The organism is Halomonas sp. R57-5 (assembly GCF_900070345.1).
GTDB classification, from domain to species: domain Bacteria; phylum Pseudomonadota; class Gammaproteobacteria; order Pseudomonadales; family Halomonadaceae; genus Vreelandella; species Vreelandella ventosae_B.
Genome location: NZ_LN813019.1, coordinates 4,150,484 through 4,381,169 on the forward strand (window position 1 = coordinate 4,150,484; position 230,686 = coordinate 4,381,169).

The following is a 230,686-nucleotide window of genomic DNA, read 5'->3' on the forward strand; positions in this document are numbered from 1 at the left end:
GGCCGCCCTTGGGGAAAGGAGGGTAAGGCACTGCGTGAAGCGTCTAAGCCCTTCGCGAAGCACCGGCCTGACCTGCTTACCTGGATTGATAGCTTAGCAGAGAGACAGATTCCGAACTGGGAGCGCAAGCAAGAGGAAAACAAACGACAACGCAGGGAGAAGCAGACTGCCAAATTCGCCAAGCGTCGCAGCAACTATCTTGCGAATATCGAAGAGGTCAAGTCGGGCCAATTTAGCCGAATCCTCCCGCCTGCAAAAGCATACCTCAACTGTTTCCAAGAGATTAGCGACGACCTACCAGCACACGAGCGTGTTGCCGAGTGGCTTGGGGAGGAGATCGCGGCAGCCGCGATGAAAGGCTTCGAGGCGTTTATGCAGGCTAGTCCGCCTAGACCTAGCGCTAGAGAGATTGCTCGGAGCTACGCCCAAAGTGAATTTTATCCTGCAGCCTATATCATCGTCGCAGCACTCGCCGAGCGAGTACGCACGCGAGGTGAGCCGTTTGAAAGTGTTAGCAGTGAGCGGCTAGCCGCAGGCCTATTCGAGTGCTGGAATGGGGCGACCGGCGATCAAGACGGGTTGAATGAACTTGCCCCCAAAATCGAAGCCGAATTGAAGCGGCGCGAACGATGGAAGCAGGTGATGCGGCTCTATATAGAGCCTCAGTTGAGGCGGCAGGKTCAGCATGTGGATCACCTTGGGGCGTTCATGCGAAGCGATGATGGTGGTTTCGGCACTGATCTCGCCGAAAACTGGCTAGCCCGCTATCCCCATATGTCGAGCGAGGCAGAGATAGAGATGATCGACCGATTGCTGCGAACCAACCGCCGTGATGTGTTGCGCTTGCTGATAGCTGACCGACAGCGCCGAGAGATTAGCGACGAGCGGCGACGGAATTGGGAAGCAGTAGCCCTGCTCATCGATTTCGAAGCGGCAAAAGAGGGGCTGGGCGATGTGATCGAGCCCGAGTTGCTGTGGCACCTCCAAGCTCGTGCTGGGCATGGTAGGCATAATAAGGAAACTGGCACGTTCCTAACGGTTGATCAGCTCACTTGGATGATAGCAACCTTTCGAGAGCAATGGCCCGAAGTTAATCGACCAGTGGGCGTAACAACTGGGGATACAAACCCATGGGACGCATCGCAATACATCCGAACACTGATCACTCGTTTAGGGAATGATATTTCAACTAAAGCCGTTACGGCACTTACTACTTTAAAAGACGCGCCTAGGGATGATTACACATGGGCTCTGCAGATAGTTTCTGCAGAGCAGTGGCAGAAGCAGGTTGACGAAAGCTATGCCCCGCCAACACTCGACCAGATCAAGATGATACTAGATGACGGCCCACCTAACAGCGTTGCCGACTTGCGCGCGATCGTGGCCGAAGAGCTTCGAGAGCTAGGCAGGCGACTACGTGGTAGTTCAGAAGATGAGATCGACCTGTACTGGACTGATGGTGGTCTCCCGCACACCGAGAATAAGTGCCGCGACAGGACCGTCTCATTGCTGCGCGGCCACCTCACGCCCCTATCAATCTTCACTGCTAATGAGGCTGACATGCCTCAGGATAAGCGCGCCGATATTGTCTTCCAGCACGACGCTTTGCTGTTGCCATTAGAGGCCAAGCGTCAGCAGCATCGGGAATTGTGGAACGCAATTGATGGTCAGCTTGAAGCATTCTATACCGGCCACTGGCAGGCGGAAGGACAAGGCTTATTCCTAGTATTCTGGTTTGGCTCCGGCTACCAAGTTCCCACACTTCCCGGAGGTGGAGCCAAACCGACCAGCGCCGACGATTTACAGAATAAGCTTGAACAGCACTCATCAGTGAGAGCGGGTCGGGTCGAAGTTATAGTGCTCGACTTATCGCGCTAAACCTCACCCTATTTTCAGCAAACGAACATCAAAATTAACACCAAATAGATAACGCCTTGCAACACAAAAGCCTGCCGGTAACGGCAGGCTTTCGCAGGAAGCGTGTGATGCGTCGGTGTTAGGGATCAATCAACGGCCCTGTTCTGCMCTCACTCCCACTCAATAGTAGCAGGCGGCTTGCTACTCACGTCATAAGTCACCCGCGAAACCCCTTCCAACTCATTGATAATCCGGTTGGAAACCTTCTCCAGGAGCTCGTAAGGCAAGTGCGCCCAGCGGGCGGTCATGAAGTCGATGGTTTCTACCGCGCGTAGCGCGATGACCCATTCGTAGCGGCGGCCATCGCCGACTACGCCTACGGATTTCACCGGCAGGAATACGGCAAACGCTTGGCTGGTTTTTTCGTACCAGCCAGAGGCGCGTAGCTCTTCGATGAAGATAGCGTCGGCATCGCGGAGGATGTCGGCGTACTCTTTCTTCACTTCACCCAGAATACGCACGCCCAGGCCGGGGCCAGGGAACGGGTGGCGGTACACCATATCGTAGGGCAGGCCGAGTTCCAGGCCGAGTTTGCGCACTTCGTCTTTAAACAGTTCGCGCAGCGGCTCGACCAGCTTGAGCTTCATGGTTTCCGGCAGGCCACCTACGTTGTGGTGGGATTTAATCACGTGCGCTTTGCCGGTTTTGGAGGCGGCGGATTCGATCACGTCCGGGTAAATGGTGCCCTGGGCCAGGAACTCGACGCCGTCGATCTTGCTGGCCTCTTCATCGAATACATCGATAAAGGTATTGCCGATGATTTTGCGCTTGGCTTCCGGGTCTTTTTCACCCTTCAGCTTGCCGAGGAACAGGTCTTCGGCGTCTACGCGAATCACCTTCACGCCCATGTGCTTGGCGAAGGTTTCCATGACCTGATCGCCTTCCGCTTTACGCAGCAGGCCGTTGTCGACGAATACGCAGGTCAGCTGGGTGCCAATGGCTTTGTGCAGCAGCGCGGCAACTACGGAAGAGTCCACCCCGCCGGAGAGGCCAAGCAGTACATGGCGGTCGCCCACTTGCTCGCGCACACGCTGTACCTGGTCTTCGATGATTTGTGCAGGCGTCCACAGCTTCTCGGCTTTGCAGATATCCAGCACGAAGTGCTCGAGAATGCGCTGGCCCTGCAGGGTGTGGGTCACTTCCGGGTGGAACTGTACGCCGTAAAACTGCTTCTCTTCCCAGGCCATGGCGGCAATCGGGCAGCTCGGCGTGGAGGCGGTCACGGTGAACTCGGCGGGCGCTTCGGCCACCTTGTCGCCGTGGCTCATCCATACGTCCAGCAGGGCTTTGCCACTTTTGGCGTCTACGTGGTCTTTGATGTCTTTGAACAGCGCGTTGTCTTCGTCGATTTGAATCTGCGCGTAGCCGAATTCACGCTGGTTGGAGCCTTCTACCTTACCGCCCAGCTGCTCGGCCATGGTTTGCATGCCGTAGCAGATACCAAACACCGGCAGGCCCATCTCGAACACGCACTGGGGCGCACGCGGGGAGTCCAGTTCCGTCACGGATTCCGGGCCACCGGCCATGATAATGCCGTTGGGGTTGTACTCGCGGATCTCTTCTTCGGTGATATCAAACGCGCGGACTTCGGAATAAACGCCGATCTCGCGTACGCGGCGGGCGATCAGTTGGGTGTACTGCGAGCCGAAATCGAGAATCAAAATCTTATGGGCGTGAATGTCACTCATGGCGGGGTCTCGGTTAAGCGGTGTGGGTGCCGCTGGTAAGGCCAAAAAGCAAGCGGCGAGCTGTTGTGCCCGCCGCCGTTTTAACTAACTACGCTGGTTAGCTCACCCGATAGTTGGGAGCTTCTTTGGTGATCTGCACGTTGTGGACGTGGGATTCGTTAAAGCCAGCGCCGGTAATCTGAACAAACTCCGGCTTGGTGCGCATTTCCTGAATATCGCGGCAGCCGGTGTAGCCCATGGAAGCGCGCAGCCCGCCCATCAGCTGGTGGACAATAGCGCCCATCATGCCTTTATAGGGAACGCGGCCTTCAATGCCTTCCGGCACCAGCTTCTCGGCGCCTTCGCTCTTATCCTGGAAGTAGCGGTCGGCGCTGCCCTGGTTTTGCGACATGGCGCCCATGGAGCCCATACCGCGGTAGGCTTTGTAGGTACGGCCCTGGTAAAGCTCTACTTCGCCCGGTGCTTCTTCAGTACCGGCCAGCAGGCCACCGACCATCACGGCGCTGGCGCCAGCGGCAATCGCCTTGGCCAGGTCACCGGAGAAGCGGATACCGCCATCGGCAATCAGCGGAATGTCGTACTCTTTGAGCGCTTCGGCCACGTTGGAAACCGCGGTAATTTGCGGTACGCCTACGCCGGCTACAATGCGCGTGGTGCAGATTGAGCCAGGGCCGATACCGACTTTGACGGCATCCGCGCCCGCTTCAGCCAGCGCACGGGCCGCGGCGGCGGTGGCGATGTTACCGCCAATCACTTGAATGGCCGGGAAGTTCTCTTTGATCCAGCGTACGCGGTCGATCACGCCTTTAGAGTGACCGTGGGCGGTATCGACGATAATCACGTCTACTCCGGCTTCGACCAGTGCCGCAACGCGATCAGGCGTTTCCGGGCCAGTGCCTACGGCGGCACCTACCAACAAACGGCCATCGCTGTCTTTGGCGGCCATTGGGTAGGTGCGGGCTTTTTCGATATCTTGGAAGGTGACCAGGCCGCGCAGGTGGAACTCGTCATCCACAATCAGCATTTTTTCGATGCGGTGTTCGCGCATCTTGGCTTTGCTGGTTTCGAGATCGGTGCCTTCCTTGACGGTAATCAGCCGCTCGCGGGGGGTCATGATGTCCGCTACGCTGTCACCGTGGTTAGGCTGGAAGCGCATATCACGCTCGGTCACAATACCCACGAGCGTCTCACCTTCCACTACAGGGAAGCCGGAGAAGCCATTTTCACGGGCCATGGCGAGCAGGTCTTCCAGCTTGGCTTTCGGGCTAACGGTGACTGGGTCTTTTACAATCACGCTTTCGTGCTTTTTGACCTTGCGTACCTCGGCGGCTTGCTGGGTCATGGCCATGCTCTTATGGATGATGCCGATGCCGCCTTCCTGGGCCATCGCAATCGCTAGGCGCGCTTCGGTAACGGTGTCCATCGCGGCAGAGAGTAGCGGAATATTGAGCGAGAGATTGCGGGTCAGGCGGGTTTTGAGGCTGACATCCTTGGGGAGAATATCGGAGAAGCCGGGAACGAGGAGTACGTCATCGAACGTTAGTGCTTCTTGGGCCATACGTAGCATAGCGGCAACACCCTGATTGAGAGGAAGTGGGGCGTGAAAGGTTAATCCCCCATTATAGCGTTTTGAGGGCCTTCCCAGCAATGCAGTCAGGCTGTTGTGCTTATACCAATTGCTAATGACGTATGCTGTTAGGCTGATAGTGGGTTATTTTTTATTTAAAGGGGGCCTTTTGTCTCAACAGATTATTGTCTACACCGATTACGTTTGCCCCTTCTGCCTGCTAGCCGAAGAGGCCATTGTTCAGGCAACCGAGGGAATGGATGTGGAAATCCGCTGGCGGCCTTTCGAGCTGCGCCCTGCCCCGGTGCCCACGTTGAAGGTGGAAGACCCTTACTTGCCTAAGATATGGCAGGATTCGGTTTATCCCATGGCCAAAAAGCTCGGCGTGCCCATCAAGCTGCCCAATATTTCGCCGCAGCCGCGCACCGACAAAGCCTTTGAAGTGTTCGCCATGGCCGAAGAGCAAGGCTTGGGCCACGCCTACTCCATGGCAGCGCTGAAAGCGTTCTTCCAGCAGGAGCGCGATATAGGCGACCCGGAAGTGCTGGCGGATATTGGTGAGTCGGTGGGCCTGGAGCGCCAAGCGGTGCTTGATGCGCTGGCCGAAGGCCGCTACCGCGAGCAGCACCAAACGGCTCAGCGTCACGCGGTGGAAGAGGCGCTTATTCAGTCGGTGCCTACCTTGGTCATCGATGGCGAAGTGATTCAGGGCGTGCCTGATCCCGACGCCCTCAAACGTTTTCTATTAGAGCGGGCTTAACCCTATGCCCTCCCCCACTCCCCAGGCACTCTCCGTCAGTCAACTCAACCAGCGCGCCAAGCAAACCCTTGAGCGCGATGTGGGCGAGGTGTGGGTGGAGGGCGAGCTCTCTAACGTTTCCCGCCCGGCGTCGGGGCATGTCTATTTCACCTTGAAGGATGACCGGGCGCAGATTCGCTGCGCGCTGTTTCGCCAGCGGGCGAGGTTTGTCTCGGCGCCGATGCGCGACGGTGATCAGGTCAAGCTGCGTGGGCGGGTGTCGCTATTTGAACCCCGCGGCGATTATCAGCTAATTGCCGAGGCCGTTCAGGCGGCAGGCCTGGGCGAACTGCTGGCGGCGTTTGAGCGTTTAAAAGCGCAGTTGGAAGGTGAAGGTGTGTTTGCCAACGCCCGGCCGCTGCCCTTCCCGCCCCGCAAGCTGCTGATATTGAGCTCTGCCACCGGGGCAGCCATTCGCGATGTGCTGGCGGTGCTGGAAGCGCGCTGGCCGCTGGCGGACGTGACACTGATTCCGGTGCCGGTGCAAGGCGCCGAAGCCGCCCCGGCAATGATTTCGGCCCTAGGGTTATTAAACCGCCAAGCGAAGCTAGACCCGGAACGGGATGTGGTGCTCATTACCCGTGGCGGCGGCAGCTTGGAAGACCTGTGGGCGTTTAATAACGAGCATTTGGCGCGGGCAATTTTCCATTCCCGGCTGCCGGTAATGTCGGCGGTGGGCCACGAGGTGGATATCACCCTGGCAGATTTTGCCGCGGATATGCGCGCTCCCACCCCTTCTGCCGCTGCTGAGCGCCTGGTGCCGGATCAAAACACCCTTAAGCGCCAGCTGGAGCATCAACACAGCCGCCTGCTGCGGGCCATGCAGGCGCGCCTAGAGCGCGACAGCCAGCGGCTGGATACCCTGCGCGCCAAGCTGCGTCMTCCCGGCGAGCAGCTCAACCGTCAGCGCCAGCACTTAACCGCCCTCAATCAGCGCTTGAATCGCGCCATGCAGCACACGCTTGGCCTGCAGAAAGCCCAGGTGACACAGCTGAGCAGGCGCTTGGCCAGCCAGGATATGGCGCGGTTGCACCGTGCAGAAAGCGAGCGTGTGAGCCAGTTACAGCGCCGTTTGGGGAGTGCGATGCAGCGCCAGTTGGAGAGCCGACAGGCACGCTTGAAAGCCGCCGCACGGGAGTTAAACGCGGTCAGTCCGCTAGCGGTGCTGGGGCGTGGCTATGCAATTGCCCAGGATGAGCAGGGCCAGGTCATTCGCCGCGCGGAAGATACCCAGCCCGGCCAGAAGCTGAAACTGAAGCTAGGTGAAGGCAGGCTAAGCGTGGAAGTTAAGCGGCGTTTAAAGTCCTAAGTTAAATGGCCGATATCTTCTAACAATGAGGAGAGGATACCGTCATGAAGATTGGATTTTCGTCTTTTACACTGATTAATCAGCGCCAAGATAAGCCGCAGTTTTTAACGCCCACCCGCGTCGCTCCCCAAAAGAGCGAGCCTGCTGAAGACGACCCGTTCACAAAGCGGCTTAAAAAGCAGCAGGAAGCGTTGGAGAGCTTGGCGTCGCTACCTACGCCAAAGGAAGCCTCCCAGCAGCAGGCCAGCGATAAAGTGGGCTTCCTGCGCCAGCGGATTGAAATGCTGAAAGCCATGATGGCCTTCGCCTCTCCTGAACAGCTTAAAAACATGGCCAAGGAGCTCAAGAGCATCGCCCGTGAGCTTGCCGGTGCGGCTAAGCTGTTGAACAATCAAGGTGGCGGTGGTGCAGGCATGACCGCGATTCCGTCCGTGGTTGCAACGACCGCAGTTCCCACGGCAGGAATCCCCACGACAGCAGCTCAACCGGCCGTCTCTCAAACCAGCGGAGCCGAATCAGCCGGGGCCCAGGCGGGTGGTGGTGAGAGCGCCCAGTCAACGGTTTCCAGTGACGCGCAGCAAGCCGAAGCGAATGCGCAAACAGCCGAAGATGATGCTGAAAAGGCTGCTGAGCAAGAGGCCGAGAAAGCAGCGGGCGAGCCTGAAGGTGATACATCCACCGAGGTCGGCGTATTACCTACCCTACCCACTCTCATTCAAAATGAAGACAACCGCTCGAAAGGCAATGGTTCCAGCGCTAGTGAACACGCCCTTCGCGGCGTACTGACTGACGCTCAGAAAGAGCTACGCGAAGCGGTTAACGCACTCAACGTTAGGCTGAACGAGGAGGATAAAGAAGCCCGCCGTGAGCTAAAGAAAGCTGAAGAAGCCATGGAAAAGACGGATCGTGCGGTTGCAGCATCCACTTCAGAGGCCCTCTACTCCTCATTGGGGCAGCTGCTGCCTACCTCGCTAGGTGACGTTGCCGTATCAACGTCCTCTATCAACATAGAGGTTTAGCGCTAATAGAAAAGGCGCTACTGAGAAGTAGCGCCTTTTTGTTTAGCGTTGGCCTAAACAATTCTGCATAGAAACAGTGTTGCATAGCTTATTTTTTGGAATCCTTACCTGACTTTTTATCGTCATCGGACTCCGGGTTTACATGATGGGTATCCGGCATCGGATTGGCCTCATCATGGTGGTCATCCTTCTCTTTAGGGGCTTTCTGGTCTTTATCGGGAACTTGAGTCATCGCTTCTTCCTTACCGTGGTGGGTGAGCGAAAGAGTGGGAGGCGTGCGTGGTGCCTCCTATCCCTGGCTGACTTAACTGTAGCCCTTCCCCTTCAACTTGCAATTCACCCTCATAAGCACACACGACATAACTGCAATTAAACAATATTTAAAACAAACACTTAAAAGAAGAAAATAGCTTTATAGCAGCTACATTAGCAATATTGATAGCTTCAATAACCTGCCACTATCATTTCTCTGGATGACCAGCCGCTTTATTGCTCAGCGTTCGCTTCCTGGTTTGCCGTTGTTACTACCTTGGTCTACGTTTACAGCGTGTAAGGTACTCGAGGATACGAGGGCCTGAACAGTGGTTAGTAAGTGATGTTTTACGATGACTAGCCGTATGTGCCAACCAAATTGTGCCAACAATGGAGTGACCGCACATGAGTGATCAACACCAACCACCCCAGCACCAGGATAAACAGCCTGGTGATGAACACGCCATGCGCCCAGAGCCCGAATACATTCGTGAAAGCTACCGGGGCGCCGATAAGTTACTGGACAAGGKCGCGATTATTACCGGTGGCGATAGCGGCATAGGGCGTTCAGTCGCCGTTCACTATGCCCGCGAAGGTGCCGACAGCGTGATCGTGCACCTTAAAGAAACCAAAGATGCGGAAGAGACCAAGCGGCTGGTGGAAGCCGAAGGCCGTCGCTGTTTGGTTTTGAAAGGCGATGTGGCAGCGCCAGCGTTTTGCCGTGAGATCGTTAAGCGCACCCTCGACCACTTCGGCAAGATCAATATCGTCATCAACAACGCCGCAGAGCAGTACGACTGGGACGATATTACCGAGATCCCCGATGATCAACTGCTGCGCACCTTCCAGACCAATATCTTCAGCCACTTCTATCTGAGCAAATCAGCCCTGCCGCATCTCAGCGAAGGCGACACCATTATTGCCACCTCATCGATCAATGCCTTTAAGGGCAACGATACGCTGATCGATTACACCGCCACCAAGGGCGCTATTCAGGGGCTGGKGCGCTCGCTGGCGATGTCGCTGATGGATCGTGGCATTCGCGTGAACGCCGTAGCGCCAGGGCCGGTATGGACCCCGCTGATTCCCGCCAGCTTTGAGGATGAGAAGGTGGCGTCGTTCGGCGGCCAGGTGCCCATGAAGCGTGCCGGGCAGCCAAGCGAAATGGGCCCTGCGTACGTCTATTTGGCCAGCGAGGAGTCCTCCTACATGAGTGGCCAAACCATGCACCTGAATGGCGGGGTTATCTTGAATACCTAAGGCATACAGCTAGAAATATAGGGGCAGCTTGGCTGCCCTTTCGCCAGCAACTTGCTGCCGCTCTAGATTCCCGCTCGGTAATATTTACAGCTCTCGATCTTTTCTAAAGGCTAAAAATTACCGATCGGGAATAATCGTTGGGTTTTATCCACTGATCCGCGTAAGCCTCTATCTACTATTACTTTTCTTGCTCATCGCCACTTACCAACCTCTACCCCGCCAACGCCTTCACCAGCACCTTCGATTTACGGGCGTGGTTGTAGGTTTCGCGCTTCAGTGGAGGCAGGTCTTCCAGGCTGGCGGCGCGAAAGCCGTGCTCTACAAACCAGTGGGCGGTATGGGTGGTGAGCACGAACATTTCTGTTAAGCCGCGCTGGCGGGCACGGCGTTCCATGGCTTCCACCAAGCGCTCGCCGCGCTCGCCGCCGCGGTAGCTGTCGTGCACTGCCACGCAGGCCAGCTCGGCAATGGTGGTATCCGTAAATACGTGCAGCGCCGCGCAACCAATCACCATGCCGTCGCGCTCAATGACCATGTAGTCATCAATCTCGTGTTCCAGGCGCTCACGGGAGCGTGCCACTAGCATCCCTCTCCGCTCCAGCGGTTCCAGCAGCTCCAACAGGCCCGCCACATCGTTAAGCGTGGCCGGGCGCAGTTGCTCGTAGCGGTGCTGGGTGATCATGGTGCCCACGCCGTCGCGGGTGAACAGTTCCCCCAGCAAGGCATCGTGGTTACGCCAGGAGAGCAAGTGCGTGCGCGCCACGCCTTCCCGTGCGGCGGTGCAGGCGGCCTGCAAATGGCGGGCGAGCTCGCTGCCTGGCACTGCGGCGCTTAAACGCGGCTCGGCTTCCGCTGGCGAAAGCTGACGCAGCAGCGCGCCCTGCTCATCTTCCAAGCCTTCGGATTCCCCCAGCAAAATCAGCTTGTCAGCTTTCAGCGCCACGGCGGCGKGTTGGGCCACTTCGGAAGCGTCTAAATCGAACACCTCACCGGTACTGGAGAMCCCCAGTGGCGGCAGCAGCACCAGCGAGCCTTTTTCCAGCAGGCCTTCAATGGCGCTGGCACGCACCCGGCGCACTTCGCCGCTGTGGTCGAAATCCACCCCTTCGCGCACGCCTAGGGGCTTGGCGGTGACTAGATTTCCAGAGATGACGCTGAGCTCCACACCGTGCAGCGGTGTGCTGGGCAAGCCAAGAGAAAGCCGCGCTTCCAGCCATAGCCGCTGGTGAGCAGCTACCTGCTCCACATGGGCCATCACTGCGCGGTCGGCCACCCAGCGGCCATCGATGCGCGTGGGCTCTACGCCGGCAGCGGTTAGCGACTCGTGCACCTGGGGGCGAATGCCGAACACTACGACTAAGCGAACGCCCAGGGTATGCAGCAGGGCCAAATCCTGAATCAGTTGCTCCCCTCGGCCAGACGCCATGGCTTCGCCTTCAATTAAGATGACAAAGGTTCGTCCCCGGTGGGCATTAATGTAGGGGGATGCGTTACGAAACCAATCAACAAAGGGGAAGCGCGTATCCAAGGGCCGCTCTCCGGCAGCAGGTGAAAGAAAAATCAGACGTTTACCACATCTAATCAGGTTACTTTACCAGAGCACAAAAAACAGCGGCACCTTCTAATGCAAATCTGCTCAATCTAATGCAGATATACATGAAGATGCCGCTGTGATTTTATCGCTTAGGTCGTTCTTAATGCGTTCGAGCTTTGGCGTACTGCGCTTTTGCTAGCTTATTTATGAGCCGAACATGCCTTTGAACATAAAGAAGAACAGAATCGCGAGGCCCGCACCGGCAGGCAATGTGATCAACCAAGACGCCGCAATCGTACCAATAACCCGTAGGTTAAGGGCGGCCATGCCGCGCGCCAGACCAACGCCTAAAATCGCACCTACCAGTGTGTGCGTCGTGGAAATTGGCAAGCCGGTACCCGAGGCCAACACCACGGTAGTGGCCGCTGCCAAGGTAGCGGCAAAGCCACGGCTGGGGGTCAGCTCGGTAATCCCCGTGCCCACAGTGGCAATCMCTTTATGACCATAGGTGACCAGACCCACCACGATACCGCCACCGCCGAGTACCAGCACCCACCAGGGCACCAGCGCGGAGCCGCCAATTTCGCCGCCGGTCTGTACCACGCTGATGACTGCCGCTAGCGGGCCTACCGCATTGGCCACATCGTTGGAGCCGTGGGCAAAGGCCATGGCACAAGCAGTGAAAATCATCAAAACGCCGAACACACGCTCAACGTTGGCATAGCCAAAATGATCATTGGCATTGTGTTCAAACTTGATACGCCGTTGMAAAATCAAGCCGATGCCCATAATCACCAGGCCCAGGAGGATCGACAGTAGCAGGCTCTGATTAAAGGTCAGATCCAGCCCCACGTGGGATAACCCTTTGGTCAGCGTGACCATCGCAACGATGAAACCTACCAGAAACACATAGCCAGGTACGTAGCGTTTGGCAGCTGTGAACGGGTTGGCGTCCTCGAATATCAAGTGGTGTACCGATTTAAACAGCACGAAACCGATGGTGCCTGCCAACAAGGGGGAGACCACCCAACTAGCGGCAATCGTGCCTACCGCGCCCCAGTCCACCGTGGCAGGGCCTAGCCCTGCGACCGCAAAGCCTACGATCGCGCCGACAATCGAGTGCGTCGTGGAAACCGGCCAACCTTTCATGGAAGCCACCAACAGCCATGTTCCCGCTGCCAGCAGTGCTGCCAGCATGCCGTAAACCAGCAATTGCGGGTCGTCCTGTAGCAGTTCGGGGTCGATGATACCTTTACGGATCGTATTGGTAACTTCACCACCGGCTAGCCAAGCACCCAGAAATTCAAAAATGACAGCAATCAGGATGGCTTGCTTGATGGTGATCGCTTTCGACCCCACCGAGGTTCCCATGGCGTTGGCTACGTCGTTCGCACCAACGCCCCATGCCATAAAGAAGCCAAACAAACAGGCCAAAATAATGAAGATTTCACCGTACTGGGCAATAATCAGCATGAAAGTCCCCTTAGCGGGCAGTCAGGATCTGCAGACGGCTACCTACGCGCTCGGCGCGATCGGATAGTTCGCCAACCCATTCAATGATCTTGTACAGAAAGATCACATCCACCGGCGGTAGCTGGCTCTCAAGCGCAAACAGCTGACGGCGAATGGTGATCTGTTGATCATCGGCTTGGTGTTCGAGGGTGTGCAGCTCACGGATCATCTTCTGCATCACGTCTGAGACGTTTTTGCCAAAGCCGGACTCCAGCAGGTCTTTCAACTCTTCTAGCGCTTGGCGTGCCTGGGCCACGCAGGCAACGCTGGTTTGGATATAAGCACGCATTGGCTCGGCCAACTCATCCGGCACGCGCATTTTACGCCCCAGCATAATGCCGGTAATGTCACGTACCTTATTGGCGATTTTGTCCTGCACGCTGATCAGATCGAGCAGGTCAGAGCGCGACACCGGTAGAAACATGGTGTTGGGCAGGTTCAACCGCAGCTCTGTTTTCAGCGTATCGGCGTCGTGCTCTAAGCGGGTGACGTTTTCGCGCAGTTCTGCCGCTTTGTCCCAGTCATCAGCTAGGGTTGCTTCAAAAAACGGCAACAGCTGATCGGCGCACTCATTGGCCTTGACGATATGCGCCAATAACGGCTGGAATGGCGAGCGGCCGAACATCGAAGAAAAAGGGTTGGAGGTAACCATAATGCCTTTTAGCCTGTTTTCGGGGAGCCTGGAAATGGCGGCGCCAGTATAAAGAGTGCGCCCGTCGCCGTCATGAAAAGTTCACAAATGTAATCAAATATTCATCTAAATGTCACGATAACGAGGTGGCTAGCGTCATGAAAAGCCCAACCCCCATGGAAGTGGAACTTAAACTGGCCCTTGCCCCGACTGGGCCTGCGGCGCTTACTCAACACCCGTATCTCGCTTCACACGCCGCGCGTAAACAAACGCTGACCAATACCTACTTTGATACCCCCCAGGGCGATTTGGCCAAGGCACGTATTGCGCTACGCCTACGCCAGGTAGACGGCCAGGTGCTGCAAACGGTAAAAACCGCAGGCCAGGGCGGCGGCGGGCTCTCGCAACGCGAAGAGTGGGAGTGGCAGGKGGCTGGCCCGCAGCTGGACCTCACCTCGCTTGCCGCGCTGCCCCCTTTTCAAGGKGAGCTCAGCGGTGTACTTGATGCCCTCGCCCCCCAGCTCAGCACTGATTTCACACGGCGTAGCTGGCAGCTAAAAGAGGGCGCACAAGGTCAGCAGAGTCATATTGAATTGGTGTTGGATGAAGGTGAGATTATTTGCGGCGGCTACCGCACGCCAATTCGCGAGGCAGAGCTCGAATTAAAAGGCGGCGAGCCGGAAGCGTTGTGGGCGCTGGCGCTTAAGCTTGCCGAACAAGTACCGCTTCGGCCTTCGGATAGCAGCAAGGCGTCCCGTGGCAATGCCCTTAGCACCCAACACTGGCCGCTACCCGAAGCGCACTCTCCGGCGGAGTGGCTGCACCGCGCCACGCTGGCGCTGGACGCCTATCACGACAGCCAGCAGGCCAGCTTTCTTAGCGACGCCCAGCAGGCGTTGATCGCCCTCGCCGACCATCCCGCGCTGGACACTACTGCGCGCAGCTATGCCCAGGCGCTTCCCAGCGCGCTTGATAAGCATGGCCAGCCCAATACGGCCTACGGTAAAGCGGCGTTGGCACTCGCCCATCGCTTGGCGTACCAAACCGCGCTACGCTAGCGGTTTAGCGCTCTATTTAGAACGGCATTGAGGCCCACTTCAGGATGATGCAATGAATTTAAACTTAACCCCTGGCGCGGAAGGCCTACGCACCCGTCTGTTTCACATTATTTTTGAGTCTGACACGCCGGGCGCAAAAGCCTTTGATATCGCCTTAATCGTGGCGATTCTGTTAAGCGTTGCGGTCATTCTGCTGGGCAGCATTGAGATTTATGCGGAGCGCTACGGGCATATATTTTTCTACGTTGAATGGATATTTACGCTGCTGTTCAGCCTTGAGCTAATTGTGCGCATTTACTGCCTTGAGCGCCCGCTGCTGTATTTAAAGAGCTTTTATGGGATCGTCGACTTAATCGCCGTATTGCCTACCTGGCTGGTATTGCTAGTACCGGGCGCCCACGGTCTGGTCATTGTTCGCTTGCTGCGAGTGCTGCGGATTTTTCGAATTTTGCGTCTCATGGAGTTTGTCGGCGAAGCCAGCCTGCTCATGGATGCCCTCAAACGCAGCATGCGTCAAATACTGCTGTTTTTCTCGGCAATTTTTATGGTGGTCACGCTATTCGCCGCGCTGATGTACACCATTGAATCACCGGAGGCAGGCTTCACCAGCATTCCGATGTCGATGTACTGGGCCATCGTTAGCATGACGACGGTCGGCTACGGCGATATCGTGCCCGCCACCGCGTTAGGCAAAGCCATCACCATGATTCTGATGTTGCTCGGCTACTCGATTATCGCCGTGCCCACAGGGGTATTCTCCGCTCAGGTAATCCGCTCGATTCGTGAGGATCGTTACTCAGAGGAAGCCTGCCCCGGCTGTGGTCATGACCGCCATGACAAGCGCGCCCGCTACTGCCTGCGCTGCGGCACTTGGCTGGACGAAGACAGCGAAGACCCGCGCAAGAAAGATGCCGACAAAAAAGACGACCAGGAAGACAAAAACGCGCCCCAGGACAGCTAAACTAGGTTGCTAAACCAAGTGTAGCTAAGCCGGGGGCGCGTGGTGTTCATTTAATACGGGAGGGAGTGGTTATCTCACCGATCACTCCACTTCGTGAGGGGCATCCCAGGGGTCTAGCTCGGCCTCGCTCCAGGCGCCATAGGTCGCATTGGGGAACACAATCCAGTCCTTGCCAAACCGCTCGGCATTCTCCTCAACGAGCGCGTGCTGCTGATACAGGTCGGCACCAGCGAACTCACCCGCGAAATCGTGTAGCGAGTCGCCTAGCTGCATTACCAGGGTGTGGTTATCCACCACCTCTGCGCGGCGCTCCGCCTTAGCAGGCCCCAGCAACATCACGCTCTGTTCCGAGACTTGGGGCAGCTCTAGCGCTTCCAAGGTGGCGATCGTATCGGCCTCGTTCTCCTGGTAGCGGTCAGAGACGTAAAAAATGGCTACGCCCTGCTCATCCGCGTAATCCAGGAACGCTTTAGCCCCCGGCATTAAACGCGGCTCGCCTTCACGCTCCCAATGCTTCCAAGTATCCCAGGTGGTGTAGTCGTGGCATGCCTGCATATCGCGAACCAACAGCGGGCTATTATCCAGCACCGTTTCATCCAGGTCGGTAATGATCGCCAAGTCGTCACTGCCGCCATGCGCCTMAATCTGATCTTCAAGCCGGTAGGTGGCGAGGGCAAACCCCTGACGCTGCAGAGCAGCCGCTTCTGCAGACTGCTGCTGATAGCGTAGGCCCATTGCATAAGCTTCCTGGGCACACATTTCTGCGTCATCACTATTTGCATGGCTGGTCAGTGGTAACGCGGTAAGGCTGGCTAACACTGCAAGGCTACATAGGCGAGAGGTAAAAGGCATCGTCATTAAATGATCTCCTGAGATAGGCGATCTCAAAAAGACGAGGCGACTCCTCGCCTTAAAGGATCACGATTTATTATCGAAAAGAACCGTTAGGATCATATTTTATTTTCATTGAACATTCAAATAATGAAAAATAGGCAAATTCCCTGCTCATTAAAGCTAAAAGCAGGGATTGCTCTGAAAAGTGTTCTTAGACGACGAAAGGAGAAATATCGCCGCGTCCTTCACGGATGATTTTCGGCGGCAGTTCGCGCAGGTCGATGACGCTGGTGGGGTCTAAGKGGCAGGCGCCGCCGTCGATAATGGCGTCCAGGTGGGCACCAAAACGTTCGCGGATCTCTTCCGGGTCGTTCATGGGCAGGTCATCGCCTACCGGGATCAGCGTGACGCTCATCAGTGGCTCACCCAGTGCGGCCAGCAGCGCGTGGGTAATGCGGTGATCCGGCACACGCACACCAATTGAGCGGCGCTTGGGGTGCAGTAATAGGCGCGGCACCTCGGATGTGGCATCCAGAATATACGTGTAAGGCCCTGGGGTATGTGCCTTCAGCAACCGGAACACATCGTTATCCACCTTGGCGTAGGTGCCGATTTCCGAGAGGTCGGAGCACACCAGGGTGAAGTTGTGTTTATCGTCCAGCGAACGTATCCATTTTATCTTCTCAATGGCTTTCTTCTCACCCAGATGGCACCCAAGGGCGTAGCCCGAATCAGTGGGGTAAGCCACCACACCGCCTTTACGAATGATCGCAATCGCCTGATCGATGAGGCGTTTTTGAGGGTTTTCCGGGTGAATCTGAAAATATTGACTCATTACTTACTCCTATCCGTAGGCATTATTCATACAGCATAGCTTAAGCGCTAAGCGAATCATCCCGCTTCCAGCCTACCTGGCGGAGCATCGCGCAGGTGAACCAGCCGGGGGTGCTGCCATATGGGTGGCGCCGCAGTGCGTGGCACCAGGCTCATGCTGCCGGGGGCTGCGTGGCTGCCGGGAAAGTGAAAATCGCTGCCCATGGACGCATACAGTTCGCGCTCCACTAGCTGACGCGCCAGGTCGCGGGTGCTATCCGGGTTCTGCTGGCCACTGACCAGTTCAACCGCTTGCCCGCCTGCCGCCTGGAAAGTATCCATCAACAGGCCCCGTTTGCGCCGGGTTAAGCCGTGGCGAAGTGGGTGGGCAATCACGGCCACACCGCCGGAATCGACAATCCAGCCCACCGCTTCGCTGATTTCCGGCCAGTGGGCTTTAACATCGCCCTTTTTGCCGCTGCCCAAATAGCGCTTGAAGGCGCTGGCCCAATCGGGCACCACGCCTTCCGCCACCAGCGCGCGGGCAAAGTCGGGGCGGCCTAAAGGGCGGTCACTGCCTGCGTGCAGGCGGGCTTTTTCCAGCGCGTTAGGTAAACCGACTTTTTCCAACCTTTCAGCGATGACTTCAGCGCGCTGAATGCGCGCTTCACGCTGCTGAATCAGACCTTCTACCATTGCCCCCTGCAGGCCGCCAGGCATTAGCGCCACCACGTGGATATTGACTCCCTGCCAGCGTGTGGATAACTCACAGCCGGGGATAAGGCATAGCCCTGCTTGCTTCGCCGCGTGGCCCGCTTCTTCAATGCCGTCCATGGTATCGTGGTCGGTGAGCGACATGTGCGTCAGCCCGCGCTCAAAGCACAGTGTCACCAGCTCGGTGGGCGATAGCGCACCATCGGAAGCGGTGGAGTGCATGTGCAAATCAACCGGGTAGCGCTGATCGGCATCAAAGGTATAAGGAAGTCGAGGCATAAGCATGACGCCGTGTGGCCAGTTTGTCAGAATGCGCTTTTCAGCTGTGAATAAAGCCTTCGCAATGGGTAAGATATGGTGCGCGCTTATGCCAGTGCGGTCAATTAGCGGTCACTTTGCATCCTCGTTTAATCAAGGAGTTAACCCCAAATGCTGTATGCCATTATGAGTGAAGATGTCCCCAATAGCTTAGAGCGTCGCTTGTCCGCTCGGCCCGACCATTTGGCGCGCCTGGAAGCGCTGCGCGATGAAGGCCGCATGGTACTGGCAGGCCCCCCCCCCSCCATCGACGCAGAAAACCCCGGCGATGCGGGCTTTTCCGGCAGCTTGGTGGTGGCGGAATTTGCCAGCCTGGAAGACGCCAAGGCGTGGGCCGATGCCGACCCATACATGATTGCGGGGGTGTATGCCAAGGTAATTGTTAAGCCGTTCAAGAAAGTTTTGCCTTGACCCCAGTAGGCGAGTGTGGAGGGTTCGTCGGCTTTTTCACAGAGCCTGTGGAAAACTCTGTGCAAACCCGGCGGACGCTTTGCGCTAAGCCAGAGATAACGCCAGCGCCGACAAATTGATCATTTTTTAACCACCTGTTCATCAATACGGATAACCGCGTGACCCAACGTTCAAACGCTTTGCCCCCGCTGGCGGCATTAACCACGCCCATGCTTACCTGGAACGAGGGAGCCCCCCACGCAACAGCGTTTGATGATATCTATTTCACCCGCGGCGATGGGCGCGCGGAGACCGAGCATGTGTTCCTGGGCGCCAACCACCTTCCCGAGCGCTTTGCCGCCTGGGAAGCCGCGCGGCCCTTTGTGATTGGCGAAACCGGCTTTGGCACCGGGCTTAATATGCTCTGCGCCTGGGCCTGTTTCGAACAACACGCGCCCCCCAGTGCCCGATTGCATCTGTTATCCACAGAGAAGTTTCCCCTTGAGCTTAGCGCCCTTGAACAAGCACTAGCGAGCTGGCCCTCCCTTGCCACTTATGCACAGGCGCTTTGCGCCCAGTGGCCCGCTGCCGTTAGCGGTATTCATCGCCTGCACTTAACCAAGCGCGTCMCCCTGGATCTGCATTTCGGCGATACTACCGAGCGTCTGGAGCAGCTGGATGGCCAAGTCGACGCCTGGTTTTTAGACGGTTTTGCGCCGTCTAAAAACCCCGATATGTGGCAGCCTGAACTGTTTAGCGCCATGGCCGCCCGTTCGCGCCCCGGTGCTACTTTCGCCACCTTTACCTGTGCAGGCATCGTTAAGCGGGGCTTGAAAGCGGCGGGCTTTAAATGGAAGAAAGTGCCGGGCTATGGCCGCAAGCGCGAGATGCTTGCGGGCAGTATTGAGTCGCCGCCAGCAGATATCCGCCGCCAAACAACGCCCTGGTTTACGCCGCCGCCTTTAGCCTCAGTCAAGCACGTTGTCGTCGTCGGCGCCGGGCTGGCTGGCAGCAGTGTGGCAGCAGCGCTGGCGCGACGGGGAGTGAAGGTAACCGTGGTAGAGCTCGAAGCCCCCGGCGCGGGCGGCTCGGGTAATCGCCAGGGCGCGCTGTATGTAAAGCTGGCTGCTGAGACCAATCAGCAAAGCCGGGTTTATCTCGCTGGGCTGCTGTATAGCCAGCGCTGGCTTTCGCAGCAGCTATTCACGCAGGCATTATCCACAGCTCCCTTATGGCAGCCCTGTGGCGTGGTGCAGTTGGCGAGTAGCGATAAAGAGGCGCGCCGCCAGCAGCGTTTTATTGAGCTGCATCCACTGCCCGGCGAGGTTGTCACCGCCATGGAAAACCCGGCGCTATCCAAGACGGCGGCCATGGCCATTGACGCCCCTCACGGGCTTTATTATCCACAGGCGGGCTGGGTGAGGCCCAAGGCGCTGTGTGAGCATTTACTTCAGCAGCCAGGCATTACTCTTCTACAAGGCGACGTTAACGCCCTGACCCAGCTAGAGGACGGCTGGCAGCTTAACTTGGCCGATGGCAGCACGGTCGAAGCGGATCAGGTGGTGATTGCCAGCGCCCATTTGGCTAACCGCTTTGCGCAAACGGCGGAGTTGCCACTGCAGTCGGTGCGCGGTCAGATTAGTGAATTACGGCTACCCGATGAAGTAGCAGGCCCTAAGCGGGTGGTGTGTGCCGGGGGTTATGTGGCACCTGCACTAGAGGGCGTGCTGACCTTCGGCGCCAGCTTTGTGCCCAATAACGCGACGACTGATGTGACGGTTGACGACCATCAGCGCAATATCGATGAGCTACGCCAAACGCTGCCCGCGTTGGTGGAGGAGTTGGCACAGGCAGGCATTGAGCTAACGCCGGAACAGCTTCAAGGCCGCGCGGCGGTGCGGGCGGCAAGCCCCGACAAAACCCCTTACGCGGGGCCGGTGCCGGTGGCAGCAGCATGGCGCGCTGACTATGCATTACTCAGCAAAGATGCCACCCGGGTGGCGGATACGCCAGGTGAGCACTACCCGGGCCTGTGGATATCCACCGCCCATGGCTCGCGGGGATTAGCCAGCGCGCCACTTTGCGCCGAGGTGATCGCCTCACGAATATGCGATGAGCCAATGCCGCTAGAAGCGCCGCTGGTGGATCATCTTCACCCAGGGCGGCGGATTATTAGCGCGATTATTCGTGGTGGGAACGCTTAGAAAAAAGGCTTAGATATCGCCCTCTTCCTCGTCGTCGGCGATATCGCGGCCAAAAGAACGCCACTGGGCCAGGGTCATCACTTCGGTCATTTCCAGCTCAAGGTCATGGGCGATGATCAGCTCATTGCGCTCTAGCTGCTTTTTAAGCTCGACTACCCAGCCGTGCATGCCCTCGCCCGTGGTATCGGTAGTGTCGTAGCCCTGACGGGTCACAAACGCCTCTAGCAGGGCATTGAGGGTATCCGGTGGCAGCATTCTGGCGGGTACTTCAATAAAACGGCTCATTAGCGCTGCTCCCACTCTGCCAAACGTTCAATAAAGGTAGCTTCGTCGACGACTTCCACGCCCATCTGTTCGGCTTTGGTCAGTTTACTGCCCACCGCTTCGCCAGCAACCAAACAGGTGGTCTTTTTCGATACGCTGCCTGCCACCTTAGCACCCAGCGCCTGCAGCCGCGCCTTACCTTCATCGCGGGTCATGCTCTCCAGCGAGCCGGTGAGCACCCAGGTCTGGCCTTCCAGTGGCGTTGGGCCCTGGGTGACTTCCGCTTCTTGCCAGGTAATGCCTGCGTCAATCAGCGCGGCAATGGTTTGCTGATTGTGGGGCTGACGAAAGAAGGTATGCACATGGGCGGCAACAATCGGGCCGACATCGTTAACCGCTTCCAGCGCTTCCAACTCAGCGGCTTGAATGGCGTCTAGGGTACCAAAGTGATTGGCCAGGTTGGCCGCTGTGGCCTCGCCTACTTCACGAATTCCTAACGCATAAATAAACCGCGCCAAGGTGGTCGACTTAGCGGTTTCAAGCGCGTTGACCAAGTTAGTGGCGGACTTCTCGCCCATACGCGGCAGGCTTTGCAACTGCTCGACGGTTAAGTGGAACAGCGCCGCGGGGGTTTCCACCCAGTCCAAATCGACCAACTGCACGATCAACTTTTCGCCCAGGCCGTCAATATCCAGCGCTTTACGGCTGGCGAAGTGCTTTAGCGCCTCTTTGCGCTGCGCCGCGCAATAAAGACCGCCGGAACAGCGCGCCACCGCTTCGCCTTCAAGGCGCTCGATATCCGAACCGCACACGGGGCAGTGTTCGGGAAAAACAATCGCCCTTGCATCCGCTGGGCGCAGCTCGGTATGGACACTCACCACTTGGGGAATTACATCACCGGCCCGGCGAATCGAGACCGTATCACCAATCATTACGTCTAAGCGCTTAATCTCATCAGCGTTGTGCAGCGTGGCGTTAGAAACCGTCACACCGGCCACGGTGACTGGTTCAAGTCGCGCCACGGGAGTAATCGCCCCGGTGCGGCCAACCTGAAATTCCACATCGTTCAGGGTGGTGACCTCTTCCTGAGCCGGATACTTGAACGCCACCGCCCAGCGTGGCGCGCGGGCAACAAAGCCAAGTTCACGCTGGTGGCGCAGGTCATTCACCTTGATCACCACGCCATCGATATCGAACCCTAGACCGTCGCGCTTCTCGCCTAACTGCTCGCAGTAGTCAGCAACGGCTTGGGGGCCTTTGACGACTTTAAGCTCTGAACTGGCACGAAAGCCTAGCGTGGCTAACCGCTTCATTAATTCACTGTGAGTCGCATCGCCCAGATCCGGCTCCAAGCGCGCAGCCTGGTAGGCGTGAAACTCTAGCGGACGTTTAGCGGTGATGCGCGGGTCTAGCTGACGCAGGCTGCCCGCCGCCGCGTTGCGCGGGTTGGCAAATACCTTACTGTCCTCTTGCCGGGCACGCTCGTTCAGGGCTTCAAAACCCGCATGGCGCATAATCACCTCGCCCCGCACTTCGAGCAGCGCAGGCACGTTTTTGCCCAGCAGCTTTAACGGTACCGAGCGCAGCGTGCGCAGGTTAGAGGTAATACCTTCCCCGGTACGGCCATCGCCTCTCGTTGCCCCGCTTACCAGTACGCCCTGTTCGTAGACTAGCGAGACGGCTGCGCCATCCAATTTTGGCTCGCAGGTAAACTCAACGTCGTCTGCGGCGCATTCAAGGCGCTCGGCAACTCGCTCGGCAAAGGCGTGGATATCGTCACGGCTAAAGGCATTATCCAGCGACAGCATGGGGATCGCATGGGCTACCGAGGGAAAGCCATCCGCGGGGGCAGCGCCAACGCGCTGGGTTGGCGAGTCAGGCGTGACCCGTTCTGGATGTTCGCTCTCCAACTGCTGCAAGCGCTGAAATTTGCGATCGTAGTCGGCATCTGTGAGCGTCGGTTCATCGAGCACGTAGTAACGGTAGTTGGCCTCGTCCAGGGCGGCCCGCAGTTGGGTAATCTCTTCCAGCGGTTGTGAATCAGACTGACTCATTTGAATGGGTTCCAGACTCGCAGCAAAAGTGCAAAAATTTGAAAATACAAAATGTGCTGCGTATTGAACAGAAACACCCGCCTTCTGGCAAGAAGGCGGGTGTTACGCAGCAACTGATGCTTCGTCGGTTAATGGTCGCCGTTTAGCGCGCTTGCATCTGACGATGCAGTCTATGGCGGCGCTCAAACTCACGCACCCGCTGACGGGCGAATTCGATTGTTTGCGCGGTCATTACGCTGCGGTTTTCGTCTTTCAACTCACCGCCCATATGGCGTACCACGACCATGGCGGTTTCCACCATCGCCTCAAAGGCGACTGAGCTATCAACAGCGCCGGGCAGCGGCATCAGCAGCGTGATACCGGGGGTCATAAACTCACCCATCTCTTCGATGGGGAAAGTGCCCGGTTTCACCACGTTCACCATCGAGAACTGCAGTTCGCTGTCATCGCTCTCGGTTTCAAAGCGGTGGAAAACGCCCATCGCACGACTGTAGCGCAACCCGCATACCATCATCAGGTCGAGCAGTTTGGTGCCGTCGAAACCTTCCGGGTCTCTGGAGAGAACGCTAATCACCACGACTTCTTCTGCGTTGGTCAGCGTTTCTTTGGCATGTTCACCATTTACGTCGTGACGTAAGGCTTTTTCTAACGTTGGGTGAACACGGACTCTCTCATTGMCCTCACGTTCGTCGATAGCGTGGCTGTCATCAGCGGCGAAACGCTCGTCGGAATTATGTGCAAAGTTATCCTCGTGGGCAGCATACTCGCTGCTTGCGTAGCGACGCTCTTCTTCGTCAGCGACACGCTGCTGGGCGGCGAGCCTTTCTGCGGCGGCCGCATTGGCCGCGGCTTCTTCTTCACGAGCTTGCGCCTGCTCTTGAGCAAGGCGCGCACGCTCTGCGTCAGCGGCTTCTTTGGCTTCACGCCGTTGCTCTGCTTCCAGCGCTTTGCGCCCAGCCTTCTGCTGCGCCAAGGCTTTATCACGCACTGCTTTTTCGGCTTTTTTGCGCTGTTTCTCTTTACGCCGCGCAATCAAACGACGCTTTAGTGAGCGCCCCATGCCTTCAAAGTCGACTAAGCGATACTCATCAACTTCATCATCGTCTAACTCATCTTCTTCGCCTGCTGTGTCAGAACGCAACTGACGCCGCTTAGGCGAGTGCTCATTGGCATGCTTGGCAAATACGGCGTCTTCTGGCTCCGCCCTCAGTACCGGCTCTTGCTCAGACTCTGATGCATGTTCTGGTTCGGAGCGATGCGTTGTCGCCATTTCAGTATCTGCTTCGCTGGCAGACAGCGAGATGGCGTCAGAAGCGGCGGGTTGAGTCGCTTCAACTTCAGTTTTAACAACATCAGTTTTAGCCGCTTCAGTTTCAGCCGCCGCTGCACTGGGCGTCGCAGCAGCGTATGCAGGCTGCTGAGGTGCAGCCGCCTTGTCATGAGACATTTCAGCGGGCGAAGAGTCGGTCATTGAGATACTTGGCTCGCGGCGCTCCTGTTCTGACGCCTGCGTAGTAACCGGCCGTTCTGCTTTAACCGCTACACTGGGCGATGGCTGCGCAATTGATGCCGCTTTATCTAGTTTGTCTGCCTTATCTGCTTTGCGCTTGGCCGCTTTAGCAGAGGCTGAACGTCTAAACTCGGAAAGCACTCTGGAAGGCCCAGGATGCTCTTGACGTTCTAACTTTGGTTTATTACCTAAGCCACTATAGTCTGCCGGTTTAACAACTCGAGCACCGCCATTAGGAAGTTCCCAATTGATCTCCGCGGCTTTAGCAGCCTCATCGGGATCATCTAACGAACTGCCGGAAAGGTCTCTCTCCGCCTGATCTAGACGGGGKACACGTCGCTGACGTTGAAGCCTTCGCGCACCGTCAATAACGATGAGCGATACCAACGCCAGACCTAATATGATTAGCCACTCTCTTAGTTCCATGTCGAACGTTCCATGGTCGTCTTGCCGTTTGCTAAGGCACTGGGTCTAAAAAGGCATGCCTGAATTTGGATAACTGTAACTGCTATTTAATAAGTACTTGTCACCAAGCATAGCGCGATTATGGTGAAAATGGCCAATTTTTGCTGCATTTAACGCGATTTTCACGCCTTGCCAAAATTCTGACACTGTTTAAGCCAAAGAAATCCGACCTTAACTTCAAACAAAAGTGCCACGATCATTAGATCTAACATCTATGATTAGCTTTATAAAGGAATCCTAGATGCAAGAAAAGCCGTTTTGACAACCGCCTCATCCACCAGAGTATATTCCCTCTATAAGCCGTTTAACCATCTCGCCCGCGCTATTGATAGGGGTAATATAGTTAAGTTGAACGCTTTAGGACATTTTTTTACGCATTTAGCCAACAAAAGATTACCCACTTGGCGTTTGTCTCTCCCACTCTGTCGCTCGAAATACACTCTTCAGCGCTTACTCAGAATACTTCCACAGCTTTGCTTGGCGAGTTTGGGAGAGTGTGAGTTTAATCAACCAACGCCGCGGCTTCTTCAATACCCACGGAAACCATGCGCGAAACGCCGGGCTCCTGCATGGTGACCCCCATCAGGCGCTCGGCGGCTTCCATGGCAATTTTGTTGTGGGTGATGTAAATAAACTGAACGTTTTCAGACATCTCCTTCACCAGCCTAGCGTAACGCCCTACGTTGGCGTCATCCAGTGGGGCGTCAACTTCGTCCAGCATACAGAACGGCGCGGGGTTAAGCTGAAAGATCGCAAATACCAGCGACAGCGCGGTCAGCGCCTTCTCGCCACCCGAGAGCAGATGAATGGTGCTGTTCTTCTTACCCGGTGGGCGGGCCATAATTGCCACGCCGGTTTCCAATAGATCATCGCCGGTCAACGTCAGCCATGCCGCACCGCCGCCAAMCACCCGGGGAAACAGAGCTTGCAGCCCGGCATTGACCTGATCAAAGGTTTCCCGGAAGCGCACACGAGTTTCTTGGTCAATGCGCTTAATCGCCCGCTCGAGGGTTTCCAGCGCCTCAGTAAGCTCAGCGTGCTGCGCTTCCAGATAGTTACGCCGCTTGGCTTGCTGGTCATACTCCTCAATGGCGGCCAGGTTGATCGCCCCCAAACGGCGAATTTTATCCGTGGTGCTTTCCAGACGTTCTTGCCAACGGGTTTCAGTGGCCTCCTGAGGCAGCTGTTCGGCAAGGGTTTCGACGTTATGGCCTAGTTCAGCCAGCTGCTCATCCTGGGTGGTCGCTTTAAGTGCCAGCGCCTGCACATCCATTCGCCGCTGCTGCAGTTGCTCGCGGCTCTGTTCCAGGTTGCGCTCGTGCTGTTGGCGGGCAAGTTCATCACTGCGCAGCTGCTCTGCCAGCCCCTGAGCCTGCTGCTTAGTGGCGTTTAAGCGCCCCTCCTGCTGCTCGCGCTGGTGAAGCAGCTCTTCGAGCTCTTCTCCCGCCAGTTCATCGGGCTCGATCAACATTTCCCGCGACTCTTCCAGCTCGGCAATACGCAGTGATAGACGCTCTTCAGAGTCGCTGGAGCGCGCCTGCTGGGAGCGCAGGCTATCGCGCTCGGCACTCAAACGTTCGCGCTCAAGGGCTAACGCCTGCTGCTGTGCTTTGAGTGGGGCATGCTGCTGAGTAAGTTGCTCTCGCGCCTCGCGCTGCCGGTTGCGCTGCTCGGCGCTGGCTTCCCGCGCTTGCGCTGCGCTTTCCAGCTGTTCCATCGCCACGTCCCAGCGGGCGCGTTGCTCGTCGATGGTAAGCGCTAACTCTGCTTCATCCTCTTGCAACTGGGCAAGCTCAGCATCAAGTTCAGTGGCACGACTCTCTAGATGTTCCAGGCGCTGAGCCAGGCTGCGCTCTTTGACCGCCAACTGCTGCAGGGTGGCGGCGTGGGAACGCTCCTGTTCGGCCTGCTGCTCACGGGCCTGCTCCAGCGTTGCAATCGTCTCGTTGGCCGCCTCACACTGCTCCTCTGCCAACGCCAGCGCTTGTTCTTCACTTTCGCGCTGGGCGGTCAGCTCGGCGTAGCGGCGACGGGTTAGCAGCAGCCCATCGATACCTTCGCCGTTGGCCTGCTGGTTCAGCCAGCCGCGACCCAGCCAAACCCCATCCTGACTCACCACGCTTTCACCTGGGGCCAGGTGCGCTACCTGCTGCTCCGCCTCTTCGGCGGTTTGCGTATAGTGAATACTTGCTAACCATTCACCCAGCGCGCCTGCGCCTTTGACTAAACTGGCTAAGCGCTGCCCGGACGTTGAGGCAACAGGTGCCGTTTGATCAATCAACCGCCAGTCCGTGGCTAAGGCCTCGGGCAAAGCGGCCAATTGCTCGCGCGACACCAGGCGGGCATTCAGCCAGGGCGCCAGCAGCCAGGACACCAGCGTTTCCCAGCCGGGCTCCACCTGCAGCACTTCCCCCAGCTGGGGCGCATCCGCCAAGCCATGCGCTTCTAATGTGGTGCCAATGGCAGGGTCATGATCCGCCAAGGCGGCGTCTATTAACGCTTGCAGCGAGGCCAGTTCCCCCTGACGCTGGCTGAGCTCAGCACGCTGATGGTCGCGCGCTTGATTGGCCTGCTGGTAGGCCGCTTTGGCATCGCCGTAGCGCTGCTGCCACTCATCGCGCTGGGTTTGAAACCCTTCTGCCTGCTGCTGGGCATCGGCTAACTGCGCCTCACACACGGCGTGTTCTTCGCGTAGCGCGGTAAGGTCGGCGACCTCGCTGCGCTGCTGGCGGCGGCGCTGATTTTCCGCCTGCAAGCGCGCAATACGTTGTTCAAGGTCGCGTAGTTGATCCTGGCTGCGATCCGCATCGCGGCTGGCATCTCGCCAGCGCGTTTCGGCATCGGCCCACTGCTGTTCAGCGGCTTCTAGCGCGGGGGTTGCGTCGGCTAGCGCCTGTTCCAGGCTTTCAAGCTGCTCTTCCAGCGCTTCGTGTTCGGGGAGCAGGTCGTCAAAGCGCTCGTCAATGGCGGCTAAACGCGTCTGGTCGCCTTCGCTGACCCGGCGCTGCTCGTCCAGCTCACGCCGCGCCGTGGCGATGTCGCTGGCCAGCTGGGTTTCGCGGCTGCGGCGGTGGGCCTGATCCTGCTCTAAACGCGCAATCCGGGTGGTGGTTTCAAAGAACTGCTGCTGGTGGCGGTCAAGCACTTCCGAAAGTTCGTCGTGCTGCTCGCGAGCTTGTTCCAGCCGGGTTTCGCACTGGCGTACGCCGAAGACATCTTTTTCAACGGCTATTTCCAGTTCACGGACGCGGCTCTCCTGCTGGGACTGCTCCGCCCGCAAAGTGCGACCACGCAATAGCGCAAGCTCGCCCTTGAGCCGATACTCCTGCTCCTTTAGGTCTTGATAGCGCTTGGCGGCTTCGGCCTGACGTTTTAGACGCTCTAGCTGCTTATCCAACTCTTCGCGAATATCGTCCAGACGCTCCAGGTTTTCCTGGGTGCGCCGCATGCGGTTTTCGGTTTCCCGGCGGCGCTCTTTGTATTTGGAGATCCCCGCGGCTTCTTCCAGCGTCGAGCGCAAGTCGTCGGGGCGCGCTTCAATCAGCCGCGAAATCATCCCCTGGCCGATAATCGCGTAGGAGCGCGGGCCCAGGCCGGTGCCCATAAACAGGTCGGCGATATCCCGGCGGCGGCACTTCTGGCCGTTAAAGAAGTAGTTGGATTGCCCATCACGGGTGACCAGGCGCCTTACGGCAATTTCCGCATACTGGGCGTAAACGCCGCCCATGCCACCGTCGCGATTGTCGAATTTGAGTTCTATAGAGGCTTGGCTGATGGGCTTACGGCCGGTGGAGCCGTTAAAGATAACGTCGGCCATKGATTCGCCGCGCAGGGTTTTGGCGGAGGACTCCCCCATGACCCAGCGCACGGCGTCAATAATATTGGATTTACCGCAGCCGTTGGGGCCCACGATGGCGGTCATATTGCCATCGAAGGGCACCGTGACAGGGTCCACAAAGGACTTGAACCCGACTAAGCGAATCGACGTTAAGCGCATACCGAGGCGACGTTCCCGTTGCGGTTATTCAAAGACACGGTTAATCACCACTTCAGCCGTTTCATCTTCAGCTATCGGGCCGATGCTGACGCTCTCAAGGTCACCAAACAGGTCCCCTGGCTGGGGCGTTGCTTGGCCGGAGGGGGAAACGCGCACCACTAAGCGCGCTTCACGTACCTGGGAGATCTGCGCCTGGGGCGACATCGCAGTGCTATCGTCTAGCGTTACCGTCATGGGCAGCTCAGATACTTGCGCGCGCACCACAGCCAGCGGCGGCAACTCGCCTTCAAGATCGCGGGCAGTGATAAACACCGTGTCGTTATCGTTAACGCGCCCAGCGAGCTGTTCGTCTAACGCAACGCGCACCCGAATGCCATTGCCCTCGGCTACAGCCTCTTCAGGTTCAATGCCCATGCGCTCCTGAGCCACACGAATACCGTCGCGCAGCGAAGACACAGTGTTAGGGTCTTCAATGTTGGCGATTGCCCGGCGCCAGTGATCGATGGCCTGCTCATAATCGCCGTTGTCGAAGGCATTAATGCCTAGCAAACCCAGTACGGTAGGCTGGCGGGGATCCTGCTCCAGGGTTTCATCGACCAGCGCCTGCACGTCGTCGGTCAGTTGGCGCTCGGCCATAAAGAACCGAATTTGCGCCAGTTGCGCAAGCAGCGGCGGAATCCGCCCTTCAATCTCGATTAAACGCTCCAGGGCATCCACGGCTTTGGGCATCTGGCCGGTTTCGCGATAGAGCGGAAACAGCGAGCTCCAAACGTTGGGATTATCCGGCTGGCGTTCGGCCTGCTCTTCCATGCGTTCGATATACATGGCAAGCGAGCCATCAGGATCGTTCTGTACTTCTTGTTGCACCGCAAATAGCACCAAGTCGCCTTCCGCGCCCTTTTGCTGGTACCAAATGACGCTAACGGCCACTACAGCGAGCATCACTACGGGCACCACAATTCGGCCGGCACTGGCTGACTTGAGCGGCCGACGCTCGCTATAGGCGGTATCTTCCAGCAGGCTACGCTCAAGCTCCAAACGGTCTTCGTCGAAGCGGGCAGCATCGATATCACCACGCTCCCGGGCCGCTTCCAAGGACGCCAGGCGGCGCTGAAAAATCGCCACGTTCTGCTCGGCGGAGGTGTCGTTGGCTTCAAAGTCGTGCTGCTGGTCGTGCAGCGCACGCGCTTTTCTTAGCGGCGACACCAGCAGCCACAGCGCGGGGAGCAATAAAACGGCAATCGCAATCCAAAGCAGCGTCATGAAGACCTCTTACGGTTAGTCAGCGCTTCTATACGCTGGCGCTCTTCGGCGCTCAATGCTTTAGCAGAGGCGTTGCGGCGGGCGCGTATCATCATGACGACCACAATAGCCCCCAGCAACACCAGGGCGATGGGCAGGCCCCACAGCAGATAGGTGCGGCTCTCTAAACGCGGGTTGTAGAGAATATATTCGCCAAACCGCTGCACCATGTGATTGATGATTTCGATATCCGACTGCCCGTCTTGCAACAGTTGATAAACACGTTCGCGCATATCTGCCGAAATAGGCGCGTCGGAGTCGTTAATCGCCTGGTTTTCACACAGCGGGCAGCGCATGGAGGCGGTCAAGTCGTGATAGCGCTTCTCGGTGACTGGGTCGTCAAACTCGCGCAGTTCGATACCCCCAGCCACTGCACCAAACGCCATGACTAGCAGTAGTAGCGCTGTTAGGGTTCGCATTAGCGCCATTTTTCCACCTCCGGAAGAATTCGCTCGCGCACGTCTTGCGGTGATACATAGCCTTTATGGTGGTAGCGAATCACCCCATCGGCATCGACCAGAAAGGTTTCCGGGGCACCATAAACGCCAAGATCAAAGCCTAGCTCGCCGTCAGGATCAAAAATATTGGTTTCAAACGGATCACCAAACTCGCCGAGGAACTCCATGCCCTTCTCGCGAGTATCGCGGTAGTTAACCCCGACCATGCGAATTCCGTGATCAGCTAGTTCAAGCAGTTGCGGCATCTCCTGCTTACAGGCTGGGCACCATTCGCCCCACACATTCACCAGCGTCACTTCTCCCTCTAATAGCGTTTGGTCAACTCGGCGATTTTCATCACGCAGCGTGGTGGCTTCAAAGGTCGGGAACTCCCGCGCCATCAGCGCTGAATCGCGCTGGGAAGGGTCCAGCGAGAGGCCATGGTAAAAGAACAGCGCCAGGCCTAAAAAACACACCGGCAGCAGCAGTAGCAGTAGTCGTCGCTTCATACCGTCGCCTCCCTTGCGCTATCGCCCTTGCTGGCCACGTTCGGCGCTTCACGAGTAACCGTGGCGCGGCGGTAGCGCTTGTCGAGCACTGCCAGCACACCACCTGTCGCCATAAGCAGCGCACCTAGCCACAGCCAGCGAACAAAGGGCTTGTACTGCACCCGCATCGCCCAACTGTTATCGCCAAGATTTTCACCCATAGCCACATAGAGGTCGCGGAACAGCCCTGGGCGCAGGGCCACTTGGGTCATCGGCATACCGGTGGCCAGGTAAAGGCGTTTTTCAGGCCGCATGGTAAAGCTGCGGCCTGACTCGCCCCGCTGAACCTGAAGGATCGAGGTATCCGCCAGGAAGTTAGCCCCGCGACGCTCAGTGAGTTCGGTCATGGTGAACTGATAACCCGCCACTTCGACCGTGGTACCCGGTGACATACGCACATTGCGCTCGATGTTGTAGTTGGAGACGACCGTCACACCCACAATGGTAACGGCTACGCCCACGTGCCCCAGCMCCATCCCCCAGTACGCCAGGGAGAGCTTGCGCACCCCGGCCACAAACGAGCTGGCATGGCGGGTTTTATCGAACACATCACGCACCATCGGCAGCACAATCCAGAGTGCGGCGACAATACCCAGCGAGACGAACAGGTTCCACTCACCGCGATACAACAGCGGCATTAAAATGCCTAGCACCAGCGCGGCAACGCCTGCCAGCCACAGCTTACGGATCAGATCCCGCGCTGCCATGCTTTTCCAGCGCGTTACCGAGCCCAGCCCCATAAAGATACACATCACCACGGTGAGCGGTACAAACAGGGCGTTAAAATAGGGCGGGCCGACGCTTATTTTCCCCAACCCCAGAGAGTCCAGAATCAGTGGGTAAACGGTACCCAGCAGCACGGTGACGGTCATAATCACCAGGAAGATATTATTGACCAGCAGCAGCGCATCCCGGGAGAGCCAGTTAAAGCCCACTTTATGACTTACCCGCGGTGCGCGTAGGGCAAATATCAGCAGCGACAGCGTTACCGTAATGGCCAACAACATCAGGATAAAGAAACCGCGGGCAGGGTCGTTGGCAAACGCGTGTACCGACGTCAGCACCCCGGAGCGCACCAGGAAAGTACCCATCAGCGATAGCGAAAAGGTCGAGATCGCCAGCAGCACGGTCCAGCTCTTAAACGAGCCGCGTTTTTCGGTGACCGCCAGCGAGTGAACCAGCGCGGTACCCGTTAGCCAGGGCAGTAGCGAGGCGTTTTCGACCGGATCCCAGAACCACCAGCCGCCCCAACCAAGCTCGTAGTAGGCCCACCAGCTGCCCAGCGCGATACCCACGGTAAGGAACGCCCAGGCCAGGTTTGTCCACGGCCGTGCCCAGCGGGTCCAGGCCGCGTCTAAACGCCCGCCCATCAGCGCCGCAATGGCAAACGCAAAGACCACGGAAAAGCCCACATAGCCCATGTAGAGCATTGGTGGATGAACCACCAGCCCGAAGTCTTGCAACAGCGGGTTAAGGTCGGCGCCATCCTGAGGCATATCGGGCAGTAGCCGCTCGAAGGGGTTTGATGTCATCAGAATAAACAGTAAGAAGCCGACACAAACCATGCCCATCACGCCCATTACTCGCGCGACCATATCCCGCGGCAGGTTGCCGGTAAATAGGCTGGCCGCAAACCCCCAGCCCGCAAGCATAAAGCTCCACAGCAGCACCGACCCTTCGTGGTTGCCCCACACCGCGCTGAACTTGTAGTACCAGGGCAGCAGCGAGTTGGAATTGTTAGCCACGTTGGCCACACTAAAATCGTCAAGCATATAGCTAGCGGTCAAACACGCGTAGGCAATGGCAATAAACACAAACTGCCCCACCGCCATGGGTTGACCATAGGCCATCCACAGTGGTCGCCTAGTCGCCGCACCGGCCAGCGGCATCACTGCCTGCACTATCGCCATCAGCAGCGCAATGATAAGGGCAAAGTGGCCAATTTCAGGAATCAGTTTGATCAGCATGCGTGCTCCAAATTGGGCTATCTACCCTAATATTCGCTTGCCTGGGGTACGCCTTCTTCGTCCAGGCGTTTGCCCACCTCGGCGGCTTTAGCTTGGTAATCGGCGGGCGAGTAGCCTGCTTCTTCCAATGCTTKGGCCACTTCAGGGGGCATATAGTTTTCGTCGTGACGGGCAAGGACTTTGTCGGCATACAAGCGACCATCGGTCTGAAGTTCACCCACAACAACAACGCCTTGTCCTTCACGGAACAGATCCGGCAGGATGCCGCTGTAATAGACCTCCAGGTCATCGACGTAATCGGTGACGGTAAATTCGACGTCCAGGCTTTCAGGGTCACGGGAAACCGAGCCCTCTTTGACCATGCCACCGGCGCGAATCTGCCGCTCCATGGGCGCATCGCCCTGGGCAATCTGTACCGGGCTAAAAAACAAATTAATGTTCGCGCGTAGCGCGTACAGGGTTAGCCCCACGGCAATCGCGGCCAGCGACACAATGCCCAGAATAACAAACAGTTTCTGTTTACGTTTAGGCGTCATTGGCCACTCTCCTCGCTCTGTTTTCGCGTCTTGCGCGACGCTTCAAGCCTTTCAGCAGTTGGCGTTGCTCTGCACGGGCATGCCAAACGATGGCGAGCAACAGCAGCGCGGTAACGCCCCAGGCAGACCATACATAAGGCGCGTGGCCACCCATGGCGAGAAATTCAGCAAGTGAGTCAAATGCCATTAGCGAGCCTCCTCGGCGTGTACGTTCACCACTTGGCCGTTGACCAGATCCTGTACCCAGCGCTTGTTAGCTTCGCGGCGCAGAATCTCGCTGCGCGTGCGCATCAGCGTTAAGGCAATAAAAAAACTGTAAAAACCCAGCACCATAATCACCAGCGGTAGCCACATCTCGGTCGGCATGGTCGGGCGCGACGTCAAGGTAAAAGAAGCGGGTTGGTGCAGGGTGTACCACCAATCCACCGAGTATTTGATGATGGGAATATTGATCACCCCTACCATGGCCAGCACCGAGGCTGCCCGTGAAGCGCTATCCCTGCTGGTGAAAGCGCCGCGCAGGGCAATCACGCCCAAATAGAGAAACAGCAGGATCAACATGGAGGTCAGCCGTGCATCCCACATCCACCATGTCCCCCAGGTGGGCACGCCCCACACGGCGCCGGAGAACAGCGCCACAAAGGTCATTGCTGCGCCAAGAGGGGCCATCACCGCTGCCGCCATATCAGCGACTTTAATTTTCCAGACCATAAACACCAGGCCGGAGACCGCCATGGCGATAAAAATGGATTGGGCTAAAAAGGCCGCAGGCACATGGACGTATATAATCCGGAAGCTATTACCCTGTTGGTAATCCGCCGGGGCAAACGCTAGCCCCCACAGCGAGCCAACGACCAATAACAGCACCGCCGCGGCCCAGAACCAGGGCTGCAGCTTGGCGCTAATGGTGTAGAACCACTTGGGTGATCCCAATTTATGTATAAAGGCCCACATAGCGTGTCCTGTCCTTAACCGTTGATACTGATACGCAGCGATGCGGCAATCGCCCACGGCGCCAACATGAGTGAGGCAGCGAGCAGCGCGCCCAGGATAGCCAGATGGGCAGCGACGCCGTCTCCGAAAATGGCTGCCTGCACCGCACCGGCGCCAAAAATGAGCACCGGGATATACAGTGGCAGCACCAGCAGCGAGAGCAGCACCCCGCCCCGCGCCAAGCCGACGGTTAACGCTGCACCAATCGCGCCAATCAAGCTCAAGCTTGCCGTGCCCAGGGCAAGCGACAGCGCCAGCACGGCGTAGCTACCCGCTGGCAGCGCCAGCATAATACCCAATATCGGCGCCATCAGCGCCAACGGTAGGCCGGTCAGCAGCCAGTGCACGGCCACTTTGGCCAAACTCAGCGCGGCTAACGGCTGCGGCGCCAATAACAGTTGCTCCAGACTGCCATCGTCATAATCGCTACGAAACAGGCTGTCTAATGACAGCAGCGCGGCTAACAGCGCCGCCACCCACAGCAAACCCGGCGCAATGACCGCTAACAGCTCAGGGTCGGGCGAAATCGCGATCGGAAACAGCGTGATCACCAGGGCAAAAAACACCAGCGGGTTGAGCACTTCGCCACGGCGCCTCAGCAACAGCGTTAAGTCACGCACTAGCGTGGCCTTCACGGCGATCATCAAGCCACCTTTGTGCTCACGCAGTGGCACTGCTAGCACCTGTTGGGTGGCATCTGAAGCTTGTGAAGAGCTGTGTGAAGCGCCATGTAAAGAGCTGTGCAACCCTTTCTCCTTTACCCGAGGGATATCCGTCTCAACAACGGTGAGGCGGTCAATTCGTGGTGTGTCGTTACCAGCACMCAGCCCCCCGCCTGAGCGTGGGCCACAAGCTGCCTTTCCAGCTCAGCGACGCCGTGACGGTCTATCGCGGTAAAAGGTTCATCCAACACCCAGAGAGACCGGGGCGTCAGCGTTAAGCGTGCCAGCGCCACGCGACGCTGCTGGCCAGCAGAGAGTTGCCCTGCAGGCACATCTTCAAAACCTGCCAGGCCAACCCGCTCAAGGGCGTCCAGGCGCTGATCCTCGTTACCGTTTTCCCCGCTGAGCGCCTGATACCATGCCAGGTTTTCTAACGGGGAAAGCCCCAACTTAATACCTGGGGCGTGCCCTAAATAGAGCAAATTAGCGAGGAAATGTTCACGCGCCTCTTTCATCGCAGCGCCATTCCAGAAAAGCTCGCCCTGATAGTCACTGAGCTGCCCGGAGAGGATTTTCAGCAGGCTGGTCTTACCACTGCCATTGGGCCCCTCGATACGCACAATTTCACCGCTGCGAATATCTAGATCCAGCCCTTGAAACAGCCAGCGGTCGTCGCGTTCACAGGCAAGCTGTCGGGCTTGTAGACACAGGCTCAAGCGTCTCTCCTGGCATATTGATTTTGCGTCGAACTCTACACGTAAAGCCCCTTGCTCGCCACTCACACAATGCGGCGCTGGGTCGCAGCGTGATCTCCATCAAAGAGGGTTAAGACTAATTACTGCTAGCACTGTATGCAAAAACAGGTCTATACTAAAAACCACTGTATGAAAGAACATGCAATGGAGATTTCATAATGACCCTATCGATGGCATCACCTACCGCTACGTTCGGCCACATGCAAGCAGTACCACGTCCCTATGCGATGGCAGCTAACGTTACCCGACGCAATACCTATGCGCTCAAAGTGCGCGGCAATGCATTGTGTGATTGCAACTTATTCGATGGCGATGTCATTATTATCCGGCGCTATCAACACGATACCCAGATAGAAACCGCCGTTGCCGAAATTAACCAGCAAACAATAGCCTTGAAGCAGCTCTCTATCAGCCGCTTTGGCGTTGAGCTATGGCCAGAGGATACTCAGCAGCCMGCGCTTTTTTTGCATAACCGGGATATTCAGGTGCTCGGCATGGTAATGGGTGTGAAAAGTGAGACTACCTTCACGGAGCATTAATGCGCTATCGGGTTCCCGAGCTGTTCCCTGCGTCATGGCATACGGCTGACATTGAAGTCGAAAAGAGCCAATTTATTACCTGGGTCTGCTACGCCCCAGATATCAATGCATTCACTAGTCTGTTGAATGCGGCAAAAMCCGCGCACCCTAATGCCAGCCACCACTGCACTGCCTATATTGCCGGGCCACCCGGCGAGCAAAATCTGATTGGCTTTTCCGATGATGGTGAGCCAGGCGGCACCGCTGGCCGACCCATGTACCAGGTTCTCCAAGGCAGCCAACTGGGCCAGATTGGCTGTGTGGTGATTCGTTATTTTGGCGGCACCAAGCTAGGCACCGGAGGTTTAGCCCGCGCCTACGCCCAGGCGGTTAGCCATGCCCTTGAGACGCTACCTACACGGGAAGTGGTTGAGCGCAACAGCTACACCCTGCGACTCACCTTTGCTAATGAAGCGATTGCCCGCGCCTGGTGCGAAGAAAGTGCGATCCCTATTGAGCAAGCCGACTATGATGGTGATGGCGTGCGCCTGACCATTGGCTGGCCACGGGACTGCCCATTTGATCTTACTCCACTGGAAAACCGTTTAAAAAGTGCTATCCATATTATCACTGACTAGCTCCCTGGCTAGAGCACCCATCTATACTCAACATCCCCTCTAGACTAAACAACACGCCTATAAAAAACGCGACATACCGAAAGTGTCAGTATGCCGCGCTCTGTTGACCCACTATTAAAACAGGCGGTGAACACCTGCCTTAAGCGTTACCCCAGGTACTTGATCATTACGCCTGCGGCGACTGCCGAGCCAATCACACCCGCCACGTTGGGGCCCATGGCGTGCATCAGCAGGAAGTTATGCGGGTTCGCCTCAAGCCCCACCTTGTTAGCCACTCGCGCGGCCATCGGCACAGCAGATACCCCCGCGGCGCCGATCAAGGGGTTGATGGGCATTTTGCTCATCAGGTTCATCAGCTTGGCCATCAATACCCCGGCGGCCGTGCCAATGCCAAAGGCAACAATCCCCAAGCCTAATATCCCCAGCGTCTCGAACGACAGAAAACTCTCAGCCATCAGCTTGGAGCCTACCGACAGGCCGAGGATAATCGTGACGATATTAATCAGGGCGTTTTGCGCGGTATCCGACAAGCGCTCTACCACACCGCACTCGCGCATCAGATTACCGAAGCAGAACATGCCCAGCAGCGGAGCGGCATCGGGCAGAAACAGCGCGACCAGAATCAACAGCACCAGTGGGAAGACCACTTTTTCCAGCTTGGAGACCGGCCGCAGCTGAGTCATCTTGATCTCACGCTCTTTCTGGGTGGTCAACAGACGCATAATCGGCGGCTGAATCAGTGGCACCAACGCCATATAGGCGTAGGCGGCCACGGCGATAGCCCCCAGCAGCTCCGGCGCCAGCACGCTGGAGACGTAGATGGAGGTCGGGCCATCGGCGCCACCAATAATACCAATGGCGGCGGCCTGATTAAGCGAGAAGTCCATCACCCCCATTGAGGTGAGCAACACGGCGCCAAACAGAGTGGCAAAAATACCGAACTGAGCCGCTGCACCTAAAAACAGCGTACGTGGATTGGCCAACAGCGGGCCGAAGTCGGTCATGGCGCCCACGCCCATAAAGATAATCAGCGGAGCAATACCCGAGGCAATCGCCACACTGTAGAAGCTATAAAGCATGCCATCGCCGTACCCAACGTTCATGGCGATATCCCGTGCAGCACGCACCTGATCAGGCGCAGCCCCCTCATGGGCTAGTGATTTTAACGACTCCCGCCAGGCGTCTAAGTTCGATAGCGGATCGAGGTTTGCACCCAGCGCTGCCGCCATCTGCTGCAGCACTGCAGGCTTGGCAACCTCAATCGCTTGGTCGAGCGCTGAAATGGCCAGCCCGGCCTCAGGGATATTGGCGAGAATGCCGCCAAAGCCAATAGGCACCAGCAGCAGCGGCTCAAACTTCTTATAGATCGCCAGGTAGAGCAGCAGTAGCCCCACGACCATCATCACCGCTTGGCCAAGCTCCAGGTTGTACAGCCCCGAGCCTTCCCATAACGTTACTAATTTATCCATTATTGGGCCCTTAGAGCTCGATCAGCGTGTCGCCTACGGCGACGCTATCGCCTTCGCTGACATTAACCTTAGACACAGTGCCTGCACTGCTGGCACGCACTTCGGTTTCCATTTTCATCGCTTCAAGGATGATCACCACATCGCCCTCTGCGACGTTGTCGCCGGGGCGTACATTCACCTTGAAGATATTACCGGCCAGCGGGGCATCGATGCTTTCTCCACTACCGCCACCGCTCGGCGCAGGCGCTTCGCTAGAGGATGGCTGGGCCGACGCCGTGCCAGAGGCAGTTTGCTCTTGCACTTCGCCCAGCTCACCGCCTTCAGAGACCTCTACCACGAAGGCTTTGCCGTTGAGTTTCACGGTATAGGTTTCCGGGCCGCTGCTAGCGACCGGCGCTTTGCTTTCCACCTTGGCGGGTGTCTTTTCGGCGCTTGCTTCAGCTGCTTGGGGGACAGGCTCAAAGGCGTCGGGATTGTCGCGATTTTTAAGGAACTTCAGACCAATCTGCGGAAACAGGGCATAGGTCAGTACGTCATCCACTTCGCGCTTACCTTCGGCCAAGCGGATACCTTCAGCGCTGGCTTTGTCTTTCAGTTCGGTGGCCAGCTTGTCCATCTCGGGCGAAAGATTATCCGCCGGGCGACAGGTAATCGGCTCGCCGCCTTCCAGCACGCGCTTTTGCAGCTCAGCATTGAAGGGCGCTGGCGCGGCACCGTACTCACCTTTGAGCAGCGCCTGAACTTCCTTGGAGATCGACTTATAGCGCTCGCCCATCATCACGTTCATCACCGCCTGGGTGCCGACAATTTGCGAAGTGGGCGTTACCAGCGGAATAAAGCCAAGGTCTTCGCGGACGCGGGGAATCTCGCTCAGCACGTCGTCCAGCTTGTCGCCCGCGCCCTGCTCTTTGAGCTGGCCTTCCATATTGGTCAGCATGCCGCCCGGCACCTGAGCAATCAGAATGCGCGAATCAATACCACGCAGCGAACCTTCAAAAGCAGCGTACTTCTTGCGCACTTCGCGGAAATAACCGGCAATATCTTCCAATAGCTCAAGATCCAGCCCCGTATCGCGGCCGGTATCTTTGAGCATGGCCACCACGGACTCGGTGGGGCTGTGACCGTAGGTCATCGACATGGACGAAATCGAGGTATCGACATTATCAATGCCTGCTTCCACCGCCTTCAAAATGGTTGAGGTAGAGAGGCCGGTGGTGGCGTGGCAGTGCAGGTGCACCGGAATCGATAGCTCTTTCTTGAGCCGGGTGACCAAATCGAATGCCGTATAGGGCGTCAGTAGCCCCGCCATATCCTTGATAGCCAATGAATCTGCGCCTAAGCCAGCAATGGTTTTGGCGAGATCGACCCAGCTATCCAGGGTATGTACCGGGCTCACAGTGTAAGAAATAGTGCCCTGGGCGTGACCTTCGACGTTACGCACCGCCTGAATGGCGCGCTCTAAATTGCGCGGGTCATTCATGGCATCGAAAACACGGAAGACATCAACGCCGTTGGTTTTCGCCCGCTCAACAAACTTATCGACAACATCATCGGCGTAGTGGCGGTAGCCCAATAGGTTTTGCCCGCGCAGCAGCATGGCCTGCGGGGTATTGGGCATGGCCTCTTTTAACGCACGAATGCGCTCCCACGGATCTTCACCCAAATAACGAATGCAGGCGTCATAGGTAGCCCCACCCCAGGTTTCCAGCGACCAGTAGCCAACGCGATCCAGCTTTTCGGCGATCGGCAACATATCGTCCAGGCGCATACGCGTGGCAAACAGCGATTGATGGGCATCGCGCAGCACGACATCGGTAATGCCTAGAGGGCGTTTTATTTCGTTCATGGTCTTGGCTCACAGTAGAGAGTTGTAAGTTTGTAGTAAAAATAACAAAAAAATAGCCAAAAGAGGGCTGAAATGGAAAAAATTGAGAAAGTTAGCGACGTCGCGTTGTGCGATAACGGTGCACTGCAGCACAGATCACTGCCATGACCTCGTCACTTTGATCAGAGGGGGCCGAAGGTTGCGAGGCTTTTTTACCCGAATCAACAGCGACGGGAACAGGTTGAAAACGCCCGATAAGCTTCGACATCAGCGTGACGCTAATAACTAAAACTGTAAGAAAAACAAACACTACGCCCATACCAAGCGCCATCAATGCTAACCCATCTTGTAATAGTTCTTGATCCTGCATAAGACGCTCTCCTTTCTTAAAGTACCGTTCAAGCACTGTTTTACGCACATCATTACGCCAATACGACGAAAGGCGCTTGGCTCAGTAAGGGGAATACACTAACCTGCCACACCCAGAATAGAATGCAATGGCGCGATAGTGGAAGTCATGGTTGTTAATTTACTACAAAACGGCAGAATCGGCCTAGCCCCGATGGAAGGGGTAATCGACGCACTGACTCGTGACCTGTTAACCCGTCACGCCGGGTTCGACTGGACGGTTACCGAGTTTGTCCGCGTTGTGGATGCTCGCCTGCCGCCCAGAGTGTTTTATAAGCACTGCCCCGAGCTTACGCAACCGCCTGTCGCAACGCCGAGCGGTATTCCCGTGCACTTACAGCTGCTGGGCTCAGACCCTGCTGCTCTGGCCGCCAACGCGCGCCAGGCGCTTAGCTTAGGCGCAGTGAGCGTCGACCTTAATTTCGGCTGCCCTGCCAAACTGGTTAACCGGCACGATGGCGGCGCCTCGCTGCTACGCCAGCCGGATCGCGTCTATAAGGCAGTTAAAGCCGTTCACGACGCTTTAGAGGGAGCAATCCCGGTGACCGCCAAGATTCGCCTGGGCTTCGCCAATCGCCGTTTAGCGGTTGCTTGCGCCCAGGCCACTGAAGCGGGCGGCGCCGCGCAGCTAGTAGTGCATGCGCGCACCCGAGACGAGGGCTACCGCCCACCGGCGCACTGGGAGTGGATCGGCAAAATTCGCCGGCAGGTGAATATCCCGGTTGTCGCCAATGGCGATATCTGGACGTTGGAAGATTACTGGAAGGCCCGCACGCTGTCCGGGTGCCGCGATGTGATGCTAGGGCGTAGCGCACTGGCCGACCCTTGGCTGGCGCCACGTATACGCCACTGGCTGCAAACCGGCGAGCGACTGCCCGCAAGCAGCTGGGCCATGCGCGCCAGCGTACTCAAAGAGTACGCCGCCCTGCAGCGCCAGCAGCTGCCTGACCGCGTCGTGGTCTCTCTAGTGAAGCAGTGGCTCGCCCAAATGCGCCAAGGCAGTAGTGAAGCCGAAGAAAATTTTCAGCGTGTGAAGCGCCTCACCGAGCTGGATCAACTGCTCGACAGCCTCGTGGTTGACGATCACCACGTCGCGCTAGCTTAGGCCACCACTTGATCGAGGCAAAAAAAAGCGCCCTACCGCAAAGCGGGGGCGCTACACACGATCGCAAGACCGGGGTGCGAGCCTTAGCCGGTCAGGCTTGAAAATAGGCGGTTAGACCAAGAACAGGKAATAAGGCTGGAAACAGAAAACCCGCCCTCGATAAGAGAGCGGGTTTTGGAATCTGGCGCGCCCGGGAGGATTCGAACCTCCGACCCCCTGATTCGTAGTCAGGTACTCTATCCAGCTGAGCTACGGGCGCGTAATATTTTGCTAATGCTAATTCTGCTAGGACTAAAATCCACCAGCATACTTACGACTACTGAAAAGCAGCTTCTAGGAAGGTGGCGCGCCCGGGAGGATTCGAACCTCCGACCCCCTGATTCGTAGTCAGGTACTCTATCCAGCTGAGCTACGGGCGCATACCTTCTAACATGCAATTGGCGGAGAGAGAGGGATTCGAACCCTCGATAGGGCTATAAACCCTATACTCCCTTAGCAGGGGAGCGCCTTCAGCCACTCGGCCACCTCTCCTCAACGGCACGGCGCGAATATTACCGATTTAGCTTTCTTGTGTCTAGTCCCCTAAGGTTTTTTTTCGCACCGGCCATACCTTACATATAAGCTTACGCTTTAAGCATCGTTTCATCATGCAAGCCCGCAAGTCTTATTCCACTTCGTTTTCACTGTCTCGTTCACGCTGAATCCGCTGGTAAATCTCTTCACGGTGAACTGCCACATCTTTCGGCGCATTAACGCCTATACGTACTTGATTGCCTTTCACACCTAGAACGGTGACGGTGATTTCATCACCGATCATCAGGGTTTCGCCAACACGGCGAGTTAGGATGAGCATGGCTGATCTCCTTTTCAGACGTTTTATGCAACGGGATATGTCAGCCGGAGGCAACACCATGCCATTATGCGGCATAGCGCTGCCTGTCACCAATGACTCCGGCTCCATGACACCTTAACCTCCCGTTGAAAGAAAGCTCACCACCACACGGCAGCAAGTACCCCTTCAGCGTAGAAGGTTTAAGGCATAAATGTTATTCAGATTCGATATCTGATTTATCTAAGCCAAAAGCTTTGTGTAATGCGTTAACCGCAAGTTCCATATGTTTCTCATCAATCACAACCGAGATCTTAATCTCAGAGGTAGAGACCATACGGATATTGATATTCTCGTCAGCTAGAACGCGGAACATTTTAGATGCCACACCCGCATGAGAACGCATACCAACACCGACCAAAGACACTTTAGCAATATTGTCGTCGCCGCGCAGCTCACCGCCGCCCAAATCAGGAATCACCGTCTCTTCAAGCAGCTTCTTAGTGGCCTTGTAATCGCCCTTAGCAACGGTAAAGGTAAAGTCGGTATAGTCACCGGCCGGCGCCACGTTCTGCACGATCATATCAACTTCGATATTGGCATCGGCAATGGGACCTAGAATGCGCGAAGCTACCCCTGGTACATCCGGCGTATTGAGCAGGGTTAGTTTTGCTTCATTCTTGGTAAAGGCGATACCGGAGATCAGTGGTTCTTCCATAGCGTCCTCGTCTTGGTCAGCTTCTGCAACAATTAGGGTACCGGGGCCGTCTTCAAAGCTCGACAGCACCCGCAGGGGCACGTTGTACTTACCGGCAAACTCTACCGCGCGGATCTGCAGCACTTTAGAGCCGAGACTGGCCAGCTCAAGCATCTCTTCCACGGTAATGCTGGTTAAGCGCTGTGCCTTTGAGCATACGCGGGGGTCGGTGGTGTATACCCCGTCAACATCGGTGTAAATCTGACACTCATCGGCGCCGAGCGCAGCGGCTAGCGCCACACCTGTGGTATCGGAACCACCGCGACCCAGCGTCGTGATATTGCCGTCTTCGTCGACCCCTTGGAACCCAGCCACAACCACGACCTGCCCAGCTTCAAGGTCGGCCTTCAGGTCGTCGGTTTCGATACGCTGGATACGCGCCTTGGTATAAGCGCTATCGGTATGAATGCCTACCTGGGCACCAGTGTGCGACGTCGCCGGCACGCCGATTTGCTGAAGCGCCATGGCGAGCAGTGAAATAGTCACCTGCTCACCGGTCGACAGCAGCATATCCATCTCGCGCGGTGCCGGATCCTCGTTAAGCGCTTGGGCCATATCGGTCAGGCGATTGGTTTCGCCGCTCATGGCGGAGACCACGACCACTACCTGATGGCCCTGGTCGCGGAAACCCTTAACCTTTTCCGCTACGGCCTTGATACGCTCGACAGAGCCCACCGAAGTGCCGCCGAACTTCTGTACGTATAGTGCCATATGCCGTTTTTCCTATGCGTTCGGGAATGGAGGGTGAAAGTGTTATAAGTTTTAAATAAATAATAAGGCCGGTAGCAATAATGCCACCGGCCTTAAGGTTTAGCTAAGAACGTTTTCCAACCATGCCGGTACGCTCTTCAACGCATCCGGCAAGGCGTCGGGTTGACTACCTCCCGCTTGGGCCATATCAGGACGGCCTCCGCCCTTACCGCCTACCTGAGAGGCGACATGGTTAACCAGCTCACCGGCTTTCACACGGCCAGTCAGATCCTGGGTGACCCCAGCGATCAGGCTCACCTTGCCCGCCGCCTGGTCGGCAACGCCAAGGATAATCACCCCGGAGCTGAGCTTGTTCTTAAGCTGATCAAGGACGCCGCGTAGATCTTTGCCTGACACGCCATCCAGCTGCGTTGCCAGCAGCTTAACGCCGTTGATCTCCTGCACCTGACTCAGCATGTCGCTACCCGCAGCGCTGGCCAATTTGGCCTTAAGCTGCTCAAGCTCTTTTTCCAGGCTCCGGTTACGCTCAACCAGTGATTCTACCCGCGCTTCAAGCTGCTCTGGCTTGGTCTTCAAACGTTCGCCAAGGCGCTCAAGGCGGGCTTCCTGCTCGCGGAAGTAGGCCAGCGCATTTTCGCCGGKGATTGCTTCGATACGGCGCACGCCGGAAGCAATGCCTACTTCGCTTATCACATGGCAACAGCCAATATCGCCGCTACGCGCCACATGGGTTCCACCGCACAACTCAATAGAGAAGTCGTCGGCGCCAATGGTCAGCACGCGCACGTTGTCGGCGTATTTGGCCTCAAACAGTGCCGCAGCGCCCTTGGCTTTGGCCTGGTCCAGGCTCATCTGCTCGGTTTTGGTCGGCGCATTGGCCAAAATCTGCTCGTTAACCAGCCGTTCGACCTCCGCCAGCTGCTCGGCGGTCATCGGTTCGAAATGGCTAAAGTCGAAGCGCAGGCGCTCGGCATTCACCAGCGAGCCTTTCTGCTGTACGTGATCGCCCAGCACCATACGCAGCGCTTTGTGCAGCAGGTGGGTGGCCGAGTGGTTGCGGAGGGTGGCGGTACGCAGACTGGCGTCCACTTCGCCGCGCACGCTGGCTCCGACACTTAGCGAGCCTTCAACCATTATGCCCTGGTGAAGGTGATGCCCACTCTGCTTCTGGGTATCGGTGACCTGGAAACGGCCGCCGTCGACATACAGATAGCCGGTATCGCCCACCTGACCACCTGACTCGCCGTAAAACGGCGTACGGTCTAGCACCACGACGCCTTTTTGACCTGCTTCCAAGGCGGCCAGCTCGTTGCCTTCGCTGTCGACCAGCGCCGTTACCTTGGCTTGATCTTCCAAGCGGTCGTAGCCGGTAAAGGTTGTTTCGCCCTCCAACTCAATAGAGGCGCTGTAGTCGGCGCCAAACTGGCTAGCCGCCCGTGCACGCTCACGCTGAGCCTCCAAGGCCTGCTGAAAGCCCTCTTCGTCCAGGGTAACGCCACGTTCACGGCACACATCGGCGGTGAGATCGAACGGAAAGCCGTAGGTATCGTAAAGCTTGAAGACGGTTTCACCCGGCAGCACCTTGCCGTCCAACTCCGCCAGGGCCGCGTTCAATAGCCCCATACCGTGATCCAGAGTACGCGCAAACTGCTCTTCTTCTTTTAGCAGCACGCGGGCAATTTGATCGCTCGCTTCACGCAGTTCCGGATAGGCATCGCCCATCTCAGCGTCCAGCGCCTCGACCAGCTTATGGAAGAACGGCTCAACCGCGCCCAGCTTGTGGCCATGGCGAATTGCACGGCGAATGATTCGACGCAGCACATAACCGCGCCCTTCGTTGGAAGGCAGCACACCATCGACAATCAGGAAGGCGCAGGAGCGGATATGGTCAGCAATCACGCGCAGTGAGGGCGTAGCGGTATCAGGGTGTCCTGTCGCCTTAGCCGCAGCCTGCAGCAGGTTCTGGAACAGGTCGATTTCGTAGTTAGAGTGCACGCCCTGCATCACAGCGGCGACCCGCTCCAGCCCCATACCGGTATCGATAGAGGGCTTGGGCAGCGGGTTGAGCGTGCCGGCAGCATCGCGGTCAAACTGCATGAAGACCAGGTTCCAGATTTCGATATAGCGGTCGCCATCCTCTTCCGGGCTGCCCGGCGGGCCACCCCAAACCTCTGGACCATGATCGAAGAAGATTTCTGAACTGGGGCCGCAGGGGCCGGTGTCGCCCATCTGCCAGAAGTTATCTTCATCCAGCTTGGAAAAACGCTCGGGATCGATGCCGATCTCATCTTTCCAGATGCGTTCGGCTTCGTCATCGCTGATATGCACCGTTACCCACAGTTTGTCTTTAGGCAGACCCAGCGTTTCGGTCAGAAATACCCAGGCAAAGCGAATAGCATCGCGCTTGAAGTAGTCACCAAAGCTGAAGTTGCCCAGCATTTCAAAGAAGGTGTGGTGACGCGCGGTATAGCCGACGTTGTCCAAATCGTTATGCTTGCCGCCCGCCCGCACGCAGCGCTGCGCAGAGGTGGCGCGCACGTAGGGGCGCGGGTCGCGGCCTAGAAACACATCTTTAAACGGCACCATGCCGGCATTGGTAAACAGCAGCGTCGGGTCGTTGCCCGGCACTAAGGAGCTAGTGGGCACAATAGTATGCCCCTGCTCTTCGAAGAAGGTGAGAAAGGCCTGTCTAATCTCTGCGCTTTTCATAGGGTATCCGTAACAAGAAAGCGTGATGTCCCAGGGCGCTGTTGCCGCTACCCTCAGGGGTCGCAAAGCAGCCATTATAGCGCAGTTGTCAAACGACTAAAGCCGCACTTAGTGGCAGAAAGGCAAACAACTCGCGACAGAAGGGCAACAACGATGAGAACAACCAGATCGACCAGCGTATTAGAGCGCTACTAGAAATGTAAGAGGGGGGATGTTTTACCGGCTGGAGAAAACGTATTACAGACAGGAGAGCGCGTAGCGGATCTGCTCAAAATCGAAGCCGCGGCTGGCGAGAAAACGCTCCCGCCTGGCGCGCTCTTTGGGTGTCTCACCGGGACTATCGAAGCGCCGCGCCAGGGTTTCCCGGGCCAGCTCAAACCAGTCGATCTGCTCACCCTCCTCTACCTCTTCAAATGCACTATTGAGGGTTTCCTGGTCAACGCCGCGCTGGCGCAGCTCGCCTTTAATACGGATCACGCCCTGCCCACGCAGAATACGTGAACGGACGAAACTGGCCGCAAAGCGAGCGTCAGACTGCAGACCTTGTTCGATCAGAGCGTCTAGGCACTCATCAATAGCGTCGTCGTCGAAGGATTTCTTCTTTAGCCGTTGGGCAAGCTCGGSGCGGGAGTATTCGCGCCGAGCCAACAAGCCAATAGCGATGTCACGGGGCGTGGCATCGCGCTGGGAGGTGAATGCCATCAGCTTATCTTAGCTAGCATTAGCTTAGTGAATATCGTCTTAAAGCAGATCGTCATCACCCGCATCCAATTCTGCCGCTGCTTCGGCAGGCGCATCTTCCTTCTCCTTTTTAGGATCAGGCTTGGCCAAGAGCTGCTCACGAATCTGCGTTTCTATTTCGAGCATAATCTCCGGGTGCTCTTCCAGGTAAAGCGCTGAGTTGGCTTTACCCTGACCGATTTTCTTACCTTTATAGCTGTACCAGGCACCGGCTTTATCAACCAGATTGCACTGCACACCCAGGTCGATGACCTCACCGGCATGGTAGATACCCTTGCCGTAAAGAATCTGGAATTCAGCCTGACGGAATGGTGGTGCTACCTTGTTTTTGACTACTTTCACGCGGGTTTCGTTACCGGTGACTTCATCACCCACTTTCACCGAGCCGGTACGACGAATATCCAGACGCACGCTGGCATAGAACTTCAGCGCGTTACCACCAGTGGTGGTTTCGGGGCTACCGAACATAACGCCGATCTTCATGCGGATCTGGTTGATGAAGATCACCAGGCAATTGGCGTTTTTGATATTACCGGTGATTTTACGCAGTGCCTGAGACATCAAMCGCGCCTGTAGGCCAACGTGGGAATCACCCATTTCGCCTTCGATTTCAGCGCGCGGCGTTAGAGCTGCGACCGAGTCGATAACAATCACGTCAACACCGCCGGAGCGTACCAGCATGTCGGTAATTTCCAGCGCCTGCTCGCCAGTGTCCGGCTGGGAAATCAGTAGATCATCCAGGTTGACGCCCAGCTTTTCTGCGTAGCTGGGGTCAAGCGCATGCTCGGCATCCACGAAGGCACACACTTTGCCTTGCTTTTGCGCTTGCGCAATCACCGAAAGGGTCAGTGTCGTTTTACCCGAGGACTCCGGACCAAAAATTTCTGCCACTCGGCCAAACGGCAGCCCGCCGATGCCAAGTGCGATATCAAGACCCAATGAACCGGTGGAAACCGACGGCATGACGACACGCGGCGCGTCGCCGAGACGCATAACGGTGCCCTTGCCGAACTGACGGTCAATTTGGGTGAGTGCAGCGTTTAGCGCTTTAGTGCGGTTGTCATCCTGAGCCATTCAGAGATTCCTCATAACAAGCTGTATAATTAGCCAGTAGTATGCCAAAGATTACGCCGTAAACAAATCCTTGATCGCGCTTTCTCTCATCTATTTTCATAAGGGCCTTTTTTCGTAAGGACCTTTTGCTTACGACGGGTTTGTCTTGCTCGCCTTCTCGCGCTCATTCAGGCGCGCCACCAGCCCTACCAAGGCCTGACGTACGGCCTGCTCGCGCACCGACTGGCGGTCACCAGGGAAGTGGAAACATTCGGCCTCCTGGGCAGCGGTATCTCCCCAGGCCAACCAAACCGTCCCCACGGGTTTCTCAGCACTGCCGCCATCCGGCCCGGCCACGCCGCTAACGGCAACGGCCAAGCCCGCGCCACTTTCACGMCAGGCGCCCGCCACCATGGCATTAACCACCGCTTTACTTACCGCACCATGTTCGGCGAGCGTGGCCTCAGGCACCCCTAATAAGCGCGTCTTGGCGCCATTCGCGTAGGTGACATAGCCCGTCGTAAAATAAGCAGAACTCCCCGCCACCCCGGTAATGGCACTGGCAATACCGCCCCCGGTGCATGATTCAGCAGCAGTCACTTCCACATCCAACTGCTTACAAAGCCGCCCCAGCCGCTGAGCCAACAGGTTTAAATCAAGGTTTTTCAGGCTAGTTTCGCTGGGCACTATCGTCGCTCCTTCAAGTAAGTCGTCTGTTCAGCGTAGAATACTGCGTTTAGCTTGCTTAAAGAAATTGCCAATGCCGTAAGCCGAGATGGCTTACGCCACGCTCAATCAGGACGCCCATGTCACAGGCCATTCCCCCCAACACGCCAATGATCACCCAGTATTTAAAGATCAAACGCGAGCACCCCGAGGTGCTGCTGTTTTACCGCATGGGTGATTTTTACGAACTGTTTTTCGACGACGCCAAGCGCGCCGCCGCGCTGCTGGATATTACCCTTACCCAGCGCGGCCAGTCGGGGGGTAAGCCGATCCCCATGGCGGGTGTACCCTACCACAGCGCTGAAGGCTATCTAGCCCGCCTGGTCGCTGGCGGCGAGTCGGTGGCCATCTGCGAACAGATTGGCGACCCCGCTACCAGCAAGGGCCCCGTTGATCGTCAGGTGGTGCGGATCGTCACCCCCGGCACGCTCCACGATGAAGCGCTGCTTGATGCCCGCCGCGACAACGTACTGGTGTCAGTCTCCCCCGGTAAAGAGAGCTGGGGGCTTGCCTGGCTAGAGCTCTCCAGCGGGCGTTTTAACGTGCTGGAAGTGGAGAGCGAAGCCGAGATGCTCGCCGAGCTTACTCGCCTCTCCCCCGCGGAGCTGCTGGTGCCCGAAAGCCTGACGCTACCCGATGCCTGGTCACAAAAACGCAGCCTGCGCCGTCAGGGTGAGTGGCTGTTTGACCTGGAAAGCGCCACCCGCAGCCTATGCGACCAGTTTGAAGTGCAGGATTTACGCGGCTTTGGCTGCGCGCATTTAACTACTGCGCTCATTGCTGCCGGGGTGCTGATCGATTACGCCCGGGACACCCMGCGCTCACGCCTACCCCACGTGACCGCCATCAGTGTTGAGAACCGCGACGACGCGGTGGTGATTGACGCCGCCAGTCGCCGCAATCTGGAAATCGACATTAATCTGGGTGGCAGTAGCGATAACACCCTGGCCAGCGTGCTGGATACCTGCACCACCGCCATGGGCTCACGCTTACTCAAACGTTGGCTTAATCGCCCACTGCGACAACGTGAGATCGTCCAGGCCCGTCATGCGGGTGTGGCGCTGTTAAGCCTGGACGCAGCCTATATGCCGCTGCGCGAGACGTTAAGCGATGTAGGCGATGTGGAGCGCATCCTGGCCCGAGTGGCACTGTATAGCGCTCGCCCGCGGGATTTGGCGCGGCTGCGCGATGCGCTGGTAACGCTGCCTGAACTGGAACAGCAGCTTAGCGAGGTAGAGAGCGGCAGCGCTTTGGACAACCTGCGCCCGCATATTCGCCCCTACCCGGAAATGGCCGATATGCTCAGCCGTGCGCTGGTGGAGAACCCACCGGTGGTGATTCGCGATGGCGGAGTGATTGCCGATGGCTTTGACGCCGAGCTCGATGAGCATCGTGGCATGGCAGAGAACGCCGGCGACTACCTGATTCAGCTAGAGATTCGCGAGCGTGAGCGCACCGGCCTTGCCAATCTCAAAGTGGGCTACAACCGCGTACACGGCTACTTTATCGAACTACCGCGTTCACAAGCCCAGCAGGCGCCTGCCGACTATATTCGACGCCAGACGCTGAAAAATGCCGAGCGGTTTATTATTCCTGAGCTCAAAGAGTTTGAGGATAAGGCGCTATCGGCCAAATCTCGTGCGCTCACTCGCGAAAAATGGCTTTACGACCAACTGCTGGGCGACCTTAACAACAGCCTTCACGCGCTACAAAGCACCTCTCAAGCGCTAGCCGAGCTGGACGTACTGTGCGCCTTTGCTGAACGCGCCGAGGCGTTGAACTGGGTACGCCCAACGCTAAGTGAATCCACAGGCATTCAAATTAACGCTGGGCGCCACCCGGTAGTGGAGCAGGTGAGCGAGACGCCCTTCGTACCCAACGACGTGACGCTCAACCCTGACCAGCATATGCTGATTATTACCGGCCCCAATATGGGCGGTAAGTCGACCTATATGCGCCAGACGGCGCTAATCGCCCTACTGGCCCATTGCGGTAGCTTTGTGCCCGCTGACGCCGCCGAGATCGGCCCGCTGGATCGAATATTCACCCGCATTGGCTCATCGGATGACTTGGCGGGCGGCCGCTCTACCTTTATGGTCGAGATGACCGAAACGGCTAATATTCTCCACAATGCCACCCAGCAAAGCTTGATCCTGATGGATGAAATTGGCCGTGGCACCAGCACCTTTGACGGCTTGTCGCTGGCCTGGGCAAGCGCCGAACATTTGGCCAAAGGGCGTGCGCTAACGCTGTTTGCCACCCACTACTTTGAAATGACGGCGCTGCCTGAGCATATGGAAGGGGTGGCCAATATCCACCTAACGGCGACCGAGCATGGCGACAGCATTGTTTTTATGCACCGCATCGAAGCGGGCCCGGCCAGCCAGAGCTATGGTTTGCAGGTGGCGCAATTAGCGGGTGTACCCAACCATGTGATTAAACGTGCCCGCGAGAAGCTGATAAGTTTGGAGCAGCGCGATGTGGACAACACGGCGCAGGCACCGCGAACCGCTCCGCAGCAAAACGATCTGTTCGCCGCTGCACCACACCCGGTGGTCGAAGCGTTGGAAAACGTCGATATGGATGGTTTAACGCCGCGGGAAGCGCTATCACTGTTGTATCAGTGGCGAGACCTGATCTAATAGTGCTCATAACTTGGAAGGCCATAAGTGAGCTTCTAGTGCCAGGGCAGGTTGGAGCGAGGGTCTTTTTCCAAGGATGGAAAAAGTAGCGCCCAAGGATGGGTTCACAGCGCCCTCGCGGAAACCTGTACTGGCATTGCTACCAACTGGAATCATATGGCGCTTGCCGACAGGTAGGCGCACCTCTAGAATGTCGCTCAAACTTTTAGCTTATAAAAAACGGCTGATTTATAACCATTCACGATTGACCATGGCCGGGAGCATCCCGGCCCTGCAAGAGGGATAGCAAGATGACGTTTGTCGTTACCGAGAACTGCATCCAGTGCAAATACACCGACTGTGTGGAAGTCTGCCCGGTCGACTGTTTTTACGAGGGCCCGAACTTCCTGGTCATTCATCCTGACGAGTGTATCGACTGCGCGCTGTGCGAGCCCGAGTGCCCCGCCGAGGCGATATTCTCCGAGGATGAGCTACCGGATGGACAGGAGGCCTTTATTGAGATCAACGCTGAAATGGCCGACGTATGGCCCAACATTGCCGAGCGCAAAGATCCGCTGCCTGACGCCGAAGAGTGGGATGGCAAGCCTGGTAAGCTTGAGAAATTAGAGCGCTAAATTTCGCGTTACTCTTTTCAGCTCCATTTTCAAGTGCCATTTTTCTTAAAGCCAGCGTCCACGCTGGTTTTTTTATGGTTTAGACAAACTTGCACTGGCAAATTCCAGACAAAAAAAGGCGGCCCGTAGGCCGCCCGCTCCAAGCACTTCCTCTGACCACTCCCTGGATCAACTTCCTCAGATGACGTCCTTGCCGGGGCTCACCTCACTGTATCACCCAGCGCATCTGACCTACATCCCGCTGCATCCTGACTGAAGCATCCTTGCCTCCCCTTGTCCTGTGTATATTGTGTCAGATCACGGCAGCTTCTCAACAAAGCCAAAATGTAAARGGGCGAGTCGCAGCGACTCGCCCTTTTTTTAAAAAACCTTTAAAAACAACAACTTTAATTTAAATTAATGGAAAATTACGTTGTTTTTTACCCAAATCGAGCGATTCTCGTCAGTATTTGTAAGATATCTCTTACAAAATCTTAAGACATCTCTTACAAGCCCCGCTAAAAAATCGCTCGATATTGGCTTTTACTGCCCTTTAATGGCCTTCAGACCCGGGTAAGTCACATCACCCAGCTCCGCTTCAATCACCAGCAAACGGTTGTACTTGGCAACCCGATCAGAGCGGCACAGTGAACCCGTTTTGATCTGACCGGCGCAGGTGCCCACTGCCAAATCGGCAATGGTGGTGTCTTCGGTTTCACCAGAGCGGTGTGAAATAACCGCGGTAAAGCCCGCATCCTGAGCCATCTTGATAGCATCCAGCGTCTCGGAGAGCGAGCCGATCTGATTGAACTTGATCAGGATAGAGTTACCGATCTGCTCATCGATACCGCGCTTGAGAATCTTGGTATTGGTCACGAACAGATCATCGCCCACCAACTGCACTTTATCGCCCAGCTTGTCGGTTAGCGCTTTCCAGCCCGCCCAGTCCGATTCATCCATGCCGTCTTCGATAGAGACGATCGGATAATCGGCGCACAGGCCTGCCAGGTAATCGGTAAAGCCTTGGGCGTCATAACTTTTGCCTTCACCGGAAAGGTTGTACTGGCCGTCTTTATAGAACTCAGACGAAGCACAATCCAGCGCCAAGGTAACGTCTTTACCCAGGGCGTAACCGGCATCAGCAACAGCTTGTTTAATCACTGCTAGCGCATCGGCGTTAGACGCCAGGTTAGGCGCAAAGCCGCCCTCGTCGCCGACGGAGGTGGAAAGCCCCTTCGCCGAGAGTACTTTTTTCAGCGCGTGGAAAATTTCCGCGCCCATGCGCAGCCCTTCACGGAAGTTGGGCGCACCTACTGGCTGCACCATAAACTCTTGGATATCGACGTTGTTATCCGCGTGCTCGCCGCCGTTGATGATGTTCATCATGGGTACCGGCATGCTGTACTGACCCGGCTGACCGTAGAGCTCGGCAATGTGGGCATACAGCGGTACGCCTTTGGCATTAGCAGCGGCTTTAGCCGCCGCCAGGGAAACCGCTAGAATCGCATTCGCCCCCAGGTTCGCTTTGTTCTCAGTACCGTCTAACGCCAGCATGGCATCGTCCAGGCCACGCTGGTCGCGAGCATCCATCCCCATCAACGCATCACGAATCTTGCCGTTGACCGCTTCAACTGCTTTCAGCACGCCTTTGCCCAGATAACGCGACTTATCGCCGTCGCGTAGCTCTAACGCTTCCCGGGAACCGGTTGAGGCACCGCTTGGGGCACAGGCTTCGCCGACGGCGCCACTGGCAAGGCGTACGTGCGCCTGCACGGTCGGGTTTCCACGCGAATCCAGCACTTCCAACGCACTGATAGCAACAATTTTGGTCATGGCAGTTTCCTTTACGGTAGGTCGGATAAAATTATTAATATAACGCCCTGCTTAGCGAATCGTTAGCGGCTCAAATCCTTTAACCAGCGCATCCAACTGGGCAAGCTGGGTTAAGAACGGCTCTAGCTGATCCAGTGGTAGCGCACAGGGGCCATCGCACTTAGCGTTATCAGGGTCAGGGTGAGCCTCTAAAAACAGCCCGGCAAGGCCAACAGCTACCCCTGCCCGCGCCAGTTCAGCTACCTGGGCACGACGCCCATCAGCACTGTCCGCACGCCCACCGGGACGCTGCAGCGCATGGGTGACATCGAAAACCACTGGATAGCCAGTTTGCTTCATATCACCAAATCCCAGCATATCAACAATTAGATTGTTGTAACCAAAGCTTGAGCCTCGCTCGCAAAGCATCAGCTGGTCGTTACCCGCTTCCTGGAACTTGCTGAGGATATGGCGCATTTCATGGGGGGCCAAAAACTGCGGCTTTTTGATATTGATGACCGCACCGGTTTTGGCCATGGCGACCACCAAATCGGTTTGGCGGGCCAAAAARGCCGGCAGTTGGATAATGTCGGCAACTTCAGCGGCCGCTTCGGCCTGCCAGGGCTCATGCACATCGGTAATAATGGGTACATTGTGGCGGGCTTTGATATCCGCCAGAATCTGCAGCCCTTTCTCGATACCCGGGCCGCGGTAGGAGTTGATTGAGCTGCGGTTGGCTTTATCGAAGCTGGCCTTGAACACGTAGGGCATACCCAGCTTTTGGGTCACCGTAACGTAGGCTTGGGCGACTTCGTCGGCAAGCTCGGCAGACTCCAGCACGTTCATGCCGCCCAATAACATCAGCGGCAAGGAGTTACCGGCGGTTAAGCCGGCAACGTTAATATGACGCTCTTGTGATCCATCTTGAGACTGCTCTTGAGAACGGTCTTGAGAAGCCATGCTTTTGCCCTCTTATTCCTGAGAATTCGCATGGGCGCGACTGCGCGCTGTTTTATGCTCCAATGCGGCGTTAACAAAGCCCGAGAATAGCGGGTGGCCATCACGCGGTGTAGACGTGAATTCCGGGTGGAACTGACAGGCCACATACCAAGGGTGATCCGCCAGCTCGATCATTTCCACCAGCGACTGATCAACGCTCTTACCTGAGATTACCAGTCCCGCCTTTTCAAGCTCATCAATAAACTGGTTATTGACTTCGAAGCGATGACGATGGCGCTCAACAATCTCTTCTGAGCCATAGGCTTCGCGCGCCTTAGAACCCGATGCCAAATGGCATACCTGACCACCTAAGCGCATGGTGCCACCCAGGTCAGACGCCGCATCGCGCAGCTCGATTTTGCCTTCCGGGTTCAGCCACTCGGTGATCAACCCCACCACCGGATGCTGGGTATCATGGGTAAACTCGGTAGAGTTGGCGTCGTTCCACCCCGCCACGTTACGAGCAAACTCAATCACCGCCACTTGCATACCCAGGCAGATGCCTAGATACGGCACCTTGTTTTCGCGGGCGAACTGAGCGGTCATGATCTTGCCTTCTACGCCGCGTTCACCAAAGCCGCCGGGCACCAGAATGGCATCTTTACCTGCCAGGCGCTCAGTACCGTGACGTTCGATATCTTCGGAGTCAATATAGTCAACGTTGACCTTAATGCGGCCCTGGATACCGGCGTGAATCAGCGCTTCGTTGAGCGACTTGTAGGCATCCAGCAGCTCCATGTATTTACCCACCATGGCGATGCTGACCGACTTGAGCGGATTGAGCTTGGCATCCAGCACCTTCACCCATTCAGAGAGATCGGCTTCAGGCGCTTCCAAACGTAGCTTATCGCAAACGATCTCGTCGAGGCCGTGTTCGTGAAGCATCAACGGAATACGATAGATGGTATCGGCATCCTGCAATGGCACCACCGCACGCTCTTCAACGTTGGTGAACAGGGCGATTTTGCGACGCTCGCTCTCTTCCAGCTCCACTTCGCTCCGGCAAATCAGAATATCCGGTTGGATACCGATAGAACGCAGCTCTTTAACGCTGTGCTGGGTGGGCTTGGTTTTGGTCTCACCCGCCGTTTTGATGTAGGGCACCAGTGTCAGGTGCATGAACAGCGCGCGGTTGGCCCCCTGCTCACTACGGATTTGGCGGATCGACTCCAGGAAAGGCAGCGATTCGATGTCACCCACCGTGCCGCCGATCTCTACCAGCGCCACATCAAACCCTTCACCGCCAGCGTAAACGCGCTCTTTAATCTCGTCGGTGATGTGCGGAATGACCTGAACGGTGCCACCAAGGTAGTCGCCACGGCGCTCTTTACGCAGTACGTGCTCGTAAACACGGCCGGTCGTAAAGTTATTGCGCTGGGTCATTTTGGTGCGAATAAAGCGCTCGTAATGCCCGAGATCAAGGTCGGTTTCGGCGCCATCTTCTGTGACGAACACCTCACCGTGCTGGAAGGGGCTCATGGTGCCCGGATCCACGTTGATGTACGGGTCGAGCTTGAGCATGGTGACCTTAAGGCCGCGGGCCTCTAAAATCGCCGCAAGCGAGGCGGAGGCGATGCCCTTGCCAAGAGAGGACACAACGCCGCCGGTCACGAAGATATATCGTGTCATGGATAACCTGTCGAAACGTGATCAGAAGGCACGGCAGAAAGCCACGCCAGGATGGGTCGACAGACTAGCAGATTACGACCTAAGGCTCAATTTGAACTGAGCAGTCATTAAACCGCCCCAGCGATAGGTCTACGCGAGGGCGCTGTGAACCCTTCCCTGGGCGCTACTTTCGCCATCCCTGGCGAAAGACCCTCGCTACGACCTATCCCTGGAGCTGCTCTATGCATCAGACACGTTCTATACGCCTAGGTAATCCAGAATACCTTCTGCAGCTTGGCGGCCTTCGTAAATCGCCGTGACCACCAAGTCAGAGCCGCGCACCATATCGCCACCGGCAAAGATTTTTTCGTTGCTGGTTTGGAAGGCGTACTGGCCGTGCTCTGGCGCGGTCACCCGGTCGCGTTCGTCGACCTGAATGTTGGCGCTATCGAACCACGGCGCAGGGCTTGCCTGGAAACCGAAGGCGATGACCACGGCGTCCGCCGCAATGATCTCTTCAGAGCCGGGCACTACTTCAGGACGCTGACGGCCGTTTTCGTCCGGCTCGCCCAAGCGGGTGCGCACAACCTTCACGCCTTCGACCTTCTCTTCACCGACGACCGCCACCGGCTGACGGTTGAACAGAAACTCAACGCCCTCTTCACGGGCATTGGAGACCTCACGGCGCGACCCCGGCATGTTGCCCTCGTCACGACGATACGCACAGGTCACGCTGGCCGCATTTTGACGGATAGAGGTACGGTTACAGTCCATCGCCGTATCGCCGCCGCCCAGCACCACCACGCGCTTTCCTTCCATGGAGATATAGTCGTTGGGATCCTTCTCGAAGCCTAAGCAGCGATTGACGTTGGCAATCAGGAAGTCGAGGGCTTTGTACACGCCCGGCAGATCTTCACCGGGGAAGCCGCCTTCCATGTACTTATAGGTACCCATGCCCAGGAAGACCGCGTCGTACTCCTGCATCAAGGTCTCAAATTCGATATCGGAGCCGATTTCGGTGTTAAGACGGAACTCGACCCCCATCTCCTCAAAGACTGCCCGGCGGCGTTCCATCACGCTTTTTTCCAGCTTGAACTCAGGAATACCAAAGGTCAGCAGGCCGCCAATTTCCGGGTACTTATCGAATACCACCGGCTTAACGCCGTTACGGGCCAGGATATCCGCACAGCCCAAGCCCGCAGGGCCTGCGCCAATGATGGCGACTTTTTTATCTGTCCAGGTGACGTGTGACATATCTGGACGCCAGCCCATGGCAAACGCGGTATCGGTGATGTACTTCTCCACCGAACCGATGGTCACCGCACCAAAGCCGTCATTTAGCGTGCAGTCGCCTTCGCACAGGCGATCCTGCGGGCACACGCGGCCACACACTTCAGGCAGCGAGTTGGTTTTGTGGGAGAGCTCAGCGGCTTCAATAATATTGCCTTCCACCACCAGCTGTAGCCAGTTAGGAATGTAATTGTGTACCGGGCACTTCCACTCGCAGTAGGGGTTACCGCAGTGCAGGCAGCGGTGCGCTTGACTGGCCGCATCGGTGGGTTTGTACGGTTCGTAAATTTCCGCAAACTCTTTGGCACGGGCGCGGGCGTCTTTCTTTTCCGGGTCTTTACGACCCACATCAACAAACTGAAAATCGTTATTTAAACGGTTAGCCATGATCTCTCTCCTGTCAGCGTGAGGGGCATAAGCGGGTTATTGCGGCTGACGCCGAGACTGATCCAGCAAACTACCTAAGCTTGCCGCTTTTGGCTTCACCAGCCAGAAGTGGCGCGCATAGTCGCTGAAGTCTTCCAAAATAGCCGCCCCACGCGCCGAACCCGTTGCAGCCACATAGGCTTCGATCATTTCACGCAGGTGACGACGATACGCCTCCATGGCCTCTGTGTTAACGCGGTGAATCTCGACCAGCTCGTGGTTGTACTTGTCCACGAAGGTGCGTTCTTCATCCAACACATAGGCAAACCCACCGGTCATCCCCGCGCCGAAGTTCACGCCGGTTTCGCCAAGTACGCAGACCAAGCCGCCGGTCATATATTCGCAGCAGTGGTCCCCCGCGCCTTCAATTACCGCTGAAGCACCGGAGTTACGCACGGCAAAACGCTCGCCTGCGGTACCGGCCGCAAACAGCGTACCGCCGGTGGCACCGTACAGGCAGGTGTTGCCGATAATGGCGGTTTTATGGCTCTCAAACTGGCTGACTTTAGGTGGCACAATCACGATACTGCCGCCGTTCATGCCCTTGCCGACATAGTCGTTGGCGTCACCTTCCAGGTAGAGGTTCAGGCCACGGGCGTTCCACACCCCGAAGCTCTGCCCCGCCACCCCGGTAAAGCGGGCGGTGATCGGCGCAGCTTCCAGACCCTCTTCGCCATAGCGCTTGGCGATGGCGCCGGACGTTAACGCGGCCACGCTGCGGTCACAGTTGGTGATGGTGAAATCAAACTCACCGCCTGACTGGTTTTCGATAGCGTCTTTCAAGGCCGCCAGCACTTCCTGATTTTTGGCCCCCGGATCGTGAGGTACGTTACGGCTGACCTTGCAGAACTGCGGCGCGTCTTTAGGTACAAAATCATTGGCCAGCAGCGGCGTTAAGTCGAGCTTACGCTGAGAAGGCGTATTACCTTCCAACACTTCCAGCAGGTCAGTACGTCCAATTAGATCGGTCAGCTTGCGCACACCCAGCGCTGCCATCAGCTCGCGCACTTCTTCAGCGATAAAGCGGAAGTAGTTTTTGACCATATCCACGGTGCCGCGGAAGTGCTCGCCGCGCAGGAAATCATCCTGGGTGGCCACACCGGTGGCGCAGTTGTTGAGGKGACAGATGCGCAGGTACTTACAGCCCAGCGCTACCATCGGCGCGGTACCAAAACCGAAACTTTCAGCACCCAGAATCGCTGCTTTAACAACGTCTAAGCCGGTTTTCAGGCCGCCGTCGGTCTGCAGGCGAATCTTGTCACGCAGGCCATTGATACGTAGCGCCTGGTGTACTTCCGGTAGCCCCAGCTCCCAGGGCGAACCGGCGTGCTTGATGGAGGTCAACGGACTCGCCGCCGTGCCACCGTCGTAACCGGAGACGGTAATCAGGTCGGCGTAGGCTTTGGCAACGCCGGTCGCGATAGTGCCGATACCCGGCTCAGAAACCAGCTTCACCGACACCTGGGCTTCAGGGTTAACCTGCTTAAGGTCAAAAATCAGCTGAGCCAAGTCCTCGATAGAGTAGATATCGTGGTGGGGCGGCGGTGAAATCAGCGTCACGCCGGGCACCGCATAGCGCAGCCGGGCAATCAGTTCGTTCACTTTACCGCCGGGCAGCTGACCACCTTCGCCGGGCTTGGCGCCCTGGGCGACTTTGATCTGCAGCACTTCCGCATTGACCAGGTAATGTGGCGTCACGCCAAAACGACCGGAGGCGATTTGCTTGATCTTCGAGCTACGCACCGTGCCGTAGCGTGCCGGGTCTTCGCCGCCTTCCCCTGAATTGGAGCGACCGCCCGCTTCGTTCATGGCCTGGGCCAACGCTTCGTGGGCTTCTGGCGACAGCGCACCAAGCGACATGCCCGCACTGTCAAAGCGTGGCAGCAGCGCTTCAACCGGCTCGACCTCGTCAAGTGGCAACGGCGTTTCAACCGGTTTGAGCTTGAGCAAATCGCGGATGGTGGCTACCGGGCGCTCGTTCACCAACTGGGCGAACTTCTTCCACTTGGTGTAGCTGCCCTCTTGAACCGCGGCCTGAAGCGACATCACCACATCGGGGTTATAGGCGTGGTACTCGTGGCCGTGAACGTATTTGAACATGCCGCCTTGGGAGATTCCTTTGCGGGGAATCCAGGCATCTTTGGCCAGCAGCGCCTGCTGCATCTGCAGCTCGGCGAAGCCGGTGCCTTGGATGCGCGATGCCATGCCGACAAAGCACATATCCATAACTTCATCCGCCAGCCCCACGGCTTCAAACAGCATCGAGCCACGGTAAGAAGCCAGCGTCGAGATACCCATTTTTGACAGGATCTTGAACAAACCTTTTTGCAGACCTTTGCGATAGTTCTCGCGGCCATCCGCCGGGTTACCGGTCAATTCGCCTGTACGKTGCATATCCGCCATTACCTGGTAGGCAAGCCACGGATACACCGCCGTAGCACCTACCCCAAACAGAACCGCCATTTGGTGGGCGTCCCGGGCGTAGCCGGTTTCCACCACAATATTGGCATTGGGGCGCAGCGCCAAACGACCTAAGTGAGAGTGCACGGCACCCACCGCCAAGGCAGCCTGAATCGGAATTAGGCCTTTCGCCAGCTCGGCATCGGTGAGCACCAGGATCACTTTACCGGCGCGCACTTGGGCTTCGGCTTCTTTACACAGCGCTTTAAGCGCTTGGTGCAGGCTCTGCTGCTCCGGGTCGTAGCCCAGCGACAGCGTATAGCTGGCGAAGGCCGGGTCGTCCTGGCTGACCAGCGCAGTAAATTTACGCGGCGACAGCACCGGCGTGGTCAAAATCAAGCGGTGCGCATGCTCAGGCGTGGCTTTAAAGACGTTCAGCTCAGCGCCACAGCAAGTTTCCAGCGACATGACGATCGCTTCGCGCAGCGGGTCAATGGGCGGATTGGTGACCTGGGCAAACTTCTGACGGAAGAAGTCCGTCAACAGGCGCGGACGGCTCGACAGCACCGCCATGGGGGTATCGTCGCCCATTGAGCCAACGGCTTCCTGGCCGCTCTCCGCTAGCGGGCGCAGCACCTGATCGCGCTCTTCAAAACTGACCTGGAACAGCTTCTGCTGAACATTGAGCGCATCGGCATCCATGGTTTGGAAACGCGCCAGCTCGGTTAGCGCCGACTCCAAATAGCTGGCTTCCTGCTTTAGCCAACGCTTGTAGGGGTAGGCAGATTTTAGCCGTTCATCAATATCGGTGGTGTGAAGCACTTCGCCAGTTTGGGKATCAACCGCCAGCATCTGCCCAGGCCCAACGCGGCCTTTGGCGACGACATCTTCAGGCTTGTAGCCGTAGGTGCCCGTTTCCGAGGCCAGGGTGATATAGCCGTTTTTGGTAATCACCCAGCGCGCCGGGCGTAGTCCGTTTCGGTCGAGCATACACACCGCTTGGCGGCCGTCGGTCATCACTACGCCCGCCGGGCCGTCCCACGGCTCCATATGCATGGAGTTGTATTCGTAGAAGGCACGCAGCTCGGCGTCCATGGTTTCGACGTTCTGCCAGGCAGGCGGCACCATCATGCGCACCGCACGGTGCAGCTCCATCCCGCCGGTGAGCAGCACTTCCAGCATGTTATCCATGCTTGAGGAGTCAGAGCCGGTGGTATTGACGATCTCGTCCAGTTCGGCGATATCCGGCAGCCGCTCATTGACGAAATTCGCCTTACGCGAGTTCGCCCAACCGCGGTTGGCTTCAATGGTGTTGATCTCACCGTTGTGTGCCAGCAGGCGGAATGGCTGCGCCAATGGCCAGCGCGGTGCGGTATTGGTCGAGAAGCGCTGGTGGAAAACACAGATAGCAGTTTCCAGACGCGGGTCGTTCAAGTCCTGATAGAACGCCGGTAGATCTTCCGGCATCACCAAGCCTTTATAGGAGACCACTTCTGACGACAGGGAAGCGACGTAGAAGTCCGCTTCGTCGCGCAGTGCCTGTTCGGCACGGCGGCGGGCCATAAAGAGGTCAACATCGAAGTGCTCGCCCTGGCCTGGCTGCACAAACAGCTGGCGAATGCGCGGCAGGCAATCCAGCGCCATGGGTCCACAAACGCTCGGGTCTGTGGGCACATCGCGCCMGCCCAGCACGTTGAGCCCGCGTGCTTCCAGCTCGCGGGTTAGGGTATCGCGGGCATGCGCTTCACGGGCGTCATCGTTGGGTAGAAAAACGACACCCACGGCAAAGCGTTCGCCAAGCTCAGTATCAAACGCCTCTTTGGCCAGTTCCTGCATAAAAGGCGTGGGCATTTTAAGTAGCAAACCACAGCCGTCGCCGGTCTTTCCGTCGGCAGCGATACCGCCCCGGTGGGTCATGCAGGTCAGGGATTCAATGGCAGTTTTCAGCAAGTCGTGGCTAGCCTGGCCTTCCATATGGGCAATCAGGCCAAAACCACAGTTATCGCGAAACTCGCCAGGCTGGTGAAGACCTCTATTCATGGGCGTGCCTCTACTAGTCAGCGTATTTTTTTAGCAGCGTGCTTATGGTATAAAGGACGGTTTCGCTTTTTTTATGGTGCTTATAACCTGCCCAGAATGGGGTGTTTCCCACGTTCGCTGCCGCAACAAAATGGCCGGTCAGCATAGCGATTGGTAACCACTTTGCGCAATCTCTTGGCACCTACAACGTTAGAGAAACTCTTTTCAAATCCGGTATTTGCATTCTCATTCAAGGAAAAAATACATATACTTCAAACACTTGTAATCATACAAAACGCTATTTTAACGCTTTTTATTTTCCATTAAACTTTAGTCTAAATAGGGCTCACGCACCCATGCCGATAGCGCATAAGGCATGCGGATTATATAGAAACACTGTTCTACTACTTGGCTGAAAAATAACGCTGCGCGCATGCAAAACTGCCCTCATTAACGCGCCTGGTTTTACACGGCGGCTAATGAGGGCTGGGCCTCTCTCTTAACTAGAACGCGCTTTAATGAGCTTGCGACTGTCGTTGCTCAGCGGCGCGGATAGTCATCAAGCAGCGTGCGGAGAACGTCTACGGGCGTAGCATCGCTGACGCAGGCATCGCCTAGGGCGTTAAGCAGCACCAGGCGCAGGCGGGTGTCGATATTTTTCTTATCCAGCCGCATACGGGCTAAAAAGTCATCGCTGGTCATATTCGCCGGGGCCGCTAACGGCAGTTCGGCGCTCTCGATCACCGCCAGGCTGCGTGCCAGGGCCGCATCGTCAATCCAGCCTAAGCGATGAGACAGCGTTGCCGCCATGGCCATGCCCGCGCCCACGGCTTCGCCGTGTAGCCAATTGCCGTAGCCCTGGTGGGCCTCAATGGCGTGGCCAAAAGTGTGGCCCAGATTAAGCAACGCCCGGACGCCCTGCTCGGTTTCATCTTCGGCGACAATGTCCGCTTTGATTTGGCAACTGCGCGCTATGGCGTCGGCGACAATCTCCGGCACCACATCCAGCAGCGCGGCCATATTGGCTTCTAACCAGCTTAAAAACGCTTCATCACGAATCAAGCCGTACTTGATCACCTCGGCCATCCCCGCTGCGAGCTCACGGCGGGGCAGGCTCTTAAGGGTGTCGATATCCACCAGCACGGCTTTGGGCTGCCAGAAAGCGCCGATCATGTTTTTACCCAGCGGATGGTTAACGCCGGTTTTACCGCCCACGGAGGAATCCACCTGGGAAAGCAGCGTGGTGGGCACCTGGATAAAGGCCACGCCACGCTGATAAGAGGCGGCGGCGTAGCCGACCATATCGCCAATCACCCCGCCGCCCAAGGCGATCAGGGTGCAGCGGCGGTTAAAACCGGCCTCCAGCAGCGCATCCCAAATGCGGCTGACCTGATCAATCGTTTTGTATTGCTCGCCATCGGGGAGCACCACGGTGCGAACATCCAAGTGATCCGGCAGGCTGGTGCATAGCATTTCCAGGTAGAGAGGCGCGATCGTCTCGTTGGTCACCACCATCACCTGCTGTCCGGCCAGGTAGGGGGTCAACATATCGGCACGGCCCATCAGGCCGGTAGCAATATGAATCGGGTAGCTGCGCTCTTCTAGGGCAACGTTAAGCGTGCGTTGCGCGCTAGCGGTCGAGGTCATGGGGATACCTTATGATTAAACGTTCCAGCCGACGATGATGGGGATTCAAGCGGGTCTACCAGCCGATGGACCCGGCGCAGGATTTCATTGACCACCGCCCTGGGGCTGCGGCGGTCGGTGCGCACGGCAATATCCGAGGTGGCTCGATAGAGTGGATCGCGCTGGGCGAACATGTCGTTGAGCACCTGCTCGCGGTTAGCGCACTGCAGTAGCGGCCGGTTACGATCTTTCGCCGTCCGTTTGAGCTGCTGGTCGACAGTGGTCAACAAGTAGACCACCGTGCCCCGCTCGCGCAGGGCACGGCGATTCTCTTCGCGCAGCACCGCGCCGCCGCCAGTGGCGACCACCACCGGAGAGAGCTGGGTTAACTCATCGATCATATGAATTTCCCGCAGTCGAAAGCCCTGTTCGCCCTCCACATCGAAAATCCACGGGATATCAGCCCCGCAGCGGTCTTGGATGGCGTGGTCACTGTCGTAAAACGGACGCGCAAGCTCGGCCGCCAGTAGGCGACCAATGGTGCTTTTGCCAGCCCCCATGGGGCCTATGAGAAATAAATTGGGTAAATCCTGCATCAGCGAACCGTTAAGCCATCGTCTAGGAGTCGTGGAGTAATAAAGACTAACAACTCTMCCTTCTCATTGCTCTCTTCGGTATAGCGAAACAGTCTACCGAACAAAGGAATATCACCCAAAAGCGGTGTTTTGGCGATTTGGCGCAGCTCTTCGGTGGTCAAAATACCACCTAACACTACCGTTTGGCCGTTATCTACCAGCACTTGGGTCTCAATCTGGTTGGTATCAATCGGCGGCTCGCCGCCAAATTCCGATTCTCGGAAACTGTCATTTTTGATCACCAGATCCATAATAATGCGGTTATCCGGCGTGATTTGCGGAGTGACTTCCAGCGAGAGTTCGGCTTCTTTGAACTCGGTATCCGGATTATCGTTGCCATCCACGCTCTGGAAGGCGCGCTCTTCACCCTGGCTAATGCGCGCGGTGCGCTGATTAGCGGTAATAATTCTGGGCTGTGAAATGGTCTGGCTTTTACCTTCACTCTCTAGCGCGCGCAGCTCTAAATCCAGCAAAATATCGCCGGATAAATAGCCAAAGCTAAAGCCGGTGCCTGGCCCGGTGGCCTCCCCCAAATCTACAGCTAAGCCGCCCTGCGCGCGGTTGATACCATTAGGATTGATATCGCGTCGACTGAAGGTGCCGTCAACCCCCTCTTGAAAGCCGCGGGTGCTCGACACACCCCAGTTAATGCCCAGTTCACGGGAAGCGGTGTCTCGAGCGATCACAATGCGGGCTTCTATTTGTACTTGGCGGACGGCGACATCCAAACGATCAATGATACGCACAATATCGCGCACCTGTTCGGCGGCATCCTGCACCAGCAACGTATTGGTGCGCTTATCAACGCTGACACGACCACGCTCGGTGAGAAGTCCAAAGCCATCCTCATCACCACCGCGCAGCAACTGGGCTAAATCTTCGGCCCGGGAATACTTGATCTCGATAAACTCGGTGACCAGCGGCGAGAGTGTTTCACGCTGGTTGCGCGCCTCTAGCTCCTGGCGTTCAAAGTCAGCCAGCTCACTGGCGGGCGCCACGACAATCACATTGCCCTGCTCACGGCTCGATAACTGCTGGCTTTGCAGAATCAGTGCCAACGCCTGATCCCAGGGAACATCATTTAAGTTGAGCGTCACGCGCCCCGTTACGCTATCGCTGGCAACTAAGTTTAGCCCGGTAAATTCGGCCAGCGTGGCCAGCACCGAACGCACTTCGATATCCTGAAAGTTAAGACTCAAACGCTCGCCGTTGAAGCGTTCACCTGTCGCTTCAGAGGGTTGTGACTGTTGGCTGGCGGGCTGCACTTCCACCGTCAGCGTACGGCCACTGTGCGAGGAGATCATCGCATAAGCGCCCTGGATGGCGATCGCTAACTGGGTGTCGCCTTGGCTGGCGCGGGGCGTAATCCGCGTGATGGGGGTCGCAAAGTCGGTGACATCGTAGACCTGGTTAAGCGCGTCAGGAATGGCCACATCGCTCAGGCTCACCAGCACCTGGTCGGGGGCCCCTTCCCGCACGTTGGCTTCGACCCCTTCGCGATCAAAGGTGACTAGCAACCGACCGGCGCCGTCTGCGCCGCGGCGAAAATCAATATTCTCAATCTGCGGCCCTTCGTCGGTTTCAAGCCCCGCTGAAGCGATGCCAGGCGATGAGCTAAGCGAGCGGCTGGCATCTGAAGTAAAGGTAATACGTAGACGATCATCCAGCACGCTAGACGTGAACGCCTGAGGCTCGCTGAGATTGACCACCAGGCGAGTACGGCCATTGCCCTCCAAGGCGGTAATCTGCGCAATGCCAAGACGATTAACGTTAATGCGCCGGTTATCGAGCCCACTTTGGGTCTCTGCCAAATCCAGCGTCACTCGCGGCGGAGAGTCCAGGCGATAACTCCGCAGCGCGGGCACGTCGCCGGTGAAATGCAGGTCAAGGTAGGCTCCAGCGTTCTCGGCGGGCAGGACGTCAATATCTGTCAGCACCGCGGCAGCCGCCAGTGAAGGCAACAGTAAACATAGTGCGAAACATAGTGCGGCCATGGCCATAAAAAGAGTCATTCGCCAAGCTGTAACTGCCATGAGCTATTTCCGCTTACTGGTTGTTTTCGTTAATGACCAGCGACACCTGCCGCTCCTGCCAACCGTCCTGCTGGGTGAACACTCGCTCGGTAACACGTATTTCTTGTGCCCTGATCTCGGCGATACGCCCATAGTCGGCGCCCATATAGTTGCCCTCTTTGGCGCTGGTCACATTGCCATCCGGCGAGGCAATCAATGCTACCTGCCGCTCCCCCATACGCATGGTACCGACCAATCGCAGCTCTTGCAGCGAGAAGCGCTCCAGCGGCTCTGGGGCGCGCTGCGGATCAGGCGCAAGGGCGCCCTCGCCTCGATCAGCGCCGCCCTGAGCAATCGCGTCGGGGGGCAAAAAAGGGCTACGTCCGTCGCTATATAAATAGGCCAAATTCTGGCTTTCGGGCAGCGCGATAGCCACAACCGGCGGCTGCCCGCCTGGGGACTGACGAATATCGGCCAGCGTGCCATCAAGCTGCGCTAGGTCGGCGTCCGCACAGCCTGTCAGTAGCGCCACTGAGGCCGCCAGCGTGATAATAGGCGTTACCCTTACCGCCAGCAGTGCCGTCGATTTAGCTCTCATGGCGCGTCCGCCCCCTCGCTGGAGGACGGGTCATCCTCCTCCACATAGCGGTAGGTGCGCGCGAGTAACGAAAGGCGCAGCGTGTCGCCACGACCATCAACGGGCGCCAAGGTAAAATCGTGCTGGGTCACCATACGCGGCAGCGCGGCAATATCGGCACTAAAATGCGCCAATTGGTGATAGCCGCCGCGCACCTGTATATCCAGCGGCTGCTCGGCATAATGGGCCTGGGTTTGTGTTGGCCGCAGTCGAATCGTTTCAATGGTCAGATGATTATCAACGGCGGCATCGAAAATGCTATCGAGTAGCGAGGGAATTTCCGCCTCGGTGGGCAGCATGGTGCGCAAACGCCCCAGCTGACCTTCCAGGGTCACCAACTGCTCGCGCATTTCCGGCAGAAAGGCCGCTTGCGAGGCTTTACTGCGGTATTCGCTCAGCAACCTGACTTCTTGGCGCTGGGCGGCCATCAAAGCTTCGCGCTGCTCGCTCACCACTAACCACATCATGACACTCAGTGCGGCCAGCAGCGCCAGACAGCAACTCAACACCTTTAATAGCCATGGCCAGCTACCGGCCTCTTTAACGTCTAGATCCCGCCAGTCAACAGCGCGCAGGCGCTGCCACTCAATCGCCCACTGTTCGCGGTTAAGCGTCATGGAAGCGCCTCCTCAACGCCTTGCGGAAGCGCTGCAGCGGTCTGTTCCACATCAAAACGAAACACACGGCCTGAGCCGTTTGGCTCACTTTCGACCGCCGAGAGCGAGGGCACGCCTAAACCCGGCAGCGCAGCAATTCGGCGCAGCTGTTCGGAAACCTGGCGATCGCTGCCCGCCACCGCGGTGACGCTCACGCTGCCACCATTTTTCGCTAAGCGTTGATAAATAACGCCATTAGCCACGCTCTCCGCCACGTCGTTAAATAGCTGTACGGCATCCGCTCGTTCTGACTGCAACGTTTGGAAGACGGCGATCTGCTCGCCTAACCGCTCGGCATCGCTGGCGTAACGTGAAACGCTGGCGATATCGGCATTAAGACGCTCAATATGGCCGCTGATGTAAGCATTACGCTGCTGCTGGGCCGCTAATTTAAACTGGTAGAGCTGAGAGATCAGCAGGCCAAGCACCACGCCCAGCGCCAGCATAGCCGCCACAATCACATAAAATTTGCGGGTTCGCCTTTCACGCTGGACTTCCCGCCAGGGCAGCAGGTTAATGTTCATGCTCATCGGCTAATTCTCACTAACTAATTCTTACTAACTAAGCCTCACTAACTAACTCTCACCAACTAGCTCTCATTGACTCACCCTCATGGCCAAGCCACCCGCGGTGAGCATTGCCGGAGCATGGTTGCTCAATGCCTGAAGGTTTAAGCGCTTATTGACCTGCATGCGCTGAAAAGGGTTAGCAACAGTCACCGACATACCACTATCTTCAGCAATGCGCTCGGCAAGCCCTGGAATCACGCTTGACCCGCCCGCCAGCACAATGTGCTTTACCTCTTGCTGACGCCCGGCGGTGTAATAGAGCTGCAAGGAGCGCCCCACCTGCTGCACCACGGTTTCCAGAAACGGGTTGAGCACCCGCTCATGGTAATCACCGGGCAGCCCGCCACGCTTTTTGGCGAAGCCGGCTTCTTCCATGCTCAGGTCGTAGCGGTCACGAATGGCATCGGTGAGTTGACGGCCGCCAAACGCCGTGTCGCGGGTATAGACGATATGCCCACCACGGACGACGTGAAAGGCATTCATATTAGCGCCAATATCCACCAACCCAATGCAGGCGGTGGGATCATTCTCCACCTTTAGCTGGCGACGCAGCTCGGCGAGCGAACGCTCCATAGCAAAGGTTTCCACGTCTACCACCGCGGGCTCTAAGCCAGCCCGCTCCAGCGTGTCGGTGAGCTGGGTCACATCCTGCTGCCGACAGGCAACCAGCGCTACCTGCTGCTGCTCATCGTCAAAGGGCGCCGGGCCCAGGCACTCAAAATCAAACGCCACTTCATTGAACGGAAACGGAATATGGCGGTCTGATTCGGCCACGATATGTTCTTCGATCTCCTCTTCACTTAACCCGATGGGGAAGCTCAGCGTTTTGGTAATCGCGGCACTGGCGGGAACGGCCACCGCCGCTTTACGGGTAGAGGGCTTGGCGTGCTCCACTGCACGGCTAAGCACACTGGCGACGTCATCAATATCGCGGATACGCCGTTCCACGACCGCTCCTTCGCGCAGGGGACGTACGGCATAGCTTTCTACTTGGTAATTATCGTGGCACTGTTTAAGCTCAAGCAGCTTGACGGTCGCCGAGGTAATATCGACGCCGATCAACCCTTTAGCAGATTTTAGAAAGCGCATATTGGGGTTTGGCTCCACCTGCTTGTCGCCCGTTTGTTACATATGGTTTGAGGTTACATTATTTTTAATTTAGTCACACGCGAACCAACTTAGCGCATATCAACACTGGTGGCCGCCGCCTCAGGTTCCTATAATGGCTGCCAATTGCATGATACGGCCGCTTAGATGCCGATCTTTTTTATTCTTCCCAGGGTGTTTTTCGTACATGACGTTTCTTCGAACCCTTATTGTGTCGCTGTTTTTCCTCATTGTGTCGTTGGTGGGCGCCACCGCCTTAGCCGTGATTGGCGCCGCCATTTACTTTGCCCCAGGATTGCCCGACGTTCGCCAACTGCAGAATTTCGAACTAAGCACCCCGCTGCGAATTTTTACTCAAGACGGCAAATTGATTGGCGAATTCGGTGAAGAGCGCCGCATGGCGATCAACTTTGACGAAATTCCACAGGATATGATCGACGCCTTGACCGCCGCTGAAGATGCCAGCTACTTCGACCACGCCGGCGTCGATCCGCGTGGTTTGGCGCGGGCCATGCTTCAACTGACGATGAGTGGCGATATTCAATCCGGCGGCTCGACAATCACCATGCAGGTCGCGCGTAACTATATGCTGACGCTGGATCAGACGTTTACGCGTAAAATTCGTGAAATCCTGCTGGCGCTGCAAATGGAGCAGATACTCAATAAAGAGGAAATCTTCGAGCTTTACGTGAACAAGATTTTCCTGGGTAATCGCGCCTACGGTATCGCTGCCGCCGCCGAAACCTACTACGACAAACCACTCGCCGAGCTTAGCCTGGCGCAAACAGCCATGATTGCCGGCTTACCCAAGGCACCGTCTGCCTTTAATCCGCTGGCTAACTCCGAGCGTTCGTTGATTCGTCGTAACTGGATCCTATTCCGCATGCGCGAGCTGGGGCATATCGATGACGCCACCTATCAAGCTGCCGTTCAGGAACCCGTCACCGCCCGTCGTCACTACACGCAAGCAGAAGTCGATGCCGCCTATGTCTCTGAAATGGCCCGTCAGTATGCGGTGGAGCGCTTTGGCGATGAGGCTTACACCGGCGGCTATCGCGTTTACACCACCATCGATAGCGAGCTGCAGCCCTTTGCCCGCCAAGCGCTGGCCAATGGGTTGGCTGCCTACGATCTGCGCCATGGCTGGCGCGGGCCAGAGCAGAGTGATATTGCCGCCAGCCTTCTCGAAGCCCAGGAGCAAACCGCGACCCAAGGCCTAGAAGAGGAGCTTTCCGAGTCGCCCGAGATTCGCCAGACCGCCCGCCAAGCCGCCCAGCGCAGCCAGACGGAAGTCGAAGGCATCGATGGCGACGTGAGCAACTGGGTTCAGGTGCTTGAGCGCACGCCCAACTATGGCCTGCTTCAGCCCGCCATTGTGGTAGAGAGCAGTGGCCGTGAAATGCAGGTACTGACCCGCGACGATGGCCTACAGACGGTTGGCTGGGACGGCTTGAGCTGGGCACGCCCTTACCTGAGCCCGCGTAGCCGTGGCGCCGAGCCCAGTTCGGCGGAAGAGATTGCTGTACGCGGCGACCTGGTACGCGTCATTGAGAATGAAGATGGCTCGCTGCGCCTCTCTCAACAGCCAGACGCTGAAGGCTCGTTGGTCGCTCAAGACCCGCAAACCGGCGCTATTCTGGCACTTCAGGGCGGTTTTGATTTTAACGCCAGTAAGTTCAACCGCGCGGTACAGGCACGACGTCAATCGGGCTCAATCTTCAAACCGTTTATTTACTTAGCAGCTCTGGCAGAGGGAGAGATGAMCGCCGCCAGCGTGGTTAACGATTCGCCCGTGGTACTCGACGACGGCAGCAATTCGTTGTGGCGGCCGGTCAACTCTAGCCGCGATTTCCAAGGCCCTATGCGCTTACGTCCGGCCCTCGCCCGTTCGCGTAACCTGGTCACTATCCGTGTGTTGCAAACCATGGGGCTGGATTACACGATTAACTTCTTGGAAGGTTTCGGCTTCTCTCCTACCCAACTCCCGCGCGGCTTATCATTAGCGCTAGGTAGTGCGAGCTTAACGCCGATGGAGATGACTAACGCCTATGCAGTACTCGCCAATGGCGGCTTCCAGGTGTCGCCTTGGTTTATTGAGCGGGTAACCCGTGACGATGACAATGAAGTGATCGATGAAGCTACACCACAGGTGGCATGCCCCAGCTGTGCCGAAGACCAGGAGACGGTGGAAATTGATGGCCGCGAATACCCGATCGCCAAACGGGTAGTCGACCCGGCGGCTGTTTATATCCTGCGTGATATGCTGCGCGACGTTATCACCTCGGGCACTGGCCGCGGTGCATTAAGCCTTAACCGTGACGATATCGTCGGCAAAACCGGCACCACCAACAGTCAGCGTGATGCCTGGTTTGCGGGCTTTAATAGCGATCTGGTGACCACAGTCTGGGTGGGTAAGGACAGCAACGAAACCATCTCTGAGTATGGTGCTCAGGCCGCGCTCCCCATTTGGGTAGAGTTTATGGGGGATGCCCTGGAAGGTACGCCAAGCGCCGTGCCCGAACGCCCTGAAACGGTGGTCACCGCGCGCGTAGATCCGGACACCGGCCAACGCTTAGCGGACGGCCAGTCTGGCGGGATTACCGAGCTGTTTCATCAGGATCATCTGCCGGATTACCAGCAGCGCCGCATTAGCCGCGAGCTGGAAGAAGCCAGTGGTTCCGAGGGTTCAGGCACCGCTGAGTCGATCTTCTAACTCGATCTTCTAAACCAGCCAATGCCGTAGCACACCAAACAAATGGCCCACCAAGCAAAAGGCCCGGAGATTATCTCTCCGGGCCTTTTCTGTTACTGGCTACCTTTGGGTCTGTATGTAGGGTCGCCTAACGTTTAACCACTAACGGGTGTCGCCGGCGTTTCGCGCTTACTGGCCAGCCAGTTAGCGCCAATAGCGACGATCATAACCACTACCCCGGCAATTTCAGTCATCAGGTTGGGGTAGAACACGCCAAAAATCGCGGCGGTAATCGCGATGCGCGGTAGCCACGACATTTTGGTAAACAGATAGCCCTCCAGCGCCGCAGCAAAGGCACCTAATGCCAGAATCGCAATCACCCCGTTCCAGATCACCACCGGCACAGGGCCACCAATAATGATTTCGGGATTGAAGACCATAAACAGCGGAATTAAGTAGAGGCCTTTAGCAAATTTCCACGCCTGGAAACTGGTTTCCATCGGTTTACTGCCTGCAATCGCCGCCCCGGCAAAGCCTGCCAAGGCGATGGGCGGCGTCACATTAGAGTCCTGGGAGTACCAGAACACCACCAGGTGCGCGACCAGTAGCGGCACACCGAATTCAGCGGTAAGTGCCGGTCCCACGAGTACGATGAGCACGATATAGCTGGCGGTAACGGGAAGCCCCATCCCCAGCACCAGGCTTGCCAACAGCACCATCACCAGCGCCAACACCAGGTTGCCACCGGAGAAAGCCAGCATCATGGAAGAGAACTTAAGCCCTAAACCGGTCAACCCCACCACGCCAACAATAATCCCAGCTACCGCACAGGCCATGGAAACCGCTACCGCGTTGCGAGCACCGAGTTCCAAGCCCTCGATCAGCTTGGCAAAACCAGCGCGCACCACGTCTTTGACGGCCGATGCGGTCACCGGCTGCCCCTGCCGAGGCGCTACAAAGAAGAACCACAGCACATAGCGCAATACTGCCACTGCCAAAATGGTGACAACTGCGTAGTAGCCAACCCGCATCGGCGACATGCTCATCGCCAACAGCCACACCAGCACGGCCAGCGGCAGCAGGAAGTGCCAGCCATCTTTCATAACCTGACGCATCTGGGGCAACTCGTCTTTGGGCAGGCCCTGCATACCTTGCTTAAGCGCAATGATATGGACGAACAGATAGACCGTGGCGAAATACATAATCGCCGGCAGAATGCTGACTTTGACGATATCCAGGTACGGCGTATTGGTATACTCAGCGATCAAGAACGCCCCGGCGCCCATCAGCGGCGGCATAATCTGCCCGCCGGTCGAGGCCGCGGCTTCGATGCCMCCTGCCTGCTTGGCTTTGTAGCCAAGTTTTTTCATCAACGGAATGGTAAAGGCACCGGTGGTGACCACATTGGCAATCGCGCTGCCGGAAATCGAGCCCATGCCCGCCGAGGCTAATACCGCCGCTTTGGCGGGCCCGCCGCGCTGACGGCCAGTCGCTGCGTAGGCCATATCGATAAAGAACTTGCCCGCCCCGGTACACTCCAAAAAAGCACCGAATAGCACAAAGATAAAGATGTAGGTCGCCGCGACGCCCAGCGGCAGGCCAAAGATGCCCTCTTGCCCCAGGTAGAGCTGACCGGCCACCCGGTCAATGGTGTAGCCACGGTGCTCCAGAATGCCCGGCATCCACTCACCCAGCCACGGCAGCTCACCCCGCGGCCCGGCAAAGGCGTAGACAATGGCCAGTAGGCCGATCACGGTCATCCCAAACCCCACCGCGCGGCGGCTAGCTTCCAGAACGGTCACCGTGGCAATACAGGCAACCAGAATATCGGTGTCATTCCAGAACCCCGCACGGCTAAAGATCTCATCCAGGTTGAGCACTAAATAACCACCGGTCAGCACCGCACCGGCAAAAAACACCAGATCAAGCCCCCAGCCCAATACACCACGCTTACGGGTGGGGCCAAAGGCTGGAAACATTAAAAACGCCAGTATCATGATCAATGCGAGGTGAATGCTGCGCTGATAAAAAAGCCCCAAGGGCTGTATACCGGCTGAATAGAGTTGGAACAGGGAAAGACCCACCGCCACAATGGTGATCGACCACAGCACCATGCGGGGTTGAATCACATTACCGCCCGGCACCACGCTCGACGGTTGCTTGGATTCGCTCATGAAGTCCTCGGAAGCGTTAACTAATGTCGTTTTTATTCACGCAGGGGTGCGTGAGGGGCTATTAGCTGAATGGTCACGCGTTGCCCAGCGGCGTGTTCACTTAGGCTCACCGGCGCATGCTCACCGTCTGGCCACACTACGCGATGGTTGACGGCAGGAGAACCGACCCTCAACACATAACGGTTATTGGCGACAGGCTCGTTAATCGCATTAATCCAGTAGCCGCCCTCACCGTCGGAGACCTGTTCACCACGACCAAAGATATGCCCAAGCCCAGCGGCAAAGTCGGGTTGATGGCTACGCTCCAACTGCATGACACCCGCCGCATTGCGATAGCAGTCCAGTACCGTAAAGTGTTCAACAGAGTGTTGCCACTTAATACACCAGCGACCGCCCGCAGGCACCGTTTCATCCACCAAGGCGTCGCCTTGTTCGGTCMCCACGGCTAAGCGCATAAACGCCGACGCCGAAGCGGGGGAAGCCCCCACTTCGGCGAATGGACAACATGCAATGAGTAGCGCCACCAGTCGTTGCTGCCACTGCATGACAATATCCTTCAATGTCCTGTGGTAGTTACGGACTGTAGTAGTGACGGAGAGTGGTTACGGACGTAGACGATCCGGGATTTCGGCACCCACTTCTTCGAAGTAGCGCAGTGCACCGGGGTGTAACGGCACCGGAGTAGAGTCCATGGTGAACTCAACGGTGGTGTCGTTCGCCGCCGGGTGAACCGCAATCAGCTCGTCAGTATTTTCGAACAGCAGTTGGGTCAACTGGTAAGCCAGCTCTTCATCCATCTCAGAGTTAACAACGAGAACGTTGGGGATACCAATGGTCTGTACAGCTTCATCCATACCGTCATACATACCGGCGGCAAGCTCGTAGGGAGCGAAGACTTCCTCTTCTGCCTGAGCGTTGGCTACTTCTTCATCAGATAGGCTAATCAGGCGAATATCGCGGGTCGCGGCCAGGKTGAGAATCGAGCTGGTAGGCGGCCCAACGCTCCAAAAACCGGCGTCGATATCACCATCGCGAATCGCATCAGCGGTTTCGTTGAAGTTAAGGCGCTGGGGAGTGAAGTCCTCATAGCTGATGCCATTGGCTTCCAGCAAAGCGCGGGCGTTTAGCTCGGTACCGCTACCCGGCGCACCGACGGAAACGCGCTTGCCTTCAAGGTCAGCAATCGTTTCGATATCCGACTCGGCCAGCGTCACCAGCTGAACCGCGTTGGGGTAAACCGAGGCGAGCGCGCGGATGTTTTCAACCTGACGACCTTCAAAGTCATCCGTGCCGTTGTAGGCTTGATAGACCGTATCAGCCAGTGCCAGGGCAAGATCCGCATCGCCGCGCATGATCAGGCCCATGTTCTCAACCGAGGCACCGGTGACTTCGGCGGTCGCTTGAGCGCCTTCGATATGGTTGTTGATCATTTCGGCAAAACCACCGCCGATTGGATAGTAAACGCCGCCAGTACCACCAGTGGCGATAGAAAGCTGTTGGGCGCTTGCCGGGAGCGCGACCGCGAGCATAGATGCAGCAGCGGCTGTGGTGTATAGAGAGCGTAGAGTTCGCATGAGCGTTTCCTCCGTCCTGCTTGGACTTATAGGTATGGTTGACGATAAAGGAAGTGTTGAATCCCCCTGCTTCTGATCGCCATCAACTAGCAACCAGAAGCGGTGGAAGAGAAGTTAGCACGGCTAATGCGTTAGATGCTAATAGGGCGTTATCAGCGCAGCGGCCCCTTTACGTGTTCAACAATGGCGGCATAACAGGTAAGGCCGAGCTAGCTTCCTAAGCGGTTTAAAATAACGAAATCCTGCATAAATGTCTTACCCTATGCCAAATTGTTAATATTTATTGATAATGGCCGTTAATTTTCCGCCACCCCCTTTGTTATTGATTCAGGATAGGAGCCACACTGCTATGGAGCCCGGTTTTAAAGAAGAAAATAGTAGGGAGAAAGACGCACCGCGGCAAAATCTCGCCATCAGCGCTTACCGCCAACTCAAACATGACATTATTCGTGGCCGCTACGCCCCTGAACAAAAGCTGCTAATGAGCCACCTGAAAGAGCAGTACGGCGCCAGCACCGGGCCGCTCCGGGAAGCGCTCTCACAGCTGGTCGCTGATCGTTTAGTCGTGGCCATTAGCCAGCGCGGCTACCGGGTGGCGCCAATGTCGCTGGCCGAACTAAACGATATTTACGACGCCCGGGCCCAGCTTGAAGGGCTGATCCTGAGGTTGGCTATTGAGCGCGGCGACGACGACTGGGAAGCCACCGTGCTGGCCACCGCCCATCGCCTGGCCAAGGTCACCGACATCAATACCCCCGACGACCTGCTCGACCTTTGGGATCAGCGCCATAAAGCCTTCCATACCGCCATCGCCAGCGGCTGCAACTCCCCTCACCTGCTACAAATGCGCAACACCCTGTTTGATCAGGTAGAGCGCTACCGCCACCTATGGCTGCAGGAAACCGTAATGTCGCCCCAGGCGTTGGAGCTCAAGCGTCAGGAGCACGCCGCGCTGGTCGATGTCATTCTGGCTCGCGACACCGCTGAAGCCGACACGCTGATGCGCGACCACTTGATGACCCCGGTGCCGATTATTACCCGCGTCCTTAAGGATCGTGGCATCAGTTAAGCGCTGCGTCGCAAAAATTAAATTCTGCGTTTTAAAAAAATGTAGATATTTTAAAAAAACGGCGATACATTGGCCGTAGACTACTTTGCAACCAATCCATCGCTATCGGTTCTCTATACAACCGATCGAACAAATAAATCGAGGACTCCACGCCATGACACACTTTAACTGGGACGACCCGCTACTGCTGGAACAGCAGCTCACCGATGAAGAGCGCCAGATTCGTGATGCGGCCTACGACTACTGCCAGGAAAACCTTCAGCCCCGCGTACTAACCGCCTTCCGTGAAGAGCGCTTTGACCGCGAGATCATGACCGAAATGGGTGAGCTTGGCCTACTCGGCGCCACCGTTTCCCCCGAGTACGGCGGCGCAGGCGTTAACCACGTCGCTTACGGTTTGATTGCCCGCGAAGTAGAGCGCGTTGACTCCGGCTATCGTTCCGCCATGAGCGTACAGTCGTCGCTGGTGATGTACCCCATAGAGACCTACGGCTCCGAAGAGCAGAAGCAGAAGTTCCTGCCCAAGCTTGCCAGCGGCGAAATGGTCGGCTGTTTTGGTTTGACCGAGCCCGATCACGGCTCTGACCCCGGCAATATGATTACCCGTGCAGAAAAAGTCGACGGCGGCTACCGCCTGACCGGCGCCAAAATGTGGATCACCAACAGTCCGATTGCCGATATCGCGGTGGKTTGGGCAAAGTCAGCGGCCCACGACAACCAGATTAAAGGCTTTATTGTTGAGCGCGGCACTGAAGGCTTCACCACGCCGAAAATCGAAGGCAAGGTCTCGCTACGCGCGTCGATTACCGGCGAAATCGTGCTGGACAACGCCTTCGTTCCCGAAGAGAACCTGCTGCCCAACGTCAGCGGTCTGAAAGGCCCGTTTGGCTGCTTAAATAAGGCGCGCTACGGCATCGCCTGGGGTGTGATGGGCACTGCGGAGTTCTGCTGGCACGCGGCGCGTCAATATACCCTCGACCGCAAGCAGTTTGGCCGCCCGTTGGCTGCCAACCAGTTGATCCAGAAAAAACTTGCCGATATGCAGACCGAGATCACCCTTGGCCTGCAGGCCGCGTTGCAGGTGGGCCGCCTGATGGATAGCGGCAACTGGGCACCGGAAATGGTTTCGCTGATCAAGCGCAACAACTGCGGTAAAGCGCTGGATATCGCTCGCCAGTCCCGGGATATGCACGGTGGCAACGGCGTTTCTGATGAGTACGGCGTGATTCGCCATATGGTCAACCTGGAGTCGGTGAATACCTACGAAGGCACCCATGATGTGCACGCGCTGATTCTGGGTCGCGCGCAGACCGGTATTCAGTCGTTCTTTTAATCACCGCATCTTGACCACTTGTCACTTATTAATGGAGCCTCTATGAGCGAGCTAACCAAACCACTGGCCGGTATTAAAGTACTCGATATTTCCCGGGTGCTGGCCGGGCCTTGGTGCGGACAAATGCTTGCGGACATGGGGGCGGACGTGATTAAGGTCGAGCGACCCGGTAGTGGCGATGACACTCGCCACTGGGGGCCTCCGTGGCTCGCGGGCAGCGAAGAATCAGCGTATTACCTGTGCGCTAATCGGGGCAAACGCTCGGTCACCGTCGATATGGCCAAGCCCGAAGGCCAAGCGGTGATTAAACAGTTGGTCGCTCAATCAGACGTGCTGATAGAGAACTTTAAAGTCGGTGGCCTGAAGCGCTACGGCCTGGATTACGCCAGCTTAAAGGCGTTAAACCCCAGGCTGATTTACTGCTCCATCACCGGCTTTGGCCAGGAGAGCCCCTACGCTCATCGCGCCGGTTACGACTTTATGATCCAAGCCATGGGCGGGATCATGAGCCTGACCGGCAAGCCTGACGACGAGCCCGGCGGCGGCCCGGTAAAAAGCGGCGTCGCGTTTACCGATATCTTCACCGGACTGTATGCCGCCAATGCAGTGCTGGCAGCGCTTTACCAGCGCCGCGACAGCGGTGAGGGCTGCCATATTGATATGGCGCTTATGGATGTTCAGGTGGGCGTGCTTGCCAATCAGGCACTGAATTACCTCMCCTCGGGCAATGTGCCCCAGCGGCTGGGTAACGCCCACCCTAATATCGTGCCTTACCAAGCGTTTGCCACCCAGGACGGCCATATGATCATGGCTGTGGGCAATGACGAGCAGTTCAAGCGTTGCTGTAACGTGCTTTCACTCCCCGCTTTGGCCGAAGACCCACGCTTTGCCACCAACGGCGCCCGAGTCAACCACCGCGCCCTGCTGGCACCCCAGTTGGAAGCAGCATTGGCGCAGCACAGCACCGACCATTGGCTGGCCGCCTTTGAGGCGGTGGGCGTGCCCTGTGGGCCGATTAATACGCTAGATCGGGTGTTTGACGACCCCCATGTGAAAGCCCGTGGACTTAAGCAGACCCTGCCTCATGACCAAGCGGGCCAAGTGGATCTGGTCGCTAATCCAATCCGTTTTAACGGCGCCCAGATGAGTGCCACCACGGCGCCCCCCCACTTAGGCCAGCACACAGAAAGCGTGCTGGAAGAACTCGGTATTAGCTTGGAGCAACGCACTGCGCTTCGCTTAGCGGGCATCATTTAATAGCATCGACTTTCCATCGCATCAATGCGTTACGCTTTTCCCTCTTGAGCGCCTCACCTGGCGCCTTTTTTTGCCGTTAGTACCGACCGGCGGTGCGAGCCTACAGTTGGAGAGCCATTGGCTAGCACTTTACAATAAATATCTATACAATACCTATACAAAACATGCATCAAGATCTAGGCTAACTTCCGTTGAATGCTTCGGCGTAGGCTTTAGGCATTATGCTTGCTAATGCTATGGCGTTAACAGCAACATACGATCCCCATCTCCAGGAGCCGCTATGAGCCAGTGCGCACGCGTCAATGGCCACTGCAAACGCTGTGAAGGCGATTTGCCCTTTGAGTTCACCATGGCCTTTCAGCCCATCGTGGATTTATCGCTGGCTCGAATCGTCACCTACGAAGCGTTGGTGCGTGGGACCCAAGGCGAATCCGCCGGGAGTGTGATTGCCCAAGTTACCGACGATCTGCTCTACCGTTTTGATCAAGCCTGCCGGGTGAAAGCAATAGAGATGGCCAGCGCACTGGATATGCCAACCGATCTCTCGATCAACTTCTTGCCCAACGCCGTTTATGAACCAGAAGCGTGTATACAGGCAACGTTAGACGTTTCCAAACGCGTGGGCTGGCCCACCCATCGGCTTATTTTTGAAATCACCGAAACCGAGCGCGTCCGTGACCGGCAACATCTATGCAATATTATTGATGCGTACCGCTCCATGGGCTTCAAAACGGCGCTTGACGACTTTGGTAATGGGTACGCCAACCTGGACTTACTTACCGAATTGACCCCTGATAAGCTTAAAATCGACCGTGAACTGGTGATGCATTGCGACAGCGATTTTCGCCGCCAAGCGCTGTTAAACGCGATCATCTTACTCGCCCAAGAGCTTGATATGACGCTCATTGCAGAAGGTGTGGAGACCCGCGGTGAAGCTTTATGGCTGGCCCGCGCCGGGGTTGTTCGCCAGCAGGGTTTCTATTTTGCGAAACCCGCGATTAATTCTTTGTGTACTCATATCACCCCGCTATTAATGGGGTTAAAAAGTGAACTAGAAAGCAGTTCAGGAGCGGTGAATGAAAGAGATTAGCCCTGATAAGCTCTATCAGCTTTTTAACCGCTCAAAGCGCAATACTGAAAACGTGATCAAAGCGTCCCCCATCGGGATCTGTATCACGACGCCTTCTGGCCACTTTGAAATGGTCAATCCCGCCTACTGTGAGTTTTATGGTTATCGGCCCGATGAGCTTTTAGGCCAGCACTTCACCATGATGGTGCCAGAAGCGAACCGGGCTATTTTGTCGGCGTTACACGATGAGTTTATTCAAGGCAGCGAAAACCACGAACTGCGCCAAGAGTGGGATGTCATCAACAGAAACGGTGAATTACGTACCATTATTGCCGAAGCTGCGCGCATTGAAGCTGACGATGGCGAGCTGCGCAAAGTCACTTTTGTTATCGATATTACCCAGCGCAAGCAGCTCGAAGAGCGGCTAAAGCAGGCCAATGAACGCCTGGATCATCTTGCCCACCACGATGAACTCACCGAGCTGCTCAATCGCCGTGCGGGTTTGCAGCGTTTAGAGGAAGAGATCAAGCGCTGCGAGCGATATAGCACACCGTTTAGTATCGCCATGTATGATCTGGACGACTTTAAAGCGATTAACGATACCTATGGACACAGCACGGGCGATAGCGTTCTACAGCAGATCACTACCTTAGTGAGCAGCGTACTGCGCGACACCGATTTACACATCCGCCTGGGTGGTGAAGAGTTTTTGATCATTATGCCGGGCGTGAACGCCGAAGAGGCCTATCAGGGAATGGAGCGTGTGCGTAAAAGCGTCGCGCAACAAACCTTTAGCGAGCATCAATTAACGGTGACGCTCTCATCGGGGATTGCCAGCTACGTTGAAGCTTCGGGCACACGGCTACTTGATCGTGCCGATAAAGCTATGTATCAAGCTAAACAAACGGGGCGCAATCGTGTTGTCATTGCCTCGTCATCAATGTAATCAAAGCTATTAAGCACTATGCTGAAAGATCCTCCCTCATCAATTAGGAAGTAAGCCATGAGCAGCAATGCCGAACTGAACGAGCTGAAACATAAATACGTCGCTGCTGGCGCCGCAAGCCCTGCAACGGCGTTCGCCGACCACGCTGAAAACGCTGAAATCTGGGACGCGGACGGCAACCGCTTTATCGACTTTGCGGGCGGCATTGGCGTACTCAACGTAGGACACCGTCACCCTAAAGTGGTCGCGGCGGTAAAAGCCCAGCTCGATAAGCTGATGCACACCTGCCAAACGGTCATGCCTTATGAAGGCTACGTGAAAGTCGCGGAAAAGCTCAGCCACATCGTACCGGTGCGTGGCCATGCCAAAGTCATGCTGGCCAACTCGGGTGCGGAAGCGCTGGAAAATGCGGTCAAGATCGCCCGCGCCGCTACTGGCCGTTCTAACGTTATCTGCTTTGACGGCGGCTACCACGGCCGTACCTTCTTCACCATGGCCATGAACGGCAAGGTAGCCCCTTACCAGAGCGACTTCGGCCCCATGCCGGGCACCGTTTTCCGTGCCCCCTACCCGGTGCCTTACCACGGCGTTAGCGAAGACGAAGCCATTCGCGGCCTGAAGATGACGCTGAAAACCGATGCCAACCCCAAGGATACCGCAGCCATCKYACTCGAGCCGGTACTCGGTGAAGGCGGTTTCTACCCAGCCTCTACCAGCTTCCTGACCAAGATCCGCGAGATCTGCGATGAGCACGGCATTTTGATGATCATCGATGAAGTGCAGTCGGGCTTTGGCCGTACCGGCAAAATGTTTGCCATCGAGCATAGCGGCGTTGAGCCGGACATTATGACCATGGCCAAGAGCATGGCCGACGGCATGCCGATCTCCGCCATTGTGGGTACTGACAAGGTGATGGACGCTTCAGGCCCTAACTCGTTGGGCGGCACCTACACCGGTAGCCCCACCGCCTGTGCGGCGGCGCTAGCGGTCATGGAAGTGTTTGAAGAAGAGAACATTCTGGAGAAGAGCCAGGCCCTGGGCGACAAGCTGGCCAAGCGCTTCAACGTGTGGGCAGACAAGTTTGATTGCATCGACCACGTGCGCAACATGGGCGCCATGGCTGCCTTTGAGCTGGTGTCGAACAAAGCCGACCACACACCTAACCCAGAGCTAGCTGCCGCGCTGTGCAAGAAAGCCCGCGAAGAGGGTTTGATCCTGCTTTCCTGCGGCATGTACGGCAACACCATCCGCTTCCTGATGCCCGTCACCATCCAAGATGACGTGCTCAATGAAGGCCTGGATATTATTGAGTCCTGCCTGGATTCACTGGTGTAACACCATTTGAACCGAAACAAACGCCGCCCAATCGGGCGGCGTTTTGGTTTAACGAGGTCGGCGATCGCCTTCTAGAAAGTTAGCCGTAAAGACCGCTTTGCCATGGGTCTCAAACGACCACTTCATCACATCGCTTAACGCTGCCATTACTTCGTCGAACTCGCCAAACACCTGGGTACTCATGCGATTCGGGTGTACTTCCAATCCCGTTGCCTCAAGGCGTTTCACCACCTCTTTGACCACCGGCTTGAAGCCATCGGCCAGTGGGTAGTAGCTAAGCTGTACGGAAAGATACATAACGCCTCCTTACGCTGTGTTTGAAGACCGACTAGCGTTCGCTAAGCGCTGCCAGGCAGCCAAAATAGCGGCACGTGTCTCATCCGGATGCTCCATGGGGAACATATGCGTACCGGGAACCTCGCTCACCGTTAACCCTTTACGCTTCAAGCGTTTTATCCGTGAAGCGGTCAGCAGGTGGGACTCTTTGCCTGCTACCAGTTCAAGCGGTACGCCCAACCGCTGGGGCAGGCGCGAAAGGTGATCGGGCAGATGGCGGAAAATTTCCACCTCAATACTCGGGTCAAAGGTCAGTTCAGCACTGCCGTCATCTAGTAAGCGCGTCCCTGCTTCAATGTAGTCGTTGAGTGCCTCGGGGGTAAAGCGGCGAAATAGCCCCCTCCTTCCCAGCGAACTCGCCATCGCTTCGCGACTCGGCCAAACAGTGCGCCGTCCCAAGGTTTTACCCGCAGGTGTGACCCGATCAACAAAACCAAACCGCTTGGCGGCTTTCATCGCCCAGGCATCGGTGCCCAGCATCAACGGCGGGTCGAGCATGATCACCCCGCAGAAGCGCTCAGGCTGTTTATCAGCGGCCATGGCCATTAAGGTGCCACCCAATGAGTGCCCCACGCCCAGCAGCGGCGTATTCGTCTCGGGTAGGTAGCTCAGCAGCTCATCCACCAAGTTGCCCCAGTTATGATTAACGGGGTAGTCAGGGTGGTGACCCAGGCGATCCAGAGGATGCAGATCAAAGGTCTCTGCCAGTGGGTTCAGCAGGCTGCGATAGCTTAAGCCCGGAAAACCATTGGCATGGGCAAACACTAAACGGGGACGTTGGGCAGCATTAGCAGACATGGCAAGGCTCGCGCGTTAAAAAGGCAGGAAGACAGCTAGTGTGAAACATGATTATTTACGCCGCCTATCATACATCTGTTTTAACGCGCTCCTGCATGAGCGTCAATCGACAAAAGGATTAACAGGCTAATTAAAACAGCGACAGCTGGTGTTCTTGGCTGTTTTCCGCCAGCCGATACCCCACGCCAAGCAGACGCACGGGACGCTCGCCCCTGGCCCAACCAACGTTAAGCAAGGTTTCAAACTGTTCAAGGTTGGGCGCTGGGTCGGCGTGCTCGACGGTGGTTTGGGTAAAATCGCTAAACTTCACTTTGACGATTAGCCCGCGCACCGCCAAGGGCGGATCAAGCCGAGCGTAGCGACGCTCTAAATCCTCGATCAGCGCCGGTAGCTCTCTACGGCAGGCATCCAGGGTGGGTAGATCCTGAGAATAGGTTTGCTCGGTACTAATCGACTTACGCTCCCGGTGGGTTTTTACCGGGCGTTCGTCGCGCCCCCAACTCAGCTCATGCAGCCGCCGCCCAAAACGGCCAAAGTGCTCGACCAGGTCGGTTAGCGTGCGGGTACGCAGGTCAGCGCAGGTGTGAATATCCAGCCCCGCCAGTTTCTCAGCCGTGCGGGGCCCTACCCCGTGGATTTTCTTGACCGGCAACTGTTGTACGAAGCTATCGACCTTATCCGGCGTAATCACGCACAGGCCGTCAGGTTTGTTCCAGTCGCTGGCAATTTTGGCCAGAAACTTGTTGGGCGCTACGCCCGCCGAAACGGTGATTCCCACTTCGCGGCTGACCCGTTCGCGGATCGCTTCGGCCATGAGTGTCGCGCTGCCGTGATGCTGGGTGACCTCCGAGACATCCAGGAAGGCCTCATCCAGGGAGAGCGGTTCAATCAGTTCAGTCACATCGCGATAAATGGCGAAGACCTGCCGGGCGACCACTTTGTATTTGGCCATATCGCCGCGAATCACGGTGAGATGCGGGCAACGCTTAAGCGCTTGCCCCATGGGCATTGCCGAATGAATTCCAAACTCACGAGCAGGGTAGTTACAAGTAGCGACCACCCCGCGCTGCTCGACGCTGCCGCCAATGGCAATGGGGATATCCCGCAGCGCAGGGTTATCACGCATTTCCACGGCGGCGTAAAAGCAATCACAGTCGCAGTGAATGATTTTGCGCACTGGCTACCCTTTTACCTGTAAAAAATCACAGTTTATCACAGGGATTAGCTTTTTATGTGCCGCAGAAGGTTCTTAGCACCTGCTCATTTTCCGTCGCAGGCGCTGCCAAACGACGCGCCTCAACCGACTCATCAAACGGCTTGGTCACCACCGCGAGAAGGGTATGGAAAGGCGCAAAATCACCGTCGTAAGCGGCATCAATGACCTCTTGAACCCGGTGGTTGCGGGGAATAATCACCGGGTTGGCGCTTCGCATGGCAGTAAAGCGCTCGACATCTTGATTGGCCACCTGCGCTTGCTGCCAAGTATCCAGCCACGCAGCTAGCTCATTCGGCTGGGTAGTCAGCGCCAGCAGCGCGTCACGCCCCTCAGCGCCCGGCGAGGCGGCGTACTGGGTCAGCGCGTCGAAGGTAGCGGTCATATCCATCCGCCCCTGATGCATATGGCTTTCCAGCGCTTCCATCAGCGGCACTGCCTGATCGCTGTCTGCTGCAAGGCCAAGTTTATCGGCGTGCAGGCGGTGCTGTTCGGCGCTGAACAATGGCTCAAAGCGGCGGATGGCAGCAGTGGCCTGCTCCMCCAACGCGTCGCCTTCCTCACGCATTAACGGCAGCAGCGTTTCGGCAAAGCGGGCCAGATTCCACTGGGCGATCGCTGGCTGGTTGGCAAAGGCGTAGCGGCGGCCTTGATCGATGGAGCTGTACACCTTCTGCGGGTCGAACTGCTCCATAAAGGCGCAGGGGCCGTAATCGATGGTTTCACCGGCGATGCTGCAGTTATCGGTATTCATCACGCCGTGGATAAAGCCAACGCTGATCCAGCGGGCAATCAACACCGCCTGGCGGTCTACCACCGCTTCCAGCAGCGCCATATAGGGATCTTCTGCGTTGGCGGCATCCGGGTAATGGCGCGCAATCACATGATCTACCAGGGCTTTGAGCAATGCTTCATCCCGTTGCGCAGCGGCAAACTGAAAAGTGCCTACTCGAACATGACTGCTGGCCACGCGGGTAAACACCGCTCCGGGCTCTGCCATCTGCCGCACCACCCGCTCGCCGCTGGTCACCGCGGCCAGAGCGCGGGTGGTGGGAATGCCCATCGCGGCCATAAACTCGCTGACCAAGTACTCACGCAGCACCGGCCCTAACGGCGAACGGCCATCGCCACCGCGGGAAAACGGCGTGCGGCCGCTGCCTTTTAGCTGCACATCGCGGCGAACGCCATTCTGATCGATCACTTCGCCCAGCAGCAGCGCACGGCCATCGCCCAGTTGCGGCACAAAGTTGCCGAACTGATGCCCGGCGTAACCTAAAGCGCCCGGCTTGGCATCCGGCATGGGCTGGTTACCGCTAAACCAATCGGCAAGCGTTGTAGAGTCAGGTATCTCTTTGGCCCCTAGCTCATGGGCAAGCGGCGCATTGAACGCAATCAGCTCCGGGCTGGCCACCGGCGTTGCTTGGGTGGCGACCCAAAGGGGTTCAGGCAAGGTGGAATAGAGATGTTCGAATGGCAGCACGATAGGCTCCGCTATTGATGGCGATATCTACCTAATACCCTAGCACTTTAGTCAAGTAAACGCCGCTGCAAACAGCTCACAGCCTGCTCGAGCACCGGCGTCAACGGCGCCCGCCACTGGTGGGTCAATAGCGCATCTGCCCGGGTGACGCCGAGGGAGAGCGATGCTAGCGGGATGCCCCGCTCATGGGCGGCACGGCAGAAACGGTAGCCGGAAAACACCATCAACGACGTGCCCACAGCCAGCACCGCCTCCGACTCGGCTAATGCTACCTGCGCTGCCAGCCGCCGTTCGGCAGGCACCACATCGCCGTAAAACACTACGTCAGGCTTCAGGATGCCGCTGCAGCGCGGGCAGTCGAAAATACGAAAGGTGCTGAAGTCAGTTTCCAGGTCAGCATCGCCATCCGGAGCGTGCCCCGCCTGCAAACCAGTAAAGGTTGGATTCATACACGCCATTTCGGCATGCATGGCGTGGCGCATCATTTGATAGTCGCACACCATGCACTTCACCATGTCCGCTCGACCATGGAGGTCGATCACCCGGCGGGAACCGGCGCGCTGATGTAGGCGGTCAACGTTTTGAGTCACCAACTGCTGGATATAACCCTGGGACTCCAGCGCGGCCAACGCGCGGTGGGCGCCGCTGGCTTGGGCTTCGCGCATGGCGCTAAAACCGATCAGCGCGCGGGCCCAGTAGCGCTGGCGAACGTGATGAGAACTCATGAAGTCGCCATGCTGCACTGGGGGTGGCCGCTTCCACTGGCCATCCGCATCGCGATAATCGGGAATACCGCTGTCGGTACTCACACCGGCACCGGTAATCACCCACAGTTTTGGGTGCCGCTGAATAAAATCAGCCAGTTCCTCGCCCGCCTGGGCAACGCTTTCTGCAATTTCCACGGCCTGCGTCAATCGTTCACCTCTAGGCAATGTGGCTCAAACTCAACGATACTGTATAGCAACAGCGGGCCATGCAACGCGCCCTTTAACGGTTATTGTGCACCCAGGAGATACTCTTATGCAGCACGATCATGACATTATTATTGTCGGTGGCGGCATGGTGGGCGCCGCCATGGCGGCCCGCGTGGGTCATGCGGGCTTCTCCGTGGGGTTGGTGGAACACGGCGATGCCCCTACTCCCCCTAGCGGTGACTATGACCTGCGTATTTCCTCGCTGAATGCGCGCTCGTTAGCCTTTGTTAAGGCCAGCGGCACGGCTTTACCTGAGGAGCGTTGCTGCCCTTTTCGGCATATCGATGTTTCCAACCAGGACGGTACCGGCCACTCGCTGTTTTCCGCTGAAGATAGCGGCATGGATGACTTCGGCATCTTTATCGAAAACCGCACGTTGCAGTACGCGCTATGGCAACGGCTAGAACAGCTGCCCAGCGTCACCTGCTACACCCAATGCGCGCCGTTAAGKACGATCACCTCAAGCACTGGCCGCCTGCTGGAGCTGGATAATGGCAAAACCCTAAGCGCCCGTTTGATCGTCGGCGCCGACGGCGCGCAATCGACCCTACGTGAGCTAGCGGGGATCAACGTTAGTAGCCACGACTACCATCAGCGGGCGATGATCATTAACGTGGAAACCGAGCTGCCCCAGCAGGATGTCAGTTGGCAGGTCTTCACCCCCACTGGCCCCATTGCCATGCTGCCGTTACCCGGCCATCGCGCTTCCTTGGTGTGGTATGACACAGATAAAACCACCCAAGCCCGTGAACAGCTTGACGATGACGCGCTTAAAGCTGCCATCGAAATGGCCTTCCCTAAACGCCTGGGCAACCTTATCCGCATCGTCGCCCGGGCCAGCTTCCCCATCAAACGCCAACMCGCCCAGCGCTACATCGGCAAGCGTCTGGCACTCATTGGCGATGCCGCCCATGTGGTGCACCCGCTGGCAGGCCAGGGGTTAAATATCGGCCTGCACGACGCCGACACCCTTGCTGAAATCATTATCCAAGGCCGCGACCCAGGTGACTATGTCAACCTACTCCGCTTTGAGTGTCAGCGCCGCGCGGCTAACCAAGCGATGATCGCCGCCACCGATACGTTTCATCATCTATTTACCGGTGCCAAGCCGCTGCGCCAACTGGGCGATTTAAGCCTGCAGGTTGCTGAGCGCTTCCCGTTCGCCAAGCGCATGATGATGCAGCAAGCCAACGGGCTGAATCCGTTTAAAATGCGCTGAGTCTCGTTTGGGCCGACACCGCTTTACATGCATACTGCCAAAACGGTAGGCCAAACAACCGACGATGGCATTAGCTTCAGCCGCGAGGACGGCCCACAGCTTCTCCGCCCGGGTGACGGCGAAGCCACAGGCGCTGCATCACTGGCCATCCTCTGCTTCAGAGGTCGCCTGTACATGTCTCTCTACGGCATCAATCAGCGCTTGCATACCAAAGGGGTCTAAAGGTTCGCCATTGATGAAAAAAGTCGGTGTTTGGCGAATCTGGTTTGCTCTGACATCCGCCATGTCTTGGTCGATCACCGCCTGTACGTCAGCAGAGGTAAGTTGTTCCTCGGCAGCCGCTCGATCAAGACCCGCTTCGCTGGCGATTTCCAGGATAGCGGATTCATCAAAACTGCCATGAGATGCCCACTGCTCCTGGCGAGCCAGCAGTGCCTCCAGTACCGGTTCGAACACCCCCTGACGACGCGCGACTTCCAACACACGAATGGCCTTATCAGATACGTCGCCGTGGAAAGGCGTGTAGCGCACGATTAGCCGTACTTTTTCCGGATAGGTTTCCAGAATACGTTTGGTAAGTGGATAGAAGGCGCGGCAGGCTTCGCAGGCCGGGTCTAAAAACTCAACAATCGTCACTGGCGCGTCTGCTTGCCCCAGGATTGGGGAGTGTGAACGCACCAAGGAACTCTCGGCCTGGGCACCATTCTCACTGGCCGCCTCAGCTTGCATATCCAAGAGTGCAGGTTTTGATACCATCACGATGGCAGCCGTTAGCATCAACGTACCCGCAAGCATAAAAGACGTTTTTTTGAACATTTTTCTCTCTCTGTTTCAAAGGTGTAGTTAAAAAGCTAGGTCGGGACGCTACGACATGAAGCCAAATGGTAAATAGACATCTAAACGAGCGTGCTTTGGCCTGTTACTCATGCCCATAAAGGTTGGCATCCTGATGCGCGTGATCAACATGCTCAAACTCCAAGCTGGAATGGACAATGTTGAAGCGCTTTTTTAGCTGATCTTTGATCGCTGCTTTCACTGATTCAAGCCGCTGCCAACCTGCTTCCGTCATGACCACGTGGCAATCAAGGGCGGCCGCATTTTCCTGCATCTGCCACAGGTGCACATGATGAATATCCTGGACACCCTCGATGCTTCGTACGGTTTCAATGACGCCTTGCCCGTCAATGTCAGGCGGAGATCCCAGCATCAGCGTGCGGATAGGGCCACCAATTTCTGAGAAGGCAAGGTAAAGAATATACAGCGCAATCCCTATCGTAATGGCGGGATCTACCCAACGCATGTCGTACAGCAAAATCAGTGAGCCGCCGATAATCACGGCGATGGAGGCAAACGCATCCGATAAGTTGTGCAGAAACAGAGCGCGTATATTGACACTCTCTTTTTGCATCGACCAAGTGAGCATGGCGGTAAGTGCATCGATGACAAGCGCGACCCCACCAATGATAACGATGATCCAACCCTGTATCTCAGGGGGATGGATCATGCGCATAGCACCTTCGTAAATCAGATAGACGCCGACGATAATGAGCGTGGTGTAGTTAATGAGTGCTGCCACTATCTCGATGCGGCCATAACCAAAGGTCATGTGCGCATCGGCGGGTCGTCTTGCGATTTTGCGGGCGGCAAAGGCAATGACGAGCGCTGCCATGTCAGAAAAATTATGCAGCGCATCAGCGATAAGCGATAGGCTTCCCGACAGAATGCCACCGACGATTTGGGCGATGGTTAACAGACCATTGGCCCAAATTGAAATGCTGACACGCCGGTCGCCAGAGGCCGGATCAATGTGGGCATGATCATGATGATGTCCCATCTGTTAACCTCATTTGGATTATTCATTCCCTTCACTATAAAACCTCTAGCCACTAAAGCTTCAACCCTTGAGTATTGTCTATTTGCACCGCTCCGGTGGGGTAACGCTTGCCTAGATACTGGCGTAGCGATCGAGCTGCAACTGCTCCGCAAATTGATTGATCGTCTTGGTTAGATTGGCAAAGGTGGGTAAATCCGGTGCCACTACGTGATMCCTATAGGCAAGCGCCTCAATCACATCGCACCACATTTACGAGGGGGCAGCGAATCCGTTTAAAATGCGCTAGAACCGACTACGCTGAGAAGGCAGCGGCTCACTGTCGCCAATAACAACCACAATAACCTCTCATCTAAGGATCGCTTATGGCGCTTATACAACGGCACCCTCTGCTCACTGCCTCGGCCGTGATCGGTATCAGCCTAGTGGCCTCTTCATCGGTAATGGCCTGGGATGGCGTGATCGAAAAACAGACCTTCGAGATGGAAAACTTCACGACCCAAGGGGGCATGACCATTCCCGAGGTCACCGTGGGCTGGGAAGCCTACGGCGAGCTCAATGACGCCCGCGATAACGTCATTCTAATCACCCACTTCTTCTCAGGCACCAGCCATGCGGCTGGCCGCTATGAGGAAGATGGGCAGCCGACCGGCTACTGGGATGCCATCATTGGCCCTGGCAAACCACTGGATACCGATGAGTACTACATCATCTCCTCGGATACCCTGGTCAACCTCGGTGCCAATGACCCTAATGTCACCACCACCGGGCCCGCTTCCATCAACCCCGATACCGGCGAGCCCTGGGGGATGGACTTCCCGGTCGTCACCATCCGCGACTTTGTCGAGGTACAGCGCGAGCTGTTAGAGAGCCAAGGGATTGAATCACTGCATGCGGTGATGGGTGCCTCAATGGGCGCGCTACAGGCCATCGAGTGGGCCAGCGCCTACCCTGACCGAGTCGAGCGCTTAATCTCAGTGATCGGCGGCGGCGTTGCCGACCCCTGGCTGCTGGCCACGCTAAGCGCCTGGGCCGCGCCGATTCGGCTGGATGCCAACTGGAACGAGGGTAACTACTACGACGGCGAGCCGCCCACCGACGGCCTAAAAGAAGCACTGAAACTGGTCACTCTCAACGCCAACCACTGGCAATGGGCCAACGAAACCTTTAACCGCGACTGGGCCGATGAAGAACGCGACCCGGCTAAAGATATCAACGCCCGCTACGCGATTGAGCAAACCCTGGATGACATCGCCGCCGCCCGTGCCGCCACCTCCGATGCCAACCACCTGCTCTACCTGGTGCGCGCCAACCAAACCTTTATGGCAGGCCACGGCGATTCACTAGAGGAAGGACTTGCCGCTATCGAAGCACCAACACTGATGCTATACAGCGAAAACGATCTCGTCTTCGCCCCCGAAGGCGTGCGCGGCACCGCAGAGTTGATTGAAGCAGATGGCACCGACGTGACGCTTGAAACCCTGGAAGGCAACCGAGGCCACTTGGATGGTGTTGTTTCCATCAATCAAGCGAGTGATACGTTGCGGGCGTTTTTGAGGTAAGGGGGGGAGCGCTGGCTTTTAGACTAAAGCCAGCGTTTATCACACCAGCGCTGCTTTTTTTGCCAACATTTTAATGCATTCATTGCAGAGCAGCTCAAGTGCGGCCAATACGACGCAATCGGTGAAATACCTACAAGCTCAACCTTAAAATCCCAAAAACAGCATATCCAATGCCGCAGAAATTTCGTCTTGCTGCTCAGCAAGGCTACCCGCAATAAAACGCAATTCGCTTTCAGGCACAGCAGCCATGTACTGAGTCGCCATGACAACCTCTTGGCCCTGAATGTTGAACACCGGGTTTAGCCTTTGAGCAGGAGACGGTGCCGAGGATTTGGGCAGCAGKGGCACGACCACTCGAGTGTTCAAGCCACTGAGAAGATCTGTCTGAACATCCAGCAGATAGCCATCTCCACCCTTGTTTTCAAAGATATCGAAACGGGCCATTAGAACTGACGGTGCCGTGCAAGAGGCAATCCATTCGCGTCAACGTATGCATTCGAGCTTGCAAGGGCTGTGGCATTATCCTCCAACCACTGCTTCTGCTTATGCAGTTTTACCGCCTCCGCAATCCCTGCCTCTGCTGATCGTGAAACATTGATTCCCAGCGCTTTGGCCTCTTTTAGAAGGGCACTATCTAGCGATAGGTTCGTCGGCTTGCGTAGGGATTTKGGAACTTCGGCGGCTTGCATGATGCACTCCTCGCACATAACGATGCACTTAATATATGCGCATATTTATAGCACATCAATGTTGCGCGGCGCCAAGTTCAGAGCTACCTCGTGGATCAGCCATACTTCATTAAACTGGATAGTCTGGCTGCCTTTTTGCTCGGGCTAGCTTCGCCTTCTTTATACTGAAGAAGGKAGAAGGTAGAAGGTTTTAACATCCTGCCGTTTCCCATGCGCTCAGGCGAAACGCCTACTGAGCAACCCCTGCATGGCATTGCCGCCGCCCGCATTACTGCTCTGATTGAAGTGGGCGGCACCGGTAACCCAGGAAGGCAATCGAGGCCACTTGGATGGTGTTGTTTCCATCGATCAAGCCAGCGATACGTTGAGAGTTTTTGAAGCAAGGGCTTGAGCGCTGGCTTTGAGAGAGCCAGCGCTCTGACTCAATGTATAGGCGAATTAACTACCGAGCCTCATGCAAGCGTCCTTCCACATATTTATGAAGAATGCTGGCATCTTTCTTGAGCATCGCCTCAGCATACTGCTGATGCCTTGCGTTTCTGTCATTAACATCTGTCGCTCGTTGCAATTCTGCCGCATCGAATGCGTCCAGAATATCCTGCTCTTCTTTATTCAACCTACTCGTTTTGGATCTCCCAAATAGGCTGGATTGCGCTAACGTCTCCGCTGCCCTGATTTGTGAGCAGAAATGTCCTTGAGACCACCGGAAACATACTTGTGCAGAACACTAGAGACCAGAGATTGGTATGGCAGACCCTCTTCCAACGCTCGGCGCTGAAGCGCCTCAAGATCCCGACTGGAAATACGGATATTGATCCGCTTGTCTTTCTTGAACGTTTCTTCCGCTGCCTTCGTGAGATATTCCCGACGATCAGCATTCAGATCCGATTCAAACTCCTCGGAATCATATGCCTCAAGCAACTCTTGCTCTTCAGGCTCTAATTTAGTCCTAGCCATATTGCCCTCCTAGAAATTTCTTGGTGGCCTTGCGACTGGGAATAATCGTTTTGAGAAAAATTTCTCTCTCATTCTCGACGTACGGTACCAGCCAAGCGTAACCATCAATTCGAATCACAAACAGCCGCTGATTCGGATACCTATCCCTGTTTGGATGAGGCCCATCATCAAGCAAGCCACCTGACTGAAGAGCAAACAGGACATCTTCGAAGGAGACGCCACGCTCGCTCATCAACTGCTGGCTTTTTCAGGATTCCAGTTAGTTTGCTTCATGGGATGAGTGTAGCAAGCATGTGCCTATTGGCATCTTGCTAGCGCGAAGCATAGTGGAACAGGGACATTAGCGGCTAGCGTTTTCCTCGGCCACCTGACGAAGCGCATCGACCAACACGTCGGCGGGCTGGGCGCCCGAGACCAGGTAGCGTCCATCGAGAATAAGCGCCGGTACGGCGTTTACCCCTGCCTCCATGAATCGCTGCTCTGCCGCGCGCACTTCATCCGCGTACTGATCGGAGCGGGCGATGGCCTCAGCGGCGTCGCCGTCAAGCCCGACCTCAATGGCCTTCTCGCGTAGAACCTCTGGGTCTGAAGGGTTTTTCGCCTCACCAAAGTAGGCATCAAACAGTGCCAATTGCAGGGGCGTCTCTAGGTTCTGCGTTGCAGCCCACGCAAGCACGCGGTGGGCAGCGAACGTATTGTTCGCTCGACGCTCCTGGGCGCCACGAAAATTTAACCCAAGCTCTTCGGCCACCGCCATAATCTCACGCTGGGACTGCGCCATGCTGGCAGCATCCTTGCCGTATTTGCGGCACAAGTGCTCCAGGATCGGCTCGCCCTCAGGCGGCATGTCAGGGTTGAGTTCAAAGGGCTGCCAGAAGAGTTCAACGTCGATCTCGCCATCAAGGGTTTCTAGCGCTTGTTCCAAGCGCCGATAGCCGATCGCGCACCACGGGCAGGCTACATCGGACACCAAGTCAATTCTTACCTTTTGCATTTTGTATATCCCTTCGACATATCCCAAAATTCGATCAAACTAAAGAAAGTATGGTACGTGTATATTGTGAGTAACGGCAGTAGTGATTAGGAGACAGATATGGAAAAAGTAGCGTTAGCGTTAAGCACCCTATTACTGATCAGCGGGKGTGCTCAAAACAACAATACCGCCGCATCAGGCACGCCGGACTCAGATGTGTCGACCGAGCAAAMCCAGCCCCACCACCCGGAGACCGATCAATGGGTTGGCCGATGGACAGGCGTAGAAGGGCTATTTCTGGACATCAGCAAGAACGAGGCTGCAGGCCCCGGCCATTATCTGCTTGAAATGCAGTACGGCCTGGATGCCGATCAAAGCGGGMCCTTCGAAGGGCAGGCCACCGCCGAGGGCATTCGCTTCAACCGCGGGGACGGCCCGCAGTTGCTTCGTGCGGGCGACGGCGAAGCCACCGGCATGAAGTGGCTATTGGAAAAGGAAGACTGCCTGGTAGTCGCAACAGGTGAAGGCTATTGCCGCGACTGACCTGCCCGGCAAGCTTCAACGGGTGGTGGATGAAAGCAGTTATTCTGCCGCCAGTAGTTCAGCAAAGTGGCCCGCTTAATCCAGGGTGTACTTAAACCACCGCTGCTTTAAGCGGCAACCAGCCTCTTTACTTTAAGCTCTTTGCGATGCTGTTCGGCATGCCAAAGCTCGTATTGGGACTGCTGGTTCAACCAGCTTTCCGCAGAGGTATCAAACGCAATAGAAAGCCGCACCGCCATTTCAGGGCTAATACCGGCCTTGCCGTTCAGCACAGCACTGAGCGTTTTGCGACTTACGCCGAGCGCTTCCACAGCGGCTGTAACAGTAAGACCAAGGGGCTCCAAGCAAAGCTCGCGTAATACTTCTCCAAGGTGGGGAGGATTGTGCATCAGCATAGTCGGTACCTCAGTGGTAATCTTCGTAATTCACTATCTCGGCATCTACGTCCTCGAACCGGAACGTCACGCGCCAGTTACCACTAACCGTGACTGACCAGATTCCAGAGCGCTTACCTGGGAGTTCGTGCAAGCGAAGACCTGGCAAGTCCATATCGTTGGCATCTGACGCTACATTGAGTTGACCAAGAATAAGCCGAAGCCTCTTTGCATGCGCGGCCTCTCCCACTTCATTGCTCTGCCCTTAATTCTTCCTCTTATATTGTAGACAATACCGCTTCGGAAAATTCTCGTGGCGCTTCTTGCGGGAAATTGTGACCAACCCCGGGCATCACTCTGTGCTCATACTGTCCGGTAAAGAAATGATGATGATCCGCAGATCCGGCTAAAGGGGCAACGCCATCGTCGTGTCCATCTAACGAGATAGTTGGCACGGATATTTTGGGCAACTTAGTCAGACGCTGTTCGGTTTCTTCGGCTGAAGGGTCTCCAGGAACCAGACCAAAGCGATGCCGGTATGAATGAATCACCACGTCAACAAAGTCTGGATTATCAAATGCGATAGCTGTCTGGTTGAAATCTTCGTCCGTAAAACTCCAGGTAGGCGACCAAAGCTGCCAAAGAAGTTTACAGAGCTCACGACGGTTTTGAGATAGCCCTGCCCGCCCTCTTTCAGAGTGAAAATAGTACTGATACCAATAACGGTATTCATTTTCTGGAATCTGAGGGTTAGTCGATCCTAGAATGTCCTGAATGTTATAACCACCTACCGACACAAGTGCTTGAACACGCTCAGGCCAAAGAGCAGACAATATACATGCAGCACGACCACCCCAGTCATATCCGGCGAGCACAGCCCTCGAAATCTCAAGTGAATCCATCAATGCAAGAAGGTCATGAGCAAGCACTGCCTGCTGACCGGAACGTGGGGTATCTGAACTTAAAAACTGCGTTGATCCATATCCACGCAAATAAGGCACGATTACACGACAGCCCTTTGAAATCAAAATAGAACTTACCGCATCATATGCATGCACATCATATGGAAAGCCGTGAAGAAGAAACACTGGCGTCCCGGTTGGCGGGCCGTTATCAAAATAGGCAATGCTCAAAACGCCCGCCTCGATCTGCTTCAACATGGTCGCTGCCCCCTTAATGTCTCATGGTCTCATTACCGTTCAGCACGATGCTCATCTGTTTGCGGCTTACTCCCAATGCTCCGTAACAGTAAGGCCTAAGGCTCCAAGCAAAGCTCACGTAATCCTTCACTAGGATGGGGAGGTTTATGCATCAGCATTGGCGGCACTTCAGTGGTAATCTTATGTGCATTATAAAAGCGTGTCAGCCTATTACCATGCTTACAACAGCGTTAGCTTTCAGCGCTCTATTACTTATCAGCGGGTGCGCCCAAAACAGCAATACCGCCGCATCAGGCGCACCGGCCTCAGGTACGTTAACCGCTCACCACCAGATGACCGACCAATGGGTTGGCCGATGGATTGGCGTTGAAGGATTATTCCTGGAAATCAGCAAGGACGAGACTGCAGGCCCGGGCCATTATCGCCTTCACATGCGCTACGGCCTGGATGACGACCAAGTCGGCACCTTTGAAGGACAGGCCACCGCCGAGGGCATTCGCTTCAACCGCGAGGGCGGCCCACAGCTGCTTAGTGCGGGCGACGGCGAAGCCACCGGAATGAAATGGCTATTGGAAAAGGAAGACTGCTTGGTAGTCGCAACAGGTGAAGGCTATTGCCGCGACTGACCTGCGCGGCAAACACTCCAGGGGCGGCGGGATGAAGTCGGTTAATCACCCGCCAGTTCAGAAAACTGGCCCGCTTTATCCAAAGTGTATTCGCCAAAATCCCGCGCCAGGTAAAGCGAGCCCGAATAGGCGCGCTGGGCCTCGTTTCGGATGTCTTCAATGGAAGGCGACGCATGGGGGTTGAGCTGGTAACGGGGACTAAAGTGCGTCAGCACCAGGTTGGGCAGCTGTACCGATTCGGCAAACGCCGCGACAAGCTTGGCGTAGCTATGCCCCACATCACCGGCCTTCTGGGCCATCTCTTCGGTGTAGGTGGCTTCATGCACCAGCACCTGTGCGCCCGCGCACGCCGCAAACAACAAGTCAGGCTGGTCATTGTCCCCAGCGATCACCACTTTTCTCGGCTTGTGCTTGAAGATCAGGTAGTCATGGCTTTTTAAAAGCTCACCCTCAAACACAACATCAAACCCTTGCTTCAACTGCCCCCACAACGGCCCCCTCGGAATCCCCTTTTGCGCTAGCTTATCCACGTCCAAGGCGGCGTCGACTTTTGTCTCCGTAAATCCATAAGCGTAGGACGGCGCCCGGTGTGAAAGCCTGGAAGTGGTAACCGCCATGCTTTCAAACTCAACGCTTGGCAGCTCGTCCGAGGCGATAAACTCCAGGGTGAAGGGCAAGCATAGCTGCGTGACCTCACAGGTAGCATCCAACCATGCCTTGATGCCTGCGGGCGCCACAATGGTCAGCGGCGTTTTCCGGCCACCCATTCCCGCACTCGCCAGTATGCCCGGCAACCCATAGCAGTGGTCGCCGTGCACGTGGGTAATAAAGATGGCTTTCAGCGAATGGAAAGACAGCTTCGTGTGCAAAACCTGATGCTGGGTGCCCTCACCACAATCGATCAGGTACCAGCCCTTCCCTTTGCTCTCTTGTAAGGCGACCCCGGAGACGTTTCTGGTTTTAGTGGGTACACCAGCGGAGGTGCCGAGGAACAGTAAGTTCATAGTTTGCTCGTCATTTATTACGCCTCCGCTTGAGAAGCAAGGGCCTGAACTTCCAAAGGGCGAAGAACATACAAATTAACCATAGGGCGCCCATGGATCATATTTATGAGAGAAAAACGCTCAGACTAGAGKGAAGTGGGGATACGGTAAGTTATGCATCATCATTAGCCGTTGTACTCATGAACAATAAGTCATCTGTAGACTCAGACTCGATAACAAAGAAGCCAAGGCTTGAATACAAAGAACGAGCAGCATGGTTATCTCGATAGACACGCAGCGTAACCGTCGATGCGACTGTTAATTGCCTGGCCTTTTCGATGAGCTTTTCGCAAAGCAAGCGGCCTGCGCCATTCCCTCTTGCTTCAGGCGAAATGATAATCCTCCCGATATGAACAGAGCCCTGCTTTCCGGGCCAGAACTGGCCAAAACCAACGCAGTTGTTATCGATATCGGATAAACAATAGTTAGAGCAACCTTCTACAGCGAGTAGCTCAGGCAAATTGGCTGCAACAAAGGGAAACGGCACGGATGAGCCAGCCCAGCGAGCACAGGCCTTCTCATCACTGATCCAAGTCGCAATAGCGTCATAATCGGTTTTTACGGGTGTTCGCAGAGTTGTTTTCATATGTCTAACGCCGTTCAAAATGCGCGGTTACAAAATGGCGGCGAAGCCGCAATAGAGTAGGCGTCGGCGTAACGGGTCTTGTTATGGTTTGAATCCAGGTGGAATGTCCCAAAGTTGCACCTCAATATAGAGTTCAAAATCAGTTTCCCAATATCGCTCATAAGGAACCACCTGATCATTATCAGGAACCCCAAACCGCTCAACGATTTCGCTCACCTCGCTAAGCAAAAACACTTGATTGAAGTAAGGCTTATCGCCTCGGATAACGCAACAAAGCTATCCGGATAGGTCAAGGACGTTGTTTCAGGATCAAGCTCCAATAGAGGTATTTTCAGCTCACTTTGGTCAGCGTTCAAATCACGAAACCAAGGAGATTCTCCAAGCACGAGATAATAGGGATGACGACAGCGCGGCTTACCTCCTCGCGCAACGAAAAGTTCACGCAGCCGAGCTTCAACCTTGCTGCGAACTTCAATGTAGTTCCTGCCGTAGCGCCGTCGATAGCCGGGATCACGCTGATGACGCGTCAGAAGATCTAAGAAGATTGGATCTTTTGAGCCCGCTGGAAGTTCGGAGAGACTCCGAAATGGGCCAATCTCAGGTAGATAGTAGTGGGTAGCAAATTCTGGGAGTCTCATCTCTGCATCACGACTGAAGCGTTGGTTGGGATGAAATAATGACGGTTTTCTCAAAGGCACTTTCCGACTGACATAGCCTGAGAAAATCATTCGCAAACTGCTCCCACCCAACCGCTGTAAGTGCAATCGGCCGCACGCGGCGAACATGCGCAATGGCCTCTTGCGAAGCTAGGCCGTAATATCGAACAAGTATATAGGCCAATAAAAGGCCCGTACGATCTTTACCATGAGTGCAGTGTACAAGCACGGGGTTTCCACTCTGAATCTGCTCCCATACCCAGCGGCTTGTCTCCTCCAGAGCAGGCCAAGCAACTTCAAACGCATCGGGCTGCGGGGGTTCCTGGACGAGAATTGGAATTCTTTTATGAGCGATGCCAACAGCCTCCAAACTGGTAACATCAACCCCATATCCGCGGTTTAGGGTGAGGACTGCACGAATACCACCGTTATACAACTCTTGAGGATCCCAAGCCGCATTATTAGGCCCTGGTCGTCCTGCAAGAGCCCCTTCAATGAGCCAGAATAAGTGCTTCATATTCAGTTTCCCCAACACTTCAAATAACCGGTGCAAATGTAGCGCAGCGAAATTTGGATCCGAGTTAATTTTTCTTTTTAGGCTTTTGCCATAAAAATGGCGACTCGTTCCAACCCAGCGTCGCGATGAACTTCACCTTTGTGAAATTCATCACTCTCAATGGTGGCCAGAAGGTTACGGCGCTGAGGATAGCGTACAAATATAAAATGATCCCAGCGATCAGCTAGCATACACTCCTTGTCACTGCTGAATAACCCAAGGGGCTTCCCACCATAAACTGGATATGCGCCCCTTCGCAGCAATTCAAATCCCGCAATTTTGGAGTAGCGGTCATAGGCCTGTTTGCCGCTAATACCCTTTGTGACCTCGTAAGAATTATTATATTCTGCTTTCGGTTTATATTTATTCAAATTGTAAACAAAAAGAGGCTCGTCAAGATTTTGGGCTCTTGCTACTTTCATTTGATTCTCATCGGGCCAGACTGCGTTATTCTCGGCCTTCCATGTTGCTGTAGGGATGCCTTTGTCGGTGATACCTTTGAACAACCGAACACCCCTAGAGATGATCTTAACCATATAAAACAGTGCTGATGGTTCTGGTTCAATTGCAAGAACGGTATGCTCAGCGCAAACCTGATCTAGAGTTTCATCGAAGGTCGAAAGAAACTTGAAAGCTGCTTGAGTGGATGGAAACTCATCAATGATAATTTCATCTACCCACATCCCTTCTCGTGCAACAGGGTCTGCCTTAACTCGAAACAGCCTTTTGCTATTGAAGCTATTTTCACTCTCTTTCAAAAACTTACTATAGCCATTAAGATCTTTAACTTTCAGGTGGAAAACAAAAGCCACTTTTCTTATGCCAGCCTCTTCTAAGGACTTACTGAATGACTCTTTATCAATTGAGAAGGGCATATTCATTTCGATTCCATACTCAAGCTTAGCAGTAATTATACGGAAGGCTCCAGGGCCTCAATAAACGTCTCGGCGCAGTCATTGAGGTTATGTAACCTCCTTATTCGACTCTACCTCATTGCCTCCCCTGAGAGCAAAGCCAATTTTGGTGATAAAATATCCAAAATTCGCTTAACTGCGCGCTTTTCCAGATATAATAATACTTTACTCATGGAAATGAGTATTCAGACGATGGCATATTGCGGGCAGGTCTTGTTATCACAGTGAAAGAGTCGCTTCGATTTTATGGATAAGAGTAACCGAGCCGAGCAAGGTTAAAACTAACTGAGAGGCCGCTGGCGGTGTTCGAAATGTTTGGCGATCGCGAAGCTGATAAGCAATATTAGCGGCACGAAGCATTCATTAAGGCTTGTAGCGTGTCAACGTAATGCCGCAAGCGATGAGGCCTGAAGAAACAAACCGCCACACGCCGAAGCCTTCTTTTAGAATGATGGTGGAAATAAGCGCCGCGAACAGCACACTGGTTTCGCGTAGCGCCGAGACCATGCCGAGTGGGGCGTAGGCCATGGCCCAGATAACGATCCAATACGCACCGACCTGCATTCCACCGCCGACAACGGCGGGTGCCAAATTGCTGGATATAACTCTTTTTATCTCCGTGGCTTTCCATGTCAAAGCAATCGCAAACGTCAGCAAGCCGTTGCCGAGGGTCAATAAAACAGCAAAGCCGAGCACCGAGCCAGCTTGTCGTGCGCCCAGGCCACCCACCAGAGTGTAGGAAGCAATAAAGGCACCAGTACCTAGAGCAAGGAGGATAGCGCGGGGATTGCTGGTAATACCGGTGCTTGTATCGAACGCTAGCGACATCACGCCAACCCCGAGAAACAGCACACCGAGTAACGGGACAAAACCCAACATTTCGCCAGCGAACGCGGCAGCGCCAAGGGTAACGAGTAAAGGCGCCGATCCACGCGCGATGGGATAGACCTGGCCAAAATCGCCATAGTGGTAAGCCATGGGCAAACAAAAGTGATATGCGGTATGAATCAAAATGGCTAAGCCAAGTAGCGGCCAGCTTGCAGGATCGGGGAGCGTAACAAAAGGCAGAGCGAATGCAGAAACCAGACTGCCCAACAGGGTGATCACCGCCATGACGGCGATCCTGTCGCCACTCACTTTAACGATCGCATTCCAACTGGCGTTAAAGATGGCGGCGAGCAGTACAACCATTGTTATTTCTAGGCTCATGTCATCGTATCCTTGAGCGGCAGGATGCTACGTTAAGAAAAACTAGTTTTCCCAGCATAGTCCAAATTACGATGCACGTAGGTGGCTGCACTCGCCAGTATGCCCGGCAGCCCATAACAGTGGTCGCCGTGCACGTGGGTAATTAAGATGACTTTCAGTGAATGAAACGACAGCTTTGTGTGCAACACCTGATGCTGGGTTCCCTCACCACAATCGATCAGATACCAGTCCTGACCCTTGCTCTCACGCAAAGCAAACCCGGAGACGTTTCTTTGCTTAGTGGGCACACCGGCGGATGTGCCGAGGAAGAGTAAGTTCATGGCTTGTTCGTGCTCTCGCTTATGCGCTCTCTTTGGGAACAAGGCAGTGGATTGCCAGATCGCTAAATTTAACCAGTAGTGCTTAATACCTGCCTCCAACCCCTCGCTTGTAGCGAATGACCAGAGGAAAGTGGGTCGACTACAAGGCATTGTTGGGCATCAATCTAACTCGGAATTTCCGGACATATGCGCCAACTCATAGTGTCGAACCTCCTTCGCATAAGTAGCATATTTTGTAGAATCAAGAACTTCATGCTTCTTTTTGAATTGAATCCTGCTACCGGGAAACTCGATGTTAGCATCATCTACCAAACCGAGGATTAGTTGGCTTTTATTCGGTTTGTTGCTGACTATAAAGTTAAGAATGTTGGAGAGGTTTCCTTGATCTTGCTCCTGTTGATTCGGAGCATCAATAACAAGAGGAAAATTCAAATTCCCACTGCCCTCTATTACAAGAGAGGCAACTGAAAAAAAGTATGCCAATACGCCTCTTGGAAGGTCACTTCCACTTTCATCAATAGACGCATTTACGTTTTTAAACACCTGATCACTTAATCCTGTGACATGCAACCTTCTAGCATTTTTTTCAAACCTTTCCCCATATTCTCGAACTATTTCTTTGCGTCTATCAGCATCATCAAACTTGTCTGCCGATTCTTTTAGGGCAGCTTGACTCAGCTCAACTTCTCCTAGGTGAATTTTGATATCTTCAGCTTCTTTCTTTAGGTGATTCATGAGAGATTTCTTGCCTTCAATATCGATGACATCTTTAATTTTTAATTTTCCACGCTTTTGGGCAAGTATTTTATCGATTGAACGTTTTGTAAAAGAAGCATTCTCTAATTCTGCCCGGATAGATATAGTTTCCTTTTTGGTTCGCGTTAAATCTTCGCGAAGCGACGCGAGCAAATCTGTGCAGGTTTCAGCATCTTGAGCTATTGCAAACCTTTCCGTGAATGAGTTCTCATACTCTGCTCCACAAGTTGGACAATCTACTAATTTTTCTAAATTTGATTGAACATAGGAATAATCAGCATTCAGTTCATCGCGGGTATGAGCAACAATTTCTATCTGAGCTTCAAGGCGGATTTGTTCTGTCCTAGTTTCAGAGATTCTATGCTTGTATTGAGCTTGTTTTTTCTGCAATTCGTTGCATTTTGAAACAAGTCGTTCAATGTCTTTTTTGAATTCATTTAAATCAATATTGAAATCGACTGAAGAAAGCTCTTTGATAGTTTTTAGTTCAATAGATTCGATTGACTTTAACTGCCTCAAGGGTTCTTGCTTTTCTTGCTCCAGAATTTTTATTCTCGCATTTAATGCGTACCATTCATCGGGCCTTAGACCGAGAAAATAGCTGGTTAATGTTTGTTTCCAGTTTGCATACTGTCCGAGCTTATTGAATGAGCACCATGTTCCTGACCAACCTTTGTCTTGATCAAGGTAAAAGGGCAAAAGCATATATGCTGGGGGTGGCGTCTCTTGAAGCCCTTGCCTGTTTGTAATCTTGAGGTTGAAGCCGAACAACTTCGCCAGCGCAGGCGCAAGTTCATTGGTGACGCTTTCGTATGAGCCTATTAGCTGGCCTTCCTCTGAGAAAAGAGAAAAGGCACCTCTGTAACGATATATAGAGTAGCTCTCTTCATCAAGTTTAAAGTGAACTAATGACCCAATGTCCGCAGCTTTCCAGTTTCGATGTATTTTTGGCGGTTCCGCGCCAAATGTTGACAATAAAGTTTTAATTACAGACGACTTTCCAGTGTCATTATCCCCTTGGATAAGGGTGATATCAGGATCGAACTTTAGCTTCAGAGCTTTCTTTTCTACGTGCGATACGAGAAGCATGCTTTTTAACAGCAATTTTTTCATGGCTTTTGCTCCTCAGATTCCGAACTAATTTCCTGTAATGGTTCATTTCTGGTTATCTCCCTACAAATCATTGCCGCTATTTTGACGGTGTCGAATACTGCAGACTCAGCTGGATCAAGCTTTTCCACAACTTCAGCAGCAAGCGATATAATCGTGCTGTTGCCACTTTGAGCTGCGATGTTTACTGTTGATTGAACAAGCTCTGATACATCTATAAATTGTTCATTACTGGAATTCATTTCATCTACTAAGACTTGATTCCATGCCTTCCTAATGTTTTTTAATGTCAATCCGTTACAACCTTCGTTAAGGAGTATTGAACATGCATCGCTCCATAACTGAGCATTACTTCTTTGACCTACCATTACCGCAAGCATGTTGTCAAATTCTTCTTTAGAAAGACTTTTTTCCTTAATTAGGCTGTGTGATCTGACTCCAGTGTTCTCGAAATTTGTTTTTCTCCTCACTTCGTCGAAAACCGCTCTGTAAGCTAAGCCTATATTTACTGTTTCGTAGGGAAATTGCTTTTCAAAAAAATCAGACAGTTTTCCTTTTGTCTGATTAACATGATCTTCAATAGTCAGTAACGTACGCTCAAATTCGAAGAGGTTTAAGCCAGACAAATTCGAATGTGATTTATTTTCTGCTTCTAATGCATAAGCGCAAATTGACTTCTCATCAGCATGCATCTCAGAGAAGCATAATTCCGAAAAAACAGCTTTTTTACCAGACTTATTATCTTTTGTACTGAGGCCTTGATTCGAAATAAATGCCAGTTTTACTGTGAAATCCGGAAAATTTTCGTAATTTTTATAAAGTTTTCTAAGTATTGATGACTCGTGATCTTTGTTCGTGCATTTTGCTAAGTTAGCAATAGTCCATTTTCCACTTTTCTTAGATTTGACTTGGTAGAAGCAAGCAGAATCTGGGGTTCTGCCGTGATTGAAGACCACAATGTCTTCGTGGTGATCAAATACAACCAAGTAATTTTGTCCATCTTCATGTAATTCTAGAAAATGGCAGATTGACCAATTTTTCTGGTAGTCGAAACGATTCGACGAGCTCGATCCCGCAGTTTCTCTTGGGGGGAGGTTAGAAAACTGGTTCAGAGCACTGGATGTCACGATACTTTCCTTGAGGCCTAACATTGATTATATGCCAGGCTGCATAACCTCAATGAACGCGCTGGCACGGTCATTGAGGTTATGTAGCCATCTCGTTCGACCCTACCCCATTGACTCTTCTGCTTGCAAAGCAAATTTCGGCGTTATAGCCAAAATTCGCGCCATCGTGTTTTGCTCCGCCCAATTCTAGCTAAGCGCCACACAAACCATCTCCCCACCAAACCACTGCTGCTTAAGCCCCCGCTGCTTTTCCAGCAGCAGCGTTAGGTAGTCGCGCAATGGATGAGCGGCTGGCAGCGCAGCGAGGTGTTTGCGCAGCCTACGCTGGTAAGAAAACTGTTCAGCAGGCACATGCAATGGCGTGGCGTTTTGAGTAAGCCATTCAATGCCGGGCAGGAGTATATGCGTGGCGTTGCTGTCGAGCGCTAGCGTGACGCCTTTAACATCGAAGTCACCGGCGTAGATGTGTGTTCGGCGGGTTTTGTGCCAAGCATCAACCAGTAACACAAAGCCACCGCCGTAGTGGCTGTCACCGCGGTATACGACCAGCGGGTTTGTGTAGCCGTTTAGCGCTGGGAGTTCCGGCGAAAACTCATAGAAGCTGTCCAGGTTTTCTACCTGAATGAGGGCGCTAAAGGCGCTCAGCTTTAACGCATGCACATCCACGTCACGAATAGCGCGTGGCTCGTTGGCAAGCCCGGTTGTTGGCTGCGGCGGAAAGCTGACGAGTACCCTTCGTCCACGGGGGCTTTCGCGGGTTGCCTTGTCTTCCTCTACGCCCTCTTTCGCCTGGGCGCTGCTGGTCAGGCCGCTGAGCGAGCGGCCTAGCGGCGCTATTCGCGCGCTCTCTAATACGTCATTAATCTGCGCCAGAAAGGCGGCGTCAAAACGCAGCGCTTTACTGTTGATTCGCGTGGCCAGGTCAATGTCGTGCTGGTGGMACCAGGCTACTACGTCGTCTACCCACTGGCGGCGGGGCTTCTCCACCGTGGGTTGGCGGAGAAGTTCACGGGCGACGCCGTTAAGGCCATTGCGTGCGCGGCTGGGTAGGTTCATACGGCCAGCTGCAGTTCTACATCGTGGATCAGGCGCAGGTGATTGAATTGGCTGGCCTGGCTCTCCTGCTGTTTGAGCCGGAACGCTTTCTGATCGCTGCGCGGCAGGCCTTGGTATTCGGAAATCACCTGGAAGAGCCAAATTTCATCCGGCCACTCCAGCGGGCTTTCGCGCAGGTACTCAAGGGCGCTGATCGGTTCCGCCTGGGGCTGGTCGATCACGCTTAAATAGAAGTGTTCTACATCCTGCTTGAGCGCCTGCTGGCGGGCGGCGGCGAGGCTGCTCTCTTGCGCTTGTGCTGGGGCCGCCGCTTCAACCGTTTGCGTGGTGTGACGCGGTTGGGGTAGCTGGTGCAGCAGCTCGGCAAGCAACCGGCTATCCAGGTTGCGATCCAGCGCCGGGGCGGCCGCCGCGCTTAGCGGTGCGGCTTGATTGACCAGCCCTGGTACCTCGCTGCGCCGGGCGTAGTTGCCCGGCACAAAGCCGGGATGTTCGCGCATAAAGGCGGCCATGCCACTGATCAGGCGGCTGCGCGCCTGCTGTTTGCGAAAGCGTGCCATTAGTTCGATCAAGCGCCGCTGCACTTCGCGCAGGCCGGTGTAGTGGTTACTTAACTGCTGTTGAAGCTGGCTGATCAATAGCTTGCGCAGGCTGCCGTCGCTGCCCACTAGCTCGATCAGCTCGTCGAAGTCGATAAGAGCCAGGCCATCCAGCAGCCTTGCGATCTGCTTCTGGGCGCGGTCGTTTTCGCGGATCTTGTCGTTGAGCTGGCTGRCGAACCCAAAATCGCTATTCAGCCGCTGCCATAGGCTGTCGATGGCATCGGCGAAGCGCCCGTTCAGGTCATCGACTTCCTGGCGCAGGCGCATTAACTGCTGCTCCAGCCGCCAGTGCTCGCCGCGGCTGCGCGCCTCCCGGTAGCTGTGTACCAGGGCGCGAATCAGCTCCAGGGTTTCCGCTACATCGGCATTCACATGGCGGCGGGTCTCGTCGGCGAGCATTTCGGCGATCAGTTCGCGCACCTTGGGCGCCAGCTTCACACCGCTCTGCTCGTCCGGCCGCCATAGAATGCGCGCCGCCAGCAGCTTGCGCAGCGCACTATCGCTAAGCGATTCCAGCGGCACTTCATCGCGGGTGTAGGCTTGCATCAGTACATCGGCGTGCTTGCCGAGCAGCGCCAGCCGTTCGCTGCCGGTTTTGAGCAGGCGGCTTTCCAGGGCATGTTCTCCGTTCGAACTCACAACAGGGCCTCCTGGGAACCGGAGCCCTCCTCGCTACCCTCTTCAATGGGAAGGTTCTCTTCATCGCGAATAAAGCGCACCAGATCCACCAGGTAGTCGATCTTGCCGGTGACCACGAATACCTGCCGCTCGGCGTGGGGCTGAAGCAGATAGCCGTGCTCTTTCAGGCGCTTGAAGACTTGCTTAACCTGGGCATCGAGCTGGTCACTTTGCGAGCCAAAAAAGCTGTCGGTGGCCAGGCGTTCCAGGCGTTCGCGCAGGCTTTGGTTGTCTTCGCACTTGGCGCTGAATTCGGCGGGCTTGAGCACATCGCCGGGGGCGGCCAGGGTGTCGCGGCCCAGGGCCTCTTGAACCAGTTGCAGCCACTCCAGCAGCGGCAACAGGCTATTGAGCGTATCGCCGAGCTGGCGGGAGAGCTGATCCCGAGCGTTGTCATTGRGCTGACGCCAGGCCAGAAAATAGACGCTGCCGTCTTCGTTGCKGGCCAGCCGCCGGTTAAGCGGCCGCAGGTATGTATCGATCTCTTCCCGGGTCTCTTCATTGGTGAGATGGCGATAGCCGCTCTCATCGCTGATCGGGCAGACAAACTCCCCGGCCAGCAGGCGCTCTAGCAGTGGGCCATGTTCGATCATACCGTCACCTCCTGCTGATGTTCCTGGAGCCGTTCGGCCAGGCGGCTTAGCCGTGGCTCGATGCGTTTTAATACCCGCTTGTTGGGGTTAGCCTCATCGCGATCGATCAGGTAGCGGTTGGCGAACAGCAGCAGCACATCGGACTCGGGGTTGGGAAACGCGCCGACGATATGAATGCGGTTGCTGTCGCAGGCGTCGAACAGTTTTTCGACGTTGTGGTACGCCAGGGTGCCAATCTCATCGATGGGCCAGTGGATGGCGATGTCCGCATCGCCGCGCAGCAGGCGGGTAAAGGCGAGTAGGAACTTGCACAGAATCAGATACGCCATGCCGTGGCTGGAGGACTCCAGCAGTTGGCGGTCGTTCTTGATCACTAGATCGGTGCCGCCTTCGTTCAGGTGCAGCTCCAGACGCAGCAGGCTTTCGAAGCTGTACTGCTGGTCGCTGCGCAGCAAATCGACCACGTCCGCTAGGGCGTTGAGGTAGTCGTCGCTGGGTAGCGTCTGGCCGGATTCCCGCCACTCTTTATAGCGCTGGGCGAACAGCTTCAGCGGCTCCCAGAAGCCCAGTTCATCGATGGTGGACTGGATGCGCACTTCGGCCTTGGTGATGCCTTCCAGGCGCAGGTCATCGGCGACTTCTTCGGAAAGTCTACGGCTTTGGGCGCTGATGCGCCGGTTCAAATCCCGGAACACGGTGAAGAACTTATCCAGGTCGTCACTGAGGTTGCGCCCTTCCTGAATCAGCTGCTGCTGTTGATCTTCCAGCAGTTTAAGCATGTCGCGCAGTAGCGGCAGCTGTAGGCGCGGGTTGTCGCTCTGCAGTTTGCTGCGCTCGCTCTCCAGCGCTTCGGCGAATCCGCTGCTGGCGTCCTTGATCAGTTGGCTTTCGACCTCCAGGCAGCCGCGGCGCAGCTGCTCGATGAGCTGGTGGCGATTGCCCAATGCCTGGCGGGCGCGCTCGATACGCTCGTCCACATCGCCCAGTGGCGTACCGGGCGCTTGGCCGTCGGGCTCGATGGCCAAGCTTTCCAGTTGGGTGAGTAGCGGCTTCAAGGCTTCCAGGCAGGCGTATTGGCTCTCCCGCTGGGTTTTTAGCGTGCTGACCGTGCTCTGGTGGGTTTTGCGCGCGGCCTGAAAGTCATTTTTCAGGTGTTCTTTATCGCGCTGCAGCTTTTGTTCCGCCTGCTCCAGCTCGGCTTCCTGGGCGACCAGCTGCGGCTTATGCTGCCCCCACTCGACGCGCATAAAGCGGGTGTATTCGGTGAGTTCATCCTGGCGGGCGGCGGTGACGCGGRTGSGTTCATCCTGGCTGGCCAGCCGCGCCTTGGTATCTTTTAGCTTGGCGGGGTCGACGCCCTGCTCGGCCAGCTCCTGGCTAAAAGCCTCTTCCAGTTCCGCGCGCTGGCGCTGGTGTTCGCTGTTGGCGTCGCTCAACTGCTGCTTATACTGGCGCAGTTGGGCATCCAGGCTATCCACTTGGCTCTGGCCGTCGGCTTTTAGCTCCAGCAGTTGGCTTTGATGGGTCTCGCTTAGCGCGACGAGCGCCTGCTGCTTCTCTTCGCGCAGCTCCTTTTGTGCCTGCTCCTGGCTGGCTAACGCGGTTTGATGGGCTGCGCGACGCTCCTGCTGGCGCTTAGTGTGGCGCTCCTGCTGCTGGCGGCGGGCCTCTATCGCAAACTCTACTTCCTGCTCGGCGCGTTTGTGGGCCATGCGGCCCTGATCCTGGGCTTCATCGGCCTGCTGCACCCGCTCGTTCTGCTGCTTGAGTGCTTTCTCGGCGGCCTGGCTCTCCGTTTGCACCCGGCGTTTGGCGGTGTCCGCCTCTTCGATGGCGGCCAGCAGGCTGGCTTCATCCTGGGCGTAATCCGGCAAAGCAATGGCGGAAAGATCCAGCGCCAGCCCGAACAAGTCATCGCTCGCGCCTTCCGCCAACTGCGGGGCGAGGTCACGCCGCTCCAGTAGCTCCGGGGCAATCACCTTGCCCAGCTGCTGCTCCCAGCCGGGGCGGTGGTAGCGCAGGAAGTGGCGCAGGCTGCCCTGCTCCGGGTCGCGCTGCTGATAAAGCGCAAAGCAGCGCTGCTCGGCGCGCTCCAGCTGTTGGCGAAGTTGCACCAGCTGTTGTTCGGCACTGTCGCGCTCGCGTTTGCGGCTTTCAAACTCCCGGCGCAGGCCATCCAGGGTAGCGGCCGATGCGTTGCGCTCCTGCTGGGCCTGATCCAGGCGCGCCTGGGCAAGCTCCGCTTCGGATGCCTCTTCGGCGGTCTGGGTCGATAGCGAGAGCTGCGCTTTGAGTTCAGCTAGCTGCTCGACACCGAGTTCCAGCTGCGCCTGGTACTCGCCCTCCAGGCGTTGGCGCTCCTGCTGATAGCGTTCGTTGAGCTGCTGTTCGGATTCCCACTGCTGCTCCCGACGCAGGGCTTTCTCTTCGACCAGGGCGTCGATCAGCTCCTGGGATTCACGGGTCTGGCGGGCCAGTGCTTCGGAAAGCTCGCGCAGCCGCCCATCCAGGCGCGCCTGGCTCTCTTTTACCGCGTCCTGCATCACGTTCAGGTGGGTGCGCAGCTGGTCGCGCTGCTCCCGCCACTGGGGCAGCGCGTTGATGTCACGCTCCAGGGCGGGCATGTCTGCATCAGCGTAGTGCTCGTACTGGGTTTGCAGGTCGTTGAGGCGGCGCTGGGTCTGCTGCAGATCGCTAACCACTTCGCTGTGGCTGTCGTTCAGCTTATCCCGCGCTTCTGCGTAGTCGCTTTCCCGCTGCTGGAATTCGCGCTGGTGGCGGGCAAGCTCAGCATCCACATCGGCCATGCGGCGCTCTGCTTTCTGACGGTCGTCTTCCAGTTGGGGTTTCAGTTGCCAGAGCGTGGCATCCAGGTCGGCGAGTTCACGGTCGATACCGGCAAGTCGGGCCAGCGATGCCTGCAGCGGTTCCAGGCGCATGGATTGGCGCATCTGGGCAATCCACTCCCGCGCCTTGGTGTTGCGAATCCGGGTTACCGGGAGTTCAACGCCATCCTCTTCGAAAATCGCCGCCAGCATGGTTTTGAGGGTGTCCATCTTGCCCTCTTTGGCATGCACCGCAGAAACCAGCTTTTCGATATGGCGGATGCGTCGCTCGGGTTTCACAAGGCTGAACTGCGACGCGATCTGGCGCAGCTTGAGGCCGTCGCGGCTGTTGCCGTGCAGTTGAGTAAAGTCGTTCTGGATCACCGAGCGAAATTCAGAGGTAGCACCCAGCTTGGGCGACACCGGCGTACCATTTCGTCGCAGGCCGCTGGCCCACTGGGTGTAGTCCAGCGCCGCCACGCCCGCGTCGCTCTCCACCAGATAGTCTTCCGGCTGGTAGGGCGCGCCGACAAAGCGATACTCCACCCCGCCCTCGGCCTTGCGGGTCAGCACCGCCTGGCAGATATTGCCCGCTTCGCGGCGGTACTCGTACACCAGGTAGCTGTTGCGATTAGGCAGGTAAAACGCATCGAACTTCATGCGCGTTTTGGGCACGACCTTGTTGGGTAATTCGCCGTAGAACACCGGCACCAGCCGCTGTAGCGTGGTTTTACCGGAGGCGTTGGTGCCGCAAATATTGGTGTGACCGTCCACACTCAGTTCAACCACCCCTTCCAGGTGGCCGTGAATCATCACGATGCGTAGCAGGTGGGCCATGCCGTGTCCTTTCGTTTACTAATCGGATCGTTATGCTGATCGCTGAAAGTGGCTATATTGCCAGACACAGACCAAAGCGGCTACGCGGCTAAACATAGGGGCGCTAACATAGCACTAAGTGCTATATATTAATGATAAGAATTACAATGACAAAGCATTAACCGAAGCCATTAAGCATGGCGCATTGATTGAGGTAAAAAACGATGGATAAATCAATCTTAGATATGGTGCATGAAACGGCTCAAGATCTTAACGCGGCTGGTGTGATGAAAGAAACCACGCTGCGCGAGTTCGATGCGCTCTGCCTGCCGCCTGTAAAAGAGTACACAGCCATACAAATCAAGCGGATTCGCACCAAGAATCACGCCAGCCAAGGCGTGTTCGCGGCCTACCTGAATACCAGTGTGTCCACGATTCAAAAGTGGGAACAAGGCCAGAAGAAACCCAATGGCCCTTCGCTTAAGCTGCTGAACCTGGTGGCCGAAAAGGGGTTGGAAATACTGGCTTAATCGTTATTACTTTCTACTCCGCCCAGCAGCCCCTCAAAGAAACTCACTGCATTGGCCTCCAACCCTTCCAAGTAGTAGCCGCCTTCCTGCACCACCAGCGTGGGTACGTTCAGGCCCGCTACTCTGCGGCCAAGCTCAGCAAAACCCGCGGTAGAAACGGCGACCTTGGCTTGAGGGTCGAGTTCGTAGATATCAAATCCCAGCGCCAGCACGATGGCGTCAGGTTCGAACAGGCGAATGGTTTGGCTGGCTTGTTCCAGGCGGTCAAAGAACACCGACTCCTCTGATCCATGGGGCATTGGCAGGTTGAGGTTATAGCCCAGCCCTGCGCCCTGCCCGCGCTCGTCTTCAAAGCCGGTTACTGCGGGATAGAAGKTGGTGGTATCGCCGTGGATCGAGATATACATCACATCATCGCGCTGGTAGAAAATCTCCTGAATGCCCTGGCCGTGGTGCATATCGGGGTCGAGCACGACGATGCGGGGGTAGCGCGAGGTAAGGTGCTGCGCGGCAATGGCGGCATTGTTGAGAAAGCAGAAGCCTCCGGCGGAGTCGATGCCCGCGTGGTGGCCCGGCGGGCGCGATAACGCATAGGCGAACCGTTCGCCCGCCAATAAAGCCTCAGCCCCGGCGACCGCGCTTTGCGCCGACCAATAAGCCGACTGCCAAGTGTGCTGGCCCACGGGTGCGCTGCCGTCAGCCATATAGCGTCCGGCTTCCGCTAATATGCCGTGCAGGGCATTGGGCGAACGCACAAAAATATTGGAAATCACCTCTTCGCCCCAGTCTTCCCCAAGGGCATGCCAGCGCCGATGGGCACTTTCCAGAAAGCGCAGGTAGGCCAGTGAATGCACTGCTCTGAGCGGTGCCACGCCATAATCTTCGGGTGCTTGAATATCAAAGCCCAGCCGCTTGGCGGCGGCCAGCAGGTGCGTGGCGCGCTCAGGCACTTCCTGGGGCGTGCGCATTTTGCCCCGGGAGAAGTAGGKTTGCGGCTGATGAAGCAGTTGGKCAGCGTGGAAGAACGKCTTCATCGGCACTATCTTCATCAGAACTATCTCCGGTTTCGCCTACACCCTTGACCACAAAATCACGAGCAACGCCTATGTGGTAGTCAATCGCCTCGCGGCAAGCGGCAGGGCTGCCGCTATCCAGCGCGTCGAGCAGTTTAAAGTGGCTGGTGGCAATGGTGTCGGGGGCTTCATGGGTTTTGGTAATTAGAGTGATGCACAGGCGCAGTTCATGGGTCAGATCATCAAAGGCGCGCAACAGCCGCTCATTGCCCGCGTAGTGCAGCATCAGGCGGTGAAACTGCAGATCCTCCTCGATGCGACGGGTGCCATCGTTCCCAGCTGCCGCTTCACATAGCACCTCTACTTGCTGCTTAAGCGCGCGCTGGGCATCGGGGGTATAGCGTTCGGCTAGGCGGTGAATTGCGTGGCGCTCAAGACAGAGCCGCAAATCAAAGACATCTTCGAGTTCAACGGCATTCAACGCGCGAACAAAGAAGCCTCGGCGCGGTTTCGAGATCAATAAACCACGGCTTTCCAGCAAACGAGCGGCCTCACGCACCGGCGCACGGCTAACACCCAGGTCGCGGGAGAGTTGCACTTCCGAGAGCCGTTCGCCGGGTAAAAAGTGTTGCTGAATAATCGCTTGGGTTAAATAGTCAGCTACTTGCTCTACCAAGTTTTGCTGCTGGATAAAGGCCCTGGGAGCCGCCGTTGGTGAGGCCATCGCATTCACTCATGGGATATGACGTGTTCTTCCCAGTATGACGAAAAAAAGCCACTTGTCGACGAACGATTGCCGACTGTCGACAGTTTTACCAAGTACTGCTATGGTCAAAACAGATCCCTAACAAACATCACAACCGGGTCTGACACGCCTCGCTCGCCTAACGACTACGTAACCTCATTACGTGCTAATAACCGAGGAGCAGGAAACATGAAAAAACCTTTAGCTTTGGCTATTTCCGCTGCAGCACTCGCTTTTACCTCCGCCGCTATGGCAGACGACCCTAAAGAAGGGGGTGTCGTTAACACCATCATTCAGCCCGAGCCGCCAGGCCTGGTGCTGGGCATGATTCAAAACGCCCCTACCCGCACCGTGGCAGGCAATATCTACGAAGGGTTGTTGCGCTATTCCACCGACCTAGAGCCCATGCCGCAACTGGCGGAGTCTTGGGAAGTCAGTGAAGATGGCCGCACCTACACCTTCCATCTGCGTGAAGGCGTTACCTGGCACGACGGCGAAGCCTTTACCGCCGATGACGTTGTGTTCTCCGCCGATGTCTTCCACCGTGAGTTGAACCCCAGTGCCCGCGCCGTGCTACAGCACGTGGAGAGCATCGAAGCCACCGACGACCACACCGTCGTATTTACCCTGACCCAACCCTTCGGGCCTTTCCTGCTCTCCTTTGAAGCGGGCACCTTTACCATGGTGCCCGAGCACCTCTACGCGGGCACCGACTTCCGCGATAACGAGCACAACGATCACCCCATCGGTACCGGCCCCTTTAAGTTCTCCAACTGGGAGCGGGGCACGGTCATAGAGCTGGTCAAAAACGAAGAGTATTACGAAGACGGCCTGCCCTACCTGGATGGCGTGAACTGGCACATCATTCCCGACGGTGCATCCCGTGCGGTGGCGTTTGAGAACGAAACCATTGACGTGCTGCCCAGCGGTACCGTCGAGAACTTCGATATTCCCCGCCTGGCCGAGATGGATAACGTCTGCATGACCGAAGAGGGCCACGAGTACTTCAGCCCCTTTGCCATGCTGTGGATGAACAACCGCGAAGGCCCCACGGCGGATAAACGTTTCCGTCAGGCGGTGATGTACGCCATGGATCGCGAGTTCGCCAAAGATGTATTGTGGAACGGCCTGGGCAATGTACCGCTCTCCGCCTTTGGCTCCAATGCACGCTTCCAGAACGATGACCTGGAACCCTACGATCACAACCCCGAACGCGCCCGTGAGCTACTGGATGAAATGGGCTACGACGGGGAAGAGATCACCATTCTGCCGCTGCCCTATGGGGAAACCTGGACACGCTGGGCCGAAGCCGTGCAGCAGAACCTGCGCGAAGTGGGTATTAACGTTGAAACCCAGGCCACCGACGTAGGCGGCTGGAACCAGCGCCTGGGCGATTGGGATTACGACCTCGCCTTTACCTATCTCTACCAGTACGGCGACCCGGCACTGGGTATTTCACGCACCTACCTTTCCGACAATATTGCCAAGGGTTCGCCCTGGAATAACGTGGAAGGCTACGAAAACGAGCGCGTCGACGAGCTGTTCAACGAGGCCGCCACGGCTTTCCCCGACGAAGAGCGCGAAAAACTTTATCGCGAAGTACAGGAAATCCTCCATGAAGACGTGCCCGTTGGCTGGCTGATGGAACTGGGCTTCCCGACCCTGTACCGCTGTGATGTGCAGAACCTCGTCACCTCCGGCGTGGGTGTCAACGACGGCTTTAAAGATGCTTGGCTAGATCGCTAAACCCAAGCCACCCAGGTAGCGCGAGCTACCTGGGTTTTTTAGCTATGTCTTGAAGGTATTCGTCAGGAAACGACTTATGGTTTACGCGCGCCTCATTCTGATGCGGCTGTTTAAAGCCGTGATTGTGCTGTTTTTAATCGTTATTTTTAACTTCTTGCTGATTCAGCTGGCCCCCGGTGACCCGGCCGCCATTCTGGCCGGTGAAGCGGGTGCCGCGGATCAGGAGTTTCTCAACCAACTGCGCGAGCGCTTTGGGCTCGACCAGCCGATGTATGTGCAGCTGTGGCGCTATGTGTCGGGCATTGCCATGCTCGATTTTGGCTACTCCTACCGCTTGGGCGTCCCGGTGTTTGACCTTATTATGGCGCGCCTGCCCGCCACCCTGCTGCTCACCGGCACCGCCTTTGTGCTTTCGCTGGTACTGGGCATCGTGGCGGGTTCCATGGCCGCGTCACGGGTTAAGAAGCCTTCCGGCTCGATCATCATGGCGCTGGCGCTGGTGKTCTACGCCACCCCGCTGTTCTGGGTGGCACTGATGTCGGTGGTGGTGTTTTCCGTCTACCTGGGCTGGCTGCCCGCCTACGGACTTTACACCGTGGGGGCAGGCCATACGGGGTTTGCGCTGGTGCTCGACGTTGCCAAGCACCTAGTGCTCCCGGCGACCACCCTGGCGCTCTTCTTTATGGCGATTTACACCCGCATGACGCGCACGTCGATGCTGGATGCCGCGCAGCAGGATTACGTCAAAACCGCCCGCGCCAAGGGCTTGAAGCCCAGCATTATTCAGCGGCGTCATGTGTTGCGTAACGCCCTGCTGCCGATCATTACGCTAGCGGGCCTGCAGGCGGGACAGATGGTCGGTGGGGCGATTCTGACCGAAACCGTGTTTGCCTGGCCCGGCATCGGGCGGCTGATGTTCGAAGCGTTGCAGCAGCGCGACTACAACCTGCTGCTGGGCATTTTCTTCTTCTCGGCGGCCTTGGTCATCGTCTTCAATATCATCACCGATTTGGTGTACAGCCTGGCTGATCCACGCATCAAGAAGGGGGCCTCATGAGCTTTTTCGCACGCTTCGCGCAAAACCGTGGCGCCCTCGTCGGGCTGATTATCCTGCTGCTGATTATTGCCATGGCGATACTCGCCCCACTGCTGTTTCCTGAATCGCCCTGGCGCATGGTGCAGCGGCCCTTTTTACCGCCGCTATCCCAAGATGGCTTTCCGCTTGGCACCGACACCATGGGCCGCAACGTGGCCTCGGGCTTGATGCACGGCGCCTGGGTATCGCTGCTGATTGGGCTGGTATCCACCAGCGTGGCGCTGCTGATTGGCGTTCCCTTGGGAGCCATTGCAGGCTACTACGGCGGCATCATTGACGACATATTGATGCGCTTTACCGAGTTCTTTCAGACCATCCCCAACTTCGCGCTGGCGATTGTACTGGTGGCCATCATGCAGCCCAGCATCACCTCGATTGTGCTGGCGATTGCAATTGTCAGTTGGCCACCGGTGGCCCGCTTGGTGCGCGCTGAATTTATGTCGCTGCGCAACCGCGAGTATGTCGAAGCCGCGCGCCTGGTCGGCCAGTCCAACAGCACGATTATTCTGCGCCAAATTCTGCCCAATACACTGTCGCCGATTATCGTGCTGGCATCGCTAATGGTGGCCACCGCGATTTTGCTGGAGTCGGCGCTGTCGTTTCTCGGCCTGGGCGACCCTAACGTGATGTCCTGGGGCTATATGATCGGCGCGGCGCGCACGGTGATTCGCCAGGCGTGGTGGCTAAGCTTCTTCCCGGGGGTGGCGATTCTGCTGACGGTACTCGCGTTAAACCTGGTGGGTGAAGGGCTAGACGACGCTTTAAACCCCAAACTATCACGCGAGCGCTAAGGACTTTATATGCCTATTACAGAGAACCAATCGGCTGACACCGTCCTCAGCATTCGCGACCTGAACATTGCGCTCCCCAAAGGAGCGGATCGCGCCCTGGCGGTGGAGGACGTTAGCTACGAGGTGAAGCGCGGGGAGATCATGTGCGTGGTGGGCGAGTCCGGCTCCGGTAAATCGATGGCCGCCAACGCCGTGATGGGGCTGCTGCCCAAGGGCGTGAACGCCACTCAGGGCGAGATACTCTTTGAAGGGCAGGATTTACTTGCCCTGACGGAAAAGCAGCACCGCGCCCTGCGCGGGCTAAAAATTGGCATGATCTTCCAGGAGCCGATGACCGCCCTTAACCCACTGATGCGGGTAGGCGCGCAAATTGCCGAAGTGTTCGAAGCCCACGGCCAGTTCAACCCCAAAGAGCGCCAGGCCCGCGCGCTGGAGCTGTTGATCGAAGTGGGTATTCCCCAGCCGGAGAAGGCCATTCGCGCCTATCCGTTTGAGCTTTCCGGCGGCCAGCGCCAGCGGGTAATGATTGCCATGGCACTGGCGTTGGAGCCCATTTTGCTGATTGCCGATGAGCCTACCACGGCGCTGGATGTCACCACGCAAGCGCAGATTCTGGAGCTTATTCGCGACCTTCAGCAGCGGCGCGGCATGTCGGTGATGTTTATCACCCACGACTTTGGCGTGGTGGCCGAAATTGCCAATCGCGTCTGCGTCATGCGACACGGCAAGATTGTCGAGCTGGGTGACGCCAAGCCGGTGCTTGAGAACCCTCAAGACGCCTATACCCAAGCGTTGATTGCGGCGATTCCCAGCAATGCGGTGCCGCCCCACCGGGAGACCAGCCAAGTCGCTCCGCTGCTGGAGATCAAGCAGCTCAATAAAGTCTTTCGCTCCCGAGGCGGGTTGTTTAAGCCTGCCCGGGAAGTGCGCGCCCTTGAGAATGTATCGCTCACCTTGGCGCGGGGTGAAACGGTGGGCATCGTAGGCGAATCCGGTTCCGGCAAGTCCACCCTCGGGCGCTGCGTGGTACGCCTTGAGCACCCCGACAGCGGCGAACTGCTGTTGGATGGGGTGAACCTTTCCCAACTCAAAGGCGATGCGCTGCGCCGAGAACGCCACCGGGTGCAAATGATCTTCCAAGACCCCTACGCCTCGCTCAACCCACGCACCAAAGTGGGCATGGCGATAGCCCAGGGGCCGATTGCCAACGGCACACCCAAAGCCGCGGCGCTTAAACAGGCCGGCGAACTGCTCGACATGGTGGGCTTGGGCGCCAGCGCCGTGGAGCGCTTCCCCCACGAATTTTCTGGCGGCCAACGCCAGCGCATCGGCATTGCCCGTGCGCTGGCGCTCAACCCCGAGCTGATCGTCGCAGATGAAGCCGTTTCAGCCCTGGATGTGTCGATTCAGGCCCAGGTGTTGGAACTGCTGGAGGAGCTTAAACAGCGGCTTTCGTTATCGCTGCTGTTTATCACCCATGATCTCCGCGTCGCCGCGCAAATTTGCGACCGTATTGTGGTGATGCAGCACGGCCGGATTGTAGAGCAAGGCAGCGCCGAGCAGATTTTCCTCGCCCCACGTGAGGCGTATACCCAAGACCTGCTCAAGGCAATTCCCGGCCGCGAAGCGCCCGTGGCGGCAACCGCATAAGTTTGCAAAGCAGGTTTTTCAAAAGCTAGTTTACCGAATGGACAAGACACGTTAAGGAACACACATGCACATAACCCTGGAGGCTCTGCGCGCCATCGTCGGCCCGACCCACGTATTAACGGGCGACGATGTTAGTAGCCGCAGTGTCGATTGGATGACCGGCGCGCCCTGCCAGGCAGGCGCTATTGTACGCCCGGCGGATACCGAACAAGTCGCCGCGGTGATGCGCGCTTGCCATCAGGTGCAGCAGCCAGTGGTGACCCACGGTGGCCTAACAGGCTTGGTACACGGCGCTGAGGCGAGCCCAGATGAGCTGGTGATATCGCTAGAGCGGATGACCGCGATTGAAGAGATAGACCAGGTAGGCGGTACGCTTAGTGTTCAGGCCGGGGCACCACTGCAACGGGTTCAGGAAGCCGCTAAAGAGGTCGGGCTGCAATTTCCGCTGGATCTGGGCGCCCGGGGCAGCTGCACCATTGGCGGCAATATCGCCACCAACGCCGGGGGTGTCCGGGTCATTCGCTACGGCATGATGCGCCAGCAGGTGCTCGGCCTAGAGGCGGTGATGGCCGATGGTCGGGTGGTCAGCTCCATGAACCGCATGCTGAAAAATAACGCAGGTTTCGATTTGAAGCAGCTGTTTATCGGCAGCGAAGGCACGCTGGGGATTGTGACCCGCGCGGTACTGCGCCTGCAGCCACCCACGCCTAGTGAACAAACCGCGATGGTGGCCTGCCCCTCATTTGAGGCACTCACCGGGCTGCTCAGCCATATGGGCAAAGCGCTTGGCGGAGGCCTGGGTGCTTTTGAAGTGATGTGGCAAAACCACTACCGACTGCTGACTGAAACCCTGGGGCGTCATACCCCACCTATTGCTACCAAGCACCCGTTTTATGTGATTATTGAGTCCCTGGGCAGCGACACCGAGCGCAATGCCACTCAGTTCAGCGAAGCATTAGAAAGTGCGTTAGAGAGCGAGCTGATTGTCGATGCGGTGATTGCACAGTCGACTACCCAGCGCGATGGGCTATGGGCGATTCGTGAGGATATTGAGGGGCTGGTCAAAGGCCTGGCGCCGGTGCTTACCTTCGATGTCAGCCTGCCGATTGCCGATATGCAGCGCTACACCAATGCCCTGGAAGCGCAGCTAACCCAGCGCTGGGCAGAGGCGAAACTGGTGGTATTTGGCCATCTCGGCGATGGCAACCTGCATATTTCCGTTAGCGTGGGGAGTGCTGAGATCGAAGTTCGGCGAGAGGTTGAAGCCATGGTTTACCAGCCGCTGGCCACACTGGGCGGTTCAGTCTCCGCAGAACACGGCATTGGCCTGGAGAAACGCCCCTGGCTCGCCACTTGCCGCTCCAGCGCCGAGATTGAATTGATGCATACGCTCAAGCAGGCGCTAGACCCACATTGCCTTCTCAATCGCGGTAAAATATTGAGTTAATAATTGTTTTTAGGATATCAACATGCCCCGCTACCCCAACCACTTACTGAGTGAAGGCCCTGCTAATCCATTTCCGGGCATTAAGGTGCTAGAACGCCGACTTGGCAAGGTGATCCCCCATCGGCTGGGCTCTAACGAAGGCCTGGATATGCCTCACCGCGCCCTGCGCGATCACTTTGGCGATGCCCTGGTCGAACACGTTTACTGCTACGGCGACGCCGAGGCGCTGGGTGTTCGCAAACGTATTAGCGAACAACAGGGTATGGCGCTTGAAACCCTGCTGGTAGATGCCGGTGCCGATAGTTTGATTGCCCTGGCCCTGCGCACCACCTGCGAACCGGGTGAAACCGTGGTGAGCACCGCAGGCACTTACCCCACCTTGGGTTATTTTGCCAAAGGCCAGGGCTGTAACCTGGTAGAGCCCAGCTATTATGAAGCGCCCGGCGTGCTGGCCCCCGACCTGGAAGCTCTAGCCGCCGCTGCCCATCAGGAAAACGCACGACTGGTGTATCTGGCCAACCCGGATAACCCCAGCGGCCACTTACACAGCGACAGCGACATCCTCAAGCTGCGCGATGCGCTGCCCGATACCTGCTGGCTGTTGTTGGACGAAGCCTATGGGGATTTCCGCGATGACGCAGGTAGCGAGTTCGCTGCTAAAGCAATACAGGGAGTGATTCGCCTACGCACGCTATCCAAGGCTCACGGTCTGGCGGGCCTACGCATTGGCTACGCCATCGCCGATCCTGAAGTGCTAGCGATGATGATGAAGGTGCGTATTCACTACGCAGTATCGTCATTGACCCTGGCCGCTGCGGAAGTGGTGCTTGATCACCCTGACGAAGTTCACCAACACGTCGCTGATGTAAAAGCCCGGCGTGAACAGTTGGCTGAGCACTTTCGCGCACTTGGTGCCGACGTACTCCCCAGCGCCACCAACTTTATCGGCATTCGCCTACCTAGCGCGGAACTCGCCGCCGAGGTACACCAGCAACTGCTCGCCGAAGGCGTTTTGGTCGCTCGTTTGGCGCACCCAGAGCTTGCCAATGTAATACGCATTACCGCCGTGCAAGCCGCGCTGGAGCCGGGGAGATTGGATGCTCTCGAACAGGCTATTAAAGAGCACGCCTGATTAAATTAGTAAATTTGATAAAGGATGTATGCATGCAGATAGCTGTAAGCATCGAGGGCAGGTTTCCGCGAGGGCGCTGTGAACCCATCCCTGGGCGCTACTTTTGTCATCTGACCGCCATGGATGGCGGGAATGCCGGAATGGTTGGGAACATTTTCCGGCCATGACAAAAGACCCTCGCTTCAACCTGCCCTCGCAGCGGGTGACAGGGGTTGCATAGTTCTTACTTCCAACCCCAATAGCCCTAAGGCGTTAACCAATGCCTGAAATCGTCCAACTCTCCCCGCACCGCCTGGCGATATAAACCCTGCAGTTGAGCAGTAACACTGTCGGGGCTGATAGGTTCGTTAACAGGCGGTGCGCCAGCACGTCCACCAATACGGCGACCATCCAGCTCGCGCAGCGGCAGTATCTCGGCGGCGGTGCCGGTCAGGAACGCCTCATCGGCGGTGTATAACTCATCACGGGTAATCCGACGCTCGCGCACTTCAATACCCAGCACCTTTTGCGCCAGCTGAATCACGCTATCCCGGGTGATGCCTTGCAGGCAGGAGGTTACTTCCGGGGKATGCAGCACGCCATCACGGAGCAAAAAGACGTTAGCCGCCGAGGCTTCAGCCACATAGCCCTCCGGGTCGAGCATGATGGTTTCATCGAAACCGGCTTTGATCGCGGTATTCAGCGCCAGTATCGAGTTGACGTAGTGGCCATTGGTTTTCGCCCGGCAGAGGCTGATATTGACGTGATGGCGCGCCCAGGAAGAGGTCAGCGCGCGTAAGCCGTGGGTGGCGGCCTGGGGCGAAATGTAGGGGCCTAAATCCCACGCTGCCACCATCACGTGGGTAGTCAGCCCCTGGGCGCGTAGACCCATGCCTTCCGCACCAAAAAACACGGTAGGTTTCAGGTAGGCATTGCTCAGGCCGTTTTTGGTCAGGCACTCGCGCTGGGCATCGATCAACTCCGCTTCACTAAACGGCAGCGGCATATCCAGCGAATGGGCACTTTCTGCCAAGCGGCGGGTATGTTCAGCAGCACGAAATAAATGCGTGCCGCTGGGGCCATCGTAAGCGCGTACGCCCTCGAAACAGCCCATGCCGTAGTGCAATGTATGGGACAACACATGCACCTTGGCATCGCGCCACGCGCGCCATTCGCCATCCTGCCAAATCCAGCCATCGCGATCGTAAAGCGGTGTCATTGTTTGCGTTGCTCCCACTGTTGGCGCCAGCTATCAATTAAGGTTTGCTGGTGCGGTTGCAGGGCCTGATAGCCCCAGGCGGCAATTTCATCGTTTTGCGGGTCGGGCACGGCAATCGCACTACCCGCCAGGGTTTGGATCACCGCGTGGCCACATAGCGGCACGTAGCCTTCCGAGTAGCCACCTTCGTGGATAAACACCAGCTTGCCATCGCAGCAGCGCTCGGCCAGCGCTTTAAGCTGGGCGGTCATGGTGGCGAACGCCTGACTGTTGAGCAACATTTTGCCTAATGGGTCTTTGGCACAGGCATCGTAACCACAGGCCACCACAATCATATCGGGGTTAAAGGCTTCCAACGCAGGCAGCACCAGCGTTTCCATAGCGTATGCGTAAGCGCCCAGGCCACAGCCCGGCGGCAGCGGCAGGTTAAGGTTGGCGCCCACCCCAGCACCTTCGCCCTGCTCGTCAAAGCTGCCGGKTTCCAGCGGGTAGTTGGCCGCCTGATGGAGTGAAACGGTCAACACATCGGGCTCACCATAAAACGCCGCTTGCTGGCCGTTGCCGTGGTGAACATCCCAATCGAGTATCGCCACGCGCTTAACCTGCCCCAAAGCGCGGGCGCGCATCACCGCCACGGGGATATTACCCAGCAGGCAGAAGCCACGCCCCTGGTCAGCTTCCGCATGGTGGCCGGGCGGGCGGCATAGGGCGTAGGCGTTGCTCACCTCGCCCTGCGCCACGGTTTCAACAGCCGCCACGGCTAGCCCCGCTGAATGAGTGGCCGCCGCCCAACTGCCCGGCATATAAGGCGCGCAGTCACCGCCATTGCCGCCCCGCGCTTTATCGCCTGCCTGCAGCTCGTCTAAATAGCGAAGGGKATGAAAGCGCTGCAGGTCTTCCTGCGCGGCAGCGGGCGGTTTCATCACGCGAAGCTCATCAATCAGGCCGCTTACTTCAAGGATATTTTTCAGCCGCCGCTTGCTCTCGGGGCTTTCCGAAGCGGCCTGGGGCTGTAAAAACTCACCGGGCGCAGAAAACACGCCAATGGCGCCCAACTCATGCCAAAAGCAGCGTTCGTGCCAGTAAAAACCGGTCGTTTTTTTACTCATGGGGCCTCTGCTGGTAACCCTGCATAAAGGCGGCTAAGTTGGCACTTAGATGCTCGGTGGGGTAACCGCCCTCTTGAATAATCACTGTGGGTAGCGAGAGCGCTGCCAAACGTTTTCCTACCTCGATAAACGCCTCGGTTTCCACTGTAAGCCCCGCTAGCGGGTCATCTTTATGGGCGTCTAAGCCTAGCGCCACTACCACGGCATCCGGCTGGTAGCGCTGTAGGTGGTCAATTAATACCGCCAGGGCATCAAGATAAACCTCCCCGTCGCTGCCTACCGGCAAGGGCAGATTAACGTTAGCGCCTACGCCCTCCTCGCCTCCCTCTTCATCAGCGCCGCCCCAAAAGAACGGGTAGAAGTCGCTAGGGTCGGCGTGCAGCGAACCTGTCCAAACATCACTGCGATGATAGAAAATATCCTGGGTGCCGTTGCCATGGTGCAAGTCCACGTCAATGATCGCCACCTTGGCAAAGCGTTCACGCAGCACCGTAGCGGCCAGCGCCGAGTTATTCAGCAGGCAAAAGCCTCCGGCGCGTTCAGGCCCAGCATGGTGACCCGGCGGACGGCACAGCGCGTAGGCCGCTGGCGCACCATTAAGCACCTCTTCAGCCGCCGCTTCGGCACTGGCAGCCGAAGCCAGCGCGCCTTGAAAGCTGGTCGCACTTAGCGGACAGGCCATATCGTGAAGGTGCCAGCCCGCCTGGCCAATCGGGTGGCGCGGGTAGTGGTAGCCGCCACCACAGGGGTGAATATTAGGCGCAACTACCTCTGCCGCATTGGGCAGAGCCTGCCAGCGGGCGTAAATAGTGTCCAGAAACGTTAGATAGCGCGGCGTATGGATCTGCTCAAGGCGCTTACGCAGCGTAGGCGAATCCGCCTCTTTAGGTGCAGTCAGAGTCAGCCCTGCGCTCGCCAAGCCTTGGGTAAGTAGCTCGGCGCGCAGCGGGCCTTCCGGTGAAGGGGCAGGCTGGCCGCGCAGCAGAAAGGTCGGCGGCGCGTGGTATTCCTGATCGGAATGGTAGAAGCATTTCATATTTAAATTCGCAATCCTTGGCAGCCCGCTAGAGTAAAGAAGGAATCCAGGTAGAAAGCGCTGGAAAGGCAGCCAGCAGCACAATCACCACCAAAAACGACACATAAAACGGCAGCGAGGCAATAATCGCCCGTTCATAGGGCACCTCGGCTATTCGTGCGGCGGTCATTAAGGTCATCCCTACCGGCGGGGTTACATTGGAAATATTCAGTACCACGATCATCAAGATGGCGAAGTGCAGCGGGTCAAAGCCCAGCTGGATCATCGCTGGTACCAACACCGGCGCAATGACCACCAGCGCCGGCAGCACATCCATCACCGTGCCAATCACCAAGAGTAGCAGACACACCAGCATCAGCTGCACAAAGGCTGCATCGCTAAAGGTGGTGATCATGATGGCCGCATCTCTGGCTATGCCCGAGCGGGTGACGAACCAGCCCAATACCGCCGATGTTGCGAGTAGAAAAAACACCACGCCGGAAAAACGTACCGTGGTCACCAGCGCATCCCAGATTTTGCGCCAGGTAAGATTACGGTAGAACACCACGCCAATCACGATGGCGTAAACCGCCGCAAAGCCCGAGGCTTCGGTTATCGTGGTTAAACCAGAGAGTATCCCGCCAAGAATAATCAAAGGCACTACCATGGCGGGCAGCGCGACTAGAAAGGCGAGCATTGCCGCTTTAAAGGGCGTCGGCGCTTCCTTGGGGTAATTGCGCTTCCAGGCCAGAAAGAAGCTCACGCCCAGCAATGCCAGCGCCATTAACAAGCCGGGAATAATACCGCCTGCGAAAAGGTCAATCACCGAGATATCCCGCAGCAGAGTAGCGTAGACCACCATCACCACGCTGGGGGGAATAATCGGCCCGATGATGGATGAGCAGGCGGTGACCGCGGCGGCGTACTCGGCATCGTAGCCCTGCCTTTTCATCTCAGGAATCATTATTTTGCCGATAGCCACCGTATCGGTGACCGCCGCGCCGGTCAGCCCGGCAAAAAACACTGAAACCGAAATATTCACATGGGAGAGCGAACCGCGCACCCGGCCAAACAACGCATTGTTAAACGCAATCAGCTTATGGGTTAGCCCGCCCTGGTTCATCAATTCTGCGGTAAAAATAAAGTAAGGCACGGCAATCAGCAGAAACCCCGAAACGCCGGAGAACATGCGGTCGGCGATAATGCCCAGCATGCGCTCGCCACCTAGGGCGAAACCACCTGCCAGCCCCGACATCGCCATCACCACCGCCACCGGCGCGCCGATAAACAGCAGCAGTACGAATACTACAATGGCAGGCGTCATGAGCGGTGCTCCCCATCGGCGGTATCTATGAGTTCATCAATCAAATCGTGCTCATCCAGAAAATGCTCCAGCAGGGCAAAACCGTGCACCAAGTGCAGCAGCATGATGACGCCACTAATAGGCACGACAATGGCGGTAACCTTGCTGGGAATGCGGATCTGGTCGGAGACCATGTAGACCTGGGTGGCACTGGTGAAGTAATCCCAGCCGTACCACGTCAGCATCAGTGCAAACAGGCCAATCACCGCCAGGCAGAGCCCGGCAGCCACTTGCACCATCACTCTGGGCAAGCTGCGCACCAGCAGGGTCATGGCGACATGTTCGCCGTAGCGCAGCGAAATCGTCATGGAGAGAAAACCGATCCAGGGCAGAAACAGCCGCGCCAGCGAGTAGGTCCAGCTAAGCGTGCTGCCAGTGAGCAACTTATAGATAAACGCAGTGAACGATATGCCCAGCATCGCCAGGATACAGCCCACACACACCACGATGGCCACCTGATTGACGAGATCGCTCAAGCGGCGCAAAGGAGTTAAAACGCCCATTGTTTTTCCTCACGCTGGGGCCTCACATCGCCCCAGCGTTTATCGTTCGCTAACCGTTATTGACTCTATTTTTTTGATCCAGCTTTATTAGCCCTGCATTTATTGGCCATAGATGCGGAAATCATCGTCAGCCAGTTGCTGGCCGACGCGTTCAACTTCATCCAGCAGCCCCTGTACGCGGGCTTCGTCCATGCCGAAGTCATCGACGATCCACTCTTGCCAAGCGGGACGGGCAATTTCCGCCATCCGCTCGCGCTCGGCGTCGGGCATCAGGTAGCACTCTTCAAAGCGCTCACAGGACTCCACCCAGCTCGCAGTGGCCAAGGCACCCGACATGCCGTGGCTCAGTTGAATCGCTTCCCGGGCGGAGCTGATGACCGCCTGCTGATGCTCTTCCGGCAGGGACTGGTACCAGGACTCGCTGACCATCCAGGGGGCGCTGTTATACACATGCCCGGTGAGCGTGGTGTAGTCAGTCACCGCATCGAAGTTGAAGGTGGTGTTGAGCACCGGCGCATTGAACTGACCATCGGCAAGGCCGGTTTCCAGCGCGGTGATCAGCTCGCCCCAGGGCAGCGGCGTGGCGGAAGCGCCTAGCGAGCGCATGATTGCCACGTGGGCGGGGTTCTCTTCAGTACGAATATTGAGCCCTTCTAAATCCTCGACGGTCTCAATCAAGCGCACGTTGTTAGTGAAGGCGACGAAGCCACCGCCATCGTCGAAGGTACCCAGGTAACGCATGTCGGCAGCTTCGACGGTGCCGGACATAAAGTCAGCAAACCATTCACTATCAAAGAAGCTCCACGCCTGTCGCCAGTTGGTAAACAGGAACGGCGCCGTGACTACTTGGTAGTCTTCATAGAAGGAGGACATCGCCCCGGCCGACATAATCGTCGACTGCAGCGTCCGCCCGCCCTGCACTTCCGAGCCGTTTTCCACCTCGGAACCTAACTGACCGCCGCCGAAAATCGTGACCTCAAGATCCCCGTCGGTGCGCGCTTCTACCAGATTCTTGAAGTGCACCAGCGCCGGATAGATTTCGTTATTGCTCATATCTTCCGGAATCTGCGTGGCGATCACCATCTCATAGGATTGTGCTTGGGCATTGGCGCTGGCAATAGCCAGTGGGAGTGCAGCCAGGGCGGCGATAAATACAGTTTTTTTAGCGTTCATAACACACCTCGTTTTGATTATTGGTCGGTCTTCGTTATGAGTGACGTGGCTACCCATCGGGTAGCGATGGTGTTGTTGTTATGGCAATCGTTATGACTGTTCGGGCAGCGACTCCCATACTTCTATCGCCGCCGCTAAGTCTTCAAGTGAAGCGCCTACCGATTTGAATAACGTGATGGCGTCCGGTGCGGAGCGCCCCGATTTAGTCCTGGATAGCACCTCAGCAAGCTCCGCCTGGATCTGCTCAAACTGGAACTCGCCTTCATCAATGGCTTGCAGGATGTCCCCCGCCTCGCCTTTCGCTCCGGCGTAGGTGTCCACAAACACCTCCGCGCGGCGCAGGCATAAGGCATCGGTTTCGCGCATTTGCGGGCGAAAAGCGCCGATCAAATCCAGGTGAGTGCCAGGGGTCAGCCACTCGCCTTTAATCAGCGGCTGGGTGGAGAGCGTGACGCAGCTGATGATGTCCGCTTCTGCCACTGCATCCGCTAATTCCTCCACCACATGGGTTTCGAAGCGTTCGGCGTACTCGTCGGCAATCGCCGTCGCTTTACTGGGATTGCGGCCCCAGATCAGCACGCGTTTGATGGGGCGTATGCTGGCGTGGGCTTCAATCACCATAGGCGCCAGCTTGCCCGTGCCCACCACCAGCAGCGTTTCTGCATTCTCATTCGCCAAGGCTTGGGCAGCCAGCGCAGAAGCAGCCGCCGTGCGGCGCCGGGTAAGCTCACTGCCATCGATACACGCCAGCGGCTGGCCGTGTTTGCCCTCGCTGAGCAAGTAAAGCCCCGAGATCGCCGGGATACCGTGGTCGGCGTTTTGCGGAAACACGTTGACCATTTTCACGCCGATGTAACCCGCCGCTTCCCAAGCGGGCATTAGCAGCATGGTGGCTTCTCCATCCGGCCGGTGCATCGCATGGTGATGGCGAGGAGGAGACTCCACGCCGTTCACAAACGTGGTGTGTAGCCGCTTGATTAAGCCGTCCCACTTCAGGTGGCGAGCGACCTCTTGGGCAGAAACAACCCGCATATCAGGCCTCCGGCAGCGCGGCTACCACCATGATTTCCACTTTCCACTCGGGTTTAGCGAGCTGGGCTTCAAGCGCTGCACGCACGGGCGGGCGACCAGGCACCACCCAGGCATCCCAAGCGGCGTTCATTTGGTCAAACTCCGCCATACTGGTGACCCAGATTTGTGCTGACAGCAGGTACTCTTTGGTCGTGCCCGCTTGGGCTAACAGTTGATCAATGCGCGCCAGCACCTGCTCGGTTTGACCACGCATATCTGCCGTAGCATCTGCGGGCACTTGGCCTGCGAGGTAAACGGTGCCGTTGTGAACCGCCACTTGGCTCATTCGCGCATTGCTGTCTTGATAGGTAACGCCCATGGTGTTTCTCCTTGAAAAAAGCGCTGCTGATATAAGGCTTCTTCAAAGACTAAAGCGCACGGCAACAAATTACTTGCCCGACACTGAGGTAGATTTGCCCGTAAGTCATGCAGGCGGCTTTCAGAGAGAACCTAACGGAAGGGTGGGCACTAACGGTCTGTGGAAGGGGAAATTTCAAAGTAACGCCGATAGGCGCGGGAAAAACTGCCTTGATCGCGAAAGCCCACCAGCATGGCGATATGCCCTAGGCTAAGGGTGCTATGGCGGACTAACGTACGCGCGTGTTCCAAGCGCCTGCGCTGGACATAGGCCAACGGCGTCACGCCGGTTAGTTCGCGAAAGCAGCTGTGAAAATGCCCTGGACTCAAGGCACACAGCGCGGCGAGCTGCTCCACACGGATCTCGTCGGCCAGGTGTTGATCCAGCCAAGCGTCCAAACGGGCTAGGTCGAGGCGTTCACTAATACAGTGCTGCCCCAGCTGCCCAGCGGCGGTTGGCGTCGCATCCTGCAAATACATATAAAGAGCGCGCAGTAGCAGAATGGCAATTTCATTCTGTAGTGCCGGGCACTGCTCGAGCTGATTGGCCAGGGCGTGGGTGAGCTGGTTTAACGCCGGAGGCACGCTAAAAAAGCGCGGCTTATCGAACAGGCGCTCAATCTCGCTGCCTTTTTCAAGCGTGGCTAAGTGCGCAACCGGGATATCCAGCACCAGGGTACGGTTGCTGCCATCACCCTGAAACTCGTGATGACGCGACGAGGGAATCAGACAGCCACGGCGGGCGGTCACCCTTTCCCCTTKCCCTTCCATGGAAAGCTCTGTAACGCCACAGGTAGCCAAAATCAGCTGGTGAAAATCGTGGGTATGGGCCACCTGCTCTTGGGCTAAGTTGCGGCTATGCAGCTCAAAAAGGGCCATGGTGAAATACCATCTTTCGTCGAATGCGAGTTATTCACTATAAAACGGCTAAGCAACAAAAAGCGAGGGAGTAGCCAACTGTGGGTTAACGCTCTCCAGAGTGGCGCAAAGCGGATGAAAAGCTGTCATCTGCCAGTCATGGGCTCAGGTTAGGGTGGGAATAAGCTGCCATAAGAGTTTAAACAACATGCCACAGCGTCGACGCCCCCCTCTCAGCGCCTCTCTCAGTGACCAGGAAGTCGCGGCTCTCACCCAGTTAGCCAATGGCAATGCGCTGCACCGGCAACGTGAAGCTGACCGTCAGGCGCGGCAGGCATCTGCGTTGACGCTGCTTCACGCAACGGCGTCAACGGCTGAGACTCAACCGGGAAGCATGAAAATACTGATGATTTCGGATGTTTACTTCCCCCGCGTCAACGGCGTGTCTACCTCTATCGCCAGCTTTCGCGGCGCCCTTGAACGCCTGGGTCACTCGGTCACGCTGATCTGCCCCGACTACCCGTTGGGCCAAGTGGACGAACCAGGCGTGATGCGTATCCGTTCGCGCCGGATACCCGGCGACCCAGAAGATCGCATGATGCGCTACCGGGATCTGCTCGCCCTGACACCACAGCTTGCAGATGTGGCTTTTGACCTTATTCATGTCCACACCCCCTTTACTGCTCACTATGCCGGTGTTGCTCTGGGTCGTCGGCTCAACATTCCAGTGATAGCCACTTATCACACGCTCTTTGAAGAATATATTCATCACTATATCCGCTGGCTTCCGCGAGGCTGGCTGCGACTTGCCGCGCGCAGGCTTTCAGTGCACCAGTGCCAGCAGCTCGATGCCTTGGTCGCTCCTTCACGGGCAATGCAGGACGCACTTTCCCGCTACGGTGTGACCACGCCTACCACGGTAATTGCTACCGGCCTGGCGCTGGAGTCGTTCTGCCACTCACAGGGTGGCCAGGATGACAGCGACTTTCGCACCCACTACAACCTGCCACAAGAAGCACAATTGCTGCTCTATGTAGGCCGCGCCGCTTTTGAGAAGAACATCGATTTTCTGATTGATATGCTGCCCAAGGTATTAGCAGAACACCCCACCACCCGGCTAATCATTACCGGCGAAGGCCCGGCCCACGATTCGCTGGTGCAGCGTGCCCGGGAAATTGGCGKGGCAGAATCGGTGCTGTTCCTTGGCTATCTCAACCGCAGCGGCCCGCTGCAAGCGGCCTACCGCGCCGCCGACGTTTTTGTATTTGCATCACGTACGGAAACCCAAGGGCTAGTCCTGCTGGAGGCGATGGCACTGGGCACTCCGGTGGTTTCCACCGCCATGATGGGCACGCTGGATGTACTAAAAGAAGGTGAAGGCTGTCTAATCGCCGAGGATAACCATGACGACTTCGCCACCAAGGTAAATCGCCTGCTAAACGATGAACCCCTGCGCCAACAGCTCGCCGGACGCGCCCAAACCTACGCCGCTAGTTGGCACGAAGACGCCAAAAGTACCGAGCTAGTGGGGCTCTATCAACAGCTTGCGGCTGAGCATTTGGAGAAGACAGTGAAGTAAGTCTCAAAATCTCCGTTGACAATTTCTTTAATAATTCAGGTATTTAGGTAAAAACACACAAAACAATCTCTTTAGTTAACCAGTGCCTGTAAGTAACATTGATATTAGTAAAGTTCGTCATGATATCAGCTCATTTTTTTGACGCTGAGATCACCTCTGTACAGTTTATTTTCCACAAACTCACTCCTTGATAAACTATTGTCTAATTTTCCGTTTAGAATTGCTTCTATAGCTGTACATAAAGGCAGTCAGACAAGTCAAAACCATATATCAATCTAAGTCTTCCTTCCTATTTATTTTTTGAGCATAGCATTGTACTTTAAAATAAAACTTGCCTGAAAATTAAAAACACCTTACCACTTATCTTTCATTTTGATTATTTAAAATGAGGCTTAGGCAATGGAATACCGTAAAGAGATTGATGGATTGAGAGCGGTCGCTGTGCTACCTGTAATCTTTTTCCATGCTGGCTTTTCACTGTTTTCCGGCGGTTACATAGGCGTTGATGTTTTCTTTGTAATCAGCGGCTATCTGATTACATTAATATTAATAAAAGACTTAGATAATAATTGCTTCTCAATATCTAAATTTTACGAGCGAAGGGCTAGAAGAATTCTCCCAGCTCTTTTCTTTGTTATGTTATGTTGCATCCCCTTTGCCTATGCATGGATGATACCGCAACAATTCAAAGACTTTTCACAGGCATTTGTAGCCGTAAGCTTCTTTTCATCTAATATTTTGTTTTGGGCTAAAGAGGATTACTTTGCTCCTTCTGCTGAGCTAAATCCTTTATTACACACTTGGAGTTTGGCAGTTGAAGAGCAATTCTACATTTTCTTTCCCATTCTTCTCTTTGCATTATGGCGATTTGGTAAACATCCAGTATGTTTTGTAATTTTTGGATTATCATGTATTAGTCTACTGTTATCGGAATGGGGCTGGAGAAACTCGCCATCGGCTAATTTTTATTTATTACCTACTCGAGCTTGGGAGCTTGGAATTGGCGCCATGTGTGCATTTTATATGCATAAACACACAATAAAGGCGAGTCAAACATTTTCCGCACTCGGTCTTGTACTTATCTTTTATTCAGTTTTTATGTTTGATGAAGACATTCCTTTCCCTTCAGCTTACACATTGGTTCCGGTTTTAGGAACAGCGATGATTATATTGTTTTGTTCTACCGGCACTCTTGTTTATAAGTTGCTTTCGTTGAAATACGTTGTTGGGATTGGCTTGGTGAGCTATAGCGCTTATCTTTGGCATCAACCTTTGATGGCTTTCGCTAGGATAAAAATATTTCCGCACCCTCATTGGACGACTATGCTAGCACTGTGCTTTATAGCATTATTGCTAGCTTATTTCTCCTGGCGCTATGTAGAGCGGCCATTCAGAGCAAAAGATGGCTCTTGGATTAACAGCAGAGTAAAAGTATTTTCTACGGCTATTGCCGTATCCTTGGCTGTTTTTTCTTTTGGATTATATGGACATTTAAGTAATGGCATGCCCGATAGAATTCGCTTAAGTGAAGAGCAAAGCTCATATCTTTCAACAGCAACAGCGAGCCCGATGAGAAACATGTGCCACGCTAGCTCAGATCATATAATAGAACCCGAAGATGCTTGCCGGTATAACAATGAAAGTGCAGCCATAGCCGTTTTTGGTGACAGCCATGTGGTTGAACTTGCTTACGCTTTAGGTGAGCAGGTAAAAGGAACTGAAATTGGCGTTGCGCATTTCTCGTTCAGTGGTTGTGCTGCATCGTATGGACAAGCAGACAGTTCGACTTGTTCAGAATGGGCAAACAATACTGTCAACTATATTATAGAGAGTGATGAGTTCACTCATGTGATCGTATCTTATCGTATGGCGTCAAAAATTTGGGGAACCCCACGGGGGGTCTATCCTAATTTACCTCGAATTAGAAGTGAGAATAAATACAAACCTATTATTGACAGCTTAAGGAGCACGCTTTTAGATATTGCAGCTAGTGGAAAACAGGTAATCTATGTCGATCAAGCACCGGAGTTACCATGGAGTATTCAAGAGCTTGTGTACTCAGACAGAATAGTAAATGGAAATATTCACGGTCTTTCGAGAGGTTGGTGGGATTCATTTAATACCTTTTTTGAAAATACATATGCTGTCCCGGAATTCATTGATCGTGTCCATGTTGACGAAATCCACTGTGACGATGAAGTTTGTTATGCAGGAAGAGAGGGCACTTCTTTTTACTTTGACGAAGACCATATGTCTGTTGAAGGGGCAAAAAGAGTAGCTGACCTTATTATAATGGAGACGGATCTCCTTGCTGGAAGATAACAAAATGAACGGATTGGCACCTTAAGGAGTTCACCTACCTTACCCATAAAAGTATTGTCGTTTTGTTCAATGTGCTGCGCATTGGCTGTGTCACGTTCACCGGTATGACCTAAATAAACCATCGCTGTGACCATGCGTTATCCGCACCTGTCTTCCAACCATTTAGCCGATGCAATTAGGTTCGCCCCAAAAATAGAGGTGGACTAAAAGTGGACAGATTCGGATATTCAGGAGAGAAAAGCTCAAATCGCAGACACAAAAAAGGCACCTAAGTGACTGATTTTAAATGTGGTGCCGGTAGCCAGACTCGAACTGGCACACCCGTAAAGGCGGCGAATTTTGAAGCCTTGGGGCACCTGCTCACTATGGCATACTGAATAGATTTTAAAGGATTTTAACCACAAAAAATGCTCGTTTTGGCTCGTTAAAGCTAAGTAATGTTGTCGTAATGTGGACACTTAGCACCCACTATGCCGAAGCGACCAAAAATGCGAATTTTTCTGATTTGGGATACCCTGCCCTCATCATTCTTTGATAAGATCCCAACACCTACTTTAAGTTAGGCGTTAGGAACGATGAAAAAAACCGCGTTGCTTGCCCTCTTGGCACTGTCACCCCTCACAGCCAGCACAGATATCCACAAGTGCTTTGCAATTGGCAGTACATTTTATCATCAGTCCCATAAGCGTAAGTGGATTCAAAAATATTAACTTATGTTTTATACATTATACGTACGTAGCCAAAATAATTAATATATTTAGCTACCTGGCTTATTTCTTCCCGCCATCTTAGAAATTGGTTCTAACACTGCAGCTAAGCCATCGTATACATTTATATTTTCTATACTCACATGCTCAACTGGCCTGATAATAGCCATTTGTATGGCTTTATCTAGTTCAGGGTCAATTTCTTTTCCATCATTTACGATTTTCATTGCACTATAATAGTTAATTATTGATATTTTGTTATCTAACCCCCATATCATAGATTTCAATTTATTTTCTTCACTTTGCGTCAACCTGAAAAAGTATATAAACAATATTGTTAAAGCTGTAAAAGGAAATAGCAAACCGATATAATATCTCAACTCTATTAAAACTGATTCATCAAAGAGTATCAAGTAAACCAAGTAAACGCTCACAAGCGGACATGCTAAGGTTAAAATCTGTATTATCCACTTTAAAGCCTTAACATTGCCAAGCTTATTATTTAATTCTTCTTTAAAATTATCAAAACTCTCTGCAAGCTTTCCTAAATTTTCCTTATCATTTAGTATTGTTGATTTTCTTTCTATTTTATCGAGCTTTACTTCTAATTCATTAATTCTTGCAGCCTTATCTCCTATTGAGCTCTCTACTTCTTTATCTATTTCTGAATACATTTTATTTAAAAAATATTCTTTTACTTCTTTTAGTAAATATTGTGACTTCCACTCCTCAATTTTTCTAACTGCCAATATAGCTTCAGAACCTTCAGTTTTTTTTATAATATGAAAGTAGTATTCATTTTTTATTTTAGCGACGCTATCTGCATCTAACTCGGCCAGAGATAACTCCATGAAGCTTAAAATCTCATAAATACCAAACAATAAATTAGAACAAGACTGACTCCCTTTATCTTCGTCGGTTGTTTTAAATAAAGAAATTAGCATTTTACTTAACTCATCAACTTTATCATTAACTTTCTCATCAGGGGCATTCTCATTTGCTGCAAACTTATATTTATCAATCGCATCTAAAGCTTTAAGTATAAACTCAATACTAATTTCATCGCCTGAATCCCCATATATTTTGCGTTTAAACTCAGACTTTTGGTAAGCATTAAGCGAATTATATTTATCAGCGAACCGCTCTGCAATTTCCTTGCTATTATTTCTCACTGTATTTTTTCCTATTCTTTTTTTTAAATCTTCTTAACAACTTGCCTTCAATCCATATATACACAACAGATAATACAGTTAATAAAATAGCCAATTTTATTACATGGTGAAAAATCTCTCGCATTGCATCTTCTGGCCCCACAACCATTCCCCTTTATCCACAACGCCTTCCCCCCTGAACACCATCTATCCACAACCCTTTGTGCTAGTTGGTACCCGTCCCTGTTTGCTTCAACTCGCGGCGAGCCCTCTCTATCTCGGGCCTTCTAACTAATTTGCTCACGAAGCCTGCCGGGTTAAATCATGAAAGTGTACACCAGTGGCTTTTATTACCGCAGTCATTGTGCGCAAAGTAGGGTTACCTTTAGGCGATAACGCACGATACAGGCTTTCCCTTGATAGCTTGGCCCGTTCAGCGACGACTGCCATTCCACCCTGAGCCTCCACCACATGGCGAAGCGCCATAAGAAAAGCCGTTTCCCCGCCTTCATCATCCAACTCATCAAAAGCGGTGCGTAGATAATCGACAGCCATATCAGGATCTTCACGAAGCATGGTAATCACAGCATCATCATGGCTTTTCATTTCTTCACCCTCATGTTGTGAGAATGAGCTAGGTGATAGGCAGCCTGTCTCGCACAAACACAGCTGAACAAAAATAGTAGCCTAGAAGCTACAGCACTGCAGCTAAAACTAAGCATAGCTAGTCAACGCTATAAAGTACGCCCCAAAAATTGAGGTGGACAGATTCAGGAGGGGAAAACTCAAACCGCAGACACAAAAAAAGGCGCCTAAGCGCCTGATTTTAAAGTTGGTGCCGGTAGCCAGACTCGAACTGGCACACCCGTAAAGGCGGCGGATTTTGAATCCGCTGCGTCTACCAATTCCGCCATACCGGCAATGGAGGCGAATTATACAGACACTATCCCTCGCGTCAATAAAAGCATGTGGTTATCAGCTAGATCCGTAAAAATTCATGCACCGGGCGACAGCCTATTTTCAATCAGCCTTGAAAATAGGCTGGCCCCAATCGGCAGGATATCGTCGCCGAGCACGAAGGCTGGGTTATGCACTGGGATATTGCCACTGTGGCCCACCCAGCAGTAGGCGCCAGGTACTACCTTGAGCATATCCGCGAAATCCTCACTGCCCATCAATGGCTGATTATCAGTGCTTACATTAGCCTCGCCGACTATTTCCCGGGCGGCGTCGGCGAGCAGTTCCGTCTGCATGGGGGCGTTCTCCAGCACGCTGAAAACATCGCGAATGTCGATATCGATATCAACTTCATAGCTTGCCGCAATGCCAGCGACCAGCGTCCGCATACGCTCACGGGTTTGCTCGCGAACGCTGTCGGAAAAGGTTCTTACGGTGCCTGCCAGGGTGGCTGTCTGGGGMATAACGTTATAGGCCGAACCAGAATGTACCTGAGTGATCGAGAGCACCACCGGGTCGTGGGGATTGATATTCCGGCTCACAATACTCTGAAGTGCTTGAATCAGTGCGCCGCTAACGACCACAGGGTCGCGGGAATAATGTGGCATTGCCCCGTGGCTTCCGCGCCCGGTCACGGTGATATCAAAGAAATCGGCACCCGCCATCGCCGGACCTGCACAAAGCGCCACTTCGCCGGGGCCATGCAAAGGTGAGTTGTGAAGCCCATAGATTTCATCGCAAGGAAAGCGCTCAAAAAGTCCTTCGGCAATCATGCGACGAGCGCCGCCCAGCCCCTCTTCCGCAGGCTGAAAAATCAGCACAACGGTGCCAGCAAAGTTGCGGGTTTCGGCAAGATAGCGGGCGGTGCCGAGCAACATGGTGGTATGCCCGTCGTGGCCACATCCGTGGAAGCGTCCAGGTGTTTGTGAGCTAAACGAAAGACCACTCTCCTCCTCCATGGGTAACGCATCCATATCGGCGCGTAGTCCGATGCGCTTACCCTGGCCAAGGCGACCGTGGATCAAGCCGACCACCCCGGTGGTGGCGATCCCGGTGTGAATTTCATCGACGCCGTACTCTTTCAGCAGGCCCGCGACGATGGAAGAGGTTCGCTGCTCTTCAAAGCCAATTTCGGGGTGGGCGTGTAGATCATGGCGGATAGCGCGCAGCTCATCGCCATACTCTTCAATGCGGGCAATCGTGGTCATCATATTCTCCATATTCTATTCAAGCGTTATGAAAAGGCGTTGATGGGCTGCGCCACTGGCATTCCGGCAGCGAAGTCCCAACCTCGCCCTGGGGCCGCTTCCATCAGCTGTTTTGTATACTCAGCCTGGGGCTTGCCAAGCACCTGTGCCGCCGGGCCGTACTCGACCAGGCGGCCACGCTGCATCACCAGCACATCGTCACAAATCTGCGCGGCAACGCGTAAATCGTGGGTGATAAATAGCACAGCAATACCCAGACGAGCCTGTATCTCACTGAGTAACGCCAGCACCTGGGCTTGCACCGAAACATCCAGCGCGGAGACTGCCTCATCGGCGACGATTACCTCGGGCTCCATGGCCAATGCCCGGGCAATAGCGATACGTTGGCGCTGACCACCGGAAAACTGGTGAGGGTAGCGGTCAATGGCATCAACCGGGAGCCCCACCAGTTCGAGCAGTTCACGCCCGCGCGCCAGGGCCTCGCGGCGCGGCGTACCGTAGTTGGTCGGCCCTTCAATTAGGCTCTGCCCCACCGTCATACGCGGGTTTAGCGAGCGATTGGGATCCTGGAAGATCATCTGGATGCGTTTGCGGTGCGGCTTGAGCATCGATTTAGGCAGCTCAGTAATCTGCTTACCGCTGACCCTGATGTTGCCGCCTGTTGGGGTAATAAGTCGCATCACGCAGCGCGCCAGCGTCGACTTGCCGGAGCCCGATTCCCCGACAATACCTAACGTTTGCCCGCGTTTGAGCACAAAGCTGACATCATCCACAGCGCGGGTTGGCGTTACGGGTTTACGCAGCCAGCGCAACACGCCTTGGTTAGCGTTAAACACTTTTTCAAGCGACTGCACTTCCAGCACGGTTTTATTGCTGGTGGCCTCCCGCGGCGGGCGTGGCAACAAGCTAGGCACGGCGGCAAGCAGGCGTTGGGTGTAAGCCTCTTGAGGGTTACCCAGCACCTGGTCAACAGGGCCACTTTCCACCAGCTGGCCATGATGCATGACGCATACCCTATCAGCGATATCCACCACCACGCCCATATCGTGAGTGATAAACAGCACCGCGGTGCCATGCTCGCGCTGGAGCTGTTTAATCAGCGCCAAAATCTGATGCTGAGTTGTCACATCTAAGGCGGTGGTAGGTTCGTCAGCAATGAGCAATTGAGGTTTAAGTAGCAACGCCATGGCAATCATGATGCGCTGACGCTGGCCGCCCGAGAGCTGATGAGGGTAGCTGGTATAGATACGCTCAACGTCAGGAAGATGGACCTGTTCAAACACTTCGAGCACTCGGGCTCGGCGCTGCGGGGCTGTTTGTGAGGTGTGCTGGCACAGCACTTCGTCCAACTGGCGGCCTGCACTTAGCACCGGGTTAAGCGCGGTCATCGGCTCCTGAAAGATCATCGCCATATGCCGCCCGCGCAGGGCTCGTAACTGGGCCGGTGTGGCGGCGAGCACATCCTCCCCGGCAAGCCGAATCTGCCCACTGCGCGCGACCAGCGCTCCGGGGGGCAGCAGKCCCATTGTGGCAAGCGAGGTGACCGATTTACCCGAACCGCTCTCCCCCMCCAGGCACAGCGTCTCGCCAGCGCTAATGGTGAATGAGATAGCGTCCAGAATACGCGTAGGCTTATGCCCAGCGGTTTCGACAACCAGGTTTTCAACCTCAAGTATCGGGGTGTCCGCCATCATGACATCCTCCGTTTCATCTTCGGATCGAGTGCGTCGCGAGCACTATCGCCGAGCAGATTAATCGACAGGATGCAGGCAGAGAGCAGCAGCCCGGCCCAGAAGATAAGTGAAGGCTTAAGCTGAAAATAGACCCGACCTTCAGACATGATATTGCCCCATGAAGGTGTCTCAGTACCGATCCCCGCGCCCAGAAAGGAGAGGATGGCTTCAGTGAGAATGGCCGAAGCGCAGATATAGGTACCCTGCACTATTAATGGCGCTAAAGTACTCGGCATCAGGTGTCGCCACAGCAGCCGAGGGGTGGAGGTCCCCATTAATATCGCGGCCTCTACAAACGCCTCTTCGCGCGTCGCCAGTACTCGAGAGCGCACCAGGCGTACCACTTGGGGGATCTCGGGAACCATAATCGCGATCATCACCGTCCATAGGGAGGCGCTGGTGAGCGAGACAATGGCAATTGCCAGTAGGATGCCGGGGATCGCCATTAATCCATCCATGATTCGCATGAGTACGGCGTCAAGGGTACGGAAGTAACCCGCCAACAAGCCTAGCGGTAAGCCTATAGCCACACTTGTTACGGCCACCCCTAGCCCAACAGTTAGCGACACGCGGGCGCCATAGATAATCCGTGAGTAGAGATCGCGTCCATAGGGGTCGGTGCCGAGCCAAAACTCACTCCCCATGGGCTTCAGGCGGTTAGCGGGCGATAGCGCCAGCGGGTCATGATTCGCTAGCCAAGGTGCAAACAGGGCGACAGCGACGATCAAGATCAGCACAAGACCAGCGGCCAGGGTAACTCCCTGCGGGCGAGTCTGGCTTAGTCGCGACAGTAGGCGGCTAACGCCGCGCCCTTCGGGGGCGACGGTAAAGTGGGAGTGCGAGGCATGCATCAGTAGCGAATCCTCGGGTCGGTGATCGCGTAGGAGAGGTCGATCAGTAGATTGATAATCACGTAGAGTCCGGCAGTGAGCAGAATCAACGCCTGAATCACCGGGTAGTCGCGGGCCAGCACGGCGTCCACAATCAGCCGCCCTAAACCAGGGATATTGAAGACGCTCTCGGTGACCACAACGCCAGAAATCATCAGGGCAAAGCCAGTACCAATCACGGTTAGAATCGGTACCGCTGCATTACGCAACGCATGACGGAAGAGAACCGCACGCTCGGGAAGTCCTTTGGCGCGGGCGGTACGGATATAATCTTCGTCGAGCACCTCGAGCATACTGGCGCGAGTCATGCGCGCGATCAGCGCGATATAGATCGAAGATAGCGTTAGCGCTGGCAGCACGATGCGGCTGGCGAAAGGAGCAATTCCCTCACTGAGACTTCGAAAGCCCTGCACCGGCAACCAGCCCAGCTCAAGGGCGAACAACYGAATCAATAAATAGCCAATCACAAATACCGGTACCGAAAATCCCACCACTGAGGCCGACATCACTAGGTTGTCGAGAAACCGTCCATGGCACCACGCGGCGATCACCCCGAGCGGAATCGCGATAGTCACAGTGAACAGCATCGCTACCACCGCTAGACTTCCGGTTGGTTCAAGACGCTGCCCGATCATGGTTAGCACAGGGGTCTGTGAGATAAGCGATGTGCCGAAATTGCCGCGCGCCAGCTCGCCAAGCCAAACGAAGAACTGGATATGCAGCGGCTGATCGAGCCCTAATGCAGCGCGAATATTGGCTAGTTGAGCGGGACTCGCCATATCCCCAGCAATAATGGCTGCCGGATCCCCTGGCGATAGGCGCAGTAGTAGAAAGACAAACAGCGCTACCACGAGCATAACGGGGATCGACGCTAAAATACGGCGAATAAAGTAAGCGAACATGCGGTGCCTGCTATGAGTTGTGGATAGGCATGGTCGAATAACAAGGCCAGTGCGCAGGTTCACTCGCGAACGTAATGTCCCTCGCGCMCTGGCAATACCTTATTCGCTCTTAGTCAGGTTCCAGAACACCGGCACAGGCCCTTTGAGCACACCGTCGAGCTGGTTGGACCAGGAGGAGACCGAGCGATAATCGCCTAGCGGCACATAGATAACCTGTTCAAGCGCATGGACTTGGATCGCCTCTGCGATGCGCTCCCGCTCTTCATCACTCTCCGCCATGGCAAAGTCCAGGCGCATGGCTTCCAGCTCTTCATCCTTGGGCCAGCCGAAGAAACTACCCTCTCGCCCTTGGGCGTTGAGCATCGGGTTGACGATAGGATTCCACACTTCCGGGATAATCCAGTTGGTAAAGAACATGTTCCAACCTCCATCCGCGGGATCATTCTGGCTGGCACGTCGCGTCACCAGCGTCTGCCAGTCCATCGGCTGCATTTCGACATTAAAACCGGCCTGACGCAGTGCTTGAGCAGCCACCACCGGCTGGGGAGAGACCGTTGCCACATCGGTGGGCTGTAGCATGACTACCGGAGTACCATCATAATCGGCCTCTTCCAGCAGCTCGCGGGCTCGCTCAAGATCGCCTGTGGCCATCCAGGTATCGGTACCAGCATCACTGCCTAACGGCGTCGTGCAACCGAAGAAAGAGCCACATGTTTCGTAGTAATCAGCATTGCCAACCAAGGCCGCAAGCACATCCTCTTGATTCATAGCCAGCATCGCCGCCTGACGAATACGCACATCATCAAAGGGTGGGTAGAGGAAGTTCATCCGCCCCATGGTCTGGCTGCCCATCTCGCTGAGTGTCTCAAGGATTAGGTCGTCATTGGTTTCAAGCAGCGGCGCCAGATCAAGCGGCACCTGCTCAATGAAATCGATATCTCCACTGCCCAAGGCGTTAATAGCCGTTTGTTGGTCGGGCATGGTGATCCACTCGACGCGGTCAACATTGACCACCTTGCCGCCCGCCGTCCAACTTGGCGGCTCATCACGGGGCACGTACTCCTCGAACTTGGTATATACAACCCGATTACCGGGCTGGAACTCGTCAGCAACAAAACGGAAAGGGCCAGAACCGATCTGCTCAGGAATTGCCTCTTCAGGACTTGTGCTCGCCAGACGCTCGGGCATCATGAATGCGGGAACAGAGGAAGGCTTGGCAAGCAGCTCAAGTACATAGCTAAACGGTGAAGATAAGGTCAGGGTAATGGTGCGTTCGTCGCTGGCTTCAAGCGATTCGACATGGTCCATCAACATCAAACCACCGGAGTCGCGTTTTGCCCATCGCTCAAGGGAGGCAACACAGTCGGCAGCGGTGACCGCCTCGCCATCGTGCCAGGTAAGTCCGTCGCGCAGCGTGAAGGTATATACCAAGCCGTCATCAGAGATTTCCCAATCGGCCATCTGCGGCTGTGGCTGGAACTCTTCATTCATGCCGAGCAGGGTATCGAACACCATATAACCGTGATTACGGGTGATATGCGCCGTGGTCAGGATTGGATCAATGATCCGCACCCCTGAATGCATAACTGCGTTGACGGTTTGCGCCTGAGTCTCGGCAACAAATGACATTGCACCAAAGCTGAGCAGCGKCGCACTTAGCAGGCTCCGAACCATGCCAGGAGACGATTTAATCAATACTGTAGATTGCATCGTGATACCTCTTTTTTCTTGGTGATAGAACTACTCTGAGTGGCCAACCAAATTAGATTGCGAAGCCTCATCAGGAGGAACAAAAGGCTCTCCCATGGGACGAGTTCGGATACCCGGCGCTAAGTAGCGCCAGGGCAGCTCACTGGGGTCAGCCGCCATTGGGCCAGGCGATTTGGCGATCAAAATAGCCGCAGCGATCGGCTGAAAATCGGCACGAAAATGTACCGAGCTTTTGAGCACTAAAATCTTCTTTACCTCAGGCTCAATACCCACCATGCGCAGCAGGTTGCGATCTAGTAGTTGGCTCTTACGACTGGTCACTAAGATCGCCACGCCACCTACTCTTAACTGCGCACTGGGGCCGAGATCGACCTGATTGCCGTGCATCATTGGGCCGTCGAAACGACAGCGGCCATCGCTCAGGCGCACCACCTCGAACTCGGCTTCCAGTGGTGCATCGCCAACACTTGGCTCTCCACCCAACGCAAGCAAAATCCGTGCCCCCTCACCCCCGGCATGTGCTTTTGCAGCCGCCACCGGGTCACAAATCAACCCTAAGGCGGCGTCTTGGGCATCCGCTTCCACCAGCGCACGCAACATACCGGTGGTGGTTGCATCTCCCCCGGCACCTGGGTTGTCCTGGGTATCGGCGATAACCACTGGCTTGCTTTCACCACTCGCAAGCCGCATCGCTTCAGCAACAGCCTCTTTAGGCGTCAGGAAAGGGACTTGCCAGTGGGGTTCAAGAGTGACGATTTCGTCAGCAAGCCTTGCCACTTCAGTCTCTAATAGCTCACGGTCAGGCCCGTGCCCCCACACCACTGGCCCGCATTCAGCAAAGTCGGCCGCAGGGAAGCCAGCGGCGAATGAGCACATGCCATTACTGCGCCGGTCATGCTCGACAAGCCCGTGATAGACACCCTGGGCGGGKTCAAGAAAGGTGCTGCCAGCGGAGATAGGAATAAGGAAAGGAATTCGCCGCGACACGAGGTGTAATTGCTCGCCATCGAAGATGCGTTTGAGCAGTCCCATTGCAAGGGCGCCCGTTTCAGCCATATCCACATGCGGATAAGTGCGAAAGGCCACCAGGCCCGAAGCGGCTTCAAGCATGCGCTGGGTAACATTAGCGTGGAGGTCAAGGCTAGCCACTATTGGCATCTCACTGCCGACGATCTCACGCAATCTAGCGAGTAATTCACCTTCGCCATCTGCAAGATGTTCGCAAACCATCGCCCCGTGCAAATCGAGATAAATAGCGTCAAAACTGTCTGATGCGGCAGCAGCCGTTATTTCACCGGAAATACGCTCGAAGGCCTCCTGAGTCACATGCGCCGAAGGGCTTGCTGCTGCCCATATCACTGGTAAAACCTGATGCCCATCGGCTAAGGCAGCAGTGATAAACCCTCCAATCGGTATATTTACCTTTTCTAACTTAAGTATCTCATCGGTTCGACATAGAGCGGGGAATCCTCCCCCTTGAACAAAGCTTGAGTAGCCCGCCCTGGTAGGCGCAAAGGTATTGGTTTCATGCTGAAAACCTGCGATCAAGATATTCATGCACCACTCCTAGACTTAAGTATATGACGCAGTGCAGCAGCATCATGTTTTTCACTCTAGGCGTGGCATAGACAGACATGCAATGACCAATGCATCATGAAAGTGTTGCCCATTGAGCAACACTTGGCTAATTAGATGGAAGCAGACATGTCACAGCGTCCCTCATTAAGTAAGGAAGGATTTAATTCACGTCGAATGCGCTACGCCTTCGAAGCCATTACACAAGGCTCTATACGCCGGGCAGCCGATAAACTCGACATCGAACCATCCGTGATCAGTCGTCAAATTGCCCGTCTGGAAGCCGAGCTAGGCGTAAAGTTGTTGGAACGTCATGGGCGTGGGGTGCGCGCCACTGAAGCGGGGGAGTTGCTGCTGGATTTTCAGCGCGAGCGCCAAGCAGCGGAAACAGCTCTGTTAAGTGATTTTTCTGAGCTAGACAACCTCAGTAGAGGCACGCTACGTCTAGCGATTAGTGAAGGCTACAGCGCCACCTTGATGAGTGAAGTCATCAACAATTTTTCCCAACGACATCCGCAGCTGTTTTTTGAAGTAACCCACGCGAGCGTCAATCAGGTAGTTACTCGGGTGATGGAGGGAGATGCACACCTAGGGGTCGCTTATTCACCGCACCTACTACCGGGCGTTCAATCGATTGCCTCAGCGTGCCAACCAGTATGCGCGGTGATGCACCCCGACCATCCACTTAACTGTCTTCCATTACCACTGTCACTGGATGACATTCTTCACTACCCGCTCGGGCTGATTTCCCAGGGCTATGGCTTACGTCAACTGGTTGACACTGTGGAAGTCATCGACAAACGCCACTTCMCGCCAAGCCTAGTCAGCAATTCATTAGCGACCCTGAAGCAGTACGTATCGGCCGGTCATGCGGTAACGTTTATGCCAGCGGTGGCCCTCAGGCATGAGCTCGCACGTGGCCAACTAGTAGCGCTAAGCATTGCTCACCCCGTCTTTGCTGAGGCGGAATCGCATCTTATTGTGCGTCAGCACCGACCGCTATCATTGGCTGCTTCCCGGTTAATCGAAGAAATATGCAGCATTTATCCTTTTGCCAGAACCTCGCTATGAAACTCTCGCCGACACGCCTGACTTCAAGCGAGTAGTCGAGTATCCTATCGCCTCTCTGCTGGGCCGCTCTCAGCTCCTTCTACCACTGGTGAAACGTTTTACCTCATGCAGCGCTCCGATTTCTATTACCAGCTACCCGACGAATTAATTGCTCGCTACCCTTCTGAGCAGCGTAGCGACTGCCGTTTGCTGTGCGTGGATGGCCAGAGCGGCGCGTTGGAACACCGCCGCTTTCCTGATTTGCTTGAGCTTCTTGAGCCTGGCGACCTGCTGGTGTTTAACGATACCCGGGTGATTCCAGCGCGCCTGCACGGCCATAAGGCCAGCGGCGGCAAGGTGGAGATGCTGCTCGAGCGCCCGCTGGATGCTCACCGTGGCCTGGCGCATATTCGTTCAAGCAAATCGCCGAAACCTGGTACCGAGCTGATTTTCGAAGGTGACGTTCACGCCGTCGTAGAAGGCCGCCGCGATGCACTGTTCGAGCTGCGCTTTCTGGGCGATACGCCAATGATTGCGCTGCTGGAAAAGCACGGCCATATGCCGCTGCCACCTTATATCACCCGGGAAGATGAGCTCAGCGACCGTGAGCGCTACCAAACTGTTTACGCGCGGCGTGACGGCGCGGTGGCGGCGCCTACGGCGGGGCTGCATTTTGACCAACCGCTGCTGGATGCCCTCGCGGATAAAGGTATTAACCGCGCCTTTGTTACGCTGCATGTGGGCGCAGGCACCTTTCAGCCGGTGCGGGTGGACAATATTCTTGAACACCATATGCACAGCGAGTGGATCGAAGTTACCGAAGAGACCTGCCGGCAGGTGCGCGAGACCCTGGCAGCAGGCAAACGTGTAGTGGCGGTCGGCACCACCAGCGTGCGTTGCCTGGAAAGCGCCTGCATGAAAAGCAGCGATGGGCAGATCGCGCCCTATAGCGGCGACACCGATATTTTCATCTACCCCGGTTACCAGTGGCGCTGTGTGGATGCTTTAATTACCAACTTCCATTTGCCTGAATCGACGCTGCTGATGCTGGTCTCCGCCTTTGTGGGCTATGACACCACCATGCACGCCTACCAACGGGCAGTGGCCGAGCGCTATGCGTTTTTTAGCTATGGCGATGCCATGCTGCTGACCCGCTAGTTGTTGACTGCTGATTGTTGACCCGCTGGCCCTGCACCCGTCGCGCCAAACGAACGAGATTAACGAGTTACTTTATATGCGAAACGAATGCTTTATGCGCTTTGAGCGCCTGGCCGACGATGGCCGCGCCCGCCGCGGCCGCCTCCACTTCCCCCGCGGCACGGTGGAAACCCCGGCGTTTATGCCAGTAGGCACCTACGGCACGGTAAAAGGTATGACGCCAGATTCCGTCAAAGAGATCGGCGCCGAAATCATCCTGGGTAACACCTTTCACCTCTGGCTGCGCCCCGGTACCGAGGTGATTGAAGCCCACGGCGACCTGCACGATTTTGCCCAGTGGGATAAACCCATCCTCACCGACTCCGGCGGTTTTCAGGTCTTTTCGCTAGGCGAGACGCGCAAAATCACCGAGCAGGGCGTGCATTTCCGCTCGCCGGTGGATGGCAGCAAAGTCTTTATGGGCCCGGAAGAGTCCATGGCGGTTCAGCGCTCGCTAGGCTCCGATGTAGTGATGATCTTTGACGAGTGCACGCCCTACCCGGCCACCTTTGATGAAGCCGAGAAGTCGATGGAGCTGTCGCTGCGCTGGGCCAAACGCTCCCGCGAAGCTCACGGCGATTCGCCTTCCGCGCTGTTCGGCATTATTCAGGGCGGCATGCACCCTGAGCTGCGCGAACGCTCGCTCAAAGGGCTGCTTGAGATCGGCTTTGATGGTTTGGCGATTGGCGGTCTCTCGGTGGGCGAGCCTAAAGAAGAGATGATCAAAGTGCTCGACTACCTGCCCACCTGGATGCCCGATGAGAAGCCACGCTATTTAATGGGGGTCGGCAAGCCCGAAGACCTGGTGGAAGGCGTGCGCCGGGGTGTGGATATGTTCGATTGCGTGATGCCTACCCGCAATGCCCGTAACGGCCACCTGTTTACCTCGGAAGGCACGGTTAAAATCCGTAACGCCAAGCATCGTTTCGATACTCGCCCGCTTGATGAAGAGTGCGACTGCCATACCTGCCAGCATTTCTCCCGGGGCTATTTACACCATCTGGATCGCTGTAATGAAATGCTCGGCTCGATGCTTAACACCATCCACAACTTACGCTACTACCAGCGTGTAATGGCTGATTTGCGCGCGGCAATTGAAGCGGGTACATTGACGGCCTTTGTGGAAGGCTTTTATGCACGGCGCGGCCTGTCGGTGCCTCCCCTAAGCCAGCCCTAGCGAATTAATCGCCACGCGCCCTGGCGCGTGGKTTAAACTGTTTGGCCATGTTTTATAAACTATGTTTTTAAAACCAAGTTTTATAAACCAAGCTTAAGCTTTTCTAACTCAGGAGTTCTCTGCAATGCTGGATTTCTTTATCTCACCAGCCCATGCCCAAGAAGCCGCCGCTGGCGGTGGTATTGCGCAAATCGTGATGCTGGTTGGCTTCGTGCTGATTTTCTACTTCCTGTTGTGGCGCCCGCAAGCCAAGCGCGCTAAGCAGCACAAGCAGCTGGTCACCAATCTGGATAAAGGCGATGAGATCGTCATTGGCGGCGGTTTGGTGGGTCGTATTACTAAAGTGAGCGACGAATTCCTGACCATCGAGATCTCTGAAGGCACCGAAGTTAACGTGCAGAAGAACGCCGTTGCCGCCGTACTGCCTAAAGGCACCATCAAGTCCATCTAAACCTTGTAATTCCCCCTGCCGACCAGTGCCAGCCACCCCGGCAGGGGTGACATGGTATAAATGATGGTGAACTTTGCTGTGCACGGCGTGTCCGTGCACAGCATTCCGTTTGTAATTGAAGGCAGGGCTTGCATGCTCAACCGTTACCCCCTGTGGAAGTATCTGCTGATACTGGTCGTCCTGGTGGTTGGCCTTATCTACTCGCTTCCCAATCTATTCCCCGAAGATCCCGCCATCCAAATTAGCAGCGCCCAAGGCGACTCGCTGGATGCGCGTCAGATAGACCGTGTTGAAACCGCGCTCAGCGAAAACGATATTGCGATCAAAGCGCTCGAAGAAGAGAACGGGCAGTGGCTCATTCGCTTGCGCCACGACGATGATCAACTTCCTGCACGCGACATTGCCACTGACCTGTTAGGCGATGAGGCAACGGTAGCCCTGAACCTCGCTGAAGCAACGCCCGAGTGGCTGCAGGCGTTTTCCGCCTCACCCATGACGCTGGGCCTTGATTTACGCGGGGGCGTGCACTTCCTGCTGGAAGTGGATATGGACGCGGCGCTTACCCAGCGTCTTGAGGTTAACGCCAGCGCCATGCGTGAACTGCTGCGTGATGAGCGGATTCGTTACCGCAATACCGATATCGAAGAGCGCTCGCTGTCGATCGATTTTGCCAGCGCCGAAGACCGCGATACCGCGCGCAGCCTGATCAGTCGTGACTTCCCTGACTTTGAATACAGCAGCGAGGGCGATGGTCGCGCCTCAACGCTGGTGATGACGCTGAGTGATCAATCCGTCAGCGAAATCCAGGACTACGCGATCAACCAGAACTTGACCACCCTGCGCAACCGGGTCAATGAGCTGGGTGTGGCGGAGCCGATGGTGCAGCGCCAAGGCCCCAACCAAATTGTCGTAGAGCTGCCGGGCATCCAGGATACCGTGGCAGCCAAGCGGATTGTGGGCGCTACCGCTAACCTGGAATTCCGCCTGGAAGCGCGCAACGACACGCCGGATAACGAAACAGAAACGCTTGGCTTTCGTAATGACACATCGCGCACTGCTGAGCTAATGCGCGATGTAATTATTACCGGCGACAGTGTTTCCAGCGCCAGCAACAGCTTCGATGAAAACGGCCGCCCGCAGGTCAATATTGATCTGGATGGCACCGGCGGTACGCTGATGAATCGCGCTACGCGGACCAATATTGGTCGCAATATGGCGGTGCTGKTTATCGAGCACAAAAGCGAGGACACGGTAGTCACCGACCCGGAAACGGGCGAAGAGACTATTGAGCGCGAGCCCTACGTTGAGCGCGGCTTGATCAGCTTGGCGACGATTCAAAGCGCGCTGGGCAACAGCTTCCGGATTMCCGGGCTGGACTCGCCTACTGAAGCCGCTGAGCTTGCGCTGCTGCTGCGTTCAGGCTCCCTTGCGGCACCCATCTACTTTGTCCAAGAGCGCACCATTGGGCCAAGCTTGGGCGCTGAAAACATTGAGCGTGGTTTGCTATCAGTCCAGATCGGCCTACTGCTGGTCGTGCTGTTTATGCTGGTGCGTTACAAGGTGTTTGGGGTATTTGCCAACATCGCCCTGGCGCTGAACTTAACGCTGCTGGTCGCGGTAATGTCGATGCTGGGCGCTACGCTGACGCTACCGGGCATTGCCGGTATCGTGCTGACGCTAGGCATGGCGGTGGATGCCAACGTGCTAATTTTCGAGCGAATACGCGAAGAGTTGCGCAATGGCATGTCGGTTCAGCAGGCGATTCAGGCTGGCTATGAGCGCGCTTTCACCTCCATCGTCGATGCCAACATCACTACGCTGCTGGTGGCCGTTATCCTGTTCTCGATTGGCACTGGCCCGGTTAAAGGGTTTGCCGTCACGCTCTCGATCGGCATTTTGACGTCGCTGTTCACGGCGTTAATGGTGACTCGCGCCATGGTCAACCTGACCTATGGCAGCAAACCCGTCAAAAAGCTGTGGATTTAAAGAGCATGAATTTAAACAGCATGGCTCTAAACCACGTGCTTAGCCCAGAACTTAAGAGGTGGTAATGAAACCCCTATCACACCTGCAAATCGACTTTATGGGGCGGCGTAAATTTGCGTATATCGTCTCAGCTGCAATGTTAATCGCGTCGATTGCTGCCATCATTTTTCAACAGCTTAACTTCGGGCTGGATTTTACTGGCGGCACGCTGATTGAGGTGCGCTACGGTGCTGCACCTTCATTAGATGCCATTCGGGTATTGCTCGAAGAGAGCGGCTTCCAAGATGTCTCGGTGCAAACCTTTGGGGCCTCGACAGAAGTACTGATCCGCCTCCAGCAGGCGTTTGATGCCGATGTGGGTGGCGAGGTGGTTAACCTGCTGCGCTCCAGTGGCGATAGCGTCGACCTTGTGCGCTCCGAGTTTGTTGGCTCCCAGGTGGGTGACCAACTGCGCGACCAGAGCGGACTGGGCATGCTGGTCGCACTCGGCGTGGTCATGCTCTATGTCGCCTTCCGCTTCCAGTACAAGTTTGCGATTGGTGCGCTGCTGGCCCTAATGCACGACGTGATCATCGTCGTCGGCGTTTTTGCGCTGTTCCAGCTCGACTTTGACCTCACCGTGCTGGCGGCTATCCTGGCAGTCATCGGCTACTCGCTGAACGACACCATCGTGGTTTATGACCGCGTCCGCGAAGCCATCCGCACCTCGCGTATCGACGATATGCCGCAGATCTTCAACGAAGCTATTAACGCCACGCTCTCGCGCACCCTGGCAACCTCGGGCACCACCTTATTGGTACTGCTCGCGCTGCTACTGTTGGGCGGCGATATGATTGAGAACTTCGCCATTGCGCTGCTGATTGGCATTGTGGTGGGCACTTTCTCCTCTATCTATATTGCTGCAGCGCTGCTGCTGCCGCTGAAGCTATCGCGGGAAGATTTGATCCCCACCAAGAAAGAGCTCGACGAAGAAGAGGAAGAGCTGCCTTAACGCTTACCGTAAAAGCACTCTTCTGGCATAACAAAATGCCCCTGCCGGTTTCCCAGCAGGGGCATTTTTTATTCGCCGTCGATGACGCAGGCAGAGCGGCTTAGAAGTGCGGCGTCAGCTGCTTGGTCAACGCTTTGTAGAGACGCGGCCCGGCAGCCATTAGCTGCCCTTCCACTTTCACCGAGGGCTGGCCGTCTGGCGTGCCCATCAAGGCGCCCGCCTCTTTCAAAAACAGCGTACCGACCTGCATGTCCTGCTCTTCAAGACCCAACACGAACGCACTGTCGACACGGCCACAGGCCAGTTCACAGAGATCCAGCAGCCCACAACCCGTGGCCAGCAGGGTTTCTACCTGGGGAGCAAGCTGCTGGGAAACGGTTAAATAAGCGGGTAGATGACGCGTGCGCAGCCAAGCTTCCGGCAGGCTCATGGCCAACCGCGTACCGCTAATGGCGGTCGGCTTGCTAACGCGCATACGCTTATCGTTGTGCTGGGCGCCGCGGCCGCGGCTAGCGATATATTCGTCGTCGGCGAACGGGCAGATGATCACCGCGTGCTCGGGACGACCTTTGATAAGACACACCACTGAGAGTGCAAAGCCCTTACCGGCAACGGCTAAATTGGAGTAGCCGTGCATTGGTTCAATTTTCCAGACGATATCCGCGCCTTCGCCTTCACCCGCGCGATGCGGCGTAAAGCGCCCGGAAACACCGTGCTGGGGGTAACCGCGTTCCAACTGCTGAACAATCGTCGCTTCGGCCTTGCGCGCTGTCTCGTCGAGCAGGCGGTCAAGATTAAATTCATCGTGAGCGTTTTCAATACGCTCGCGAACACGCAGGAAATGCTCAACAGCGCTGCGCGCTGCGCGCAACGTAAATTGGACCATCGGATTCATGGTTGGGCCTTGTCACAGTGATGTTAAAGAACGTGAAGCTAATAATAGGTTGGCGCAATATCCGCCTTTGGCGCGTAATTCTAGCAGACCGCTCTCGGGCATGCCATCGACTCATGCTAGACTGCGCGTTTTACGCTTATTTACCGAGCACTATTTCACCGGGCCCTATCATGCTTGAGCGCATTCGCATTGTATTAATCGGCACCAGCCATCCTGGCAATATCGGCGGCGTAGCCCGCGCCATGCACAATATGGGCTTGGCTGATTTGGCCCTTGTCGCCCCCCGCTGCGAGGTGATTACCCAGGACAGCATTTCCCGGGCGTCAGGCGCTGACCACCTCCTCCATCAAGCCAACGTTTACGCTACCCTAGAAGACGCGGTGACGGATTGCACGTTGACTGTGGGCGCCAGTGCACGTTCGCGCACGCTGCCCTGGCCGATGCTCTCGCCCCGGGCACTGGCCGACCGCCTGCCCGGCGAGTGCCAGCCTGCTGATGCCCGCGTGGCGCTGGTATTCGGGCGCGAAGACAGCGGCCTGACCAACGCAGAGCTACAGCGCTGCCACGCCCATGTGCATATCCCCACCAACGCCGATTTTAGCTCGCTTAATTTGGCCGCGGCGGTTCAGGTACTCGCCTATGAGTGTCGTATGGCCTGGCTAAGCCAGGCTGACGCCCCCGCAGTCGAAACTAATGCTGACGATGAGCTGGCCACCCACGCCGAGCTTGAGCGCTATTTTGAGCACTTAGAGCGCACGCTGATTGGTATTGATTTTCACGACCCCGATCAGCCGCGGCAGCTAATGGCAAGACTGCGCCGTTTATACCTGCGCGCCCGCCCAGAGCGTATGGAAATAAATATTTTGCGCGGAATTCTATCGGCCACCGAAAAGGCTGCGAACACCAAGCTGCCCAAACCGTAATGCATTAGGCTGGAAGCACTAACTTGAAGTTGACGCTGCGCGCCCCAACTTCGCTATTCTTAACGTGATTCCATTATTGATAGACGCCGCCCTTCAACGCCAAGGAACACCTCATGTTTCAACGTCTACGTGAAGACATCAACAGCGTATTTGACCGCGACCCAGCCGCACGTAACTTTCTTGAGGTGCTGACCAACTACCCCGGCCTGCACGCCCTGCTGCTGCATCGCTGCGGCCACTGGCTGTGGAAGAAAAACCTCAAATGGCTGGCGCGGACGCTGTCGACGTTTTCACGCTGGCTGACCGGTATTGAAATTCATCCGGGTGCCACTATTGGGCGGCGCTTTTTTATCGATCACGGCATGGGCGTGGTCATTGGCGAAACGGCACTGGTCGGCGATAACGTCACGCTCTACCAAGGAGTCACCCTGGGCGGCACCAGCTGGAGTAAAGGCAAGCGCCACCCAACCCTGGGCGATGGCGTCATTGTCGGTGCAGGCGCCAAGATACTCGGGCCTTTCACCGTGGGTGCCGGGGCCAAAATCGGCTCCAACGCGGTGGTTACCAAAGAAGTACCGCCGGGGTCTACCGTTGTTGGCATTCCCGGCAAAATTGTTAAACGTGCCGACCCAGATGTGGAAGAGGCATTGGACGTCGACCCTGCCCGCCGCGAAGCCATTTGCCAGAAATTTGGCTTTGATGCCTACGGCGTCAGCCAAGACATGCCCGACCCGGTGGCCCGCTCGATGCAGGCCATGCTCGACCATATGCACGCCGTGGATGAGCGTATTGAACGCATGTGCTCTACCTTGCGCAAGTTAGATGACAACTACCGCGATGGGCAGTTACCAGCGCTGCGCGATGAAGATTTTGCCGATATTTTGGATGAGCAGGATACCGGCTGCCCTGGCGTTGGCAAGCACTCGACCGATGAGTCGACCAGGGAGCACGAAACGCTGCCACCGCGTAATGGTTGACCAAAGCACTCAGGTTTTCCCATAATGGCAGCACATTTGCCGTTAGTGCGCTGAGCGTTCAGCGTCGAGGGGCTTGCCATGCGCTTGACCACCAAAGGCCGTTACGCCGTTACCGCCATGCTCGATTTAGCCCTGCATGCCCACAACGGCCCGACCAGCCTAAGCGATATCTCCCAGCGCCAAGAGATATCGCTCTCCTATTTAGAGCAGCTTTTTGCTCGCCTGCGGCGTGCAGGTTTGGTCAATAGCGTACGTGGCCCGGGCGGCGGCTACCTGCTTTCCCAACCCGCGGACGCGATTAGTGTTTCAAAGGTGATTGACGCGGTGAATGAAAGCGTTGATGCCMCCCGCTGCCAGGGGCTTTCCGACTGCCAGCAGGGCGACACCTGTTTGACGCACCATTTGTGGTGCGAGCTTTCCGTGCAGATACGCCACTTTCTGGACGATATGACGCTGGCACAACTGATGCTGCGCCCTGATGTCATACGTATTGCATCGCGACAGAAACAGCGTGCTGAGGCGGGTATTCTCGCCTCGGCMCCCTGATCTCACTTTTCCTGACCGAACAACCGCTGGAACGTAACGATGACCACACCCACGCTGCCCATTTACCTGGATTACGCCGCTACCAATCCGGCAGATGCCCGCGTGGTTGAGGTGATGCAGCGCTACCTGACGGTTGACCAGCTGTTCGCCAACCCGGCTTCGCGCAGCCACATGCTCGGCTGGCAGGCAGAACAGGTGATTGAGCAGGCGCGCCGCCAGGTGGCCGACGCCATTGGCGCCGATCCGAGAGAGATCGTCTGGACCAGCGGCGCGACAGAAGCAGATAACTTAGCGCTAATTGGCTTTATGCGCGCCAACCGCGAACGTGGCCTACACTTAGTCACCTCGACCATCGAGCATAAAGCCATCGTAGATACCGCCCTTGCGCTGGAAAAAGAGGGCTTTGAAGTCACTTGGCTAACGCCTGGGCGAGATGGCTGCATTCAACCCGAACAGCTGCGCGCGGCGATGCGCGACGACACCGCGCTGGTCTCGCTAATGGCGGTTAATAACGAACTGGGCAGCATCAACGATATCGCGGCCCTGGCGGCCGTCGCCCATGAGTTTGGCGCGGCCTTTCATACTGATGCCGCCCAGGCGGTAGGGCGTATTCCGCTAGACGTTGTGGCCCAGCAGATTGACCTGATGTCGCTGTCCGGCCATAAAACCTACGGCCCCAAAGGCGTGGGCGCGCTGTATGTGAAGCGCCACCCGGACATTCGCGTGGAAGCGCTGATTCATGGCGGTGGACATGAGCGCGGCATGCGCTCCGGCACACTGCCAACCCACCAGATTGCTGGCATGGGTGAAGCCTTTGCGCTAATGCACCAGCAGTACGACGAAGACAACGCCCATATTACGCGCTTGCAGCAGCGATTTCTGCGCGGCCTTGAAGGCGTCGAGGGTGTGTTTTCCAACACGCCCTTGGGTCACAAAGAGCCGCGCGCAGTACCCAACATTCTCAACTTGGCGTTTGAAGGCGTCGACGGTGAATCGCTACTGATGGCGCTACGCGATGTGGCGGTTTCTACCGGCTCGGCGTGCAACTCAGCCAGCGTCGACCCGTCCTACGTGCTGCTCGGCATCGGCACGCCSCGCTCGCTGGCGCTTTCGTCGCTGCGCTTTAGCTTCGGGCGCTTTACCACCGAAGCCGACATTGATCATGCGCTAACGCTCATACGCCATGCGGTGAGCGGTTTACGGACACCGCCACGCAAAGCGGCTGACACTTTTTAAGGAGGACGCCTCATGGCAACACTCAATATTACCCCGGCTGCCGCACAACAGATTCGCAACGTGCTTGACGAGCGAGGCCAAGGGCTCGGCCTGCGCGTCTCGGTCAAGCCCAGCGGCTGCTCTGGCTATAGCTACGTGCTCGACTTTGCCGACACCGTCAGCGACGAAGAAGTGCATTTTGAAGCTCACGGGGCCAGCGTCTATGTCGCGCCTGATGCGGTGGAGATGCTGAACGGCAGTGAAGTGGATTATGTCAGCGAAGGGCTGAACCGCTTTTTCCGCTTCAATAACCCGAACGTCAAAGATGAGTGCGGCTGCGGCGAAAGCTTCACCGTCTAAGCTTTGTCGTGTCGAGTTTCATCACCGGTATTCATCCCCCGGCTTAAGCGCTATAATCGCGCACCTGGATACACACGCTCAGGCAGTTGGGTCATACCCGCATGCTTTTTAAAATGTTAGCTGATTAAACGTTAGCTGCTGAAGCGCCATTAACCGAATCATTTTCTGGGCCGCCCTGGCCTTCTGGGGCGGCACTTTTTGCTTAAGCCTTTTTGAGGAGACCATTAACATGGCTACTGAACGCRCTCTTTCTATTATCAAGCCTGATGCCGTTGCTAAAAATGCGATCGGTGAGATCATCGCCCGTTTTGAAAAAGCTGGCCTGAACGTTGTTGCCGCGAAGATGGTTCACCTCTCCGAAGAGAAGGCTGGCGGTTTCTACGCAGAGCACAAAGAGCGCCCGTTCTTTAAAGACCTGGTTGGCTTCATGACCTCTGGCCCGGTGGTTGTTCAAGTGCTTGAAGGTGAAGGCGCCATCGCTAAAAACCGCGATCTGATGGGTGCAACCAACCCGAAAGAAGCGGCACCCGGCACTATTCGCGCCGACTTTGCGGAAACAATCGACGCTAACGCTGTCCATGGTTCTGATTCTCCGGAAAGCGCTGAGCGCGAAATTAGCTACTTCTTTGGCAACGACGAAATCTGCCCGCGCTAAGCCTTCAAGGTAGCGCCGCCGAATCAACTTTCGTTGCCGGCCATTTTGCGGGGGCTTGTCCCCCGCCCCTTTCTATAACGCTGACCGCCATGACCACCACTGTAGCCCAACATACGCCCGCCCCCCGTGACGCTGATAGCTCAGACGCCGCCAGCACACCTGCTGCCAAAGCGACGCCTGAGCTTCAAAACCTGCTTGGTATGTCCCGCGAGCAGATGGAAGCCTTCTTTTTGTCGATCGGCGAAAAGAAGTTCCGTGCTGCGCAGCTAATGAAGTGGATTCACCAGGAAGGCAGCGATGACTTTGCCGCCATGACGAATCTCTCCAAAGCGTTGCGGGAAAAACTAACACGGCTGGCAGAAATTCGTGGGCCAGGGGTGATCTATGAAGGTACTTCCAGCGACGGCACGCGTAAGTGGGTGCTGGAAGTGGAAGATGGCAGCTATGTAGAAACGGTATTGATCCCGGCGGAGAACGGTAAGCGCCGCACGCTGTGCGTGTCATCCCAGGTCGGCTGCTCGCTGGACTGTAGTTTTTGTTCCACCGGCAAGCAGGGCTTTCAGCGTAACTTAACCGCCGCTGAAATTATCGGTCAGGTCTGGGTTGCTCAGCGCAGCGTTGGCCCGCGGCGTGACACGGCCAATCGCCCGGTGACCAACGTAGTGATGATGGGCATGGGCGAACCACTGCTCAACTTCGATAACGTTGTGCCCGCCATGAAGCTAATGCTCGACGACAACGGCTACGGCCTGTCCAAGCGTCGGGTAACGCTGTCGACCTCTGGCGTGGTGCCAATGATCGACAAGCTTGGCGATGAAATGGACGTCAGCTTGGCCATTTCGCTGCATGCGTCGACTGACGAATTGCGCAATGAGCTGGTGCCCATCAACCGCAAATATAATATTCGCGCGCTGCTGGATGCCTGCCATCGCTATCTTTCCAAGTGCCCGGACAATCGTCAGGTCACTATTGAGTACACGCTCATCAAAGACGTCAACGATCAGCAGGAGCACGCCGAGCAGCTTGCCGCACTGCTCAAAGAGCTGCCGTGCAAGATCAACCTGATCCCGTTTAACCCGTTCCCCAATTCAGGGTACGAAAAACCGTCGCGCAACCAAGTGATGCGCTTCCAGCAGTGGCTATACGATTTAGGCTACAACGCGACGGTAAGAACGACCCGAGGTGAAGACATTGACGCCGCCTGCGGCCAGCTGGTTGGTCGCGTGAAGGACCGCACCAAACGCAGCGCGCGCTATATCCAGTCGGTACAGCTTGATGCGGACTAAGGTGAGGTGTAGAAAATTGGGCTTATCTTGACTTCCGCTTGGCACGGCGCTTTGATGGACACGGTTTTTATGTAGCATAGGGTTGGTTTTCGGACGTTTACCACAAGAGGATTTACATGATCGCTCACCACAGGCGCCAACACCCATCGCGGGTGCCCATGCTCACCGTGTTGATCGGTAGCTTGTGGCTTGCCGGCTGTGCCTCGTCCAACAACCTTACAGCGCAAGCCAATCCCGCGGCGGCAGATGCCTATACCCAGCTTGGCGTCGCCTACTTAGAGCGCAATAACCTTCCCCGCGCACTCAACGCACTGGATCGGGCGCTTGAAATTGCCCCACGCCATGCCGAAGCACTGCAGGCGCTGGCCCTTGTTTACCAGCGTCAGGGCGAAAGTGACCTAGCCAACGACTATTTTCAACAGGCGGTGGACGCCGACCCTGACTTCACCCGTGCCCGTAATAACTACGCGGCGTTCTTATACGGTCAGGGCCAGTACAACGCTGCCTGTGGGCAGTTAGAAACCGCATCAAAAGATGCCCAGTACGCCAACCGTGCCCAGTTATTTACCAATTTAGGGCAGTGTTATCTGGCGCTGGAAGAATTTGATAAAGCGCGCGCTCGGTTGAAGCGCTCGCAAAGTATCGATCCGCGTAACTCACGCGGCTATTTAATGTTAGCTGAACTCGAATATTCGCAGGGCAATTACTCTCAGGCCTGGGCGCCGCTGCAAACGTATTTACAGCTCGCCGAGCCCGACCAAGCAGCGCTAACAATGGCGGTGGATATCGCCCAAGCGCAGGGCGAGCATAGCACCGCCGCCGAATACCAGCGCCTGCTTGGCAACGACTGACTGATTGACGCCCTGATCACCGCTTATTAAATGAAGGATGCTCAGCCATGAGCGATACACAGTCACAAGAAAGCGTCATTGATAGCACTATCACGAACGACCAAAACACTAGCGCCTCTCCCGGCGAACTGCTGGCTCGCCAGCGCGAGCAGTTGGGTATTCCACTCGCCGATGCGGCCCGGGCGCTAAACCTGCGCCCCGCCGTGGTGGGCGGGCTGGAGCAGGACAACTATCAAGAAATTCCTGTCGCCGCCTATCGCCGCGGCTATCTGCGCTCCTACGCTAAATACCTGGGGCTGGATGATCGGCTGGTGCTCGAGGCTTATCAGGCTCGCAGTGGCGGTACCGATACCGAACGCAAAGTCACCCCGGTCTCTACGGCAAGGCCGCCCTCCCGCATTGGCGCTTGGCTGTTCAAGCTGGTGACTTTGTTGGTCATTGTGGGCCTTATCGCGGTGACGGTGATGTGGTGGCAAAGCCGGGGTGGCAACGAGCCGCCGGGCTTTGGCTCTACCTCCACGGAAGAGACCGCTACCGCCCCTGCAGAGCCGGCCAGTGAACCAGCTGAAGCAGAAGAGAGCGCGAGTTCAAGCTTCACCAGTGGTGACGAAAGCGAGACGCTACCCAGCAATGCTACCAACGTCACGCCCTCACCGTCGGCCACGCAAGATCCAACACCCAGCGGCCAAGATGATGCTGACGCCATTGCCGGCCTTGACGAGCCAGCACTAGATGATACCAACGATACCGCTAGCAGCGCTGATGGAAGCGACGAGCTGGCCAGTACTCAACAAGACAGTGAAGAGCAGAGCAGTGCGGACAGCGAGCAAACCGCCGCTGCCGAACAGACCGCTAATGCCAATGTCCTAGAGCTGACGTTTAACGAGCAGTCATGGACTGAAATTTTTGATGCCACCAACCAGCGCGTCTTCGTTGGCCTGCAAACGCCTGGCACCTCGACAACTGTCGAGGGCGAACCCCCGTTTCGTTTAACCGTGGGCAATGCCACCGGTGTCGAACTACGCTACCAAGGCGAGGAAGTTGACCTTCCCGCCCAAGCAGGTGCCAACAACGTCGCCCGATTTACCTTGGGAGAGTGACCCGTCCTATGCACGCCCCTTCTCCGATAAAACGCCGCCTTTCCCGTCAGATTCAGGTCGGAAACGTCGCGGTGGGCGGTGATGCCCCCATTGCCGTTCAAAGCATGACCAATACCAACACGCTCGATGTGGCCGCCACCGTTGCGCAGATCCAGCAGTTGGAAAAAGCCGGTGCGGATATCGTGCGCGTCTCAGTGCCCGATATGGACGCCGCCGAAACCTTTGGTCAGATCAAAAAACTGGTCAACGTACCGCTCGTTGCCGATATCCATTTTGATTATAAAATTGCCCTACGCGTCGCCGAGCTCGGTGTTGACTGCCTGCGCATCAACCCAGGCAACATTGGCCGTGAAGACCGCGTACGCGCGGTGGTTAGCGCAGCCCGTGACCATGGCATTCCGATCCGCATTGGCGTCAACGCAGGGTCATTGGAAAAAGACCTACAGAAGAAGTATGGCGAACCTACGCCAGCGGCGCTGGTGGAGTCCGCCATGCGCCACATTGATTATCTCGATCGCCTCGACTTCCCCGACTTCAAAGTCAGTGTAAAAGCTTCGGATGTGTTTATGGCTGTGGCCGCCTATCGCGACCTTGCCGCGCGTATCGAACAGCCGCTGCATTTAGGGATTACCGAAGCCGGTGGTTTGCGTTCGGGCACGGTAAAATCATCGATTGGCCTGGGCATGCTGCTGATGGATGGCATCGGCGACACGATTCGCGTCTCGCTGGCAGCCGATCCGGTGGAGGAGATCAAGGTCGGCTTTGATATGCTGCGCAGCCTCAMGCTGCGCTCGAAAGGTATCAACTTTATTGCCTGTCCCAGCTGCTCGCGCCAGAACTTCGACGTTATTAGCACCATGAACCAGCTTGAGGAACGGTTGGAAGATGTCATGACACCACTCAACGTCTCGGTAATCGGTTGCGTGGTTAATGGCCCCGGTGAAGCCAAAGAGACCGATATCGGCCTGACCGGCGGCAGCCCCGCCAACTTGATTTACATTGATGGCAAACCGACCAGCAAGCTGCGCAACGACCACTTGGTCGATGACTTAGAAAAGCTGATTCGCGATAAAGTGCGTGAAAAACAGCAGCAGCAAGACGCTATGATTGCCCGCAGCGTTTAACGCTGGGGCTGGCTGCCAGCCTGGGTGAGCAACGCCTGATGGCAGAATAAGGAGTTTTCTTTGAGCAAGTCCGCCGTTAAAAAGATTCAAGCCATCCGTGGTATGAACGACTTACTGCCCAGCGACAGTCCGCGCTGGCATTTTTTTGAAGCCAAAGTACGCCAGCTGATGGTGCGCTACGGCTTTAATGAAATTCGCACGCCTATTGTTGAACAAACCGCGCTGTTTGCGCGCTCTATCGGTGAAGTCACTGATATCGTCGAAAAAGAGATGTACACCTTCGATGATCGCAACAGCGAAAGCCTGACGCTGCGTCCTGAAGGCACCGCCAGCTGCGTGCGTGCAGCCATGGAACACGGCCTGCTGTATAACCAAACCCAGCGGCTATGGTACCAGGGGCCGATGTTTCGCTATGAGCGCCCGCAGAAAGGCCGTTACCGCCAGTTCCACCAGATTGGCGTAGAAACCTTCGGTTTTGATGGCCCGGATATCGACGCCGAGGTGATCCTGCTTTCGGCACGCCTGTGGCAAGAACTGGGACTCATGGAGCACGTGACCCTGGAGCTTAACTCGCTGGGTTCATCGGAAGCACGGGCGGCCTACCGAGACACCCTGGTGAGCTACTTTGAGCAGCACCATGACGTCCTTGATGAAGACTCCAAGCGCCGTTTGACCAGTAATCCACTGCGTATTCTCGATTCCAAAAACCCGGCTATGGCCGAGATGCTCGACGCCGCGCCGCAGCTGATGGACCACCTGGATGCCGAGTCCCGGGAACACTTTGAGCAGCTCACTAAGATGCTTGAAGCGGCGGGTATTGATTATGTGATCAATCCGCGCCTAGTGCGTGGGCTCGACTACTACYGCCGCACCGTGTTCGAGTGGACCACCACCGCCCTGGGCAGCCAGGGAACCGTCTGCGCAGGCGGTCGTTACGACGGTTTGGTCGAACAGCTGGGGGGCAAACCGACCCCGGCAGTCGGCTTTGCTATGGGCATTGAGCGACTGATTTTGCTGCTCGAAACCCTTGAGCTGATTCCCGATGATGCCCTCGGCGGTTGTGATGTTTATCTGCTGCCGATGGACGATAACGCCACCACGGCGGCCATTACGTTGGCCGAACAGCTGCGTAGTGAACTGCCTGAGCTACGTTTGCAGCTTCACTGCGGCGGCGGCAGTTTCAAAAGCCGGATCAAAAAAGCCGACAAGAGCGGCGCCACAATGGCCATTCTGATCGGTGAAGATGAAATCGCGGCGCAGTCAGCAACCGTCAAATTTCTGCGCGATGACCGCGAACAACAACACGTTCCCCAAGCAGCATTAGGCCGCACGCTGCGCGAGTTTTTGACGGCTAACGCATAAGCCCTGCAGGCTAGCCGCCTGCTCGCATGCGACAGTCTAAACATACGATTGTAGAAGAATAGGAGCCCGCCCGTGGKGGAGCTGAGAAGCGAAGAAGAGCAGCTAGACGCCGTCAAACGCTGGTGGAAAGAGAACGGCATGTCATTGATTGCAGGCGCTGTCCTGGCAGCGGCTGGGGTATTTGGCTGGAATGCCTGGCAGAACTATCAACAGGGCCAGGCCGAAGCAGCCTCAATGCGCTACCAGCAGCTCGCCAATATGACCGCTGGTAACGAGCTTGACGAAGAACAGCTAGCAAGCGCCCGGGAAATGGTCAGCGAACTGACCGACGAGCATGGCGATACGCTCTACGCGGAACTCGCGCTACTGCTGGATGCACGCCTGGCTGTGCAGCAAGGCGATCTGGAAAGCGCGCGAACTGCGCTGGAAAGCGCTGCCGATTCCTCGCGCCGCTATGTACAAAGCCTTGCATGGCTGCGTTTGGCCCGTGTTGAGCTCGCTGACGGCAACCCGACTCAGGCACTGGCGCTGCTAGACGAGCCGATTAGCGACGCGCTAGCGGCTCAACGGGCCAACGTACGCGGCGATGCGTTCGCTGCCCAGGGCGACACCGAGGCGGCCCGCGAGGCATGGGAAACCGCCCTACAACTGGCACAAACCCAAGACCAGCCGCTTTACGGCGTGCAGTTCAAGCTTGACGATCTCGGCGCTGAGGAGGCGACACAATGACGATTAGCACTTCAAATACGTGGGGCATTTCAAAACAGCTGGTACGGGCAAGCTTAGGCGCATTAGCGCTGGCTCTGCTGGCTGGCTGTGCCAGCAAAGGCGAACCTGCCTATACCCCCAAAGAGCTAACGAGTTTCGACGAGACCTCCTCGCTAGAGACTCAGTGGCGGCGCAACGTCGGTGATGGCTTTGGTCACTCGCGCTACCCCATTGAGCCTTCCCGTGAAGGCGACAGCGTGTTCGCTGCAGACGCAGAAGGCGTGGTGATGGCGATGGATGCCAATAGCGGCGACGTTGAGTGGGAAATCGACCTGGATACTACTATTTCCAGCGCGTTAACGGCGATTGCCGGGCAGCTGTATTTGGCCACCGGTAACGGCGAAGTCATCTCTTTGGATCAGCGTGATGGCAGCGAAAACTGGCGCTCACGGGTATCCAGCGAAGTGCTTGCCGCCCCCCAGGCCAATCAGCAGCTGCTGGTCGTACAAAGTGTCGATGGCCGCGTGACCGCCATGGACCGCGCCACTGGCGAAGAGCGCTGGGTATACACCAGTTCGCAGCCGTCACTCACCCTGCGTGGTACCGGCACGCCGATGGTGATTGATCCCGTCAGCTTTGTTGGCCTCGCTAACGGCCGCTTGGCCACACTGGATAACCGCAGCGGCCAGCCGCTATGGGAGATGCAGATAGCCACCCCCAGTGGGCGTAGCGAAGTAGAGCGCCTGGTAGACCTTTCCGGCCAGCCGATCATCAGCCCCGATGGCCGCCTGTTTGTAACCAGCTACAACGGCCGTGTGGTAGCGCTGGAAGCGACCCAAGGCGACGTCCTTTGGGAGGCGGATCTTTCCAGCCGCCATACACCCATTCTGGTCGGCGACTTCCTGTTTGTGGTCACTGACGATAGCCAAGTCGTCGCCCTCGACGCTAACAGCGGCCGCGAAATCTGGCGCAACGACGATTTAGAAGATCGTTGGCTGACTGCCCCGGCCTTCGCCGATGGACGTTTAGTACTCGGCGATTTTGAAGGTTATGTTCACCTGATCGACGCTCGTGAAGGCAACATTGTAGGCCGCACCCGCGTGCACAGCTCGGGCATCAGCGTACGCCCGGTCACTGAAGGCAGCACCATTCATGTCCAGGCCAACAATGGTCGCCTGGAAACCCTGGAAGTCACTCCATGACACCCGTCATTGCTTTAGTCGGTCGCCCCAATGTGGGCAAATCGACGTTGTTTAACCGCCTAACGCGCTCGCGTGATGCCCTGGTGGCCGATTTTCCTGGCCTCACCCGCGACCGCAAGTACGGCAATGGCATGCTGGGCGATAAGGTCTATACGGTCATTGACACCGGCGGCATCAGCGGCGACGAAGAGGGTATCGACGCCGCCATGGCGGAGCAGTCACTCGCTGCCATTGATGAAGCCGATATTGTGCTGTTTATGGTCGACGCCCGCGCCGGCCTTATCGCTGCAGACCAGGCGATTGCCAACCACCTGCGGGTTAACCAGAAAAAAACCTGGCTGGTGGTGAATAAAACCGACGGGCTGGAAGAGCATTCGGCGATGGGCGACTTCTGGTCGTTGGGGCTAGGCGACCCCTGGCCGATTGCGGCCGCCCATGGGCGCAACGTTTCTACCCTGATTGACGTGGTACTCGAACCGTTTCCCGAGCGCGATGCCAGCATTCCCGCGGATACCGGCAGCAAAGGCGTTCGCATTGGCGTGATTGGTCGCCCCAACGTGGGCAAATCCACCCTGGTCAATCGCCTGCTGGGKGAAGATCGGGTGGTGGTCTTTGATGAAGCGGGCACCACCCGCGATGCTATCGAGATTCCTTTTGAGCGCCGCGGCAAGCCCTATGTGCTGATTGATACGGCGGGTATTCGGCGGCGCAAGAACGTGAGCGAAATTGCCGAGAAATTTTCCATCATCAAGACCCTGGATGCGATCAAGGAATCGCACGTGGTGATCATGGTGCTGGATGGCTCCAGCGGCCTGGTGGAGCAGGACCTGCACCTGCTTGACTACGTGTTGACCTCAGGTCGTGCACTGGTGCTGGCCGTCAATAAGTGGGACGGCCTAGAGACCGAGGCCAAGGATAAAATGCGCACCGAGGTGAAGCGACGCCTAGGCTTTGCGGATTACGCCGAGCTGCACTTTATCTCTGCCCTGCACGGCACGGCGGTGGGCGATCTCTACCCCTCGATTGATCGCGCCTTTGACGCCGCTAATGCCCACTGGTCGACCAACCGGCTAACCACCCTGCTTCAGGACGCGGTAAGCCAAAACCCACCGCCGATGGTGCACGGTCGACGCATTAAACTGCGGATGGCTCACCAGGGKGGCAGCAACCCGCCGATTATCGTCGTCCACGGAAACCAGACCGAAGCAGTGCCGGAAGCCTACCGTCGTTATCTGACCAACACTTTCCGCAAGGTATTGAAAGTGCGCGGCACGCCGATTCTCTTTGAGTTTCGCTCGGGCAGTAACCCGTTCGATACCATGGCGGGCGCCAGCGACAAAGAGAAGGCCAAAAAGCGCGAGCTCAACCGCACCAAAGAGGCGCGCAAGAGCCGTCGCTGATCGCTTTAGTAGCTGTCTTTTGAACCCGCCCGCTTGCATCGCCAAGCGGGCGTTTTGGTTCTAGCCTTCAATAAGCACCTGAACACGCAAATTGTCTTGACAGAAAATGGCTTCAGCCCTCAAATAGCCGCGCTTATTAGCCCAAACCTAGTAAGTTCGCATCAGCACCTTACTCTTGGCGCCATTACCCCACTACTTACGCCCTACTTAAGGGGAGTCTTATGTTTTATATTGCTCGCTACTGGCGCTGGCTGACCCTGTTTGGCCTTGCCAGCCTGCTCACGGGCTGCCTCGCCCTGCCTCAAACCGGCCTGTTTGCGTTTCGTTTGGCGGTGACCTCTCTGGGGGTCGAGGATGTTCGCATTGGGCCTTACAGTATTAATGCGGGGCTGGACACCAGCGATTTAACCAGCCTGATTGCTTCCAGCCTTGGCGCTGGCAGCCTGCCCGTTCAGGCCACCATTGCCATGGGGCTGGGCTTACCTGCGGGTATGCCCCCGGTGGAGATGTCGGGTTTTCGCTGGGCACTGGATATGCCTGGGGTTGATCCTGTGGAAGGTAACTATGAACAGGACGTCACGCTGACCTCTGGCGATGATGCTAATTTACGCCTACCGGTAGCCTTTGATGTCCTCGCCACCGACACCCAGCGCATGGCCCCCATGCTAGAGCTTGCTAGCCAGTTGGCCTCCCAAGGCGAGCTACCGGCCGGCAGCCAACTGGCCATCACCCCAGGCGATCTACGCGGTTTAGGCATGCGGCTTCCAGCTGGTTTATTGACGCCCACCATTCGCCTAAATGTCGGCGCCGATGGGCAGTTAGTACCCCAGCGCTGAGGGTTTGTGTCTAGAAGCTTACAGCCAATCCTCTGCGGCCTAGCCTTGGTTCAGAGGGGTGGTCAATTCAGCATCCATACTCACCCTCAAGGTGGGTTATGATGGGGGATTGATTTACTGCTATCAGCGGTTATCTTGTGTGCAAGAAATTCTTTCGTTTATAAGGAAACCGACTCATGCGCTGGCTTCGCCCTCTCGCTGTTACCGCTTTATGTGCGTCTATCGCCGCTTGTACCACCTCTCCCACCGGGCGCTCGCAGCTGCTGCTGCTCTCTGACGGTGAACTCAATGAGATGGGCCGTCAGGCATTTTCTCAATATCAGCAGGAGCTACCCAGCGCTGGTCAAGCCAGTCAGCGCTATGTGCAGTGTATTGCCGATGCCATCGTGGCGGAACTCCCTGCACAGCAGCAACAGTTAGACTGGCAAATCCGCGTGTTTGAATCCGAGCAGCCCAACGCCTTCGCGCTACCGGGCGGCTATATGGGGGTGAATACCGGCATGCTGGATATTGCCACTAGCCAAGACCAACTTGCCTCCGTGATTGGTCACGAAATTGGTCACGTGTTGGCCAACCATGCCAATGAGCGCGCCTCAACCGAGAGCGCCACCTCGTTAGGTCTGTCGGTTATTTCCAGCACTTCCGGCATGCAGTCCGCAGGTGGCCAGCAGTTGATGGGCGTACTCGGCATGGGCGCGCAGTACGGCATCGTCCTGCCGTTCTCACGAGCTCATGAAAGTGAGGCTGATGTGATTGGCCTAGAGCTTATGGCGCAAGCCGGTTTCGACCCACGTGAGAGCGTTACTCTGTGGGAAAACATGCAGGCGGTGTCCGGTGGTGGCTCACCCCCGGAGTGGATGTCCMCTCACCCTGGCCAAGGCCAGCGCATTGAAGGCTTGCAAGGTAATATGGATCAAGCCCTGGCCGTCTATGAGCAGGCTCGCAGCAATGGTCGTACACCCAACTGCCCGCGTCCCTAATGCTTCGCTGAGTGAGTCGGCTATTGAGGTTTAAATGATCAAGCTGGGATTACTGCTGCTGGTACTGCCGCTGTTTGTGCTGATGGGCGTGTATTTCTGGGAGCTCAACGATGTGCGCGCCTGCCAGCTTGATGGCGGTCATTGGAACTATATCGAAAGCGTCTGTAGCGACACACCACAGCCCTTCGTATCCTGGCTCCAACGCTCGCCGCTGTTAGTTAATGGCGGCATGCTGCTTTCGGTGGTGGGGCTGGTGATGTGCACTGTGGGGTTGTACGTTAAGCGCGCTAATTGAAGCATTTTTAGCGGCATGAATAAGAAGCGGGGGCGGATACATTATCCGCCCCCGCTTTTTTAGCAGCGTTAACTGATGCGGTTATGAATAGTTAAGCGATTGGCGCAGCATTTCGCGCACGGGTGCCGTATCTGGGCGCACATTGCGCCACAGAAAAAACGACTCGGCGGCCTGTTCGACCAGCATGCCTAGGCCATCGAGCAGTTTTGCACCGCGGGGGCCAGCCCATTGTAAAAACACTGTCGGCTCGGATCCGTACATCATGTCGTAGGCCCAGGCATGCGGAGCAAAAAGCGCATCCGGCAGCGGCGGTAAATCGCCGCTGAGGCTGGCGCTGGTGCCGTTAATCACTACATCAAAAGTGCCGTTAACGGTATCAAAACCACCGCCGTGGATAGGCCCAAGATCAGCAAAATCGCTGGCCAACTGCTCGGCTTTGGCGGCGGTGCGGTTAACCACGACGACCTCACTGGGCTGCTCGGCAAGTAAGGGCTCCAGAATGCCGCGCACGGCGCCACCGGCGCCTACCACCAAAATACGCTTCCCCGCTAACGCTACGCGGTGATAGGCCAAATCACGCACTAAGCCAATACCGTCAGTGGTATCGCCGTAGGTGCGGCCATTACCACCAAGTATCAGTGTATTCACCGCCCCTGCACGACGGGCGCGGTGGCTTAAGGTATCGCACAGCGCAAAGGCATCCTCTTTGAACGGTACGGTCACATTGGCGCCACGCCCGCCCGCATCGTTAAAGGCGCGCCAAGCACCGGCAAAGCCATCCAGCGGCGGCGCTTCGGCGGAGTACTCAAGCGCTTGTTGCGTTTGATGGGCAAACTCAGCGTGGATCTGCGGAGATTTGGAGTGTTTGACCGGGTTGCCAAACACGCAGTAGCGATCGGTCATAATAATTTTTCCGTCGTTTCAGCGAATTCGCCGAGCCAGTCCCGCGCGTGTAGAAATTCAGTCAAGCGCGCCTCAGCACTGCCGGGGTCTGGCTCAAAGGCGTACTCCCAGCGCGCTAACGGCGGCATCGACATCAAAATGGATTCAGTGCGCCCGCCGCTCTGTAGGCCAAACAAAGTTCCGCGATCCCMCACCAGATTGAACTCCACGTAACGACCACGACGGTAGAGCTGAAAGTCACGCTCGCGTTCGCCCCAGGCGTCGTTTTTACGCCGCTCGACGATGGGCAAATACGCCGCTAAGAAGCTGTCGCCCACCGCACGCTGCATGGCAAAACAGTCGGCAAACTCGCCGTCGTTTAAATCGTCGAAAAACAGTCCGCCCACACCGCGGGTTTCATCGCGATGTTTAAGATAGAAGTACTCGTCACACCAAGCTTTGTAGCGGTAGTAAACGTCGTCGCCAAAAGGATCGCAGGCGGCTTTTGCCACTTGGTGCCAGTGCACAACGTCTTCCATCACAGGATAAAATGGCGTTAAGTCATAACCGCCGCCAAACCACCATACCGGCGGCTCGCCGACTTTCTCGGCAATAAAGAAACGTACGTTGCCATGGCTGGTGGGTACATGGGGGTTTTCCGGGTGCAGCACCCAGGAAACGCCTACCGCGTGAAAGCTGCGTCCGGTCAGTTCAGGGCGCGCGGCGGTGGCCGAAGGCGGCAACTGGGTGCCATAGACATGGGAGAAGTTAACGCCACCCTTTTCGAACACGCCGCCATGGGTCATCACCCGTGATCGACCGCCGCCGCCCTCTTCACGTTCCCAGCTATCCTCTTGGAACTGGGCAGCGCCATCGGCCTCAGCCAATCCAGCGCATAGCCGCTCCTGCAGATCAAGAAGGTAGCGTTTAACGTCATCAAGGTGCTCGTGGGCCACAGTATCTCCTGAGGGGTCATTGGTGAGTCGTAATGGGTGAATAGAAAATGGTGAATAGTGAGTTAAACGACAGCTAGGGGCGCATGATTTTACCGGTGGCTAAATCCCTGATAGTGCTGGGTTTAGCGTTGCCACCGAGCGCACCTTCCACCACATGGGCAACTTCATCGCCAAAGATTGCAGTGATCTCAGCGGCGCTCATCGCAGGCGGTTCCCCCGAACGATTGGCCGAGGTGGATACCAGCGGCCCCCCAAAGGCTTCGCACAGCGCTTTCATCACCGGGTGGTCGGTCACCCGTAGCGCTACGCGCTCGTGGGCGCCACGCACCAGCCCATGGCTACGGCCATAATCAGGCACTAGCCAGGTATTAGGCCCCGGCCAGCTTGCCGCAAGAGGAGCATGCATCGCGAGCGGAAGCTGGCTCAACCAGGGTTGGAACTGGCCAATATTGGCAGCAACAAGGATGACGCCCTTGGCAGGATCGCGCTCTTTCATGCGCATTAGATGGGCTAAGGCTTCGTCGTTTTCGGGGTCACAGCTAAGCCCCCAAACCGCTTCAGTGGGACAGGCAATCACTCCCCCACTACGCAGCGCGCTAATCGCAGGGGCTAGATCGGTCGCCAAACTCATGGTCTCTCCTCACGGCTAACAGGCCTTTAATGGTTTTATCCTATCATGGCCGCGGCAACCGCACCCAGCCTCCCGCTTGCTGGCTTACCCAGCCCTCCAACTCAAGCATAAGTAGCCGCTGCTGGCAGTCGCTGACCGATGTGCCCGTAGACGCTACCAGCGTGTCGATAGGTGTTGGCGTGGCCGATAGAGCTGTTAATAAGTTGTCTGGCAAGGGCTCATCTCTAGGCAGTTTTTCTACCGTCTCCGGTAAGGGCTGCTGAATAGCGGCGTCAGGCGGGATAAACGCCTCCGCCCAGTGGCCAAGGTCAGCGATAACATCGTCGACGCTGCAGGCTAAGTGGGCACTGCCCTGGCGTAGCAGTGACAAGCAGCCGCGGGCCTGAACGTTGTGCAGTGAACCGGGTAGCACAAACAGTTCCCGATTTTGCTCAATGGTGAGCCTTGCACTGACCAGCGAGCCACTTTTTTCGGTCGCTTCAACCACTAGCGTACCGAGCGAGAGACCAGTCACGATTCTATTCCGGCGTGGGAAAAATGCCGGGCGCGCCAACGTACCCGGGGGATGCTCGGACAACAGCAGGCCGCCGGGCAGACGACCAAGCTGCTCATGAAGATCACGATTCGAGGCGGGATAGATCACATCCACGCCGCAGCCTAGGACACCGATCGTGCGGCCTCCCGCATTCAGGGCTGCGCGCTGGGCAACGCCATCCACCCCTAACGCCATACCACTGACCACACACCAGCCGCGGCGGGCAAGATCACGGGCAAAGGTTTGGGCGTTGTGGGTACCTTCGCCGGTAGGGCGGCGGGTGCCCACCATGGCAAGTTTCGGGCCTTCAAGAGCGCCAAGATCCCCCTGGGCCCAGAGCACCACGGGCGGGTCGGGCAATTCATTTAACAGTCGAGGCCAGGCGGGATGGTCGCGATGCAGTACGTGTCTGCTTGGGCCACCTTGCTGCCACGCCAGGGTTTCATCAATCACCCTTTGCAGTGGGCTGCGGGCAGGGTGCTCAAGCCACAGGCGCAACTCACTGGCTGCACGGCTGGGCAGTGCGGCCAGCCACCCTGCCGGCCACTGGGGCTGACGGGCTACTAATTGCGCGATACGCAGCGCCCCCATACCGGGCAAGGCATTGACCACCAGCCACGCCTGGGCGTCCATACTACCTCCTTATCAATACGTTTTATGCCGCCGGCTAATCGGCCGGTGATTCAACTTGATCGCCAACCTCTAGCACCCGGGATGCCTGCATCACCAAGGCGTAGCTGACACGGTCATAGGGCTTAAATACCATCACAGTACCCGCCTCGGTGCTCGGTAGTTGAACCAGCTCCTGGGTACGCGGGTCGTTGATTAACTCCCCCTGTTGATTAACCCGCAGCACATGCCCTGCCTGCAAGCCATCCAGAGTACCGAGATCCAGCGTAACGATCTGCAAGCGGCCAATAAAGCGCACCCCGCCGGGGACGGCAATAATATGTCCTTCGATAGGATTCAGCGGCGCGCGCGGGACAAGTTCGCTGCTCAGCTCGCGCTCTTCCAGCGGCAGGACGATGTCGTTAACCCGCACTTCCTGGTGGGAGCTAATCACTTCAAGCTGCGTCATATCGTCTTCACTGCTGACATGGTGGGCGACGCCTACGTTAATCAGCTCCAAGCCAAGTGGCGTGCCATCCATGGCGAGGTAGGCTTCCGACTGACGATAAATGCCCACCTGACCATGGCGCGGTACATCCCCCCGCAAGTACACCTTTTCTCCCGCGCCGCTAATCACACGGCGATCATCCCCCGCCACTACGTAAGCCAGCTCCTGCAGCGCCTCGGCATCCTCCACAACGCGGTGGTCGCGCAGAAAGGCCTGCGCTTCCTCCAAGGCGATGGGCTCAATCGCTTCTCGATGGGGCAAGGTACGCACCTGCGGCGAGAGTTTAATCACCTGCTGATCACGCTCCCACGCGGCGACTTCGCTACTCATCAGCATCACTGCACTCAGCAGCCAACCACTTAATGCCCCCCGGTAGGCGTGTTGCTTTGCTGCCATTCTGCTCCCCTTAAAAGGTGAATAGTCTGATTATTATGCGGGTGATGAGCCGCTATGCGCCTATGCCCAGAAACGTTGACAGCATGATATAGTGACCCATCATAAAGTACCTAGGTGAGAGGACACTCGTCACTGCCTAGCTTGACTTAATTTAGACTCAGCATAACGGTGATTGTAACGCCATGGCCAAACTTCCTATTCTTGAATTCCCCGATGAGCGCCTCCGCACCAAGGCCGCTGCGGTGGAAACCGTCGACGATGAGGTACGCCAGCTCGTCGACGATATGCTGGAGACCATGTATGACGCCCGTGGTATCGGTCTAGCCGCGACCCAGATCGATGTCCATCGCCGTGTTGTCGTCATGGATGTCAGCGACGACAACYCCCAGCCGCTGGTGCTCATCAACCCGCGCTATACCCCGATTGGCGATGAAAAAGATCTGCTTTCGGAGGGCTGCCTGTCGATTCCCGAGCACTACGCCGAAGTGCCGCGCTATCTTAAGGTGCAGCTTAACGCGCTGGATCGTAATGGCGAGGCCTATGAGTTAGAGGCAGAGGGTCTACTGGCACACTGTATTCAGCACGAGTACGACCATCTTGAGGGCGTGCTGTTTGTTGACTACTTGTCGCCGCTAAAGCGTGACCGTATCCGCAAAAAAATGCAGAAACGTCACAAGCAGATGCAGGACGCCTAACACTTCTCTCATTCACGCCAGGTAGCCCTCTTTATATGTCACGATTGCGCGTTGTTTTTGCCGGCACGCCTGAATTCGCCGCTTCAAGCCTGGCAACGCTGCTGGAAAGCCAGCACGAGGTGGTCGCGGTGTACACCCAACCCGACCGGCCCGCTGGTCGCGGCCGTAAGTTAACGCCCAGCCCAGTCAAACAGCTGGCTCTAGAACACAGCCTGCCTGTCTATCAGCCTCAGACGCTAAAGCAGCCCGAGGCTCAAGCCGAGCTGGCCGCGCTCAATGCCGACATCATGGTCGTTGTGGCTTATGGCCTGCTGCTGCCCCAGGCCGTGTTGGATATACCACGATTAGGCTGCGTTAACGTGCACGCCTCACTGCTGCCCCGCTGGCGCGGCGCTGCCCCCATCCAACGGGCGATCGAAGCGGGTGATAGCGTATCGGGTGTAACTATCATGCAGATGGACGCTGGCCTGGACACCGGCGCAATGCTCTCGGAAGTGCGCACGCCCATTACGGGCCGCACCACCGGCGGCGATTTGCACGACCGCCTCGCGATTCAAGGCGCCAATGCGCTAACCAACACGCTGGATGCCCTGGCCACCGGCACCGCGCATGCCACGCCTCAGCCCGAGGAAGGCGTCACCTATGCCGCCAAGCTGAGCAAAGCGGAAGCCGAGCTCGACTTTGGACAGTCCGCCCAGCAGTTAGCCAGCAAGATTCGCGCCTTTAATCCCTGGCCGGTGGCCTGGTGCGCGCTGGGCGATGATCGCCTACGTTTGCTAATGGCCAGCGCAGAGGAAGGTGAACACCCTTCCTGCGCCCCTGGCACCCTGCTTGAACATGGCGACGACCATTTGCGGATCGCCTGCGGCACCGACGGTCGCGACGTGCTGTGCGTCACCAGCGCACAGCTGCCTGGCGGTAAAGCCATGGCCGTGCGTGACTTACTGAATGCCCGCCACGCGCGCCTTGCTACAGGCACACAGCTTGGTGCTCGTCTTGGTGCTCGTTTTGAAAATTCCGCGGCTCAGGCCAGCAAAGGAGAAACACCATGAGCCAAAAACACTCCCCCCCAGGCGGTAGTGGCCAGGAAGTCCGCGCCGCCGCCGCCCGCGCGCTGGCCCCGGTCCTCAGCGACCAAGGCTCCCTGGCGGGGCTCGATGAGCACAGCGTAGTGGCTCGTGACCGCGGGCTGCTAAAAGAGCTCTGCTTTGGCACCTGCCGCCGTTTGCCGCGCCTGGAAGCCCTTGCAGGCGTGCTGCTGAAGCAGCCGTTTAAAAAACGCGACAGCGATGTTCAAGCGCTGCTGCTGCTGGGTATTTACCAGCTGCTGTATATGCGCATTCCGGCCCACGCGGCGGTAGGCGAAACCGCTGGCGCTGCACGCTTACTAAAGAAGGAGTGGGCCACCCGCGTTTTAAATGGCTGCCTGCGTCGCCTGCAGCGCGAATCCGAGGCGCTCCAAGCCCAGGTAGACCGGGATGAGCATGTCGCTCTGGAGCATCCCCCCTGGCTACTTAACGCGCTGCGCCAGGCGTGGCCAGAGCAATGGCGCGATATCATTGAAGCCAACAATCACGCAGGCCCGATGACGTTAAGGGTGAACCAACGCTACAACGACCGCGAGGCCTATTTGGGCATGCTCACCGAGCAGGGCTTGAACGGCCATTTATGCCCCCATGCCCCAGACGCCATCACCCTGGAAACGCCCTGCGATGTCACCGCGCTGCCCGGCTTTGAAGAAGGCCATGTGAGCGTTCAGGATGAGGCTGCTCAGCTCTCGGCGGCATTACTTGGCCCCACGCTCGCGCCACGGCCCGGGGCTCGTGTACTCGATGCCTGCTGCGCGCCAGGCGGTAAAACAGCCCATTTGCTAGAGCAGTTTGATATTGCGCTGACGGCTATCGATAGCGATAACCAGCGCTTGGCGCGGGTGGAAGACACGCTCAGCCGTTTAGGCGTCGAGGCGGTACTCGAGCACGCCGATGCCACCGAGCGCGACTGGTGGAGCGGCACGCCGTTTGATGCCATCCTGCTCGACGCCCCTTGCTCTGGCACCGGCGTTATTCGCCGTCACCCGGATATCAAGAAGCTGCGGCGCAAAGACGATATCCGGCCGCTGGCCAAGCTTCAACGCCAGCTGTTAGACAATCTTTGGCCGATGCTGCGCGAAGGCGGCACCCTGCTGTATGCCACCTGCTCAGTACTGCCGGAAGAGAACAGCGAGCAGATTGAGGCATTTCTCGCCCGAACGCCCGACGCTCATGTCACCACGCCTAACGACGTTGCTTGGGGTATTTCCAGCGGCGCGGGTCGTCAGCTGTTTCCGGCCCAGAGCAGTCACGATGGCTTTTTTTATGCCAGACTAGAGAAGCGCACTGCCTAAGCGCTCACTGATGCCAGGGCAGTGAATTTATGACAAGGAAGGAGGTACTATGAGTCATCATACTTATAAGCATGTGGAACTGACCGGCTCTTCCGAGAAAGGTATTGAAGAAGCGGTACAGAACGCTCTGGCCAAGGCGTCAGAGACTATTAAGCACATGCGCTGGTTGGAAGTAGTCGATACCCGTGGTCATATTGAAGACGGTCAGGTGGCCCACTGGCAGGTAACGGTTAAAGTTGGCTTTACGCTAGAATAATCCCCACCTGCTTTTCGGCGGCGGCTGGTTTACACTGGCCGCCGTCTTTATTGCAGCGCATGATAGACGTACCTGAACGACAATTTACGTCTTCAACGTCAGGACTGAGTCCTAAGACCGCCTGCTGGTCTTAACGATATTGCGCTGGCGCTTTTAATGGAACCGATGCTCAGCAATGAAAATCATCATTCTCGGCGCCGGCCAGGTCGGCGGCACACTGGCAGAACACCTCGCCCGCGAGGAAAACGACATCACCGTCGTTGATACTGACGCCAAAAAACTGCGCGACCTGCACACCAAACTCGATATCCGCACCGTTACCGGGGCGGGCTCCTACCCCATTGTGCTGCGCCAGGCAGGCTGCGAAGACGCCGATATGCTGATCGCCGTGACCAACAGCGACGAGATCAATATGATCGCCTGTCAGGTCGCCCATACGCTGTTCCGTACCCCCACCAAGATTGCCCGAGTGCGCGCCACGGCGTACCTGACCCGCAAAGGGCTGTTCGCCCACGAAGCCATTCCCATTGATGTACTAATCAGCCCCGAGCAGGTGGTTACCGACCATGTGCGCCGCTTGATCGAGCACCCTGGCGCCCTACAGGTGCTGGAATTTGCCGGAGGGCTGGTGCAACTGGTGGCGGTGAAAGCCTTCTACGGCGGCCCGCTGGTGGGTCAGGACTTGGCCTTTCTGCGCCGTCATATGCCCAACGTGGATACCCGGGTGGCGGCGATCTATCGCCGCAGCCGACCGATTATTCCCCGCGGCGATACGGTGATCGAAGCCGACGACGAAGTGTTCTTCCTCGCCGCCCGCCGGGATATTCGTGCGGTGATGAGCGAGCTGCGCCGGGTGGAACGGGACTTCCGCCGCGTCGTGATTGCCGGGGGCGGCAATATCGGCGAGCGACTGGCGGAGCATTTGGAGCATAGCCACCAGGTCAAAATCATCGAACACAGCCTGGAGCGCTGTACCACGCTGTCTGAGCGCTTGGATCGCACCGTGGTGCTCCACGGCAGCGCCACCAGCAAACGCCTGTTGGAAGAGGAGAATATCGAAGAGTGCGATATCTTCTGCGCGCTGACCAACGACGACGAGGTCAATATCATGTCGTCGCTGCTCGCCAAACGGCTAGGCGCCAAAAAGGTGCTGACGCTGATTAACAACGCCGCCTACGTGGATCTGGTGCAAGGCGGCGACATCGATATTGCGATTTCACCTCAGCAGGCGACCATCGGTAGCCTGCTCACCCACGTGCGCCGCGGCGATATTGTTAACGTTCACTCGCTGCGCCGGGGTGCGGCCGAGGCCATTGAGGCCATCGCCCATGGCGACAAACAGTCGTCTAAAGTGGTGGGTCGCACGATTCGTGAGATCGACCTGCCCGACGGCACGACGATTGGTGCGATTGTACGCGGCAAAGAGGTCATCATCGCCCACGGCGATGTGATGGTAGAGAGCGGCGACCACGTCATTCTGTTTGTGATCGATAAGCGCCGCATTCGCGATGTGGAGCGTCTGTTCCAAGTCGGTCTAACGTTCTTTTGATAACCCTCGAATCACTGCCACTGGCAGCTAATAACAGGAGCATGCGACAACCATGAGTCTGCGGGTTATTTTGCGCATTTTGGGGCTGCTGCTCATGCTGTTCAGCCTAACCATGCTCCCTCCCACGCTGATTTCACTGTGGTTTCGCGACGGCGTGTGGAGTGCCTTTATTAGCGGCATTGCGATCTCAGTCTCCACCGGGCTGCTGCTCTACCTGCCCAATCGGCGCTCGCAAAAAGAGCTGCGCATCCGCGATGGCTTTATTATTGCCGCGATGTTCTGGACGGTGCTGGCACTGTTCGGCTCGCTGCCGCTGATGCTGTTCGGCGAAGGCTCGCTGGGCATCACCGATGCGGTCTTCGAGTCGTTTTCCGGCTTGACCACCACCGGCGCCACCGTGATTACCGGCATCGATTTTTTACCCGAATCGATTCTGTACTATCGTCAGCAGCTCCAATGGCTGGGCGGCATGGGTATCGTCGTTTTGGCCGTCGCCATTTTGCCGACCCTAGGGGTGGGGGGTATGGCGCTTTACCGGACCGAGATTCCGGGGCCGCTGAAAGACTCCAAGCTCACCCCCCGTATCACCGAAACCGCCAAAGCGCTGTGGTACATCTACGCCACCCTGACCCTCGCCTGCATGATTGCCTATATGCTAGCGGGCATGAGCTGGTTCGATGCCTTAAGTCATAGCTTTTCGACTGTCGCTATCGGTGGTTTTTCCACCTACGACGCCAGCATCGGCTACTTCGATAGCGCCGCCATTGAAATGATATGCGTGGGCTTTATGTTGATTTCAGCATTCAGCTTTAGCCTGCACTTTATCGCCTGGCGTGAAAAAAGCCTGATGCACTACTTTCACGACCCCGAAGCGCGTTTTTTAATGCTATTTCTGCTCGCGCTGTCCGTAGTCACCGTACTCTCCCTGTGGTTAACCGACACCTACGACACGCTGCGCGGCCTACGCCATGGGGTTTTCCAGGTCGTTTCGGTGGCAACAACCGCCGGTTTTGGTGTCGCCGACTTCTCAATGTGGCCTGGCGCCTTGCCCTTTCTGCTGTTTATGGCCGCGTTCGTGGGGGGCTGCTCCGGCTCTACCGGTGGCGGCATGAAGGTCATTCGGATTATTTTGATCATCAAACAGGGCATGCGCGAAATCATGCGGCTGATTCACCCCAATGCGGTGATTGCGGTCAAAGTGGGCAAAGTCAGCGTGCCCGACAGCATTGCCCAGGCGGTGTGGGGGTTCTTTTCGGTCTACGTGATGCTGTTCTTTTTAATGCTGGTGGGCGTCATGGCCACCGGGGTTGATCAGGTAACCGCCTGGTCGACGGTGGGATCTGCCCTCAACAACCTTGGCCCCGCCCTAGGCGAAGCCAGCACTAACTACGGCGACATGCCCAGCTTGGCAAAATGGATATTGGTTATGGCCATGCTGCTCGGCCGCCTGGAAATTTTTACGGTACTGGTGCTGTTTACGCCCGCTTTCTGGCGGCGCTAAGCCCTCCACATAAGCCCTTCACATAAGTTCCTTTACATCAGACCCACTTATTGATTTTGAGAGCTGTGAATGAACCACGACGATACGTCTCACGAAGAAGCATCTCACGGAGACACTGGGCCACTGGCGGCAACGCCAACCACGTTTCCAGCCACTAGCGGGCCGCTAAAAACGATCACTGTGGGTGAAACCCGCTACACGCTGCTGGGCACGGCCCATGTGTCGGCGGAAAGCGCCGACGATGTGCGCGCGCTGTTGGATAGCGGTGCTTTCGATGCGGTAGCGATTGAGCTGTGTGATGCTCGCCACCACAGTATGTCCAACCCGGATGCCATGGGCGAGCAGGATCTATTCCAAGTATTTAGGCAAGGCAAGGCGGGCATGGTCGCCGCGAGCCTGGCCCTGGGCGCTTTTCAGCAGCGGATTGCCGATCAGTCCGGCATTCAGCCGGGGGCCGAAATGCGCGCCGCCGTTGAAGAAGCCAGCCGCCGGAAACTGCCGTTACTGCTGGTCGACCGTGATGTGGGCTTAACCCTAAAGCGTATCTACAGCAATGTGCCCTGGTGGCAGCGTTTCTCGCTCTTTTCAGGGCTGATTGGCAGCGTGCTCTCTCGCCAAGATGTCTCTAAAGAGGACATCGAAAAGCTCAAAGAAGGCGATATGCTGGAAGCGACCTTCAGCGAGTTTGCCGCCGAATCTGAAGCGCTCTATACGCCGCTAATTCGCGAGCGCGACCGCTATATGGCGCTGCGTTTGGCCGAAGATGCACCGCCAGGGCGCTATCAACACGTATTGGTGGTGATCGGTGCTGGTCACCTCAAAGGCACCGGCGAACACCTTGAAGCCCCACTGCCCGCCGACCCAAAAGTAGAGCGTGAATCGCTGGAAGCCACCCCGCCGCCATCTAAGCTCTGGAAGGCGCTACCTTGGCTGATTACCGCACTGGTACTCACCGGCTTTGCGATTGGCTTTTCGCGCAACACCGACCTGGGCTGGCAACTGGTACTTGAGTGGTTCTTGATTAATGGCATTCTCTCCGGCGGCGCGACGATTATCGCCCTGGCACACCCAGTGACCGTTATTGCCACCTTTTTTGCTGCCCCGCTGACATCGCTAAACCCGACCATCGGTGCTGGCTTCGTAGCCGCCGGGGTTGAGCTCTATATGCGCAAACCCAAAGTGCGCGATTTTTCATCGCTGCGCCACGATGTCACCCAGTTGAAAGGCTGGTGGCAAAACCGCGTATCGCGCACCCTGCTGGTGTTTATTCTCGCCACGCTAGGTTCAGCAGTGGGTACCTGGGTAGCCGGGTTCAGAATCGCCGGTACATTGTTTGGCGGCTAGGCGCCGCATTGCTGCTGTCGGCGGGTCGATTTTGTGATGCAATCGGCTCGCCGCGTAGCTGTCGTTAAACACCTCAAAGTAATCGTCCAGCACGTCCGCAGCAACGGTATCCCCGCCCTGGCGCAGCAGCTCGATCGCCACTTCCGCAGTACATAAATGCGCTTTTGATGCAGGCTTGCGCAGCCGATAGCGGGTCTCGCGCTCACTCTTCAGTGGCAATACCGGCAAATCATCCAGGTAAGCGCTTTTACGAAACATACGCCGCGCCTGACGCCAGGTGCCATCCAGAATAATAAATACCGGAATGCGCGCCTGCGCTTTCGCCGCATGCACCGTGTCTATGCCAACCACCCGATCCGCATAGTCGGGCTGATCGTCCGGAAAAATCACAAAGGGCGCGTAGCGAGGGTCTGTTAGCAGCGCGGCTAACTGGGCATCCGGCGCCACGCGGTACCAGGTAAATACCTGCGTCGTGGTGATCACGTCGCGAATCAAACGCCCGGTATTGGTCGGTTTATAGTGCTCTATCGGATGGGTCAACAACCACACCTGAGCATGACTCTCTGCCTTCACCTGATAGGGGCACAGGCAGTTCAGTACGGGTAGCTGGCAGTGATCGCAGCGGGTGACAAAACTACCCCGCGCTTTAAACTCACGCCGCGGCGGAGGCGTATGCTCACTGGTTGGGCTATCTGCAGAGCCAACAGCAGAAACAGAGCCTTCTTTAAAAGAGCTATCAAAAGCAGACATCCGCGCTCCAGGAGAGGGAAACAACTAACAGTAAAAAGGGCGCAGAGTATAAAGCAGGGGGTTACTAATCAGCTAGGTGCTTATCTATGAGATCAGGGCTATGAGATGGAAGAGAGTGCAAGCTTTTGGTCAATACGTTTCAGAATCGCTTCCAAACTGGCTACCGACTCAATCGCCAGCATTAAAATGGCCGCATTTTTATCGGGATCATCCGGGTACTCATGAGCGAAACGATTTCGTAGCATGCGTAACGCTTGCCATTGCTCACTATCTTCGATGTAACCCAGCTTTTCGAGACGATGAAGTTTATCGAGCATAGGCCGATCTTCAAAAGGCTCCTGGAGGTACAGCAGTACTGAAGGGAGTAATCGCGCCCCAATAGCATCCTGTAATTTACCAAATCGAAGTACGAACTGATCCAAGCTTTGGATCTCAGCATCACTTAATAACGCAAGTCTCTCGCCGGACAGTGGCAACGGTGTTTGCAAAGACGATAACGCATAGTCAATAAAATGCCGATGACGCTGACACTCGCGCCAAGCATCTAGCAAGCGATGTTGAGAAACATCTTGGCTCATAGTGGTATCCCCGACTGTTCGGCGAGGCTGAAAATAGGTGGATAATTTCCTCGACCTGGATAATCGATCAACATATCGATTTTTTGTTCGCCAAGCGCTTGCTGCAACTGTACTTGGCAACGCATTTCGGCTCGTACAATATCGTTAACATCCTGTATGTCGGTGGTGATCAGCAGATCGATATCACCACCACGGCGACCATTATCGGTACGGGAACCAAACAGCTTTACACGCGCCTGGGCGCCAAAGCAGTTTTTCACTGACTGGACGATCATTTGTCGCTGATAGTCGCTCAAACGCATAGCCGCTCTCCTTGCCTACTTTTTTCAACACGCTAATTTTATAAAGGCTAGCATATTTCCTCACCACCACCGTAAACCTAAAAATTTTCCAACGTTGACACCCAAAGCGCAACGCCGCTAAAGTCTCGTCAACTATTAAAGGTAAAAAGGTTTACACCATGACCGTGCATCACGAACAGCTTCTTCATGAACATTGCCTTCATGAACAACGTCACGACTGGACGCTGGATGAGATCAACGCGCTTTTTGCGCTGCCGTTCAATGATCTGCTGTTTCAAGCCCAGCAGGTTCATCGTGCCCACTTTGATGCTAACGCGGTGCAGGTCTCTACCCTGCTGTCGATCAAGACCGGCGCCTGCCCGGAAGACTGCAAGTACTGCCCGCAGTCCGGCCACTACAACACCCAGCTGGAGAAAGAGAAGCTGCTGGAAATTGAAAAGGTAGTCGAACAAGCCAAGGCAGCCAAAGAAGCTGGTGCCAGCCGTTTTTGCATGGGTGCGGCATGGCGCAGCCCCCGGGACAAAGACTTACTGCTGGTCGAAGAGATGGTTCGTCAGGTGAAAGCCGTAGGCCTGGAAACCTGCATGACCCTGGGGATGGTCGATGGCGAACAGGCTAGCCGATTGGCTACTGCCGGGCTTGATTACTACAACCACAACCTGGATACCTCGCCGGAGTACTACGGCGAAATTATCACCACCCGCACCTATAGCGACCGGCTGGAAACGCTCTCTAACGTACGCGATGCGGGTATGAAGGTCTGCTCTGGCGGCATTCTTGGCATGGGCGAAGATGCCCAGGATCGTAGCGCCCTGCTGCAACAGCTGGCCAAGCTTAACCCGCATCCGGAGTCCGTACCCATCAATATGCTGGTCAAAGTACCCGGCACGCCGCTGGAAAACGTCGAAGATTTAGACCCCATTGAGTTTATCCGCGCTATTGCCGTCGCCCGTATTATGATGCCCCAGAGCCATGTGCGACTTTCCGCTGGCCGTGAGCAGATGACCGAATCGACTCAAGCGCTGGCGTTTTTAGCGGGCGCCAACTCGATATTCTACGGTGATAAGCTGCTGACCACCGGCAACCCCCAGGTAGATCGCGACCGCGCCCTATTTGCCAAGCTGGGCCTGCACCCTGAAAAGCGCGGAACCTGCGAAAGCGAAGATAGCCAAGCGGCACGCCTTGCCCAACAGGCACAGCAGCAAGTGCACGCCGAACGGGTTGCCGATCTGGCGGTAGACGCCAGTGTCTAAAGCGTGGCAACAGCGCCTGGCCGACGCCAGCGCTCATCGTCAACAGACTGAGCGCTGGCGAGCTCGTCAGGTAGCCAAAAGCAATACCCTCGACTTTGCAGGTAATGACTACCTGGGTCTTGCTCAAGACCCGCGTGTTAGTGAGGCCCAGGCAGCAGGCGCTCGCCGTTACGGTGCAGGTGCAGGCGCTTCGCATTTGGTCAATGGCCATCTGGAGATTCACGACGCCCTGGAAGAAGCGTTAGCGCGCTGGACAGGCCGCGAACGTGCGCTGCTGTTTTCTACCGGCTATATGGCCAATATCGGCGTGCTGCAGGCGTTGGCAGATCGCCATACGGCTATTTTCCAAGACCGACTCAACCACGCGTCGCTAATTGATGGCGCCGCATTAAGCGGTGCCCGCTCACGGCGTTTTCATCACCGCGACGCCATTGATCTGGAAAGCCTGCTGGCGCGCAGTGAGTGCGCGCACAAACTCGTAGTCAGCGATGGTGTTTTCAGTATGGATGGCGATATCGCCGACATCGCCACGCTTGTCGAAGTCAGTCAGCAGCACAGCGCCTGGCTAATGATCGACGACGCCCACGGCGTGGGCGTACTGGGTGAAAATGGCAGCGGCTGCGTGGGCAGCACTTGGAACAGTGCCGAGGTGCCGATTTTGGTCGGAACCCTGGGCAAAGCATTAGGTACCGCCGGGGCTTTTGTAGCCGGGGATGCCGAGCTAATTGAGCACCTGATTCAGTTTTCACGCAGCTATATCTATACCACCGCCCAGCCCCCGGCGATTGCCGCCGCGACTTTAAAAGCGCTGGAGATCGTTCAGAGTGAACCGGAACGCCGCACCCAGCTAAACGCCAATATCGCTTTCTTTCGCCGCGAAGCGCTTCTCTTAGGGCTCCCGCTCAACGATTCGGCCACCCCTATTCAGCCACTGATTTTAGGTGATGAAGCGCACCCCCTAAGCTGGGCAGCGCAACTACAACAGCGGGGCATACACGTAGGAGCGATTCGCCCACCGACGGTACCCAGCGGTGAAGCACGCTTGCGTATTACGCTAAGCGCAGTTCATACCCGTGAGCATATCGATCAGTTATTAGCAGCGCTAACAACGTGTCAGCGTGAGGAGTCTTTGTGCCTTACCCACGCCTAGTGCTGCTCTCAGGCTGGGGCATTGACCGTCGTATTTGGCAGTCACTTGAAGCCTACTGGCCGCGTGAGACTGAAGCTCAGCCTATCGATTGGCCGGGGTATAGTGAAGGTGATGGCGATACCCCCGCGCTACCCGCTAATGCGACCATGGCGCAGTTAGCGGAGTCCATGGCCACGTCATTACCCCACGATACAGTGTGGGTAGGCTGGTCCCTGGGCGGCCTACTGGCGACCGCCCTGCTCGACTACCTCCCGGCCCCGAAGGGGCTTATATTATTAGGCGCGGGCGCCACTTTCTGCGCCGTTGATGGCGTTACCACCGCCGAGCTAAAGGCTTTTCAGCGCGCCTTTCAGCGCGATCCCACCGCAACCTGGCAACACTTTTTGCGCTGGCAGACACAAGGGGAGCCCAGCCCCAGACACGCTTACCGGCAGCTGCAGGACTTGCTGGGCGATACACCGCCTGCCGATATCGCCACCTTAGCTTCCGGCCTGCACTGGCTGGCGTCGATTGATAATCGCTCAAGGCTAGCAGCGTCCCCTTGCCCGGTAGTGCGCCTCACCGGCGACCATGATCCTTTCATCAACCCTGCCCAGCGCCGTATAAGCGAACCCCTAAGCGGTGTCGGCCACTGCCCGATGCTTTCGCAGCCCCAGGTGCTCGCCGCCGCGATTGTTCGTCATGCCACCCAGATGACTAACGTCAGCACGGCGGTTTTATGAGCGACCTAATGCTGAACAGCGAGGTTAACTGGCAAGCACGGGTCGCCCACGCCTTTTCCCGGGCTGCGCCCCGCTATGATGTGCTCGCTACTGCCCAGCGCCACATAGGCGAGATGCTTTGGGATTCGTTACCTCCACACGCTTTTAACGTGTTGGATATGGGCTGCGGTACCGGCTTCTGGACTCAACGGCTGGCTGAGCGCTACCCCCAAGCCCGCGTAACGGGTCTAGATATCGCCCCCGGTATGCTCGACCAGGCCCGCCAGCGCTATGGTGAAAGTATCCACTGGCAACCGGGTGACGCTGCGGCACTGCCGTTTGGTAAGCATGCCTTTGATCTAGTGTTTTCCAACTTGGCGGTCCAGTGGTGTCGCGATATTGGCGCGGTGATGGAGGAGCTTTACCGGGTACTCAAGCCCGGTGGGCAGGCGCATATCACCACGCTGCTGCCCGGCACCCTTGAGGAGATCGCCTTTGCCTGGCAGCGCCCCGAGGCGCTGCTGCAAACGCCTGATCGCGCCAGCGTCGAGAGGGCCATCGGTGAAAGCGGCTTAACCATTGCCCGCCAGGCGGCCACCGTTGAGCGCTTCTATTACCCTGATTTGAAGGCGGTGATGGCATCTATCAAAGGTGTCGGCGCCCAGATTGCTCGGCCACAAGCCAGCCTTAGCCGAAATGACATCGCCGCCGCACAAGCACGCTTTGAAAAACTCCGCCAGCCGGAAGGCCTACCCGTGAGCTACCACTGTTTAACACTGCAATTGGAAAAATCGCCATGAACGTTTGGTTTGTGACGGGCACCGATACCGATGCGGGTAAAACATTAGTGACGAGCGGCTTATTGCACGCCGCCCGCCAAAGGCAGTTGAGCACGCTGGGCCTTAAGCCGGTGGCTTCCGGCAGCGAGCAAACTAGCGAAGGTCTGCGGAATGATGATGCAGTGGCGTTACAGCAGCAGAGTGTGCCGCCGGTCGCCTATGCCACGATAAACCCCATCGCCTTTGCCCCCGCCATTGCGCCCCATCTTGCCGCGTTAGAGGCGGGCCAGCCGCTTGAGGTTAGCGCTATCGTTAGCTTGTTGCGCGAAACGCTTAGCCAAACACCCAGAGATATCACCCTGATTGAAGGCGCCGGTGGCTGGCGCGTGCCGTTAAACGACCAGGAGGATTTTGCCGACCTCGCGATGGCCCTTGAGCTGCCGGTGATTCTGGCCGTCGGCTTAAAGCTAGGCTGCTTAAATCATGCCCGCTTAACGGCGGAAGCCATCCGKGCCGACGGCTTGGCACTCGCCGGCTGGGTGGGCAGCGTGGTGGATTCCGCTTTTGCCACTAACGCGGCACGCTTTGAGGCCAACATCGCGCATCTAAATGCCAAACTTGAAGCCCCTTGTTTAGGCATTATTCCGCATCTTGATGCCCCCAGTGCCGCGACTGCCGCCCCCTACCTATCCCTGGAGCCGTTATGAACACGCCGGTTTGGCATCCTTATGCACACCTAAAAACCCAGACACCCGCCCCCAAGGTAGTGAACGGCGACGGCGCTCACTTTGTGCTTGAGAGCGGCGAACGCCTGCTGGACGCCACCTGCTCCTGGTGGTGCATGATCCACGGTTACGGCCACCCGCGCTTGGTGGCGGCCATTCGCGAGCAGGCAGGCCAGCTATGCCATGTGATGCTCGGCGGCTTAACCCACGACCCCGCCGACCAGTTGGCCCGCGAGCTGGTGCGCATTACCCCCGCCGGGCTGAACCACGTTTTCTATTCAGACAGTGGTTCGGTGGGCATGGAAGTGGCGATGAAAATGGCCCTCCAGTACCAGGTGCTCACCGGCAACCCCGGTAAGCACAAGATGCTCTCGCTGATGAAGGCCTACCACGGTGACACCACCGGCTGCATGGCAGTGTGCGACCCTGAAGAAGGCATGCACAGTCTGTTCGCCAGCCTACTGCCCCAGCACCATTTTGCTCCGGCCCCCACGGCCCCTTTTGATGCCACCGCTGAACAGGTCGAGCACGACCTTAGCGCCCTGCGTAGCGTACTTGAGCGCCACCATGATGAGATCGCCGCGCTGTTGATGGAACCACTTTTACAAGCAGCTGGCGGGCTCAATATGACCTCGCCGGACTATGTTACTGGCGCCAGGGAACTGTGCGATGAGTTTGGGGTGCTGCTAATTTTTGACGAAGTCGCTACCGGCTTTGGCCGCACCGGTAAGCTGTTTGCCGCTGACCACGCAGGCGTCACGCCGGATATTATGGTGCTCTCCAAAGGCTTGACCGGCGGCTATTTAGGTCACGCCGCAACGCTCGCCACGGATCGTGTCCACGACGCCTTTATCGGCGATACACCCCAGCACGCCTTTATGCACGGGCCTACCTTTATGGGCAACCCGTTGGCCTGTCGGGTGGCGCTGGAAAGCCTGCGCGTCTTCGAGGAAGAGAATTACCTGGGCAAAATTGCGAAGCTCAGCCAGCAGCTGCAGCGTGAGCTACTGGAAGMCCAAGCGCTGAACGCGCACCCGTCCGTGACCGACGTTCGAGTGCTCGGCGCCACCGCCGTGATCGAAGCGCACTCCGCCGAGGCGCTAAAGGGCGTAGGCGTTTTCGCCCGCGAGCGCGGCGTTTGGCTGCGCCCCATTGGCCGTTGGCTGTATACCATGCCCGCCTACATCACCTCGGAAGCGGAAATTACCCAGATTACCGACGTAATGAAGGCGTGGTTCTTAAGGCCTGAATAAAGCCAAAATGATTACTTAACAAGAGATCGGATCAGCCTGTAGCGGGGGTCTTTTGTCATGGATGACAAAAGTAGCGCCCATGGACGGGTTCACAGCGCCCCCGCAGAAGGCTGTGCSGATCGGGKCTCGAATTTTTAAGACAACAGCAAATTACCCTGCTGCTTCCAGCGATTGACCAACGCCGGAACGCCTTCTCCAGCGGTGGTATTGATTGCCAGCACACCCGGCGGGCTGAGGCTATCCGCCTCTGGGTCGACCAATGCACAGGGCGTGTCGTAGTCAATGTACGAGAGCAGCGAAGCGGCGGGCATGACTGCCAGCGATGTGCCGACCACCAGCAGAAAGTCAGCCTGACTGACGAGTTCACAGGCATCTTCAAACAGCGGCACCGACTCGCCAAACCAGACCACATCGGGACGCAGCTGGCTGCCTTTATCGCAGACATGACCCAGCTCAATTCCCCCCTTGAGCAGCGGGTAGCGCATGCGTTCGTCGATGGAGGAGCGCGCTTTTAAGATTTCACCATGTAAGTGCAGCACTTGGCGGGAGCCTGCTCGCTCGTGCAAGTCGTCAATATTCTGGGTAATGATGCTGACGTTAAAGCCGTCATGCTCAAGGCCAGCCAGCGCTTTATGGGCGGCATTAGGCTTGGCGCGACGAATCTGCTCGCGGCGCTGATTATAGAAATCCAACACCTGCTGCGGATTACGCTGCCATGCCTCGGGGGTAGCCACATCCTCAACCGGATGGTTCTCCCACAGGCCATCGCTGGCACGAAAGGTTTTAATCCCGCTCTCGGCGCTAATCCCCGAGCCGGTAAACACCACCAAATGCGGGCTTGCTGCCATGATTACCTCGTCGTTTATGATTCACTGCACCTTACAATAGCCACCTAATATACTAGCTGGCCGATGCTGCCCGCAAAGCGCTGCTTGTTACGGTAAGGGTAAACGTCAATGACGCGACCATCGATAATGGCCTGCTGCAGCTCCAGCCAGTAATCCGGGTCGAAGAGCTCTGGATGCTGGTGCATAAACATATCGCGCAGCGCTTTATTGGCAAACATAAAGGGCCCAAACTCCTCTGGGAAAATATCGTTAGGCCCAATGGATAAGGTGTCGCCTCCCTGGAAGTCATTGCCGTAGGATTTAGGGATACGCCGGAAACGGCACTCGGTGAGGTAGCAGACTTCATCGTAGTCGTAGAAGATCACCCGACCATGGCGGGTAACGCCAAAGTTCTTCAGCAGCATATCGCCGGGAAAGATATTGGCTGCCGCCATTTKCTTAATGGCATTGCCGTAATCCTTAAGCACCATCTCCTGCTCTTGGTCGCTGCAATGCTCCAGATAGATATTCAGCGGCGTCATCATGCGCTCGGTATAGCAGTGTTTGATGATGACCTTGTCGTCTCTTAGCATCACCGTGGAGGGGGCCACTTCCAGTAAGTGTTCCAGGCACTCCGGCGAAAAATGGTCCTGACGTACGGTAAAATTGGAGAACTCCTGGGTGTCCGCCATGCGCCCTACCCGGTCATGGCGTTTTACCAGCCGATACTTTTCGCGCACCACGGCGTGGGTCACGTCTTTGGCCGGGTCGAATTTATCTTTAATGATCTTAAAGACGGTGCGAAAGCTGGGCAGTACAAACACCGCCATCACCATGCCACGCACACCTGGGGCGATAATAAACTGATCTTCACGCTTCGCCACCTGACGATTCAGCGCCCGGAAAAACTCGGTTTTACCATGTTTGAAGAAGCCGATGGCAGCGTAGAGCTCACCTTCCGGCTTATGCGGCATTAGCTGCTGCAGGTAATCGACAAACTCCCTGGGCACGGGTACCTCAACCTGAAAGTAGGCGCGGGTGAAGGAGAAAATAATCGACACTTCGTCGGTTTCGATGAGCACCGTATCCAGGTGCAGACAGGGGTCTCCGCCCTGCTGCTCGCCAAAGCCCTCACCATGAAGCACGGGCAGTACCAGCGGCACTTGTTCGCCGCCACCGCGGATACGCCCCACCAGGTAGGCGCCTTTATTGCGGTAGAAGACACTATTCAGCAGCTCGATTTCAGTGTCATCAGCTTCCAACATCGCCGCGGGTAAGTGCTGCTGTAAGAAGCTGGCGCCGAGGTGGGTGTCCTGATCTATATCAGCAAAGCGATTATCCAACGGGGCATCGAGAAGCGCCCACTTGAGCGCGGCCTGCCAATCGCCCTTGACCTTGTGCCGACGGCACAGTTCAATCCCCGAGCGGTGGGCGGCATCCTCCCGGGAGCTATACACAAACATCCAGTCGTTGCGGATATGGCGGTGGTGGAAAATGGCGCAGAACAGCGAGTTAAAAAAGGTTTCCGCCAGCTCAAAGTCGAGCCGGTGACTGATCAGTTCGGCGTAGTAGTTACGCGCTTCCCGCCAGCACTCACAGTGTGAAACCACCTCCGGGTCAAAAGTACGCTTTAAGCGCCCCAGGGTGACGTCGATTTTTTCCTTATACAGATTGATGCGCTCCGCCGAAGCCAACTGGGCATCACGCCACGCAGCTTCACGGAAGCGTCGGCTGGCGTCAAAGGTGATCTCTTTAAAGCGCGCACGATACTCGTCAAAGCCGTGCAAAATCGTTGTCGCTAAGCGCTGCCCCGGTGAGTGTTTCACTGGCTAAACTCCTGATTATTTCTACCAGCTTCGCGTAACGGCACACTACATGCGAGACGACCTTGGTGGGTAGCCCATGCGCGTTAGCTCACAGACTCAATACGCTTGACCTGCAAACAGAAAGGCCCAGCGGTGCGGTCAGCGATTAAGAAGCCAAGTTGGTAAATATCACTCGGTTTAATAGTGGGGGCGTCGCTTAACACGGTTCCCCGCCGCACTGCTTCAAAGGCGCTCCAGGGGAAGTGCAGCGTTTCCCAGGTATCCTGGGCAGGGGTAAATTTCACGCGGTAAGCGGAAGCATCGCCCAGAGAGGTGCTTTTCAGGCGAAGTTGATAGGTGCGGCCATCACTCCGCACGGTTAGCGCTATGCCCTGGGCATCCGCCAGCGTGGGTTCAAAATCGTTGGGTTCGCGACGAACGGAGGCAAAGCCACCGCCGTTTTCCAACGACACGTCGCCATGAAACCGGCCTTCACCCTCGATAACGCTAAACCCGCTATGGGAAACACCGCCCATGACACCATCGTCAACCGCGTACCAGCGCTGCTGTTCGCCAGGATTATTAAAGGTCAGCGCCATAAGGCCACCTCGTAACGGTTAATAGATAAGAAAAAGCCCCTGGCGTCTTACCGCCAGGGGCTTATCACAGTAGCCTAATCGTTGGCTCGCTTACAGCTTAGCAGCGGCTGCCGGAGCGGGGTCGCTCTCGTCTAGCTCCTCCGGTGAAGCGGACACAAGCGCAAACTCCTCCTCGGCGGTTTTCGCCACCAGATGATTTTTACTGTAGAAGAAGTAGTAAGCCGCCCCGGCGATAAATAGCACGATGGTGTAGTTAAACGCGCGGGGATCAAAAGCGTACACCCCGGTGAGCGCGACCAATGACAGTACCAGCGCAATACCTGACGTCACCACACCGCCAGGGGTTTTATACGGCCGCGGCAGGTCAGGTTGTTGTACCCGCAGCATAATGTGGCTCAGCGCCATCAGCGCATAGGAAATAGTCGCGCCGACCACGGCCATCCCCAACATCAGGTCACCTTCACCGCTGAGTGACACCAAAAAGCCAAATACACCCGGCACGATCAGCGCCAGATAGGGCACTTTACGCCCGCTGGTCAGCGATAATTGCTTAGGTAAGTAGCCTGCCCGGGAGAGCGCGAACACCAAGCGGCTGTAGCCATAAATAATCGAAAAGAAGGAGGCAATCAGCCCCGCTAAGCCCAGCACGTTGACCAGCGTAGCAAGCGTCGGGTTACCCGCCGCGTTCAGCGCATCAACCAGCGGCACGCCGCTTTGGCCGATCATTTCAGCCCCCGCCGCACCGGCGAGCAGCACCACGACTAACAAGGCGGTGAACAGCAAAAATAGCATCGCCCCGATAATGCCTTTGGGCATATCCCGCGCCGGGTCTTTGGCTTCTTCCGCCGCTAGCGGCACGCCTTCTACCGCCAGAAACAGCCACATACCAAACGGCAAAGCAGCCCAAACCCCGTACCAGCCAAACGGCATAAAGGTGCTCGCGCCCGCCGCATCGGTGGGGGCAATATCAAACAGGTTGGCGGCGTCAAAATCACCAATCAGCGCTACCGCGGTAGCCAGAATGGCAAACACCGCCAAGCCGCTAATCACCATCATGACCTTGAGCGCTTCCCCCACGCCCGCCAGATGGATGCCAATAAACACGGCGTAAAACAGCAGATACACCAGCGGGCCGTTAATGCCCAGCAATGACTCCACCGCGGCACCGATAAAAATCACGATCGCCGCTGGCGCCAGTGCGTATTCGATCAATACCGCAAGTCCGGTCAAGTAACCACCGGCCGGCCCCATGGCCTGGCGGGCAAAGCTGTAGCCGCCCCCCGCGGCGGGAATTKCTGCGGACATTTCCGCCAGCGACAGCACCAGCGCTAAGTACATCAACGCCATTAAGCAGGCGGCAATCGCAAACCCACCCCAGCCCGCTTCGGCGATGCCAAAGTTCCACCCGGCGAAGTCACCGGAAATCACGTAGGAAACCCCAAGCCCTGCCAGCAGTATCCAGCCGGCGGTGCCTTTGCGCAGCTGGCGTTTGGCCAGATACGCTTGATCAACTGATGGTTGCGTCATCGTTTTGCCCTCATGGTGTGGAACGAAATAGTCGTCAGCGGCGTGCTGTACTATGGGCTACTTCATGCGTTCCACATTGTTATTGGAGAATTGTTACGTCCTGATTGTTATACGTTTGCTGTTATACGACTGCTGTTATACGACTGCTGTTATACGGTTGTTGCCGTGTACCAAGGKCGTTAATCAGCGACCAGAAAGTTGCGTGTTGAACCGGAAGCGGAGTCACCCTCCAGCACATCGTCCTCACTGCGGTCTTTTAACTTAACCCCGGATACCTTGAGCTGACGGGCCTCTTTTAACAGCAGAAAGAAGCGTCGAGCTGCCTCCTCGATCTGCAAACCCGCCGGACGCACATTGGAAATACAGTTGCGCCGGTCATCTTTTAGCCCCGGCTCCGGTGCCCAGGTCATATACAGCCCCAGGCTGTCCGGCGAGCTTAGCCCTGGCCGTTCGCCGATCATCACCAGCACGGCGTCAGCGTTGAGCAGAGCGCCAATCTCATCCCCTATGGCCACTCGGCCCTGCTCAACAATGGTTAGCGGCGCTAGCTGCCAATCAGCGGCTTCATTGCCTAACATCTGATAGAGCGTGCTAAGAAATGGCGCGCTGTTCTGCTGCACGGCCAGCGCAGAGAGTCCATCGACAATCACCACCGCAAGGTCATAACGCTGCTGAGAAGCAGCCGCTTGCTGCAACTGCTGGCGGGTTTCATCGCTAAGGCGACGACCATAGTCAGGTCGCTGAAGATACATAGCGCGGTCTTGGGCATGGCTATGCAGGCGAATTGGCGCTGTGGTTAAACCAAGCGTATCCGTCAGCTCGGTGGCCAGCGCTGCTACATCCAGCGGGCAGTGAACCGCATCCTGGGCTTGGGCGTGGGCCAACTGAAACGCCAATAGCTTGCTAGTGGGCAGGCTAACCCCCGCACGCCCTAAACCAATGCGCGCATCGGTAAACGCATTCAGCCGCTCCCAGGGGTTTTCGACGACGATGGGCGATGTTGGCTTATCAACCATGACGAGGCTCCTGGGGCAGGTGGCGCAGGCTGTTGGCAAAGGCAGCAGGCAGTTGGTCGTTGAGCCGATGGGTGCTGATATCCTGGAAAATCTGCATCTCTTCGAGCCAGCGCTCAAACTCCGGTGCCGCTTTTAGCCCCAGCACCCGCCGGGCGTAGAGCGCGTCGTGAAAGGAGGTGGTCTGGTAATTGAGCATAATGTCGTCGGAGCCGGGAATGCCCATAATAAAATTACAGCCCGCGACACCCAGCAAGGTGAGCAGGTTATCCATATCGTTCTGGTCGGCCTCGGCGTGGTTGGTATAGCAAACGTCGCAGCCCATGGGCACGCCCAACAGCTTGCCGCAGAAGTGGTCTTCCAACCCCGCCCGGGTGATCTCCTTGCCGTCGAACAGGTATTCAGGGCCGATAAACCCCACCACGGTATTCACCAGCAGCGGATTAAACTTGCGCGCCACGGCATAGGCGCGGGCCTCGCAGGTTTGCTGGTCGAGCCCGTGATGGGCATCGGCGGAGAGCGAGCTGCCCTGGCCGGTTTCAAAATACATCACGTTGCGCCCCMCCGTGCCGCGGTTAAGCGACTGCGCCGCCGCTTCCGCTTCCGCCAGGGTGCTTAAGTCAAAACCAAAGCTGCGGTTAGTCGCCTCGGTGCCGCCTATTGACTGAAACACCAAATCAACCGGGGCACCCTGCTCAATCGCCTCAAGCGTATTGGTGACGTGGGTAAGCACGCAGGATTGAGTAGGGATCTGATATTTCTGAATGACTTCGTCCATCAGGCGCATCAGCTTGACGCTCTGGGCGACGTTATCGGTGGCGGGATTGATGCCGATCACCGCGTCGCCGCTGCCATACAGCAACCCATCGAGAATACTGGCGGCAATGCCGGTGACATCGTCGGTGGGGTGATTAGGCTGGAGTCGGGTAGAGAGCCGCCCCGGCAGGCCGATTGTGTTGCGAAATGCCGTGGTGACCCGGCACTTTTTGGCGACCAGAATCAGATCCTGGTTGCGCATTAGCTTGCTGACAGCGGCGGCCATTTCGGGAGTAATTCCCGCTTTCACCTCCGTGAGTACCTCGCTGGTGGCGTGATCGGAGAGCAGCCAGTTCCGAAAATCGCCCACGGTCAGGTGGCTTATAGGAGCGAAGGCGGCGGCATTATGGTCATCCATAATCAGCCGGGTGATCTCATCCTCTTCATAAGGAATCAACGCTTCGTTTAAAAAGGTAGTGAGCGGCAGTTCGGCCAATACCATTTGGGCGACCACACGCTCTTCGGCACTCGCCGCCATTACGCCGGCCAAACGGTCGCCGGAACGAGGCGGCGTGGCCTTGGCCATCAGCTCGGTTAGGCTTGCGAAGCGGTAGCTGCGGCTCCCCACCGTGGTGTGATAGGTCTGCGCCATGGGGCTTTCCTTTTTTATATGACGTCTGCTGTTTAATCGCGCTGACTGCGCGTTGAGGTATAAAACTTGCTTGTTTCTACCATAGCGTTATCAATAGATAGCGAGTATCGAGTTTTGGCAAACCCGGTAATATTTTATAAATTTAAACAAATACAGAAAGTTAAGGCGTTAACCAAGCAGTATTGAGCGCGCATAACGCCTCGAGGAGCCCCCCATGACCACGCTCGACAGCGCATTTGCACCAAAAAGATGCGTCCAGGAAGCGTTTGATGCCGATGAGCACGCGCAAAACCTGACGCGCTGGCAGCAGGAGTACGACCAGCTTAGCCCTGGCAGCTTCTATGGTCGCTTGGATGAAGTGGCATTAGAAACCATGCAGGTGTTTAAGGAGCATACTGGGCAAGCACTACGCCAGGACTGTCGGGTGTGGCCTAACTCACTGTGGATCGGGCTTCCCACCACTCGCCAGGGGGCGCGTATCAATGGTCAAGCGCTTAGCGCAGGCGAGGTGATGTGCCGCCCCGGCGGGTGGGATTTTGAACTGGTCACCCCAGAGGACTTCGACATCTACGGGTTAGTGATTCAGTTGCCAGCATTAGCAGAGGCCGCCCAACGGCAGGGCGTAAGCTTGGATAAAAGCTGGCAGGCAAGGCCACGACGGCAAGCGAATAAGGAAACGCTTAATGCGGTGTCGTTTCTTATCGAACGTTTACTCACCTGCCAAACCCTGGCGATCGCCAGCCATATTCATCAAGATATTCTGCTTATGGCGCTGCTGGAACTGCTACAAACCGAGCAGCCTGGCGCTGAGCTGCCGCCCAGCTACGCCCACCGCAAGGAAGTGGTTGATCGCGTTAAGCGCTATGTTGACGAGCACTTGGATGGTCCGGTGACCATGGAGGAGCTTTGCCAGCTAACCCATGTTAGCCGCCGCACGCTGCAATACAGCTTTACGACTATTCTAGGCATTAGCCCACTACAGTTTTTACGCCTGACACGACTGAATCGCGTGCGTCGGGCGCTGAGAGCAGCGTCACCGGAGCAGTCGGTAACCGGCATAGCCACCTATTGGGGTTTTTGGCATCTGGGTCAATTCGCCCACGACTATAAGCAGCAGTTTGGGGAGTCTCCTTCACAGACGCTGCATGCGAAAGCGTTGTGAGCAACTCGGCAATAGCGATAGGCAATACAAGCCAGCCTCTCAGCTGGCCTGATCAAATGCGGTAGTTATTAAACGTGCGTTAGTAAGCTTAGTTAAAGGTCGGTAGGTGCTTGGATTCACGCCCTGGCAGACCACAATCAAACCAACTGTGGTGCGCCTTGCGGTCGTCCCAAATGTGGTAATGCAGTTGCGACAGCATCACCGGGTCGTCGAGGAAATCCAAACGCTCTAATCGACTCATTGCCGCTGGCCCCATCCTTACTCCGCGTGCAACCCGCTCGGCTCGACGTCGGCGTAGTGGCTCGGCATCGGTGTGCCGCAACGTGCCTAGGGCAGTGGCCAATGCATTTGGCACGGGGTCTACCACCACTTGGGCAAAAGACGGTGCCGCCATTCCTGTGTTCATGCGGGATAGCAAGCTCACCATGCGCCGCAGCACCCGTGGCGGCTGCGTTTCTTCGGGAATCCGGAACAGCCGCTTTTGGAAGCAGAACCGCCCTAACGAAACACGGCTCGACAGCGCCGATACCGGGATCGACAGCATCAAAGCGAAAACGATGGGCGAGAGCCACCACAGAAATGTCGGCTCCATAACGTAAACACCCGCTGCCCACACAGCCCCTATTAAAGTTTGGCTCCAATGAGCCCGGAAGGCATCGCCCCACGTCGTGTCACTGTTTTCCCGCGATGGTGAGCGCCATTGAACCGCCCACCCCATCAATGACGTGAGKACAAAGCGGGTGTGAAACAGCATCCTGACTGGCGCCAATAGCATCGAGAATAGCGACTCAAGCACCATGCTCGCTAACACCTTGAGTGGCCCGCCAAATTGACGGCTACCCTGTATCCACACCAGCAATACGCTGAGCAGCTTAGGCAAGAACAGCAGTAACGCTGTCACACCAAACAACCCCACCGCTAAGGTGGGGTTCCATTGTGGCCAAACAGGGAACAGCATCCCCGGCTCAGGAAAGTAGTCGGGCGTGCTAAACGTATGCACGGCTAAAAGTGCGGTAGACAGGACTAAGAAAAGACACCATAGCGGCGCAGAAAGATAAGACATTAAACCGGTCAGGAAAACGGCCCGATGCACGGGATGAATGCCTTGCGAGAAAAACAGCCGGAAGTTCATCAAATTGCCGTGGCACCAGCGCCGGTCACGATTGAGCTCATCAAGCAGGTTAGGCGGCATTTCCTCATAGCTGCCTTCCAGTTTGTAGGCAATCCATACCCCCCAACCAGCGCGTCGCATCAGCGCTGCCTCGACAAAATCGTGGGATAAAATTTCGCCCGACATGGAGCCTTTCCCGGGCAGTGGCGCTAGGATGCAGTGCTGCATAAACGGGGCTAGGCGAATGATCGCGTTATGGCCCCAATAATGCGACTCACCTAACTGCCAAAAATGCAGCCCGGCGGTAAACAGTGGCCCGTAAACCCGCGTCGCAAACTGCTGCATGCGAGCGTACAAATTGAGACGTCCGGAAGCGCGTGGCGCCGTTTGGATAATACCAACCTTGGAATGCACCTCCATCATTTGCACCAGCCGGGTAAGGCATTGACCACTCATGACGCTATCGGCATCCAGTACCAGCATATAGCGATAGAGTGCCCCCCAGCGCCGGCAAAAATCGTCAAGGTTACCGCTCTTACGTTTCACACGACGCTGTCGACGGCGATAGAAGACCTGCCCGAAGGCCTCTAGGTCGCGGCATAACACCAACCAGGCATAGGTTTCTTGGATGGCAGTATCGGGATCGGACGTATCACTCAGGATGAAGATGTCAAAATGCCGATCATTACCCGTGCTGCGCAAAGACTCCAGGGTGGCGCGCACTCCGGCAAATACCCTGGCAACGTCCTCGTTACAGATGGGCACCAGCAACGCTGTGCGTGCCTCATCATCAATCGGCTCGTCACCCMCCTCGCTATCAATGGCGTAACGGTCATGGCGGCGTAATAGCTGGAAAAACCCCATCAAGGCCGTCCAAAACCCGGCGGATACCCAGGCGAATAGCAGCACAAACAACGATAGGATAGTGATCTCAAGCCACTGCAGGCCTTGGCCGGGGAGTACAGTGCGCATCTGATTGGCGGCAATGATACTTTGACCAAAAATCAGCACCAGCAAAATCCAACGACGCCTTGAGGCGACCCACTTCCAAGACGCGGAGGGTGACGCTCTTTTGCGCCGGCGGAAATCACCGTTAGCCCAGCGCTTGAAGCGTCGACCAATATTCACAAAAGGATTGGTCGACCACTGTTGAGGGGCCAGCGGCGTTCGCTTCATCGCTGGCGCAGTGCGCAGTCGTGTAATGCCCGACGTGTCCGTCGACAGCGCTTCCTGCGGCGCTAGCGGCGGCTCTGCATAGGCAAGCGCCAAGCGCCGCCCCACAGATAATGCCGCTGGGTCATTGCTGTCGTCACTTTGGTCTTCAATAGCCCCGCCTAACGCCGCATGCAGCGAAGCCATTTCGTGTTTATCAAGATCACCGACCAGTAACTTGTAGCGCTCCTCACGATCCTGGGTCTCCAACGCCAACCGCTCTAAATAAAAATCCGTTGGCGTTGCCTGCGAAGAAGACATTTTCTCAGCCATTGGCAGGCAACCTATAGTACCAAGTCTCAGATAGTGGCTTGCCATCAAGCATTAGCTTGGCCCTAATATCCAAAGGCTGATTGCCGTTATTGCGCTTCACGTTGACAAACACACGCCAACCATTAGTGGCCGGATTATGTACAACCCGGCTAGCGGCCAATTCGCCATTCTCGCCTACGCTTGCCTCAACGCTTATATTTGCACCGTTGCCGATACCTTCAAGCGAGGGCCCGACAAAATCGAGAACGAAGGCGAGTGTACCGTCTGGCTCACGCACTAAGTCATCGCGAACCACCTCGCCCCGTGAGCGACGCGTCTCTTCAACCCAGGCAAGCTGAGGATCAAGATGACGGCTTTCATCAGTAGTGAACATAAGGCGGTAATCGAACGCCAGCGGCGTGCCCGGCTCATGGGGTTCATCAGACAGCCACATCGAGACGATATTATCGTTGGTCTCGTTGTCAGTCGGAATCTGAATCAGCTCAACGCTACCCGCCCCCCATTCGTTTTGTGGCTGAACCCAGGCGCTTGGACGCAGATCATAACGTGCGTCTATAGCCTGATAATCGCTAAAGCTGTGACCGCGCTGCATTAGGCCATAACCGCGTAACTGAGGCGTTGCATGTCTATTCATCATTAATCTGGCCGGATTGGCTAGSGGGCGCCACAGCCAGCCATTCTGGGCATCATCGATTAATAGGCCATTCGAGTCATGAATTGCCGGGATATAGTGTTGTGTCGATGAGGGCTGCTCCGGGCCGTAGAGATACATACTGGTTAGCGGTGCAATCCCCAACTTCTCAACCGCCCGACGCAGATAGAGCCGTGACTGTACGTCGACTAAGGCATCTTCTCCGGGACGTAGCACGAAGCGGTAGGCACCGGTAACGCTAGGCGAGTCCAGCAGGGCAAAAATCGTCAAGTACTGACTTTCTGGGCTTGGTTCGACGATCCAAATTTCGCTAAAACGGGGGAACTCTTCGCCCGAAGATAATCCCGTATCAACGGCCAACCCACGCCCTGAAAGACCGTAAACCTGGCCACTGCCCACGGCGCGAAAATAACTTGCGCCTAGAAATACCATCACCTCATTACTATCAACACCATTGAGTGAGTGGTTGATTCTGACGCCGGCGATACCCAAGCCATCGCTCTGCTTAACATCGTCGGAGATGTCTAAATCACCGTAGGTAAAGTCGTCAGGGTTGTAAGCAAAGGCGTGAACCTCGCCCTCCTGATCAATACTGTTTAATTGGATAGCACTGTCATAATGCATGCCTTCAGGGATAAAGCTCAGTGTGAAAGGTGCGCCTTTACCGCTCCATACGTCGCGATCGCGCTTGTACTGTATTTGCGCATACTGTGCATAGCTGAGTTCGCGCAGTTCGTCTGGCAACGAGGTTTCTGGGGCACGGTAGCCCTGCTGGGAGAGCTCCTCTGCTCTTCTGGCGACATCATCAAAGCCAAACGCCAAAGCCTCAACAGGGAGACTTCCAACCAGTAACCCGCCTAGTACGGCTACTGAAAAAAAGCCTTTTCGACGTGAAAGTTTATTTCGCGGGGTCGATCCACTCATTTAGCGTAATGCTCCTGTACAATCCTTTGACTGAATTCAAATTCGCTTATTTGCCGAACCGACATACGATTGAGTCCTTTCGATCAGCTAAATGCGTCCTTTTGCTATTGCTCACCATCGCTAAAGCACACACCGTGAGCGCATATGAAGTTGAGATTACAGCTTAGGTATAGCATGAGTCTAGACTACTTGGCACCCTGACTGACCGGGCTTTTTGAAAGGGCTGAGGCAAAAATTAGAAGTTGCTCGATTCGTTTGGCCGCGTGAACAGGCGCCACCTTAAGCGGGTGGTCTAATAGTGATAGCGGGCTTGGAGGGAGTCCTTCGCGAACGCTTTAGGCAAAATCGCTCTACTGATTTAGCGAAGCCAGCGATGGGCAAACATTTCGGCGGGTAAAGGTCGGTCAAAGTAGTAGCCTTGCCCCTGAGCACAGCCCATTGCCAGCAACGCGGTGATTTGGTCTTGGTTCTCTATGCCTTCTGCAATGGTCTCAAGGCCCAGCGTGTTCGCCATGGCAATAATAGTCGCCACAATGACTCGGTCATTGTCGCTGGTAAGCATATCGCGCACAAAAGAGATATCAATTTTGATTTTGTCAGCGGCGAAACGCTTTAGGTAAGCAAGCGATGAATACCCGGTGCCAAAATCGTCAATGGATAGCCCTAGCCCTTTGCTCTTTAACACTTCAGTGATGGCAATCGCCTTTTCAGGATTCTCCATAATGCCACTTTCGGTAATTTCCAGGCTCAGTTGTGACGCTTCAATGCCGAACTGGGCACAGCGATTGAGCACGCTGGCCACCAAGTCCTCCTCTTCAAATTGCTGTGCGGCAATATTAATCGCCAACTGACCCGGCATCATGGTGTGCCCCTGCTCTCGCCATGCAGCAAGCTGCCTGCAGGCTTCCTCGACTACCCAACTGCCGAGCGCAACGATCATGCCGCGCTCCTCCGCAATAGGAATAAATTTACCCGGCGAAACGTCGCCCAGTTCCTCATCGTGCCAGCGACACAGGGCTTCAGCGCCAATTAGCCTGCCGCTGTGTAAATCGACCTGGGGCTGAAAGTGGAGACTCAGCTGTTTTTCTGCAATGGCAGACGCTAAGCGTTTGGCGATATGCAGCTGTTCCGCAACGAAACGCCCCATCCAAGGCTCAAAGACACACACGGAAAGCTTCTGCCGTTTGGCTTGATACATGGCAATGTCCGCGTGTTTCAACAGCTCTAATGGCGTTGCCGCATGCTGAGGATAAAGCGCGAGGCCGATGCCCACCGAGAGTTCGAAAGAGTGCTGCTCAACAATAAACGGCAGCGCGATGCTGTCACACAGCCGCTGAGCAGTGGCTAACGCGCCGTTTGCTTCAACACCTGGGCAAACCACCACAAATTCATCGCCACCCAAGCGGGCCAGGTATTGCCCCTCCGTTAACGAGGCTACAAAGCGTTCGGCAACGGCCTTAAGGACTAAATCACCCAGGTCGTGCCCAGCGGTGTCGTTAATCTCTTTGAAATGGTTAAGATCTAACAACAGTAGCGCCAGTTCAGAGGTCTGGGTATCAGCAACCACCCACTCTAAATGACGCATAAAGGCAGCGCGATTGGGCAATTGAGTGCCGGGGTCACAAAAGGCGAGTTGGCGTATACGTACTTCGTCTTGCTGGCGTTCAAGTTCGGACGCCGCCCGTGCGGCAAATATCTGCAATACGTTGCGCACAACCTCCACATCGTCCAGCGGCTTTTTAAACATGACGCCAATCAGCCCCATGGGCTGACCATGGCTATCATCCAGCCGTCGACCTACATAGCCGTTTACCCAAGACAGCGCCCCGTTGCTTTCAGCAGGCAGCATAATGGCGGCGCCCTCGTGAACGATACACTCCTGCTCCACCATCACCTTGTGGCAGGGAACACCGGGAAGATAATAGGCAAAATTGCTTTGCCGCTGGCCATTTACATACAGCGTTAAGGTATGCGCTATATCAGTATCTTGCGCATCCAGCAGCCCAATAAAGCCTACTTCGGCTGATAATGCCTCGGCCATATGGGCGGTGAGTTGGTGCAGAAACGCTTCGCCATTTTCAGCCGAAACCGCCGTCGCCACACTAACCACGGCGTGCTGAAAACGTTGCTGCGCATTAATCGTGTTGATCAGTGCTTCATTGCGTTGACCAATGCGTTGCAGCGCCCGTTGCTTATATAGCAGGCGTTCGCGCGTATGACTCTCCGCTAACTGGCGCGCCAACTCGACGCCCGCTAACGCCGCAGCGATACGCAGCACTTCGTCGGCATACGGAGGCAGCCTCAAAACAGAGGAGTGCATCAGCGCAATAACACCCAAAAAACCGCCGCCAGGCGCGGCTATGGAGATACCCAAGTACCCCTCCGCACCCAGGGCAGCCAGGCGCTGATCATCCGGGAACCGCTGTTGAACTTGGGAAGCAACAAACAGCCTGGAGTGATCAGCGACCTGCTGGCATGGCGTACCTTGAAGTGAATATGGAACCATCTCAATGAATTCACCCTGAGACCACTCCGCCAGCGTGGTCGCAATGCTCTGGTGGCTATCGACATGTTCAACAATGGCATGATCAACCCCGAGGATATCCGCTAAGGATCTCGCAAGGTGCTGAAAAAAACCCTCTTCACTGACGCAGGACAACTTATCCGCCAACTGTCGAAAAATCTCTGGTGCAGAAGTAGGTGGCATGTTATTAAGCGCCTTCAGATTTACACATCAAGCTTCTCTCGTTCATCCTGAAAAGTTTCTTTAAAAACACACCCGTCGCGCCATTAACGCTTCCGGCAACTGATCCAATGCTAAAACCTCTAAATGGAAAACCACTCAACACTTAATAACTCTTTACATTTAAACCCTTAAAAAACTTTCCAAAAAGACTAAGACCACTCAAACATTAATCTTTAAAACCATTCAACTATTATGTCTACCGATACACGTTCAGCTATTGAAATCATAGCTGTAGGTTTTTCATCTATGCAGCCATATACACCTAAGTGTTTATGCTTATTTGGATACCCAATTAACTTCCCATCGCTGCATCACACATTTCAGAGAGTAATCCAATGAAACAAAAAGTAACTATCGGCATCCAAATCAACCTTAGAAGATGATATTCAACCTAAACAGTCCTTCATGTCAATAGGTCGTTCCTCAACCATCTAGGTCTAATGGAGGGCATTGTGAATAAAACAGAACAGAAACGGCTAGCGGGCAGTATCGGCAGGGCCATTGCAAAACAGCGGGTTCGCAGTCAATTAACCCAGGAAGAAGTTGCTGAGCGCTTGGGTGTTGGCAATGAAGCCGTTTCGCGCATTGAGCGCGGGCGGGTGATACCCAATATTGTGCGTCTAATAGAGCTTGCTGAAATTTTCAACTGCGAGGCTGCAGAGCTGTTTGGGCAAGCCAGTTTTCATATCGATGATCAGTCAAGCAGAATGAAGCAGCTTTTGGCCCCATTAAATCAAAATGATCGCAAACTCGTTATCGATATTGTTGAAAACTTAGCCACACGCCTACAGAAGGGATAATGATGCATAATGACAAACACTCGCCACTATCATCTTAAGGCCAATCAACACTCGTTACTTATATTCAACTAGAGAGAAATCAATCTCCTACCAGTTTATAAAAAAGTGAATTAAACATGACTTATTTTATAAACTTTACAACACTGGTTTTTTAAAATGAGTTACATAACATGCGCACTCGCGATTGGTTGAATGATTGCTTTCATGCTATAGGTAGTCTGACCAGCCGTTCAGCAATCGCAGCGTTGCGCTGCAAAGAGGCGTTATGTTCAACACCACTGCATGGAACCGACTGCGCTATACCGCTTACGCGCCCTTCTACGATGCGGTCGCCGCCAGTGCGTTTCGCCGGCCCCGACGTATCGCACTTGGCCAAGTGGACTGGGAGCCCGGTATGCGAGTGCTACTGGTAGGCGCCGGAACGGGGTTAGACTTACCTTTTCTGCCCCATGATATCGAAGTGCACGCCACCGATATTGCACCTGCCATGGTGAAACGCACCGCAAAACGGGCCGAGGCACTGCGCCGCGATGTGGAGTGTGGTGTGATGGATGCCGAGGCACTCAGCTACCCCGACGAACACTTTGATGTAGTGGTGATGCACTTGATTCTGGCGGTTATGCCTGACCCACAGCGAGGACTGGCCGAAGCTAACCGGGTGCTAAAAGTAGGCGGTCAACTGTGCGTAATGGATAAATTTCAACCCGATGCTCAACTGGCAGGTGTAGGCAGGCGTACTCTCAACCTATTCACTTCGGCATTGGCAACCGATATTACCCGCCAAGCGCAGTCACTGCTCAGCGAGGCTGGGTTCCAGATTCGCCACGATGAGCCGGTGCTGATGAATGGACTATTTCGTGCACTGCTAGCCGCCAAGCTAGCACCTTCAAGCCGTTAAACGTGTGACTTTTTACCGCTGCCTCAAGGCTAGCGATCGCTAAGTAAACTACCTAAGCTGTCTGACTATTTTACCGATACCACTCGGATTCAAGCCAATGACAGCCCGCTTTCCTACCCGCACTGGTAAACTGCTTTTTGCCCTAATTAGCCGCCTACACTTATATATTGGCCTCTTTATCGGTCCTTTTATTCTTATCGCGGCATTATCCGGCATTGCTTACTTGCTGAGCCCACCACTTGAAGAGTGGTTCTACCATGACACCCTATATGGCATTACTCAGGGTGAGCCTCAACCGCTTGCCGAACAGATCGCTGCTGGGCAGCGTTATCTAGGCGCCCCAACCTTACCCAGTGCGGTACGTCCAGCTCCGGCGCTAGGCGACACCACACGACTGATGTTTAGCGAGCCAGGCTTAGGGCCCTCGGAACACCGTGCTGTATTCGTTGACCCCATTTCCCTGGCAGTGACCGGTGATACAACGGTATACGGCACCAGCGGCATCTTGCCGCTGCGCACCATGATCGATCACTTTCACCGCCAGCTATTAATGGGCGATATGGGCCGTCTGTATAGTGAACTGGCTGCCTCATGGCTCTGGGTTGCCGCGCTGGGTGGCGTAATACTGTGGGTTTGGCAACGCCGCACGCTAAAAGCGCGTTCAAGGCCTCATACAGCCCGCCGACGCCACGCAACGCTTGGATGGGTCTTATCGCTCGGGCTCCTGTTCTTTTCCGCCACAGGGCTTACTTGGTCACAGTGGGCGGGCAGCAATATTGCCGAGCTACGGCATGCATGGGGCTGGAGTACGCCAAGCGCCTCAACAGCGCTGATCGATACCGATACACAACCACACGATGAACATGCAGAACATCGCGGCCACATGGCAATGGTGTCCACAGCCATCACGTCAGACGACTTTGATCGGGCGCTGAGTGCTGCGCGTCAGGCGGGCATCAGCGCTGCACGACTGCAGCTAACGCCCCCGAGTGGCCCTCAACAGGCATGGAGGGTAGCCGAAATTGATCGCCAGTGGCCTACCCAAGTAGACCAAGTAGCGCTGGACCCGCATAGCATGGCAGTGACCGATCAAACCGACTTCAACACGTTTCCTTTGGCAGCCAAACTCACCCGCTGGGGGATTGATCTGCATATGGGGGTGCTGTTTGGCATCGTTAATCAAGTCATGCTGGCAACGATCGCTGCGGGGCTTGTGACATTGATAGTATGGGGCTATTTGATGGCATGGCGGCGACTGCGCGCGCTAAGTGGTCAGCGCTTTCCCACGGTGGCTGAGCCCTGGCTAATGCTGCCTACCACGGCCAAACTAAGCATACTGTTTGTCGCTATTGCGCTGGGCGTGGCGCTGCCAGTATTGGGCGTCAGCCTTGCGGTTTTTATCGTGATTGATGCGCTGCGCTGGTATGTTAAACAACGCTACAGCGCACACCGCCTAACCCAATTAAACGAGGTGAAAGATGCCAAAAGCCCCCGTTAAGCGCTTTCGCCGGTTACCCGACGACGAACAGTCGCGCGTTATCGAAATGGCCTGGGAAGACCGCACACCGTTTGAAGCCATCGAAACGCTCTATGGCCTTGCCGAACCCGATGTGATTGAAGTGATGCGTGATCAGCTAAAACCGGCTTCCTTTCGCCTATGGCGCAAGCGCGTCACTGGCCGCGCCACCAAACATACTGCATTGCGTTCACCCGATGTGTTACGCGGTTACTGCCCAACGCAATATAAGCGCTGACGCTCCTTAACAGATATAAGCAGACGTGTTGCCCCTCTAAACGGGGCTTTCTCTTAACGCCTCTTTATTGTTATATTATCACATAACATAAACCCATTTAGAGGTGACCTAGCAATGGCCGCATTTTCTCCCCTCCCCGTGACGGTGCTCTCGGGTTTTCTGGGTGCTGGTAAAACCACCGTGCTCAATCATATTCTTGCCAATCGCGAAGGTCGCCGGGTGGCGGTGATCGTTAACGATATGAGCGAGGTGAATATTGACGGTGCGCTGGTGCGGGGTGGCCCTGGCGAGTCGACGTTGGATGGCGATGTTGCTCTGAACCGCTCTGAAGAGCGTTTAGTAGAGATGAGCAACGGCTGCATCTGCTGCACCCTGCGCGAAGACTTGCTAGTAGAAGTCAGCCAGTTGGCTCGAGAGGGCAAGTTCGATTACCTGGTCATTGAGTCCACCGGGATTTCAGAGCCGCTGCCCGTGGCGGAAACCTTCACCTTTGAAGATGAAAGCGGCCAGAGCCTTTCCCACGTAGCGCGGCTGGATACGCTGGTCACCGTCGTCGATGGCGCCAACTTTCTTGAACAGTACCGCGAAGCGCAAAGCCTCGCTGAAGCGGGCGAAAGKTTAGGCGAAGACGACGAGCGCAACGTCGCCGACCTGCTGGTTGATCAAATCGAGTTTTGCGATGTGCTGTTGATCAGCAAGACTGACCTGATCAGTGAGAAAGAGTTAGCAGCGCTGAAGGCGATTCTACACTCGCTGAACCCCGACGCGGAGCTGGTACCGATCACTCAAGGCGGCGTGCCGCTAGACAAAGTGCTGGATACCGGCAAGTTCAACTTTGAGCGCGCCCAGCAAGCGCCAGGCTGGCTAAAAGAGATGCGCGGTGAGCATGTACCAGAAACCGAAGAGTACGGGATTGCCAGCTTTGCTTATCATGCCCGTCGTCCCTTCCATCCGCAGAAATTCCACGACTTGCTCAACCAGGAGTGGTTCGGAAAAGGCTTATTACGCTCGAAGGGCTTTTTCTGGCTCGCCACTCGCCCTCAAGCCGCTGGTCAGTGGAGTCAGGCAGGCGGCATCGCCCACCACGGCCCGGCAGGCGTGTTCTGGAAGACAATTCCCGAAGAGCGCTGGCCAACGGATCCAGAAACGCGTCAGTTTATTATGGAGAAGTGGCAGGAGCCGTTCGGTGATATGCGCCAGGAACTGGTCTTTATCGGCCAGAACCTGGATCAAGCTAAAATGCGTGAAGCGCTGGATGGCTGCCTGCTAAGCGAAGCGGAACTACTGGAAGGCATGAACGCGTGGAAGAAMCTGCCCGATCCATTCCCGTCCTGGGAATAAGTAAGAGCTAATAACGCTTAAATGCAAAGAGAGAGGCCGCAGCCTCTCTCTTTTTTATTGCCTGCACTTTTTCTTGCTAAAAGCTCTATTGCAGCATACTGGGCAACCAAGTCGCGAGGCCCGGAAACACGATCAGCACCGCGACCAGCAGCATCGAACAGAGAATGTAGGGAATCGCTGCCGAGTATATTTCACGCATGGTAGTACCTGCCGGAGCGACCCCTTTCATGACAAACAACAACAGACCCAAGGGCGGCGTTGAGAAACTGATTTCAAGCGCAAGCAGAACAACGATACCGAACCACACCAAATCAAACCCCAGCGCCTGGGCGAGTGGGAAAAAGATTGGCACGGTCAGCATCATGATAGAGATCTGCTCCATAAAGGTGCCCAGCACCAGTAGCACCGCAAACATCGCCAGGAGCATCAGAATCGGCGACAGATCAAAACTGGTCGCCCAGCCGATCAAGCCACCCGAAGCGCCAGAGAAGCCGAGCAACTGACTGAAGGTAGCCGAGCCAAACACGATCAGGTAGGCCATCAGCGTGACTTTCAGGGCCCCGGTGACCGAAAGCTTAAACGCCTCCCAGGTCATGCAGCGGAAAATAAACGCCAGGATAATCACGCCTAGCGCACCAAAGGCTGCAGCCTCTGACGGCGTGGCAAACCCAATCAGCATTAGTGTGACGATAATCACCATCACACTGAGCATGGGTAGAATATCGGTCACGATCAGTTTGAGCTTCGCGCTCAGCGGCACCGGCTCAAGCTCATAATTCGGGGCGGCCAAAGGATCCAGCTTGGTTTGAATAAAGATGGTCGCGATATAGAACCCCGCCAGCGTTAGCCCCGGCAGAATACCGGCGATAAGCAGTGCGCCAATATCCACTTTCGCCAAGGTTGCTAACAGCACTGCCAGCGCGGAGGGCGGAATGATAATCGCCAGGCCGCCAGTGCCCAGAATCGGGCCAATCGCCATTTTCTTTTTATAGCCCCGCCGCTCCATTTCCGGCACCAGTAACGAACCCATTAATGCCGTAGAGCCCATGGAGGAGCCACTCAGCGTTGAGAACGCCGTACCACCCACCACTGTGACGTAAGATAAACGCCCCGGCACCTTGCCCATTAGCTGATCCACAGCGTTGAACATTTTCATGCCCAGCCCGGTACGGAAAAACAGTTCGCCCATCAACAGGAACAGCGGAATGGGCACCAAGTTAAAGCTGGAGAGTGCGCCGAAACCGTTGTTGAGCATCTGTAAAATGCCGGTTTGGCCCCCCATAAAGTGCCAGGCGCCAATCACGTTGGCGGCCAAAAACGCTAAAGCAATGGGGGTACCAATGGCCATGAACAGGAGAATCAGCGAGAGCAGGAAAGCGAGCGCAAAGTACCATTCCATTATTCTTTAATCCCCGCTTCGCCGCTGTGAAGAATTTCATGGCCCACCACAAAGCGGCCAAATTCGATCGCCATCAGGGAAAAGCTGATGGGGAAGACGATGGTTAGTATCCATTTCGGCACAAAGAAAGCCCGTACGTCATAGTCAGTGCGCTCAATATTGAGCAGCACCAGATCAAGCCCCTTCCACGCCAGCACACCGCACACCACGACACAGAGCAGCGACACCCCACGGCTGAGGATATTCAGCGCTGCAGGTGGCAACACCGAGGTCAGCAGCTCGATATGCACATGCCCTTTTTGGCGCACCAGCCAGGGAGCTCCGAGTAAGGTGAGGTAGAACATGGCGTATTCGGTGGAGAGGAAAAACCACGCAGAAGGCTGAAGGCCTAAGTTACGAATCACCACCGAAAGCACCACGGCCACCATCAGCCAGACCAGCATGATGGCGGCCAGCAGTGCCATGCCGTTGAGCAGCAGCAGATAGCCGCGTTGTGCGTAGCGCATAAAAAACCCTAGAAAATAAGCCACACAAATAGGGCGCTCAATCGCTCGGCGCCCCTACGTTTCTATAGATCGTTGAATTTTTCGATCAGCGTATCGTAATGCTCAAGCCCCATGGGGTGGCGCTCCATCTGGCCGCGCATACGCTCCCAGGTGGCATCCCGGGCAGCGTCTGAGAAGCGCTGTGCTGCTTCGCCTTCCAGGGTGATGACCTGCATGCCATCAGCCTCAAGCTCGGCTTGCTGTTCTTTGGCTAATTCAGCCAGTTGTTCGGCGCTGTCGCGCTCATGCTCAATGGCGACTTCCTGAAGAATTTGCTGCGACTCTTCGCTGAGCTGGTTCCACTTATCCAGGTTAACGATCACCCCCATATCGGTAGAGAAGAAGGCAGGGTCAACCCGGTAGTTAAGGAAACGATCCCAGTTGAGGTCTTTCAGGCCAATCTGCGTCCAGCCGGTCGCGTTCACTACGCCTCGCTCCAGGGCCGCATAAACATCGGTGGTCGGCAGGCTGATTGGCTGCGCGCCCAGGTAGTCCTGGAAGAAGGCGTCATACACCGGGTTACTGCGTAAGCGTAGGCCCGAAACGTTTAGATTACCTTCGTCATCAATGGTGGGCTCATCAATGGTGTAGAAGTTGTAGCTGACCCCACTGTCGAACCAGCCCAAGTAGTAGGTGCCCATTTTCTCCTGATGAATTTCATTCAGCAGATCGATGCCGCCATTTTCACGGGCGAAAATAGCGTTGGTGTTCGAGGCAACCATGGCATCGCGCTCTGGCACGGTGCCCGCGTAGAAGCTCGCGGCGGTGTAGGCCATATCGACCACGCCGTTGCGCACTGCGTCGGGCTGTTCGGAAAGACCAATCACTTCAGGGCCGCCGCGCACGTTAATTTGCACCACACCTTCACCGCGCTCGTTGACCTTATCGACGAACTCTAAAAAGCTCTGGGTATAGATCAGCGAGGGAGGAAACGCATGCACGGCGGTGATTTCATCCAGCGCCAGCGCCTGAGTAGATGCCAGGGCTGTCAACACGCCCATCGTTAGCGTTACTTTTTTCATCGGTTAGTCTCCTGCACAAAGGGAATTACGTTATTGGGTGTTTTTGAACCATTGATGCAAGCGTGCGTGCTGTTTTTATGGTGATCTACTATTTGAGTAACACTAGGTGCCGCTACCCTTTACTGATAATGGTGGATTCTGGAGACTGCGCCGCCGTCCAGGGAAACTGCTTGGCGTACATATCTGCAAAACAGGTAATAGTGTCAGCATGCTGGCGAGTCATATCGATATCATCCCAGCCGTTGAGCAGTTTGGTACGCCATACGGGGCTAATAGAAAAGCTAACCTCTACTTCGGCAACACGAATTAACTGCTGCTCCAAATCAACGTAAATTGCGGCTGGTGAATCGCCAAGGGCTGCCAGCAGGCGCTCGACGTCATCCTCTTCAACAACAGCAGGTAGTAAGCCGTTATTGACGGCGTTAGAGGCAAAAATATCGCCGAAGCTCGGTGCCACTACGCAGCGAAAGCCGTAATCGACTAGCGCATAGACGGCTGCTTCCCGTGAGGAACCAGCGCCAAAGTTACGGCGGCTAACCATCACTTCGGCATCTGCTGCYCTGGGGCGATGAAGAATAAAATTTGTATCCGGCGTGCCCTGCTCATCGTGACGAACGTCGTAAAGTAGAAATTGACCGTAGCCCACACTGCGTGGCTCTTTCATAAAGCGCGCAGGAATTAGCTGGTCGGTGTCCACGTTAGCTGCAGCAAGGGCAACGCCGAGAGTGTCTAGTACGGTAATGGGTTGCATTAGTGCGCTCCTGAAGTCTGGAAGAATGAATCACTGCCAGCAGGTAAAGAACGTACATCGGCTAACCGCCCATTGACCGCCGCGGCAGCCACCATCGCAGGCGACATCAAATGGGTGCGCGCCCCTGGTCCCTGGCGGCCTTTAAAGTTGCGGTTGGTGGTGGACGCACAGCGCTCACCGCTGGCGACTAAATCACCGTTCATACCCACGCACATGGAGCAACCGGAGTGGCGCCACTCAAGCCCGGCATCAATAAAGATACGGTCTAACCCTTCGGCTTCGGCCTGGGTTTTCACCAGGGTTGAGCCTGGCGAGACCATGCCGGGCACGCGGCTTTTGTGGCCTGCCAGGACAGCCGCAGCGGCGCGCAAATCTTCAATGCGGGCGTTGGTGCAGGAGCCAATAAACACCCGGTCAATGGTGATATCGGTGAGCTTTTGCCCCGCCGTTAGCCCCATATAGGACAAGCTATCCCGGGCTTGGCGCGCTTTCGCCGGATCGCTCAATTGATCAGGATCAGGCACCGCCTGGTCGATCGGCAACGCTTCTTCCGGCGAGACACCCCAGGTCACTGTCGGCGCAATCTCATCGGCGTGCAGCGTCACCTCAAGATCAAAGCTGGCGCCTGGGTCGCTGTAGAGCGTGGACCAGTAAGCGCAGGCTTGGTCGAAAGCCTTCCCTTTAGGGCTCCAGGGGCGCTCGCGCAGATAGTCGAAGGTGGTTTGGTCTGGGGCAATCATGCCGCAGCGACCGCCGCCCTCAATGGAGAGATTACACAGCGTAAGCCGCGCTTCCATGGAGAGCGAGCGGATCGCCTCGCCAGCGTACTCAATGGCATAGCCGCGAGCACCGTCGGCGCCCAGGCGCGCAATCCAGGTCAGCGCAATATCTTTAGCCGTGATGCCCTCGGCGAGTTGACCCTCGACGGTAATCCGCATCACCTTGGGTTTGCTTTGCCACAGGGTTTGGGTGGCCAGTACGTGGGCCACTTCCGAGGCACCAATACCAAAGGCAATGCTGCCAAAGGCGCCATGGGTGGCGGTGTGGCTATCGCCGCACACCATCACCATGCCCGGCTGGGTAAGCCCCTGCTCGGGGCCTAGCACATGCACAATGCCCTGGCGTGGGTCATCCAAGCCAAACAGCGTCACCCCATGTTGGTGGGTATTTTGCGACAGCTGTTCAATCATCAAACGCACCTTGGGATCGGCAACGCCGGCTAAATCGCGGGCTAGCGTCGGTACGTAGTGGTCAGCAATGCCGAAGGTTAAATCGGGCCGAGCAACGGGCAGTTGGCGCTCACCCAGCTTATTGAACGCATGAAAGGAGCCTTCGTGAACAAAGTGACGGTCAATCCACAGCAGGCTCTGACCACTTTCACTGCGGTGAACCTCGTGGGCGCGCCAAACTTTGTCAAATAGCGTTGTAGGGGTACTCATTGTCGTCGCTCGTTGCCTCAGCCTTCGTTGGTCTTATCGTCACCACCCCAATACAACTAGCGCAGTTTCACAACACAGGTCAAATGTATTTTTTGTAATTTTTTATCTGTATTAAATTTAATACATTAAAAAACAATCTCATCCTATCACTCAGCCTTGCTGCTGGTGGGCATTCCACCCACTTTTGGCTCCCAATAGCGTGAGTTATCGTCGCCGTTGCGCTCTAGGTCAATCTGGAAGCGATAACGATCCGGACGGTAAAGCGCATCCAAGTGCTCCACGCCACGCCCCTGCTCATCAAACACCACGCGGGTGAGTGAAATCAGCGGCGAACCCACAGCGACATTCAGCGCCTCGGCCACCTCATGGCTGGCCAAGGTAGCGGAAATCGACTGGGAAGCGTGGTCGACTTTCACACCGCTGCGCTCCAACAGCACAAACAGCGGCGTATTGGCTAAATCCATCTCGTTGTAGTGCAGGGCGATCGATTCAGGTACGTGGGTCACCAGGTATGAAAACGGCTTATCGTCGACCATACGCACCCGCACCGAGCGCTGAACCTTGCCCCCCTGGGCCATACCCAACTGCTCGCGGATCATGTCCGGCGGCAGCACATAGGCAAATTCCAGCAGCCGCACTTGAGAAGCCTGGCTCATTTTGACCATGTTAGGCATCAGGTTGGACACGCTTGCAGTCATCACCGTAGCGTCCAACGGCTGTTCCAGCACCAACGTACCCACGCCTGCCTTACGCTCTACCAATCCAGTCGCCTGCAGCGCCTCCATGGCACGTCGGACGGTTACCCGCGATACGCCATGCTGCTCCGCCAGCTTGTTCTCGCCTGCCAATTTACTGCCCGCGGGCAGCCGACCACTCAAAATAGCGTCTTTCAACAGCAGGTAGATACGGTGTGATTTGGTGCCGCCCACCGCAGAGGGTTGTGCCTCGCTCATCCACGCCTCTCTTCAGGATATTGTTCAAAAATGTCATGTCAGGCTTGACGTAGGGATAATAATAGACATAAAAATGTATTACATATAATACATATCAATAGTCAACTGATAACACAATCGCTGACACTTGAAAGCCATTATTACAGAACCAGCACGGTTAAGTATCGCTGACAACTGGGTTTCAGATGAGGGCTTCAGATAAGCAACGAGAGACACGAGAATCGCCAATGTTTAACGCGGAAAGTCGTAGCGGAGAAATCAATGGCACCGAGCAGGTGCGCGCTTTCCTAAGCGCTATGGAAGCCCGCGACCTAGTCAACGCCGAGCGCTATCTCGCAGACGATGTCGTTATGCAATTTCCTGGCGCCCCGTCAATGCAGCGGCTAAGTGAGGTCGTGGAGTGGGCGCGAAATCGCTATCGCAGCGTTAGCAAAACCTTTCACGCCGTTGATCAATGCGACTATGCGACCCACTGCGTCGTGATTTGCCATGGCGAACTGACGGTGAAGTGGCTGGATGGCACGACGTCAACGGGGGTGCGCTTTATTGATCGATTTGAACTAACCGAAGGCCTAATTACCCGCCAGGATGTCTGGAATGACTTGGCGCTTACTCAAACAATGACGAGACTGCTATGACACGCCAAACAATGTTGTCACCACAATCTTCACACCAGCCCGCCCAACTTAAACAGCAGTTGCAAGACGCATCCATCGTGGTCGCCCCCGGCGTGTTTGACGCCCTAGGCGCGTCTCTTGCCGAGCAGGCGGGCTTTGATACCGTCTACCTTTCCGGGGCCAGCCTAGCCTATACCCAGCTAGGCCGCCCCGATATTGGCCTGCTCAGCATTACCGAAATTTGCACCGCAATGTCGCATATTCGCGAACGCACGCATCTTTCGGTGGTGGTGGATTGCGACACCGGTTTTGGCAACGCCATGAACGTGATGCGTAGCGTGCGCTTGCTAGAGCGCGCAGGCGCCAACGCGATTCAGCTTGAAGACCAAACCTACCCCAAACGCTGCGGCCACCTGCGCGGTAAAACGCTGGTCTCCAAAAGCGAAATGGTCGGCAAATTGCATGCTGCATTGGATGCCCGGGCGAGCGATAGCACGCTGATTATTGGCCGCACCGATGCACTTGGCGTGGAAGGCACCGACAGTGCCATCGAACGTGCCCAGGCCTATTACGAAGCCGGCGTGGATATGCTGTTTATCGAAGGCATTCGTAGCGACGACGATATCAGCAAGATCATGACCCAGTTCAAAGGCAAGGTGCCGATCATGGCCAATATGGTCGAAGGCGGCGACACACCGCTGCAGAACGCCCAGGCCCTGGAAGACCTTGGCTTCTCGCTGGTGATTTTCCCCGGTGCGCTGGTGCGGGCGATTACCCATATGGCCAGCCGTTTCTTTGCCACGCTAAAACAGGATGGCACCACCGATGCCTTCCGAGACCAGATGCTCGATTTCAAACAGCTCAACGACTACCTAGGTACCGATGCGATGCTGGAGCTTGGTCAGCAATACGACAATCGCTAACGACTCAGCACACATCAGCGCCAACCAACAAAACACAGGAGACGACGATGCAGACCACCGACAAAACGGCGAAAGAGATTTTTAACGATGTTATGGCCAACCCCCAGCGGGTGCCATTTGGTTTTGGCAACAAAGCGGTGCTGGTGAATGTCGATCCGCAAAAGGCCTATACCCGTACCGATCTCTTTAACACCGCTTACGAAACCGACCCTAAACAGTTGGAGTACACCAACCAACTGGCCCGCGGTTTTCGGGAGAAAGGCTGGCCGGTAGTCTGGACCCATGTGGCATTTCTAGACTCCGCAGAAGATGCGGGGGTTTGGGGTACGCGCACCGATACGCCTGATTCGCTGCAAAACATTAAGTATGGCTCTGAGCGCGCCGAGTTCGACGAACGCTGTGAAATCGATCACAGCCGAGATGTGATCTACACCAAGCGCATGCCCTCGGCGTTTTTTGAAACCCCGCTGCAATCGCTTTTAGTGTGGCATCAGGTCGATACGGTGATCATTACCGGCGGCTCAACCTCTGGCTGCATTCGTGCTACCGCCGTGGAGAGCCTGTCCCGGGGCTACCGCACCATCGTGCCCATGGAGTGCGTAGCGGATAAACACGAAAGCTACCACTACGCCAACCTGACCGACCTGCATCTCAAGTATGCCGACGTTCTGCCGGTTGCCAATGTACTCGAATGGCTGAATGGCAACGCCTAAGGCCTGCCAAGTTTCAAAGGAGCCGGTTATGAAAGAGTCACTAGGCGTTTACGACTACTGGGCCTACGACCAACGCCCTAAAATCGAGTGGCCAGGAGGCGCCAAGGTGGCCTTCTGGGTCGCACCCAATATCGAGTATTACGAACTCGACCCGCCGCTGAACCCGCAGCGTAACCCTTGGCCGCATCCGCACCCTTCGGTGCCCGGCTACAGCATTCGCGACTACGGTAACCGGGTTGGCCACCAGCGCCAGATGGCCCTGCTGGATAAGTACGGCATTCGCGGCTCGGTGTCGCTTTCGGTGGCGCTGTGCGAGCACCACCCCGAGATCATTAAGATGTGCCGCGAGCGTGACTGGGAGTTTTTCAGCCACGGCATTTACAACACCCGCTACACCTACGGCCTTAGCGAAGACCAAGAGCGGGCGATGATCCGCGACAGTATGAAAACCATACACCGTCATACTGGCCAGGCCTGCGCTGGCTATCTAGCCCCGGCACTCTCTCACTCAGAGCGCACCCTGGATCTGTTTGCAGAAGTGGGCGAAGAGCTTTTCGGCGACAAAGGCGGGCTTTACACCTGCGATCTGTTCCACGACGACCAGCCAACGCCGGTCAGCGTTCGCTCCGGTAAGCGGTTTATCTCCATGCCCTACTCGCTGGAGATGAACGACACCATCGTCTACGCGGTAAATAAAGTAGAGCCGCGCCAGTACACCACCATGCTCAAGCGCCATTTTGACCGGCTGTATGCCGAGGGCGAAGAGTCCGGCACGGTGATGTGCATTCCCACGCACAACTACCAAGTGAGCTGCCCGCACCGTATTAAGGCATTCGAAGAAGCGCTTGAGTACATCACCGGCCACCCGGATGTGTGGGTCGCCACCGGCCGCGAGATTGCCGACTACTACTTGGCCAACTATTACGATGCCGCCCTCGACAGCATCGCGGCCCAGGCCGCCAGTAAACAGGGGTAACGCTATGGCGCTTAATGACGACTATCTCGACTACCCTCACCGTCGCCACGGCTACGACCATGAGCGCTATGAATGGTCGATGCTGAGTGAGCGCGCGCCGGTCACCTGGCCTGAGGGTAAAACCCTGGCGGTGTGGATCAATATTTCGCTGCAATTCTACCCGCTCAACCAGCGCGGCAAGCCGTTTAAAGTCCCCAACGGCATGACCATGCCTTATCCAGATTTGCGTCACTTCACGCTGCGGGATTATGGCAACCGCGTGGGCATTTATCGCGTGCTCAAAGCGCTGGCGGCGCACAACATTACCCCCACCTTTGCAATCAACGCACAGTTGGCGGAGCAGACGCCCTATCTGGTGCAGCGCTTAAAAGAGTACGGCGGTGAATTTATCGCCCATGGCTGGAATATGGATCATCTGCACTACGGCGGCCAGCCGATTAAAGAAGAGGCCGAGCTGGTCAAACGCTCCGTGGAAACCCTGCGACGCGTGACCGGCCAACCCGTTCGCGGCTGGCTAAGCCCCGCCAAGCACCAGAGCTTCAACACTCCCGACCTGCTGGCAGAAAACGGCATCGAATACTGTGCCGACTGGGTCAACGACGATATGCCCTACGCTTTTCATAGCCAATCAGGCCCCTTGATGATGATGCCACTGGCCACCGAGATCGAGGACCAGTTTGTGATCGGCCAGAACCTGCACTCGGAGGATTCCTGGGTGACTCAGGTGAAAGACGCTTTCGACTTCCTGTTGGCAGAGTCCCGCGAGCAGGGCGGGCGACTGCTTGCCTTGAACCTTCACCCCTGGTTGGTCGGCCAGCCTCACCGGATTGCCTGCCTGGAAGAGGTGCTGGCCCATATCAGCGGGCACCCAGAAGTATGGCAGGCCCCGGCGGGCGAGATTCTTGATGCGTTTCATCATGCAGCGGAGCAGGCGTAATGGCGATACTTCCCTATAACAACGACAGCTTTGATGCCCATCTGCCGTTACTGATTATTGGCGCAGGGGCCTGTGGCTTGGTCGCCGCACTGGCTGCCCAAGAGGCGGGTGTGGAGCTGGCGGTGCTGGAGCGCGACGCGCTACCCCGCGGCAGCACGGCGATGTCGTCGGGTTTTATTCCTGCTGCTAATACGCGCTTTCAGCATGAACTTGGCGTCACGGATTCCGCCGAAGTCATGGCAGAGGATATCCAGAAGAAAAATGGCTTTGAGGCAGACCCGGCGATTGTTGAGTTACTCGCCAACCAATCCGGCCAAACCATCGAGTGGCTAGCGGATCAACACCATGTGCCCTTTGAGCTGGTAGAAGGCTTCCTCTACCCCGGCCACCGCCACCTGCGCATGCACGCCACGCCTCGACGCACCGGGGAAGAGCTGATGGGTGCGCTGCTTAACGCTGCCGAGTCGGCGGGCATCGATATTTTGACCCAGGCACGGGTAGTCGATTTGTACGTTGATGCCACACAGCGAGTGCGGGGCATTACTCTCGAACGCCCAGATGGCAGCCGCGAAAGCATTGGTTGCGACGCGCTGATCTTGGCCTGCAACGGTTATGGCGGTAACGTGGAACTGGTGGAGCGCTATCTGCCGACGCTAAAAAACGCCTTGTATTACGGCCATGAAGGCAACCAAGGCGACGCGCTGCTTTGGGGGCAGGCCATGGGCGCCAGCACCAAAGATTTAGGTGCCTGCCAGGGGCATGGGTCACTCGCTACGCCCCACCAGATTCTGATTAGCTGGGCACTGATAATGCAGGGCGGCATTCAGGTCAACCTAAACGGCGAGCGCTTCTCCAACGAGCACGGCGGCTACTCCGAACAGGCGGCCAAGGTGCTGGCGCAACCTGATCAGGTGGCCTGGAACCTTTATGACGCCCGCATTCATGAATCCGCACAGGCCTTTGAGGATTACCGCAATGCCCAGGAGAGCGGCGCAGTGCGCAGCTTTGCCAGTATTGAAGAGATGGCAACTGGCTTGGGTCTGCCACTAACCACACTGCAGGCCACCTTCGCGGAAATGCAGCAGCATGCCGAGCAAMAAACGACGGATACCTTTGGCCGCCGTTTTGAACCCGCCAACCTACTCAAACCGCCCTATTACGCTATTCGCGTAACCGGTGCGTTGTTTCACACTCAGGGGGGGTTAGAAGTGAATCGCACGGCCCGGGTGCTCAACACCCAAGGCCAGGCGCTGCCCAACCTGTTCGCCGCAGGCGGTGCTGCTCGCGGGGTTTCCGGCTCCAACGACAGCGGATACCTTTCCGGTAACGGGCTGCTCAGCGCTGTGGTGCTGGGGGCCGTAGCAGGCAGGAGTGCCGCTGAGCTGTTGCACTTACAGCTAAGCTCAGCGGTATTACCTTAACTGCCTAGCGACAGCATCGCCTCTGTCCACTGACGCACGTCGGGGTAGCCGCGCTGCTCGAAAACCGCGAAGCCGCTAATGCTACGCGCTTTGAGCGGCGTAAAGACCGGCATGGTTAAACCGCACAGAAAGTGCGCCAGCCGCTGGGCATTTGGCGGCTGGCCCAGTTGTTCGGTGTGGCGCTGTATAAACGGAGCGGCAAAGCGCGTGAAGTCGTTATCCGATAGCGTGGGTAGTGGCGGCGCTTCCGGTAGCCTAACGGGGTGCCCGTAACACACCGAACAGTGGCCGCAGCGGCCCTGCTCGGTGTCGGATGGCGCATCAAAAGKGCTATCGCCAAAGKGCTCGGCCAGCCACCGCGTCAGGCAGCTCTCCGATTCAAACAGTGCCAGCATGGCCTGGAGCCGTTCGATCTCAATACGCTCCCGGTTCAGGCAATCTTCAAAAAGCTGCCTCGCCAGCATCTCAATGGCAAAATTCGGCTGGCAGACCTCGTAAACGTCGGTCATCCGCTTGCCTTCCAGGGTCAGCCAGCCTTTGTCCTGAAAGTACTCAAGGGCCGTAATCACGCGAGAGCGGGAGGCATCAATCTGCTGGGCCTGCCCGGCATGATGTAAGCGGTCAAAATCCACCGTTCCCCAGGTGCGGGCAATAGGGATATTGTCGACCAGCAGACGTACAAAGGCCGCCCGCTCGCCTTTAAAACGGCCCACCAGCGCCTCCGCTTCGATGTGATAGCGCAGCCGATACTCGGCTAAAAACGCAAAGCGCGGGGCGATAATGCCGTGCATCTCCAGCCGCACCAACAGTGTTTTCAGCGGCAGCGGGCGGATATTGGTATCCCGGGAAAGTGTATTAAGCAGCACTTCCCACTGCGGATCTGCCMCATTGCCTGACGCGCAGCCTGCCGCAGCAATCTCTTCCAACAGGCAGTAGATACCCGCGTATTCAGGGGTATCGCCGTAAACAAAGTTTTCCAGCACCCGCAGGCCATCGCGCCCGGCCATGGTCAGGCAGGTAGAAGGCAGGCCATCACGCCCCGCCCGGCCGACTTCCTGGCTATAGTTCTCGATGGATTTGGGCAGGTCAAAATGCACCACGTTGCGAATATCGCCCTTATCGATGCCCATGCCAAACGCAATGGTGGCCACAATGCAGGGCGACTCACCGCCCATAAACTGGCGCTGAATCTCATCTCGGCGCTGGGAATCCAGCCCCGCGTGGTAGGCCTGGGCGGCAATCCCTTGGGCCGCCAACGCCTTCGCCACCTGCTCGGCGGTTTGCTGCAGGGTGACGTAAATAATCGTCGGCGCTTCGCTGCCCGGCTGCATCTGCGGCTTCAGCCAGTTAATCAACTGCTGCTGGCGATCCTCCATGGCGGGTGCCACCAGCAGCTCAAGATTGGGGCGGTAAAAGCCGGTGGTGATAACGTTATCGTGGGCAATGGCAAACTTCTCGCCCATATCAGCAATCACCGTCGGCGTTGCCGTGGCGGTTAGTAGCAGCACCTGGGGGATGGCGAACTCGCGCTGGTAGTCCGGTAGCTTCAAATAATCGGGTCGGAAGTTATGCCCCCATTCAGAAAGGCAGTGTGCTTCGTCGACCACCAGTAGCGATATCTGCACCTGGCGCAGAAAATGGCGAAAGCGCTCGTTCTTAAGTCGCTCCACCGACACCATCAGGATTTTCAGCTCACCACTTTTGGCGCGCTCCATGACATCTCGAGTCGTTTCGCGGTCTTGAGTGGAATCAATACTGGCCGCCGCCACGCCATGGCGCGTTAGAAACGCCAGTTGATCCTGCATCAACGCCAGCAGTGGCGATACCACCAGGGTGAGATGGGGAAGATGCAGCGCCGGAAGCTGGTAGCAAAGTGACTTGCCCGCGCCGGTGGCAAAAATTGCCGCCGTGGAGTGCCCCTCCAACACTCGTGACACCACCGCCTGCTGGCCGCCGCGAAAGTCGTCAAAACCGAATACGTCTTTCAGCGTTTGCTGGGGTGATGATGAGGTCATAAACACTGCCTGCTAAGTGATGACTAGCTAAGTGAAGATCTAAGTAGTGAAGATCTAAAACGCCTTCTCCAGCGCAAAGCGGGGCTGAGTGTGGCCTTCTTTGTTTACGCTTTCAGTGAACATCTCAAGCGGGCGCACCCAGAGGCCGTAGTCGCCGTAGAGGGCACGATACACCACCAGCGGCTCTTCGCTTTCGCTGTGTTGGGCAGTGCCAAGCACTTCGTAGAGGCTGCCTTTGTAGTGGCGGTAAATACCGGGAACGGGGGTGGTCATGAGCTCTCCTCTTGGGTGGCGTTTGCGACAGCTGGCTGGTTGGCTTTTTTGGCCAGGCGTTCCAGCACTTTGGAGGCGGCCACAAAGCCAAAAGTGCCGGTCAAAAAGGTAGCGGCACCAAAGCCCGAAGCGCAGTCCAACCGGGTGGCGTCGCCGCTGCCGGGCTTTTGCAGGCAGACTTCACCGTCGGCGCCGGGGTACACCAACTGTTCGTCAGAGTAGACGCACTCCACAGAGAAGCGCCGTTTGGGATTGCGAGAGAAGCCGTAATCCCGACGCAGCCGCGAGCGCACTTTGGATAGCAGCGGGTCGTGCTCGGTACGGGTGAGATCCGCCACTTGAATACGCGTCGGGTCGGTTTGCCCGCCCGCAGCACCGGTCACGGTAATCGGTATTTTGCGTCGCTTGCACCAGGCGATCAGGGCAGCCTTGGCAATCACGCTGTCGATGGCATCCACCACGTGGTCGGCATCGTCGGGAATCCGCTCGGCCAGGTTGGTGGGTGTCACAAAGGCAGTGTCGGCTACAACCTCGATTTCCGGGGCAATCAAACGGCAGCGCTCAGCAAGCACCTCCACCTTGGGCTGACCAATCGTGCCATCCAAGGCGTGGAGCTGGCGGTTAACGTTGGAAACGCACACGTCATCAAGATCAATCAGCGTCAGTTTGCCAATGCCCGAACGCGCCAGTGCCTCAACCGTCCAGCTCCCCACCCCGCCAACACCCACCACTACCACGTGAGCGTGGCGAAATGCATCAAAGGCACGTTGACCGTAGAGGCGGCGAATCCCACCAAAGCGTAAGTCATGGKCTGTAGAAGCTGAGCCTGCAGCGACAGGAGGTGGCTCGTTCGATGACACAGTTGAGGACATTGCAGACTCACTCATAGCACTTGAAGGGCTGAAGGCTTGGCGTGGGGTGGCGTGCGCAGACTATCCAGCGGTAGATGCCCCGCCCAGCCAAGGTGATTAAACAGCGCGACCATGGTGTCATCCAAGGCACAGCTTAATTGTACCCGCTTGTCGAGCAGCGGATGGTTAAAGGCCAAATAGGTGGCCGCCAGCAATAATCGTGGCGCCCCCAGCTGTTCGGCAAAAAAGCGGTTGTGGACACTTTTACCGTGCTTGGCATCGCCAATAATCGGATAACCCCGCCGTGAAAGATGGCGACGAATTTGATGGCGCCGTCCGGTCAGTGGGCGCGCTTCGACCAGCGAATAACGCGCCACCGGGTAGCGGTCGACCTGCACTGGAAGCTCGACGCTATCCAGACGGCGAATATCCGTCATCGCTGGCATAGCGGGCATTTCCGCCTTGGGTCGCGTGCCATCCTCTTCCCGCAGCGGGTAGTCCAAACGCTCACTCTCCGGCGCTTTACCGCGTACCACCGCCAAGTAGCGCTTCTCCACCTGACGCTCGCTAAAGGCGTCGCTGAGTAGGCCTGCTACTGTTGAAGAGAGGGCAAACACCATCACGCCGGATGTGGGTCGATCCAGCCGATGAACAGGATAGACCCGCTTGCCGATCTGGTCGCGCAGGCGCTGAAGTAGAAACTCGGTTTCGCCACGCGCCAACGCCGAGCGATGCACCAAAAGCCCTGACGGCTTGTGCACCGCGACGAGGTGCTCATCCTGGTAAAGGAGGTTGAGTGGCGTCATAACGCTCCTGGGTAATAATGACTAGTAGCCGTAGCGAGTATCAAAACAGGGCGCTATTGTCGCGGCTTGGTTATGAGATGTCACCCACGCAATACAATAATGCTTCTCATCAAGCCTTCTCACCAACAGGGCAGTGTTATAAGGTAACTTTAATTATTAATAAGGATTCTCTTATGAAATGCTCTTCTGCGGCGTGGCTGATCATTCTAGCCACTTTCAACACCTGGGCGGCAGAACGCAGCCTTGATATCGTTGCCCCCTGGGAGGTTAAAAGCGCGGATCCATCCACATCGGGATATGTGTTTAGCCGCATGCAGGTGGCGGAAAACTTGGTGACCACCGACAACCTCGGCCAGCTTGCACCTAGTCTAGCCAGTGCCTGGGCGGTATCAGACGATGGCCTTGAGTGGCGCTTTACACTGCGCCAAAGCGCCCGCTTTCATAATGGCACGCCGGTGAATGCCGATGCTGTCGTCAACAGTTTAGAGGCTGCCATTGCCAAACCCGGCATACTGGATACAGCGCCTATTGCTAGCGTCGAAGCCGATGGTGATGACGTCGTCATCAGGCTGGAAAGCGCTTTTGCGCCCCTACCCGCGCTATTGGCGCACTCGACAACGCTGATTCTCGCCGAAGCCGCCTATGCCGAGAATGGCGACGTCATTCAGATGATCGGCAGCGGGCCCTATCAGGTCGAAGAGTTGAGCCCTCCTCAGTGTATGACAGTGACTCGCTTTGACGATTACTGGGGCGGAGCCCCTGACATAGAAGCCGCTAGCTATTTAGCGGTGAGCCGTGGTGAAACCCGCGCGCTGATGGCGGAAAGCGGCGATGCGGATATCGTTTTCACCCTCGACCTCGCCAGCCAAGCGCGCCTAAAACGCAACGCCAACCTCTCCATATACAGCGAGCCACTGCCACGCACCCTTATGCTCAAGCTCAATGCAGGCCATCCGTTCCTTGAGGATAAACGCGCCCGCCAAGCCCTTAGCTTGGCTATTGATCGGGCAGACATTGCCACCGAATTGCTGCGCATGCCAGAGGCAGCGGCGGCAGAATTATTCCCCGCGAGCCTAGGCGCTTGGCATATTGGCGTTGACCCTTCCAGCGGCCACGATATTGAAAAAGCGCAAGCGCTACTGGTCGAACTGGGCTGGAAGCGAAGGGAAGATGGCCTGCTGGCGCGCAATGGTCAGCCGTTTAAGCTGACCCTGCTCACCTTAGCTGACCGCCCCGAGCTACCGCTGGTGGCGACTGCACTCCAGAGACAGTGGCACGAACTGGGGGTTGAGCTTGGAATTACCGTAGGCCATGCCAACGCGATCGCTTCCAGCCACCATGAGGGCAGTTTAGAGGTGGGGTTAATGGGCCGAAATTACGGCCTGGTGCCCAATCCACTCGTTACGTTACTCGATGACCTGGGCAGCGATCCAGACAACATGGGCGGTGACTGGGGCACCATGAATTGGCGCGATGACGAGGTGGCTGAGTGGCTGGACACCCTGCGTCAATCCACCGGTGAGCAGGAACTCAACGACTTGGCACCGTTAGTAGCGGAGCGGTTACATMAACAGATGCCGCTGATTCCGGTGGTTTGGTATCAGCAAACAGCCGCCGTTAGCGATGAGGTTGAAGGCTTTAGCATCGATCCGCTAGAGCGCAGTTACCGCATTGATCAGATGGAGTGGGCTGAATGACAGATCGAGTTGGCGCGGGAATCAGCCCGCGCAGTGATGTTGCTCAGCCACGCTCCGGCGCTGATTGCGAAGGTATGTGATCGGCAGTGGGCATTAGCGGGTTAGGCGAAAGCGGCAATTGCCCCGTTGGGATGTGTTCTTTGAGAAACGCTAAAAACGCCTGCGTCGCAGTCGGTAATGTTCGCTTGGCAAGGGTCTGGACTTCGATAAAGCGGGAGTCCATGCCCTGGTCTCGAATAGGAATCGCGACCACACGCTGCTGTTGAATGCGGTAGCGCACCGAGATTTCCCCCGCCAGCGCCACACCGCCCCCGAGCATGGCGAAGTTAATCAAAGCCTCGGTGTAATCGCTGCTAAAAATGGATTCAAACGCCAAGTTTTGACGGCTACAGCAGATATCAAATAGCTGGCGCAGGGTCGTGTCTGGCGAGGGTAACGCCAGCGGATAGCGCTGAAGCTGCGCCAGCGAGATATGTTTTTTAACGGCAAGCTCATGGTGCGGAGAAACCAGCGCCATAATGGGCGCGGGCTGCCTAAGGGCAACGGTAATATCCGCCTCAGGCTTGAGGCTAAAAGTAATGCCGATATCTGCATCGCCTTCCCTGACATACCGAGTCGCTTGGGCGGGCGCCCCCACCATCAGGTGGAAATGTATACCGCTGTAACGCTTGCGAAAAGCCGCGATTGCCGCGGGTAAAAAATCCACGGCAAAGCCTTCCGAACTAGCCAAACGTACCTTACCCCGCTGTAACCCACGCAACGCCATTATTTCGCTACCAATGCGGTCTGCTTCAAGCTGCATATGGCGAGCATGCACCGCCAGCAGCTCGCCTGCGGCGCTGGGCACCATACCGCGGGCACGGCGTTCAAACAGCAAGGTATCCAGCTCACTCTCCAACCGGGCAATCTGACGACTGATGGCTGAAGGCGCCACATTTAGCTTCCCTGAGGCTTCACTGATAGAGCCACAGCGCACCACCTCGAGAAAGTAGCGTAACGCCGTTTCTTGTAACACGCGTGGATTCATAACGTCTCCCTGAGCCATAAGCATTGCCAAAACGGCAATGATAAATTCTAAACATTGCACTGGCGGCATGACTAATCAATAGATTAGTTTTAACTCAAGGCGGCGGCTCATCTAAAAAAATAAAAGCCTCGCTGGTACGCCAAACGCTCATAACCTTCCTTTATTAAAAAACGAGGTATGGCATGCAAACACCTAGAACTCTCTACTGCGTTACGTCACTTGCTTTACTCAGCATCGCGACACCCGCATTAGCTGGCAAGGCCAACGATACGCTGGTCTATGCGTCTGACAGCGAACCCGAGAACGTTAGCCCCTACCATAACAATCTGCGTGAAGGCGTTATCCTCGCCCACCTAGCGTGGGACACGCTGATTTACCGCAACCCGCAAACCAACGAGTATGAGCCGCGCCTGGCCACCGAGTGGGAGTGGGCCGATGATAAAACCCTGGACCTTGTGCTGCGCGAAGGAGTGACCTTTCACAACGGCGAGACCTTCAATGCCGACGATGTGGCATTCACTTTCAACTACGCGGTGTCCCCCGAATCACGGGTGGTGACACGCCAAAATGTTGATTGGATTGAAAGCGTCGAGAAACTGGATGACTATCAGGTGCGCATCCACCTCAAAGAGCCTTTCCCCGCAGCCCTTGAGTACCTTTCCGGCCCAATGCCAATTTACCCCGATGAGTACTTCCAGGAAGTGGGTATCGAGGGATTTAGTCGTGAGCCCGTAGGCACCGGCCCTTACCGGATTACCAACGTCCGCCCTGGGGATGGCGTTAGCCTAACTCGCTTTGATGACTACTTTGCCGACAGCCCCATTGGACAACCCGAGATCGGTAATATCGAGTTCAAGGCCATTGCCGATGCGGACTCACGTATGGCGCAATTAATGTCAGGGCAAGTCGATTGGATTTGGCGTGTACCTGCTGATCAAGCTGAGTCGTTAAGCGGTATGCCTCAGCTTAGCGTGCTTGGCGGCGAAACCATGCGGGTGGGTTATATCGGGCTGGATGCCGCAACACGGGAAGATTCACCGCTAAATGACCTTCGCGTACGCCAAGCCATCAATCATGCGATGAACCGGGAAGGGCTCGCTAACGACCTAGTACGCGGCGGCAGCCAGCCCCTCTACGCCCCCTGCTTCCCGACTCAGTTTGGCTGTGAAACACAAGACGTTATTGAGTATGAGTACGACCCTGACAAAGCCCGCGAACTACTCGCCGAGGCCGGTTACGCCGACGGCTTCGACATTGACCTTCACGCCTACCGTGAACGTGACTACGCCGAAGCGATGATTGGCGACCTGCGTGCAGTGGGCATCAATGCCAATCTGCGCTTTATGACCTCCCCCGCGTTGCTGGAGCTTCAGCGCAACGGTCAAACCGATATGTCGTTCAAAGCCTGGGGCTCCTTCTCTATTAACGATGTCTCGGCGTTCGTCAGCGTCTACTTCACAGGCGGCATTGACGATCTCTGGCAGGACACCCAGGTGCAGGAGTGGCTGCAGGTCGCCGATACCTCGGTAGATCCTGATGTACGCTTAGAGCACTACCAAAAAGCGTTCGCCCGCATTTCCGAGCAAGCGTACTGGGCACCGCTGTTTTCCTACT

At 56.2% G+C, this 230,686-nt stretch carries 205 protein-coding genes, 4 tRNA genes and 1 pseudogene (2 of these 210 cut by a window edge); 84 read left to right on the forward strand and 126 right to left on the reverse strand.

Annotation, left to right across the window (positions count from 1 at the left end):
* Positions 1 to 1,878: the end of a hypothetical protein gene (locus tag HALO_RS18875; RefSeq protein ID WP_157693186.1), read on the forward strand. The gene continues 1,995 nt to the left of window position 1, outside the view; only the last 1,878 of its 3,873 coding nucleotides appear in the window; the start codon falls outside the window, past its left edge; the stop codon is at positions 1,876 to 1,878.
* Between the two features lie 149 nt (positions 1,879 to 2,027).
* On the opposite strand, the gene guaA is transcribed toward HALO_RS18875, so the two are convergent.
* Both guaA and guaB read right to left on the reverse strand, forming a co-directional pair.
* A complete protein-coding gene (guaA, locus tag HALO_RS18880) occupies positions 2,028 to 3,605 on the reverse strand; it encodes a glutamine-hydrolyzing GMP synthase (protein WP_035576859.1) in 1,578 nt (525 codons plus the stop codon).
* A 97-nt stretch (positions 3,606 to 3,702) separates the two neighbouring features.
* Positions 3,703 to 5,172 carry an IMP dehydrogenase gene (gene guaB, locus HALO_RS18885; RefSeq protein ID WP_035576856.1) on the reverse strand — a complete coding sequence of 490 codons (1,470 nt, stop codon included), beginning with the start codon at positions 5,170 to 5,172 and terminating at the stop codon, positions 3,703 to 3,705.
* A gap of 169 nt (positions 5,173 to 5,341) precedes the next feature.
* Here guaB and HALO_RS18890 point away from each other — a divergent pair, with 169 nt between their 5' ends.
* The 3 genes from HALO_RS18890 to HALO_RS18900 are packed head-to-tail and all read left to right on the forward strand — an operon-like array spanning position 5,342 to position 8,299.
* On the forward strand, positions 5,342 to 5,932 hold the full coding sequence (locus HALO_RS18890; RefSeq protein ID WP_035583078.1) for a DsbA family oxidoreductase: 591 nt from the start codon (positions 5,342 to 5,344) through the stop codon (positions 5,930 to 5,932).
* Between the two features lie 4 nt (positions 5,933 to 5,936).
* Positions 5,937 to 7,280, forward strand: a complete 1,344-nt coding sequence (gene xseA, locus HALO_RS18895) for an exodeoxyribonuclease VII large subunit (protein WP_050713853.1) — start codon at positions 5,937 to 5,939, stop codon at positions 7,278 to 7,280.
* Between the two features lie 44 nt (positions 7,281 to 7,324).
* Positions 7,325 to 8,299 carry a hypothetical protein gene (locus tag HALO_RS18900; RefSeq protein ID WP_035576852.1) on the forward strand — a complete coding sequence of 325 codons (975 nt, stop codon included), beginning with the start codon at positions 7,325 to 7,327 and terminating at the stop codon, positions 8,297 to 8,299.
* A gap of 88 nt (positions 8,300 to 8,387) precedes the next feature.
* On the opposite strand, the gene HALO_RS23230 is transcribed toward HALO_RS18900, so the two are convergent.
* On the reverse strand, positions 8,388 to 8,531 hold the full coding sequence (locus HALO_RS23230; protein WP_172821685.1) for a hypothetical protein: 144 nt from the start codon (positions 8,529 to 8,531) through the stop codon (positions 8,388 to 8,390).
* A gap of 425 nt (positions 8,532 to 8,956) precedes the next feature.
* Between HALO_RS23230 and HALO_RS18905 the strand changes: the two genes are divergently transcribed.
* Positions 8,957 to 9,811, forward strand: coding sequence for an SDR family oxidoreductase (locus HALO_RS18905; protein ID WP_050713854.1), 855 nt, complete (start codon positions 8,957 to 8,959; stop codon positions 9,809 to 9,811).
* 211 nt (positions 9,812 to 10,022) lie between these two features.
* Here HALO_RS18905 and argA read toward each other — a convergent pair whose 3' ends face one another.
* The 3 genes from argA to HALO_RS18920 form a co-directional block, all read right to left on the reverse strand.
* Positions 10,023 to 11,339, reverse strand: a complete 1,317-nt coding sequence (gene argA, locus HALO_RS18910; RefSeq protein ID WP_050713855.1) for an amino-acid N-acetyltransferase — start codon at positions 11,337 to 11,339, stop codon at positions 10,023 to 10,025.
* Positions 11,340 to 11,549: 210 nt separating this feature from the next.
* Positions 11,550 to 12,818: an inorganic phosphate transporter gene (locus tag HALO_RS18915; RefSeq protein WP_050713856.1), complete on the reverse strand. Its 1,269-nt coding sequence runs from the start codon at positions 12,816 to 12,818 to the stop codon at positions 11,550 to 11,552.
* Positions 12,819 to 12,828: 10 nt separating this feature from the next.
* Positions 12,829 to 13,509, reverse strand: coding sequence for a TIGR00153 family protein (locus HALO_RS18920; RefSeq protein ID WP_035576845.1), 681 nt, complete (start codon positions 13,507 to 13,509; stop codon positions 12,829 to 12,831).
* A 137-nt stretch (positions 13,510 to 13,646) separates the two neighbouring features.
* Between HALO_RS18920 and HALO_RS18925 the strand changes: the two genes are divergently transcribed.
* Together HALO_RS18925 and HALO_RS18930 are read left to right on the forward strand one after the other, a co-directional pair.
* Positions 13,647 to 14,546 (forward strand): CYTH domain-containing protein, encoded by a 900-nt coding sequence (locus HALO_RS18925; RefSeq protein ID WP_050713857.1) that lies wholly within the window; start codon positions 13,647 to 13,649, stop codon positions 14,544 to 14,546.
* A gap of 52 nt (positions 14,547 to 14,598) precedes the next feature.
* Entirely contained in the window at positions 14,599 to 15,507 is a 909-nt protein-coding gene (locus tag HALO_RS18930) for an ion transporter (RefSeq protein WP_035576840.1), read from the forward strand.
* 81 nt (positions 15,508 to 15,588) lie between these two features.
* Here HALO_RS18930 and HALO_RS18935 read toward each other — a convergent pair whose 3' ends face one another.
* The 3 genes from HALO_RS18935 to HALO_RS18945 all read right to left on the reverse strand — a co-directional run bounded on the left by HALO_RS18935 (position 15,589) and on the right by HALO_RS18945 (position 18,153).
* Positions 15,589 to 16,365, reverse strand: a complete 777-nt coding sequence (locus HALO_RS18935) for a 5'-nucleotidase, lipoprotein e(P4) family (RefSeq protein ID WP_050713858.1) — start codon at positions 16,363 to 16,365, stop codon at positions 15,589 to 15,591.
* Between the two features lie 187 nt (positions 16,366 to 16,552).
* The gene (locus HALO_RS18940; RefSeq protein WP_050713859.1) at positions 16,553 to 17,176 is read right to left on the reverse strand and encodes an L-threonylcarbamoyladenylate synthase; all 624 of its coding nucleotides are present in this window, start codon (positions 17,174 to 17,176) and stop codon (positions 16,553 to 16,555) included.
* A 56-nt stretch (positions 17,177 to 17,232) separates the two neighbouring features.
* Positions 17,233 to 18,153, reverse strand: coding sequence for a PHP domain-containing protein (locus tag HALO_RS18945; protein ID WP_035576835.1), 921 nt, complete (start codon positions 18,151 to 18,153; stop codon positions 17,233 to 17,235).
* Positions 18,154 to 18,297: 144 nt separating this feature from the next.
* Here HALO_RS18945 and HALO_RS18950 point away from each other — a divergent pair, with 144 nt between their 5' ends.
* Together HALO_RS18950 and mnmC are read left to right on the forward strand one after the other, a co-directional pair.
* Positions 18,298 to 18,597: a YciI family protein gene (locus HALO_RS18950; protein ID WP_050713860.1), complete on the forward strand. Its 300-nt coding sequence runs from the start codon at positions 18,298 to 18,300 to the stop codon at positions 18,595 to 18,597.
* A gap of 158 nt (positions 18,598 to 18,755) precedes the next feature.
* On the forward strand, positions 18,756 to 20,780 hold the full coding sequence (mnmC, locus tag HALO_RS18955; RefSeq protein WP_050713861.1) for a bifunctional tRNA (5-methylaminomethyl-2-thiouridine)(34)-methyltransferase MnmD/FAD-dependent 5-carboxymethylaminomethyl-2-thiouridine(34) oxidoreductase MnmC: 2,025 nt from the start codon (positions 18,756 to 18,758) through the stop codon (positions 20,778 to 20,780).
* 9 nt (positions 20,781 to 20,789) lie between these two features.
* Here the strand turns inward: mnmC and HALO_RS18960 are convergent, their stop codons facing one another.
* The 13 genes from HALO_RS18960 to ccmA form a co-directional block, all read right to left on the reverse strand.
* Positions 20,790 to 21,065 (reverse strand): YheU family protein, encoded by a 276-nt coding sequence (locus tag HALO_RS18960; RefSeq protein ID WP_035576829.1) that lies wholly within the window; start codon positions 21,063 to 21,065, stop codon positions 20,790 to 20,792.
* Positions 21,065 to 23,098: an NAD-dependent DNA ligase LigA gene (gene ligA / locus HALO_RS18965; protein WP_035576827.1), complete on the reverse strand. Its 2,034-nt coding sequence runs from the start codon at positions 23,096 to 23,098 to the stop codon at positions 21,065 to 21,067. The genes HALO_RS18960 and ligA overlap by 1 nt, the downstream gene beginning before the upstream one ends.
* Positions 23,099 to 23,240: 142 nt before the next feature.
* Complete coding sequence (locus HALO_RS18970; RefSeq protein ID WP_050713862.1) at positions 23,241 to 25,034, reverse strand: cell division protein ZipA C-terminal FtsZ-binding domain-containing protein; 1,794 nt, start codon at positions 25,032 to 25,034, stop codon at positions 23,241 to 23,243.
* Positions 25,035 to 25,575: 541 nt separating this feature from the next.
* Complete coding sequence (gene smc, locus HALO_RS18975) at positions 25,576 to 29,070, reverse strand: chromosome segregation protein SMC (protein WP_050713863.1); 3,495 nt, start codon at positions 29,068 to 29,070, stop codon at positions 25,576 to 25,578.
* Between the two features lie 24 nt (positions 29,071 to 29,094).
* The gene (gene ccmI, locus HALO_RS18980; protein ID WP_035576821.1) at positions 29,095 to 30,333 is read right to left on the reverse strand and encodes a c-type cytochrome biogenesis protein CcmI; all 1,239 of its coding nucleotides are present in this window, start codon (positions 30,331 to 30,333) and stop codon (positions 29,095 to 29,097) included.
* Positions 30,330 to 30,800, reverse strand: a complete 471-nt coding sequence (locus HALO_RS18985; RefSeq protein ID WP_035576819.1) for a cytochrome c-type biogenesis protein — start codon at positions 30,798 to 30,800, stop codon at positions 30,330 to 30,332. The genes ccmI and HALO_RS18985 overlap by 4 nt, the downstream gene beginning before the upstream one ends.
* Entirely contained in the window at positions 30,791 to 31,318 is a 528-nt protein-coding gene (locus tag HALO_RS18990; RefSeq protein ID WP_035576816.1) for a DsbE family thiol:disulfide interchange protein, read from the reverse strand. Before HALO_RS18990 ends, HALO_RS18985 begins: the two co-directional genes overlap by 10 nt.
* Complete coding sequence (locus HALO_RS18995) at positions 31,315 to 33,324, reverse strand: heme lyase CcmF/NrfE family subunit (RefSeq protein WP_050713864.1); 2,010 nt, start codon at positions 33,322 to 33,324, stop codon at positions 31,315 to 31,317. The genes HALO_RS18990 and HALO_RS18995 overlap by 4 nt, the downstream gene beginning before the upstream one ends.
* Before the next feature lie 26 nt (positions 33,325 to 33,350).
* Positions 33,351 to 33,860, reverse strand: a complete 510-nt coding sequence (gene ccmE, locus HALO_RS19000; protein ID WP_050713865.1) for a cytochrome c maturation protein CcmE — start codon at positions 33,858 to 33,860, stop codon at positions 33,351 to 33,353.
* Positions 33,850 to 34,047: a heme exporter protein CcmD gene (ccmD, locus tag HALO_RS19005; RefSeq protein WP_035576810.1), complete on the reverse strand. Its 198-nt coding sequence runs from the start codon at positions 34,045 to 34,047 to the stop codon at positions 33,850 to 33,852. Before ccmD ends, ccmE begins: the two co-directional genes overlap by 11 nt.
* Positions 34,047 to 34,814 carry a heme ABC transporter permease gene (locus HALO_RS19010; protein WP_035576809.1) on the reverse strand — a complete coding sequence of 256 codons (768 nt, stop codon included), beginning with the start codon at positions 34,812 to 34,814 and terminating at the stop codon, positions 34,047 to 34,049. The genes ccmD and HALO_RS19010 overlap by 1 nt, the downstream gene beginning before the upstream one ends.
* A 14-nt stretch (positions 34,815 to 34,828) precedes the next feature.
* Positions 34,829 to 35,497 (reverse strand): heme exporter protein CcmB, encoded by a 669-nt coding sequence (ccmB, locus tag HALO_RS19015; RefSeq protein ID WP_231896862.1) that lies wholly within the window; start codon positions 35,495 to 35,497, stop codon positions 34,829 to 34,831.
* Positions 35,498 to 35,610: 113 nt separating this feature from the next.
* A complete protein-coding gene (ccmA, locus tag HALO_RS19020) occupies positions 35,611 to 36,231 on the reverse strand; it encodes a cytochrome c biogenesis heme-transporting ATPase CcmA (RefSeq protein ID WP_050713867.1) in 621 nt (206 codons plus the stop codon).
* A 197-nt stretch (positions 36,232 to 36,428) separates the two neighbouring features.
* On the opposite strand from ccmA, the gene HALO_RS19025 reads away from it, so the two are divergent.
* Positions 36,429 to 36,809, forward strand: a complete 381-nt coding sequence (locus HALO_RS19025; RefSeq protein WP_035576805.1) for a LexA family protein — start codon at positions 36,429 to 36,431, stop codon at positions 36,807 to 36,809.
* A complete protein-coding gene (locus HALO_RS19030; protein WP_050713868.1) occupies positions 36,809 to 37,426 on the forward strand; it encodes an IMPACT family protein in 618 nt (205 codons plus the stop codon). Before HALO_RS19025 ends, HALO_RS19030 begins: the two co-directional genes overlap by 1 nt.
* Positions 37,427 to 37,572: 146 nt before the next feature.
* On the opposite strand, the gene HALO_RS19035 is transcribed toward HALO_RS19030, so the two are convergent.
* The 3 genes from HALO_RS19035 to HALO_RS19045 all read right to left on the reverse strand — a co-directional run bounded on the left by HALO_RS19035 (position 37,573) and on the right by HALO_RS19045 (position 41,090).
* Positions 37,573 to 38,895 (reverse strand): sodium ion-translocating decarboxylase subunit beta, encoded by a 1,323-nt coding sequence (locus HALO_RS19035; RefSeq protein WP_035576799.1) that lies wholly within the window; start codon positions 38,893 to 38,895, stop codon positions 37,573 to 37,575.
* 10 nt (positions 38,896 to 38,905) lie between these two features.
* Positions 38,906 to 40,741 (reverse strand): sodium-extruding oxaloacetate decarboxylase subunit alpha, encoded by a 1,836-nt coding sequence (gene oadA, locus HALO_RS19040; RefSeq protein WP_035576797.1) that lies wholly within the window; start codon positions 40,739 to 40,741, stop codon positions 38,906 to 38,908.
* Between the two features lie 91 nt (positions 40,742 to 40,832).
* Positions 40,833 to 41,090 (reverse strand): OadG family protein, encoded by a 258-nt coding sequence (locus HALO_RS19045; protein WP_035576795.1) that lies wholly within the window; start codon positions 41,088 to 41,090, stop codon positions 40,833 to 40,835.
* A gap of 147 nt (positions 41,091 to 41,237) precedes the next feature.
* On the opposite strand from HALO_RS19045, the gene HALO_RS19050 reads away from it, so the two are divergent.
* Positions 41,238 to 42,233 (forward strand): tRNA dihydrouridine synthase, encoded by a 996-nt coding sequence (locus tag HALO_RS19050; protein ID WP_231896759.1) that lies wholly within the window; start codon positions 41,238 to 41,240, stop codon positions 42,231 to 42,233.
* Positions 42,234 to 42,415: 182 nt separating this feature from the next.
* Here HALO_RS19050 and HALO_RS19055 read toward each other — a convergent pair.
* The 9 genes from HALO_RS19055 to HALO_RS19095 form a co-directional block, all read right to left on the reverse strand.
* A tRNA-Arg gene (locus HALO_RS19055) sits at positions 42,416 to 42,492 on the reverse strand.
* An 83-nt stretch (positions 42,493 to 42,575) separates the two neighbouring features.
* Positions 42,576 to 42,652: transfer RNA gene (locus HALO_RS19060), tRNA-Arg, on the reverse strand.
* A 19-nt stretch (positions 42,653 to 42,671) separates the two neighbouring features.
* Positions 42,672 to 42,764 (reverse strand) — tRNA-Ser (locus HALO_RS19065).
* Between the two features lie 133 nt (positions 42,765 to 42,897).
* On the reverse strand, positions 42,898 to 43,086 hold the full coding sequence (csrA, locus tag HALO_RS19070) for a carbon storage regulator CsrA (RefSeq protein ID WP_035576792.1): 189 nt from the start codon (positions 43,084 to 43,086) through the stop codon (positions 42,898 to 42,900).
* A gap of 193 nt (positions 43,087 to 43,279) precedes the next feature.
* A complete protein-coding gene (locus HALO_RS19075; RefSeq protein ID WP_035576789.1) occupies positions 43,280 to 44,530 on the reverse strand; it encodes an aspartate kinase in 1,251 nt (416 codons plus the stop codon).
* 99 nt (positions 44,531 to 44,629) lie between these two features.
* Positions 44,630 to 47,239 carry an alanine--tRNA ligase gene (gene alaS, locus HALO_RS19080; protein ID WP_050713869.1) on the reverse strand — a complete coding sequence of 870 codons (2,610 nt, stop codon included), beginning with the start codon at positions 47,237 to 47,239 and terminating at the stop codon, positions 44,630 to 44,632.
* A 237-nt stretch (positions 47,240 to 47,476) separates the two neighbouring features.
* Positions 47,477 to 47,941, reverse strand: coding sequence for a regulatory protein RecX (locus HALO_RS19085; protein WP_050713870.1), 465 nt, complete (start codon positions 47,939 to 47,941; stop codon positions 47,477 to 47,479).
* Between the two features lie 39 nt (positions 47,942 to 47,980).
* Complete coding sequence (gene recA / locus HALO_RS19090; RefSeq protein WP_027957359.1) at positions 47,981 to 49,054, reverse strand: recombinase RecA; 1,074 nt, start codon at positions 49,052 to 49,054, stop codon at positions 47,981 to 47,983.
* A 129-nt stretch (positions 49,055 to 49,183) separates the two neighbouring features.
* A complete protein-coding gene (locus HALO_RS19095) occupies positions 49,184 to 49,723 on the reverse strand; it encodes a CinA family protein (protein ID WP_050713871.1) in 540 nt (179 codons plus the stop codon).
* 116 nt (positions 49,724 to 49,839) lie between these two features.
* Here HALO_RS19095 and mutS point away from each other — a divergent pair, with 116 nt between their 5' ends.
* Positions 49,840 to 52,401 carry a DNA mismatch repair protein MutS gene (gene mutS / locus HALO_RS19100; RefSeq protein ID WP_050713872.1) on the forward strand — a complete coding sequence of 854 codons (2,562 nt, stop codon included), beginning with the start codon at positions 49,840 to 49,842 and terminating at the stop codon, positions 52,399 to 52,401.
* Positions 52,402 to 52,691: 290 nt separating this feature from the next.
* Positions 52,692 to 53,015, forward strand: coding sequence for a ferredoxin FdxA (gene fdxA, locus HALO_RS19105; protein ID WP_035576779.1), 324 nt, complete (start codon positions 52,692 to 52,694; stop codon positions 53,013 to 53,015).
* Between the two features lie 522 nt (positions 53,016 to 53,537).
* Here the strand turns inward: fdxA and eno are convergent.
* From eno to pilM, 12 genes are all read right to left on the reverse strand, one after another.
* Positions 53,538 to 54,827 carry a phosphopyruvate hydratase gene (eno, locus tag HALO_RS19110; protein ID WP_035576778.1) on the reverse strand — a complete coding sequence of 430 codons (1,290 nt, stop codon included), beginning with the start codon at positions 54,825 to 54,827 and terminating at the stop codon, positions 53,538 to 53,540.
* Positions 54,828 to 54,878: 51 nt separating this feature from the next.
* Complete coding sequence (gene kdsA, locus HALO_RS19115; RefSeq protein ID WP_035576776.1) at positions 54,879 to 55,766, reverse strand: 3-deoxy-8-phosphooctulonate synthase; 888 nt, start codon at positions 55,764 to 55,766, stop codon at positions 54,879 to 54,881.
* Positions 55,767 to 55,778: 12 nt separating this feature from the next.
* Positions 55,779 to 57,434, reverse strand: coding sequence for a CTP synthase (locus tag HALO_RS19120; protein ID WP_035576775.1), 1,656 nt, complete (start codon positions 57,432 to 57,434; stop codon positions 55,779 to 55,781).
* A 237-nt stretch (positions 57,435 to 57,671) separates the two neighbouring features.
* Entirely contained in the window at positions 57,672 to 59,090 is a 1,419-nt protein-coding gene (locus HALO_RS19125) for an FAD-dependent oxidoreductase (RefSeq protein WP_035576774.1), read from the reverse strand.
* Between the two features lie 36 nt (positions 59,091 to 59,126).
* Positions 59,127 to 63,569 (reverse strand): glutamate synthase large subunit, encoded by a 4,443-nt coding sequence (gltB, locus tag HALO_RS19130; RefSeq protein WP_050713873.1) that lies wholly within the window; start codon positions 63,567 to 63,569, stop codon positions 59,127 to 59,129.
* Between the two features lie 519 nt (positions 63,570 to 64,088).
* Positions 64,089 to 65,195, reverse strand: coding sequence for a 3-dehydroquinate synthase (aroB, locus tag HALO_RS19135; protein ID WP_035576772.1), 1,107 nt, complete (start codon positions 65,193 to 65,195; stop codon positions 64,089 to 64,091).
* Positions 65,192 to 65,770 (reverse strand): shikimate kinase AroK, encoded by a 579-nt coding sequence (gene aroK, locus HALO_RS19140; protein ID WP_035576771.1) that lies wholly within the window; start codon positions 65,768 to 65,770, stop codon positions 65,192 to 65,194. Before aroK ends, aroB begins: the two co-directional genes overlap by 4 nt.
* Positions 65,770 to 67,842 carry a type IV pilus secretin PilQ gene (gene pilQ, locus HALO_RS19145; RefSeq protein WP_092490871.1) on the reverse strand — a complete coding sequence of 691 codons (2,073 nt, stop codon included), beginning with the start codon at positions 67,840 to 67,842 and terminating at the stop codon, positions 65,770 to 65,772. The genes aroK and pilQ overlap by 1 nt, the downstream gene beginning before the upstream one ends.
* Before the next feature lie 13 nt (positions 67,843 to 67,855).
* Positions 67,856 to 68,419 carry a pilus assembly protein PilP gene (locus HALO_RS19150; protein ID WP_035576768.1) on the reverse strand — a complete coding sequence of 188 codons (564 nt, stop codon included), beginning with the start codon at positions 68,417 to 68,419 and terminating at the stop codon, positions 67,856 to 67,858.
* On the reverse strand, positions 68,416 to 69,075 hold the full coding sequence (locus tag HALO_RS19155; protein ID WP_035576767.1) for a type 4a pilus biogenesis protein PilO: 660 nt from the start codon (positions 69,073 to 69,075) through the stop codon (positions 68,416 to 68,418). Before HALO_RS19155 ends, HALO_RS19150 begins: the two co-directional genes overlap by 4 nt.
* Positions 69,072 to 69,644 carry a PilN domain-containing protein gene (locus tag HALO_RS19160; protein WP_035576765.1) on the reverse strand — a complete coding sequence of 191 codons (573 nt, stop codon included), beginning with the start codon at positions 69,642 to 69,644 and terminating at the stop codon, positions 69,072 to 69,074. Before HALO_RS19160 ends, HALO_RS19155 begins: the two co-directional genes overlap by 4 nt.
* A gap of 66 nt (positions 69,645 to 69,710) precedes the next feature.
* Positions 69,711 to 70,772: a type IV pilus assembly protein PilM gene (gene pilM, locus HALO_RS19165; protein WP_035576763.1), complete on the reverse strand. Its 1,062-nt coding sequence runs from the start codon at positions 70,770 to 70,772 to the stop codon at positions 69,711 to 69,713.
* Positions 70,773 to 70,977: 205 nt separating this feature from the next.
* On the opposite strand from pilM, the gene HALO_RS19170 reads away from it, so the two are divergent.
* Positions 70,978 to 73,503, forward strand: coding sequence for a penicillin-binding protein 1A (locus HALO_RS19170; protein ID WP_050713875.1), 2,526 nt, complete (start codon positions 70,978 to 70,980; stop codon positions 73,501 to 73,503).
* Positions 73,504 to 73,637: 134 nt separating this feature from the next.
* Here the strand turns inward: HALO_RS19170 and HALO_RS19175 are convergent, their stop codons facing one another.
* From HALO_RS19175 to HALO_RS19185, 3 genes are read right to left on the reverse strand one after another with little or no spacing between them, the layout of a single operon-like run.
* The gene (locus tag HALO_RS19175; protein ID WP_035576758.1) at positions 73,638 to 75,656 is read right to left on the reverse strand and encodes a TRAP transporter permease; all 2,019 of its coding nucleotides are present in this window, start codon (positions 75,654 to 75,656) and stop codon (positions 73,638 to 73,640) included.
* Positions 75,657 to 75,688: 32 nt separating this feature from the next.
* Positions 75,689 to 76,201, reverse strand: coding sequence for a DUF1850 domain-containing protein (locus HALO_RS19180; protein WP_050713876.1), 513 nt, complete (start codon positions 76,199 to 76,201; stop codon positions 75,689 to 75,691).
* Between the two features lie 57 nt (positions 76,202 to 76,258).
* The gene (locus HALO_RS19185) at positions 76,259 to 77,230 is read right to left on the reverse strand and encodes a TAXI family TRAP transporter solute-binding subunit (RefSeq protein ID WP_050713877.1); all 972 of its coding nucleotides are present in this window, start codon (positions 77,228 to 77,230) and stop codon (positions 76,259 to 76,261) included.
* 349 nt (positions 77,231 to 77,579) lie between these two features.
* Here HALO_RS19185 and csiR point away from each other — a divergent pair, with 349 nt between their 5' ends.
* From csiR to gabT, 6 genes are all read left to right on the forward strand, one after another.
* Positions 77,580 to 78,299 carry a DNA-binding transcriptional regulator CsiR gene (gene csiR / locus HALO_RS19190; protein WP_045812169.1) on the forward strand — a complete coding sequence of 240 codons (720 nt, stop codon included), beginning with the start codon at positions 77,580 to 77,582 and terminating at the stop codon, positions 78,297 to 78,299.
* A 154-nt stretch (positions 78,300 to 78,453) separates the two neighbouring features.
* Positions 78,454 to 79,632 (forward strand): acyl-CoA dehydrogenase, encoded by a 1,179-nt coding sequence (locus tag HALO_RS19195; RefSeq protein WP_050713878.1) that lies wholly within the window; start codon positions 78,454 to 78,456, stop codon positions 79,630 to 79,632.
* Positions 79,633 to 79,674: 42 nt separating this feature from the next.
* Positions 79,675 to 80,889, forward strand: coding sequence for a CaiB/BaiF CoA transferase family protein (locus tag HALO_RS19200; RefSeq protein ID WP_050713879.1), 1,215 nt, complete (start codon positions 79,675 to 79,677; stop codon positions 80,887 to 80,889).
* A 280-nt stretch (positions 80,890 to 81,169) separates the two neighbouring features.
* Complete coding sequence (locus HALO_RS19205) at positions 81,170 to 81,979, forward strand: EAL domain-containing protein (RefSeq protein WP_035576743.1); 810 nt, start codon at positions 81,170 to 81,172, stop codon at positions 81,977 to 81,979.
* Positions 81,966 to 82,904, forward strand: a complete 939-nt coding sequence (locus tag HALO_RS19210; protein WP_035576741.1) for a sensor domain-containing diguanylate cyclase — start codon at positions 81,966 to 81,968, stop codon at positions 82,902 to 82,904. Before HALO_RS19205 ends, HALO_RS19210 begins: the two co-directional genes overlap by 14 nt.
* 57 nt (positions 82,905 to 82,961) lie before the next feature.
* Positions 82,962 to 84,239: a 4-aminobutyrate--2-oxoglutarate transaminase gene (gene gabT, locus HALO_RS19215; protein ID WP_050713880.1), complete on the forward strand. Its 1,278-nt coding sequence runs from the start codon at positions 82,962 to 82,964 to the stop codon at positions 84,237 to 84,239.
* Positions 84,240 to 84,287: 48 nt separating this feature from the next.
* Here the strand turns inward: gabT and HALO_RS19220 are convergent, their stop codons facing one another.
* The 5 genes from HALO_RS19220 to HALO_RS19240 all read right to left on the reverse strand — a co-directional run bounded on the left by HALO_RS19220 (position 84,288) and on the right by HALO_RS19240 (position 88,980).
* Complete coding sequence (locus HALO_RS19220) at positions 84,288 to 84,536, reverse strand: YkoF family thiamine/hydroxymethylpyrimidine-binding protein (RefSeq protein WP_035576738.1); 249 nt, start codon at positions 84,534 to 84,536, stop codon at positions 84,288 to 84,290.
* A 9-nt stretch (positions 84,537 to 84,545) separates the two neighbouring features.
* A complete protein-coding gene (locus HALO_RS19225) occupies positions 84,546 to 85,373 on the reverse strand; it encodes an alpha/beta fold hydrolase (protein ID WP_035576736.1) in 828 nt (275 codons plus the stop codon).
* Positions 85,374 to 85,503: 130 nt separating this feature from the next.
* Positions 85,504 to 86,550 carry a DNA polymerase IV gene (gene dinB, locus HALO_RS19230; protein ID WP_035576734.1) on the reverse strand — a complete coding sequence of 349 codons (1,047 nt, stop codon included), beginning with the start codon at positions 86,548 to 86,550 and terminating at the stop codon, positions 85,504 to 85,506.
* Positions 86,551 to 86,602: 52 nt separating this feature from the next.
* A complete protein-coding gene (locus HALO_RS19235; protein ID WP_172821686.1) occupies positions 86,603 to 88,066 on the reverse strand; it encodes a protein adenylyltransferase SelO in 1,464 nt (487 codons plus the stop codon).
* Positions 88,067 to 88,113: 47 nt separating this feature from the next.
* On the reverse strand, positions 88,114 to 88,980 hold the full coding sequence (locus HALO_RS19240; protein ID WP_035576732.1) for an NAD-dependent protein deacetylase: 867 nt from the start codon (positions 88,978 to 88,980) through the stop codon (positions 88,114 to 88,116).
* A gap of 106 nt (positions 88,981 to 89,086) precedes the next feature.
* Between HALO_RS19240 and HALO_RS19245 the strand changes: the two genes are divergently transcribed.
* A complete protein-coding gene (locus HALO_RS19245; protein WP_050713882.1) occupies positions 89,087 to 90,259 on the forward strand; it encodes a UbiH/UbiF/VisC/COQ6 family ubiquinone biosynthesis hydroxylase in 1,173 nt (390 codons plus the stop codon).
* A 138-nt stretch (positions 90,260 to 90,397) separates the two neighbouring features.
* Here HALO_RS19245 and HALO_RS19255 read toward each other — a convergent pair whose 3' ends face one another.
* Together HALO_RS19255 and HALO_RS19260 are read right to left on the reverse strand one after the other, a co-directional pair.
* A complete protein-coding gene (locus tag HALO_RS19255; protein ID WP_035576730.1) occupies positions 90,398 to 91,075 on the reverse strand; it encodes a DsbA family protein in 678 nt (225 codons plus the stop codon).
* 103 nt (positions 91,076 to 91,178) lie between these two features.
* Complete coding sequence (locus HALO_RS19260) at positions 91,179 to 92,093, reverse strand: cation diffusion facilitator family transporter (RefSeq protein WP_035576729.1); 915 nt, start codon at positions 92,091 to 92,093, stop codon at positions 91,179 to 91,181.
* 362 nt (positions 92,094 to 92,455) lie between these two features.
* Between HALO_RS19260 and HALO_RS19270 the strand changes: the two genes are divergently transcribed.
* Positions 92,456 to 93,652, forward strand: a complete 1,197-nt coding sequence (locus HALO_RS19270) for an E22 family MetX-like putative esterase (RefSeq protein ID WP_035576728.1) — start codon at positions 92,456 to 92,458, stop codon at positions 93,650 to 93,652.
* Positions 93,653 to 93,796: 144 nt separating this feature from the next.
* Here HALO_RS19270 and HALO_RS19275 read toward each other — a convergent pair whose 3' ends face one another.
* From HALO_RS19275 to HALO_RS19300, 6 genes are all read right to left on the reverse strand, one after another.
* A complete protein-coding gene (locus HALO_RS19275; protein ID WP_035576726.1) occupies positions 93,797 to 94,096 on the reverse strand; it encodes a CcdB family protein in 300 nt (99 codons plus the stop codon).
* On the reverse strand, positions 94,096 to 94,341 hold the full coding sequence (locus HALO_RS19280; protein ID WP_035576725.1) for a type II toxin-antitoxin system CcdA family antitoxin: 246 nt from the start codon (positions 94,339 to 94,341) through the stop codon (positions 94,096 to 94,098). Before HALO_RS19280 ends, HALO_RS19275 begins: the two co-directional genes overlap by 1 nt.
* Positions 94,342 to 94,557: 216 nt before the next feature.
* A complete protein-coding gene (locus tag HALO_RS23640; protein WP_261377662.1) occupies positions 94,558 to 94,686 on the reverse strand; it encodes a hypothetical protein in 129 nt (42 codons plus the stop codon).
* 97 nt (positions 94,687 to 94,783) lie between these two features.
* Positions 94,784 to 94,957, reverse strand: coding sequence for a hypothetical protein (locus tag HALO_RS19285; RefSeq protein WP_231896760.1), 174 nt, complete (start codon positions 94,955 to 94,957; stop codon positions 94,784 to 94,786).
* 38 nt (positions 94,958 to 94,995) lie between these two features.
* A complete protein-coding gene (locus HALO_RS19290) occupies positions 94,996 to 95,298 on the reverse strand; it encodes a CopG family antitoxin (protein ID WP_035564496.1) in 303 nt (100 codons plus the stop codon).
* A gap of 340 nt (positions 95,299 to 95,638) precedes the next feature.
* Positions 95,639 to 96,292, reverse strand: coding sequence for a DsbA family oxidoreductase (locus tag HALO_RS19300; RefSeq protein ID WP_035576724.1), 654 nt, complete (start codon positions 96,290 to 96,292; stop codon positions 95,639 to 95,641).
* A 99-nt stretch (positions 96,293 to 96,391) separates the two neighbouring features.
* On the opposite strand from HALO_RS19300, the gene HALO_RS19305 reads away from it, so the two are divergent.
* Entirely contained in the window at positions 96,392 to 96,814 is a 423-nt protein-coding gene (locus HALO_RS19305) for a hypothetical protein (protein ID WP_050713883.1), read from the forward strand.
* Positions 96,815 to 96,921: 107 nt separating this feature from the next.
* Here HALO_RS19305 and HALO_RS19310 read toward each other — a convergent pair whose 3' ends face one another.
* From HALO_RS19310 to HALO_RS19320, 3 genes are read right to left on the reverse strand one after another with little or no spacing between them, the layout of a single operon-like run.
* Positions 96,922 to 97,209 carry a HigA family addiction module antitoxin gene (locus HALO_RS19310; RefSeq protein ID WP_035576722.1) on the reverse strand — a complete coding sequence of 96 codons (288 nt, stop codon included), beginning with the start codon at positions 97,207 to 97,209 and terminating at the stop codon, positions 96,922 to 96,924.
* A gap of 10 nt (positions 97,210 to 97,219) precedes the next feature.
* Positions 97,220 to 97,438 carry a type II toxin-antitoxin system RelE/ParE family toxin gene (locus HALO_RS19315; RefSeq protein ID WP_081899015.1) on the reverse strand — a complete coding sequence of 73 codons (219 nt, stop codon included), beginning with the start codon at positions 97,436 to 97,438 and terminating at the stop codon, positions 97,220 to 97,222.
* A 28-nt stretch (positions 97,439 to 97,466) separates the two neighbouring features.
* Complete coding sequence (locus HALO_RS19320) at positions 97,467 to 98,348, reverse strand: alpha/beta fold hydrolase (RefSeq protein ID WP_035576720.1); 882 nt, start codon at positions 98,346 to 98,348, stop codon at positions 97,467 to 97,469.
* A 215-nt stretch (positions 98,349 to 98,563) separates the two neighbouring features.
* On the opposite strand from HALO_RS19320, the gene HALO_RS19330 reads away from it, so the two are divergent.
* Positions 98,564 to 98,974, forward strand: a complete 411-nt coding sequence (locus tag HALO_RS19330) for a hypothetical protein (protein WP_035583067.1) — start codon at positions 98,564 to 98,566, stop codon at positions 98,972 to 98,974.
* Positions 98,975 to 99,015: 41 nt separating this feature from the next.
* Here the strand turns inward: HALO_RS19330 and HALO_RS19335 are convergent, their stop codons facing one another.
* The 12 genes and pseudogenes from HALO_RS19335 to HALO_RS19390 form a co-directional block, all read right to left on the reverse strand.
* Positions 99,016 to 99,978, reverse strand: coding sequence for a ribonuclease Z (locus HALO_RS19335; protein ID WP_035576719.1), 963 nt, complete (start codon positions 99,976 to 99,978; stop codon positions 99,016 to 99,018).
* A 151-nt stretch (positions 99,979 to 100,129) separates the two neighbouring features.
* Positions 100,130 to 100,603 carry a GNAT family N-acetyltransferase gene (locus HALO_RS19340; protein ID WP_035576718.1) on the reverse strand — a complete coding sequence of 158 codons (474 nt, stop codon included), beginning with the start codon at positions 100,601 to 100,603 and terminating at the stop codon, positions 100,130 to 100,132.
* A gap of 645 nt (positions 100,604 to 101,248) precedes the next feature.
* Positions 101,249 to 101,776: a protein-tyrosine phosphatase family protein gene (locus HALO_RS19345; protein WP_050713884.1), complete on the reverse strand. Its 528-nt coding sequence runs from the start codon at positions 101,774 to 101,776 to the stop codon at positions 101,249 to 101,251.
* A gap of 77 nt (positions 101,777 to 101,853) precedes the next feature.
* On the reverse strand, positions 101,854 to 102,696 hold the full coding sequence (locus HALO_RS19350; protein WP_035576717.1) for a hypothetical protein: 843 nt from the start codon (positions 102,694 to 102,696) through the stop codon (positions 101,854 to 101,856).
* Between the two features lie 396 nt (positions 102,697 to 103,092).
* Positions 103,093 to 103,938: an EamA family transporter gene (locus HALO_RS19355; RefSeq protein WP_035576715.1), complete on the reverse strand. Its 846-nt coding sequence runs from the start codon at positions 103,936 to 103,938 to the stop codon at positions 103,093 to 103,095.
* An 83-nt stretch (positions 103,939 to 104,021) separates the two neighbouring features.
* Positions 104,022 to 104,258: pseudogene (locus tag HALO_RS19360) on the reverse strand (MBL fold metallo-hydrolase); the annotation flags it as partial.
* Between the two features lie 159 nt (positions 104,259 to 104,417).
* Positions 104,418 to 106,127, reverse strand: a complete 1,710-nt coding sequence (locus HALO_RS19365) for a hypothetical protein (protein WP_035576713.1) — start codon at positions 106,125 to 106,127, stop codon at positions 104,418 to 104,420.
* Positions 106,124 to 107,251 (reverse strand): DUF4297 domain-containing protein, encoded by a 1,128-nt coding sequence (locus HALO_RS19370; RefSeq protein ID WP_035576712.1) that lies wholly within the window; start codon positions 107,249 to 107,251, stop codon positions 106,124 to 106,126. The genes HALO_RS19365 and HALO_RS19370 overlap by 4 nt, the downstream gene beginning before the upstream one ends.
* Before the next feature lie 186 nt (positions 107,252 to 107,437).
* Positions 107,438 to 108,307 carry a DUF7281 domain-containing protein gene (locus HALO_RS19375; RefSeq protein ID WP_050713886.1) on the reverse strand — a complete coding sequence of 290 codons (870 nt, stop codon included), beginning with the start codon at positions 108,305 to 108,307 and terminating at the stop codon, positions 107,438 to 107,440.
* On the reverse strand, positions 108,304 to 109,548 hold the full coding sequence (locus HALO_RS19380; protein ID WP_050713887.1) for a hypothetical protein: 1,245 nt from the start codon (positions 109,546 to 109,548) through the stop codon (positions 108,304 to 108,306). The genes HALO_RS19375 and HALO_RS19380 overlap by 4 nt, the downstream gene beginning before the upstream one ends.
* Positions 109,545 to 110,180 (reverse strand): condensin complex protein MksE, encoded by a 636-nt coding sequence (locus HALO_RS19385; protein ID WP_050713888.1) that lies wholly within the window; start codon positions 110,178 to 110,180, stop codon positions 109,545 to 109,547. Before HALO_RS19385 ends, HALO_RS19380 begins: the two co-directional genes overlap by 4 nt.
* Entirely contained in the window at positions 110,177 to 113,842 is a 3,666-nt protein-coding gene (locus tag HALO_RS19390; protein WP_050713889.1) for an ATP-binding protein, read from the reverse strand. Before HALO_RS19390 ends, HALO_RS19385 begins: the two co-directional genes overlap by 4 nt.
* 203 nt (positions 113,843 to 114,045) lie before the next feature.
* On the opposite strand from HALO_RS19390, the gene HALO_RS19395 reads away from it, so the two are divergent.
* Complete coding sequence (locus HALO_RS19395) at positions 114,046 to 114,351, forward strand: helix-turn-helix domain-containing protein (protein WP_035576705.1); 306 nt, start codon at positions 114,046 to 114,048, stop codon at positions 114,349 to 114,351.
* Here the strand turns inward: HALO_RS19395 and HALO_RS19400 are convergent.
* A complete protein-coding gene (locus HALO_RS19400) occupies positions 114,348 to 115,385 on the reverse strand; it encodes a histone deacetylase family protein (protein WP_050713890.1) in 1,038 nt (345 codons plus the stop codon). The genes HALO_RS19395 and HALO_RS19400 overlap by 4 nt on opposite strands.
* Positions 115,294 to 116,088, reverse strand: a complete 795-nt coding sequence (locus HALO_RS19405) for a GntR family transcriptional regulator (protein WP_231896761.1) — start codon at positions 116,086 to 116,088, stop codon at positions 115,294 to 115,296. Before HALO_RS19405 ends, HALO_RS19400 begins: the two co-directional genes overlap by 92 nt.
* Before the next feature lie 210 nt (positions 116,089 to 116,298).
* Between HALO_RS19405 and HALO_RS19410 the strand changes: the two genes are divergently transcribed.
* From HALO_RS19410 to HALO_RS19435, 6 genes are all read left to right on the forward strand, one after another.
* Positions 116,299 to 117,855 (forward strand): ABC transporter substrate-binding protein, encoded by a 1,557-nt coding sequence (locus HALO_RS19410; RefSeq protein ID WP_050713891.1) that lies wholly within the window; start codon positions 116,299 to 116,301, stop codon positions 117,853 to 117,855.
* 76 nt (positions 117,856 to 117,931) lie between these two features.
* Positions 117,932 to 118,912 carry an ABC transporter permease gene (locus tag HALO_RS19415; protein ID WP_050713892.1) on the forward strand — a complete coding sequence of 327 codons (981 nt, stop codon included), beginning with the start codon at positions 117,932 to 117,934 and terminating at the stop codon, positions 118,910 to 118,912.
* Entirely contained in the window at positions 118,909 to 119,742 is an 834-nt protein-coding gene (locus HALO_RS19420) for an ABC transporter permease (RefSeq protein WP_035576699.1), read from the forward strand. Before HALO_RS19415 ends, HALO_RS19420 begins: the two co-directional genes overlap by 4 nt.
* A gap of 9 nt (positions 119,743 to 119,751) precedes the next feature.
* Complete coding sequence (locus tag HALO_RS19425) at positions 119,752 to 121,392, forward strand: ABC transporter ATP-binding protein (RefSeq protein ID WP_035576698.1); 1,641 nt, start codon at positions 119,752 to 119,754, stop codon at positions 121,390 to 121,392.
* 64 nt (positions 121,393 to 121,456) lie between these two features.
* Positions 121,457 to 122,839 carry an FAD-binding oxidoreductase gene (locus tag HALO_RS19430; RefSeq protein WP_035576697.1) on the forward strand — a complete coding sequence of 461 codons (1,383 nt, stop codon included), beginning with the start codon at positions 121,457 to 121,459 and terminating at the stop codon, positions 122,837 to 122,839.
* A gap of 22 nt (positions 122,840 to 122,861) precedes the next feature.
* Positions 122,862 to 123,971: a pyridoxal phosphate-dependent aminotransferase gene (locus HALO_RS19435; protein WP_035576696.1), complete on the forward strand. Its 1,110-nt coding sequence runs from the start codon at positions 122,862 to 122,864 to the stop codon at positions 123,969 to 123,971.
* A 244-nt stretch (positions 123,972 to 124,215) separates the two neighbouring features.
* On the opposite strand, the gene HALO_RS19440 is transcribed toward HALO_RS19435, so the two are convergent.
* The 9 genes from HALO_RS19440 to HALO_RS19480 all read right to left on the reverse strand — a co-directional run bounded on the left by HALO_RS19440 (position 124,216) and on the right by HALO_RS19480 (position 132,639).
* Positions 124,216 to 125,169, reverse strand: coding sequence for a branched-chain amino acid transaminase (locus HALO_RS19440; RefSeq protein WP_050713893.1), 954 nt, complete (start codon positions 125,167 to 125,169; stop codon positions 124,216 to 124,218).
* Positions 125,166 to 126,278: a class II histone deacetylase gene (locus HALO_RS19445; protein WP_050713894.1), complete on the reverse strand. Its 1,113-nt coding sequence runs from the start codon at positions 126,276 to 126,278 to the stop codon at positions 125,166 to 125,168. Before HALO_RS19445 ends, HALO_RS19440 begins: the two co-directional genes overlap by 4 nt.
* Complete coding sequence (locus HALO_RS19450) at positions 126,271 to 127,314, reverse strand: histone deacetylase family protein (RefSeq protein ID WP_027957413.1); 1,044 nt, start codon at positions 127,312 to 127,314, stop codon at positions 126,271 to 126,273. The genes HALO_RS19445 and HALO_RS19450 overlap by 8 nt, the downstream gene beginning before the upstream one ends.
* 28 nt (positions 127,315 to 127,342) lie before the next feature.
* On the reverse strand, positions 127,343 to 128,617 hold the full coding sequence (locus HALO_RS19455) for a TRAP transporter large permease (RefSeq protein WP_035576693.1): 1,275 nt from the start codon (positions 128,615 to 128,617) through the stop codon (positions 127,343 to 127,345).
* Positions 128,614 to 129,159, reverse strand: coding sequence for a TRAP transporter small permease (locus HALO_RS19460; protein ID WP_035576692.1), 546 nt, complete (start codon positions 129,157 to 129,159; stop codon positions 128,614 to 128,616). Before HALO_RS19460 ends, HALO_RS19455 begins: the two co-directional genes overlap by 4 nt.
* Before the next feature lie 99 nt (positions 129,160 to 129,258).
* Positions 129,259 to 130,332: a TRAP transporter substrate-binding protein DctP gene (gene dctP / locus HALO_RS19465; RefSeq protein WP_035576691.1), complete on the reverse strand. Its 1,074-nt coding sequence runs from the start codon at positions 130,330 to 130,332 to the stop codon at positions 129,259 to 129,261.
* Positions 130,333 to 130,422: 90 nt separating this feature from the next.
* On the reverse strand, positions 130,423 to 131,364 hold the full coding sequence (locus tag HALO_RS19470) for an ornithine cyclodeaminase family protein (protein ID WP_035576690.1): 942 nt from the start codon (positions 131,362 to 131,364) through the stop codon (positions 130,423 to 130,425).
* Position 131,365: 1 nt separating this feature from the next.
* The gene (locus HALO_RS19475) at positions 131,366 to 131,722 is read right to left on the reverse strand and encodes a RidA family protein (RefSeq protein ID WP_035576689.1); all 357 of its coding nucleotides are present in this window, start codon (positions 131,720 to 131,722) and stop codon (positions 131,366 to 131,368) included.
* 149 nt (positions 131,723 to 131,871) lie between these two features.
* Complete coding sequence (locus HALO_RS19480) at positions 131,872 to 132,639, reverse strand: helix-turn-helix transcriptional regulator (RefSeq protein ID WP_050713895.1); 768 nt, start codon at positions 132,637 to 132,639, stop codon at positions 131,872 to 131,874.
* Between the two features lie 187 nt (positions 132,640 to 132,826).
* Here HALO_RS19480 and HALO_RS19485 point away from each other — a divergent pair, with 187 nt between their 5' ends.
* Together HALO_RS19485 and HALO_RS19490 are read left to right on the forward strand one after the other, a co-directional pair.
* A complete protein-coding gene (locus HALO_RS19485) occupies positions 132,827 to 134,197 on the forward strand; it encodes a glycosyltransferase (protein ID WP_092490874.1) in 1,371 nt (456 codons plus the stop codon).
* A gap of 399 nt (positions 134,198 to 134,596) precedes the next feature.
* Positions 134,597 to 136,519 carry an acyltransferase family protein gene (locus HALO_RS19490; RefSeq protein ID WP_081899013.1) on the forward strand — a complete coding sequence of 641 codons (1,923 nt, stop codon included), beginning with the start codon at positions 134,597 to 134,599 and terminating at the stop codon, positions 136,517 to 136,519.
* A gap of 757 nt (positions 136,520 to 137,276) precedes the next feature.
* On the opposite strand, the gene HALO_RS19495 is transcribed toward HALO_RS19490, so the two are convergent.
* From HALO_RS19495 to HALO_RS19535, 9 genes are all read right to left on the reverse strand, one after another.
* Complete coding sequence (locus tag HALO_RS19495) at positions 137,277 to 138,398, reverse strand: hypothetical protein (protein ID WP_035576687.1); 1,122 nt, start codon at positions 138,396 to 138,398, stop codon at positions 137,277 to 137,279.
* Between the two features lie 279 nt (positions 138,399 to 138,677).
* Positions 138,678 to 138,983: an addiction module antidote protein gene (locus tag HALO_RS19500; RefSeq protein ID WP_035576686.1), complete on the reverse strand. Its 306-nt coding sequence runs from the start codon at positions 138,981 to 138,983 to the stop codon at positions 138,678 to 138,680.
* 227 nt (positions 138,984 to 139,210) lie between these two features.
* Positions 139,211 to 139,297: transfer RNA gene (locus tag HALO_RS19505), tRNA-Leu, on the reverse strand.
* 75 nt (positions 139,298 to 139,372) lie between these two features.
* Complete coding sequence (locus HALO_RS19510; protein WP_050713896.1) at positions 139,373 to 140,542, reverse strand: M20 aminoacylase family protein; 1,170 nt, start codon at positions 140,540 to 140,542, stop codon at positions 139,373 to 139,375.
* A 26-nt stretch (positions 140,543 to 140,568) separates the two neighbouring features.
* Positions 140,569 to 142,236 (reverse strand): ABC transporter ATP-binding protein, encoded by a 1,668-nt coding sequence (locus HALO_RS19515; RefSeq protein WP_231896762.1) that lies wholly within the window; start codon positions 142,234 to 142,236, stop codon positions 140,569 to 140,571.
* The gene (locus HALO_RS19520; protein WP_081899012.1) at positions 142,233 to 143,126 is read right to left on the reverse strand and encodes an ABC transporter permease; all 894 of its coding nucleotides are present in this window, start codon (positions 143,124 to 143,126) and stop codon (positions 142,233 to 142,235) included. Before HALO_RS19520 ends, HALO_RS19515 begins: the two co-directional genes overlap by 4 nt.
* Positions 143,126 to 144,067: an ABC transporter permease gene (locus HALO_RS19525; protein ID WP_050713897.1), complete on the reverse strand. Its 942-nt coding sequence runs from the start codon at positions 144,065 to 144,067 to the stop codon at positions 143,126 to 143,128. The genes HALO_RS19520 and HALO_RS19525 overlap by 1 nt, the downstream gene beginning before the upstream one ends.
* Positions 144,068 to 144,166: 99 nt before the next feature.
* A complete protein-coding gene (locus HALO_RS19530; RefSeq protein ID WP_050713898.1) occupies positions 144,167 to 145,777 on the reverse strand; it encodes an ABC transporter substrate-binding protein in 1,611 nt (536 codons plus the stop codon).
* A 30-nt stretch (positions 145,778 to 145,807) separates the two neighbouring features.
* Positions 145,808 to 147,334: a M81 family metallopeptidase gene (locus HALO_RS19535; RefSeq protein ID WP_050713899.1), complete on the reverse strand. Its 1,527-nt coding sequence runs from the start codon at positions 147,332 to 147,334 to the stop codon at positions 145,808 to 145,810.
* A 147-nt stretch (positions 147,335 to 147,481) separates the two neighbouring features.
* Here HALO_RS19535 and HALO_RS19540 point away from each other — a divergent pair, with 147 nt between their 5' ends.
* The 6 genes from HALO_RS19540 (at position 147,482) to secF (ending at position 154,204) form a co-directional block, all read left to right on the forward strand.
* Complete coding sequence (locus HALO_RS19540) at positions 147,482 to 148,423, forward strand: LysR family transcriptional regulator (RefSeq protein WP_172821687.1); 942 nt, start codon at positions 147,482 to 147,484, stop codon at positions 148,421 to 148,423.
* Between the two features lie 105 nt (positions 148,424 to 148,528).
* Positions 148,529 to 149,560, forward strand: coding sequence for a tRNA preQ1(34) S-adenosylmethionine ribosyltransferase-isomerase QueA (gene queA / locus HALO_RS19545; RefSeq protein WP_035576682.1), 1,032 nt, complete (start codon positions 148,529 to 148,531; stop codon positions 149,558 to 149,560).
* 94 nt (positions 149,561 to 149,654) lie between these two features.
* Positions 149,655 to 150,776 (forward strand): tRNA guanosine(34) transglycosylase Tgt, encoded by a 1,122-nt coding sequence (gene tgt, locus HALO_RS19550; RefSeq protein WP_081899132.1) that lies wholly within the window; start codon positions 149,655 to 149,657, stop codon positions 150,774 to 150,776.
* A gap of 124 nt (positions 150,777 to 150,900) precedes the next feature.
* Positions 150,901 to 151,227: a preprotein translocase subunit YajC gene (yajC, locus tag HALO_RS19555; protein WP_007111584.1), complete on the forward strand. Its 327-nt coding sequence runs from the start codon at positions 150,901 to 150,903 to the stop codon at positions 151,225 to 151,227.
* A gap of 132 nt (positions 151,228 to 151,359) precedes the next feature.
* The gene (gene secD, locus HALO_RS19560) at positions 151,360 to 153,213 is read left to right on the forward strand and encodes a protein translocase subunit SecD (protein WP_050714216.1); all 1,854 of its coding nucleotides are present in this window, start codon (positions 151,360 to 151,362) and stop codon (positions 153,211 to 153,213) included.
* Positions 153,214 to 153,277: 64 nt separating this feature from the next.
* Positions 153,278 to 154,204 (forward strand): protein translocase subunit SecF, encoded by a 927-nt coding sequence (secF, locus tag HALO_RS19565; RefSeq protein ID WP_035576680.1) that lies wholly within the window; start codon positions 153,278 to 153,280, stop codon positions 154,202 to 154,204.
* A gap of 100 nt (positions 154,205 to 154,304) precedes the next feature.
* Here secF and HALO_RS19570 read toward each other — a convergent pair whose 3' ends face one another.
* Positions 154,305 to 155,099: an inositol monophosphatase family protein gene (locus tag HALO_RS19570; RefSeq protein WP_035576679.1), complete on the reverse strand. Its 795-nt coding sequence runs from the start codon at positions 155,097 to 155,099 to the stop codon at positions 154,305 to 154,307.
* A 170-nt stretch (positions 155,100 to 155,269) separates the two neighbouring features.
* Between HALO_RS19570 and HALO_RS19575 the strand changes: the two genes are divergently transcribed.
* The 17 genes from HALO_RS19575 to HALO_RS19655 all read left to right on the forward strand — a co-directional run bounded on the left by HALO_RS19575 (position 155,270) and on the right by HALO_RS19655 (position 170,919).
* Positions 155,270 to 156,022 (forward strand): RNA methyltransferase, encoded by a 753-nt coding sequence (locus tag HALO_RS19575; RefSeq protein ID WP_035583048.1) that lies wholly within the window; start codon positions 155,270 to 155,272, stop codon positions 156,020 to 156,022.
* 113 nt (positions 156,023 to 156,135) lie between these two features.
* Complete coding sequence (gene cysE, locus HALO_RS19580; RefSeq protein WP_035576678.1) at positions 156,136 to 156,999, forward strand: serine O-acetyltransferase; 864 nt, start codon at positions 156,136 to 156,138, stop codon at positions 156,997 to 156,999.
* Positions 157,000 to 157,077: 78 nt separating this feature from the next.
* Positions 157,078 to 157,545 carry a Fe-S cluster assembly transcription factor gene (locus tag HALO_RS19585; RefSeq protein WP_050713901.1) on the forward strand — a complete coding sequence of 156 codons (468 nt, stop codon included), beginning with the start codon at positions 157,078 to 157,080 and terminating at the stop codon, positions 157,543 to 157,545.
* A gap of 39 nt (positions 157,546 to 157,584) precedes the next feature.
* Entirely contained in the window at positions 157,585 to 158,781 is a 1,197-nt protein-coding gene (locus HALO_RS19590; protein WP_050713902.1) for an aminotransferase class V-fold PLP-dependent enzyme, read from the forward strand.
* A gap of 12 nt (positions 158,782 to 158,793) precedes the next feature.
* Positions 158,794 to 159,120, forward strand: a complete 327-nt coding sequence (locus HALO_RS19595; RefSeq protein ID WP_035576675.1) for a HesB/IscA family protein — start codon at positions 158,794 to 158,796, stop codon at positions 159,118 to 159,120.
* Positions 159,121 to 159,349: 229 nt separating this feature from the next.
* Positions 159,350 to 159,775, forward strand: a complete 426-nt coding sequence (gene ndk / locus HALO_RS19600; protein ID WP_050713903.1) for a nucleoside-diphosphate kinase — start codon at positions 159,350 to 159,352, stop codon at positions 159,773 to 159,775.
* Between the two features lie 89 nt (positions 159,776 to 159,864).
* A complete protein-coding gene (gene rlmN, locus HALO_RS19605; RefSeq protein ID WP_035576674.1) occupies positions 159,865 to 161,061 on the forward strand; it encodes a 23S rRNA (adenine(2503)-C(2))-methyltransferase RlmN in 1,197 nt (398 codons plus the stop codon).
* A gap of 116 nt (positions 161,062 to 161,177) precedes the next feature.
* Positions 161,178 to 161,912: a type IV pilus biogenesis/stability protein PilW gene (gene pilW / locus HALO_RS19610; protein ID WP_035576673.1), complete on the forward strand. Its 735-nt coding sequence runs from the start codon at positions 161,178 to 161,180 to the stop codon at positions 161,910 to 161,912.
* 47 nt (positions 161,913 to 161,959) lie between these two features.
* On the forward strand, positions 161,960 to 163,012 hold the full coding sequence (locus HALO_RS19615; protein WP_035576672.1) for a RodZ domain-containing protein: 1,053 nt from the start codon (positions 161,960 to 161,962) through the stop codon (positions 163,010 to 163,012).
* 8 nt (positions 163,013 to 163,020) lie between these two features.
* A complete protein-coding gene (ispG, locus tag HALO_RS19620; protein WP_050713904.1) occupies positions 163,021 to 164,136 on the forward strand; it encodes a flavodoxin-dependent (E)-4-hydroxy-3-methylbut-2-enyl-diphosphate synthase in 1,116 nt (371 codons plus the stop codon).
* 60 nt (positions 164,137 to 164,196) lie between these two features.
* Positions 164,197 to 165,498 carry a histidine--tRNA ligase gene (gene hisS / locus HALO_RS19625; protein ID WP_050713905.1) on the forward strand — a complete coding sequence of 434 codons (1,302 nt, stop codon included), beginning with the start codon at positions 164,197 to 164,199 and terminating at the stop codon, positions 165,496 to 165,498.
* Positions 165,499 to 165,570: 72 nt separating this feature from the next.
* The gene (locus HALO_RS19630) at positions 165,571 to 166,227 is read left to right on the forward strand and encodes a YfgM family protein (RefSeq protein WP_050713906.1); all 657 of its coding nucleotides are present in this window, start codon (positions 165,571 to 165,573) and stop codon (positions 166,225 to 166,227) included.
* A complete protein-coding gene (gene bamB, locus HALO_RS19635; RefSeq protein WP_035576664.1) occupies positions 166,224 to 167,408 on the forward strand; it encodes an outer membrane protein assembly factor BamB in 1,185 nt (394 codons plus the stop codon). Before HALO_RS19630 ends, bamB begins: the two co-directional genes overlap by 4 nt.
* Positions 167,405 to 168,808, forward strand: a complete 1,404-nt coding sequence (gene der, locus HALO_RS19640) for a ribosome biogenesis GTPase Der (protein WP_035576663.1) — start codon at positions 167,405 to 167,407, stop codon at positions 168,806 to 168,808. The genes bamB and der overlap by 4 nt, the downstream gene beginning before the upstream one ends.
* 221 nt (positions 168,809 to 169,029) lie before the next feature.
* Entirely contained in the window at positions 169,030 to 169,644 is a 615-nt protein-coding gene (locus HALO_RS19645; RefSeq protein WP_035576662.1) for a hypothetical protein, read from the forward strand.
* A 176-nt stretch (positions 169,645 to 169,820) separates the two neighbouring features.
* Entirely contained in the window at positions 169,821 to 170,624 is an 804-nt protein-coding gene (locus tag HALO_RS19650) for a M48 family metallopeptidase (RefSeq protein WP_050713907.1), read from the forward strand.
* 34 nt (positions 170,625 to 170,658) lie between these two features.
* A complete protein-coding gene (locus HALO_RS19655; protein ID WP_035576659.1) occupies positions 170,659 to 170,919 on the forward strand; it encodes a hypothetical protein in 261 nt (86 codons plus the stop codon).
* Between the two features lie 81 nt (positions 170,920 to 171,000).
* On the opposite strand, the gene aroE is transcribed toward HALO_RS19655, so the two are convergent.
* From aroE to HALO_RS19680, 5 genes are all read right to left on the reverse strand, one after another.
* Positions 171,001 to 171,822, reverse strand: coding sequence for a shikimate dehydrogenase (gene aroE, locus HALO_RS19660; protein WP_035576658.1), 822 nt, complete (start codon positions 171,820 to 171,822; stop codon positions 171,001 to 171,003).
* Positions 171,819 to 172,757: an oxygen-dependent coproporphyrinogen oxidase gene (gene hemF, locus HALO_RS19665; protein WP_050713908.1), complete on the reverse strand. Its 939-nt coding sequence runs from the start codon at positions 172,755 to 172,757 to the stop codon at positions 171,819 to 171,821. Before hemF ends, aroE begins: the two co-directional genes overlap by 4 nt.
* Before the next feature lie 73 nt (positions 172,758 to 172,830).
* Positions 172,831 to 173,388: an L-threonylcarbamoyladenylate synthase gene (locus tag HALO_RS19670; RefSeq protein WP_035576655.1), complete on the reverse strand. Its 558-nt coding sequence runs from the start codon at positions 173,386 to 173,388 to the stop codon at positions 172,831 to 172,833.
* A gap of 43 nt (positions 173,389 to 173,431) precedes the next feature.
* Positions 173,432 to 174,556 carry a DNA-processing protein DprA gene (gene dprA / locus HALO_RS19675; RefSeq protein ID WP_035576654.1) on the reverse strand — a complete coding sequence of 375 codons (1,125 nt, stop codon included), beginning with the start codon at positions 174,554 to 174,556 and terminating at the stop codon, positions 173,432 to 173,434.
* Positions 174,557 to 174,590: 34 nt separating this feature from the next.
* Positions 174,591 to 175,436, reverse strand: coding sequence for a hypothetical protein (locus tag HALO_RS19680; protein ID WP_035576653.1), 846 nt, complete (start codon positions 175,434 to 175,436; stop codon positions 174,591 to 174,593).
* Positions 175,437 to 175,618: 182 nt separating this feature from the next.
* Between HALO_RS19680 and def the strand changes: the two genes are divergently transcribed.
* The 7 genes from def (at position 175,619) to HALO_RS19715 (ending at position 183,164) form a co-directional block, all read left to right on the forward strand.
* A complete protein-coding gene (gene def, locus HALO_RS19685) occupies positions 175,619 to 176,131 on the forward strand; it encodes a peptide deformylase (protein ID WP_050713909.1) in 513 nt (170 codons plus the stop codon).
* Positions 176,132 to 176,166: 35 nt separating this feature from the next.
* Positions 176,167 to 177,183 (forward strand): methionyl-tRNA formyltransferase, encoded by a 1,017-nt coding sequence (gene fmt / locus HALO_RS19690; RefSeq protein WP_035576651.1) that lies wholly within the window; start codon positions 176,167 to 176,169, stop codon positions 177,181 to 177,183.
* The gene (gene rsmB / locus HALO_RS19695; protein ID WP_035576650.1) at positions 177,180 to 178,514 is read left to right on the forward strand and encodes a 16S rRNA (cytosine(967)-C(5))-methyltransferase RsmB; all 1,335 of its coding nucleotides are present in this window, start codon (positions 177,180 to 177,182) and stop codon (positions 178,512 to 178,514) included. The genes fmt and rsmB overlap by 4 nt, the downstream gene beginning before the upstream one ends.
* 49 nt (positions 178,515 to 178,563) lie before the next feature.
* Positions 178,564 to 178,770, forward strand: a complete 207-nt coding sequence (locus HALO_RS19700; RefSeq protein WP_008959783.1) for a dodecin — start codon at positions 178,564 to 178,566, stop codon at positions 178,768 to 178,770.
* Between the two features lie 175 nt (positions 178,771 to 178,945).
* Positions 178,946 to 180,319 carry a Trk system potassium transporter TrkA gene (trkA, locus tag HALO_RS19705; RefSeq protein WP_035576649.1) on the forward strand — a complete coding sequence of 458 codons (1,374 nt, stop codon included), beginning with the start codon at positions 178,946 to 178,948 and terminating at the stop codon, positions 180,317 to 180,319.
* Positions 180,320 to 180,371: 52 nt separating this feature from the next.
* Entirely contained in the window at positions 180,372 to 181,820 is a 1,449-nt protein-coding gene (locus HALO_RS19710; RefSeq protein ID WP_035576648.1) for a TrkH family potassium uptake protein, read from the forward strand.
* A 69-nt stretch (positions 181,821 to 181,889) separates the two neighbouring features.
* On the forward strand, positions 181,890 to 183,164 hold the full coding sequence (locus HALO_RS19715) for a TraB/GumN family protein (protein WP_035576647.1): 1,275 nt from the start codon (positions 181,890 to 181,892) through the stop codon (positions 183,162 to 183,164).
* On the opposite strand, the gene HALO_RS19720 is transcribed toward HALO_RS19715, so the two are convergent.
* From HALO_RS19720 to HALO_RS19730, 3 genes are all read right to left on the reverse strand, one after another.
* Positions 183,105 to 183,914 (reverse strand): tRNA-uridine aminocarboxypropyltransferase, encoded by an 810-nt coding sequence (locus HALO_RS19720; protein WP_050713910.1) that lies wholly within the window; start codon positions 183,912 to 183,914, stop codon positions 183,105 to 183,107. The two genes, HALO_RS19715 and HALO_RS19720, sit on opposite strands and share 60 nt — an antisense overlap.
* A gap of 98 nt (positions 183,915 to 184,012) precedes the next feature.
* Positions 184,013 to 184,492, reverse strand: coding sequence for a hypothetical protein (locus HALO_RS19725; protein WP_172821688.1), 480 nt, complete (start codon positions 184,490 to 184,492; stop codon positions 184,013 to 184,015).
* Positions 184,489 to 184,794, reverse strand: a complete 306-nt coding sequence (locus HALO_RS19730) for a hypothetical protein (protein ID WP_035576646.1) — start codon at positions 184,792 to 184,794, stop codon at positions 184,489 to 184,491. The genes HALO_RS19725 and HALO_RS19730 overlap by 4 nt, the downstream gene beginning before the upstream one ends.
* Before the next feature lie 158 nt (positions 184,795 to 184,952).
* On the opposite strand from HALO_RS19730, the gene bioB reads away from it, so the two are divergent.
* From bioB to bioA, 6 genes are read left to right on the forward strand one after another with little or no spacing between them, the layout of a single operon-like run.
* A complete protein-coding gene (gene bioB / locus HALO_RS19735) occupies positions 184,953 to 186,047 on the forward strand; it encodes a biotin synthase BioB (protein ID WP_050713911.1) in 1,095 nt (364 codons plus the stop codon).
* Positions 186,040 to 187,197, forward strand: a complete 1,158-nt coding sequence (bioF, locus tag HALO_RS19740) for an 8-amino-7-oxononanoate synthase (RefSeq protein ID WP_050713912.1) — start codon at positions 186,040 to 186,042, stop codon at positions 187,195 to 187,197. Before bioB ends, bioF begins: the two co-directional genes overlap by 8 nt.
* Positions 187,179 to 187,919 carry an alpha/beta fold hydrolase gene (locus HALO_RS19745; protein WP_050713913.1) on the forward strand — a complete coding sequence of 247 codons (741 nt, stop codon included), beginning with the start codon at positions 187,179 to 187,181 and terminating at the stop codon, positions 187,917 to 187,919. The genes bioF and HALO_RS19745 overlap by 19 nt, the downstream gene beginning before the upstream one ends.
* A complete protein-coding gene (bioC, locus tag HALO_RS19750; RefSeq protein WP_050713914.1) occupies positions 187,916 to 188,698 on the forward strand; it encodes a malonyl-ACP O-methyltransferase BioC in 783 nt (260 codons plus the stop codon). The genes HALO_RS19745 and bioC overlap by 4 nt, the downstream gene beginning before the upstream one ends.
* A complete protein-coding gene (bioD, locus tag HALO_RS19755) occupies positions 188,695 to 189,384 on the forward strand; it encodes a dethiobiotin synthase (RefSeq protein ID WP_035576640.1) in 690 nt (229 codons plus the stop codon). The genes bioC and bioD overlap by 4 nt, the downstream gene beginning before the upstream one ends.
* Positions 189,381 to 190,655: an adenosylmethionine--8-amino-7-oxononanoate transaminase gene (gene bioA / locus HALO_RS19760; protein WP_050713915.1), complete on the forward strand. Its 1,275-nt coding sequence runs from the start codon at positions 189,381 to 189,383 to the stop codon at positions 190,653 to 190,655. The genes bioD and bioA overlap by 4 nt, the downstream gene beginning before the upstream one ends.
* 134 nt (positions 190,656 to 190,789) lie before the next feature.
* On the opposite strand, the gene HALO_RS19765 is transcribed toward bioA, so the two are convergent.
* The 6 genes from HALO_RS19765 to HALO_RS19790 all read right to left on the reverse strand — a co-directional run bounded on the left by HALO_RS19765 (position 190,790) and on the right by HALO_RS19790 (position 197,834).
* On the reverse strand, positions 190,790 to 191,503 hold the full coding sequence (locus tag HALO_RS19765; RefSeq protein WP_050713916.1) for an SIR2 family NAD-dependent protein deacylase: 714 nt from the start codon (positions 191,501 to 191,503) through the stop codon (positions 190,790 to 190,792).
* 44 nt (positions 191,504 to 191,547) lie between these two features.
* A complete protein-coding gene (gene aceK, locus HALO_RS19770; RefSeq protein WP_050713917.1) occupies positions 191,548 to 193,308 on the reverse strand; it encodes a bifunctional isocitrate dehydrogenase kinase/phosphatase in 1,761 nt (586 codons plus the stop codon).
* An 83-nt stretch (positions 193,309 to 193,391) separates the two neighbouring features.
* Entirely contained in the window at positions 193,392 to 193,886 is a 495-nt protein-coding gene (locus tag HALO_RS19775) for a CIA30 family protein (protein ID WP_035576636.1), read from the reverse strand.
* Between the two features lie 90 nt (positions 193,887 to 193,976).
* Positions 193,977 to 195,413 carry an ethanolamine permease gene (gene eat, locus HALO_RS19780; protein WP_050713918.1) on the reverse strand — a complete coding sequence of 479 codons (1,437 nt, stop codon included), beginning with the start codon at positions 195,411 to 195,413 and terminating at the stop codon, positions 193,977 to 193,979.
* 179 nt (positions 195,414 to 195,592) lie between these two features.
* Positions 195,593 to 196,429 carry an ethanolamine ammonia-lyase subunit EutC gene (gene eutC / locus HALO_RS19785; RefSeq protein WP_035576633.1) on the reverse strand — a complete coding sequence of 279 codons (837 nt, stop codon included), beginning with the start codon at positions 196,427 to 196,429 and terminating at the stop codon, positions 195,593 to 195,595.
* Positions 196,422 to 197,834 (reverse strand): ethanolamine ammonia-lyase subunit EutB, encoded by a 1,413-nt coding sequence (locus HALO_RS19790; RefSeq protein WP_050713919.1) that lies wholly within the window; start codon positions 197,832 to 197,834, stop codon positions 196,422 to 196,424. The genes eutC and HALO_RS19790 overlap by 8 nt, the downstream gene beginning before the upstream one ends.
* 214 nt (positions 197,835 to 198,048) lie before the next feature.
* Here HALO_RS19790 and HALO_RS19795 point away from each other — a divergent pair, with 214 nt between their 5' ends.
* Positions 198,049 to 198,996 carry a helix-turn-helix domain-containing protein gene (locus tag HALO_RS19795; protein WP_035576631.1) on the forward strand — a complete coding sequence of 316 codons (948 nt, stop codon included), beginning with the start codon at positions 198,049 to 198,051 and terminating at the stop codon, positions 198,994 to 198,996.
* Between the two features lie 88 nt (positions 198,997 to 199,084).
* Here HALO_RS19795 and mdoH read toward each other — a convergent pair whose 3' ends face one another.
* The 3 genes from mdoH to HALO_RS19810 form a co-directional block, all read right to left on the reverse strand.
* Positions 199,085 to 201,580 carry a glucans biosynthesis glucosyltransferase MdoH gene (gene mdoH / locus HALO_RS19800; protein WP_231896763.1) on the reverse strand — a complete coding sequence of 832 codons (2,496 nt, stop codon included), beginning with the start codon at positions 201,578 to 201,580 and terminating at the stop codon, positions 199,085 to 199,087.
* A 4-nt stretch (positions 201,581 to 201,584) separates the two neighbouring features.
* Complete coding sequence (locus tag HALO_RS19805) at positions 201,585 to 203,168, reverse strand: glucan biosynthesis protein G (protein ID WP_035576629.1); 1,584 nt, start codon at positions 203,166 to 203,168, stop codon at positions 201,585 to 201,587.
* Between the two features lie 358 nt (positions 203,169 to 203,526).
* Entirely contained in the window at positions 203,527 to 205,875 is a 2,349-nt protein-coding gene (locus tag HALO_RS19810) for a putative bifunctional diguanylate cyclase/phosphodiesterase (protein ID WP_035576628.1), read from the reverse strand.
* 491 nt (positions 205,876 to 206,366) lie between these two features.
* Between HALO_RS19810 and HALO_RS19815 the strand changes: the two genes are divergently transcribed.
* From HALO_RS19815 to zigA, 5 genes are all read left to right on the forward strand, one after another.
* Positions 206,367 to 206,714 (forward strand): helix-turn-helix domain-containing protein, encoded by a 348-nt coding sequence (locus HALO_RS19815; protein WP_035576627.1) that lies wholly within the window; start codon positions 206,367 to 206,369, stop codon positions 206,712 to 206,714.
* 265 nt (positions 206,715 to 206,979) lie between these two features.
* On the forward strand, positions 206,980 to 207,612 hold the full coding sequence (locus HALO_RS19820; RefSeq protein ID WP_035576626.1) for a class I SAM-dependent methyltransferase: 633 nt from the start codon (positions 206,980 to 206,982) through the stop codon (positions 207,610 to 207,612).
* Positions 207,613 to 207,709: 97 nt separating this feature from the next.
* A complete protein-coding gene (locus HALO_RS19825) occupies positions 207,710 to 209,110 on the forward strand; it encodes a PepSY-associated TM helix domain-containing protein (RefSeq protein ID WP_050713921.1) in 1,401 nt (466 codons plus the stop codon).
* Positions 209,091 to 209,366 (forward strand): TIGR03643 family protein, encoded by a 276-nt coding sequence (locus HALO_RS19830; protein ID WP_035576625.1) that lies wholly within the window; start codon positions 209,091 to 209,093, stop codon positions 209,364 to 209,366. Before HALO_RS19825 ends, HALO_RS19830 begins: the two co-directional genes overlap by 20 nt.
* A gap of 114 nt (positions 209,367 to 209,480) precedes the next feature.
* Positions 209,481 to 210,707, forward strand: a complete 1,227-nt coding sequence (gene zigA / locus HALO_RS19835; protein WP_050713922.1) for a zinc metallochaperone GTPase ZigA — start codon at positions 209,481 to 209,483, stop codon at positions 210,705 to 210,707.
* A gap of 85 nt (positions 210,708 to 210,792) precedes the next feature.
* On the opposite strand, the gene HALO_RS19840 is transcribed toward zigA, so the two are convergent.
* From HALO_RS19840 to HALO_RS19865, 6 genes are all read right to left on the reverse strand, one after another.
* Complete coding sequence (locus tag HALO_RS19840; RefSeq protein ID WP_035576622.1) at positions 210,793 to 212,106, reverse strand: TRAP transporter large permease; 1,314 nt, start codon at positions 212,104 to 212,106, stop codon at positions 210,793 to 210,795.
* Entirely contained in the window at positions 212,106 to 212,612 is a 507-nt protein-coding gene (locus HALO_RS19845; protein WP_035576621.1) for a TRAP transporter small permease, read from the reverse strand. Before HALO_RS19845 ends, HALO_RS19840 begins: the two co-directional genes overlap by 1 nt.
* A gap of 62 nt (positions 212,613 to 212,674) precedes the next feature.
* A complete protein-coding gene (gene dctP, locus HALO_RS19850; protein WP_035576620.1) occupies positions 212,675 to 213,673 on the reverse strand; it encodes a TRAP transporter substrate-binding protein DctP in 999 nt (332 codons plus the stop codon).
* Between the two features lie 112 nt (positions 213,674 to 213,785).
* The gene (leuD, locus tag HALO_RS19855; RefSeq protein WP_035576619.1) at positions 213,786 to 214,424 is read right to left on the reverse strand and encodes a 3-isopropylmalate dehydratase small subunit; all 639 of its coding nucleotides are present in this window, start codon (positions 214,422 to 214,424) and stop codon (positions 213,786 to 213,788) included.
* Positions 214,424 to 215,863 (reverse strand): 3-isopropylmalate dehydratase large subunit, encoded by a 1,440-nt coding sequence (gene leuC, locus HALO_RS19860; RefSeq protein ID WP_035576618.1) that lies wholly within the window; start codon positions 215,861 to 215,863, stop codon positions 214,424 to 214,426. The genes leuD and leuC overlap by 1 nt, the downstream gene beginning before the upstream one ends.
* A gap of 146 nt (positions 215,864 to 216,009) precedes the next feature.
* Complete coding sequence (locus HALO_RS19865; protein ID WP_035576617.1) at positions 216,010 to 216,816, reverse strand: GntR family transcriptional regulator; 807 nt, start codon at positions 216,814 to 216,816, stop codon at positions 216,010 to 216,012.
* 227 nt (positions 216,817 to 217,043) lie between these two features.
* Here HALO_RS19865 and HALO_RS19870 point away from each other — a divergent pair, with 227 nt between their 5' ends.
* Genes HALO_RS19870 through HALO_RS19895 form a run of 6 tightly spaced genes read left to right on the forward strand, consistent with a single transcriptional unit; the run spans position 217,044 to position 222,403 of the window.
* Positions 217,044 to 217,454 (forward strand): nuclear transport factor 2 family protein, encoded by a 411-nt coding sequence (locus tag HALO_RS19870; RefSeq protein WP_035576616.1) that lies wholly within the window; start codon positions 217,044 to 217,046, stop codon positions 217,452 to 217,454.
* Positions 217,451 to 218,356 (forward strand): isocitrate lyase/PEP mutase family protein, encoded by a 906-nt coding sequence (locus HALO_RS19875; protein WP_050713923.1) that lies wholly within the window; start codon positions 217,451 to 217,453, stop codon positions 218,354 to 218,356. Before HALO_RS19870 ends, HALO_RS19875 begins: the two co-directional genes overlap by 4 nt.
* 47 nt (positions 218,357 to 218,403) lie before the next feature.
* Positions 218,404 to 219,069, forward strand: a complete 666-nt coding sequence (locus tag HALO_RS19880) for an isochorismatase family protein (protein ID WP_035576614.1) — start codon at positions 218,404 to 218,406, stop codon at positions 219,067 to 219,069.
* 28 nt (positions 219,070 to 219,097) lie between these two features.
* Positions 219,098 to 220,045, forward strand: coding sequence for a polysaccharide deacetylase family protein (locus HALO_RS19885; protein ID WP_035576612.1), 948 nt, complete (start codon positions 219,098 to 219,100; stop codon positions 220,043 to 220,045).
* A 4-nt stretch (positions 220,046 to 220,049) separates the two neighbouring features.
* Entirely contained in the window at positions 220,050 to 220,982 is a 933-nt protein-coding gene (locus HALO_RS19890) for a polysaccharide deacetylase family protein (RefSeq protein WP_035576611.1), read from the forward strand.
* On the forward strand, positions 220,982 to 222,403 hold the full coding sequence (locus HALO_RS19895; RefSeq protein WP_050713924.1) for an FAD-dependent oxidoreductase: 1,422 nt from the start codon (positions 220,982 to 220,984) through the stop codon (positions 222,401 to 222,403). The genes HALO_RS19890 and HALO_RS19895 overlap by 1 nt, the downstream gene beginning before the upstream one ends.
* Here the strand turns inward: HALO_RS19895 and HALO_RS19900 are convergent.
* Genes HALO_RS19900 through HALO_RS19915 form a run of 4 tightly spaced genes read right to left on the reverse strand, consistent with a single transcriptional unit; the run spans position 222,400 to position 226,348 of the window.
* Complete coding sequence (locus HALO_RS19900; protein ID WP_050713925.1) at positions 222,400 to 224,418, reverse strand: RecQ family ATP-dependent DNA helicase; 2,019 nt, start codon at positions 224,416 to 224,418, stop codon at positions 222,400 to 222,402. The two genes, HALO_RS19895 and HALO_RS19900, sit on opposite strands and share 4 nt — an antisense overlap.
* A gap of 54 nt (positions 224,419 to 224,472) precedes the next feature.
* A complete protein-coding gene (locus HALO_RS19905; RefSeq protein WP_035576608.1) occupies positions 224,473 to 224,691 on the reverse strand; it encodes a DUF1653 domain-containing protein in 219 nt (72 codons plus the stop codon).
* A complete protein-coding gene (tcdA, locus tag HALO_RS19910; RefSeq protein WP_050713926.1) occupies positions 224,688 to 225,563 on the reverse strand; it encodes a tRNA cyclic N6-threonylcarbamoyladenosine(37) synthase TcdA in 876 nt (291 codons plus the stop codon). Before tcdA ends, HALO_RS19905 begins: the two co-directional genes overlap by 4 nt.
* An 11-nt stretch (positions 225,564 to 225,574) precedes the next feature.
* A complete protein-coding gene (locus tag HALO_RS19915) occupies positions 225,575 to 226,348 on the reverse strand; it encodes a pseudouridine synthase (RefSeq protein WP_035576606.1) in 774 nt (257 codons plus the stop codon).
* A 173-nt stretch (positions 226,349 to 226,521) separates the two neighbouring features.
* Here HALO_RS19915 and HALO_RS19920 point away from each other — a divergent pair, with 173 nt between their 5' ends.
* Positions 226,522 to 228,045, forward strand: a complete 1,524-nt coding sequence (locus HALO_RS19920; protein ID WP_050713927.1) for an ABC transporter substrate-binding protein — start codon at positions 226,522 to 226,524, stop codon at positions 228,043 to 228,045.
* Positions 228,046 to 228,088: 43 nt separating this feature from the next.
* Here the strand turns inward: HALO_RS19920 and HALO_RS19925 are convergent, their stop codons facing one another.
* Entirely contained in the window at positions 228,089 to 229,072 is a 984-nt protein-coding gene (locus tag HALO_RS19925) for a LysR family transcriptional regulator (RefSeq protein WP_050713928.1), read from the reverse strand.
* A 182-nt stretch (positions 229,073 to 229,254) separates the two neighbouring features.
* Between HALO_RS19925 and HALO_RS19930 the strand changes: the two genes are divergently transcribed.
* Positions 229,255 to 230,686 carry the 5' portion of an ABC transporter substrate-binding protein gene (locus HALO_RS19930; RefSeq protein ID WP_035576604.1) on the forward strand. 86 nt of this gene lie beyond the right edge of the window, so 1,432 of the gene's 1,518 nt are visible here — the first part of the coding sequence; it begins with the start codon at positions 229,255 to 229,257; its stop codon lies off the right edge, out of view.

What these genes read in the sequence shown, in the direction of transcription:
- guaA (WP_035576859.1), bottom strand. Translation starts at nt 3,605, where the DNA reads ATGAGTGACATTCACGCCCATAAGATTTTGATTCTCGATTTCGGCTCG.
- guaB (WP_035576856.1), bottom strand. Translation starts at nt 5,172, where the DNA reads ATGCTACGTATGGCCCAAGAAGCACTAACGTTCGATGACGTACTCCTC.
- HALO_RS18900 (WP_035576852.1), top strand. Translation starts at nt 7,325, where the DNA reads ATGAAGATTGGATTTTCGTCTTTTACACTGATTAATCAGCGCCAAGAT.
- HALO_RS23230 (WP_172821685.1), bottom strand. Translation starts at nt 8,531, where the DNA reads ATGACTCAAGTTCCCGATAAAGACCAGAAAGCCCCTAAAGAGAAGGAT.
- HALO_RS18920 (WP_035576845.1), bottom strand. Translation starts at nt 13,509, where the DNA reads ATGGTTACCTCCAACCCTTTTTCTTCGATGTTCGGCCGCTCGCCATTC.
- HALO_RS18930 (WP_035576840.1), top strand. Translation starts at nt 14,599, where the DNA reads ATGAATTTAAACTTAACCCCTGGCGCGGAAGGCCTACGCACCCGTCTG.
- HALO_RS18945 (WP_035576835.1), bottom strand. Translation starts at nt 18,153, where the DNA reads ATGCTTATGCCTCGACTTCCTTATACCTTTGATGCCGATCAGCGCTAC.
- HALO_RS18960 (WP_035576829.1), bottom strand. Translation starts at nt 21,065, where the DNA reads ATGAGCCGTTTTATTGAAGTACCCGCCAGAATGCTGCCACCGGATACC.
- ligA (WP_035576827.1), bottom strand. Translation starts at nt 23,098, where the DNA reads ATGAGTCAGTCTGATTCACAACCGCTGGAAGAGATTACCCAACTGCGG.
- ccmI (WP_035576821.1), bottom strand. Translation starts at nt 30,333, where the DNA reads ATGACGCTGCTTTGGATTGCGATTGCCGTTTTATTGCTCCCCGCGCTG.
- HALO_RS18985 (WP_035576819.1), bottom strand. Translation starts at nt 30,800, where the DNA reads ATGGCGCTAATGCGAACCCTAACAGCGCTACTACTGCTAGTCATGGCG.
- HALO_RS18990 (WP_035576816.1), bottom strand. Translation starts at nt 31,318, where the DNA reads ATGAAGCGACGACTACTGCTACTGCTGCTGCCGGTGTGTTTTTTAGGC.
- ccmD (WP_035576810.1), bottom strand. Translation starts at nt 34,047, where the DNA reads ATGGCATTTGACTCACTTGCTGAATTTCTCGCCATGGGTGGCCACGCG.
- HALO_RS19010 (WP_035576809.1), bottom strand. Translation starts at nt 34,814, where the DNA reads ATGTGGGCCTTTATACATAAATTGGGATCACCCAAGTGGTTCTACACC.
- ccmB (WP_231896862.1), bottom strand. Translation starts at nt 35,497, where the DNA reads ATGATCGCCGTGAAGGCCACGCTAGTGCGTGACTTAACGCTGTTGCTG.
- HALO_RS19035 (WP_035576799.1), bottom strand. Translation starts at nt 38,895, where the DNA reads ATGGATAAATTAGTAACGTTATGGGAAGGCTCGGGGCTGTACAACCTG.
- oadA (WP_035576797.1), bottom strand. Translation starts at nt 40,741, where the DNA reads ATGAACGAAATAAAACGCCCTCTAGGCATTACCGATGTCGTGCTGCGC.
- HALO_RS19045 (WP_035576795.1), bottom strand. Translation starts at nt 41,090, where the DNA reads ATGCAGGATCAAGAACTATTACAAGATGGGTTAGCATTGATGGCGCTT.
- HALO_RS19050 (WP_231896759.1), top strand. Translation starts at nt 41,238, where the DNA reads ATGGTTGTTAATTTACTACAAAACGGCAGAATCGGCCTAGCCCCGATG.
- csrA (WP_035576792.1), bottom strand. Translation starts at nt 43,086, where the DNA reads ATGCTCATCCTAACTCGCCGTGTTGGCGAAACCCTGATGATCGGTGAT.
- HALO_RS19075 (WP_035576789.1), bottom strand. Translation starts at nt 44,530, where the DNA reads ATGGCACTATACGTACAGAAGTTCGGCGGCACTTCGGTGGGCTCTGTC.
- fdxA (WP_035576779.1), top strand. Translation starts at nt 52,692, where the DNA reads ATGACGTTTGTCGTTACCGAGAACTGCATCCAGTGCAAATACACCGAC.
- eno (WP_035576778.1), bottom strand. Translation starts at nt 54,827, where the DNA reads ATGACCAAAATTGTTGCTATCAGTGCGTTGGAAGTGCTGGATTCGCGT.
- HALO_RS19120 (WP_035576775.1), bottom strand. Translation starts at nt 57,434, where the DNA reads ATGACACGATATATCTTCGTGACCGGCGGCGTTGTGTCCTCTCTTGGC.
- HALO_RS19125 (WP_035576774.1), bottom strand. Translation starts at nt 59,090, where the DNA reads ATGGCTAACCGTTTAAATAACGATTTTCAGTTTGTTGATGTGGGTCGT.
- aroB (WP_035576772.1), bottom strand. Translation starts at nt 65,195, where the DNA reads ATGACCTCGACCGCTAGCGCGCAACGCACGCTTAACGTTGCCCTAGAA.
- aroK (WP_035576771.1), bottom strand. Translation starts at nt 65,770, where the DNA reads ATGCAGGATTTACCCAATTTATTTCTCATAGGCCCCATGGGGGCTGGC.
- HALO_RS19150 (WP_035576768.1), bottom strand. Translation starts at nt 68,419, where the DNA reads ATGAGAGCTAAATCGACGGCACTGCTGGCGGTAAGGGTAACGCCTATT.
- HALO_RS19155 (WP_035576767.1), bottom strand. Translation starts at nt 69,075, where the DNA reads ATGACGCTTAACCGCGAACAGTGGGCGATTGAGTGGCAGCGCCTGCGC.
- HALO_RS19160 (WP_035576765.1), bottom strand. Translation starts at nt 69,644, where the DNA reads ATGAGCATGAACATTAACCTGCTGCCCTGGCGGGAAGTCCAGCGTGAA.
- pilM (WP_035576763.1), bottom strand. Translation starts at nt 70,772, where the DNA reads ATGCGCTTTCTAAAATCTGCTAAAGGGTTGATCGGCGTCGATATTACC.
- csiR (WP_045812169.1), top strand. Translation starts at nt 77,580, where the DNA reads ATGGAGCCCGGTTTTAAAGAAGAAAATAGTAGGGAGAAAGACGCACCG.
- HALO_RS19205 (WP_035576743.1), top strand. Translation starts at nt 81,170, where the DNA reads ATGAGCCAGTGCGCACGCGTCAATGGCCACTGCAAACGCTGTGAAGGC.
- HALO_RS19210 (WP_035576741.1), top strand. Translation starts at nt 81,966, where the DNA reads ATGAAAGAGATTAGCCCTGATAAGCTCTATCAGCTTTTTAACCGCTCA.
- HALO_RS19220 (WP_035576738.1), bottom strand. Translation starts at nt 84,536, where the DNA reads ATGTATCTTTCCGTACAGCTTAGCTACTACCCACTGGCCGATGGCTTC.
- HALO_RS19225 (WP_035576736.1), bottom strand. Translation starts at nt 85,373, where the DNA reads ATGTCTGCTAATGCTGCCCAACGTCCCCGTTTAGTGTTTGCCCATGCC.
- HALO_RS19255 (WP_035576730.1), bottom strand. Translation starts at nt 91,075, where the DNA reads ATGTTCAAAAAAACGTCTTTTATGCTTGCGGGTACGTTGATGCTAACG.
- HALO_RS19260 (WP_035576729.1), bottom strand. Translation starts at nt 92,093, where the DNA reads ATGGGACATCATCATGATCATGCCCACATTGATCCGGCCTCTGGCGAC.
- HALO_RS19270 (WP_035576728.1), top strand. Translation starts at nt 92,456, where the DNA reads ATGGCGCTTATACAACGGCACCCTCTGCTCACTGCCTCGGCCGTGATC.
- HALO_RS23640 (WP_261377662.1), bottom strand. Translation starts at nt 94,686, where the DNA reads ATGGAAACAACACCATCCAAGTGGCCTCGATTGCCTTCCTGGGTTACC.
- HALO_RS19290 (WP_035564496.1), bottom strand. Translation starts at nt 95,298, where the DNA reads ATGGCTAGGACTAAATTAGAGCCTGAAGAGCAAGAGTTGCTTGAGGCA.
- HALO_RS19300 (WP_035576724.1), bottom strand. Translation starts at nt 96,292, where the DNA reads ATGCAAAAGGTAAGAATTGACTTGGTGTCCGATGTAGCCTGCCCGTGG.
- HALO_RS19310 (WP_035576722.1), bottom strand. Translation starts at nt 97,209, where the DNA reads ATGCTGATGCACAATCCTCCCCACCTTGGAGAAGTATTACGCGAGCTT.
- HALO_RS19320 (WP_035576720.1), bottom strand. Translation starts at nt 98,348, where the DNA reads ATGTTGAAGCAGATCGAGGCGGGCGTTTTGAGCATTGCCTATTTTGAT.
- HALO_RS19330 (WP_035583067.1), top strand. Translation starts at nt 98,564, where the DNA reads ATGCTTACAACAGCGTTAGCTTTCAGCGCTCTATTACTTATCAGCGGG.
- HALO_RS19335 (WP_035576719.1), bottom strand. Translation starts at nt 99,978, where the DNA reads ATGAACTTACTGTTCCTCGGCACCTCCGCTGGTGTACCCACTAAAACC.
- HALO_RS19340 (WP_035576718.1), bottom strand. Translation starts at nt 100,603, where the DNA reads ATGAAAACAACTCTGCGAACACCCGTAAAAACCGATTATGACGCTATT.
- HALO_RS19345 (WP_050713884.1), bottom strand. Translation starts at nt 101,776, where the DNA reads ATGAAGCACTTATTCTGGCTCATTGAAGGGGCTCTTGCAGGACGACCA.
- HALO_RS19350 (WP_035576717.1), bottom strand. Translation starts at nt 102,696, where the DNA reads ATGAATATGCCCTTCTCAATTGATAAAGAGTCATTCAGTAAGTCCTTA.
- HALO_RS19355 (WP_035576715.1), bottom strand. Translation starts at nt 103,938, where the DNA reads ATGAGCCTAGAAATAACAATGGTTGTACTGCTCGCCGCCATCTTTAAC.
- HALO_RS19365 (WP_035576713.1), bottom strand. Translation starts at nt 106,127, where the DNA reads ATGAAAAAATTGCTGTTAAAAAGCATGCTTCTCGTATCGCACGTAGAA.
- HALO_RS19395 (WP_035576705.1), top strand. Translation starts at nt 114,046, where the DNA reads ATGGATAAATCAATCTTAGATATGGTGCATGAAACGGCTCAAGATCTT.
- HALO_RS19410 (WP_050713891.1), top strand. Translation starts at nt 116,299, where the DNA reads ATGAAAAAACCTTTAGCTTTGGCTATTTCCGCTGCAGCACTCGCTTTT.
- HALO_RS19420 (WP_035576699.1), top strand. Translation starts at nt 118,909, where the DNA reads ATGAGCTTTTTCGCACGCTTCGCGCAAAACCGTGGCGCCCTCGTCGGG.
- HALO_RS19425 (WP_035576698.1), top strand. Translation starts at nt 119,752, where the DNA reads ATGCCTATTACAGAGAACCAATCGGCTGACACCGTCCTCAGCATTCGC.
- HALO_RS19430 (WP_035576697.1), top strand. Translation starts at nt 121,457, where the DNA reads ATGCACATAACCCTGGAGGCTCTGCGCGCCATCGTCGGCCCGACCCAC.
- HALO_RS19435 (WP_035576696.1), top strand. Translation starts at nt 122,862, where the DNA reads ATGCCCCGCTACCCCAACCACTTACTGAGTGAAGGCCCTGCTAATCCA.
- HALO_RS19450 (WP_027957413.1), bottom strand. Translation starts at nt 127,314, where the DNA reads ATGAAATGCTTCTACCATTCCGATCAGGAATACCACGCGCCGCCGACC.
- HALO_RS19455 (WP_035576693.1), bottom strand. Translation starts at nt 128,617, where the DNA reads ATGACGCCTGCCATTGTAGTATTCGTACTGCTGCTGTTTATCGGCGCG.
- HALO_RS19460 (WP_035576692.1), bottom strand. Translation starts at nt 129,159, where the DNA reads ATGGGCGTTTTAACTCCTTTGCGCCGCTTGAGCGATCTCGTCAATCAG.
- dctP (WP_035576691.1), bottom strand. Translation starts at nt 130,332, where the DNA reads ATGAACGCTAAAAAAACTGTATTTATCGCCGCCCTGGCTGCACTCCCA.
- HALO_RS19470 (WP_035576690.1), bottom strand. Translation starts at nt 131,364, where the DNA reads ATGCGGGTTGTTTCTGCCCAAGAGGTCGCTCGCCACCTGAAGTGGGAC.
- HALO_RS19475 (WP_035576689.1), bottom strand. Translation starts at nt 131,722, where the DNA reads ATGGGCGTTACCTATCAAGACAGCAATGCGCGAATGAGCCAAGTGGCG.
- HALO_RS19490 (WP_081899013.1), top strand. Translation starts at nt 134,597, where the DNA reads ATGGAATACCGTAAAGAGATTGATGGATTGAGAGCGGTCGCTGTGCTA.
- HALO_RS19500 (WP_035576686.1), bottom strand. Translation starts at nt 138,983, where the DNA reads ATGAAAAGCCATGATGATGCTGTGATTACCATGCTTCGTGAAGATCCT.
- HALO_RS19520 (WP_081899012.1), bottom strand. Translation starts at nt 143,126, where the DNA reads ATGCATGCCTCGCACTCCCACTTTACCGTCGCCCCCGAAGGGCGCGGC.
- queA (WP_035576682.1), top strand. Translation starts at nt 148,529, where the DNA reads ATGCAGCGCTCCGATTTCTATTACCAGCTACCCGACGAATTAATTGCT.
- tgt (WP_081899132.1), top strand. Translation starts at nt 149,655, where the DNA reads ATGCGCTTTGAGCGCCTGGCCGACGATGGCCGCGCCCGCCGCGGCCGC.
- yajC (WP_007111584.1), top strand. Translation starts at nt 150,901, where the DNA reads ATGCTGGATTTCTTTATCTCACCAGCCCATGCCCAAGAAGCCGCCGCT.
- secF (WP_035576680.1), top strand. Translation starts at nt 153,278, where the DNA reads ATGAAACCCCTATCACACCTGCAAATCGACTTTATGGGGCGGCGTAAA.
- HALO_RS19570 (WP_035576679.1), bottom strand. Translation starts at nt 155,099, where the DNA reads ATGAATCCGATGGTCCAATTTACGTTGCGCGCAGCGCGCAGCGCTGTT.
- HALO_RS19575 (WP_035583048.1), top strand. Translation starts at nt 155,270, where the DNA reads ATGCTTGAGCGCATTCGCATTGTATTAATCGGCACCAGCCATCCTGGC.
- cysE (WP_035576678.1), top strand. Translation starts at nt 156,136, where the DNA reads ATGTTTCAACGTCTACGTGAAGACATCAACAGCGTATTTGACCGCGAC.
- HALO_RS19595 (WP_035576675.1), top strand. Translation starts at nt 158,794, where the DNA reads ATGGCAACACTCAATATTACCCCGGCTGCCGCACAACAGATTCGCAAC.
- rlmN (WP_035576674.1), top strand. Translation starts at nt 159,865, where the DNA reads ATGACCACCACTGTAGCCCAACATACGCCCGCCCCCCGTGACGCTGAT.
- pilW (WP_035576673.1), top strand. Translation starts at nt 161,178, where the DNA reads ATGATCGCTCACCACAGGCGCCAACACCCATCGCGGGTGCCCATGCTC.
- HALO_RS19615 (WP_035576672.1), top strand. Translation starts at nt 161,960, where the DNA reads ATGAGCGATACACAGTCACAAGAAAGCGTCATTGATAGCACTATCACG.
- bamB (WP_035576664.1), top strand. Translation starts at nt 166,224, where the DNA reads ATGACGATTAGCACTTCAAATACGTGGGGCATTTCAAAACAGCTGGTA.
- HALO_RS19645 (WP_035576662.1), top strand. Translation starts at nt 169,030, where the DNA reads ATGTTTTATATTGCTCGCTACTGGCGCTGGCTGACCCTGTTTGGCCTT.
- HALO_RS19655 (WP_035576659.1), top strand. Translation starts at nt 170,659, where the DNA reads ATGATCAAGCTGGGATTACTGCTGCTGGTACTGCCGCTGTTTGTGCTG.
- aroE (WP_035576658.1), bottom strand. Translation starts at nt 171,822, where the DNA reads ATGACCGATCGCTACTGCGTGTTTGGCAACCCGGTCAAACACTCCAAA.
- HALO_RS19670 (WP_035576655.1), bottom strand. Translation starts at nt 173,388, where the DNA reads ATGAGTTTGGCGACCGATCTAGCCCCTGCGATTAGCGCGCTGCGTAGT.
- dprA (WP_035576654.1), bottom strand. Translation starts at nt 174,556, where the DNA reads ATGGACGCCCAGGCGTGGCTGGTGGTCAATGCCTTGCCCGGTATGGGG.
- HALO_RS19680 (WP_035576653.1), bottom strand. Translation starts at nt 175,436, where the DNA reads ATGGCAGCAAAGCAACACGCCTACCGGGGGGCATTAAGTGGTTGGCTG.
- fmt (WP_035576651.1), top strand. Translation starts at nt 176,167, where the DNA reads ATGTCACGATTGCGCGTTGTTTTTGCCGGCACGCCTGAATTCGCCGCT.
- rsmB (WP_035576650.1), top strand. Translation starts at nt 177,180, where the DNA reads ATGAGCCAAAAACACTCCCCCCCAGGCGGTAGTGGCCAGGAAGTCCGC.
- HALO_RS19700 (WP_008959783.1), top strand. Translation starts at nt 178,564, where the DNA reads ATGAGTCATCATACTTATAAGCATGTGGAACTGACCGGCTCTTCCGAG.
- trkA (WP_035576649.1), top strand. Translation starts at nt 178,946, where the DNA reads ATGAAAATCATCATTCTCGGCGCCGGCCAGGTCGGCGGCACACTGGCA.
- HALO_RS19710 (WP_035576648.1), top strand. Translation starts at nt 180,372, where the DNA reads ATGAGTCTGCGGGTTATTTTGCGCATTTTGGGGCTGCTGCTCATGCTG.
- HALO_RS19715 (WP_035576647.1), top strand. Translation starts at nt 181,890, where the DNA reads ATGAACCACGACGATACGTCTCACGAAGAAGCATCTCACGGAGACACT.
- HALO_RS19720 (WP_050713910.1), bottom strand. Translation starts at nt 183,914, where the DNA reads ATGTCTGCTTTTGATAGCTCTTTTAAAGAAGGCTCTGTTTCTGCTGTT.
- HALO_RS19725 (WP_172821688.1), bottom strand. Translation starts at nt 184,492, where the DNA reads ATGAGCCAAGATGTTTCTCAACATCGCTTGCTAGATGCTTGGCGCGAG.
- HALO_RS19730 (WP_035576646.1), bottom strand. Translation starts at nt 184,794, where the DNA reads ATGCGTTTGAGCGACTATCAGCGACAAATGATCGTCCAGTCAGTGAAA.
- bioB (WP_050713911.1), top strand. Translation starts at nt 184,953, where the DNA reads ATGACCGTGCATCACGAACAGCTTCTTCATGAACATTGCCTTCATGAA.
- bioC (WP_050713914.1), top strand. Translation starts at nt 187,916, where the DNA reads ATGAGCGACCTAATGCTGAACAGCGAGGTTAACTGGCAAGCACGGGTC.
- HALO_RS19765 (WP_050713916.1), bottom strand. Translation starts at nt 191,503, where the DNA reads ATGGCAGCAAGCCCGCATTTGGTGGTGTTTACCGGCTCGGGGATTAGC.
- HALO_RS19775 (WP_035576636.1), bottom strand. Translation starts at nt 193,886, where the DNA reads ATGGCGCTGACCTTTAATAATCCTGGCGAACAGCAGCGCTGGTACGCG.
- eutC (WP_035576633.1), bottom strand. Translation starts at nt 196,429, where the DNA reads ATGGTTGATAAGCCAACATCGCCCATCGTCGTCGAAAACCCCTGGGAG.
- HALO_RS19795 (WP_035576631.1), top strand. Translation starts at nt 198,049, where the DNA reads ATGACCACGCTCGACAGCGCATTTGCACCAAAAAGATGCGTCCAGGAA.
- HALO_RS19810 (WP_035576628.1), bottom strand. Translation starts at nt 205,875, where the DNA reads ATGCCACCTACTTCTGCACCAGAGATTTTTCGACAGTTGGCGGATAAG.
- HALO_RS19820 (WP_035576626.1), top strand. Translation starts at nt 206,980, where the DNA reads ATGTTCAACACCACTGCATGGAACCGACTGCGCTATACCGCTTACGCG.
- HALO_RS19825 (WP_050713921.1), top strand. Translation starts at nt 207,710, where the DNA reads ATGACAGCCCGCTTTCCTACCCGCACTGGTAAACTGCTTTTTGCCCTA.
- HALO_RS19830 (WP_035576625.1), top strand. Translation starts at nt 209,091, where the DNA reads ATGCCAAAAGCCCCCGTTAAGCGCTTTCGCCGGTTACCCGACGACGAA.
- HALO_RS19840 (WP_035576622.1), bottom strand. Translation starts at nt 212,106, where the DNA reads ATGGAATGGTACTTTGCGCTCGCTTTCCTGCTCTCGCTGATTCTCCTG.
- HALO_RS19845 (WP_035576621.1), bottom strand. Translation starts at nt 212,612, where the DNA reads ATGCGCTACGCACAACGCGGCTATCTGCTGCTGCTCAACGGCATGGCA.
- dctP (WP_035576620.1), bottom strand. Translation starts at nt 213,673, where the DNA reads ATGAAAAAAGTAACGCTAACGATGGGCGTGTTGACAGCCCTGGCATCT.
- leuC (WP_035576618.1), bottom strand. Translation starts at nt 215,863, where the DNA reads ATGAGTACCCCTACAACGCTATTTGACAAAGTTTGGCGCGCCCACGAG.
- HALO_RS19865 (WP_035576617.1), bottom strand. Translation starts at nt 216,816, where the DNA reads ATGAGCGAGGCACAACCCTCTGCGGTGGGCGGCACCAAATCACACCGT.
- HALO_RS19870 (WP_035576616.1), top strand. Translation starts at nt 217,044, where the DNA reads ATGTTTAACGCGGAAAGTCGTAGCGGAGAAATCAATGGCACCGAGCAG.
- HALO_RS19875 (WP_050713923.1), top strand. Translation starts at nt 217,451, where the DNA reads ATGACACGCCAAACAATGTTGTCACCACAATCTTCACACCAGCCCGCC.
- HALO_RS19880 (WP_035576614.1), top strand. Translation starts at nt 218,404, where the DNA reads ATGCAGACCACCGACAAAACGGCGAAAGAGATTTTTAACGATGTTATG.
- HALO_RS19885 (WP_035576612.1), top strand. Translation starts at nt 219,098, where the DNA reads ATGAAAGAGTCACTAGGCGTTTACGACTACTGGGCCTACGACCAACGC.
- HALO_RS19890 (WP_035576611.1), top strand. Translation starts at nt 220,050, where the DNA reads ATGGCGCTTAATGACGACTATCTCGACTACCCTCACCGTCGCCACGGC.
- HALO_RS19905 (WP_035576608.1), bottom strand. Translation starts at nt 224,691, where the DNA reads ATGACCACCCCCGTTCCCGGTATTTACCGCCACTACAAAGGCAGCCTC.
- HALO_RS19915 (WP_035576606.1), bottom strand. Translation starts at nt 226,348, where the DNA reads ATGACGCCACTCAACCTCCTTTACCAGGATGAGCACCTCGTCGCGGTG.
- HALO_RS19925 (WP_050713928.1), bottom strand. Translation starts at nt 229,072, where the DNA reads ATGAATCCACGCGTGTTACAAGAAACGGCGTTACGCTACTTTCTCGAG.